The 227,574-nt window shown below is 48.5% G+C and carries 250 protein-coding genes, 1 other RNA gene, 16 pseudogenes and 1 other annotated feature (2 of these 268 only partly in view); of the genes and pseudogenes, 173 read left to right on the plus strand and 94 right to left on the minus strand.

The window, feature by feature from the left end:
* The 8 genes from GKO28_RS14975 to dusA form a co-directional block, all read right to left on the minus strand.
* Positions 1–363, minus strand: partial view of an ammonium transporter gene (locus tag GKO28_RS14975; RefSeq protein ID WP_182076881.1) — the beginning only. It extends 849 nt beyond the left edge of the window; the window shows 363 of its 1,212 coding nt (coding positions 1–363); it begins with the start codon at positions 361–363; its stop codon lies beyond the left edge, outside the window.
* Positions 364–659: 296 nt separating this feature from the next.
* Positions 660–1,226 (minus strand): flavin reductase family protein, encoded by a 567-nt coding sequence (locus GKO28_RS14980; RefSeq protein WP_182076882.1) that lies wholly within the window; start codon positions 1,224–1,226, stop codon positions 660–662.
* A gap of 375 nt (positions 1,227–1,601) precedes the next feature.
* A complete protein-coding gene (gene hemW, locus GKO28_RS14985; RefSeq protein ID WP_182076883.1) occupies positions 1,602–2,786 on the minus strand; it encodes a radical SAM family heme chaperone HemW in 1,185 nt (394 codons plus the stop codon).
* Between the two features lie 124 nt (positions 2,787–2,910).
* Positions 2,911–3,435, minus strand: a complete 525-nt coding sequence (locus GKO28_RS14990; protein ID WP_182076884.1) for a hypothetical protein — start codon at positions 3,433–3,435, stop codon at positions 2,911–2,913.
* Positions 3,436–3,517: 82 nt separating this feature from the next.
* Complete coding sequence (locus GKO28_RS14995; protein WP_173531793.1) at positions 3,518–3,739, minus strand: hypothetical protein; 222 nt, start codon at positions 3,737–3,739, stop codon at positions 3,518–3,520.
* On the minus strand, positions 3,736–4,335 hold the full coding sequence (gene rdgB / locus GKO28_RS15000; RefSeq protein ID WP_182076885.1) for an RdgB/HAM1 family non-canonical purine NTP pyrophosphatase: 600 nt from the start codon (positions 4,333–4,335) through the stop codon (positions 3,736–3,738). Before rdgB ends, GKO28_RS14995 begins: the two co-directional genes overlap by 4 nt.
* Entirely contained in the window at positions 4,336–4,995 is a 660-nt protein-coding gene (locus tag GKO28_RS15005) for a TIGR02281 family clan AA aspartic protease (RefSeq protein ID WP_182076886.1), read from the minus strand.
* Positions 4,996–5,000: 5 nt separating this feature from the next.
* The gene (gene dusA, locus GKO28_RS15010; RefSeq protein WP_182076887.1) at positions 5,001–5,996 is read right to left on the minus strand and encodes a tRNA dihydrouridine(20/20a) synthase DusA; all 996 of its coding nucleotides are present in this window, start codon (positions 5,994–5,996) and stop codon (positions 5,001–5,003) included.
* Positions 5,997–6,498: 502 nt separating this feature from the next.
* Between dusA and GKO28_RS15015 the strand changes: the two genes are divergently transcribed.
* The 11 genes from GKO28_RS15015 (at position 6,499) to nirD (ending at position 17,696) form a co-directional block, all read left to right on the plus strand.
* A complete protein-coding gene (locus tag GKO28_RS15015; RefSeq protein WP_203564191.1) occupies positions 6,499–6,711 on the plus strand; it encodes a hypothetical protein in 213 nt (70 codons plus the stop codon).
* A gap of 138 nt (positions 6,712–6,849) precedes the next feature.
* The gene (locus tag GKO28_RS15020; RefSeq protein ID WP_182076890.1) at positions 6,850–7,872 is read left to right on the plus strand and encodes a nucleoid-associated protein; all 1,023 of its coding nucleotides are present in this window, start codon (positions 6,850–6,852) and stop codon (positions 7,870–7,872) included.
* Positions 7,853–8,209 (plus strand): hypothetical protein, encoded by a 357-nt coding sequence (locus GKO28_RS15025; RefSeq protein ID WP_182076891.1) that lies wholly within the window; start codon positions 7,853–7,855, stop codon positions 8,207–8,209. The genes GKO28_RS15020 and GKO28_RS15025 overlap by 20 nt, the downstream gene beginning before the upstream one ends.
* A gap of 233 nt (positions 8,210–8,442) precedes the next feature.
* Positions 8,443–9,063 (plus strand): hypothetical protein, encoded by a 621-nt coding sequence (locus GKO28_RS15030; protein WP_182076892.1) that lies wholly within the window; start codon positions 8,443–8,445, stop codon positions 9,061–9,063.
* A 485-nt stretch (positions 9,064–9,548) separates the two neighbouring features.
* Entirely contained in the window at positions 9,549–9,983 is a 435-nt protein-coding gene (locus tag GKO28_RS15035; protein ID WP_182076893.1) for a M15 family metallopeptidase, read from the plus strand.
* A 93-nt stretch (positions 9,984–10,076) separates the two neighbouring features.
* The gene (locus tag GKO28_RS15040) at positions 10,077–10,241 is read left to right on the plus strand and encodes a helix-turn-helix domain-containing protein (RefSeq protein ID WP_182076894.1); all 165 of its coding nucleotides are present in this window, start codon (positions 10,077–10,079) and stop codon (positions 10,239–10,241) included.
* Between the two features lie 164 nt (positions 10,242–10,405).
* Positions 10,406–11,665, plus strand: a complete 1,260-nt coding sequence (locus GKO28_RS15045; RefSeq protein ID WP_182076895.1) for a type II toxin-antitoxin system HipA family toxin — start codon at positions 10,406–10,408, stop codon at positions 11,663–11,665.
* Positions 11,666–12,143: 478 nt separating this feature from the next.
* Positions 12,144–12,791 (plus strand): NAD(P)H-binding protein, encoded by a 648-nt coding sequence (locus GKO28_RS15050; RefSeq protein ID WP_182076896.1) that lies wholly within the window; start codon positions 12,144–12,146, stop codon positions 12,789–12,791.
* 328 nt (positions 12,792–13,119) lie between these two features.
* Positions 13,120–14,499: a NarK family nitrate/nitrite MFS transporter gene (locus GKO28_RS15055; RefSeq protein WP_307839037.1), complete on the plus strand. Its 1,380-nt coding sequence runs from the start codon at positions 13,120–13,122 to the stop codon at positions 14,497–14,499.
* Between the two features lie 244 nt (positions 14,500–14,743).
* On the plus strand, positions 14,744–17,284 hold the full coding sequence (gene nirB / locus GKO28_RS15060; protein WP_182076897.1) for a nitrite reductase large subunit NirB: 2,541 nt from the start codon (positions 14,744–14,746) through the stop codon (positions 17,282–17,284).
* Between the two features lie 85 nt (positions 17,285–17,369).
* Complete coding sequence (gene nirD, locus GKO28_RS15065; protein WP_182076898.1) at positions 17,370–17,696, plus strand: nitrite reductase small subunit NirD; 327 nt, start codon at positions 17,370–17,372, stop codon at positions 17,694–17,696.
* A 55-nt stretch (positions 17,697–17,751) separates the two neighbouring features.
* On the opposite strand, the gene GKO28_RS15070 is transcribed toward nirD, so the two are convergent.
* From GKO28_RS15070 to GKO28_RS22405, 6 genes are all read right to left on the minus strand, one after another.
* Positions 17,752–18,084, minus strand: coding sequence for a putative quinol monooxygenase (locus GKO28_RS15070; protein WP_173534503.1), 333 nt, complete (start codon positions 18,082–18,084; stop codon positions 17,752–17,754).
* Between the two features lie 198 nt (positions 18,085–18,282).
* The gene (gene recX / locus GKO28_RS15075) at positions 18,283–18,756 is read right to left on the minus strand and encodes a recombination regulator RecX (protein WP_182076899.1); all 474 of its coding nucleotides are present in this window, start codon (positions 18,754–18,756) and stop codon (positions 18,283–18,285) included.
* Positions 18,757–18,866: 110 nt separating this feature from the next.
* Positions 18,867–19,886: a recombinase RecA gene (gene recA, locus GKO28_RS15080; RefSeq protein WP_182076900.1), complete on the minus strand. Its 1,020-nt coding sequence runs from the start codon at positions 19,884–19,886 to the stop codon at positions 18,867–18,869.
* A 79-nt stretch (positions 19,887–19,965) separates the two neighbouring features.
* On the minus strand, positions 19,966–20,487 hold the full coding sequence (locus tag GKO28_RS15085; RefSeq protein WP_182076901.1) for an ATP-binding protein: 522 nt from the start codon (positions 20,485–20,487) through the stop codon (positions 19,966–19,968).
* Positions 20,484–21,146, minus strand: coding sequence for a PAS domain-containing protein (locus GKO28_RS15090; RefSeq protein ID WP_182076902.1), 663 nt, complete (start codon positions 21,144–21,146; stop codon positions 20,484–20,486). Before GKO28_RS15090 ends, GKO28_RS15085 begins: the two co-directional genes overlap by 4 nt.
* Positions 21,125–21,868, minus strand: a complete 744-nt coding sequence (locus GKO28_RS22405; protein WP_203564192.1) for a HAMP domain-containing protein — start codon at positions 21,866–21,868, stop codon at positions 21,125–21,127. The genes GKO28_RS15090 and GKO28_RS22405 overlap by 22 nt, the downstream gene beginning before the upstream one ends.
* 149 nt (positions 21,869–22,017) lie before the next feature.
* On the opposite strand from GKO28_RS22405, the gene GKO28_RS15100 reads away from it, so the two are divergent.
* From GKO28_RS15100 to GKO28_RS15160, 13 genes are all read left to right on the plus strand, one after another.
* The gene (locus GKO28_RS15100) at positions 22,018–23,277 is read left to right on the plus strand and encodes a D-amino acid dehydrogenase (protein ID WP_182076904.1); all 1,260 of its coding nucleotides are present in this window, start codon (positions 22,018–22,020) and stop codon (positions 23,275–23,277) included.
* A gap of 289 nt (positions 23,278–23,566) precedes the next feature.
* Positions 23,567–24,319 carry an SDR family NAD(P)-dependent oxidoreductase gene (locus GKO28_RS15105; RefSeq protein WP_182076905.1) on the plus strand — a complete coding sequence of 251 codons (753 nt, stop codon included), beginning with the start codon at positions 23,567–23,569 and terminating at the stop codon, positions 24,317–24,319.
* Positions 24,320–24,388: 69 nt separating this feature from the next.
* A complete protein-coding gene (locus GKO28_RS15110; RefSeq protein ID WP_182076906.1) occupies positions 24,389–24,526 on the plus strand; it encodes a DUF2256 domain-containing protein in 138 nt (45 codons plus the stop codon).
* Positions 24,527–24,529: 3 nt separating this feature from the next.
* The gene (locus GKO28_RS15115; RefSeq protein ID WP_182076907.1) at positions 24,530–26,065 is read left to right on the plus strand and encodes a cryptochrome/photolyase family protein; all 1,536 of its coding nucleotides are present in this window, start codon (positions 24,530–24,532) and stop codon (positions 26,063–26,065) included.
* A gap of 24 nt (positions 26,066–26,089) precedes the next feature.
* Positions 26,090–27,100: an NAD(P)/FAD-dependent oxidoreductase gene (locus GKO28_RS15120; protein WP_182076908.1), complete on the plus strand. Its 1,011-nt coding sequence runs from the start codon at positions 26,090–26,092 to the stop codon at positions 27,098–27,100.
* An 11-nt stretch (positions 27,101–27,111) separates the two neighbouring features.
* Positions 27,112–27,258 (plus strand): deoxyribodipyrimidine photo-lyase, encoded by a 147-nt coding sequence (locus GKO28_RS21750; protein WP_203564193.1) that lies wholly within the window; start codon positions 27,112–27,114, stop codon positions 27,256–27,258.
* Between the two features lie 35 nt (positions 27,259–27,293).
* Complete coding sequence (locus GKO28_RS15130; protein ID WP_282099435.1) at positions 27,294–28,394, plus strand: DASH family cryptochrome; 1,101 nt, start codon at positions 27,294–27,296, stop codon at positions 28,392–28,394.
* A gap of 371 nt (positions 28,395–28,765) precedes the next feature.
* Complete coding sequence (locus tag GKO28_RS21755; protein WP_203564195.1) at positions 28,766–29,191, plus strand: ABC transporter six-transmembrane domain-containing protein; 426 nt, start codon at positions 28,766–28,768, stop codon at positions 29,189–29,191.
* Positions 29,192–29,195: 4 nt separating this feature from the next.
* On the plus strand, positions 29,196–29,672 hold the full coding sequence (locus GKO28_RS21760; protein WP_307839113.1) for an ABC transporter six-transmembrane domain-containing protein: 477 nt from the start codon (positions 29,196–29,198) through the stop codon (positions 29,670–29,672).
* A 56-nt stretch (positions 29,673–29,728) separates the two neighbouring features.
* On the plus strand, positions 29,729–30,355 hold the full coding sequence (locus GKO28_RS15145; RefSeq protein WP_182076909.1) for a TetR/AcrR family transcriptional regulator: 627 nt from the start codon (positions 29,729–29,731) through the stop codon (positions 30,353–30,355).
* 2 nt (positions 30,356–30,357) lie between these two features.
* Positions 30,358–30,855, plus strand: coding sequence for a heparan-alpha-glucosaminide N-acetyltransferase domain-containing protein (locus GKO28_RS15150; RefSeq protein ID WP_203564197.1), 498 nt, complete (start codon positions 30,358–30,360; stop codon positions 30,853–30,855).
* Positions 30,856–31,389, plus strand: a complete 534-nt coding sequence (locus GKO28_RS15155; RefSeq protein WP_182076911.1) for a hypothetical protein — start codon at positions 30,856–30,858, stop codon at positions 31,387–31,389.
* 51 nt (positions 31,390–31,440) lie between these two features.
* Positions 31,441–32,655, plus strand: a complete 1,215-nt coding sequence (locus GKO28_RS15160; protein WP_203564198.1) for an NAD(P)/FAD-dependent oxidoreductase — start codon at positions 31,441–31,443, stop codon at positions 32,653–32,655.
* A gap of 28 nt (positions 32,656–32,683) precedes the next feature.
* Here GKO28_RS15160 and GKO28_RS15165 read toward each other — a convergent pair whose 3' ends face one another.
* The 3 genes from GKO28_RS15165 to GKO28_RS15175 form a co-directional block, all read right to left on the minus strand.
* On the minus strand, positions 32,684–34,255 hold the full coding sequence (locus tag GKO28_RS15165; RefSeq protein WP_182076912.1) for an IS66 family transposase: 1,572 nt from the start codon (positions 34,253–34,255) through the stop codon (positions 32,684–32,686).
* 94 nt (positions 34,256–34,349) lie between these two features.
* Positions 34,350–34,691, minus strand: coding sequence for an IS66 family insertion sequence element accessory protein TnpB (gene tnpB, locus GKO28_RS15170; protein WP_203564199.1), 342 nt, complete (start codon positions 34,689–34,691; stop codon positions 34,350–34,352).
* A complete protein-coding gene (locus GKO28_RS15175) occupies positions 34,688–34,924 on the minus strand; it encodes a hypothetical protein (RefSeq protein WP_182076913.1) in 237 nt (78 codons plus the stop codon). The genes tnpB (GKO28_RS15170) and GKO28_RS15175 overlap by 4 nt, the downstream gene beginning before the upstream one ends.
* A gap of 155 nt (positions 34,925–35,079) precedes the next feature.
* Here GKO28_RS15175 and GKO28_RS15180 point away from each other — a divergent pair, with 155 nt between their 5' ends.
* The gene (locus GKO28_RS15180) at positions 35,080–35,301 is read left to right on the plus strand and encodes an FAD-dependent oxidoreductase (RefSeq protein ID WP_182076914.1); all 222 of its coding nucleotides are present in this window, start codon (positions 35,080–35,082) and stop codon (positions 35,299–35,301) included.
* A gap of 672 nt (positions 35,302–35,973) precedes the next feature.
* On the opposite strand, the gene GKO28_RS15185 is transcribed toward GKO28_RS15180, so the two are convergent.
* From GKO28_RS15185 to fliW, 10 genes are all read right to left on the minus strand, one after another.
* Positions 35,974–36,795: a thymidylate synthase gene (locus tag GKO28_RS15185; RefSeq protein ID WP_182076915.1), complete on the minus strand. Its 822-nt coding sequence runs from the start codon at positions 36,793–36,795 to the stop codon at positions 35,974–35,976.
* Positions 36,796–36,860: 65 nt separating this feature from the next.
* Positions 36,861–38,954 (minus strand): sensor histidine kinase, encoded by a 2,094-nt coding sequence (locus GKO28_RS15190; RefSeq protein WP_182076916.1) that lies wholly within the window; start codon positions 38,952–38,954, stop codon positions 36,861–36,863.
* A gap of 159 nt (positions 38,955–39,113) precedes the next feature.
* A complete protein-coding gene (greB, locus tag GKO28_RS15195) occupies positions 39,114–39,680 on the minus strand; it encodes a transcription elongation factor GreB (RefSeq protein ID WP_182076917.1) in 567 nt (188 codons plus the stop codon).
* A gap of 57 nt (positions 39,681–39,737) precedes the next feature.
* Positions 39,738–40,994, minus strand: coding sequence for a pseudouridine synthase (locus GKO28_RS15200; RefSeq protein WP_182076918.1), 1,257 nt, complete (start codon positions 40,992–40,994; stop codon positions 39,738–39,740).
* Positions 40,995–41,104: 110 nt separating this feature from the next.
* Positions 41,105–41,509: a hypothetical protein gene (locus GKO28_RS15205; RefSeq protein WP_182076919.1), complete on the minus strand. Its 405-nt coding sequence runs from the start codon at positions 41,507–41,509 to the stop codon at positions 41,105–41,107.
* A 143-nt stretch (positions 41,510–41,652) separates the two neighbouring features.
* A complete protein-coding gene (gene mutS, locus GKO28_RS15210; RefSeq protein WP_374220735.1) occupies positions 41,653–44,025 on the minus strand; it encodes a DNA mismatch repair protein MutS in 2,373 nt (790 codons plus the stop codon).
* A complete protein-coding gene (locus GKO28_RS22980) occupies positions 43,982–44,221 on the minus strand; it encodes a hypothetical protein (protein WP_374220736.1) in 240 nt (79 codons plus the stop codon). The genes mutS and GKO28_RS22980 overlap by 44 nt, the downstream gene beginning before the upstream one ends.
* A gap of 50 nt (positions 44,222–44,271) precedes the next feature.
* Complete coding sequence (gene tilS, locus GKO28_RS15215; protein WP_282099334.1) at positions 44,272–45,678, minus strand: tRNA lysidine(34) synthetase TilS; 1,407 nt, start codon at positions 45,676–45,678, stop codon at positions 44,272–44,274.
* A complete protein-coding gene (locus tag GKO28_RS15220) occupies positions 45,647–46,615 on the minus strand; it encodes an acetyl-CoA carboxylase carboxyltransferase subunit alpha (RefSeq protein ID WP_182076921.1) in 969 nt (322 codons plus the stop codon). Before GKO28_RS15220 ends, tilS begins: the two co-directional genes overlap by 32 nt.
* Before the next feature lie 158 nt (positions 46,616–46,773).
* Positions 46,774–47,187: a flagellar assembly protein FliW gene (gene fliW, locus GKO28_RS15225; RefSeq protein ID WP_182076922.1), complete on the minus strand. Its 414-nt coding sequence runs from the start codon at positions 47,185–47,187 to the stop codon at positions 46,774–46,776.
* A 285-nt stretch (positions 47,188–47,472) separates the two neighbouring features.
* Here fliW and flgM point away from each other — a divergent pair, with 285 nt between their 5' ends.
* The 7 genes from flgM to GKO28_RS15255 all read left to right on the plus strand — a co-directional run bounded on the left by flgM (position 47,473) and on the right by GKO28_RS15255 (position 51,899).
* Positions 47,473–47,763 carry a flagellar biosynthesis anti-sigma factor FlgM gene (gene flgM, locus GKO28_RS15230; RefSeq protein ID WP_182076923.1) on the plus strand — a complete coding sequence of 97 codons (291 nt, stop codon included), beginning with the start codon at positions 47,473–47,475 and terminating at the stop codon, positions 47,761–47,763.
* An 8-nt stretch (positions 47,764–47,771) separates the two neighbouring features.
* Positions 47,772–48,224, plus strand: coding sequence for a flagella synthesis protein FlgN (locus GKO28_RS15235; RefSeq protein WP_182076924.1), 453 nt, complete (start codon positions 47,772–47,774; stop codon positions 48,222–48,224).
* A gap of 427 nt (positions 48,225–48,651) precedes the next feature.
* A complete protein-coding gene (locus tag GKO28_RS15240; protein WP_203564200.1) occupies positions 48,652–49,422 on the plus strand; it encodes a (Fe-S)-binding protein in 771 nt (256 codons plus the stop codon).
* Positions 49,419–50,426 (plus strand): lactate utilization protein B, encoded by a 1,008-nt coding sequence (locus GKO28_RS15245; protein WP_247646580.1) that lies wholly within the window; start codon positions 49,419–49,421, stop codon positions 50,424–50,426. Before GKO28_RS15240 ends, GKO28_RS15245 begins: the two co-directional genes overlap by 4 nt.
* The gene (locus tag GKO28_RS20380; protein ID WP_247646581.1) at positions 50,423–50,803 is read left to right on the plus strand and encodes a hypothetical protein; all 381 of its coding nucleotides are present in this window, start codon (positions 50,423–50,425) and stop codon (positions 50,801–50,803) included. The genes GKO28_RS15245 and GKO28_RS20380 overlap by 4 nt, the downstream gene beginning before the upstream one ends.
* Positions 50,796–51,395 carry an LUD domain-containing protein gene (locus GKO28_RS15250; RefSeq protein ID WP_182076925.1) on the plus strand — a complete coding sequence of 200 codons (600 nt, stop codon included), beginning with the start codon at positions 50,796–50,798 and terminating at the stop codon, positions 51,393–51,395. Before GKO28_RS20380 ends, GKO28_RS15250 begins: the two co-directional genes overlap by 8 nt.
* 96 nt (positions 51,396–51,491) lie before the next feature.
* A complete protein-coding gene (locus tag GKO28_RS15255; protein WP_182076926.1) occupies positions 51,492–51,899 on the plus strand; it encodes a ribonucleotide reductase subunit alpha in 408 nt (135 codons plus the stop codon).
* Positions 51,900–52,046: 147 nt separating this feature from the next.
* On the opposite strand, the gene arsB is transcribed toward GKO28_RS15255, so the two are convergent.
* The 5 genes from arsB to GKO28_RS15280 all read right to left on the minus strand — a co-directional run bounded on the left by arsB (position 52,047) and on the right by GKO28_RS15280 (position 55,482).
* The gene (gene arsB / locus GKO28_RS15260) at positions 52,047–53,108 is read right to left on the minus strand and encodes an ACR3 family arsenite efflux transporter (RefSeq protein ID WP_182076927.1); all 1,062 of its coding nucleotides are present in this window, start codon (positions 53,106–53,108) and stop codon (positions 52,047–52,049) included.
* An 89-nt stretch (positions 53,109–53,197) separates the two neighbouring features.
* The gene (locus tag GKO28_RS22985) at positions 53,198–53,494 is read right to left on the minus strand and encodes a hypothetical protein (protein WP_203564201.1); all 297 of its coding nucleotides are present in this window, start codon (positions 53,492–53,494) and stop codon (positions 53,198–53,200) included.
* A gap of 91 nt (positions 53,495–53,585) precedes the next feature.
* Positions 53,586–54,530 carry a permease gene (locus GKO28_RS15270; RefSeq protein WP_203564202.1) on the minus strand — a complete coding sequence of 315 codons (945 nt, stop codon included), beginning with the start codon at positions 54,528–54,530 and terminating at the stop codon, positions 53,586–53,588.
* A 174-nt stretch (positions 54,531–54,704) separates the two neighbouring features.
* Positions 54,705–55,067 (minus strand): arsenite efflux transporter metallochaperone ArsD, encoded by a 363-nt coding sequence (gene arsD, locus GKO28_RS15275; RefSeq protein WP_182076928.1) that lies wholly within the window; start codon positions 55,065–55,067, stop codon positions 54,705–54,707.
* 40 nt (positions 55,068–55,107) lie between these two features.
* Complete coding sequence (locus GKO28_RS15280) at positions 55,108–55,482, minus strand: helix-turn-helix transcriptional regulator (protein WP_182076929.1); 375 nt, start codon at positions 55,480–55,482, stop codon at positions 55,108–55,110.
* A 78-nt stretch (positions 55,483–55,560) separates the two neighbouring features.
* Between GKO28_RS15280 and GKO28_RS15285 the strand changes: the two genes are divergently transcribed.
* The 3 genes from GKO28_RS15285 to GKO28_RS15295 all read left to right on the plus strand — a co-directional run bounded on the left by GKO28_RS15285 (position 55,561) and on the right by GKO28_RS15295 (position 57,888).
* Positions 55,561–56,583, plus strand: coding sequence for an ArsJ-associated glyceraldehyde-3-phosphate dehydrogenase (locus GKO28_RS15285; RefSeq protein WP_182076930.1), 1,023 nt, complete (start codon positions 55,561–55,563; stop codon positions 56,581–56,583).
* A gap of 93 nt (positions 56,584–56,676) precedes the next feature.
* The gene (locus GKO28_RS15290; protein WP_203564203.1) at positions 56,677–57,240 is read left to right on the plus strand and encodes an MFS transporter; all 564 of its coding nucleotides are present in this window, start codon (positions 56,677–56,679) and stop codon (positions 57,238–57,240) included.
* 75 nt (positions 57,241–57,315) lie between these two features.
* A complete protein-coding gene (locus GKO28_RS15295; protein WP_203564204.1) occupies positions 57,316–57,888 on the plus strand; it encodes an MFS transporter in 573 nt (190 codons plus the stop codon).
* An 82-nt stretch (positions 57,889–57,970) separates the two neighbouring features.
* On the opposite strand, the gene GKO28_RS15300 is transcribed toward GKO28_RS15295, so the two are convergent.
* Entirely contained in the window at positions 57,971–58,258 is a 288-nt protein-coding gene (locus GKO28_RS15300) for a hypothetical protein (protein WP_182076931.1), read from the minus strand.
* Positions 58,251–58,675 (minus strand): annotated as a pseudogene (locus tag GKO28_RS20390) (transposase); the annotation flags it as partial. The gene GKO28_RS15300 and the pseudogene GKO28_RS20390, both read right to left, overlap by 8 nt.
* Positions 58,676–58,930: 255 nt before the next feature.
* Here GKO28_RS20390 and GKO28_RS15310 point away from each other — a divergent pair.
* The 3 genes from GKO28_RS15310 (at position 58,931) to GKO28_RS15320 (ending at position 61,360) form a co-directional block, all read left to right on the plus strand.
* Positions 58,931–59,386, plus strand: coding sequence for a hypothetical protein (locus GKO28_RS15310; RefSeq protein WP_203564205.1), 456 nt, complete (start codon positions 58,931–58,933; stop codon positions 59,384–59,386).
* Between the two features lie 433 nt (positions 59,387–59,819).
* On the plus strand, positions 59,820–60,422 hold the full coding sequence (locus GKO28_RS15315) for a hypothetical protein (protein WP_203564206.1): 603 nt from the start codon (positions 59,820–59,822) through the stop codon (positions 60,420–60,422).
* Positions 60,422–61,360, plus strand: coding sequence for a DUF2157 domain-containing protein (locus GKO28_RS15320; RefSeq protein ID WP_182076934.1), 939 nt, complete (start codon positions 60,422–60,424; stop codon positions 61,358–61,360). Before GKO28_RS15315 ends, GKO28_RS15320 begins: the two co-directional genes overlap by 1 nt.
* Here GKO28_RS15320 and GKO28_RS22990 read toward each other — a convergent pair.
* Together GKO28_RS22990 and ssrA are read right to left on the minus strand one after the other, a co-directional pair.
* Positions 61,344–61,469: a hypothetical protein gene (locus GKO28_RS22990; RefSeq protein ID WP_374220737.1), complete on the minus strand. Its 126-nt coding sequence runs from the start codon at positions 61,467–61,469 to the stop codon at positions 61,344–61,346. The two genes, GKO28_RS15320 and GKO28_RS22990, sit on opposite strands and share 17 nt — an antisense overlap.
* 463 nt (positions 61,470–61,932) lie before the next feature.
* Positions 61,933–62,296: a transfer-messenger RNA gene (ssrA, locus tag GKO28_RS15325) on the minus strand.
* A 344-nt stretch (positions 62,297–62,640) separates the two neighbouring features.
* Between ssrA and GKO28_RS15330 the strand changes: the two genes are divergently transcribed.
* From GKO28_RS15330 to GKO28_RS15345, 4 genes are all read left to right on the plus strand, one after another.
* On the plus strand, positions 62,641–62,964 hold the full coding sequence (locus tag GKO28_RS15330) for a hypothetical protein (protein WP_182076935.1): 324 nt from the start codon (positions 62,641–62,643) through the stop codon (positions 62,962–62,964).
* 74 nt (positions 62,965–63,038) lie between these two features.
* Positions 63,039–66,017: an AAA family ATPase gene (locus GKO28_RS15335; protein WP_182076936.1), complete on the plus strand. Its 2,979-nt coding sequence runs from the start codon at positions 63,039–63,041 to the stop codon at positions 66,015–66,017.
* Between the two features lie 13 nt (positions 66,018–66,030).
* The gene (locus tag GKO28_RS15340; RefSeq protein ID WP_182076937.1) at positions 66,031–68,391 is read left to right on the plus strand and encodes a response regulator; all 2,361 of its coding nucleotides are present in this window, start codon (positions 66,031–66,033) and stop codon (positions 68,389–68,391) included.
* Positions 68,392–68,504: 113 nt separating this feature from the next.
* Entirely contained in the window at positions 68,505–68,780 is a 276-nt protein-coding gene (locus tag GKO28_RS15345) for an Hpt domain-containing protein (protein ID WP_307839114.1), read from the plus strand.
* A gap of 55 nt (positions 68,781–68,835) precedes the next feature.
* Here GKO28_RS15345 and GKO28_RS15350 read toward each other — a convergent pair whose 3' ends face one another.
* The 7 genes and pseudogenes from GKO28_RS15350 to GKO28_RS21775 form a co-directional block, all read right to left on the minus strand.
* The gene (locus tag GKO28_RS15350; protein ID WP_182076940.1) at positions 68,836–69,495 is read right to left on the minus strand and encodes an HAD family hydrolase; all 660 of its coding nucleotides are present in this window, start codon (positions 69,493–69,495) and stop codon (positions 68,836–68,838) included.
* A pseudogene (ubiG, locus tag GKO28_RS15355) lies at positions 69,473–70,241 on the minus strand (bifunctional 2-polyprenyl-6-hydroxyphenol methylase/3-demethylubiquinol 3-O-methyltransferase UbiG). The gene GKO28_RS15350 and the pseudogene ubiG overlap by 23 nt, the downstream one beginning before the upstream one ends.
* A gap of 234 nt (positions 70,242–70,475) precedes the next feature.
* Positions 70,476–70,655 (minus strand): hypothetical protein, encoded by a 180-nt coding sequence (locus GKO28_RS15360; protein WP_247646582.1) that lies wholly within the window; start codon positions 70,653–70,655, stop codon positions 70,476–70,478.
* 212 nt (positions 70,656–70,867) lie between these two features.
* Positions 70,868–71,287 (minus strand): hypothetical protein, encoded by a 420-nt coding sequence (locus tag GKO28_RS15365; protein WP_203564207.1) that lies wholly within the window; start codon positions 71,285–71,287, stop codon positions 70,868–70,870.
* A gap of 34 nt (positions 71,288–71,321) precedes the next feature.
* Complete coding sequence (locus GKO28_RS20395) at positions 71,322–71,561, minus strand: winged helix domain-containing protein (protein WP_247646583.1); 240 nt, start codon at positions 71,559–71,561, stop codon at positions 71,322–71,324.
* A gap of 45 nt (positions 71,562–71,606) precedes the next feature.
* Positions 71,607–71,993: a JmjC domain-containing protein gene (locus GKO28_RS21770; protein WP_307839115.1), complete on the minus strand. Its 387-nt coding sequence runs from the start codon at positions 71,991–71,993 to the stop codon at positions 71,607–71,609.
* Positions 71,966–72,460 (minus strand): cupin domain-containing protein, encoded by a 495-nt coding sequence (locus GKO28_RS21775; RefSeq protein ID WP_282099335.1) that lies wholly within the window; start codon positions 72,458–72,460, stop codon positions 71,966–71,968. Before GKO28_RS21775 ends, GKO28_RS21770 begins: the two co-directional genes overlap by 28 nt.
* A gap of 57 nt (positions 72,461–72,517) precedes the next feature.
* Here GKO28_RS21775 and GKO28_RS15375 point away from each other — a divergent pair, with 57 nt between their 5' ends.
* The 5 genes from GKO28_RS15375 to GKO28_RS15390 all read left to right on the plus strand — a co-directional run bounded on the left by GKO28_RS15375 (position 72,518) and on the right by GKO28_RS15390 (position 77,547).
* Positions 72,518–72,991, plus strand: coding sequence for a peroxiredoxin (locus tag GKO28_RS15375; RefSeq protein WP_182076942.1), 474 nt, complete (start codon positions 72,518–72,520; stop codon positions 72,989–72,991).
* An 18-nt stretch (positions 72,992–73,009) separates the two neighbouring features.
* Positions 73,010–73,489: a peptidylprolyl isomerase gene (locus GKO28_RS15380; RefSeq protein ID WP_173534471.1), complete on the plus strand. Its 480-nt coding sequence runs from the start codon at positions 73,010–73,012 to the stop codon at positions 73,487–73,489.
* Positions 73,490–73,860: 371 nt separating this feature from the next.
* Positions 73,861–75,021, plus strand: a complete 1,161-nt coding sequence (locus GKO28_RS20400) for an ATP cone domain-containing protein (RefSeq protein WP_247646584.1) — start codon at positions 73,861–73,863, stop codon at positions 75,019–75,021.
* Positions 75,022–75,040: 19 nt separating this feature from the next.
* On the plus strand, positions 75,041–76,711 hold the full coding sequence (locus GKO28_RS20405) for a ribonucleoside-diphosphate reductase subunit alpha (RefSeq protein WP_247646585.1): 1,671 nt from the start codon (positions 75,041–75,043) through the stop codon (positions 76,709–76,711).
* A gap of 506 nt (positions 76,712–77,217) precedes the next feature.
* A complete protein-coding gene (locus GKO28_RS15390) occupies positions 77,218–77,547 on the plus strand; it encodes an NUDIX domain-containing protein (protein ID WP_203564208.1) in 330 nt (109 codons plus the stop codon).
* A 117-nt stretch (positions 77,548–77,664) separates the two neighbouring features.
* Here GKO28_RS15390 and GKO28_RS15395 read toward each other — a convergent pair whose 3' ends face one another.
* Positions 77,665–77,871 carry a hypothetical protein gene (locus GKO28_RS15395; protein WP_182077542.1) on the minus strand — a complete coding sequence of 69 codons (207 nt, stop codon included), beginning with the start codon at positions 77,869–77,871 and terminating at the stop codon, positions 77,665–77,667.
* A 91-nt stretch (positions 77,872–77,962) separates the two neighbouring features.
* Between GKO28_RS15395 and add the strand changes: the two are divergent.
* From add to GKO28_RS15415, 4 genes and pseudogenes are all read left to right on the plus strand, one after another.
* Positions 77,963–78,841: pseudogene (gene add, locus GKO28_RS15400) on the plus strand (adenosine deaminase).
* A gap of 84 nt (positions 78,842–78,925) precedes the next feature.
* Complete coding sequence (locus GKO28_RS15405) at positions 78,926–79,534, plus strand: hypothetical protein (RefSeq protein ID WP_182076943.1); 609 nt, start codon at positions 78,926–78,928, stop codon at positions 79,532–79,534.
* A gap of 10 nt (positions 79,535–79,544) precedes the next feature.
* Positions 79,545–80,132: a hypothetical protein gene (locus GKO28_RS15410; protein WP_182076944.1), complete on the plus strand. Its 588-nt coding sequence runs from the start codon at positions 79,545–79,547 to the stop codon at positions 80,130–80,132.
* Positions 80,133–80,142: 10 nt separating this feature from the next.
* A complete protein-coding gene (locus GKO28_RS15415) occupies positions 80,143–81,228 on the plus strand; it encodes a ribonucleotide-diphosphate reductase subunit beta (RefSeq protein ID WP_182076945.1) in 1,086 nt (361 codons plus the stop codon).
* A gap of 315 nt (positions 81,229–81,543) precedes the next feature.
* Here GKO28_RS15415 and GKO28_RS15420 read toward each other — a convergent pair whose 3' ends face one another.
* From GKO28_RS15420 to GKO28_RS15445, 6 genes are all read right to left on the minus strand, one after another.
* On the minus strand, positions 81,544–83,502 hold the full coding sequence (locus GKO28_RS15420) for a hypothetical protein (protein ID WP_182076946.1): 1,959 nt from the start codon (positions 83,500–83,502) through the stop codon (positions 81,544–81,546).
* A 204-nt stretch (positions 83,503–83,706) separates the two neighbouring features.
* Positions 83,707–84,603, minus strand: a complete 897-nt coding sequence (locus GKO28_RS15425; RefSeq protein WP_182076947.1) for a hypothetical protein — start codon at positions 84,601–84,603, stop codon at positions 83,707–83,709.
* Positions 84,521–85,312 (minus strand): hypothetical protein, encoded by a 792-nt coding sequence (locus GKO28_RS15430; protein ID WP_182076948.1) that lies wholly within the window; start codon positions 85,310–85,312, stop codon positions 84,521–84,523. Before GKO28_RS15430 ends, GKO28_RS15425 begins: the two co-directional genes overlap by 83 nt.
* 312 nt (positions 85,313–85,624) lie before the next feature.
* A complete protein-coding gene (locus tag GKO28_RS15435; protein WP_182076949.1) occupies positions 85,625–86,890 on the minus strand; it encodes a M48 family metallopeptidase in 1,266 nt (421 codons plus the stop codon).
* Positions 86,891–86,916: 26 nt separating this feature from the next.
* Complete coding sequence (locus GKO28_RS15440; RefSeq protein WP_182076950.1) at positions 86,917–88,107, minus strand: hypothetical protein; 1,191 nt, start codon at positions 88,105–88,107, stop codon at positions 86,917–86,919.
* Positions 88,108–88,158: 51 nt separating this feature from the next.
* Positions 88,159–88,416: a helix-turn-helix domain-containing protein gene (locus tag GKO28_RS15445; RefSeq protein ID WP_182076951.1), complete on the minus strand. Its 258-nt coding sequence runs from the start codon at positions 88,414–88,416 to the stop codon at positions 88,159–88,161.
* Positions 88,417–88,512: 96 nt separating this feature from the next.
* Between GKO28_RS15445 and GKO28_RS15450 the strand changes: the two genes are divergently transcribed.
* The 9 genes from GKO28_RS15450 (at position 88,513) to GKO28_RS15490 (ending at position 95,616) form a co-directional block, all read left to right on the plus strand.
* The gene (locus GKO28_RS15450) at positions 88,513–89,034 is read left to right on the plus strand and encodes a hypothetical protein (protein ID WP_182076952.1); all 522 of its coding nucleotides are present in this window, start codon (positions 88,513–88,515) and stop codon (positions 89,032–89,034) included.
* Between the two features lie 5 nt (positions 89,035–89,039).
* Positions 89,040–89,387 (plus strand): hypothetical protein, encoded by a 348-nt coding sequence (locus GKO28_RS15455; protein WP_182076953.1) that lies wholly within the window; start codon positions 89,040–89,042, stop codon positions 89,385–89,387.
* 437 nt (positions 89,388–89,824) lie between these two features.
* Entirely contained in the window at positions 89,825–90,019 is a 195-nt protein-coding gene (locus tag GKO28_RS15460) for an AlpA family transcriptional regulator (RefSeq protein ID WP_182076954.1), read from the plus strand.
* Between the two features lie 396 nt (positions 90,020–90,415).
* Entirely contained in the window at positions 90,416–91,063 is a 648-nt protein-coding gene (locus tag GKO28_RS15465; RefSeq protein ID WP_203564209.1) for a TnsA endonuclease N-terminal domain-containing protein, read from the plus strand.
* A complete protein-coding gene (locus tag GKO28_RS15470; RefSeq protein ID WP_182076956.1) occupies positions 91,060–92,976 on the plus strand; it encodes a Mu transposase C-terminal domain-containing protein in 1,917 nt (638 codons plus the stop codon). The genes GKO28_RS15465 and GKO28_RS15470 overlap by 4 nt, the downstream gene beginning before the upstream one ends.
* 4 nt (positions 92,977–92,980) lie before the next feature.
* Positions 92,981–93,904 (plus strand): TniB family NTP-binding protein, encoded by a 924-nt coding sequence (locus tag GKO28_RS15475; RefSeq protein WP_182076957.1) that lies wholly within the window; start codon positions 92,981–92,983, stop codon positions 93,902–93,904.
* 23 nt (positions 93,905–93,927) lie between these two features.
* Entirely contained in the window at positions 93,928–94,551 is a 624-nt protein-coding gene (locus tag GKO28_RS22995) for a TniQ family protein (protein ID WP_374220772.1), read from the plus strand.
* Positions 94,520–94,885, plus strand: coding sequence for a hypothetical protein (locus GKO28_RS15485; protein WP_182076959.1), 366 nt, complete (start codon positions 94,520–94,522; stop codon positions 94,883–94,885). Before GKO28_RS22995 ends, GKO28_RS15485 begins: the two co-directional genes overlap by 32 nt.
* On the plus strand, positions 94,882–95,616 hold the full coding sequence (locus tag GKO28_RS15490; protein WP_182076960.1) for a helix-turn-helix domain-containing protein: 735 nt from the start codon (positions 94,882–94,884) through the stop codon (positions 95,614–95,616). The genes GKO28_RS15485 and GKO28_RS15490 overlap by 4 nt, the downstream gene beginning before the upstream one ends.
* 111 nt (positions 95,617–95,727) lie before the next feature.
* Here GKO28_RS15490 and GKO28_RS15495 read toward each other — a convergent pair whose 3' ends face one another.
* Positions 95,728–95,952 carry a hypothetical protein gene (locus tag GKO28_RS15495; protein ID WP_182076961.1) on the minus strand — a complete coding sequence of 75 codons (225 nt, stop codon included), beginning with the start codon at positions 95,950–95,952 and terminating at the stop codon, positions 95,728–95,730.
* 90 nt (positions 95,953–96,042) lie between these two features.
* Here GKO28_RS15495 and GKO28_RS15500 point away from each other — a divergent pair, with 90 nt between their 5' ends.
* Both GKO28_RS15500 and GKO28_RS15505 read left to right on the plus strand, forming a co-directional pair.
* Positions 96,043–96,528: a hypothetical protein gene (locus GKO28_RS15500; protein ID WP_182076962.1), complete on the plus strand. Its 486-nt coding sequence runs from the start codon at positions 96,043–96,045 to the stop codon at positions 96,526–96,528.
* 310 nt (positions 96,529–96,838) lie between these two features.
* Complete coding sequence (locus GKO28_RS15505; RefSeq protein WP_182076963.1) at positions 96,839–97,273, plus strand: HAD domain-containing protein; 435 nt, start codon at positions 96,839–96,841, stop codon at positions 97,271–97,273.
* Positions 97,274–97,528: 255 nt separating this feature from the next.
* On the opposite strand, the gene GKO28_RS15510 is transcribed toward GKO28_RS15505, so the two are convergent.
* A complete protein-coding gene (locus GKO28_RS15510; RefSeq protein ID WP_182076964.1) occupies positions 97,529–98,155 on the minus strand; it encodes a hypothetical protein in 627 nt (208 codons plus the stop codon).
* A gap of 56 nt (positions 98,156–98,211) precedes the next feature.
* Positions 98,212–99,431 (minus strand): IS3 family transposase gene (locus GKO28_RS15515; protein ID WP_182076965.1). Its coding sequence is split into 2 segments (ribosomal slippage): positions 98,212–99,152 and positions 99,152–99,431, totalling 1,221 coding nucleotides; the frame shifts between segments, so codons are not numbered across the junction.
* Positions 99,040–99,156 (minus strand) — a sequence feature (AL1L pseudoknot). It overlaps the preceding gene by 117 nt.
* 947 nt (positions 99,432–100,378) lie before the next feature.
* Between GKO28_RS15515 and GKO28_RS15520 the strand changes: the two genes are divergently transcribed.
* The 6 genes and pseudogenes from GKO28_RS15520 to GKO28_RS15545 all read left to right on the plus strand — a co-directional run bounded on the left by GKO28_RS15520 (position 100,379) and on the right by GKO28_RS15545 (position 105,338).
* On the plus strand, positions 100,379–100,858 hold the full coding sequence (locus tag GKO28_RS15520) for a hypothetical protein (protein ID WP_182076966.1): 480 nt from the start codon (positions 100,379–100,381) through the stop codon (positions 100,856–100,858).
* Positions 100,859–101,024: 166 nt separating this feature from the next.
* Positions 101,025–101,279, plus strand: coding sequence for a hypothetical protein (locus GKO28_RS15525; RefSeq protein WP_182076967.1), 255 nt, complete (start codon positions 101,025–101,027; stop codon positions 101,277–101,279).
* 204 nt (positions 101,280–101,483) lie between these two features.
* Positions 101,484–101,819: a hypothetical protein gene (locus tag GKO28_RS15530; protein WP_182076968.1), complete on the plus strand. Its 336-nt coding sequence runs from the start codon at positions 101,484–101,486 to the stop codon at positions 101,817–101,819.
* Positions 101,816–102,157, plus strand: a complete 342-nt coding sequence (gene tnpB / locus GKO28_RS15535) for an IS66 family insertion sequence element accessory protein TnpB (RefSeq protein ID WP_203564199.1) — start codon at positions 101,816–101,818, stop codon at positions 102,155–102,157. The genes GKO28_RS15530 and tnpB (GKO28_RS15535) overlap by 4 nt, the downstream gene beginning before the upstream one ends.
* A 94-nt stretch (positions 102,158–102,251) precedes the next feature.
* Positions 102,252–103,825, plus strand: a pseudogene (locus GKO28_RS15540) (IS66 family transposase).
* 1,327 nt (positions 103,826–105,152) lie between these two features.
* A complete protein-coding gene (locus GKO28_RS15545; protein ID WP_182076969.1) occupies positions 105,153–105,338 on the plus strand; it encodes a hypothetical protein in 186 nt (61 codons plus the stop codon).
* A gap of 12 nt (positions 105,339–105,350) precedes the next feature.
* On the opposite strand, the pseudogene GKO28_RS15550 reads toward GKO28_RS15545, so the two are convergent.
* Positions 105,351–106,827: pseudogene (locus GKO28_RS15550) on the minus strand (alanine/glycine:cation symporter family protein).
* Between the two features lie 486 nt (positions 106,828–107,313).
* Between GKO28_RS15550 and GKO28_RS15555 the strand changes: the two are divergent.
* From GKO28_RS15555 to GKO28_RS15585, 6 genes and pseudogenes are all read left to right on the plus strand, one after another.
* On the plus strand, positions 107,314–107,670 hold the full coding sequence (locus GKO28_RS15555) for a glutathione S-transferase N-terminal domain-containing protein (protein ID WP_182076970.1): 357 nt from the start codon (positions 107,314–107,316) through the stop codon (positions 107,668–107,670).
* 460 nt (positions 107,671–108,130) lie between these two features.
* Positions 108,131–108,580, plus strand: coding sequence for a hypothetical protein (locus GKO28_RS15560; RefSeq protein WP_182076971.1), 450 nt, complete (start codon positions 108,131–108,133; stop codon positions 108,578–108,580).
* The gene (locus tag GKO28_RS15565; RefSeq protein WP_182076972.1) at positions 108,561–108,836 is read left to right on the plus strand and encodes a hypothetical protein; all 276 of its coding nucleotides are present in this window, start codon (positions 108,561–108,563) and stop codon (positions 108,834–108,836) included. Before GKO28_RS15560 ends, GKO28_RS15565 begins: the two co-directional genes overlap by 20 nt.
* 466 nt (positions 108,837–109,302) lie before the next feature.
* A pseudogene (locus GKO28_RS15575) lies at positions 109,303–109,837 on the plus strand (methyl-accepting chemotaxis protein); the annotation flags it as partial.
* Between the two features lie 139 nt (positions 109,838–109,976).
* Positions 109,977–110,525: a hypothetical protein gene (locus tag GKO28_RS15580; protein ID WP_182076974.1), complete on the plus strand. Its 549-nt coding sequence runs from the start codon at positions 109,977–109,979 to the stop codon at positions 110,523–110,525.
* Positions 110,516–110,827 (plus strand): CPBP family intramembrane glutamic endopeptidase, encoded by a 312-nt coding sequence (locus tag GKO28_RS15585; protein WP_182076975.1) that lies wholly within the window; start codon positions 110,516–110,518, stop codon positions 110,825–110,827. Before GKO28_RS15580 ends, GKO28_RS15585 begins: the two co-directional genes overlap by 10 nt.
* 9 nt (positions 110,828–110,836) lie before the next feature.
* Here the strand turns inward: GKO28_RS15585 and GKO28_RS15590 are convergent, their stop codons facing one another.
* Positions 110,837–111,016, minus strand: a complete 180-nt coding sequence (locus GKO28_RS15590) for a hypothetical protein (RefSeq protein ID WP_182076976.1) — start codon at positions 111,014–111,016, stop codon at positions 110,837–110,839.
* Between the two features lie 7 nt (positions 111,017–111,023).
* Entirely contained in the window at positions 111,024–111,425 is a 402-nt protein-coding gene (locus tag GKO28_RS15595; protein ID WP_182076977.1) for a metal-dependent hydrolase, read from the minus strand.
* A 428-nt stretch (positions 111,426–111,853) separates the two neighbouring features.
* On the opposite strand from GKO28_RS15595, the gene GKO28_RS15600 reads away from it, so the two are divergent.
* From GKO28_RS15600 to GKO28_RS15640, 9 genes are all read left to right on the plus strand, one after another.
* The gene (locus GKO28_RS15600; protein ID WP_182076978.1) at positions 111,854–112,552 is read left to right on the plus strand and encodes an ABC transporter ATP-binding protein; all 699 of its coding nucleotides are present in this window, start codon (positions 111,854–111,856) and stop codon (positions 112,550–112,552) included.
* Positions 112,549–113,943: an ABC transporter permease gene (locus tag GKO28_RS15605; RefSeq protein WP_182076979.1), complete on the plus strand. Its 1,395-nt coding sequence runs from the start codon at positions 112,549–112,551 to the stop codon at positions 113,941–113,943. Before GKO28_RS15600 ends, GKO28_RS15605 begins: the two co-directional genes overlap by 4 nt.
* A gap of 44 nt (positions 113,944–113,987) precedes the next feature.
* Entirely contained in the window at positions 113,988–114,176 is a 189-nt protein-coding gene (locus GKO28_RS15610; protein ID WP_203564210.1) for a LiaI-LiaF-like domain-containing protein, read from the plus strand.
* On the plus strand, positions 114,169–115,026 hold the full coding sequence (locus GKO28_RS15615; RefSeq protein WP_247646587.1) for an outer membrane lipoprotein-sorting protein: 858 nt from the start codon (positions 114,169–114,171) through the stop codon (positions 115,024–115,026). Before GKO28_RS15610 ends, GKO28_RS15615 begins: the two co-directional genes overlap by 8 nt.
* Positions 115,026–115,265, plus strand: coding sequence for a hypothetical protein (locus GKO28_RS15620; protein WP_182076981.1), 240 nt, complete (start codon positions 115,026–115,028; stop codon positions 115,263–115,265). Before GKO28_RS15615 ends, GKO28_RS15620 begins: the two co-directional genes overlap by 1 nt.
* Entirely contained in the window at positions 115,226–116,152 is a 927-nt protein-coding gene (locus GKO28_RS15625; protein ID WP_182076982.1) for a hypothetical protein, read from the plus strand. Before GKO28_RS15620 ends, GKO28_RS15625 begins: the two co-directional genes overlap by 40 nt.
* Positions 116,143–116,334 (plus strand): hypothetical protein, encoded by a 192-nt coding sequence (locus GKO28_RS15630; protein ID WP_182076983.1) that lies wholly within the window; start codon positions 116,143–116,145, stop codon positions 116,332–116,334. Before GKO28_RS15625 ends, GKO28_RS15630 begins: the two co-directional genes overlap by 10 nt.
* Positions 116,335–116,345: 11 nt before the next feature.
* Positions 116,346–117,389: a sensor histidine kinase gene (locus tag GKO28_RS15635; RefSeq protein ID WP_182076984.1), complete on the plus strand. Its 1,044-nt coding sequence runs from the start codon at positions 116,346–116,348 to the stop codon at positions 117,387–117,389.
* A gap of 67 nt (positions 117,390–117,456) precedes the next feature.
* A complete protein-coding gene (locus GKO28_RS15640; protein WP_182076985.1) occupies positions 117,457–118,191 on the plus strand; it encodes a LytTR family DNA-binding domain-containing protein in 735 nt (244 codons plus the stop codon).
* A 452-nt stretch (positions 118,192–118,643) separates the two neighbouring features.
* Here the strand turns inward: GKO28_RS15640 and pssA are convergent, their stop codons facing one another.
* Both pssA and GKO28_RS15650 read right to left on the minus strand, forming a co-directional pair.
* Complete coding sequence (pssA, locus tag GKO28_RS15645; RefSeq protein WP_182076986.1) at positions 118,644–119,981, minus strand: CDP-diacylglycerol--serine O-phosphatidyltransferase; 1,338 nt, start codon at positions 119,979–119,981, stop codon at positions 118,644–118,646.
* A gap of 263 nt (positions 119,982–120,244) precedes the next feature.
* On the minus strand, positions 120,245–121,339 hold the full coding sequence (locus GKO28_RS15650) for a PLP-dependent cysteine synthase family protein (RefSeq protein ID WP_182076987.1): 1,095 nt from the start codon (positions 121,337–121,339) through the stop codon (positions 120,245–120,247).
* A 534-nt stretch (positions 121,340–121,873) separates the two neighbouring features.
* On the opposite strand from GKO28_RS15650, the gene GKO28_RS15655 reads away from it, so the two are divergent.
* The 4 genes from GKO28_RS15655 to GKO28_RS15670 all read left to right on the plus strand — a co-directional run bounded on the left by GKO28_RS15655 (position 121,874) and on the right by GKO28_RS15670 (position 123,890).
* The gene (locus tag GKO28_RS15655; protein WP_182076988.1) at positions 121,874–122,296 is read left to right on the plus strand and encodes an N-acetyltransferase; all 423 of its coding nucleotides are present in this window, start codon (positions 121,874–121,876) and stop codon (positions 122,294–122,296) included.
* 114 nt (positions 122,297–122,410) lie between these two features.
* Complete coding sequence (locus GKO28_RS15660; RefSeq protein ID WP_182076989.1) at positions 122,411–123,028, plus strand: LysE family transporter; 618 nt, start codon at positions 122,411–122,413, stop codon at positions 123,026–123,028.
* A gap of 127 nt (positions 123,029–123,155) precedes the next feature.
* The gene (locus tag GKO28_RS15665; RefSeq protein ID WP_182076990.1) at positions 123,156–123,626 is read left to right on the plus strand and encodes a GNAT family N-acetyltransferase; all 471 of its coding nucleotides are present in this window, start codon (positions 123,156–123,158) and stop codon (positions 123,624–123,626) included.
* Positions 123,627–123,734: 108 nt separating this feature from the next.
* On the plus strand, positions 123,735–123,890 hold the full coding sequence (locus GKO28_RS15670) for a hypothetical protein (protein WP_203564211.1): 156 nt from the start codon (positions 123,735–123,737) through the stop codon (positions 123,888–123,890).
* Here GKO28_RS15670 and xseA read toward each other — a convergent pair.
* Together xseA and GKO28_RS15680 are read right to left on the minus strand one after the other, a co-directional pair.
* Positions 123,850–125,212 (minus strand): annotated as a pseudogene (gene xseA, locus GKO28_RS15675) (exodeoxyribonuclease VII large subunit). The gene GKO28_RS15670 and the pseudogene xseA overlap by 41 nt on opposite strands.
* A gap of 459 nt (positions 125,213–125,671) precedes the next feature.
* Positions 125,672–126,364 carry a FadR/GntR family transcriptional regulator gene (locus tag GKO28_RS15680; RefSeq protein ID WP_182076991.1) on the minus strand — a complete coding sequence of 231 codons (693 nt, stop codon included), beginning with the start codon at positions 126,362–126,364 and terminating at the stop codon, positions 125,672–125,674.
* Between the two features lie 185 nt (positions 126,365–126,549).
* Here GKO28_RS15680 and uxuA point away from each other — a divergent pair, with 185 nt between their 5' ends.
* From uxuA to GKO28_RS15730, 11 genes are all read left to right on the plus strand, one after another.
* Complete coding sequence (uxuA, locus tag GKO28_RS15685) at positions 126,550–127,605, plus strand: mannonate dehydratase (RefSeq protein WP_182076992.1); 1,056 nt, start codon at positions 126,550–126,552, stop codon at positions 127,603–127,605.
* A gap of 87 nt (positions 127,606–127,692) precedes the next feature.
* Complete coding sequence (locus tag GKO28_RS15690) at positions 127,693–128,271, plus strand: SDR family NAD(P)-dependent oxidoreductase (protein WP_282099336.1); 579 nt, start codon at positions 127,693–127,695, stop codon at positions 128,269–128,271.
* Between the two features lie 11 nt (positions 128,272–128,282).
* Positions 128,283–128,459, plus strand: coding sequence for an SDR family oxidoreductase (locus GKO28_RS21780; RefSeq protein ID WP_307839039.1), 177 nt, complete (start codon positions 128,283–128,285; stop codon positions 128,457–128,459).
* A 251-nt stretch (positions 128,460–128,710) separates the two neighbouring features.
* Positions 128,711–130,141 carry a glucuronate isomerase gene (gene uxaC, locus GKO28_RS15695; RefSeq protein ID WP_203564213.1) on the plus strand — a complete coding sequence of 477 codons (1,431 nt, stop codon included), beginning with the start codon at positions 128,711–128,713 and terminating at the stop codon, positions 130,139–130,141.
* Between the two features lie 91 nt (positions 130,142–130,232).
* The gene (locus tag GKO28_RS15700; protein WP_182076994.1) at positions 130,233–131,216 is read left to right on the plus strand and encodes a TRAP transporter substrate-binding protein; all 984 of its coding nucleotides are present in this window, start codon (positions 130,233–130,235) and stop codon (positions 131,214–131,216) included.
* Positions 131,217–131,558: 342 nt separating this feature from the next.
* On the plus strand, positions 131,559–131,864 hold the full coding sequence (locus GKO28_RS21785; RefSeq protein ID WP_182076995.1) for a TRAP transporter small permease: 306 nt from the start codon (positions 131,559–131,561) through the stop codon (positions 131,862–131,864).
* Positions 131,865–131,881: 17 nt separating this feature from the next.
* Positions 131,882–132,040, plus strand: a complete 159-nt coding sequence (locus tag GKO28_RS21790) for a TRAP transporter small permease subunit (protein ID WP_182076996.1) — start codon at positions 131,882–131,884, stop codon at positions 132,038–132,040.
* 12 nt (positions 132,041–132,052) lie between these two features.
* Entirely contained in the window at positions 132,053–132,304 is a 252-nt protein-coding gene (locus GKO28_RS21795; RefSeq protein WP_203564214.1) for a TRAP transporter large permease subunit, read from the plus strand.
* Positions 132,270–132,851 (plus strand): TRAP transporter large permease subunit, encoded by a 582-nt coding sequence (locus GKO28_RS21800; protein ID WP_203564215.1) that lies wholly within the window; start codon positions 132,270–132,272, stop codon positions 132,849–132,851. Before GKO28_RS21795 ends, GKO28_RS21800 begins: the two co-directional genes overlap by 35 nt.
* Entirely contained in the window at positions 132,814–133,335 is a 522-nt protein-coding gene (locus GKO28_RS21805) for a TRAP transporter large permease subunit (RefSeq protein ID WP_203564216.1), read from the plus strand. The genes GKO28_RS21800 and GKO28_RS21805 overlap by 38 nt, the downstream gene beginning before the upstream one ends.
* A gap of 196 nt (positions 133,336–133,531) precedes the next feature.
* Entirely contained in the window at positions 133,532–134,479 is a 948-nt protein-coding gene (locus GKO28_RS15730) for a sugar kinase (RefSeq protein ID WP_182076997.1), read from the plus strand.
* 232 nt (positions 134,480–134,711) lie between these two features.
* Here the strand turns inward: GKO28_RS15730 and GKO28_RS15735 are convergent, their stop codons facing one another.
* On the minus strand, positions 134,712–136,046 hold the full coding sequence (locus tag GKO28_RS15735; RefSeq protein WP_182076998.1) for an NCS2 family permease: 1,335 nt from the start codon (positions 136,044–136,046) through the stop codon (positions 134,712–134,714).
* 489 nt (positions 136,047–136,535) lie between these two features.
* Between GKO28_RS15735 and GKO28_RS20425 the strand changes: the two genes are divergently transcribed.
* The 16 genes and pseudogenes from GKO28_RS20425 to adk all read left to right on the plus strand — a co-directional run bounded on the left by GKO28_RS20425 (position 136,536) and on the right by adk (position 145,334).
* Positions 136,536–136,841, plus strand: a complete 306-nt coding sequence (locus tag GKO28_RS20425) for a MotA/TolQ/ExbB proton channel family protein (protein WP_247646589.1) — start codon at positions 136,536–136,538, stop codon at positions 136,839–136,841.
* Positions 136,798–137,148, plus strand: coding sequence for a MotA/TolQ/ExbB proton channel family protein (locus tag GKO28_RS20430; RefSeq protein WP_247646590.1), 351 nt, complete (start codon positions 136,798–136,800; stop codon positions 137,146–137,148). Before GKO28_RS20425 ends, GKO28_RS20430 begins: the two co-directional genes overlap by 44 nt.
* A 151-nt stretch (positions 137,149–137,299) precedes the next feature.
* On the plus strand, positions 137,300–137,725 hold the full coding sequence (locus tag GKO28_RS15745) for a biopolymer transporter ExbD (protein ID WP_173534436.1): 426 nt from the start codon (positions 137,300–137,302) through the stop codon (positions 137,723–137,725).
* Between the two features lie 129 nt (positions 137,726–137,854).
* Entirely contained in the window at positions 137,855–138,136 is a 282-nt protein-coding gene (locus GKO28_RS15750) for a GH-E family nuclease (RefSeq protein WP_307839116.1), read from the plus strand.
* An 8-nt stretch (positions 138,137–138,144) separates the two neighbouring features.
* Positions 138,145–138,657, plus strand: a complete 513-nt coding sequence (locus tag GKO28_RS15755; protein ID WP_182076999.1) for an ankyrin repeat domain-containing protein — start codon at positions 138,145–138,147, stop codon at positions 138,655–138,657.
* Positions 138,658–138,871: 214 nt separating this feature from the next.
* Positions 138,872–139,741 (plus strand): hypothetical protein, encoded by an 870-nt coding sequence (locus tag GKO28_RS15760; protein WP_182077000.1) that lies wholly within the window; start codon positions 138,872–138,874, stop codon positions 139,739–139,741.
* 402 nt (positions 139,742–140,143) lie between these two features.
* A complete protein-coding gene (locus tag GKO28_RS15765) occupies positions 140,144–140,581 on the plus strand; it encodes a glutaredoxin family protein (protein ID WP_182077001.1) in 438 nt (145 codons plus the stop codon).
* Between the two features lie 14 nt (positions 140,582–140,595).
* Positions 140,596–140,832 (plus strand): hypothetical protein, encoded by a 237-nt coding sequence (locus tag GKO28_RS15770; RefSeq protein ID WP_182077002.1) that lies wholly within the window; start codon positions 140,596–140,598, stop codon positions 140,830–140,832.
* A gap of 214 nt (positions 140,833–141,046) precedes the next feature.
* Positions 141,047–141,529: a hypothetical protein gene (locus tag GKO28_RS15775; protein ID WP_182077003.1), complete on the plus strand. Its 483-nt coding sequence runs from the start codon at positions 141,047–141,049 to the stop codon at positions 141,527–141,529.
* A gap of 684 nt (positions 141,530–142,213) precedes the next feature.
* The gene (locus GKO28_RS21810) at positions 142,214–142,537 is read left to right on the plus strand and encodes a tetraacyldisaccharide 4'-kinase (protein ID WP_282099338.1); all 324 of its coding nucleotides are present in this window, start codon (positions 142,214–142,216) and stop codon (positions 142,535–142,537) included.
* Complete coding sequence (gene lpxK / locus GKO28_RS21815) at positions 142,503–143,039, plus strand: tetraacyldisaccharide 4'-kinase (RefSeq protein WP_282099339.1); 537 nt, start codon at positions 142,503–142,505, stop codon at positions 143,037–143,039. Before GKO28_RS21810 ends, lpxK begins: the two co-directional genes overlap by 35 nt.
* Positions 143,040–143,046: 7 nt before the next feature.
* Complete coding sequence (locus GKO28_RS21820) at positions 143,047–143,262, plus strand: tetraacyldisaccharide 4'-kinase (protein ID WP_282099340.1); 216 nt, start codon at positions 143,047–143,049, stop codon at positions 143,260–143,262.
* Positions 143,252–143,431 (plus strand): Trm112 family protein, encoded by a 180-nt coding sequence (locus tag GKO28_RS15785; protein ID WP_173534433.1) that lies wholly within the window; start codon positions 143,252–143,254, stop codon positions 143,429–143,431. The genes GKO28_RS21820 and GKO28_RS15785 overlap by 11 nt, the downstream gene beginning before the upstream one ends.
* On the plus strand, positions 143,428–144,207 hold the full coding sequence (kdsB, locus tag GKO28_RS15790; protein ID WP_374220773.1) for a 3-deoxy-manno-octulosonate cytidylyltransferase: 780 nt from the start codon (positions 143,428–143,430) through the stop codon (positions 144,205–144,207). Before GKO28_RS15785 ends, kdsB begins: the two co-directional genes overlap by 4 nt.
* Positions 144,208–144,221: 14 nt before the next feature.
* Positions 144,222–144,605 (plus strand): MAPEG family protein, encoded by a 384-nt coding sequence (locus tag GKO28_RS15795; protein ID WP_182077005.1) that lies wholly within the window; start codon positions 144,222–144,224, stop codon positions 144,603–144,605.
* A 70-nt stretch (positions 144,606–144,675) separates the two neighbouring features.
* A pseudogene (gene adk / locus GKO28_RS15800) lies at positions 144,676–145,334 on the plus strand (adenylate kinase).
* Positions 145,335–145,500: 166 nt separating this feature from the next.
* On the opposite strand, the gene GKO28_RS15805 reads toward adk, so the two are convergent.
* The 5 genes and pseudogenes from GKO28_RS15805 to mutL form a co-directional block, all read right to left on the minus strand.
* Positions 145,501–146,187 (minus strand): crotonase/enoyl-CoA hydratase family protein, encoded by a 687-nt coding sequence (locus GKO28_RS15805; RefSeq protein WP_247646591.1) that lies wholly within the window; start codon positions 146,185–146,187, stop codon positions 145,501–145,503.
* On the minus strand, positions 146,111–146,290 hold the full coding sequence (locus GKO28_RS20435) for a hypothetical protein (RefSeq protein WP_247646853.1): 180 nt from the start codon (positions 146,288–146,290) through the stop codon (positions 146,111–146,113). Before GKO28_RS20435 ends, GKO28_RS15805 begins: the two co-directional genes overlap by 77 nt.
* Positions 146,291–146,826: 536 nt before the next feature.
* Positions 146,827–147,450 (minus strand): PEP-CTERM sorting domain-containing protein, encoded by a 624-nt coding sequence (locus GKO28_RS15810; protein WP_182077006.1) that lies wholly within the window; start codon positions 147,448–147,450, stop codon positions 146,827–146,829.
* A 187-nt stretch (positions 147,451–147,637) separates the two neighbouring features.
* Positions 147,638–148,590, minus strand: a pseudogene (gene miaA / locus GKO28_RS15815) (tRNA (adenosine(37)-N6)-dimethylallyltransferase MiaA).
* Positions 148,591–148,674: 84 nt separating this feature from the next.
* Positions 148,675–150,645: a DNA mismatch repair endonuclease MutL gene (gene mutL, locus GKO28_RS15820; RefSeq protein ID WP_182077007.1), complete on the minus strand. Its 1,971-nt coding sequence runs from the start codon at positions 150,643–150,645 to the stop codon at positions 148,675–148,677.
* A gap of 71 nt (positions 150,646–150,716) precedes the next feature.
* Here mutL and GKO28_RS15825 point away from each other — a divergent pair, with 71 nt between their 5' ends.
* Positions 150,717–151,052: a response regulator gene (locus tag GKO28_RS15825; protein WP_182077008.1), complete on the plus strand. Its 336-nt coding sequence runs from the start codon at positions 150,717–150,719 to the stop codon at positions 151,050–151,052.
* A gap of 51 nt (positions 151,053–151,103) precedes the next feature.
* Here the strand turns inward: GKO28_RS15825 and GKO28_RS15830 are convergent, their stop codons facing one another.
* Positions 151,104–152,417 (minus strand): N-acetylmuramoyl-L-alanine amidase, encoded by a 1,314-nt coding sequence (locus tag GKO28_RS15830; RefSeq protein ID WP_203564218.1) that lies wholly within the window; start codon positions 152,415–152,417, stop codon positions 151,104–151,106.
* Positions 152,414–152,921 (minus strand): annotated as a pseudogene (tsaE, locus tag GKO28_RS15835) (tRNA (adenosine(37)-N6)-threonylcarbamoyltransferase complex ATPase subunit type 1 TsaE). Before tsaE ends, GKO28_RS15830 begins: the two are co-directional and overlap by 4 nt.
* Position 152,922: 1 nt before the next feature.
* Between tsaE and queG the strand changes: the two are divergent.
* A complete protein-coding gene (gene queG / locus GKO28_RS15840) occupies positions 152,923–153,999 on the plus strand; it encodes a tRNA epoxyqueuosine(34) reductase QueG (protein WP_182077010.1) in 1,077 nt (358 codons plus the stop codon).
* Positions 154,000–154,024: 25 nt separating this feature from the next.
* Here queG and GKO28_RS15845 read toward each other — a convergent pair whose 3' ends face one another.
* From GKO28_RS15845 to GKO28_RS15860, 4 genes are all read right to left on the minus strand, one after another.
* Positions 154,025–155,899: a PAS domain-containing hybrid sensor histidine kinase/response regulator gene (locus GKO28_RS15845; protein WP_182077011.1), complete on the minus strand. Its 1,875-nt coding sequence runs from the start codon at positions 155,897–155,899 to the stop codon at positions 154,025–154,027.
* Between the two features lie 36 nt (positions 155,900–155,935).
* Positions 155,936–156,400 (minus strand): HD domain-containing phosphohydrolase, encoded by a 465-nt coding sequence (locus GKO28_RS15850; RefSeq protein ID WP_182077506.1) that lies wholly within the window; start codon positions 156,398–156,400, stop codon positions 155,936–155,938.
* An 83-nt stretch (positions 156,401–156,483) separates the two neighbouring features.
* A complete protein-coding gene (locus GKO28_RS15855) occupies positions 156,484–156,729 on the minus strand; it encodes an HD-GYP domain-containing protein (RefSeq protein ID WP_182077012.1) in 246 nt (81 codons plus the stop codon).
* Complete coding sequence (locus GKO28_RS15860; protein WP_182077013.1) at positions 156,704–157,213, minus strand: DUF3391 domain-containing protein; 510 nt, start codon at positions 157,211–157,213, stop codon at positions 156,704–156,706. Before GKO28_RS15860 ends, GKO28_RS15855 begins: the two co-directional genes overlap by 26 nt.
* A gap of 291 nt (positions 157,214–157,504) precedes the next feature.
* Here GKO28_RS15860 and GKO28_RS15865 point away from each other — a divergent pair, with 291 nt between their 5' ends.
* The 3 genes from GKO28_RS15865 (at position 157,505) to GKO28_RS15870 (ending at position 159,599) form a co-directional block, all read left to right on the plus strand.
* Positions 157,505–158,152: a LamB/YcsF family protein gene (locus GKO28_RS15865; RefSeq protein ID WP_282099341.1), complete on the plus strand. Its 648-nt coding sequence runs from the start codon at positions 157,505–157,507 to the stop codon at positions 158,150–158,152.
* Positions 158,153–158,217: 65 nt separating this feature from the next.
* A complete protein-coding gene (locus GKO28_RS20440) occupies positions 158,218–158,592 on the plus strand; it encodes a hypothetical protein (protein ID WP_247646593.1) in 375 nt (124 codons plus the stop codon).
* Between the two features lie 44 nt (positions 158,593–158,636).
* Positions 158,637–159,599: a peptide MFS transporter gene (locus GKO28_RS15870; RefSeq protein ID WP_247646594.1), complete on the plus strand. Its 963-nt coding sequence runs from the start codon at positions 158,637–158,639 to the stop codon at positions 159,597–159,599.
* A 50-nt stretch (positions 159,600–159,649) separates the two neighbouring features.
* Here GKO28_RS15870 and GKO28_RS15875 read toward each other — a convergent pair.
* Positions 159,650–160,315: pseudogene (locus GKO28_RS15875) on the minus strand (fused MFS/spermidine synthase); the annotation flags it as partial.
* 300 nt (positions 160,316–160,615) lie between these two features.
* Between GKO28_RS15875 and GKO28_RS15880 the strand changes: the two are divergent.
* Both GKO28_RS15880 and murI read left to right on the plus strand, forming a co-directional pair.
* On the plus strand, positions 160,616–162,265 hold the full coding sequence (locus tag GKO28_RS15880) for a SulP family inorganic anion transporter (RefSeq protein ID WP_182077016.1): 1,650 nt from the start codon (positions 160,616–160,618) through the stop codon (positions 162,263–162,265).
* A gap of 108 nt (positions 162,266–162,373) precedes the next feature.
* The gene (murI, locus tag GKO28_RS15885; RefSeq protein WP_182077017.1) at positions 162,374–163,180 is read left to right on the plus strand and encodes a glutamate racemase; all 807 of its coding nucleotides are present in this window, start codon (positions 162,374–162,376) and stop codon (positions 163,178–163,180) included.
* 429 nt (positions 163,181–163,609) lie between these two features.
* Here the strand turns inward: murI and GKO28_RS15890 are convergent, their stop codons facing one another.
* The 3 genes from GKO28_RS15890 to GKO28_RS15900 form a co-directional block, all read right to left on the minus strand.
* On the minus strand, positions 163,610–164,371 hold the full coding sequence (locus tag GKO28_RS15890; RefSeq protein WP_182077019.1) for a DedA family protein: 762 nt from the start codon (positions 164,369–164,371) through the stop codon (positions 163,610–163,612).
* Positions 164,372–164,417: 46 nt separating this feature from the next.
* Positions 164,418–165,629 carry a hypothetical protein gene (locus GKO28_RS15895; protein ID WP_182077020.1) on the minus strand — a complete coding sequence of 404 codons (1,212 nt, stop codon included), beginning with the start codon at positions 165,627–165,629 and terminating at the stop codon, positions 164,418–164,420.
* Between the two features lie 101 nt (positions 165,630–165,730).
* Positions 165,731–166,522, minus strand: coding sequence for a ParA family protein (locus GKO28_RS15900; protein WP_182077021.1), 792 nt, complete (start codon positions 166,520–166,522; stop codon positions 165,731–165,733).
* A gap of 210 nt (positions 166,523–166,732) precedes the next feature.
* Here GKO28_RS15900 and GKO28_RS15905 point away from each other — a divergent pair.
* A pseudogene (locus GKO28_RS15905) lies at positions 166,733–169,052 on the plus strand (Tex family protein).
* A 369-nt stretch (positions 169,053–169,421) separates the two neighbouring features.
* Here GKO28_RS15905 and GKO28_RS15910 read toward each other — a convergent pair.
* A complete protein-coding gene (locus tag GKO28_RS15910) occupies positions 169,422–170,096 on the minus strand; it encodes a glycerophosphodiester phosphodiesterase (protein WP_182077022.1) in 675 nt (224 codons plus the stop codon).
* 47 nt (positions 170,097–170,143) lie between these two features.
* Here GKO28_RS15910 and GKO28_RS15915 point away from each other — a divergent pair, with 47 nt between their 5' ends.
* From GKO28_RS15915 to GKO28_RS16070, 33 genes and pseudogenes are all read left to right on the plus strand, one after another.
* Positions 170,144–172,336: a patatin-like phospholipase family protein gene (locus tag GKO28_RS15915; protein ID WP_182077023.1), complete on the plus strand. Its 2,193-nt coding sequence runs from the start codon at positions 170,144–170,146 to the stop codon at positions 172,334–172,336.
* A 98-nt stretch (positions 172,337–172,434) separates the two neighbouring features.
* On the plus strand, positions 172,435–173,592 hold the full coding sequence (gene apbC / locus GKO28_RS15920; protein ID WP_182077024.1) for an iron-sulfur cluster carrier protein ApbC: 1,158 nt from the start codon (positions 172,435–172,437) through the stop codon (positions 173,590–173,592).
* A 157-nt stretch (positions 173,593–173,749) separates the two neighbouring features.
* Positions 173,750–173,839, plus strand: a pseudogene (locus GKO28_RS21825) (hypothetical protein); the annotation flags it as partial.
* 70 nt (positions 173,840–173,909) lie between these two features.
* Positions 173,910–174,065: a hypothetical protein gene (locus tag GKO28_RS21830; RefSeq protein WP_307839117.1), complete on the plus strand. Its 156-nt coding sequence runs from the start codon at positions 173,910–173,912 to the stop codon at positions 174,063–174,065.
* Positions 174,008–175,078, plus strand: coding sequence for a sodium-dependent transporter (locus GKO28_RS15925; RefSeq protein ID WP_247646819.1), 1,071 nt, complete (start codon positions 174,008–174,010; stop codon positions 175,076–175,078). The genes GKO28_RS21830 and GKO28_RS15925 overlap by 58 nt, the downstream gene beginning before the upstream one ends.
* 559 nt (positions 175,079–175,637) lie before the next feature.
* The gene (locus GKO28_RS15930) at positions 175,638–175,850 is read left to right on the plus strand and encodes a hypothetical protein (protein ID WP_182077025.1); all 213 of its coding nucleotides are present in this window, start codon (positions 175,638–175,640) and stop codon (positions 175,848–175,850) included.
* 454 nt (positions 175,851–176,304) lie between these two features.
* On the plus strand, positions 176,305–177,039 hold the full coding sequence (locus GKO28_RS15935; protein ID WP_182077507.1) for an AAA family ATPase: 735 nt from the start codon (positions 176,305–176,307) through the stop codon (positions 177,037–177,039).
* Positions 177,029–177,793 (plus strand): hypothetical protein, encoded by a 765-nt coding sequence (locus GKO28_RS23000; protein ID WP_182077026.1) that lies wholly within the window; start codon positions 177,029–177,031, stop codon positions 177,791–177,793. The genes GKO28_RS15935 and GKO28_RS23000 overlap by 11 nt, the downstream gene beginning before the upstream one ends.
* Entirely contained in the window at positions 177,705–178,514 is an 810-nt protein-coding gene (locus GKO28_RS15945) for a hypothetical protein (RefSeq protein WP_182077027.1), read from the plus strand. Before GKO28_RS23000 ends, GKO28_RS15945 begins: the two co-directional genes overlap by 89 nt.
* A gap of 62 nt (positions 178,515–178,576) precedes the next feature.
* Positions 178,577–179,779: a hypothetical protein gene (locus tag GKO28_RS15950; protein ID WP_182077028.1), complete on the plus strand. Its 1,203-nt coding sequence runs from the start codon at positions 178,577–178,579 to the stop codon at positions 179,777–179,779.
* Between the two features lie 215 nt (positions 179,780–179,994).
* Positions 179,995–181,248, plus strand: coding sequence for a cell division protein ZipA C-terminal FtsZ-binding domain-containing protein (locus GKO28_RS15955; RefSeq protein ID WP_182077029.1), 1,254 nt, complete (start codon positions 179,995–179,997; stop codon positions 181,246–181,248).
* 246 nt (positions 181,249–181,494) lie between these two features.
* Positions 181,495–183,909: an NAD-dependent DNA ligase LigA gene (gene ligA / locus GKO28_RS15960; RefSeq protein WP_182077030.1), complete on the plus strand. Its 2,415-nt coding sequence runs from the start codon at positions 181,495–181,497 to the stop codon at positions 183,907–183,909.
* A 387-nt stretch (positions 183,910–184,296) separates the two neighbouring features.
* A pseudogene (gene galU, locus GKO28_RS21835) lies at positions 184,297–185,359 on the plus strand (UTP--glucose-1-phosphate uridylyltransferase GalU).
* A 196-nt stretch (positions 185,360–185,555) separates the two neighbouring features.
* Positions 185,556–186,140, plus strand: coding sequence for a methyltransferase domain-containing protein (locus tag GKO28_RS15975; protein ID WP_182077509.1), 585 nt, complete (start codon positions 185,556–185,558; stop codon positions 186,138–186,140).
* 38 nt (positions 186,141–186,178) lie between these two features.
* Positions 186,179–186,562, plus strand: a complete 384-nt coding sequence (locus tag GKO28_RS15980; protein ID WP_182077031.1) for a tetratricopeptide repeat protein — start codon at positions 186,179–186,181, stop codon at positions 186,560–186,562.
* 38 nt (positions 186,563–186,600) lie between these two features.
* On the plus strand, positions 186,601–187,035 hold the full coding sequence (locus GKO28_RS15985; protein ID WP_307839118.1) for a tetratricopeptide repeat protein: 435 nt from the start codon (positions 186,601–186,603) through the stop codon (positions 187,033–187,035).
* Positions 187,001–187,438: a tetratricopeptide repeat protein gene (locus GKO28_RS15990; RefSeq protein WP_182077032.1), complete on the plus strand. Its 438-nt coding sequence runs from the start codon at positions 187,001–187,003 to the stop codon at positions 187,436–187,438. Before GKO28_RS15985 ends, GKO28_RS15990 begins: the two co-directional genes overlap by 35 nt.
* Positions 187,392–188,084 carry a hypothetical protein gene (locus GKO28_RS15995; RefSeq protein WP_182077033.1) on the plus strand — a complete coding sequence of 231 codons (693 nt, stop codon included), beginning with the start codon at positions 187,392–187,394 and terminating at the stop codon, positions 188,082–188,084. Before GKO28_RS15990 ends, GKO28_RS15995 begins: the two co-directional genes overlap by 47 nt.
* A complete protein-coding gene (locus tag GKO28_RS16000; protein ID WP_182077034.1) occupies positions 188,041–188,505 on the plus strand; it encodes a hypothetical protein in 465 nt (154 codons plus the stop codon). The genes GKO28_RS15995 and GKO28_RS16000 overlap by 44 nt, the downstream gene beginning before the upstream one ends.
* Positions 188,506–188,766: 261 nt before the next feature.
* On the plus strand, positions 188,767–190,536 hold the full coding sequence (locus tag GKO28_RS21840; RefSeq protein ID WP_182077035.1) for a flagellin: 1,770 nt from the start codon (positions 188,767–188,769) through the stop codon (positions 190,534–190,536).
* A complete protein-coding gene (locus GKO28_RS16010; protein WP_182077036.1) occupies positions 190,505–191,359 on the plus strand; it encodes a flagellin hook IN motif-containing protein in 855 nt (284 codons plus the stop codon). Before GKO28_RS21840 ends, GKO28_RS16010 begins: the two co-directional genes overlap by 32 nt.
* An 89-nt stretch (positions 191,360–191,448) precedes the next feature.
* A complete protein-coding gene (locus tag GKO28_RS16015; protein WP_182077037.1) occupies positions 191,449–191,769 on the plus strand; it encodes a flagellin in 321 nt (106 codons plus the stop codon).
* Between the two features lie 87 nt (positions 191,770–191,856).
* The gene (locus GKO28_RS16020) at positions 191,857–192,252 is read left to right on the plus strand and encodes a flagellar protein FlaG (protein ID WP_182077038.1); all 396 of its coding nucleotides are present in this window, start codon (positions 191,857–191,859) and stop codon (positions 192,250–192,252) included.
* A gap of 53 nt (positions 192,253–192,305) precedes the next feature.
* Complete coding sequence (locus GKO28_RS16025; protein WP_182077039.1) at positions 192,306–192,806, plus strand: flagellar cap protein FliD N-terminal domain-containing protein; 501 nt, start codon at positions 192,306–192,308, stop codon at positions 192,804–192,806.
* 79 nt (positions 192,807–192,885) lie between these two features.
* Positions 192,886–193,575, plus strand: a complete 690-nt coding sequence (gene fliD / locus GKO28_RS20460) for a flagellar filament capping protein FliD (protein ID WP_182077040.1) — start codon at positions 192,886–192,888, stop codon at positions 193,573–193,575.
* The gene (gene fliD, locus GKO28_RS21845; RefSeq protein WP_182077041.1) at positions 193,530–193,835 is read left to right on the plus strand and encodes a flagellar filament capping protein FliD; all 306 of its coding nucleotides are present in this window, start codon (positions 193,530–193,532) and stop codon (positions 193,833–193,835) included. The genes fliD (GKO28_RS20460) and fliD (GKO28_RS21845) overlap by 46 nt, the downstream gene beginning before the upstream one ends.
* Positions 193,836–193,894: 59 nt before the next feature.
* Positions 193,895–194,341 (plus strand): flagellar export chaperone FliS, encoded by a 447-nt coding sequence (fliS, locus tag GKO28_RS16040; RefSeq protein ID WP_203564223.1) that lies wholly within the window; start codon positions 193,895–193,897, stop codon positions 194,339–194,341.
* Positions 194,328–194,654: a hypothetical protein gene (locus tag GKO28_RS16045; RefSeq protein WP_182077042.1), complete on the plus strand. Its 327-nt coding sequence runs from the start codon at positions 194,328–194,330 to the stop codon at positions 194,652–194,654. The genes fliS and GKO28_RS16045 overlap by 14 nt, the downstream gene beginning before the upstream one ends.
* A gap of 13 nt (positions 194,655–194,667) precedes the next feature.
* Positions 194,668–195,087 carry a DUF2802 domain-containing protein gene (locus tag GKO28_RS22420; protein ID WP_182077043.1) on the plus strand — a complete coding sequence of 140 codons (420 nt, stop codon included), beginning with the start codon at positions 194,668–194,670 and terminating at the stop codon, positions 195,085–195,087.
* Entirely contained in the window at positions 195,087–196,130 is a 1,044-nt protein-coding gene (locus GKO28_RS16055; protein WP_182077044.1) for a flagellar hook-length control protein FliK, read from the plus strand. Before GKO28_RS22420 ends, GKO28_RS16055 begins: the two co-directional genes overlap by 1 nt.
* Positions 196,120–196,470 carry an EscU/YscU/HrcU family type III secretion system export apparatus switch protein gene (locus tag GKO28_RS16060; protein ID WP_182077045.1) on the plus strand — a complete coding sequence of 117 codons (351 nt, stop codon included), beginning with the start codon at positions 196,120–196,122 and terminating at the stop codon, positions 196,468–196,470. The genes GKO28_RS16055 and GKO28_RS16060 overlap by 11 nt, the downstream gene beginning before the upstream one ends.
* On the plus strand, positions 196,467–197,609 hold the full coding sequence (locus GKO28_RS16065) for an MFS transporter (RefSeq protein WP_182077046.1): 1,143 nt from the start codon (positions 196,467–196,469) through the stop codon (positions 197,607–197,609). Before GKO28_RS16060 ends, GKO28_RS16065 begins: the two co-directional genes overlap by 4 nt.
* A 241-nt stretch (positions 197,610–197,850) precedes the next feature.
* A complete protein-coding gene (locus GKO28_RS16070) occupies positions 197,851–199,857 on the plus strand; it encodes an NADPH-dependent 2,4-dienoyl-CoA reductase (protein WP_182077047.1) in 2,007 nt (668 codons plus the stop codon).
* A gap of 237 nt (positions 199,858–200,094) precedes the next feature.
* Here GKO28_RS16070 and GKO28_RS16075 read toward each other — a convergent pair whose 3' ends face one another.
* Complete coding sequence (locus GKO28_RS16075) at positions 200,095–200,736, minus strand: recombination-associated protein RdgC (protein ID WP_182077048.1); 642 nt, start codon at positions 200,734–200,736, stop codon at positions 200,095–200,097.
* Complete coding sequence (gene rdgC, locus GKO28_RS16080) at positions 200,714–201,007, minus strand: recombination-associated protein RdgC (RefSeq protein ID WP_182077049.1); 294 nt, start codon at positions 201,005–201,007, stop codon at positions 200,714–200,716. The genes GKO28_RS16075 and rdgC overlap by 23 nt, the downstream gene beginning before the upstream one ends.
* A gap of 155 nt (positions 201,008–201,162) precedes the next feature.
* On the opposite strand from rdgC, the gene GKO28_RS21850 reads away from it, so the two are divergent.
* The 6 genes from GKO28_RS21850 (at position 201,163) to GKO28_RS16100 (ending at position 207,161) form a co-directional block, all read left to right on the plus strand.
* Entirely contained in the window at positions 201,163–201,741 is a 579-nt protein-coding gene (locus GKO28_RS21850) for an extracellular solute-binding protein (protein ID WP_282099342.1), read from the plus strand.
* Positions 201,671–202,159, plus strand: coding sequence for an extracellular solute-binding protein (locus GKO28_RS21855; RefSeq protein ID WP_282099443.1), 489 nt, complete (start codon positions 201,671–201,673; stop codon positions 202,157–202,159). The genes GKO28_RS21850 and GKO28_RS21855 overlap by 71 nt, the downstream gene beginning before the upstream one ends.
* Before the next feature lie 342 nt (positions 202,160–202,501).
* Positions 202,502–202,840, plus strand: a complete 339-nt coding sequence (locus tag GKO28_RS20470; protein ID WP_247646599.1) for a hypothetical protein — start codon at positions 202,502–202,504, stop codon at positions 202,838–202,840.
* Positions 202,723–203,964: an iron ABC transporter permease gene (locus GKO28_RS16090; protein ID WP_247646600.1), complete on the plus strand. Its 1,242-nt coding sequence runs from the start codon at positions 202,723–202,725 to the stop codon at positions 203,962–203,964. Before GKO28_RS20470 ends, GKO28_RS16090 begins: the two co-directional genes overlap by 118 nt.
* Positions 203,964–204,995, plus strand: a complete 1,032-nt coding sequence (locus GKO28_RS16095; protein WP_182077050.1) for an ABC transporter ATP-binding protein — start codon at positions 203,964–203,966, stop codon at positions 204,993–204,995. The genes GKO28_RS16090 and GKO28_RS16095 overlap by 1 nt, the downstream gene beginning before the upstream one ends.
* Before the next feature lie 93 nt (positions 204,996–205,088).
* On the plus strand, positions 205,089–207,161 hold the full coding sequence (locus GKO28_RS16100) for a methyl-accepting chemotaxis protein (protein WP_182077051.1): 2,073 nt from the start codon (positions 205,089–205,091) through the stop codon (positions 207,159–207,161).
* 211 nt (positions 207,162–207,372) lie between these two features.
* Here GKO28_RS16100 and GKO28_RS16105 read toward each other — a convergent pair whose 3' ends face one another.
* The 4 genes from GKO28_RS16105 to GKO28_RS16120 are packed head-to-tail and all read right to left on the minus strand — an operon-like array spanning position 207,373 to position 210,273.
* Positions 207,373–209,091, minus strand: a complete 1,719-nt coding sequence (locus tag GKO28_RS16105; protein ID WP_203564224.1) for a SulP family inorganic anion transporter — start codon at positions 209,089–209,091, stop codon at positions 207,373–207,375.
* Positions 209,088–209,504, minus strand: a complete 417-nt coding sequence (locus tag GKO28_RS16110; RefSeq protein WP_182077052.1) for a DUF6691 family protein — start codon at positions 209,502–209,504, stop codon at positions 209,088–209,090. Before GKO28_RS16110 ends, GKO28_RS16105 begins: the two co-directional genes overlap by 4 nt.
* Before the next feature lie 9 nt (positions 209,505–209,513).
* Positions 209,514–209,939, minus strand: a complete 426-nt coding sequence (locus GKO28_RS16115; RefSeq protein ID WP_182077053.1) for a YeeE/YedE family protein — start codon at positions 209,937–209,939, stop codon at positions 209,514–209,516.
* On the minus strand, positions 209,929–210,273 hold the full coding sequence (locus GKO28_RS16120) for a helix-turn-helix transcriptional regulator (protein ID WP_203564225.1): 345 nt from the start codon (positions 210,271–210,273) through the stop codon (positions 209,929–209,931). The genes GKO28_RS16115 and GKO28_RS16120 overlap by 11 nt, the downstream gene beginning before the upstream one ends.
* An 82-nt stretch (positions 210,274–210,355) precedes the next feature.
* Here GKO28_RS16120 and GKO28_RS16125 point away from each other — a divergent pair, with 82 nt between their 5' ends.
* The 4 genes from GKO28_RS16125 to GKO28_RS16135 are packed head-to-tail and all read left to right on the plus strand — an operon-like array spanning position 210,356 to position 211,870.
* Complete coding sequence (locus GKO28_RS16125) at positions 210,356–211,204, plus strand: MBL fold metallo-hydrolase (RefSeq protein ID WP_247646601.1); 849 nt, start codon at positions 210,356–210,358, stop codon at positions 211,202–211,204.
* A 32-nt stretch (positions 211,205–211,236) separates the two neighbouring features.
* Positions 211,237–211,509, plus strand: a complete 273-nt coding sequence (locus GKO28_RS23005; RefSeq protein ID WP_374220738.1) for a hypothetical protein — start codon at positions 211,237–211,239, stop codon at positions 211,507–211,509.
* Positions 211,401–211,664 (plus strand): co-chaperone YbbN, encoded by a 264-nt coding sequence (locus GKO28_RS16130; protein ID WP_203564226.1) that lies wholly within the window; start codon positions 211,401–211,403, stop codon positions 211,662–211,664. Before GKO28_RS23005 ends, GKO28_RS16130 begins: the two co-directional genes overlap by 109 nt.
* A gap of 17 nt (positions 211,665–211,681) precedes the next feature.
* On the plus strand, positions 211,682–211,870 hold the full coding sequence (locus tag GKO28_RS16135; RefSeq protein WP_182077054.1) for a DUF2892 domain-containing protein: 189 nt from the start codon (positions 211,682–211,684) through the stop codon (positions 211,868–211,870).
* Positions 211,871–211,964: 94 nt separating this feature from the next.
* On the opposite strand, the gene GKO28_RS21860 is transcribed toward GKO28_RS16135, so the two are convergent.
* Positions 211,965–212,093, minus strand: coding sequence for a hypothetical protein (locus GKO28_RS21860; protein WP_282099343.1), 129 nt, complete (start codon positions 212,091–212,093; stop codon positions 211,965–211,967).
* A gap of 8 nt (positions 212,094–212,101) precedes the next feature.
* On the minus strand, positions 212,102–213,055 hold the full coding sequence (locus GKO28_RS16140; RefSeq protein WP_203564227.1) for a serine hydrolase: 954 nt from the start codon (positions 213,053–213,055) through the stop codon (positions 212,102–212,104).
* Positions 213,056–213,295: 240 nt separating this feature from the next.
* Here GKO28_RS16140 and GKO28_RS16145 point away from each other — a divergent pair, with 240 nt between their 5' ends.
* Both GKO28_RS16145 and GKO28_RS16150 read left to right on the plus strand, forming a co-directional pair.
* Positions 213,296–214,996 (plus strand): alpha/beta hydrolase, encoded by a 1,701-nt coding sequence (locus GKO28_RS16145; RefSeq protein ID WP_182077055.1) that lies wholly within the window; start codon positions 213,296–213,298, stop codon positions 214,994–214,996.
* A gap of 99 nt (positions 214,997–215,095) precedes the next feature.
* Positions 215,096–216,276: pseudogene (locus GKO28_RS16150) on the plus strand (acetyl-CoA C-acetyltransferase).
* A gap of 88 nt (positions 216,277–216,364) precedes the next feature.
* Here GKO28_RS16150 and mscL read toward each other — a convergent pair.
* The 8 genes from mscL to GKO28_RS16190 all read right to left on the minus strand — a co-directional run bounded on the left by mscL (position 216,365) and on the right by GKO28_RS16190 (position 222,579).
* Entirely contained in the window at positions 216,365–216,790 is a 426-nt protein-coding gene (mscL, locus tag GKO28_RS16155) for a large conductance mechanosensitive channel protein MscL (protein ID WP_182077056.1), read from the minus strand.
* 91 nt (positions 216,791–216,881) lie between these two features.
* Positions 216,882–217,943 (minus strand): 23S rRNA (cytidine(2498)-2'-O)-methyltransferase RlmM, encoded by a 1,062-nt coding sequence (rlmM, locus tag GKO28_RS16160; protein ID WP_182077057.1) that lies wholly within the window; start codon positions 217,941–217,943, stop codon positions 216,882–216,884.
* A gap of 119 nt (positions 217,944–218,062) precedes the next feature.
* Complete coding sequence (locus GKO28_RS16165; RefSeq protein ID WP_182077058.1) at positions 218,063–218,830, minus strand: sensor histidine kinase; 768 nt, start codon at positions 218,828–218,830, stop codon at positions 218,063–218,065.
* The gene (locus GKO28_RS16170) at positions 218,790–219,614 is read right to left on the minus strand and encodes a hypothetical protein (RefSeq protein WP_182077059.1); all 825 of its coding nucleotides are present in this window, start codon (positions 219,612–219,614) and stop codon (positions 218,790–218,792) included. Before GKO28_RS16170 ends, GKO28_RS16165 begins: the two co-directional genes overlap by 41 nt.
* Before the next feature lie 48 nt (positions 219,615–219,662).
* Positions 219,663–220,334, minus strand: coding sequence for an energy-coupling factor ABC transporter permease (locus tag GKO28_RS16175; protein WP_182077060.1), 672 nt, complete (start codon positions 220,332–220,334; stop codon positions 219,663–219,665).
* 5 nt (positions 220,335–220,339) lie between these two features.
* Entirely contained in the window at positions 220,340–220,975 is a 636-nt protein-coding gene (locus GKO28_RS16180) for an alpha/beta hydrolase (protein ID WP_182077061.1), read from the minus strand.
* Positions 220,976–221,141: 166 nt separating this feature from the next.
* Positions 221,142–221,477 (minus strand): ferredoxin, encoded by a 336-nt coding sequence (locus GKO28_RS16185; RefSeq protein WP_182077062.1) that lies wholly within the window; start codon positions 221,475–221,477, stop codon positions 221,142–221,144.
* Between the two features lie 13 nt (positions 221,478–221,490).
* Complete coding sequence (locus GKO28_RS16190; protein WP_182077063.1) at positions 221,491–222,579, minus strand: hypothetical protein; 1,089 nt, start codon at positions 222,577–222,579, stop codon at positions 221,491–221,493.
* A gap of 179 nt (positions 222,580–222,758) precedes the next feature.
* On the opposite strand from GKO28_RS16190, the gene GKO28_RS21865 reads away from it, so the two are divergent.
* Positions 222,759–222,881: a hypothetical protein gene (locus GKO28_RS21865; protein ID WP_282099344.1), complete on the plus strand. Its 123-nt coding sequence runs from the start codon at positions 222,759–222,761 to the stop codon at positions 222,879–222,881.
* Positions 222,882–222,896: 15 nt separating this feature from the next.
* Positions 222,897–223,370, plus strand: a complete 474-nt coding sequence (locus GKO28_RS16195; RefSeq protein WP_203564228.1) for a WbuC family cupin fold metalloprotein — start codon at positions 222,897–222,899, stop codon at positions 223,368–223,370.
* Positions 223,371–223,566: 196 nt separating this feature from the next.
* Here the strand turns inward: GKO28_RS16195 and metG are convergent.
* Positions 223,567–225,611: pseudogene (gene metG, locus GKO28_RS16200) on the minus strand (methionine--tRNA ligase).
* 126 nt (positions 225,612–225,737) lie between these two features.
* Between metG and GKO28_RS16205 the strand changes: the two are divergent.
* From GKO28_RS16205 to GKO28_RS16220, 4 genes are all read left to right on the plus strand, one after another.
* Complete coding sequence (locus GKO28_RS16205; RefSeq protein WP_182077065.1) at positions 225,738–226,001, plus strand: hypothetical protein; 264 nt, start codon at positions 225,738–225,740, stop codon at positions 225,999–226,001.
* Between the two features lie 7 nt (positions 226,002–226,008).
* Entirely contained in the window at positions 226,009–226,500 is a 492-nt protein-coding gene (locus GKO28_RS16210) for a CHASE domain-containing protein (protein WP_182077066.1), read from the plus strand.
* Between the two features lie 145 nt (positions 226,501–226,645).
* Positions 226,646–226,903, plus strand: a complete 258-nt coding sequence (locus GKO28_RS16215; protein WP_182077067.1) for a hypothetical protein — start codon at positions 226,646–226,648, stop codon at positions 226,901–226,903.
* Positions 226,900–227,574, plus strand: the 5' end (the start) of a protein-coding gene (locus GKO28_RS16220; protein WP_182077068.1) for a response regulator. 2,454 nt of this gene lie beyond the right edge of the window; 675 of the gene's 3,129 nt are visible here — the first part of the coding sequence; its start codon is at positions 226,900–226,902; its stop codon lies off the right edge, out of view. Before GKO28_RS16215 ends, GKO28_RS16220 begins: the two co-directional genes overlap by 4 nt.

Here is a 227,574-nt window from a genome sequence, read left to right on the forward strand (position 1 = left end):
AAACGCACCAGTAATCAGCGCTGGCGTGATGATGGCAAACATCATTTGATAAGCAAAAAACATAATAAACGGAATCGATGGCGCGTAATGCGGGTGGGGCATGCCGCCAATGCCGCTAAAGCCAAAGTAAGATAAATCGCCAATCACACCGCCGATATCGGGACCAAAGGCCAAACTAAAACCGCCAAAAATCCACACAATCGAAATCACCCCCATGGAGATGAAATTTTGCATCATGATCGACAGCATGCTGCGGCTGCGAGTGAGCCCGCCATAAAACATCGCCAGTCCCGGCGTCATCAGGCACACCATCGCCGTACATAAAATGATAAAGGCGGTATCGCCGGTATTAATGAGGTACATGCTGCTCTCCTATTTACGATTGATTCGCTGGGCAACAACGATGCTGCGCTGGACCACTGCCTTGTGGCCTCGGCTGTTTAGATTATGGTACAGCGCACTTGAAACTGCTGGCTTGGACTAATTGTAATCTTGAAGATTGATTGGTGAAATAAAATATGCGTGTGATTATTGCAATTAATTGTTTAAAGCTTTTTGAGTCTGTAATTAAACGGCGCAATGCGTGGGACGAAAAAAAACCGCAACGGCGTGAGTGCGGTTGCGGTTTGTTGGATGCAGGTTGGTAGCGGTATGGCGATTTAGGGGCGCTTATTGGCGTTGATCGCATACGGCTCGGGGTGAACGCGGCCATTGTGTAGCAGATCATCGGCGGTATAAATATGCACGATTTCAATTAGCAATAAATCGGCGGCAATCGGTTGGCCGACTTCGATATGCTGCATTAAACGCCCTTCGAGGGCGACGGCGCAGTTTTCGATGCGCGGGGTTTTTACCGCTTGTGAGGCGGCAAACATTAAACCGAGCGCATCAATCTGCGCTTGGCTTGGCGGGGTGCTTGAACCCGTGGCGTGCACTGCCGGCGCATGATCGTGCGATGGAATGTGAATCACGCAGTCGCCACCATTGAGTAGATTTTGCGCGGTGTCTTTTTGCTCGTTCAAACCGCTTTGATCTTGGCGGCGATTGACACTGAGCGACACAATCAATGGCTCGCTACTGACAATATTAAAATAAGAAAATGGCGCGATATTGATGCTGCCATCTTTATTGGTGCTCGTTACCCAAGCAATCGGCCGTGGCACCACGCAGTCAGTAATCAGATTGTATTTTTCACTTGGCGAGAGCGCCGTAACAGGCCATTCCATTATTTAATCCAGAGGTATATGGCGCTAGCCATTGATTATTAATTGTTAGGTGAATATACCCAGATGTTCAACCACAGGCAATTGGCTTAAGCCGCAAATAAAGCCGAGCGGATGGTGGCGTTCACTTAAAAAATCTTTTTGACGCAGAGGCGCAGAGACGCGGAGCAAAACCAAAGCAAAACCAAAGCAAAACCAAAGCAAAACAAGATCAAATCGCCGCTTCACACGTCGTGTTTTACACGCGGTTTGAGCCCTGAGTTGGTTTTTCTCTGCGCCTCTGCGTTGGCTTTTCGATGTCTCTGCGTCGGCGTTTTTTGCTGAAGTAAACATAGCTCGTCGCATCGCTATGCGGTGCATTGTACTGTGTGCCGCTATTTAGTCTGGTAAAAATCGTTCCATCAGCACATTTAAAAAACGCTGGCCTTTGAGCGTTGGGCGTACATGGTGCAAATCGCGCTCGAGTAAACCCTCAGTGCAGGCGCGCTCAATTTCGTAAACAACTTTACTCATCGGCAAGCCAGTGCGTTCAGTAAACAGCGCAATTGGGAAGCCGCCGGTTAAGCGTAGCGTATTGAGCATAAATTCAAACGGCAGCGCGGATTTTTCGATGATTTCTTCGCTTTGAATCGCCGAGCCCATCGCCATTTTGGCTAAATATTCGGTGGGCTGCTTAAAGCGTGCTTGGCGGATAATTTTGTCGTGAAAACTGATTTTGCCATGCGCACCAGCGCCAATGCCAAGGTAGTCACCAAATTGCCAGTAATTTAAATTATGTTGGCTGCGGTGATCTTTGCTCGGGTGTTGCTTATAAAAAGCACTGGTTTCATAGTGGCCAAATCCTGCGGCGGCGAGCTTGGCCTCAATCATTTCTTGCATATCGGCGGCCAAATCGTCATCAGGCAAGGCTGGCGGATAGCGGTGAAACAGCGTATTGGGTTCGAGCGTTAAATGATAAGCGCTTAAATGCGTTGAACCGCAGGCAATCGCTTGGTCGATATCGGCCTCGGCCTCGGCCAGCGTTTGCTTGGGCAGGGCATACATTAAATCGAGATTAAAATTATCAAAGTGCTGCGCAGCGATCTCAATGGCGCGCAGGGCTTCGTCGCGATTATGGATGCGGCCTAAAGCGCTTAAGTGCGTGGCATTAAAGCTTTGAATGCCGATGGATAAGCGATTAATCCCCGCTGCGCGGTAGCCGGCAAATTTTTCGATTTCAAAGGTACCCGGATTGGCTTCAAGGGTGATTTCGGCATCGGGGTTGAGCTTGATCCGCGCACGTATCGCTTCTAGCAGGCGATCCATACTGGCGGCTGAGAACAAACTCGGCGTGCCGCCGCCCATAAAAATACTCGATACCGATCGGCCCCATACTTGCGGCAGATTGCTTTCTAAGTCGGTAATCAGCGCATCGATATAGCGCTGCTCTGGTATGCCGTCTTTGACCGCGTGCGAATTAAAATCGCAATACGGGCATTTACGCACGCACCAAGGAAAGTGAATATAAAGTGCCAACGGGGGCAGGGCGGTTAGGCCCGATTGCGAGAAAGAAACGGTTTGCATAGGGCCTAACAAATTAGGGCTGAGCAAGGCCAGCCCTAAGGTAAGAAATAAAACGAAGGTTTAGACGTCAATCAACCGTTGCGTGGTGGCTGCATTGCAGCCCCCAAAAAACGGTTGTGTGGGCTTATTTTGCTTTTTGGCTATTGGCAAAATTGAGCATGTCATTGAGGGTTTTAAAGTCGGGTGAACCTTTTTTGATGTCCATCTCGCCCGCCGCTAAATAAGTAAAGTAGCGTTGGCAAGCTTGGGTTGGACCATCTTTTTTGGTCATGTCTTCAATGATTTTATTCGATTGATCGTTATTGGCTTTGAGTAGTTCGCCGCTCACTTTTTTAGCTTCGTCCGCGCCGGCGGTTTCTTTGACGTAATCCAGAAAGGCCGTGACATAACCATAATGCATGCCAAGGTAAGCTTTGTTGCGTTCGATATAGCCTTTGGTGGCCGAATTGATCAGGCCTTCGGTTTGTTCGATTTTGCAGTTTTTGGCCATTTTTTGCATCACAACCAAAGACGTGCTTAAGTTGCCCGCGGCCTTATTGCGCTCGGCGGTGAATGGCGATGCGACCTCGGCTTTAGAGGTGTCTGCTGCTTTGGCGGCAAAGCAAGACAGTGGCAACATCAGGGCAAGGGCAAGTAATGTTTTTTGCAATTTAAACTACCTTATTAAAAATGTAACCATCAAGACAGCAACTGGCTAGTCCTGCTTAGAGCCGGATCTTAGCTGGCATCACTTATTTTTGATAGGGATTATGCACACTCTGCACGAGGCGCTGGAGTACATCACGCATTTGGGCTTCGGATACTTCCATCAATACGCCATCTTCAAATAAGTCTTGCGCCATTTGGAGTAGCTCATCGAGGTTTTCGTTCATTACTTTTACTTTTTCGGTGCACGATACCACGCTGCCATCGTCTCTTACCCAGCGGGCCCAACGACTTTCATCCTGACTCACAGCCCAGTTTCCTTCAGTTGTTCAATTAATTTGTTGAGTGCTTTGGCGCGATGCGAAATCAGTGCTTTCTCGTTGGCCGTCATTTGCGCCACGGTTTTCGCAAAATCAGCGCGCCAAAACAGCGGATCATAACCAAAACCGCCGTCACCCAATGGGGAATTTAATATTTCGCCAATGCAAATGCCATCAGCAATCAATGGCTGCGGATCGTGACTGCTCCGCACCAACACCAAGGCGGCATAGTACCAAGCGCGGCGATCAGCGTGCGACGCCATTTGCTCAAGCAATTTACTATTATTGCGCGCGTCTGATTTGGGCTCGCCCGCATAGCGTGCCGAATACACCCCCGGCGCGCCACCCAGCGCATGCACGCACAAGCCAGAATCATCGGCCAGCGCCGGTAAACCGGTTTCTCGCGCTGCATGCCGTGCTTTGGCGAGGGCATTTTCGACAAAAGTATCAAAAGGCTCCGGGCATTCACTCACGCCAAGCTCGCCTTGCGGGATGACCTCTAAATCAAAGTCGGCCAATAAATGATTGAATTCTTTGACTTTACCAGCGTTATTGCTGGCTAACACAATGCGTTGCTTTGCCATTTAATAGGCCTTTTTACTTAAAATCATCAGTTCTTGTTCGCGCTTCATTTGAAAGCGGTTGAGCGTGCTCATGCCGATTAAAATCGGACTGGTGTCGTTGCTATCGCGCACCACCAAATCGAGATTATACAGCGTTACATTCCCGATTCTGGCTTTGGGCAACACAATCAGCCACGAGCGAATCACGCCATTGGCGGTGTGGGAGCGCATCGGCTGGCCGTTTTGATAGTTGAGCTTCAGCTGGTTGGCCACATTGGCCGACATCGACAAATGCGTAGCGCCGGTGTCAATCACCCCAGTTTGGGTTTGGCCATTAATCCCCACCTCGGTGAGGTAATGCCCACCTTGGCTGGGCGAAAGCACCACGCTGCTGTCGCCATCGCTTGGCGTGGCCGCCGAAATTACATAGCCTTCACCCAAACCTAAACGCCGTTGCCGGCCATTACTGGCTTCAATCACCGCCGAATCGGCCGCAATCGAAATCACCTTAATACCGCCCACGGTTTGGCCGATTTGCAGGGTTTTCTTTTGCCCATTCAGCTGAAAAATCGCCTTACTGCCCATGGTGGCCAAGAGTGTCATTTCATCGGCCATGGTCAAGGTCGGTAATGCCAATAACAAGCCAGCACAGAGTGCAGTGAGGGGGCGAATGGGCAGCATGGGTTTTAATCCTGACGAGATTCGACAATATTAAGCGCTTCTTCAATCAAGCGCCAATCGGCGTTTTTAAGCAACGCCGCATCCGACAACATTCGCCGCCAATGCCGCGCACCGGGCCGGCCTTGGTACAGCCCTAAAATATGCCGCGCCACATAGCGTAATGGCGTACCAGCCGCGAGCTCCGTGTCGACAAAGCCGCGTAAGTCTTCCATCACCGCGCGGCGGGTGGTTTCAATGTGTGGCGCACCATAAATCGCCGTATCTACTTCGCTTAAAATCCACGGATTATGATAAGCCTCGCGCCCGAGCATTACGCCATCGACATGCTGCAAATGCATTTGGCTGTCGGCAATGGTGGTAATCCCACCATTAATAATGATCTCTAGCGCGGGGAAGTCTTGCTTGAGTTGATAGGCATAAGCATATTTAAGCGGCGGAATATCGCGGTTTTCTTTTGGACTGAGGCCTTTTAAAATCGCATTTCTGGCGTGCACAATAAACGTGCTGCAACCGGCATCGGCCACATGGCCAACAAAATCGCGCACAAAGCTGTAATCCTCAATCTGATCAATGCCAATCCGGTGCTTCACCGTAACGTCGATACTGCACGCATCGCGCATGGCTTTAACCGCATCGCTGACTAAATCGGGCTCCAGCATCAAGCAAGCGCCAAACGAGCCCGACTGCACCCGCTCGCTAGGGCAACCCACGTTTAAGTTGACCTCGTTATAACCCCATTGCTCGGCCACCTTGGCGCAATGCGCCAAATCAGCCGCATTCGAGCCGCCCAATTGCAGGGCAATCGGATTTTCTGACGGATCAAACCGCAAATGCCGCATCGGATCGCCATGAATAATCGCCCCGGTATTGACCATCTCGGTATACAGCCAAGTGTGCTGGCTCAATTCGCGAGCGAATCGACGATAAAAGCGGTCTGTCCAATCGAGCATCGGCGCAATACAGAAGCGGCGGGAAGGGGTGTTGGGTGTTTGAATTGACATTGCAGTATTTATATCGCGGTAGTGTCGGGCCAAGCCCTGAATCTGCATCATTTTACGCGTTTGCTGCCGCGCTGGCTTGTTTTAGTCAATCGGCGGGTTAAAGGGTAGTTGAATACGGCGGGTAATAGTTTGGTAGTGCTTGCTTGGTATCAAGGGTATCGGCACCTAGCTCACTTAAATCAATGCCTGCAAGCAAATACATCGCCCGCAAGATGATTTGTGGGCGGCGTAGGGTGGCTTAGCCCTTGGGCGTAAGCTACCAACCCAACGCCAATCATCATCAGGCGTAGGGTGCGCATTTGCGCACCGCAACCCCCACAAAACCACCGATCGGTGCGCAAATGCGCACCCTACGAGTCGATCAACCACCGCCGCAATAACAACCATCAAACCGCACCCTTATTGGCTGAGTCATTTTCAATTATTAAATTGCAAGCACAAGCTGACGAATGGATATTCCGTTATCATGACGGCAATGTAAGGGCGCGCTTTGAGCTGTTGAGTGTGCTGGCGGGATTACCGAGTTAACTTTCACAATCTGCGCATGAAGGCATTGGCGGCTTGTTTAAAGGGCGAGCAGATTCAAGAAGTGGCCTTGGTATCGGGGCATAAAAGCTGGAAAAATTTGGCAAGGTATACGCAATTGCGAGCGGTGGATTTGCATCGGGAAGTGGTCAAATCTGTAGTGCTTTGTCGTCGTAGTGATCGGCGGTAATATGTAGCGAAATTAAAAGAATTATTATTACAGTATGCTCTGAAATGTTGTTAACTACATATTCATATAGATGTATGGATGGATTGATTGGTATTTATTAATTTGTACAATTTTTAATAAACTTTTTTTGGAATTTTGATGGATATCATCCTTAATCACCCTGTGATTACAAAAATGGCTATGCATGTTGTTGGTGATTCAGCAAATGACGAAGCTCGCCATCTACCTGCCACTGAAGTTGTCCATCAAGGTTTTTTTATTGATCGGATTACTGAAACTTTAAAAGGATGTAAATGTTCCTTTACCGAGTTGTCATCGTTCCGTATGGGCTTAAAACAGGTTAGAGAGGGTGAATTAGATTTTTATGAGATGAGTAAATTATTGGCTAATTCGTTTCATAGAGCAATTACTGGAAATGGTGCAGCAGTTCCCGGTGCATTTTTACTGTTTGAGATTGAAAATAGCGGTGAAGTAATTTATTCAGTTATTAAGTATGAGCATGATGATGTCGTGCATTACAAGCAAGAAATAAATGACGCAGGTGAGAGTAAGTTGATTTTTACGTTGCTTGCAACAACTTTTGTAAAAAAACCTCAAGCTATGCAGAAATCAGCATTAATTAAATTTACCGATGATGAATCTATTATTCATGTTGTAGACAGAAGTGAGAGGAAAGGTATAACTAAATATTTTTCGTTGTATCTCGATGTGGTCAGAGAATATAATGAGGCTGAAGTCACTAGTCGATTTGTAAATTCGGTTCTTAATTTTGTTGATAGAGCAATAAAGGCAGGGTTTCTTTCGAGGGATGTACGAAAAACTTACAGGTCAAGAATGTATGACTATACACATAGAGAGAATGTAGTTTTTGATCCTGAGGATATTGCTACCGTAATTACGGCAATTGTTGGTGAAAGTAATGATAATTTGGTTTCTATTTTTGAATCTGAATTAAAGAAAAATAAGATTGAGGGCGAGAGATTTGAGTTTGATAAAGCAACTATTCCGAGGCCAGCTAAATTAAGAACTAGGACAGTTGATGGAATTGAAATTAATTTTAGTCAGAGTCATATTGAATCGGGTAAGTATGAAAAAGTTGGTAATATAATTAAGATTGATATCACAACTGGCCTTGAAGAAGATGCTAATCAATTGGGTTGATAAAATTCAAAGTGCGGCTAAGGATAATGGCTTTCGTATTGTTGAAACGGAAGCCAATATCCAGCTGTTTTTTGAATTTAGTGTGGAAGCAAAAAACTCTTGCTTGGCAATAATAAGATCTAAACCTAATAATGTTATATCGCATGTGTGCTTGCATAGTAGTGAAATTGGTGAAGATTTGCCAGGCCTAAATCTCGATGAAGAGATTTTAAATAATGGAGATCAATGTTCTTTACTTTTAATAAAAAACAAGGATGTGCCTTTGTTTTTTATTACTCTTGATGGTTTTGTTAGTTCATTGGAAAAAATAACCAAAAGTAGAGTTGTTTTTTTATAAACGAAATTGAAGGGTTTACGACTTTATCTTGTCAATTTTTACCTATTTCAGAATATGTTGATAAGTGGGAGTCCTTTGTTGATGAAATTGACATTGAGCGAGATTTTCAGGCATTTATTAATGGCAGCATAGGTTTATTAGCAGATTTATCACTTCCATTTTTCTTGATTAAGAAGTCGCCTATAAACAATTCGGTCTTCTATGAAGAGTGGTCAAAGGCTAGCTGCAAAAATTTGATCCACCTTGTTGGAAGTAGAGTTGAAATTGGCCAAAATAATGAAATAATACTGATTATTAAATCAGAGAAGAAGATGACATTTAGTTTGAATTTAGATGTGGATTTAAATTGCTTTCAAGAGCTTCAAGATATTTTTAGTTGGATAATTTCACCTAAGCGTGATGCAAAAACAAGACATCAAATTTTTATTGGGTGCATGGTTAGAGAGGGTGGTGAAAATGACTGCATTTGGCATTATTTAAAAGAATCTGCCCTTTATGCACTTGAGTCAGCTCAACTAAATTATGATTCTCTGTTGGATAAAGAGTCCAGAGAAAGTCTTAAAGTAATGATTGATATTAGAAAAGCAATATTTGATGCAGCATCTCAAATTTCGAAAGATGCACAAGATATATCAAGTCGTGCTGCTGCAGATATAGCAGCTATTGTTGGGCTGTTAATTGCTAGAGTTGCCCTTGTGGGAAAAGTAGATTTTTTGTTTGGTAAGTTTCTTTTAATTGTGGCATTTATTTATGTGGTTTATAGAGTTTATTCAGTGTTGTATATCTCTAAACGTTTTTTGAAGCGGCAGATAAGGCACGTGAATCATGGAGTAGACGTGTCTATTGTAATTTGAATATAAGAGATAAAGAGGAATTGTCTGAGACGCCTTTAGCAAATGCAAAATCTACACTTGCAAAATCTCTTGATGCTGCTGGTATTGCATATGCATTTTTGATGTTCATTCTATTGTTAGCTTTATTTCTGTAGGCTAATGAATTTCCGATTAGATAAGAATAGCCCGTATCTGCGGGCTTTTTCTTGTCTGGTGTTTCACGGCCTAATGCTCTAGCGGTTGGTTACTGTAGTGGTATTAATTGGCGGCGATGGTTTCGATTCGTTTTAGGTTGAGCAGCTTGAGTTTGTGGTCTTGGAATATGTTGACGTAGCGGCGGTGGATGGGTGATTCGAGTTGGCGTAGGGCTGGGGCGTTTGTTGCGCGCAACTTGGCAAGCAATGGTTTTGACTGCTATTTTAAAAAAACCAGCCAGCCAAATTAACGATGGTAACTCCGCCAGCGTTGATTGATGTATTGATTTGGCTTTTTTATAGGGATAAATCATGTCGAGTCGCGATCTTAAAGATTTGCATGTCAGTATTCGCTTGCTGGCCGAGCAATTGGTGGCGCAGGCCAATGCCGCTTTGCAGCAGCAAAATCCGGCGCTTGCGGTGCGTTTGGTTTGCACTTGGCGGCCGCAATCTGAGCAAAATGCCTTGTACGCGCAAGGGCGAACCAAGCCCGGGCGTAAGGTCACATGGGTAACCCACAGCGCGCACAATACCGATTTGGCCGACACCGCGCATGGCGACGCCGAGGCGCTGGATGTGGGGGTGTTTGAAAACGGCAACTATCTGCAAGGCAATACCGCCCGCGAGTTGGCTTTTTATTTATGCCTCGGCCCGATTGGCGAGCGCCTTGGTCTGGCTTGGGGCGGGCGCTGGAAAACGCCCGATTACCCGCATTTTGAGAGCAAAAAATGGCGCACCACCCGCTGATGGGGCGCAGCAGCACTACGTCACTGATTTGTGCAACAAAGCACTTTAATGCGTACTATAATGGTTTTTATTGTATTTAATGACTGCTATAGCATGACTAGAAAACTTCTTCCGGTTGATGATGCGGGTAAAAACGCGCTGGCCGAGTTGGGTAATCGCTTACGAACACTGCGTATCCTGCGCAGTGATACGATGGCGCAAATGGCGCAGCGCCTTCAGTGTTCGTTGTCGACTTATGCTGCGCTAGAAAAAGGGTGAAGCAACGACTCAAATCGGGCTATTGGTGAATGCTTTAGGTATTTTAGGGTGCTTGGATAGCCTATCAGCCGTTGCGCCCGTGCCTGTGGAATCATTGATCAAATCCGAAGCGATGCGTAAACGAGTGCGTAAGGTAAATCCAACGCTGCCTACGGATGAGGAGATTGATTTCTGATGGCATCTTCACGTCATTACAGTTTGCGGTGGGGGTGTATTTGCCAAGTACAGTTCAGCCGATACCTGCTGCATTACTCAAAGTAGAACGGCAAGGTGTTGTTGAAAGTGGCACGCTCAGCTATGGGCGGCAATATCAGCAAAAGCACAATTTTCGCTTCCACCCCGATCCGGCTTTATCTCTGGCGATTAATCATTTGCCAGCCAAAAGGATTCGGGATGGTGGTGCATTGCCAGCTTACCTAAAAGACTCACTACCTGATGCATGGGGACGCCTCGTTTTGGCTGCTGCTAATCAGGGGGCTGCCCTAGATGACTACGCGATGTTGTCTTGCACTAATCAACATCGCATTGGTGCTTTGGTGGTCATTCATGATGAACCTCAGGTGCTGGCTGAAACCCCCCAATTGTCATTGGACGAGCTGTATGAAATGGCGATGGCCATCCAATATGGTAAAGAAGTGCCCGTGGATATTCGCCGGCTGTTGACGCAGGGGGGCTCATTGGGTGGCGCCAGACCCAAGGCCAGCATTGCTGATCAAGGCGCGCTGTGGCTGGCTAAGTTCCCGTTGCGAGAAGATCCTTTCAATATTGAATTGGCCGAAGCGGGCGCAATGGCATTAGCAAAAATGTGCGGCATACAAACCGCAGAATTTCGCTGCGTTGAAATCAACCAAAGAATAATTTTTTTAAGCAAAAGGTTTGATCGCATAACGAGCCCTGAAGGGGAGCAACGCATCCATTTTCTATCTGCATCTGGTTTGCTGAATGTGGCCTATGAGTCAGGCCAAGGCAGTTATGTCGAATTGGCTCAAGCAATAAGCCGTTTTGGCGCGAACCCTAAGCAAGATTGCCAAGAATTGTTTCGGCGAATGGTATTCAATATTTTGATCGACAATACGGATGACCATATTAAAAATCATGGTTTTTTACATGTTGGTGACAATCAATACCGGCTAGCGCCTGTTTATGATGTTCATCCACAAGGCACACATCTGCAATATATGGGCATGCCATTGGTGAATGAAAATGCCTCACCGAGTTTGGAACAGTTACTCGCAGAAGTGCATCATTTTCATTTTCAACGAAATGAGGCCAGCAATGTCGTGCGCGAATTGATTACAACGGTGAGTCAAACGTGGCGAGAACAATTGGCGGGTGCCGGTATGAGTGATGCTGATCTGCGATATATAGCCGCGCATCTTGATCCACTTCACGCCCGATGGAGGGCGATGGATCAGGCAATATAAGCGCTGAAAGTGTCGTTATTCTAGGCCCGATTGGCGAGCACTGGAAAACGCCCGATTACCCGCATTTTGAGCGCAAAAATGGCGTACCACCCGCTGATGGGGCGCAGCTCTGCAGGTCAAAACACCCCTCAAATTTGCGCTAGATGGATATTTTAAATCCACAAAAGCTGAGGTTAACGTTGTGGATAAACGGTAGATAAGCCGCTCAAACCCAATGCTAGTAAGGCTTGTGGCGCGTGAGCAAAAATTAATCAACTAGCAAGCAGAATGTCTTCAGGGTCATGCAGTGGCAATGCGCCCCTATTGGCAAACCGAAGGGGACGGCATTTCACTTGAATTTGATCCATTTAATTCGCGGGTTTGATGACGATAGCGCCGCGCTGTAGCAGCGGCGCTGTATTTGGGGTGTGGGTCGCATCGATAAAACGGCGCGGCGTGACTAACGCGCCTGTGGGTTTGACTGATTGAGGTTAGATAGATGCAAAAAACGCTGTTGATTTTAGGGGCAACCGGCGCGGTGGGTCAGCAATTATTGCAACAGGCTTTGGCGCACGCTGATGTTGCAAGGGTGATTGCGCCAACACGGCGCGCCTTAACAGCACATATTAAATTGCAAAATCCCATTGTCGACTTTAACGCGCTACCGAATGACGCGGCATGGTGGCAGGTGGATGCGGCACTCTGTGCGCTGGGCACCACGCGCAAAATCGCTGGCTCGGCGGCGGCATTTCGGCGCGTTGATTACGACTATGTATTGCAGGCGGCCCAGTGCTTGCATCAGGCAGCAACACCAACCTTGGTATTGAATTCTTCATTGGGCGCCAATGCACAGGCTAGTGGTTTGTATCTGCGCACCAAGGGCGAGGCTGAACGCGATGTACGTGCCTTGGGATTTGGCTCGTTAACTATTGTTCGGCCGTCTTTGCTTGATGCTGGCGAGCGGCCTGATCGACGCCGCGCGGAAGAATTCGGCTTATGGTTCAATCGGCATTTTGCGGCGTGCATTCCAGTAGCGTGGCGGGCGGTGAAGGTTGAGCGCGTGGCTGCGACCATGCTGGCAGCGGCATTAAGCGCTGCGCCTGGGGTGAGCGTGATTGAGTCAGCGCAAATGGCGGAGCACGATTAATTTGTTGGTGTTGATTCTGAGCCGAGATTATTTTTGCGGTCTTGAGTTTGCGCATAATCAAACGAATGGATGTTGGTGATTATTTCCTGCCTACCTCGATGGGGTTAGGGCTTTGCGGTGGGTTTTTGTACGGCACAAGCCTAATGCTGGGGTCATACCTGGGTATTTGCTTAGCAGGGGTGAATAGCAGGATTTTGCTGCGAATACCCCTATTTCTTTGGTGGTAGGTTTTTGCTTTTGGCGCCCTTGGGGCGCTTTTTTTTTGCCGTATAGTTGGCCGCATACCGCTGATTGAATGGTGCGGCTGGCAAATGAAAAGGTAAAAATCATGGCAAAAAGTGCGGTGTTAACGCGTTGGGAGCCGGAAAATCCGGTGTTTTGGCAAGAGCAAGGTCAGTCGGTGGCCAAACGCAATTTGGCGATTTCGATTCCTTGTTTGACTTTGGGTTTTGTGATTTCAGTGCTGTGGAGTGTGGTGGCGCTGAATCTGAATTCGGCAGGGTTTAATTTTAGTAAAGAGCAGTTGTTTATGTTAACGGCGTTGCCGCAATTGTCGGGCGCCACGCTGCGGATTTTTTATTCGTTTATGCCCGCACGATTTGGCGGGCGTAAATGGACGGCGATTTCAACCGCGCTGTTGTTGATTCCGGCGCTGTGGCTGGGCTTTGCGGTGCAAGATCCAAGCACTTCTTATACCGAGCTATTGGTGATTGCGCTGCTCTGTGGTTTGGGCAGCGGCAATTTTGCCAGCTCGATGGCCAATATTGGTTATTTTTTCCCGACGGCGCAAAAAGGCTCGGCCAATGGTTTAAACGCCGGCTTTGGTAATTTGGGCGTTTCTTTGGCGCAATTATTGATTCCGTTGGCGATCACTTTGCCCTTGTTTGGCGCTTTTGGTGGCGAGGCGCAAAGTTATCTCAAAGAAGGCGCAGCGCAATCGCTTTGGTTGCAAAACGCGGGCTTTATGTGGGTGCCATTGATTGCGATTGCGTCGATTGCCGCTTGGTTTGGCATGAATGATATTGCCGATGCGCGCTCGTCGTTTGCCCAGCAAGCGGTGATTTTTCGCCGCAAACACAATTGGCTGATGTGCTGGTTGTATATCGGTACTTTTGGCAGTTTTATTGGCTTTGCAGGGGCTTTTGCCTTGTTGACTAAGTCCTTGTTTCCTGATGTTGCTGTCATGAAATATGCCTTTTTAGGACCGTTGATCGGGGCATTAATACGGCCAGTAGGCGGTATTATTTCCGACAAAATTGGCGGTGCGAAGGTTACTCTGGGTGTGTTTATGGCGATGGCATTTTCGGTGTTGGGCGTGTTGGCGTTTTTGCCTGAGTTGGGCGTCGATGGGCAGTTAAGCGGTGGTTCTTGGCCGGGCTTTTTTGCCATGTTTTTATTGCTGTTTACCTTTGCCGGTTTGGGCAATGGCTCGACGTATAAGATGATTCCAACGATTTTTGCCACACTCAGAATGCGTGAAGCCAAGGGCGCTGATGAAGCGGCACAAAAAGCGGCACGTTTGGGTGGGATGCAAGAATCAGCGGCAGCAGCGGGCTTTATCAGTGCGATTGGTGCCTATGGTGGTTTTTTTATTCCGCAAAGTTTTGGTTTGTCGATGCAAGCCAGCGGCGGGCCAGAATTAGCCTTGTATGCGTTTATTGCTTTTTTATGTGAGCTGCGTGTGGATGACTTGGCGTTATTACGCTAGCCCCAAAGCTGAACTGCCTTGCTAGTAGGTATTGCCATCTAAGCTATGTGTATTTTGGCTTAGAGGGCAATACGTTGAATAGATATACGGTGTTCAGTATACGTGGTGATGTTTTTAAGTGCCTGCGGCACAGCATCAACACCAAAACTGAGCATCATCAATAGATGTACAGCGCAGATAGAGCGTTGTGCGAGTCGATTGTGATGGATTGAAATCGCCCGATGATGGGGTGTGAGGAGTAGAAATGACGAAAACGCGTATCGTTGTCGTGGGCAACGGGATGGTGGGACACCGGTTTTTAGAAGAGCTGTGCGATAAAGGCAATGCCGCTGATTTTGACATCACGGTATTGTGTGCTGAATCGCGAACGGCGTATGACCGAGTGCATTTGTCATCTTATTTTTCGCATCACACTGATGAAGATTTGTCTTTGGTGAAGCCGGGCTTTTTTGAAAAAAACGGCATTAAAGTTTGCGTCGGCGAAGCGGTGAAGCATATCGATTCAGCGCAAAAAGTAGTGCTGACCAATAAAGGTCAATCTCTCGCGTATGACAAGCTGGTGCTGGCGACGGGCTCGTATCCGTGGGTTCCGCCGATTCAAGGCAGCGCGCATCATGAATGCTTTGTGTATCGCACCATTGATGATTTGGATGCGATTGAAGACGCTGCCAAATCGGCCAAAAGTGGCGTGGTGATTGGTGGCGGTTTATTGGGCCTTGAGGCTGCAGGTGCGCTCAAAGCCTTGGGCTTGGCAACGCACGTGGTTGAATATGCGCCGGTGCTGATGGCCGAGCAGCTCGATCGTATGGGCGGCGAAATGTTGCGCCGTAAAATTACGGCGATGGGTGTAACGGTGCATACCGGTAAAAACACCAGCGATATTCAAATGCATGGCGGACAACACGCCGCGCATCGCTTGGTGTTTGCCGATGGCAGTCATTTAGAAGCCGATGTGATTGTGTTTTCGACCGGGATTCGCCCGCAAGACAATTTGGCGCGCTATGGCCAACTGGACGTCGCCGAGCGTGGTGGGGTGGTGATTAATGATCACTGCCAAACGTCAAACGCGGATATTTATGCGGTTGGTGAATGCGCGGCATGGCAGGGGCAGTATTTTGGTCTGGTGGCGCCGGGCTACAAAATGGCGCAAGTGGCGGTCGATCATTTATTGGGCCGTGACAATGCCTTTACCGGCGCCGATATGAGCGCCAAGCTAAAATTATTGGGTGTTTCCGTTGGTAGTATTGGTGATGCGCAAGGGCGCACACCCGGTTGCCATAGCTATGTATTTCAAGACGATCAAGCTGGGATTTATAAAAAAATCGTTGTCTCACAAGATGGCAGCACGCTATTGGGTGCAGTGCTGATTGGTGACGTGGACGATTACGGCCAATTATTGCAAATGATGCTGAACGCAATGCCGGTGCCCGAGCATCCAGACGCGTTGATTTTGCCCGCTTATGCTGGGGCCAAACCGGCTTTAGGCGTGGATGCTTTGCCGGCATCGGCCGTGATTTGCTCGTGCTTTGACGTGAGTAAACAAAAAATTGCCGATGCCGTAGCGGCGGGGCATCACACGCTCGCCGCGATTAAGGCTGAAACGGGGGCAGGTACTGGCTGTGGCGGCTGTGTGCCGTTGATTAGTCAGGTGCTGAATGCTGAATTGGCGCGCAATGGCGTTGAAGTTAAAAATCATTTATGCGCGCATTTCCCGCATTCACGCCAAGATTTGTATCACCTGATTAAAGTTGCTGGCGTAAAAACCTTTGACCAGGCGATTGCTCAGTTTGGTCATGGCTACGGCTGTGAAACGTGTAAACCAACGATTGGTTCGATTTTGGCCAGTGCTTGGGGCGAGTATGTGCTTTCGCCAGCTAATACGCCGTTGCAAGACACCAATGATGTGTTCTTAGGCAATATGCAAAAAGACGGTACGTATTCGGTGATTCCACGGATGGCCGGTGGCGAGGTGACGCCAGAAGGCTTGATGGCATTGGCGGCGGTGGCTAAAGATTATGGCTTGTATACCAAAGTCACTGGCGCACAGCGCATTGGCTTGTTTGGCGCGCACAAGGGCGATTTGCCAGCGATATGGAGTCGCTTAATTGATGCTGGCTTTGAAACTGGCCAAGCGTATGCCAAATCATTGCGGATGGTGAAAACCTGTGTCGGCAGCACTTGGTGCCGGTTTGGCGTGCAAGACAGCGTGGGCTTGGGGGTTGATCTTGAGCATCGTTACAAAGGGATTCGCACGCCGCATAAAATGAAATTTGGTGTGTCCGGTTGTACCCGCGAATGCGCTGAAGCGCAGGGTAAAGACGTCGGCATTATCGCCACGGACGCCGGTTGGAATTTGTATGTGTGCGGTAATGGCGGGATGAAGCCGCGCCATGCGGATTTACTGGCGTCGGATTTAGACCGCGAGACCTTATTGCGCTATCTCGATCGTTTTATGATGTTTTACGTGACGACTGCTGATAAATTGCAACGCACGGCCAGCTGGTTATTAAGCATGGAAGGCGGCGTGGATTATCTGCGGTCGGTGATTGTGGACGATAAGCTCGGGATTGCCGAACAATTAGAAAACGATTTGGCGACTATCCGCAGCCAGTATCAGTGCGAATGGCAAACCACGTTGAACGATGCCGATCAATTGGCACGTTTTGCTCACTTTATTAATAGCGAAGCGCATGATCCGAATGTGCAATTTGTGCCGGCACGCGAGCAAGTTCGCCCAGCGCAATTGGACGAGCGCAAGGTCATTGCCATTAAGCCGATTATTTAAGGCGCAATATCGCGCAGCAGCGGGGCGTCGACATCGATTTGGATTGGACGCACTCGCCCTGATTGTCGAGCGTAAGGAGAGAATAATGAATTGGAATGCAGTCTGTGATTTGAAAGCCATTTTGCCCGGTACTGGGGTGTGTGCTTTAGTGGGCGAGCGGCAGGTGGCGATTTTTCGGCCGTATGCCGATGAGCAAGTGTTTGCGCTGGATAATATTGACCCGCCGTTTGCTGGGGCCAGTGTGTTATCGCGCGGTTTAATAGCCGAGCACGATGGCGAGCTATGGGTGGCCAGTCCATTGAAAAAACAGCGTTTTCGTTTGCGCGATGGCGTTTGCTATGAAAGCACCGAGCGCTCGATTCAAAGCTATCCGGCCCGCGTGGTTGGCCAGCAGGTTGAAGTGCAAATTTAAGTTTTAAGCATCGTTAAAAACCGCCATGCGATTGATTTTGCATGGCGGTTTTTATTTAGGCGATCACTTGGTGGTAGGTTTCTACCTGATACGACTCCACCCATTGCGGCATGATGTGATGGAAATAATGTTGAATGGCCGGTTTGGCGCAATGCTGCTCAAAAGCAGCAAGGTCGACAAATTTTTCGACAAAAGTCATCCGACGTGGCTCATCGCGGCTGATGTTGAGCTCGTAACGAATACAGCCCGCTTCGCGGCGCGTGTCGGCAATCAGGTCAGCAAGGGCGGCCAGTAGTTCGGTTTGATGGCCTTCTTTGGCTAAAAAGCTCGCCACACAAACCAATTGCTGGGCGTTGACGACATAGTTCGATTCAGTTGAGTTAGACATGGGTTTTTATGCGGTGGATTTGAATCTACGCATTGTACGCACACGGTGCAATCACAGCCAATCGAGTGAGTTGTGGGCGTAGGTAGCGTATGCATGGCGTTGTTCAGATACGGTGCTTATGGTTTTAAGTGCCTGCGGCACAGCATCAACACCTAATCTGAATATTGCCCATTGAATACGGGTATCTCGTGCTAGGCTCTATATCGAATCGATCCCATCGTTATACCCGTCAAACTCATCCGCCTCACCAACGACTTGGTAAATCACGTTCAGGCTAAACCCTCGGCTGGCGAGGTAGCGTAGTTGTTTGCCGCGTGCTTGATGATCGATCGGTGCCGCTTTGAATTTTTTTTGCCACACTTGCCGTGCGGTGTCGATTTCATTGTCGATGGCTTGCAATAGGGCGCTGGCAATCAGCTCGGCGTTCACGCCTTTTTCTTGTAGTTCATGCCTTAATCTTTGTTGGCCATAGCGTTGGCTGCGAAAGTAAACCCATTGCTCGGCAAAGCGCTCATCCGATTGCCAGCCGCGCTCAATAAAATCATCGAGCACGGCGTTGATTTCTTCTGCGCTGCTTTCTGGATAAGCGATGGCTAATTTTTGCGCTAGCTCTTGTCGGGAGTGGTCGCGCCGGCCAAGGTATTGCAGCGCTTTATTGCGAATTGAAACCATGATGTACTCTTAAATCCTCTTTGCTGGCGCAAAAAAAAAACAACAGCCCCACCCAAGGGTGAGGCTGTATTGGCGTGCTGGCGCGAGTTTAATCGCCTAGTTCGTCACCATTATCCATTTCGATGGGTAATGGTGCACCGTTGAGTTTTTTCTCTGACTTTGCGGGCAATTTCATCGGCCACTTCAGGATTGTCTTTCAGGTATTGACGTGAATTCTCCAGACCTTGACCAATTTTATTGCCGCCATAACTGTACCAAGCACCGGCTTTTTCGACGATTTTGTGCGTTACGCCTTGCTCGATGATTTCACCTTCACGAGAAATCCCTTCGCCATACATGATGTCAAAGGTGATCACGCGAAATGGCGGGGCTACTTTGTTTTTGGCCACTTTAACTTTGGTTTGGTTGCCAATGATGTCTTCGCCTTTTTTGACTGCGCCAATACGGCGGATATCCAGACGAACTGAAGCATAAAATTTCAGTGCATTACCACCAGTGGTGGTTTCAGGGCTTTGGCCGGGCATCATATTGCCGATTTTCATGCGCAATTGGTTAATGAAAATAACCAAAGTATTGGTGCGCTTGATATTGCCGGTGAGTTTACGCAGTGCTTGGCTCATTAAGCGCGCTTGCAAGCCCACGTGTACATCGCCCATTTCGCCTTCGATTTCGGCTTTAGGGGTGAGGGCTGCCACTGAGTCGATAACAATGATGTCTACACCACCTGAACGAACCAGCATGTCACAAATTTCTAGGCCTTGTTCGCCAGTGTCTGGCTGAGAGATCAGCATGTCAGAGACATTCACACCAAGTTTTTGGGCGTAAATAGGGTCGAGTGCGTTTTCGGCGTCGATATACGCAGCTACACCACCGAGTTTTTGTACTTCAGCCACGACATGCAAGCACAGCGTGGTTTTACCAGATGATTCTGGGCCAAAAATTTCGACGATACGGCCACGGGGTAAACCGCCGACACCCAATGCTAAGTCAAGACCGAGTGAGCCAGTTGAAACGACTTGCAGATCACTTTCAATTTGATTGTCGCCCATTTTCATGATGGCGCCTTTACCAAACTGACGTTCGATTTGCGCTAATGCGGCAGTGAGCGCTTTGCTTTTATTGTCGTCCATGAAGTGGTTCCCAGTGAATTAGATTGAGTTGGCTTATTATAGAACAATCGTTCTTTTTTGCAAGCGTTCTGTGCGTGATTTATGCCGACTGTGCATTGCGGCTGTCTGGCAAGGTAAAATAAAAGGTTGCGCCTTCGCCTAGATTGGACTTCACCCAAAGATGGCCATTATGGCGGCTGATAATGCGCTGCACAACGGTGAGGCCGATCCCTGAGCTGCGCGGCTCGTTTTGTGAGCGAAAAAACGGTGTAAATAAGCGTCTGGATTGCTCAGGATCTAGGCCAAGACCTTGGTCGGCAATATAAAACACCGGTTGGCCGTTGATGGTATTGCAGGCAAATGTAATGTGAATCGCTTGCTCTGGCTTGGCAAATTGCCATGCATTTTCAAAAAAATTGTACAGCGCAATGCGCATTAAATGCCGATCAGCAAAGGCCACCATTTCTGCTTGGATGTGCAGGCTGATTTCGCGCTCGGTTTGCAGCAAGCTAAGCTCTTCCATAATATCGTTGGCCATTTCACTCAGATTGATCTCGTCTGGCCGTAATTCATTGCGCGAGAGTTCTTGCAGCATGAGCAAATCATCGATGCGATTGCTCATGGTTTGGGTGCTGCTGCGAATGCGCGCAGCAAATAATTGCGGGCGTTGCCGTCGAGTTTTTCGCGGTAGTCATCAATCAAAACTTGGCTAAAGCCGTCTATGGTTTTTAGCGGTGAGCGTAAGTCTTGCGCGATCGAGGCCATTAAAATTTCTAGTTCATGATTAACGGTGACTAAGGAGCGAGAGCGGTTTTCAACGACTTCTTCTAAATGGTGGCGATATTGTTCTAGTTGTTGCTCATTGTGTTTACGCGCTTGGATGTCAAATAAAAAGCCCTGCAAGTGCGCTTGGCCATTTTGATCTTGGCTCACGGTAGCAAAAAAATGTACCCAAATGGCTTTGCCACTGGCCGAGAGTAATCGGCATTCAAATTCATGGGTTTGCCCCAGCATCATTTTGTCGGCAAATAGCGGATAGGCGAGATGTCGATCATCAGGATGTAGATAGTTGCTTAAAAATGCTTCGCTATACCAAACCGCAATCGGAAAGCCTAGTAGTTGCTCGGCTTGCGGGCCAACATAGGTAAATCGCCATTCGTCTGGGCGCGCATCCCAAGGAATAATACGCGTGGATTCAACTAAGCGGCGAAAACGATCTTGGCTCACCCGCAGCGCGGATTCGATCTGTTTGCGGCTAATTAGGTCGGCTTCGAGCTGCACATTTTTTTGCTCTCTAAAGTGCCAATTAAATCATGCAAGGCTTGTCGAGTGCTTTCTAAGGACTGGCCTAAATGCCCTAACTCATCATGGCGACGCCAGATAAATGCTTGATTGAGCTGACGATCTGCCAGTCGTTGCGATTGCTCGGTGAGTTTTTTCAGTGGCCGTAAAATGCGCGAGTTCAGTAAGAATAAAATCAAGGCCAAGCTCAGAACAACTTGCACGATGACCGCGAGTAAGTAAATTTGTAATTTACGTTTGATGTGCTGCGTGCTGATGCCATCAGAAAACTCAACGGTGGCGATGCCAATGGTATTGCCTTGTTTGATGACTGGGCGCGAGAGCGAGGCGGTATAGCCCTTTTTACGCTCTGGCTGATTGGCCGATAAAAATGGCCCCAGTTTTTGATCGTTAATGGTGATGCTGACGGTGCGCTCGTCGCTCATTAAGGAATCGAGCAAAGGGCGCGCTGATTCTGGTGCCAAATTCCACAGGGGTTCTTGCATACCAAGAGCAAGTACGTCGGCGATACGTTGCTGGTCACGCGAGATTTGATTTTGGGCCGCTTGCTGCTCGTACCGCAGGCCAATATAACCGGTGATGGTGGCGGGCAAGCATAGGCCAATCAAGATGGCGAGGATGACTGCGGAACGTAAAGACAGGTTCATTAATGCATTTTCTATGGGCGGCTTGCTAATGGCATACAGTTTAAAGCAGACCACTCAGATTACACATGCTTGCAGCATTTTTGCAGTGTGTGTCCAACACTTCTGGTTTTGATCTGCAACATTAAAAATGCATAATCTAACGCTGACGAACGGTAGTACAGGGCATAATGGCTGACAAATAGATCGCCTTGGGAGGATGTTCGATGCGTGTCATTATTCTTGGTGCTGGTGTGATCGGCGTAACAACGGCGTGGTTTTTAGCGCAAGAAGGTCATGCGGTCACGGTCATTGAACGCGCACAAGAGCCCGCGCGCGAAACCAGCTATGCCAATGGCGGACAAATTTCTGTTTGCCATGCCGAGCCGTGGGCCAATCCCAAGGCACCGTGGAAAACCTTGCAATGGCTGGGCGAGGAAGACGCGCCGTTATTATTTCGTTTAAAACTCGATTGGCATCAATGGCGCTGGGGCTTACGTTTTCTTGAGCAATGTACCAAGGCTAAAGCGAAGGCCAATTTACAAAACTTAGTGCGATTGGGTTTATATAGCCGCGAAACCTTGCAATCTGTGCGGCTGGCCACAGGGGTGGCCTATGATCAGCGCACCGAAGGGATTTTGCATTACTACACCGATACCGCTGAGTATGAATCGGCGATTCCGGCCGCAGCCTTAATGCGCGAAGTGGGCTTGGATCGGCAGGTGAAAACGGCGGCAGAATGTTTGGCCATTGAGCCCGCACTAGCGCAATCTCGTTACCCGATTGTGGGCGGCACGTATACGCCCAGTGATGAATCAGGTGATGCGCGAGAATTTACCAATCAATTGGCCGAGCGCTGCATGGCGATGGGGGTTGAATTTCGCTATGACTGCAGCATTGAAGCCTTAGAGCGGGTAGGGGACGATGTGAAAGCGGTGCGCGTTTTGAGCGCAGAAAACGGTGCTGAACGCTTGGCGGCGGATGCGATTGTGGTGTGTTTGGGTAGTTACAGCCCGATTCATTTGCAGCCCTTGGGTATTACCTTAGATATTTATCCTGCCAAGGGGTATTCAGCCACGATTCCAGTGGTTGACCCGCAGTTTGCGCCGACGGTGAGCTTGACTGATGATGGCTATAAATTAGTTTTTTCGCGCTTAGGGAATCGTTTGCGGGTAGCAGGAACGGCTGAATTTAATGGGTATAACTTAGATTTAAACCCGATTCGTTGTAAAGCCTTGATTGATCGCACCAGTCAAATTTTTCCAGAAGGGATGGATTATCAAGCGGCCGAATTTTGGACCGGTTTACGCCCGGCAACACCGGGTAATCTGCCGTATATTGGCCAAACCCGATTCCCAAGTTTGTGGCTCAATACCGGCCACGGCACGCTGGGCTGGACTGAATGCTGTGGCTCGGCAAAAGCCATTGCCGATTTGATCGCCGGCCGCCAGCCGGAGGTGGATTACCCGTTTGTAAGGGGTATTTAAGTCTGGGTATTGCTGTTTGAAGGCTAGGTGGCAATACCCCAGCTAGCTGGATCATGAGCGGCAGGTAAAGAAAGCTGCCGCACAGTGAGCCTCGCTCAGCGCCAGTATTTCGGCTAAAACAGCCATTCAAATTTGCTATTGGAAATCATTAGTCAGAACTCACCCATACCACTCATTCGTTCAAATATCGATTTTGAATGCGGTACATCTCGCTTAAAAATACTTGTCAGTGTATATATTGCTACCAGCTAGTAGACCCTAAGCCGCATGCTTAGGCTGGAGGCGAGAAATGTCAAAAACGATCTGGATTACCGGTGCGACCGGTGCTATTGGTTCTGCATTGTCACATGAGTTGGCAGACCAAGGGTGTCGCCTGATTTTGAGTGGACGCAATGAAGCCAGTTTGCTGAGCTTAGCGGCTGAGATCAATGGCGAGACATTGGTTGTGCCTGGAGATTTAAGCGCCACTGGCACAGCGGACATGATTTTACAAACCGCACAGCAACTCAATTTTATCCCCACGGGTTTTGCGCATTGCGTTGGCTCGACTTTGATCCGCCCCTTGCATCTGACTGCGGCGCACGACTGCGAAGCCGTATTTGCGCAAAACTATTTTTCTGCATTTTATGCGCTCAAAGCCTTTGTCAATCTGCAACTGAATACCAAAACACCCGCCTCTGCGGTGCTCATTGGCTCTTTGGTTTCCAGTGCAGGTTTTCCGAATCACGAGGCGATTGCCAGTGCGAAAGCGGCGGTAGCCAGTTTGGCACAAACGGCGGCAGCGACCTATGCCAATAAAGGTATTCGGGTCAATGCGGTGATGCCGGGTTTGACTCGTTCTGCGCTATCGGCGCGTTTGACAGGCACGCCTGAAGCACTCGCGCGCAATGCACAAATGAATCCCATGGGCATGGTAGGTGAAGGAAAGGACAGCGCAGCCCTGATTGCATTTTTACTCAGTGACGCGGCGCGCTGGATCACTGGGCAAATAATTGGTGTTGATGGTGGACACGCCCATTTGCATCCGCCGCCGAGAACATAGGGGTATATCAACGTAGGCTATTAAATAATTGCCTTAAAGAGGCATACCCATAAATTAAATCTGAAATCAATGACACATCATAAACTGACTTTGCCGGAGAAAATCTGCCCAATTTGCCAACGCTCTTTTGCTTGGCGCAAGAAATGGGAGAAAAACTGGGCGTCGGTCAAATACTGTAGCGTACGCTGCGCGCAAGAACAAGGGTAAAGGATGAGCACACTCCGACTGATTTTGGGAGACCAATTGAATATTCGCCACAGCTGGTTTAGCCAAGTCGAACGTGATCGCAGTGATGTGCTGTATGTGTTGATGGAGCTGCGCAGCGAAACTGATTACGCCCACCACCATGCACAAAAGGTGCTGGGAATTTTTGCCGCCATGCGCGGGTTTGCACAAGCCTTGCAACATGCGGGTTGCCGCGTGCGCTACATAAAAATTGGCGACCCCGATAATCGCCAAGACTTTGTTGGCAATTTATCTGACTTGATTGCCTGCGAGCAGATAGCACACCTGGAACGCCAACAAGCGGATGAATATCGGCTAGAAAGCCAATTTTTGGCCGCCGAATCAGAGCTAGGAATTGCCGTTAAAGTGGTCGATAGCGAGCATTTTTTGGCCGATCGAGCGCTCATCAGCACGCAATTTGCGCAAAAAATCCCACGGATGGAGTTTTTTTACCGCGCGTTACGCAAGCAGTATCAAATTTTACTCGATGCCGATGGTCAACCACTGGGTGGGCAATGGAATTTCGATCAAGACAATCGCAAGCGCTGGACCGGCCAACCCGCTGCGCCACAATGGCCCAATTCCGCTGCTAATTTGCGCGATCTGTGGGGCGAAATTGTGTCTGCTGGTGTCAAAACACTAGGCCAGCCGCAGGCTGAGTCTTTTCCTTGGCCGATAACGCGCACTCAGGCCAAAGATTCTCTGAGTACGTTTATTGCCAACGCACTGCCTAATTTTGGCGCGTATCAAGATGCAATGAGCACCGCATCGCCGACTTTATTTCATGCTGGGCTCTCGTTTGCGCTCAATCTCAAATTACTGCACCCGCTCGAAGTGATTCACGCGGCTTTGGCTGAATTTACTGCTGGCCGTGTTTCGATTGCTACTGTGGAAGGTTTTGTGCGGCAAATTTTAGGCTGGCGGGAATTTGTTCGCGGTGTGTATTGGGCGCGTATGCCAGCGTATGGTCAGCTTAATGTACTTGAGCATCGGCGCAGTTTGCCGAGCTGGTATTGGAATGGGCAAACCAAAATGAATTGCCTCAAACACGCCATCGCTCAGTCGCTCGAACTGGGCTATGCGCACCATATTCAACGTCTGATGGTAACGGGCAACTTTGCTTTGTTGACGGGGATTTCGCCCGATGAAGTGGATGCGTGGTATTTGGGGATTTATGTTGATGCATTTGAATGGGTGGAAATGCCCAATACGCGCGGGATGAGCCAATACGCCGATGGCGGCCTGCTGGGTAGCAAACCCTATGCAGGCTCGGCCAGCTATATCAATAAAATGAGTGATTATTGCAAAGGCTGTTACTACGAGCCCAAACAGCGCCACGGCGAAGGCGCTTGCCCATTCAATAGCCTGTATTGGCATTTTCATCATCGTCACGCGGCAACCCTCGAAAAAAATCCAAGACTGGGAATGACTTATCAGACCTGGCGAAAAATGGCCGACGATGAAAAGTCAGCCACTTTGGCACAGGCTGAGCGGTATTTATCGCATCTGGATCATCTATAAATTCTGGATTAATGGATAAAAACCATGCAAGGTGTGCGGACGGAATCGAATTGGGATGTGATTGTCATTGGCGCGGGCATGGCCGGTTTAAGTGCAGCGAAAAAACTGCAAGCAGCAGGTCGACGCGTTTTAGTGTTAGAAAAATCGCGTGGTGTCGGCGGGCGGATGGCAACGCGGCGTGACGAGAACGCACAATGGGATCATGGCGCGCAATATTTTACCGCGCGCTCGGCGATATTTCGTCGCCAAGTGGCGATCTGGCTGCGTGCCAATCTGATTAGCCGTTGGACTGCGCCGATTTATGCGTGGGATGGTCAAAGCCTGCAAATCAGCTCTGCACAACAGCGCTTTGTTGGCACGCCCAAAATGAACGCGCCCTTAAGAGCGATGGCTACAGCGCTGAACCTCAAATTGTCGGTGCAAGTCAAGGCGATTCAGGCCACGACGCAGGGTTGGCAAGTGAGCGCGGGTGAACAAATCTGGCAAGCGCAACAGCTTGTGCTGGCAATACCCGCGCCGCAAGCAGCGACACTGATTCCCTCCGCGCACCCGATGCAGGCCGTTCACGCTTTTGCCACACATACACCCATGCAGCCCTGCTGGGCGGTGATGCTCAGCTGTGAGCACGCCATTAATTTGCCGTTCGCTGGCGCTTTCATCAATGACGGCGCGCTATCTTGGCTGGCGCACGACAGTAGCAAGCTCGGTCGAGCGGGCCAAAATTGGGTGCTACACGCCAGCGTGGCTTGGTCGCAAGCTCATTTAGAAAACTCAGCTGATGAGGTCATTGCTTTATTGATTCAGGAGTTCAATCGCCTGCTTGCGCAGTGGGGGCAGGCTGAACCCAATTGGCAAACTGCTTTGGCGCATCGCTGGCGATTCGCACAAGGAAGCAGCACTGAAGCTGTGGTTCAATCCGCTGAAACGGGTTTGGTATTGGCTGGTGATTGGCTAGCTGGTGGACGTATTGAAGGCGCATACCTATCAGGCATCGATGCGGCAAATGCCCTGCTGGCCGCAACAGTTGTTCAATAAGGGAAGCAATCGTGAAGCAAGCGGTTTATTGGTTTCGCAATGATTTACGCCTCAGCGATAACGCGGCATTAGCACATGCTTGCCAGCAAGCGGATCAAATCACCTTGGTTTACTGTCTGCCACCCGAAGAAGATACTCAGTGGGGTTTACTCGCCTAGGTCAGCACCGAAAATCGTTTCTGGCTGATACCCTAATGGATTTAGCGGCGCAGTGTGTCCAAAGAGGAAATCGTTTGCTGATTGTAGAGGGTGATCCAACCATGGTGTTGCCGTCTATTTTGCAACATCTGAAGGCCAATACGGTATATTGCGAGGTGATAGCCGCGCCGTATGAAATGGCGCAAGTAGAGGCACTTCGTACCCAAGGCTACTGCATCGAGACCATTTGGCAATCGAGCTTGCTCGATCCGGTCACACTGCCATTTCATCCTCAAGACTTGCCGCTGATATTCACCACGTTTCGCCAACAAATTGAACAATCGGGTACTGTGCCACCTGCGCCGCTCGATTTAATTCAACAATTACCCGCAGCACCGAGCGCAGTGAAAGCGCTACAGAGCGTCGATTTAAGCGAATGGGTGGGCACGCCTTGCCTGGATGAACGAAGTGCATTTCCCTATCATCAGCCGCAATGGCATGGAGGAGCGACTGCGGCGCTGGCGCATTTACAGCGTTATTTTGCATCTGGTTTAGCAGATCAATATAAGCACACTCGCAATGGCTTGATTGGCTGCGATTACTCCTGTAAGTTTTCGCCGTGGCTGGCCAGTGGCGCGCTATCGGCAAGGCAGATTTATCAGCAATTAATCGCTCATGAAGCAATCAATGGCGCGAATGAAAGCAGCTACTGGATTTGGTTCGAGTTGCTATGGCGAGATTATTTCAGGTTATTGCATCTACGTTTTGGCGTGCAACTGTATCGCGCCAAAGGCCTGAATGATGCAGCGACGATTTCACATCAAGCCGATCATTTTTTAAAGTGGAGTCAGGGTGAAACTGGCCAGCCATTTATCGACGCCGGCATGCGCGAGCTAGCTGCCACGGGTTATCTTTCCAACCGAATGCGACAAAATGTGGCCAGTTTCCTGATTCATGATTTGCAATGTGATTGGCGAGCTGGCGCAGCATGGTTTGAATCACAGTTGATTGATTACGATGTGTATAGCAATCAAGGAAATTGGCTGTATTTAGCCGGTCTCGGCACTGATCCAAGGCCAAATCGACGCTTTAATATTGAAAAGCAGATTAAAAACTACGATCCCAATCATGATTATTTGCAGCTATGGTCTTATTAAAAGAGCTTTGTGAATCACAGTGAGCTTAATGTGAGATGGCTGCTTTGGCTGATGTGTAGATGCTGAAGCTTAAAAAATAAAAGGCGGCTAACCAATCAGGCTGCGGCCTTTCGTTTTCTGGGATCATGCTAGTGCTGCTCGGCCTAAGCGGTCATTCCTCAGGATCAAGTGAGCCGAGATCCCTTCAATCACTCTGGTAGAAATACAGCGGTGCTCTTGTAGGCAACAAGAGACCATGCCTAAATATTTTTCAAGCTTGTTTTAGTAAGAAATAGCAGGGATTAGACCAGCGGTAGAGACTTTTGCTTGATAAATGAGCGTTTGCTCATGCATAATTGAGCAAACGCTCATTTATCAAGCACGGCCCCACCATGAAAAATATCGGCTCGAATAATTCTTCTGTCACCGCCATTGGATCGACCAGTGCCACGTTGAAAGCTATTGCTAGCAAGAACAAACCTGCATTGGCACTAACCTTGTCATTGATCGGGCTTGAAAATCTGCTACTTGTTGCCTACCCGCTGCTGGCTGGAATGGCCATTGATGCCATAGCACAGAAAAATTGGACCATGGCTTCAATTTATGCCCTGGTGGTGCTGTTGTTTTGGCTCATCGGTGCATTACGCCGTTCCGTGGACACAAGGGTATTTGCTCGGATTTATGCTCGGCTGGCAGTACCTGTAGTTTTAAACCAACGGGCAACCACCGAAGATCACTCCGTCGTTGCGGCACGCGTGACTCTGGCTCGCGAATTTGTCGATTTTTTTCGAGCGCCATGTACCAGCGATTCTTACTAGTGTGGTGTCTATCATCGGAGCCGCAGCGATGCTACTGATAATCGAACCATGGCTTGGAGCTGCTTGTCTGGTCGCCCTAGTGGTTTTCATTATCGCGATGAAGCACATCACATTAGGGAACCAGTTGTTGCATGAACGGTTACACAACCAGCAAGAACGAGAAGTTGATCGGGTAAAACGCGCCCCCGAAGCCCTTCTGGGTAAACACTATCGCCTACTTGCAAGACTCCGGATCATGGTCTCTGACATCGAGGCCAAAGCTTATCTTGGGGTGGGGATTGGTGCCGCAAGCCTATTCCTCCTGGCAATTACATTGCTGGTGTACAAGCCCGAAGTTACTCCTGGGCATGTCTACGCTGTAATGACATACCTCTGGAACTATGTGACTAGTTTGGATGATGGACCGGGACTAGCGGATCAGTTTGCCCGTCTACGCGATATTGGACGCAGGGTTCATACAGAAGATCCGATCCGAAACTAGGTTGATTCATCAGACAATATTTTATGTAAATTCATCGGATAGGAGCCCTTACCTATATGCCACGCCCAACCAGCCCGTTACTTCGCAAGCAGTTGATTGAAGCTGCAATCGAGTTGTTTATTGAGAAAGGCTTCAATCAAGTCACTACGCGCGATCTGGCTGAACGAGCCGGACTCTCTCGTAGTCATCTGTATCTCTATTTTTCCGACTGGAAAGAGCTGCAAAAAGCTGCGTTCACAGAATTTGCCAGTCAGGAGTTGGCAAATGTGGACGACATTCTTGCGATTGAAGACAAACATGATGCAGTGCTGTCCCTGATTATTTGTCTTTTGCCAGCAAAACAAGACACTAGTTGGAAACTCTGGATCGATCTCTGGAATGCGGCCCAGCATGATGAGGAGATGGCAAGGCTGTATATCGAGCGGCAACAGAAATGGCCAAATGTACTGGCTTCCTTATTAGACGCTGGACAGCAAAATGGAGTCTTTTCCCTGACACAACCAGCCCGTTCGGCCAGACAAATTGTGGCGTTGCTCAATGGCTATGCCGATCTGCTTCGATTAGACGAAAACCTAAGGGAAGAAACAATTTCAGAGTTGCTAGAAGGCGTTGATTTGCTCATCAAGCCAGATCGCTCGTTCCAAAACGCAGTAGCAACTGTAGCTGCCGGTCTGGATAAATGAAGATGACGAATTCAACGCGCTATTTAGAGTTGGACATCGCTAAGGGGCTAGCGGTGTTGTTCATGATTCTTGTTCACACTCAGGACAGCTTTGCTACCCCAGAACTCAAGGAAAGCTTGCTTGGCGGATTGATCGATGTAATGGGCGGCGTTCCGCGCTGCGCCGGTCTTCATGTTTTGATGGGAGCTGGCGTAGCATTTAGCTCTGCAACGCCTGTCAAACTAGCCAAGCGTGGAGGAATACTGCTTCTGTTGGCATTAGCACTGAACTTACTTCGAGGTGGTATTCCTTACAGTCTCGCTAGCTGGTTCTTCAATGACCCAACCCGTCTTGAACTTGGGGTGGAACAAACTTTCTTTATCGACATACTCTGTTTTGCTGGATTGAGCATGCTACTGCTTGCCATGTTACGGCGCATCTCTGCTCCGCTATGGGTCTATGCATTGCTTGCGATCCTAACAGGGCTGCTAAATATTTGGCTTCTGAAAACAGCCACTTGAATGGCCCTTGGTGGGGCAGCCCGTTCTATGGAGCTACACATTTGTCATTTTTTTCCGCTACTGAGTTGGGTGGCCTATCCTCTGCTGGGTGTTGTGTACGGATCGCTTTTAAAACAATCCGCAAACAAAAGTGTTTTTCACTGGCGTGCCTTTGCATTTGCGACCGTGGTAGTTCTGCTTGGGATAGTGTTATTCAGTCCTGGATTGGAGCGCGAACTGGGCTATTTGGGTGAATATGGTTACTACCATCACCGACTGCTCGGCAACCTGTTCTTTTCGGCGATGATCATGATCTGGATAGCGGTGATTTTCTGGGGGCTGCGTTACATCAGTGAACGAGGTGTGCGCTTTCTAGAGTTTATGAGCGTCAACGTGAATGCGCTCTATATTGTCCACTGGATCATCATCGGCTGGTTGGTTGCCTTCACTAGCTTCAAAACTGATTCTGAGCTTGTTTTGATACTCCTGATCATGCTGATCACGGCACTAAGTTGTTTTGCGGTACAAAGAAAAATCGTACCTAAGTTAGTCTAATTGACCAAAAAACGATGCAAATAATTAATCCAATCTTGGAAGTATTAAGAAATGAATAAAAGAGACTTTCTCAAATGTTTTGCTCTGGCAATGGTGAGTGGTATTACTAGCGCTTCCGCAGGAGCTATCAGTAAAACATCAAGCGCATCAGCAGGCTCAATTAACAAGAAAAGAATAATTGTTATTGGTGCTGGATTGGCTGGCTTAGCGGCTGCGCGAGAATTGAAAAAACATGGGCATGATATTGTTGTTTTAGAGGCAAGGGATCGAATTGGAGGTCGAATTTGGACGTCCGATCGATGGTCAGACATTCCTTTGGATATGGGGGCAACATGGATACATGGCGTGAAGGGAAATCCAATTACTGCACTTGCAAATGAGATTTCAGCTAAACGTCTTATAACCAGCTATGACAAGACTGCCACTTATGCATCCAAGGGGCATATCCTGTCAAAAGCAGAGGAGAGCCGTATCGAGCGCCTAAGTAAACAAGTATTTGAGATACTAGGACGTGCTCAAAATAGTGATACTGATTTATCGATTGCAGATGCGATAAAACCCTTGCTACAAGCAAATAATGGATCAGATGACGTGATTAGTTTGATCAATTTCATATTAAGCGGCCAAATTGAGCAAGAGTATGCCGGCAGTATTAATGAGCTTTCGACGCATTGGTATGATGGCGCAAAGAGCTTTGAAGGAGATGATGCACTATTTGCGGAGGGGTTTGAGATAATCATCGATTATCTAGCAAAAGGAACAAAAAAAATTGAATTGAATCAAATTGTAAATGAGATTAATTGGCAAGATTCTCAAGTGAAAATAGTAACGAATCGCGGGGAGTATATTGCTGATCAAGTGATTGTGACTTTGCCATTAGGTGTGTTAAAAACACAAAGTGTGCGTTTTGTTCCTGATTTACCTCTGCAAAAAATAACCGCAATTCAAAAAATAGGGATGGGAGTATTGAATAAGTGCTATCTGCGTTTTTCGGAGGTTTTTTGGCCAAAGAATATCGATTGGTTGGAGTACATTCCCAGTCAACATGGGAGGTGGACTGAGTGGGTTAGTTTCAAGCGGGCAGCTAACCAGCCCATTTTGCTTGGATTCAATGCAGCTAATCGAGGACGTGAGATTGAAGCATTAGAGGATCATGAAATCGTTGCTAGTGCGATGGAGACCTTGAAAACCATCTTTGGTCGTGAGATACCAGACCCGATAGACTATCAAATTACACGATGGGCTTCAGATCCTTTTGCATTGTAAGCGCTCAGCCGCTCCACCACCTTGACGCTTAAGTTTCTGCTAGCGCTCGTAGCGGTAGTAATTCATCAATTCGGCTGTTCGGCCAAGTGGGTAGCTTTTCTAGGGTGTCGGTGAGCCAGGCCATCGGGTCGAGGTCGTTGAGTTTGGCGGTACCCAGTAGCGTTTGAATCGCGGCAGCGCGTTGGCCGGCACGTTCACTGCCCGCAAATAACCAGTTCTTTTTGCCAATCGCAATCGGCCGAATGCTGTTTTCGACCGGATTGTTATCGATTGGCGCGATGCCGCTTTGGGCGTAGCGTTCAAGCGCCGCCCAGCGCCGTTGGCTGTAAATGATCGCTTTAGCCAAGGCGCTATTGGGCGCCACTTTGCTGCCGGTTTCATCCAACCAAATCTTGAATTCGAGCAATTTAGGTTGCGCTGCTTGCTGACGTAGCGCCAAGCGTTGCTCGAGGTTCAAATCTTTAGCCTGCGCTTCCAGTGCATACAGTTCGCCAATTCGACGCAGTGCCTCTGCGGCAATCGGGCTGCCGTTGGCCTGATGCAATTCGAAGAATTTGCGCCGTGCGTGCGCCCAGCAACCGAGCTCAATCACGCCGGTTTTGAACAGCGCTTTGTAGCCGCCGTAATCGTCGACCATCAGTTGACCTTGCCAATCGGCGAGGAAATCACGGACGTGTTGACCCGAGCGACCGCCTTGGTAGTCGAACAAAATAATCGGCGCACTGCCACTCAAGGGCGTATTGCGATACGCCCATAAATACGCTGTTTTGGTTTTGCCTTTGCCCGGATCAAGCTGTTTGACTGGGGTTTCATCGGCATGCAGCACTGTTTCGCCTTTTAGTCGTTCACGCAATCGATCCGCCAGCGGCTGCAACCACCAACCAACGGTGCCGACCCAACTGGCCAGCGTGCTTTCTGCTAACGGCACTTCGCTGCGTTCGGCGATTTGCCGTAACCGATACAGCGGCAAATGATCGACGTATTTGCTCACCATCACCCACGCCAAAGTGGCCGCAGTGGGCAAACCACCGTGAATGATCGCGGCTGGAATCGGTGCAGCGGTCATCGTTTGGCAGCTGCGGCAGGCGTATTGCGGGCGAATGTGGCGCAACACGCTAAACACCGCCGGTTGCACATGCAGTTGCTCGCTGATGTCTTCGCCGACTTTAACTAAACCCTGACCACATTGGCCGCAGGTGCATGATTCAGGTTCATGAACCATATCAGTACGCGGTAAGTGCGCCGGTAAGGCTTGGCGACCTGCGCGAATGCGCGGCTTTTTATCACTGCCTTCGGGATTGGTTTGGGCTTGCTCGGCGGCGAGTTTGGCTTCCAGCGCCGCCATATCGGCATCGAGCGCTTCTTCAAACAAATCCCGTTGTTCGGTATTCATCACCTCGGTCTTAGCGCCATAACGCATGCGGCGCAGATAGACCAATTCCATCGTTAGCGCTTCGATGGTTTGCGTTTTATTTTGGATGTCGGAGACGTATTGCTTGAGTTGTTGATCTTGCTGAGTGAGCAACTCAGATTGCGCCAAAATCGCCGCGCGGACTGCGGCGGGTAGGTTTGAATTGGCGAGTTCTTGAGCGAGATCCATGTGTTGATTTTACAGGGTATTGCCCTAAGAATTATATATTACATGCTGTATAGCGCAATACTGCGACAACAATTTTATCCATCCTCATCGTGAATTAGTAGACGTATTCTGGCAGCGGTGGCGGCGCTAATCGTTGCCAGTCGACACCGCTCACCAACCATTGCCACTGCGCCGCATCCAGCGTAAACACCGTATCACCTACTTGTGGCCAAACAAATCGACCGTGATGCAAGCGTCGTTGCGCCAACCAGACGCCAGAGCGATCCCACAGCAGTACTTTGAGGCGATTGCTGCGCTGATTGCGAAAGGCATACGCCGCCCCTTCTACGGGTGAACGCTGCAAATTGGCATGAATCTTGGCCGACAAACCCTCGATACCAAGGCGCATATCGACCGGTTCGACAACCAATTGCAGCGAAGCCAATGGCGGCATCATGTCAAAGCGCGCAGCAGATTCGCCAACCAAGTGGCGCAGGTGCTGGTCGGTAAGGTCAAATCGACCCCATTGGCCAAACGCAGCTGCAATGTTTCGGCACTGGGCGTTGGCCATTGCGTCGTCACCAAAGTCAGCGGGGCAATGGACGAATTTGTTATGGGTGCTGCATCAAAAGTCGTGGTGGCGGATAAATGGGTTTGATGGCGTTTCACCCAGCTTGAAAAAAGTAGCACGCTTATATCCATGCTGGCGACAAAACGCAGCCTGAGTCAAGCCGCTGGCTCGCCAAATATGCACCGCTTTCAAACTCAGATCCGATCGACGAACGCCCATGCTACCGCTCCAGAGATAAAAAGCGCAGCATGCCAGAGTCAGTGAAGAAGTTGCTGTGGTACGGCTGAACCCTTACTTTGCATTCGGTTCATATTCATTTAATGCCGTGGGTACAACACCGAAATCACGCAAAGATTTAGCTGAAGCAGTTCAAGGTAAACTATTTTTCGCAGGCGAGGCTACAGAAGCAGCGTATTTTGGTACCGCACATGGTGCTTTTATGTCAGGTATAAGGGCTGCCAAAGAAGCAATTTTGAACACCCACGTAGATAAATAGTTACCTGGCATGATACTCCGTTTTCGCCTAACGACCGCATGGTTTTATCGAGGATGGTTCTGCCTATTTTTTTATTATCGGATGTCCCCATTCATAACGATGCACGCCGGAGTGCTTTTCTTAGCTGGCTACGGGGTCAGATCACTAACATGCAAATTTAATACTATTTCCGAATGAACTGTCTCAGAGTTGAACGGCATATAGACTTATAGTCTGGGCGGTTAGGTTTTTTATGCACATCAAGGTCCGCTTAGGCCGAGGTGCAGATGCCGACGATTGAAAAGTGAGAGGCAGCTAAACATCAGGTTGCAGCCTTTGTTATTTTGGTTTTGTGTCTGAGCTAATTGGCCTAAGCGGGCATCTTTGGGAGCATGGTCTCGCTGAATTTACTTTAAACGTCGGCGTCCGTTTTAAGCTGCTCCCCTCAGATATTTGCACACCATATTCTTTACCGTGCCAAGAATCCTTTAACAAACAGAGGTGCTTTTTTAGAGCATTTTGGTTGGTAGGGGCGTGCCAATTGAGTGTAATTCCCGCTGGTTTATACACACTGTTTACCCACACGTCTAAAGACAATTGATGAAGCCTAAATCGCACGATAACTCTGCACTTGAGTTGAACGTGCGGGTTTAGTTGAGAGCGTGCAGTAGATCTATATGATTGCCGTCGTAATTAAACCGCCACTGGCGCTTTAATCGCTGGGTGTGGATCGTAGCCTTCGAGGGTAAAGTCAGCAAATTCAAAGTCGAATAAATCGGTTTTGGCTGGGTTGAGCTTCATTGTTGGTAGACTGCGTGGTGATCGAGAGAGTTGCTCTTTGACTTGTTCAAAATGGTTGCGATAAATATGGCAATCGCCGCCTGTCCAAATAAAATCACCCGGTTGTAAATCACACACTTGCGCCAGCATCAACACCAAGGTGGCGTAAGACGCAATATTGAATGGCACGCCTAAAAATAAATCGGCGCTGCGCTGGTACAGTTGGCAGGATAATTTGCCGCGCTGATCGGGGTCGTCTTTTTGCGCCGGGGCCACATAAAATTGGAAAAATGCATGGCAGGGCGGTAGCGCCATGTTTTCAATTTCACCGACATTCCACGCTGAAACGATAATGCGGCGTGAATCAGGATTGGTTTTTAATGCCTTGATGACGTCGGCGATTTGGTCGATATGGCGGCCATCACGCGTTGGCCAGCTGCGCCATTGGTAGCCATAAATTGGCCCCAAATCACCTTCAGGACTCGCCCATTCGTCCCAGATTTTAACGCCATGCTCATGCAGCCATTTGATGTTGGTGTCGCCACGTAAAAACCACAGCAATTCATTGATGATGGATTTGAGGTGGGTTTTTTTGGTGGTGACTAAGGGAAAACCTTCGGCAAGGTTAAAGCGCATTTGATGGCCAAAAACCGAAACGGTACCAGTGCCAGTGCGATCTTCTTTGGCTACGCCGTGATCGAGTACGTGTTGCAGTAAATCTAAATATTGGCGCATCGAGGCAGCTCCAGCAATAAACCCTGCTGGCGCAGGGTTTGAGAATGAGTAAATGAGGATGGATTTTACAGGACAGTGGCGTTGGTGTCTGTGTGATCTATTTCGGTACACAACGGTAAGGTGATAATAAAACGCGCCCCGTGACCAAATTGGCTTTCGCAGCGAATTTCGCCATTCATGGCTTCAATCAGCCGTTTTGAAATCGACAAACCCAATCCGGTCGTGTGTTCGCCGCCCGTGGGGCGCGCGGAAAGGCGGCTAAATTTTTTGAATAACAACACCATTTCATGCGGTGCCACGCCCGGACCTTGGTCGCTCACGCAGATTTCGATGTGATTGCCGATATTTTCGGTACTAATGACAATCGTGCTTTCATGTGGGGCATATTTCACCGCATTAGAAATTAAATTATCCAACACTTGCCACAGTGCCGAGCGGTCTGCGGTTAATCGCAAATGATTGCCTTGATAATGACAATGCTGTTGTTTGTGAGCGAGTCGTTCTTGCCATTCATTCATCACGTCTTCAATTAAGCCATCGATGGCAGTGGGGGCAAAAACCAAGCGTACCGATCCGGTTTCTAGGGCATTGTGATCGATTAAATTGCCAATAATATTTTGAATGCGTCCGGCCAATTGATTAATGCCGCTGAGGCGGTTTTGAATTTTATCGCTTGGCCATTCGTGTAATCGATCTTTGAGTAACACCGACATGCCTTGAATGCTGGCGACGGGATTTTTTAAATCGTGTGCGGCAATGGTGAGTAATTCATTTTTTTCATGATTGAGGTATTTGAGCGCTTCATTGGCTGCTTGTAGTTGCAAATTACGGCTAGCTAATTCTTGCGTTCTTTCATTGACTAGTTCTTCAAGATGATGGCGGTGCGATTGCACGGTTTGCGCCATGTCTCTAAAACTGCGTGCTAATTCACCAATTTCATCGTCGCGATGGGTATCGAGCTCGGTAGATGGTTTACCTTGCGCTAACGCTTGAATGGCATTTTTAAGCCGAGTGAGTGGCTTAATAATGTCGGTTTTGAGTACCCAAGCTAATAAACCTAGTTCTAAGGCGAGGGCGATCATGCCGAGTAATAAAATAATACTGGCTGATATTGCCGCTTTGGTTTGCAATATTTTTTTGGGATAGACCGTCACAAATAACCAATTGGTGCTTTTGATTGGCGCAATACCTAGCCAGCTTTCTTGATCTTTAGTCTCAATAAAACGATCGAGTGGCTGAGCGGTTTTGATGACCGCAAATAAGTCCTTGAGCGGCGTCGTACTATTTGCAACTTGGAATTTACCGTGTTGTTGCTGAATTTGCTGCATGTAATTGGGGTGAGAAATCAAATGGCCATCACGGCTGATAATAAAATTATAAGTACCAGGAATATTCACGGTATTGGTGCGGGCAATTAATTGCGTTAATAACACGTCTTGGCCAACGCTACCGATGTATTTACCTAAGTAATCAATTGGCGTAACAATCGATACCATCCATTCTAAAGCTTGTTTATCGTAATAAATGCCAGTCCATTGGCTGGCTCTTTGTGGATTGGCTGCCGGCGTAGCAATGATTTCTGGCTCGACAGTTTCAGCGAAATCAGCCAATGAGCCACTGCGCGCATAATTGAGTTGCGGCAAATACATTAAATTGGCATCGGAAATATTCAGATCAATAAAAGTATCGTAATAGTTGTTACTAAACGCGGGCCCATATTGTGAAAGCAAATCATAGGCTAAAACCACTTGGCGTTTAAATTCGGGAGAGCGCTTGGCGGTGGGTAGGATGGCAATAGTGGCACGATGTTCAAAATCATCTAATTCATATTTAATACGCCACATACCGTCTTTATCTTGGCGCAGTAATTGATCGAATGCCGCGCTGGCATTGGTATTTTGTTCTAAGCCGTAGCGGCGAATGAATTCATCACGAACCAGCCGCGTATTGCCCTCGGCATTAATAAATAGACTGCTTTCAATTTGGCTGCGCGCGTCGATATATTTAGCTAAATGAATCAGCGCTTCTTCTTGTAAGCGCTGGTAGCTGTAGTAATAACTAATCGCTGAAATTGCAAACGCCGCTAAGGTGATGCGCAACGCCATATTGCGCAAAACACGACGAAATAAATGACCTGATGATGAATTGAATATCCGCATGCAGCGACAATACAATAGTCTTTTGCATGAGGGAAAACAATTAGAACAATGGCATTGGATATATGTTGGTTTTTTACGTAAAAGCGCGCGTATCACACGGCGTCGATGTGCTGATGACGGGGTGTAACCGCTAGATGATTTGACATAGCAGCGGTCAATTTATTCTGGGCGGACAATCTCGATATAACGAATTTGAGTGACTTCAAGCTCTTCGACGCCGGCAGGGGTGCGTAATAATACGACATCGCCTTCTCTGGCTTTGAGTAAAGCTCGGGCTACGGGCGCAGTCCAGCTGATGTGATTGAGGGTGAGATCGGTTTCATCCACGCCGACAATGCTGATGGTTTCGCTGTAACCATCTTCGCGCTCGTAGCTGACGGTGGCGCTAAAAAAGACTTGGTCGGTGTTTTCTCGCGTGCAAGGATCGACGACTTCGGCAATTTCTAAGCGTTTGGTTAAAAAACGAATACGGCGATCAATTTCGCGTAAGCGGCGTTTACCATATTGATAATCGGCATTTTCTGAACGATCGCCATTACTGGCTGCCCAGTTGATGAGGTGGGTGAGCTCTGGGCGTTCTTTGGTGACGAGTTGGTAGAGTTCGTTTTTTAGGCGTTGCCAGCCATGCGGCGTGATGTAGTTTTTGCTGCCTGAGGGGATGATTAAATCTGCAGGGATTACGTCATCATCATCGCCAGTGGATTCGGTGGTGAATGCTTTGCTCATAATTTATCTTGGGTATAGTACGCTAGGCTTTATGAATAAAAGCCTAGCGGAAGATACTTAGTCTTTTACCTGACCCATCATTGTGAGTCCAGCCCATTTGGTTGCGGCCAATACTTCGGTTTCAGAGAGTTCATAAAACTCACCGCGCTTAAGGCGGCCCGGCAAGCTAAACATACCAAAGCGGATCCGCGTTAGGCGGCTAACCATGATGTTGAAGTGTTCAAACATCCGGCGAACTTCACGGTTACGACCTTCTTTGATCACTACGTGGTACCAATGATTACTACCTTCGCCGCCACGATCTTCGATGCGGGTAAAGTGGGCTTCACCGTCGTCAAGTTTCACGCCTTGGGTGAGTTCTTTCATTTGCTCTGGGGTGAGTTGACCATGAACGCGCACTGCGTATTCACGTTCAACTTGAAAGCTCGGATGCGTCATCCGGTTGGCCAGTTCGCCCGAGGTGGTGAACAGCAACAGGCCGGTGGTGTTAAAGTCCAAACGACCAATGGCAATCCATTTGCTGGAATAAACGCGGCGTAAGCGATCAAACACGGTGACACGGCCTTCTGGATCATCACGGCTGACCAATTCGCCTTCTTGTTTGTGGTACATAATGATGCGCACCATACGGTCTGGCCATTTAAGTGCCACACGCTTGCCATCAATACGTACTTCGTCACCAGGGCTGACTTTGCAACCCAGCGTGGCGATACGACCACCGATAGTGACGCGCTCCGCTTCGATGACTTCTTCCATATCACGGCGTGAACCTAGACCGGAGTAAGCCAAAACTTTTTGTAAGCGATCATCTTCGATTTCAGTGCTCGCAAGACGTTTTTCACGCAAGATTTGCTGAAACGCCAGCTCTTGTTGTGAGCCTTGGCGTTGTTTCATCCGTTTGGCGCGTTTGACGTTTTTACCGCTTTTATCACCATGATGAACAATGGTGGTTTGCGTCGTTTCTGCCGCTTCAATTGGCGTTTTGATGCCTTGAACTTCGCGAGCGCCAGTGGTTTTGGCGATGGCTTGGGCAATCATGCGGCTCATGCCAACGGTGGAATTGCCGCGTTTACGCGTACCGGTGGCAGGGGTAGAAGAGCGCCCAGTGTCGGGCAAGTTTTTGGCGCGATTACGCGCTGCTTCGCTCGCTGAGACAGGTTTCTTTTTGGTTGCGCCGGTTTTGGCAAAAGGCGTTTGCAACGGTTGAGCAGCGGGTTTACCACGACTGCCCGCCTTATTGGCGCTTCGTTGCTGGTCGGCAGCACGGCCTTCACGGATCGCGGGCTGCGGACGGCGGGCTTTAACTGTTTTCATCGGGCATTCTTTCTTTGTTCTATAAGCGTTAATTATAACTGGTTTACTTTATCGATGCTGATAAATGCCAATGGCCGCGCTAGGCGGCCATTAGACTGGGTTTGCTGCACTTAGTTGATCGTTTTTAACGTAAAAAACGCAATGCCACCCAAGCTGGTTAAACCAAAATTAAAGACTTGCTGGTCAAAATTTTCATTGCTCTCAGCTAATTCGATTTTTCTTTGAATCTCAAATAAAACTTCTAATTCTTTAAACCATTTGAGCAAGCGGGTATTTTGATTGAGGTAGCTTTCAATTTCGACTTTGTTTGGATGATCGCCAACGACTTGAATTTTTCCTTCAGCAGCGCTTTGCAGTTGAAAGGCTGGTGGTACTTTGACTGAGGTATAGGCTTGTAAGTGGCTGGCTAAATCCTCACCAAAGCGACGCACTTCGCTGGTCGCGTTATGGGTTAACTCAGAAAGCTGCATGCCGGTTTCTGTTTTTTGGCTGCTGCTTAGCTGCGCAATATCCAAAAAGCGCAGTGCCGAGTTGGTCTCTCATTACTTGGGGGGTCTCTGTAGCCACAGTTCAATCCTCTCTGCTTAGAATAATTTTCATGCCGTAAACTTAGACGTTTTGCGGCGGATCGGTAGTGTAAAAGTTTACATTTATTGATCTAAATGAGTGCTTGTAAACGATAAATTAAGGCCAGTGCGTCACGTGGACTGAGCTCATCCGCATTGATGTCTTGTAGTGCTTCGACAGCAGGGTGCAATTCAAGTTCAGCCGCATCTTCAAAGTTGTTGACGGCGAACAAATCCGCTTGTGGCCCATTTTGTAAGCTATTTTGTTCTAAGTCCAGCAATTTGCGTTTGGCTTGACGCACTACGTCACGCGGCACGCCGGCTAAGCTGGCAACAGCAATCCCGTAGCTTTGTGAGGCAGGGCCTTCTTGGACCGCGTGTAAAAAGACGATTTTGTCTTTGTGTTCAACGGCATCCAAATGCACATTGCTTACTTGCGGGTAGTCTTGCGCGAGTCGAGTCAGTTCAAAATAGTGCGTGGCAAACAGGGTATAGCTGCGATTTTTTTCGATTAAGGCGCGAGCGATGGACCAAGCCAGCGCTAAACCATCAAACGTCGATGTGCCACGGCCAACTTCATCCATCAGCACCAAGCTGTATTCGTTGGCATTATTCAAAATATTGGCGGTTTCGGTCATTTCGACCATAAAGGTTGATCGGCCACCGGCTAAATCATCGCTCGCCCCAATGCGCGTAAAAATTCGATCGACTCGACCGATCTTGGCGCTTTGTGCTGGCACGTAACTACCGATGTGCGCCAGCAAGACAATAAGGGCCACTTGCCGCATATACGTCGATTTACCGCCCATATTCGGGCCAGTAATCAGCAGTAATTTGCGCGCTAAATGAAACTCGGCGCTATTGGGAATGAAGTCGTCAATTTGCGCTTCAACCACCGGGTGACGACCGGCTTCGATGTGTAAGACCGCATCGTCACAAAACTGCGGGGCAATATAACCACTGAGCTCAGCGCGCTGCGCTAAGCAGACGAGTACATCCAGGGTGGCCACCGCTTGGCCTGCTAGACGCAAGGTGCTGAGGTGAACTTGCAGCGCTTCGATGAGGCCTTCATAAAGCTGTTTTTCCAGCGCCAAAGCCCGCTCATTGGCTGATAGGGCTTTTTCTTCAAACTGCTTTAATTCTGGCGTGATGTAACGCTCGGCATTTTTCATCGTTTGCCGACGGCGGTAGTCTTCGGGTACTTGGCTCAGGTATGAGTTGGTAACCTCAATAAAAAAGCCAGCTACGCGGTTATACTCCACTCGTAAACTGCTAATGCCGGTGCGTTCGCGTTCGCGTAATTCTAGCTGGGTAAGAAAGTCGCCACAGTTGCTTTGAATATGACGTAACTCATCCAGATCGCTTGAATAACCATCTGCAATCACGCCGCCTTCACGAATTAATACCCCCGGTTCGGCTTGAATTGCCGCTTGTAGCAAGCTGGCAATGGCGGGTTCCGCATTCAGAGCCGCCGCTAAGCCGCGAAATAATCCATTGTGCGGGAGCTGCGCGGCCAATTGCGGCAATACCAGCAAACTGCTGCGTAAACTCGCCAGATCGCGGGGGCGTGCGCTGCGCAGTGCAATGCGGGACACGATGCGCTCAATATCAGCGATTTCACGCAGGACTGGATATAGCATTTCACCGCGCGCTTGCTCAATCAGCGTGCTAATGGCGTCTTGCCGCTCGATGATTTTGTGGTGTTGGCGTAAGGGGTGGTGTAGCCAGTGCGCCAATAGGCGTGAACCCATGCCAGTTGCGCATTGATCAAGTAAAGAAAACAGCGTGGGTGTCGTTTCGCCACGAATGGTTTCGGTAATTTCAAGATTGCGTCGTGTGGCGGCATCAAGCTCAATGTATTGCGCGGTGCTTTCTACCCGTAGACCATCGAGAGCTGGCAGCGAGCCGCCTTGCGTGCTACGAACATAATCGAGCAAAGCACCCGCAGCGCCGAGTGCCAGCATGTCATTGCTCACGCCAAAGCCGCTTAAATCATGGACGCTAAAATGCCGACTCAGATTGCGCTGGGCGCTGTCATTTTCAAATTGCCAGCTGGCAATTTTGCGCACCGGAATGCGTAGCTGATCAAGCAGTGCCAGCTCAGTGCCTTCGGGCACTAAGATTTCAGCAGGGCGCAGACGTTCCAGTTCTGAGCTGATTTTTTCAACGTCCGTATCCATTAAAGCAAAGTCGCCCGACGCCAATGACAACCAGGCCATGCCCAGTTGGCCTTTGACAAAACGTAGCGCTAACAGGCGGTTTTCTTGCTTGTCGTCCAGCAGTGCCGCGTCGGTTAGGGTGCCCGGTGTGACCACGCGCATGACTTTGCGCTCGACCGGCCCTTTGCTGGTGGCTGGGTCACCAATTTGTTCGCAAATGGCAATCGATTCTCCGAGTTTGACTAATTTAGCCAAGTACGGTTCAAGCGAGTGAAACGGAATGCCGCACATTTTTGATGGGTTCACCGGCGCTGCTGCCACGGGTGGTGAGGGTGATGTCGAGCAAGCGCGCCGCTTTGACTGCATCCTCATAAAATAACTCGTAAAAATCCCCCATGCGATAAAACACCAACTTGTCGGTGTGATCGGCCTTGAGCGAAAAATATTGCGCCATCATGGGCGTGTGGGTTGGGGCGGCGGACGTTTTGCTGCTTTTGGCCATGATGTGTTCCGTATTACGAGTATATGAGTGGGCGTCTTGCTTGTTATGCTTTAGCGGGCAATACCCATGTTGGGGTGATTGGCTTGCCAAATGGGTAACCAGCCGATTTGATCGGCGGCAACTTGAAAGTCAGCGTGAACGCCAAGACCGGGCACGGCGGCCAGTTGACCGTTAATGTAAATCAGCGGCGTGGTTTCGCGTAGCCATGGCGCAATACCCAGAGCTTGGCAATGGGCTTTGAGCGAGCGTGTTGGCCGGTTGGCTGCCAGCCTGAGGCTTTCGCCACCAGAGCGACCAGCAATGCGATAGCCTTGCTGTAAAAAGCGCGGATCGATACCATGCTCTGCTTCAATCCAGCGAAGTTCACCATGCCAATCGGCAATCTGCACCCCGTCTTGCCATTGGCGGTCTAATTGAGGGCCCGGATTTATGCTGGCACGCGTGATATGCAATGCGCCGCGATAGCGGCGAATCGCGGCATTACGCCAAACGAGCGCTGGGCAAGTGTCGCTGGCAGCAGCAAAAGTGACCCGCAGTAATTCGTCAAATGCACGCAACTCGAGCGTAATGCCGTGGGTGTCTAGCCAATGATGTAAGGCATTGCGTTGCCGTGCTGGGCTGAGCTGTTGAAATGGCTCGAGCTGCAAAGCCTGATCTTGCACACACCGCACGAGGTCTTCTTGGGCGCACTCTAATAAAATCGCCGCAGCATCGCCTTGATGTATTGCGCTACGCGCAATAGTTGCTATGGCCTTGGGGTTAATACTCTCAAGTAAAGGGATGAGCTCATGGCGGATTTTATTGCGTTTAAAGGCCGTATTTTGATTGCTTTCATCTTCCACCCAAGCCAACTGATGGACATTGGCATAATCCAGCAAGGCCGAGCGTGGCAACTGCAATAATGGACGTAACACATCGGTATTGGCGTTCAGCGCCCGCAAGGACTTCATTGCCGACAGGCCCGCTGGGCCACTGCCGCGCAGCAAATTGATTAACAGTGTTTCGCTTTGATCGTTTTGGTGGTGGGCGAGCACGATGGCATCACAAGCTTGTTCAGTAAACGCACGATAACGCGCGGTGCGGGCGTTGCTTTCAATGCCGAGTCCAGTATCTTGCGATACGTTGACATGCGCTATTTGGCAAGAGATGTGGAGTGCTTGGCAAAAATCGCGTGCATGTTCGGCCCAAACGTCAGCATTGGGCGATAAGCCATGGTGAACATGAATGGCGCTTAAGCTAAAGCCCAGTTCAGCTTGTTGTTGACTGAGCCAGTGCAGCAGTACGCTTGAATCCAATCCTGCCGAGAAACCCACGCATAAGCGGATGGGGGGGCTGGATTGAAAACGGGGGCGTTGGCCCCCGTTGCAGCAAAAGTCACGAAGGGCGGCCGATGCGGCAAGCCAGCCTTCGTGATTGAATGTCGTTTTAGGCGACGGATTCTTCTTTAAATTTGCCATATTCCATTAGACGCTCAAAGCGATCATCGAGAAGTTGATCAATCGATTTGGCTTGTAAGTTTTTAAGCCCATCGGCAATTGATTTTTTCATTGCACTCATCATCAGTTGGTAGTCGCGATGTGCGCCGCCAACCGGCTCATTAATTACTTTGTCGACCAAACCGAGGGTTTTTAAGCGTGTTGCGGTGATGCCAAGGGCTTCGGCGGCATCGGAGGCGCGTTCGCGGTTTTTCCACAAAATGGTGGCGCAGCCTTCCGGAGAAATCACTGAGTACGTTGAATATTGCAGCATTTGTACAATATCGCCGACGGCAATCGCCAGTGCACCGCCAGAGCCGCCTTCACCAATAATGGTGCAGATGGTCGGGACGCGCAGTTTGGCCATTTCAAATAAATTGCGACCAATGGCTTCTGACTGTCCACGCTCTTCAGCGCCAATGCCAGGGTAAGCGCCCGGTGTATCGATAAAGGTAATGACAGGAATGTTGAATTTTTCTGCCAATTTCATCAAGCGCAATGCTTTGCGATAGCCTTCTGGACGTGGCATACCAAAATTACGCATGATTTTTTCTTTGGTATCACGCCCTTTTTGGTGGCCAATGACCATGACACTTTGACCATTAAAGCGGGCCAAACCACCCACAATCGCTAAGTCATCGGCAAATGCGCGATCACCATGCAATTCTTGGAAGTCTGTAAAAATACCGGCGATATAGTCGTAGGTATACGGACGCTGCGGATGGCGCGCCACTTGAGAAATTTGCCACGGCGACAGTTTGGCGTAGATCGTTTTAGTGAGCTCTTGGCTCTTTTTTTCTAAATGCGAAATTTCAACTGAGATATCTACTGCCGAATCGTCCTGCACGTAGCGCAGTTCTTCGATCTTGTTTTCGAGTTCGGCTACAGATTGCTCGAAGTCGAGGAAGGTCGTTTTCATGCTCTTCATACTCCAGAAGCGCCACTTACAAATAGCGCACGCGCGCAACTAGCCAGTATGGCCAGCGCGTAAAATGGCGCAATCATACAGCAAGCACGGCCGCACTCCAAGATGCCAGCGGCTTTGTCGCCATCAATTGCCGTGCTTGACAGATGGAGTTAGGTATTGCGAAAAACAATATCGGCTTTCACGTCGAGTTTTTGTAAGCCTTTGCGGCTTTGCAGATTAATCACTAATGGCGCATTGGTATTGGCGCTAATGGCTTGGCCTTCAGGGCGCGACAAAATTAAAAACAACTTGGCATCATTTGCGGTGATTAAATCAATTTGCTGGCATTCCTCGTCCGACAAAGTCAGGGCATAATTGAGTCCCAAACGCTCGGTTTCTACTAAAGTAAATAACACGGTGGCATCGTCGAGAGATTGCAGCCATAACACTTTAGGATCCAGATTTTCTTCGTGGAGCAGTTTGTAATTCTTGCAGTCTTCAAAGCCGGGAATACCCAGCGGAAACTGAATAATAGTATCGGGATCGACTTCAATTTGGCCAAAACGGCTAGGATATACTTGCATTTAACGGGCTCCGCCAAGAATATGAAAGGCTAGGGTCTATTGATGCTGGGTTTGCCACCGCGCAGGAGCACTTTTCGCGGCAAACTAAACATGAACTGACCCTAGAATAACGTATTCATTCTTAAAGTGGTTGGCTTGGGTTTGTGTTGTTGTAATTTCAGGAGGCTTGTGTTTTAGCGTTTACTGATAAACAATTGAATTACTAAAGAATTTCAAACTTGCGTCGATAATTGGCATAATGGAAGAAATTGAGTGTGCGCCATTAAATTGGCATAGGAAGCAATCATGAAAATTGACAACTCTGGCAAGCCATTGGCGAGCGTTACCGCACGACCATTAGAAGGGCGCACGGCCGCGAAAACGGAACAAGCTGCGGAAAAAAACAGCGTTAGCATTAATCCTTTGGCCGCCCAGCTCTCTAATGCTGCGGGCGTTGGTAAAAGCGATTCCCCTTTTGATTCAAAAAAAGTGGAACAAATTCGTCAAGCAATTGCCGAAGGGCGCTTTACTATTAAGCCTGAGGCGATTGCTGATGGTTTAATCTCTAGTGTTAAATCTTTGCTCGCTCGACCATAATGTCAGCGATGGATTTATACCAGTCGGTTTCTATTGAGCTGCTCGAAGTTGAGCGTCTTGTGGCGTTAATGCAACGTGAGCAAGACATTCTGACTACCCGCCAATTTGATCAAATCAATGATTTACTGATTTTAAAAACGCGTGCAGTTCAGCAATTAGAAATCGCAACGCAATCTCGTATGCAATGCGCGCAGCAATTGAATTTGCATACGGCTTCGCAAATGAATGATTATTTGTCGGTAGATAGCAAAATCGCTCCGCAATGGCGGCATTTACAACAGCAAGCCAAGCTGGCGGAAGTGCTCAATCGCAGTAATGCTCAATTGGTGCAATGCCATGAAGATGCTAATCGTCATTTATTAAGCTTGCTATCGCAAGAAAAAAATCAGGAAATTGCCTATAGCGCCAATGGCCGATTACGCCATCAGCAAACTTTAGGCCGCCCACTCGATCGCGCTTAATTGCCGCTTGATTTACCGATGTATTTCATCCCATCTGCTTGTTGAATTCATCTCGGTCATACCCCCTGTTTTGCCAGCTAAAATCAAACCGTCAGTGCTCGACGGTTTGATCATCACAATGTTGTCTTTTGGCTTAACTATCCTGGTATTTACGCCGTCCAATCTTTTTTGCGCACGTTATCTGAGCTGCTATTGCCCCATCGGTATTGATTATTACCATTAATAATTACTGAAATACAAAATTAACGTAAGTCTAAAGTCGCTACATGCTTTCTGTTATTTTTGTTTTGGTGGGGCGCTGTAAATAATATGCAGCGTGGTAGCGCACACGTTCATCGATTTAAAAGTGGGTGTGATGCGGTGATAGCTATTTTATCAACATGGTCGATGATAAAACATCACTCACAATTGAAATAAGGGGTTGGTGATGACGATGACGCCGATTGCACCACGGGTGGCTTTATTTGTACCTTGTTTTATTGATTCGAGCTTTCCTGAAATCGGGGTGGCAACGCTGCAATTACTGGAGCGCTTGGGATGTATTGTTGCGTATCCATTCAACCAAACCTGCTGCGGTCAGCCGCTCGCCAATGAGGGCGATCAAAAAAATGCTGCCGCTTGTGAAGCCTTATTTGTGCAGAACTTTGCGGGTTACGACTATATCGTCGGTCCATCAGCCAGCTGTATTCACCATATTCGGCAACACTTGGATGCCATTGAACAAACCGCTGAAGTGACGCAAGTGAGAACGCATGCGTATGAATTGGTCGAATTTTTGCACGATATATTGCAAATACGCGATTTTCCTTGGGCATCATTCCCGCACAAAGTGGCCTTGCACAATAGCTGTACTTCATTACGCAGTTTGCAGCCACCACTGGCATCAATGTCAGAAATTCGTGGGCCGGTTTTTTCTAAACCGAAAGAATTATTGGCCAATGTACCGGGCATCGAGTGGGTTGAATTAGAGCGAGCCGATGAATGCTGTGGTTTTGGTGGTTTGTTTTCTATTTTTGAAGAGGGCGTCTCGGCCAAAATGGGGTATGACAAGGTGGATGATCAACGACGAGCGGGGGCTGAATATATCGTTTCTGCCGATATGAGTTGCTTGATGCACCAAAAAGGCTGTGCGCAGCGTTTGGGTTATGGACAAAAGTACATTCATATTGCCCAGATATTGAATGGAGATACCGCATGAAACCAGTAGATCAGTCGGCTGCGGCGGATGAATTTATCGCCGATGTGCAGCATGAACGTTTTCATGATCATCATTTGTGGGACTTAAGAAAAGGGCGGGATCAGGCGCGAGATCACATTCCTGAATGGGAAATGCTGCGCCAGCTAGCGTCTGACATTAAAGCGCATACGCTGACGCATTTGGCGGATTATCTCGAAGAGTTTGAACGTAAAGCAACGGCCAATGGGGTGCAGGTACATTGGGCGCAAGATGCCCAAGAGCATAATCGCATTGTTGGCGAGATTTTTGCGGCACGTCAGGTCAAAACCGTGATTAAAAGTAAATCGATGCTCACTGATGAGTGTCAGATGCGACCGTATTTGGCCGAGCGCGGTATTACGGTAATTGAATCGGATTTGGGCGAACGTATTCAGCAATTGGATGATGATCAACCGCCGAGTCATATTGTGGTGCCTGCAGTGCATAAGTTGCGGGGTGATGTTGCCAAATTGTTTGCTCGGACCATTAACGCTGATCCGAATAATGACGACCCTAAAGTGTTGAGTGAGGCAGGGCGACAAAGCCTGCGACCGCATTTTTTAGCTGCCGATGCGGGGATGACTGGTGCTAATTACTTGATTGCTGAAACGGGTAGCTTTGTGGTGTGTACCAATGAAGGCAACGCCGACATTAGCGCCAATTTACCGCCCTTGCATGTCGCGTCAGTAGGCATTGAAAAGCTGATTCCACGGATTGAGGATTTGGGGGTGTTTATTCGTTTGTTATCGCGCAGTGCTTTAGGTTCGCCCATCACCCAATATACCTCGCATTTTCGTGCCCCACGTGATGGTGGTGAAATGCATATTGTGTTGGTCGATAACGGCCGTTCTGCGCGGTTGGGGATGGCTGATTTTTGGACTTCACTCAAGTGTATTCGCTGCGGGGCGTGCATGAATACTTGCCCAGTGTATCGGCGTAGTGGTGGTTTGAGTTATGGCAGTGTTTACCCGGGCCCATTGGCGTGATTTTAAATCCAGCGATTGATTTGCATCGCTATCGTGCTTTGCCTTATGCATCCACCATGAATGGCAGTTGTACCAGTGTGTGCCCAGTCAAAATTAATATCCACGAGCAAATCTATCAGTGGCGGCGAATTATCAGTGAAAAACAAGAGCTGCCGCTCTTGCGTCGAGGTGCGCTCGATGTAGCGGCTAAAGTCTTGGCGAATCCGGCATTGTTTCGTCGTGTCATTGCTGGGGTTGACCAAATGAGTCGTGAGTTTCCTAGGGCTCTGATTTATAACCCGCTCAATGCTTGGGGCTTGCAGCGTGAAATCCCCGATGCGCCAAAAGCTACATTTCATCAGTGGTGGGCTAAAAACCGAGGAGCTGATCATGAGTAGTCGCGATATTATTTTGGCGCAAGTCCGCGTCAATCAGCCGCCGGCGAGTGATTTACCCAAAGTACCGTTGTTTGCTGCCGACTTGCCAAGCCCATGGCCGCAATTTCAAGTGAGCTTGCAACGAATGGGGGGGCAAATTTTAGATTGCCCTGAAGGTGTGCATTTGAACGCTTTGCTCGCCCAGTATTTTCCGCAGGCTAAAATTATTGCTTCAGTCGTTCCCGAAGTGATTGGTAATTTTAATGTGTTGCAAGGCGAAGATCCGCATCGCTTGGCCGAGGTAGATGTCGCTGTGGTGCGTGCACGTTTTGCTGTGGCTGAAACCGGCAGCGTTTGTTTTACAGAACAAGAATTGGTGATTAATGCGCTGGCGTATCTTGCTCAGCATTTAGTGGTGCTACTGGATGTAAATGAAATTGTTGGCAATTTGCACCAAGCATATCAACGTGCCGAGTTTCAAATGGCCCGATACACCGTCCTACATAGCGGCCCTTCGGCGACAGCGGATATTGAAGGTACTTTGGTGCATGGCGCACAAGGTGTTCGTTCATTGTCGGTGGTTGCTTATCAACGCCTTTCTAATGTGGTGTGATTAAATTCTTCATCCAATATCAAAACTTATGCTTATCGCTGTGTTCAGTATTAAGCTGTAATGACGTTTTTATCTCAGCAGACTCTAGGGGACACCATGGATATTGCCAGCTTTTCCGATTTACTGACTGCAGCTCGTTCCCAGCCGACACCACAAAGGCTATTGTTTGTTTTTACTGGGGCGGGATTACCTGAGGATGCGACTGCAGAGCAAATTGCTCAGTTTTCTGCCCAGCAAGCGGGTGAGTTAACGCCCTTGATGTATGTGGATAAATCGCCGATGGAGCTAAGTACATTTGCAGCATTGACTGCTGAATCAGAACAGCTCGTCCCCGATTGGGATGTGGTATTTGTTGCTGGTTTAGGTGGCAAAGGATTGCTAGCGCCGACTCATGATGAAATTGAGAGCGCATTTCAACGGATGATGGCTGCAATTCAATCGGGTGCAGTACAGTCGTTTTTAGCCTTTCGCCGCGACGGAGAGATCGTGCAGTTAGTCGTTTAATGGGTGAATAAATGTCCGAAATCATTTCGGACATTCGTAAATCCATATATTAGCGGCAAAATTGACAAGGAATGACCTAGAAAGCCCAATCTACGTATTCTGCAATCGAGCTGCATTGTGTTGCGAACATCCGAATGAGTAAGTTTTTCATGTGTAGTACTTATGCTTCATTCTGAGCGCCACATTCACTAAAGCAATGAGTACGGGCACTTCAACCAAGGGGCCAATCACGCCCACAAAGGCTTGATCAGAACTCAAGCCAAACACGGCAATCGACACCGCAATTGCTAGCTCAAAATTATTGCCGGTCGATGTAAACGCAATCGACGCATTTTGATCGTACGGCAAGCCCATTTTCTTGCCGATGAAAAAACTCACGAAAAACATCACCATGAAATAGATAACCAGCGGGATGGCGATTTGCAGCACGTCCATCGGTAGCTCAACGATCATTTCACCCTTCAAGCTAAACATCAGCACGATGGTCGCCAACAAAGCAATCAGTGTGATTGGCGAAATAAACGGGATAAACACCGTGTTGTACCAATCCTCGCCTTTGGCTGCCACCAACCATTTGCGGCTCAAAAATCCGGCTAGAAAAGGAATCCCAAGATAAATCAGTACACTTTGCGCAATATCGAGAATCGTAATGTTCAACGTAAACCCTTGCAGGCCAAATAGTGGTGGCAACACAGTAATAAACAACCAGGCCATAACGCTGTAACTCATAATTTGGAACACACTATTGATCGCGACTAAGGCTGCCCCGTATTCCTTGCTGCCGCCGCTAAGGTCATTCCAAACCAGCACCATCGCAATACAACGCGCCAGCCCAATCAAAATCAGCCCGACCATATAGCCAGGCTGATCGCGTAAAAAGATGATAGCTAGCAAAAACATTAAAATCGGACCGACGATCCAATTCATCACCAAAGACAGCGTAAGCGCCTTTTTATCCCGAGTAACTTTACCCAAAAGACTGTAATTCACTTTCGCTAGCGGCGGATACATCATCAAAATTAGGCCAATCGCTAGCGGAATATTGGTCGTGCCCACTGACAGAGCATCATTGAGCTGCGCCACTTGCGGAAAAACCACGCCGATCCCAATACCCACTGCCATGGCTAAAAAAATCCACAATGTGAGGTTGCGATCCAAAAAACTCATTTTGTGTACCGTTGATTCATTGGTGCAGGTTTTTAGATTCATGTTGAATACTCAAGTGACTTGAATTTAAGAACGGTGTTTATTGATGACCTTGTTCGGCCAATTTTAAAAGTCACGGGACGCCAATCGGCTCATTTTTCAGCAAGGGCGCTTCGGCAAAGCGTTGTGCGTGAGCAGTCGAATCCTAAAACCAGAACTGAAAAATGCTTGCAAACAGTGAGGTGCCCGTATCCGTATTGGTTCTCCATCAAAGCGATTTTCTCACTACACGACGAGCGTAAGCCTTCTTTTAGTAAAGCTCTTCCTTGGGTATCAAGCTGTGCGCCTTTTCTAGTAAGTGCTTGCTGCCTATACTGCTTGGTGATTTCATGTGGATCAATCCGGCTTACCATTAGCTTATCTAAGCTGCCGATCAGTGTTTCGCTCAAATGAGCTGCAGGATCGGAAGTGGTTAAATGAACCGGCAAACCGCAGTGGATTTTGTAAGAAGTTCATGGCCGTTCCTTGATGGAATATGCACTAGAAAAAAAACGTCACCAAATAGCCCATCATGATCGCCATGCCTAAAATCACCGTTAGGAAGGCCACAATCATTGGCGTTTTAAACATCGACTTGAGCAGAATCACCTCGGTAAGGCTAGCTCCGGCACTGCCAATAATCAGCGCCATCACTGCGCCAATCCCCATGCCTTTGCCCAATAATGAAGAAGCTAAAGGGATCACCGCTTCGGCTCGGATATACAATGGAATCCCAATTACCGCGCTCAACGGTACGGCAAATGGATTGTCTGAGCCTGCGTGTTTGGCAATCCATTCGGCAGGAACAAAACCGTAGATAACAGAACCGAGTAACACCCCAAGAGCAAGAAAAGGCAAGACTTCTTTAAATTGCGTCCATGCATCTAAACTGGCTTGGCGGTAATTCAGCGGTGTATTCGCTGCTTGCGCTTTACCTTGATCATTGTGAGTGCTAGCTGTTGAGCATGATGAAACTGGCTTGGTGACATTGCAGCAGCTCGACTTGGCGGCGGGTATTTCTTCAATTACAGGTGCAGCGGTGCAGCATGCACTCTTGGTGACAGGCGTTTCTTGAGTGGGCATAGCCACTGCCGCTGCTTTATTGCAAGCGGTACCCGACGTTTTGGCCTTAATTACGTATCGCTCAAAGCCTAACTTATCGAGCAATAAGCTGGCCAGTAGCGACACACCGGCAGCAATAACGATGTAGGTGAGCGTAATTTGCCAACCAAAACTCACCCACATTAAGCCGACGATAATCGGATTGAGTAAGGGTGATACAAATAGGAAAGTCAGTGTGGGGCCAAAACCCGCTTTAGCCGATAACAAACCACGTAACATGGGAATCGTTGAACAGCTACAAAATGGCGTCAGCGAACCCAGTGCCGTCGCAATCAAATAGCCTTTACCTTGGCGTTGCCCAAAGTACCTGCTGAATTTTCGCATTCGAAAATTTTTGCCGGGCCAGGGCGACGCCCGCACTGATGATTAAGAATAAAACCGATAACTCGACGGCTAGAAATACAAACATGTTAGACGCGTCTGCTAGTATCGTTGCCCACTCATTCATTTCACTTTACCTCTTTGCTGGCACCATCCATTCGCCAGCAATTTAATTGATTAACAACTTCGCGAACCGGAGCAGCATTTTTTTGCTGGCTGAGCAGTAGTCTCAGGTAGATCAAGACCTAAAAAGCGCGCCAATTCTGCCCGAGTCGGATAACGCCCCGCCAAAGCCATTTCGCCTTCCACCAGAACGACAGGGAGTGCTTCAGCGCCAGAGCGCACTAGAAATGCCTTTACAAGGTCATCTTCCGCAAACGCCATTGGCTGCTTTGCCAAATTAAAGCGTTCAATCGCCGCACCTTGTTGCTTGGCCCAATCGATATCGGCTGAGGCATTCACCAAAGCTTGGTCTACATCTTCACCGCATACGCCAGAGCTACAGCACAGGGCGGGGTCAAAAATTTGTATTTTGCTCATGATTTTCTCCTAAGCGCATTTGTGAAACGCCGCCGACGGATTACTCCGTCTTCGGAGCAGGGCAGCACAGTGGTGGCAATACAGCGGGTGAGCAGCTCGATTGCGCGCGTAAATCAGCACATTGTTCGGGCTGCCCTTCGCAACATTCCTCAGTCAGATAGGCGATTAAATCCAGCATCAAGCTGAGATTGGCGCGGTAACGCATATAGCGTCCTTCTTGCGTCACCGTCACCACATTGGCTTGCACCATGGCTTTCAGGTGAAACGACATATTGGTTGGCGGTAGTCCCAGTGCAGTCGCAATCTCTCCTGCCACCATGCCGACATGGCCTTGGCGTACTAATAAACGGTAGGCATCTAAACGGATGCCCGATGAAAGCGACTCAAAAATAGTCGTAGCGATTAATTTTTCCATAATTCAACTATACAACAATGTTTGAAATATTGTATTGTTAATATCAACAGTATCAATTTCAATCCGAGGACAGCACAAATGAGCATCAAAGTAGGGATTAACGGCTTTGGCCGTATGGGTCGTTTAACACTGCGCGCAGCTTGGGGCTGGCCAGAGATTGAATTTGTGCAGATTAACGATCCGGCGGGCGATGCGGCGACGTTGGCGCATTTGCTGAATTTCGACTCGGTGCATGGCCGCTGGGCGCATGAAGCGGGCACGGACGGCGACGATATTGTGATTGCTGATGCATCTAATCAAATCGCACGCATCAAAACCACGCGCAACACAGCGATTGGCGATACCGACTGGTCGGGCTGCGATGTAGTCATCGAAGCCTCAGGTAAAATGCGTACCACTGCGTTGTTGCAAGCCTATCTGGATCAAGGCGTAAAACGCGTTGTTGTGACTGCGCCCGTCAAAGAAGCTGGCGTACTCAATGTCGTGGTGGGTGTGAACGATCACTTGTTCGACCCAGCGATTCACCGCATCGTCACCGCCGCCAGCTGCACGACCAATTGCCTAGCACCCGTGGTGAAAGTGATTCACGAACAACTCGGCATCCGTCACGGCAGCATGACGACGATTCACGATTTGACCAATACCCAAACCATCATCGATGCGCCGCACAAAGATCTACGCCGTGCGCGCTCCTGCGGCACCAGTTTGATTCCGACTTCGACGGGTTCCGCCACCGCCATCACCGAGATTTTTCCTGAGCTGAAAGGCCGCCTGAACGGCCACGCCGTGCGCGTGCCGCTGACCAATGCCTCGCTCACCGATTGCGTATTCGAGCTAGAACGTGCGACGACGGTGGAAGAGGTGAATGGGCTACTGAAAGCGGCATCAGAAACCTATTTGAAAGACATCTTGGGCTATGAAGAGCGCCCGCTGGTGTCGATCGACTACCGTGGCGACGCACGTTCATCCATCATCGATGCGCTATCGACGATGGTGATCAACGGCACGCAGCTCAAACTCTACGCGTGGTATGACAATGAATGGGGTTATGTGAACCGCACGGCTGAGCTGGTTCGACAAGTTGGTTTAGTCAATCAATAAGTTGTAGCAAATACTCTAAATGGTATTGCTCTGTATCTATTTAAAGTAAAAGGCTACAGGGCAATACCTATCAATTGGACTTGGATTTTCATCATGCTTTCCAGCCTTTCACCGGCTATTCGCCAATACCTGATCATCACCGGCAACTACTGGACGTTTACGTTAACCGATGGCGCTTTGCGGATGTTGGTCGTGCTGCATTTTCATCAGCTTGGCTTTTCACCGCTCAATATTGCGTTGCTGTTTTTGTTTTACGAGATTTTTGGTGTGGTCACCAATCTGGTCGGCGGCTGGCTGGGGGCGCGGATTGGTTTGAATAAGACGATGAATATCGGCCTAGGCTTGCAAGTGATTGCGCTGCTGGCGTTGACCGTACCGACTGCAATGCTCACTGTGCCATGGGTGATGGCGGCGCAGGCGTTGTCGGGCATTGCGAAAGACCTCAATAAAATGAGTGCCAAAAGCAGCATCAAGACGCTGGTTCCCGCTGGCGCGGAAGGGAAACTCTTTCAATGGGTGGCGGTGCTCACCGGCTCAAAAAATGCGCTCAAAGGCGTTGGGTTTTCTTGGGCGGCGTGTTGCTCGCCACACTGGGTTTTGCCGGCGCAATGTGGGCGATGGCGGGGGTGTTGCTCATCGTGTGGATTGCCAGCCTGATGAGTTTGAAATCAGACTTGGGCAAGGCAAAAAAACAAGCCTAAATTTGGTGAGATTTTCTCCAGCAGTCGCGCGGTGAATATTCTATCCGCAGCGCGGTTATTCTTGTTTGGCGCGCGCGATGTGTGGTTTGTGGTGGCGCTGCCGGTGTTTATGGCGACGACTTTGGGCTGGGCCGATTGGGCTGTGGGGACGTTTTTTGCTTGCTGGGTGATTGGCTATGGCATCGTGCAATCGCTCGCGCCTTATCTAACCGGCAAAAAGGCTGGCAAAGTGCCCGATGGTCGCGCCGCGATGCTGTGGGCGATTCCGCTGACCGTATTAACCGCAGGTATTGCCATAGGGGTTAATCTAGATAATGGCTTAGAGGCGATACTGATTGGCGGGCTGTTGCTATTTGGGGTGCTGTTTGCGATTAATTCCTCATTACACAGCTATTTGATCGTCAGCTACGCCAAGGAGGATGGCGCATCACTTGATGTTGGTTTTTATTATATGGCCAACGCAATAGGGCGGCTGATTGGTACGGTATTGTCCGGCTGGGTCTACCAAACGGCGGGTTTGGCGGCGTGCCTGTGGATCTCGGCAGTTTTTATTGCCTTAGCCGCGCTAATTTCATTGGGTTTGCCTCGGCATGCAACAGTTTAAACGCTGAGCTGTGCTGCCAAATAGGGACGCTAAAGCGAGGTGAAAAATAGAGCGAAAATAACTAGCTACATGTTGTTAAAGGTCATGCGGCTTTGTTACAAAAATCAGCAAGAGGGTAATTCACCCCAAACCCCAGATGGATTTCTCCCACACGCAGCGTTGTCGGTGTGCCTAACTGTGTAAAACGATTTAAGATCACCGCATGCACTTGCAACTTCGCCACCTGACGATCAAAGTAACGCGCATCACTCACTCGCATTGTGGCATTCCTGGTGTCGTAAGCCCCATCGCAGTACACTGCCGCAATCGACTCTGCTTCGGGAATTTGATCCAACAACTCAGGCAATATACCGTCTTGCCGGTCAAGCATTTTGATACTCAGCTTGATACTTTTTCTGGGTTTTTAAGACGCCAAAGCACAGGTGAACCCATTTACGCATGCAAGCGCCGAGCGCTGACATTTTGCTCTTGCCTCGGGCCAGTAAACGTTCAAATAAAGCTTTGACATGGGGGGCTTGGTGGCGACGATCGCCGCCATGTAGAGCACTGCGCTAACCTTTGCAGGACCCGCTTTAGAGAGTTTGGCGCGGCCAAGTAACGACGAGCCAGATTGTCGCTCGACGGGAACTAAGCCCAAATAGGCCGATCATTGTTCGGCCGTATTGAACTGATGCGTATGCATCACCGCCAATAATTGCGTGCCACTTTGTGGGTCAATTGCGGGGATGCTTTGCAGCAAATCGATGTCGTTTTTCAGGCCAGGATGACGGTCGATATGGTTGGGCAGTTGCTCGTTTTGTATTTGTTAGGGCAGGTTTGCTCATGCCATTATTCTACCAGTCGCATTGCGCCGCTGATTTATGCAACAAAGCCATCTAGTTACACATTATTTTGATTCACGCCCTAAAGACTTCACCATGAAAACGTTAATTCTTAATTCTTAATTCTTAATTCTTACTTCTTTGCGTATTTTTAATTGCTGGCGCAGCCCAGGCTGTTATTCCTACGATGAATTATTCATGCCCGACCGGTATCGAATTGCATGTCGATCAAGGTGGCTATGCCATTCTTAATGGCAAAAAAGCGCAACTTAAGAATTTCAGTGAAAATTACTTTTGAAGTAAAAGCCAATGGCATTGCTGTCTCGGTAATGACCAACCTAGATGGCACACGCAATGTGTCTTACACCGGAAAAAAAGGTGCTAATGGTGTCTGTTCTGAAGCGGATGCCGCCAAAACCATGGCAAAACCGCAAACGAAGAGCACAACCACGCCGCCAAAAAATATGACTTCATATTGTAAAGGCGAAGCGGTGGGACAATTCAATACCAAGCCAATGTATATTGAGACCGGTAAAGCGTTTGCAACCTCAACGGGCTATGCAATCAAAGGCACTGGCGACTTAGGTAATCAAGGCAAAAAAGCATTCCAATGCAATTTTGATCAAAATGGAAAATTGCAAAACTTTCAATCACTGGTCAATGAGGGAAGTCTTTAATCCCTAGATATTTGCGGTACTCAATATCGAGTTGGCGTTGCGAAGGCGGTGATCTATTCGTTTTCAGTTGCTCACCATTTAGCGCCACTGAGCCAAATCCCCCTTTGTGAATGGGGTTTTTTTTTTGCGTGCACAGCGGCGAAAAATTAAGCAATGCCTGATCGCAAGGTTACGGGTTTCTAGGTCTTTTTGCTGCGATTTTGCTTTATTTATCTGGCGATATGTTCTCTGCGCAATAGCGGCAGTAGTTAATACTCACAAACGTATTTCTTACGTGGGCCTTTGCTCTATGATTTCGTAAGGGATAATATTGACCAAAAAAAGCGAGTGTCGTCGTGAATCAAGGTGCGGGCATCGTCATCCTCTGAATCACAACAAGTGATAAGCAATAGCAATGCGAACTGCTAAGCCGGTTGCGGCGAAGGAACACAATATGGCGGCAAAGAATTTCTTTAAGGATCATTTCGTGTTAATCATCGGATTGGCCTTGCCGGTGCTACTGATGATTGGGTTTATGGTGGCTAGCGCTTTACCCGCTTCGGGGGAGCCGCCGAAATACAGTCTCGTTTTCAGTATTAACGATTACCGCAGCAATCAGTCAATGCCGATCTCGGCGAATCTGGTCGTAAAAAATGGGGTGCTAATGGCGCAGTACACCCAGCTAAAAGACCGTAATAACAACTATGGTTCCTACTGGCCAAAGTTGTATTTATTCGATGCGAAGACACAAGGAGTGCGCGAGCTGGAATTTGGCCTGCCAAATGCCGCTGATCAAATCCGCGGCACCCGTGAAGAAGTCGTTCAGAGTACGAAAGGCTTGAAACTGTCGACCGAGCTAAAATCGCCGGATGGTTACGAATTGAGTGACCGCTATCAACACCGTGGGCTGTTCAACGAGATCTTCTTCGGCTGGGGGCGCAGTTCGAGCAATAGCATGATTAGCAACGGATCACGCAATGTAAAATTGTCGCCAGACGATGGGCGCACTTATTTTTACAGCGGACAGGCGCAATTTATTGGCTGGGTTATTCCATAATGACAAACCGAGACGATGCACTCAATGACATCATTGCGCTGATGAATAATCACGCGATAACGATTGATGAAATCACGGGCGCTTTACACGATAGCGCCGAAGTCCAGGCGAAAAAGGGCAGTAGCATTCTCGCGCGCCTATTCGGATATATCGGCGGTTTATTCATTGTTTCAGGCGTGGCCTATTTTATCGGCATGCAGTGGGACGAAATGGGCACGGTTGCGCGAATTTTGGCCACGTTGGGCTTGGGCTACTGCGTATTTATCATGGCCATTACTTGCACTACGCGGCCTAGCCTCGAAAAAGCGGCAACACCCTTATTTCTGCTGGCTGCGCTGCTACAGCCAACTGGCATTTTGGTGACGCTGAATGAGTTTTCGCGCGGTGGTAACCCTGCGCATGGCATGCTGTTTATGTGTTGCGTGATGGCGATACAGCAAGGATTTACGTTTTGGGCTAAGGATCGTACGGTGCTGGCATTCACGACGATCTTCTTTGGCACCTTCTTTTTCGCCATCGCTTTTGATTTGATGCATATTGATGCGAATCTCATCGGCGTTGTCATGGGACTGTCACTCACTTGTATTGGCTGGAGTCTTGGCAAATCCAAGCACCAGTCTTTAGCGCCGATCTGCTATGTCTTCGGGTCGATGATGTTCCTGTGTGCGATGGGCGACTGGCTGCGCAATACGCCGTTTGAAATCCTTTTCCTTGGTCTAGCCTGCGGCACTATTTTTCTATCGACCGTGGTTCGCTCGGGCGCGCTGCTGACTGTGGGTACATTGGTTACGCTAGCTTATGTCGGATATTTCATGAATAAGCATTTTGCGGATAGTCTTGCTGGGCCTATCGGCTTGGTGCTGCTGGGCGTGCTGCTGATTGGCGCGGGCGTACTGGCAGTTAGAATCAACAACAAATACATCAAACAAAAAGGGTAGGTGCCGCTAGCTTACGCGCAGTTTCAATGGCACCGCGCTCTTCGGCGCGTCGTAGGTAAGCCAGCAACCCAGGTGCGTTGATTGTTGATATTCGCTTTTGCCAAGCCAAGGAAAAATATCGCTTTCAAGACGGCTGATTATCTGGCTGCTAATCAATAAAGAGGCAGCTAGTTTGCAGACGTATTTTTATGTCGGGATATGTGGATAAACTACTGAATTATTCAGCATGCTAGTGCGAACCAAGCACCAGTGGTACCGCCATTCTACAAAATAGTTAATCAAAAATCGCAGTGCGCTCGACGTACCCCAATGCGGTATTTTTGCTGCGTACTGCCTAGTATCGCCAAAAGCTGAAATGAGTAGAAGGTTTGCGCAGCGCATCGTGCAAACGGCTTCTTCCTCATGAGTGCTGAGCTTCAGTAAGTCACGCATTCTGTCCGTAAAATGTCTTGTGACAATTCAGCCGCCACAAATAGCCAGTAGAAACCTATCGTAGTGTGGGGCTAGGGGTGGGTCTGATATGTAATGACAAAGAAAAAGCCCTGATTAATCAGGGCTTTAGTCTTAAATGCTGGTGGAGGCGGGGGGAGTCGAACCCCCGTCCGGAAGCACTCTACGAAGAGTTCTACATGTTTAGCCTTATCTTTTGGGTTTTAACTCCCTTTCACGCCGATGGGCAGGCTTGAGGAGAGCGAGTTACCTAAATTTAACCCCAACCCAAGTAACCCGAGTTAAGGCGATTCCATCTTAATGACTCTACTGCTGGTTTGACCCAGCCCACCCGATGGACCCTGTGGTGTAGAGTCTAGCGCAATTAAGCGGCTAGAGCGTAAGTTTCGTCGTTTGCGACTATATAAATACAGTGTTTAACGGGAATCTGCGATCCCGACATGCCCTCACCCGCTTTGCAACCCCCGTCGAAACCATGGCGCCCCCGATCGGTAGTCTTCAAGTTGGACAAGAAGAGTAGCGATTATACCTGCTTATGCTTGCTTTGGGCTAGCGGTTCGCGCGTTAACTTATTGGGCTTAAGCTTAGTGCTATTGATATCAAAGGCTTATTTCTTTGTTCGGGCGAGTTTTATTGCCAATGAGGCCGATTTTATGCATTTTTTTGATATGAATATTGTTTTTTCTTGCAGCTGTTTGGTTTTTGTTGACAAATTCTTGTTGTATTGCTGCCTTTAAAAGTCACAAATCCTGACTACACTAGTTGAGTAGTCGTGGTAGTGCTATTCGCTTTGCCGTGTGATTTGATGTTTGACATGCCATAGGTGGCTTATGAAGCGGATTATTTTGGCGCTTGAAAATGCGCTTGAGTTGCTTGAGCATCTGAGTGTTTATCATGCCGATGGCAATTTTCATGGTGCGATCACTTTGGCGAATTTGCGTTTTAATGGGGATCGTTTAGTCGGTTTGACTGCGCCACCAGCGACGCGATCTGAGCTAATTAGCATTGAGGATTTGTGTTTTGCATCGCCAGAGCAGGCTGGACGGATGTGGGATAAAGTCAGTCCGCGCAGTGATTTATATTCAGTGGGCTGTTTACTGTATACCTGGCTTAATGATTCTCCCCTTTTGTTGCAGATGATTTACTGGCGTTAGTACATGCTCATCTGGCGCTACCACCTGCAACCATGCCCAGTGCTCAGGTTATGCCCCCGATATTGCGCCGTATAGTGCTCAAGCTACTTGAAAAACCAACGATGGGACGTTACGCCTCTGTTGCGGGATTAAGTGCTGATTTGCGAGAGTGTTTGCAGCGGATGCAATCGGGGGTGGTTGAGGATTTTTTGCTGGGTACGCACGATGAATCTGGGCGTTTTATTATTTCCAATAAGTTATATGGACGTGATACTGATGTAGCGCAGCTTCAGCAACTTTTTGAGCAAGCCTGCCAAGGCAAGGGGGTGTTGTGCACCATTGGCGGCTACTCGGGGATTGGTAAAACCACGTTGGTTCGCAGCTTGCGGGCGGCGGTTGCCGCATCGCGCGGTGCCATGGTCGAGGGCAAGCATGATCAATTTCGTCGGCAGGTGCCTTATTCTGCGTTAATTGAGACGTTTACCGCTTTGTTGCGGCGAATTTTATCGGGAGATCGAGCGCATTTAGCACGATGGAGCTCGGCTTTGCTTGAGGTGCTTGGTGAAAATAGTGCCGTGATTGCTGAAATAATTCCCGATATTACGCGAATTATTGGCCCGCAAGCTAAGCCTTGCGTTTTGGAAGGGCCAGCAGGTCAACATCGCTTTAATATGGCATTTACCGCGTTATTAAAGGCATTTGCGCATGAAAATCATCCCTTGGTATTGTTTTTAGATGATGTGCAATGGGCTGATTTTGCATCCTTGGCCTTGATTCAAAGCTGTTTGTCCGAAGGCAGTGTGGGGTATTTATTGGTCTTGTGCGCTTATCGCGATAACGAGGTCGATGAGCAGCATCCACTGGCGTTAATGTTTGCTGAACTTAAAAACAAAGGCGTAGCGATTCAAGCCGTGAGCGTAGGGCCTCTGGCTACTGCGCATTTGGCTGAATTGGTTTGTGATAGTTTTCCTGGCCTAGATGATTTGCCACTGTTTTACGATATGTTAATGCGCAAAACGCAAGGGAATCCGTTCTTTTTACGGCAGTTTCTGCAGGAGTTATATGATGAGAAAATCTTGTCATTTCATCCGCAGCGCCGCTGGTGGGTTTGGTCTAAATCCCGTGCCTTAGCACTCACTCATACTGAAAATGTCATTGACTTAATGGTTCGCCGTATTCGGCGTCTGCCGTTAGAAACGCGCAATATTTTGAATATTGCGGCGAGTATTGGTAACCGTTTTGATTTGGCAACGCTATCTATGATAGGCGGGTTTGATCAAGCTACGATTCTGACGATGTTAGCACCCGCTTTACAAGAAGAAATTGTACTACCCATTACCGACGGTAAAGATAAGCACGAATTTAAGTTTTTGCACGATAGAGTACAGCAAGGCGCTTATGTTTTAGAGTCTGATGAATATACCAATGGGTTGCATTTACGAATTGGTCGTTTGATGCTCGAGCGAATGATAACGAGTGATATAGAGCCTAAATTATTTGAAATCGTTGATCATCTAAATGCCGCTCAGCATTTAATTAGTTTGCCCAATGATCGTTTGCAGCTAGCAGAGTTAAATTTCCAAGCTGGACAGAAAGCTAGGCAAGCCATGGCTTATCAAGCGGCGCTTAATTATTTAGAAACTGGCATTGCTTTGCTGGGCGATGCGTTTTCGGAGAATAACTTTGAGTTGTCATTTGCGCTGTATTTAAATGCGACTCAAGTTCTTGAATTGGCCGGGTTGTTTGATCGGGTCGCTAATTATATTCAATTGCTTGAACAATATGCTCAAACCCCTTTGCAGCAAGTCGAGCTGTATTTTTTACGTATTGCTCATTTAAATCACGATAGCCGCTTAGCAGAAATCAATGCGCTGGGCCGAGAGGCCTTGGCTCTATTTGGCATTGATATTCCGCCGCTTGATGATGCAGCGGCGTTAATGAAAAGATATCAGCAAGAGCTTGAGCAATTTGAAGCAACGATGCATACGCAATCTTACTCATCACTTGATGATGTAGCCGTGAGTGACGATGCGACGCATGATGCGGTACTTAAAGTGTTGTCGCAGGTTTCTGAGCCGGCTATTTTTGTGAATTTCTCGTTCTTTTCGGTGATTGCGGTCATTGGTGTTAATCGATCAATACGCTATGGCTATACGCGGGTTTCACCGATGTTTTTTACTTTGCTGGGTATTGCACTAATTGCGCACCATCGCCGATATCAAGATGCCTGCAAAATTGCCGATGTGGGTATTCGCTTACTTAATAGCAACAGCAAAACTTATGATTTGTATGGCTATGAGCGCTGCCTAGCCTATCACGGCTGGAATATTACGCATTGGGCCGAGCCTGCTCAGCGAGCGGTTCCACTGCTCAATGAAGGCTATAGCGTTGCATTACGTGCGCATGATCCGCTGTATGGTGGCTATATGTTGGTCGGCATACCTTGGGTTAGTTTGTTTTTATGCCGAGACGTGACAGATTTACAATCCACCGCCCAAAGAACACTCAATTTTTGTGCCAGCAATGAGCTGCCTTTTGTGAGTAGCTTGAGTTTGCCATTTGCGGCAACAGCGGCTGCTTTGCATGGTGATACCGCGGGCTTAGGTGTATTGGACCATAGTGATTTTTCGGAGGCGGCGTTTATCGAAGCATGGCAGGCGGTGCCCATTACCATCGCAGGCCTAAATATTTGTCGCATGATGCTGTATACCCTTGAGGGGCGCTTCGATGATGCGATTCGTTTATATGCCAGCGTGCAAACGGCGTGGCCGGCGACCTATTTATTGAGCTTGCACCATCCGTTTTGGCATGGTGTGGCGTTGGCAGGCAAGGCTAGAGCCGCTGAATCAAATAGTCGAGCGCAATTAATATCTGAATTAAAAGAAATAGAGGGTTTTTATCAGTCGGTTTATGTTGCAGGCTGCGCTGAAAATGTTGAAGATAAATTGTTTTTCTTGCGTGCATTATTGGCAGATTTAGATGGCGAAGAAGAGCCAGCCATATCGCTCTGCCAGCAAGCGATTCATAGTGCGCAACATCATTGTTTTTTGCTGAAATCTGGGTTTTTTCAATGAAACATTGGCGCAAATGCACCAGCGTCGGCGCAATGCTGCCGCATCGTCATTAGCACTAGAGCAAGCACTACAAGCCTATGTTGAGTGCCAAGCTTTGGCGCTAGCGCACCGAGTGAGATCTCGCATATCGCCAAAAATTGAATTAGCTAGAACCGCGAGTATGGTGACGAATGAATTTGGCTTGGACGCGATTGATGTCTTGGCAATTTTGCGTGCGGTCCAGACCATCTCAAGTGAAAGCAAGCTCGATGGCTTGTTGTCTCGATTGTTAAAAATCATTTTGGAATCATCTGGCGCCGAGCAAGGTTGTATTGTTTTGGATTTAGATAATCGGCTGTATATCGAAGAATCTGCCGGTTCAATGCAGGCGGATACGGGGTTGGTCGAGTCGGTGATTCGCTTGGTTAACAATACGCGTGAAGCGATTGTTTTAGAAGACGCGAGCCAAGCACTTGAGTTTGCTGATGACCCGCAGATTCATGTCCGAAAAATAAAATCTTTGCTCTGCATGCCCATCGGCCGACAAGGAAAAACGCAGCGCGTTTTATATTTAGAGCATGGTTCAGTTGAAGGCGTTTTCTCAGTGAAGCGCTGTCAGGCCATTAGCTGGTTGGCGGCGCAGGCCGCGATTTCGATTGAAAATCTAACCGCGTATGCAGAATTAGATGCGTATAAAAACCACTTAGAAGCCTTGGTTGAAGAGCGTACCGGCGAGCTAGAAATTGCCAAAGATGCTGCCGAAGAAGCTACACGCGCTAAAAGTGATTTTTTAGCCAATATGAGCCACGAAATTCGCACGCCCATGAATGCCATTATCGGCATGTCACATTTGGCTTTAGAGTTGCCACTCGAAGCCAAGGCGCGTAATTACGTGAGTAAGGTGAATAAAGCGGCAGAAAATCTACTGGGCATTATTAATGATATTTTAGATTTTTCTAAAATCGAAGCCGGCAAGTTGGATATGGAATTAGCTGATTTTGGTTTAGAGGATGTGCTCGATCATTTGGCTAATTTAGTGGCCGATAAGGCATCAGACAAAGGGCTGGAGTTGTTGTTTGAAGTGCCGATGGATTTGCCCATGTCCTTGGTGGGTGATTCATTACGGCTAGGGCAGATTTTAGTTAATTTGGGTAATAACGCGGTTAAATTTACCGAAAAAGGGCAAATTGTCGTTGGAATTGAAAAAATCAGCGCCGACAGTGAATTAATTGAACTGCATTTTTGGGTGCGTGATTCGGGTATCGGCATGAGTGCCGCTCAGTGTGACAAATTATTTCAATCGTTTAGTCAGGCCGATAGTTCAACCAGCCGTAAATATGGCGGTACGGGCTTGGGCTTGGCGATTTCCAAAAAACTGGTTGAATTAATGCATGGCCGAATTTGGGTAGAAAGCCAAGAAGGGGCCGGAACGACATTTCATTTTCATGCTTTCTTTGGTTTACAAGCGAGCCAAAAAATACCTAAACGGATGTTTCTCGCTGAAGAACTATCTGGTTTACGCGTGTTAATTGCCGATGATAACCCCACCGCGAGAGAGATTTTGGCGCGTATGGTGGGTAGTTTTGGCATGCAAATTGATCAGGTGAGTAATGGGCACTTGGCGATTGGTATGATCGCTAATTCAATGACTGGTGGTCAGCCTTATCATTTGGTCTTGATGGATTACAAGATGCCGATGCTCGATGGTTTGCAATGTATTGTCCAGCTGCAATCGGCGTTTGCAAGTGGCCTGCCCCCGATGATTTTAATCTCTGCCTATGGTCAAGATGTGACTGCAATGGCGGAGCAGTGTGGTGCGCGTGTGCGGGGAGTGATGAGTAAGCCAGTATCAAGGTCGTCTTTATTAGAGGCCATAGGTTTGGCTTTAGATAAAGGGCAGCTGGCTGAAACGCGCCTAGAGCAAAGAGCCGAAACGCAAAGTGAAACCATGCTAAAATTGCATGGCGCTAGGGTTTTGTTGGTTGAAGACAATGAACTCAATCAAGAGCTAGCGATTGCGTTGTTAGAAAAGGCCGGCATTGAGGTGTGCTTGGCGGGTAATGGCCAAATTGCTTTGGATATTTTGGCTGAGCAGTCTGACTTTGATGGGATTTTAATGGATTGCCAAATGCCGATACTGGATGGCTACGCAGCCACTAAAATCATTCGCAATCAACCAGCGTGGGCGCATCTGCCGATTATTGCCATGACGGCCAATGCGATGGCGGGGGATCGTGATAAGGTCTTGGCAGCAGGAATGAATGACCATATTGCCAAGCCGCTCAATATTGCTGAAATGTTCGCGACGATTGCGCGCTGGATCAGCCCGCAAAAAAAATCGCATGTTGGCGGATCCTGCCGGCGTGGACGACACAGCTGTTCCTACAGTAACTAAGCCACAACGCACCATTTATGACTTGCCTGGGATTGATGCTGCCAGTGGTTTGGCGTGTTGCATGTCCGATGAAGGCTTGTATATGAAGCTATTGCTGTTGTTTTCAAAATAGCATTAGTCAATTTGCCACTGATTTTACGGCAGCTCAGGCTGCGAGCGATCCAAATGCGGCAATGCGCTGTGCCCACTCATTAAAAGGCATGGCCGTTAATTTAGGGGCTCGCCAGATTCAACAGCTCGCGGGTGAGCTTGAGCAAGCGTGTATTGAACAGCAATCCAATGAGCAGATTGCTAAGCAGTTAGCCATCGTGGTGGATGCGTTGCAACCAGTGCTGATCGGCCTGCGGCAATTGCAGGCCACACAGCAAGAGAGTGAATTGATTCGTTAAATGGCTTTCGCTCAGCGCTGCTGTTTATTCACCGCTGAGTCGAGCGCTATTTCGCTTATCGTAGCGGCGGTAAGTATTTCAGTAGTTCAAGCGGGTGTTCAATTTGAATATCGGCACCCCAGCTTTGCGGCTGATCAAACTCACGTATGTAGCCATAATTGGCCAGTACCGTTGTCATGCCCACATTGCGTCCCGCTTCAATATCACGTTCGGCATCGCCAACATACAGGCAGTGCGCCGGATCAATGCCCAGTTCGGCTGCGGCATGCAGCATGGGTTCGGGCGCTGGCTTGGGTATACCTACGGTATCCCCAGAAATACAGGTTTCTGGCGCAATAGGCAGGGGGAGTAATTGAATCAATGGGTCGGTAAAGCGCATCGGCTTATTGGTGATAATCCCCCACGCTAAACCTCGCGCGTTAATCTGCGTGATCAACTCGCTCATCCCATCAAATAACACCGTGTCTTGGCATACGTAGTTCTGGTAGTGATCGAAAAAACGCGCGAGTAAGGGCGCATATTCGGCGTCATCCGGTGTGCAGCCAAATCCCAATTCCAAAATGCCGCGTGCACCATGACTGGCTAAGGGGCGAATCGCCGCATAAGGCTGTGGCTCGCGGCCTTCTTCCAGTAGTAGTCGATTGAGCGCCCCAGCTAAATCGGGCGCGGTATCGGCAACGGTGCCATCGAGGTCAAATAAAACGGCGCGGATCATGGGTTTTTTTCTGCGTGGCGACGATGTAATTGACATCGGTGTCATCGCTTAGTTTGTAAATGTCGGTGATTGGGTTATACGTCATACCGGTAATGGCGACGGTATTTAAGCCTACGGCGCGGGTCATGCGCGCCAATTCAGACGGCTTAATAAATTTTTTATAATCGTGTGTGCCGCGCGGCAGCATATTGAGTACATATTCAGCGCCAAGCACGGCGAGCAAATAGGACTTTGGATTGCGATTGAGTGTTGAAAAAAAACACCCAGCCACCCGGTTTAACCAAGCGAGCGCAGGCCTCGATAATGCTGGCGGGTGATGGCACATGCTCCAGCATTTCCATACAAGTGACCACATCAAAGCTTTCTGCTTGCTCGGCAGCCAGTTGCTCAACGGGGATGTTTTGGTAGTTAACGCTTAAACCCGACTCAAATAAATGCAATTTTGCGACTTTAAGTGATTTTTCGGCCAAATCAATGCCGGTTACTATGGCACCGCGTTCGGCTAAGCCTTCAGATAAAATGCCGCCGCCACAACCCACGTCCAGCATGGTGAGGCCTTTGATGCCGGCGTATTGCTCAATAAAACCAACGCGCAATGGGTTGATTTCATGCAAGGGTTTGAATTCGCTGCTTTTGTCCCACCATTTATGCGCAAGAGCAGAAAATTTCTCGATCTCAGCTTGATCGACATTAATATGGGTATCGGTCACAACGGTATTCCTTATGAGGCTTAGATAGCAATACATTCCAAAGCGATATCAAACAGTCGGCAATTGCATCGATTAAACACTGGCCGAGAAGTTCAAAGCGATTGGCGAAAACAAAAGATAGCGAATCCTAGCATGCCTAGGCGTGTGCGTGCAGCTTGGTGCAAGGGGAGGCATTGCGGTATTTCTTACAGACGTAAAAAAACCGACCTAAAGGTCGGTTTTTCTATACTGCGAAGAGCTAATTACTTAGCTTCAACAGCAGAAGCAACGTCAGAAGCTGCTTGAGCAACGTTCAGAAGCTACAGCGTCAACAGCAGAAGCTGCAGTTGCTTCAACAGCAGAAGCTGCTTCAACAACAGCAGAAGCAGCATCAGCAGCTACTTCTTCTTTTTTACCGCAAGCAGACAAAGCAACAGCCAACAAAGCAGCAACGAGTAGAGTTTGTTTCATTTTTAAGACCTTTTAGCTAAAAAGTGAGGGTAATTTCAAAGCAAAGCAACAAAACATTTTGCTGACTTGATTCTAATAAATTTCTTAAGTTGTTCACACAACCGACAGAACGAATTCTAAGCACTGCCGAACAAAATGGCTAGTGCCCCAGCGGCAAAAACAGGGGGTATTTAGATTGAATCTCGCTACTTCGTGTAACCGCGTGTACAGCCTTATAAATAAAGGCGTAGCAGGCTATCTGCAGGGCTAGCTTGCTCCCAGAGTAGGGCAAAATCGTGTTGCAAATTCGCGACGACGTGCGGGTTTTCCCCAGTCTCGCCACGAAAGTGCGAAAAATGATGCCTTTGCATAAAAAATTGCCGGTCAGCAATAACAAAGCCTTTTTCTTGCCCGTAAGAAAAAGTCGTGACCTGGCGGATTTCAATTAAATGCGAAAAACGATCACGCAATTGCAATAGGCGTGGGCAGCGCGTGGCTAAAAAGTCGGCGTTTTGCACCAAAATTTTTAATCGCCCAGGTGAGGGGGCAGTAAAAAAAGCCCACAGCGCATCATGGCAAGCGCGACTATCAATATCGCTTTCACAATAGTCGCGCTCACAAAGAATCAGCTCGCGCTGCGCTATCCGTAACACATTAAGCAGTGCGTTCTGATATTCCAGCTTGCGATCAAACGGCGTTAGTGCTGCTCGGTTTGAGGGTGATGTAGCCATATTCATAATAAGTGAACAAGGTTTCTATAAGATCTTCAGTATAAACACCAGCTTCAAGCTGTCTATTATTTGCGAGTGTTTGTAATTCATTAATTGCTTCAGCAGGACACTCTAGTAATTCACCGTTAATAAAAATGGCCTCGTCACTGTAGAGCATTTGGCTTTTTAGGTCGAGCATCACGCCCGATGTCGCCACTGCGGCAGCAAAAAATCATCAAAGTCGAGCAATTCTTCGGTTTGATCAAAAAAACACATGCGGTGGCGGCTCTGTAAAGTAGCGACCAATAAAGTCTTTAACGCGCTCATCATTCCATTGAATGTTTTGCAGCATTTGGCTGATGCGATCGGTAAATTGCTCGTCAATCCGTGCTGGCACGCTGGTTACTGTGGCATCTGGGTCGGCATACATGCCTTCAAGGCAGAGTTCGTCTTGCAGGTACTCTAAAAATTTGACGGCGATTTCTTGTGTTTTTGGCGCGCGAAAGCCAATCGAGTAAGTCATGCCCGGTTCAAGTGCCACGCCGTAATGCGCGTATTGTGGCGGCAGATACAGCATGTCGCCATGCTCTAAAATCCACTCTTGCTCTGGATTAAAATCTTTCAGTACGCGAATCGGTGCATCTTCGATAAAGCCCTGGCATCATCGCTGGAAATTTGCCAGCGCTTTTTGCCGCCCACTTGCAATAAAAATACATCATACGAATCGTAATGTGGGCCAACCGTGCCACCGGGCGGCGCATAAGAAATCATTAAGTCATCAAGACGCGTGTAAGGTAGAAAATTAAAGCGATACAATAATTCAGAAATATGCGGAACTAAATGATTCACACTTTGGACCAAAATAGTCCAATCGGTCTCGCCAAGTCGCTTTAGGCGAGACGGAGTAAATGGCCCGCTTTCGAGTTGCCATCGCTCATTTTTGTATTCGATTAGACGAGATTGCACATCGTCGCGCTCGGCCAGTTCGGCTAAACGAGCGTAGTCGATGATTTCAGGGAAATCAGTCCACGCTTGGCGAATGAGCAAAGGTTTTTTTTGCCAATATTCACGTAAAAATTCTTCGGGTGAGATGGCGCCTAATAGTGTTTTACGCATGGCTGATGACTATAACGGAAAATAAGAAGTCTAATTATCGCACTGACTGGAGCATTTATGCTGAATTCTGGAGATGTTGCACCACAGTTTGCTTTGCCGGACGCACAAATGAATACGGTACAACTGGCTGATTTTTTGGGTAAAAAAATTGTTATCCTGTATTTTTTTAATGGCGATAAAACGCCAGGCGGTATTTTAGAAGCGATTGAGTTTTCTGACCGTGTTGCCGCATTCGCGAAATATGGCGCTGTTATTCTCGGTGTGAGCCGAGATGACTGTATGGCGCACGAGTTATTTATTGATGAACACGGGCTTGAATTTGAGCTGCTCTCGGACGCCGAGAGTGAAGTGATTGCCTTGTATCATGCGCAACACCGATGGGAAGCAAAGGGCATGGTAAGATACGGTATTGATCGCTCGACGTTTGTGATTGATCAAACGGGCATCATTCGGCATGCTTTCTACCACGTGACCCCCAAAGGCCATGCGGCTGAAATACTAGAACTCGTCAAACAGATCGAGATTCATTAACTATCAGGACTAAATACAATGCAAATTGCAAAAAATTCCGCAGTGACCATTAACTATGAAATGTACAACGCAGAAGGCGTACAAATCGACAAAACCGAAGAGCCAATTGCTTACTTGCACGGTGGCTACGACAACATCTTGCCTTTGGTTGAAGAAGCTTTGCACGGTAAAGCCGTTGGCGATACGGTTGAAGTAACGATGTCAGCTGAAGACGCTTTTGGCGAATTCGAGCCAGAATTGGTGCGTGAAGAAGACAAAGACGTGTTCCCACCCGAAGTTGAAGTCGGCATGATGTTTGAAGCTGATGATCCAATCTCTGGCGATGTGATCTTGTTCCGCGTAACTGAAATCAACGACGGCACTGTGACTGTAGATGGTAACCATCCATTTGCTGGCATGAGTATTCGCTTTGTGGCTTCAGTCGTTGATGTTCGTGATGCAACTAGCGAAGAATTGTCGCACGGTCACGTACATGGCGCGCACGGTCATCACCACTAAGATTTAAATGATTTGGTGAATAATGAGAAAAGGCAGCTTTGGCTGTCTTTTTTTGTGTCGGCTTTTTATCAATGAGTATTAATGAGCGGGCTGGGCTGTTCTTGTTGCAAACTTGCAACCTGCTGTCTGCATGCTTTTTGTTTGCTGCGCTAATCAAACCAAGCCATACAAGGATTTTGCTTTTTAACGTCGCCATTGATCGACTAGCACAGAGCAGGCCACTTGCACCAGATCCCCTCTTTACCCTAGTATTTGTGTCTATAAGCAGAAGGCAACACAAGATGTAGTGTTTTCTGCACAAATAACCCACAAAATTATCCACAAGCAGCGTGGCGAGCTTTTTGGCCGCTAGCTGCACGACTGGTGAACGAATGACTGATACAGCGAAACTTTCTCACATCACACTTGATGCCGCGGCCTACGCAAATTATAAAATTATTCGCCGTAATGGCTCGGTGGTGGCGTTTGAACCATCGAAAATCTCGGTGGCCTTAAGCAAAGCATTTATTGCTGTGCAAGGCAGCCATGCCGCGTCGAGCGCCGCCGTGCGCGATCAAGTGCATCTGCTGACGGATTCTGCCGTGTCGGCTTTGATGCGTCGCAAGCCAGAAGGTGGCGCGATTCATATTGAAGACATCCAAGACCAAGTTGAATTGGCTTTGATGCGCTCAGGCGAGCACGATGTTGCCCGCGCCTATGTGTTGTATCGCAGTGAACGTCAGCGTGAACGCGCCGCTGCCCGTCACGAGAGCGAGCCAGAACACCAGATTAATGTCTTGTTCGAAGACGGCAGCTTGCGCCCACTCGACTTAGACAAAGTAAAAGCCTTAATCGCCTCAGCGTGTACCGGCCTTGAGCAATACACCGACCAAGCCGTGATTTTGGCTGAAATGCTCAAAAACGTTTACGACGGTGTTTCTGCCGAAGAACTACGTAAATCAGCCGTATTGGCCGCGCGTACTTTCCTAGAAAACGACCCAGCCTATGGCTTGGTAACCGCGCGTTTATTGCTGCTCAATACCATTCGTCGTGAAGTTTTAGGCGCAGAAACCAGCCACGAAGAAATGGCAGAGCGCTACGCCACGTATTTCCCACAATTTATCAAAAAAGGGATTGCGGCTGAATTACTCGATGAAAAACTCGGTCAGTACGATTTAAGCAAAATGGCTGCGGCGCTGGATCACAATCGCGATTACCAGTTCGGCTATCTTGGCCTACAAACGCTATATGATCGTTATTTCTTGCACATCAATGATCAACGCATTGAATTGCCGCAAGTGTTCTTTATGCGCGTGGCTATGGGCTTGGCGCTGAACGAAGTCAATCGTGAAGAGCGCGCCATTGAGTTTTACAATGTGTTGTCAAGCTTTGACTTTATGTCTTCGACGCCAACGCTATTTAATTCCGGTACCCGTCACAGCCAAATGTCGAGCTGCTACTTAACCACAGTACCAGACGATTTGGACGGTATTTTTGAAGCGCTAAAAGAAAACGCCTTGTTGTCTAAATTTTGCCGGCGGTTTGGGCAATGACTGGACTTCAGTTCGCGCTATGAATAGCCACATCAAAGGCACCAATGGCAAGTCGCAAGGTGTGGTGCCATTCCTAAAAGTGGTCAACGACACTGCGGTAGCCGTGAACCAAGGTGGTAAACGTAAAGGTGCCGTCTGCGCCTACCTTGAAACTTGGCATGCCGACATCGAAGAATTCCTTGAATTGCGTAAAAATACCGGTGATGATCGTCGCCGCACGCACGATATGAATTCAGCCAACTGGATTCCTGACTTGTTTATGAAACGAGTGATGGATGGTGGCGAATGGACTTTGTTTAGCCCATCTGAAGTGCCTGATTTGCACGACAAAGTCGGTAAAGCCTTTGAAACCGCTTACACCGCCTACGAAGCTAAAGCTGGACGCGGTGAAATGCGCGTTGCTAAAACGATTTCGGCGCTGGGCCTGTGGCGCAAAATGTTGACCATGTTGTTTGAAACGGGTCACCCATGGATCACCTTTAAAGATCCTTGCAATATTCGTAGCCCGCAGCAACACGTTGGCGTGGTGCACTCCAGTAATCTGTGTACTGAGATCACGCTCAACACCAACGAAGAAGAAATCGCCGTATGTAATCTCGGCTCGATTAACTTGTTCAATCACTTGAAAAACGGTCAGCTCGACGCCGAAAAACTCTCGCGCACCGTGAAAGTAGCGATGCGTATGCTCGACAACGTGATCGACATTAACTTCTACCCAGTTCGCAAAGCGCGCACGTCGAACTTGAAGCACCGTCCAGTGGGCTTGGGCATTATGGGCTTCCAGAATTGCTTGCACGAATTGAGCATTCCGTATGCTTCGCAAGCGGCGGTTGAATTTGCTGACGTATCAATGGAAACCGTGGCGTATCACGCTTACTGGGCGTCAACTGAATTGGCGCAAGAGCGCGGCATTTATGCTTCGTACAAAGGCAGCTTGTGGGATCGCGGCATCTTGCCACAAGACTCATTGCGCTTACTCGAAGAAGAGCGCGGTGGCTACTTAGAAGTGGATCGCAGCTCACGTCTGGATTGGACTATGTTGCGTGATCGCATTGCCGCCTACGGTATGCGTAACTCCAACTGCTTGGCCATTGCGCCAACTGCAACGATTTCGAACATTGTTGGTGTGGATGCGTGTATCGAGCCGACTTACCAAAACTTATTCGTGAAATCGAATTTGTCGGGCGAATTCACCGTCATCAACGAGCATTTGGTGCGTGATTTGAAAGGCCTTGGTTTGTGGGACGAAGTGATGGTTTCTGACCTGAAATACTTCGATGGCTCAGTCGCGCAAATTGATCGTATTCCACAAGAATTCCGTGATTTATACGCAACTGCGTTTGAGATGGATCCAAAATGGTTGGTTGAAGCCGCAAGTCGCCGCCAAAAATGGATCGACCAAGCGCAATCGCTCAATATCTATATGGCCGGGGCATCGGGCAAGAAATTGGACGAGTTGTATAAATTCGCTTGGTTGCGCGGTCTAAAAACTACGTATTACCTCCGCACTTTGGCTGCGACATCGGCAGAGAAATCAACTGGTCGCGGTGGCGAATTAAACGCCGTCGCCGTGGATGGCACCAGCCACCCAACGCCAGTGACGCAAGCGGCGGAAGTGGTGGATAACACCCCAGCCACCGATGCGAAGTTCTGCTCGATTGACAATCCAGACTGCGAAGCTTGCCAATAAAACTGTAGGGTGGGTTACCTACCCACCATTGGTGAAATGGGTTTAAGTGCCTGCGGCACCTGTTTTTAGGTGCCGCTACCCGCGGCGGGGGATACTTTCTTTGCGTCGCCAAAGAAAGTATCAAAGAAAGGCGACCCGAGACGAACCCGGCTCCGCCGTTCCCTCGCGTGGCGCGAGCCAAACGATAGGGCTGTTTGTCTCCCTTCGTGCTCGGTGTTCGTTTTGACGGGGTTTAAGCCCCAGGCCAACCAGCGCGGCACAGCAGGCGTGTGTAAAGTCACTAACTGTAGGATGGGTTAGGCCGAAGGCCGCGTACCCACCGAGTCGCAGAGGTTCACCCCACCAATTCGCGAATGTTAATTGATGGGTATGTACTGGTAGGTTGATTTAAGAATGACGTTTAGCTGTATACCCTCGGTGCCGCTTTGCGGTGCCGATATTTAAATGGATTGATGAGTGCATTTAAATATCGGTCATCCCGAACTCTGTGTTGAAAGGTGTAATGAATGACTGAAACGCTGTCGCTTATTCGGGTGGTGACTTTGCTTTGTGTGCAGCAAGACCGTGTATTACTGGTGCGTAAGCAAGGATCGCCATATTGGATGCTGCCTGGTGGCAAGCCCGATGACAATGAAGCACCGCTCAAGACCTTGCAGCGTGAGATTCAAGAAGAATTAGGTGCCGATATCGTTGAGTCTCGCTGGTTTGGTCGCTTTAGCGCGCCAGCGGCCAATGAAGCGGGATTTACTGTGCAGGCAGAAGTTTATTGCGCTGCACTCACTGGACCAGCCCCCAAGCCAGTGCCGAAATTGCAGAGGCTCGCTGGTTCGATTTAAATCAGCTTGATTCAGTTAAACTGGCGCCTTTGTTGCGCGAGCATATTTTGCCCGCGCTGGTTTCAAAACGTAGTGTAGGTTAGGTCATCAGACCGCGTACCCACCAGCTCGCGGAAGTTAATTGGTGGGTATCTGTTTGTAGGTGTCTTTAGAATTAGCTTTGAGCAATATGCCCTCGGCGCCGCTTTTGCGGTGTCGATATTTAAATGGATTGATGAGTGCATTTAAATATCGGCGATCCCGAATTGAGAATAAATAGGAATGATTGTGAACCAACACCCGCTCGACCAATTGATTATGGCTTTGCCAAAAACCGAATTGCATTTACATATCGAGGGCTCGCTTGAGCCGGAGATGATGTTTGCCTTGCGCGCAAAAAAACGGTGTGGCGCTGCCGTATGCCGATGTGGATGCGGTGCGGGCGGCGTATCAGTTTGATAGTTTGCAATCGTTTTTGGATTTGTATTACGCCGGTGCGTCGGTATTAATCACCGAGCAAGATTTTTACGATCTGACTTGGGCGTATGTGCTGCGCGCTCACGCTGACAATATCGTGCACACCGAGATCTTTTACGATCCGCAAACGCATACTGCGCGTGGTATTGCTTTTGCTGTGCCGCTGGCTGGAATTCGCCGCGCTTTGGCCGAGGCCTTTACGCAATTTGGCATGACGTCCAAATTGATTTTGTGCTTTTTGCGCCACCTGAGCGAAGCCGACGGCTTTGCTACGCTCGAGCAAGCCATGCCGTATTTGGCGCAAATCGACGGAGTGGGTTTGGATTCGAGCGAATTGGGCCATCCGCCCAGTAAATTTGCGGCGCTGTTTGCCCGTTGTGCTGAGCTCGGTTTGCCTGCGGTGGCGCATGCTGGCGAAGAAGGTCCGGCCGCGTATATTTGGGAAGCGCTGGATTTACTCAAATCAACGCGGATTGACCATGGCGTGCGCTGCACGGAAGGACGCCGCTTTGGTGGCGCGTTTGGCCGCTGATCGCGTGCCACTCACCGTTTGCCCCTTGTCGAATTTAAAGCTGTGTGTGGTGATGATTTAGCGGCGCATAATCTACGTACGCTACTGAATGCGGGTTTGTGCGCCATGGTGAACTCAGATGATCCTGCTTATTTTGGTGGTTATCTCAACACCAATTTGCTCGCTTGCCGCGCTGCGCTGGATTTAAATAAAGCTGAAATCGTGCAATTGATTTTAAATAGCTTTGAAGCCAGCTGGCTCAGTGCCGAGCAAAAAGCCGCTTGGCAGCAAAAAGTGTTGGCCATTGCCGATGCGGCGGTTGGTTGATGTTTTGCTGTTCGGCGGCGTTATAAGCGCACTGCGGTCTGCGGCTAATTCTACGTAGCGAATGCTTTACTGATTGATGTCGCGATGCGCTCACGGATTGATCGCTCGCCATCACACTGCGACCCCAAAGGAGTTCAGCCATGCGCCGTCTATTTGCTCTATTTTGTTTGTGTGTTATTCACCGCTTGCGCCAGCCCATTGCCATTGCAAGATGGGCGGTTAAATCCACCCGCAGGGCAAGGGATGGTGCTGCTGTCGTTAACCGGGCAAGCCAATTATTTAATGGGCGCGTCGCTGAGCCTTGATGTCGCCGGCCCCGCGCCGCAGCAGCTCATTACGCGGCTGGGCACTGATATGATTCAAGCGCCCGGTAGCGAGGAAAACCCAGCGGGTAAGCTGTTTGCGCTAACCCTGCCGGCGGGGGAATATCGCACCAGCCAAGTGCGCGGCAGCTTTATTGTGGTTGGCGTGCATTCGGGCGAAGCGCGTTATGTGACTTTGCCACTCAATACGGCGTTTCGCGTGGTGGCAGGGCAAGTGGTGTATTTGGGCAATGTGAATGTGGCGCTGAATTTTGCTTCGACACTGCGCTTGAGTAATAGCGCAGAGCGTGATTTTTATGATTTAAAACAGCGCGATGGCGTGACCGATACCCGCAATATTTTGATCGAACCTTTGCGCATCGCGCAGTAAGGAGACGGCCATGTTCAAATCGTTCAGATCGTTCAAATTAATATTGAGAGCCATGCTGGTGCTGCTACTGAGCGCCTGTGCCAATCTGCAGTTGCCGGTGGTTAATGGCCAGCTCACGCCAGCGGCCGAGCAAGGCTTGGCCATTATTGGCCTCACGGCGCAATCGTTTAATAACGACACCGCCAGCGCCAATTTAACGCTGCAAGGCCCTAGTGGTAATATCAACCTGTATACACGGCTAGTCACTGATTTTATTCGTGCGCCGGGCGATACCCCCAATGCAACGGGCAGGTTGTTTGTCGTGCCTTTGCTGCCGGGCCAATATCGCGTCGTTGCGGCCGATGGTCAATGGCGGCGAGACAGTATGAATTTAATGAATATGTACCAATACGTGACCGTGCCGCTCAATCTGCCGTTTCAAGTTAAAGCCGGTGAAGTGGTGTATTTGGGCGACGTTCACCTGAATATGAATTATGACTCGAGCGTGAATTTGAGTAATGATCACGCCCGAGATTTTTTTGATCTGCAAGCCCGCCACGGTGTAAGCAATTTTAACAATATCGCAATACAGCCGCTCAATCGCGGCCTGAGTCAATAAAGGAAAAGCAATGATTAATTTTGATGACGAAGTGATCGCCAGCCCTCGTGCAACGCCCACCGCTACCCCAGCTGCGACGACTAAACGCATTAGCGCCGACGATAAACGCGTAATCAATGGCACCACCGACGTCAACCAATTGGTGCCATTCAAGCACAAATGGGCGTGGGAAAAATACCTCGCGCAATGCGCAAACCACTGGATGCCGCAAGAAGTAAACATGCAGCGCGACATCGAGCAATGGAAAACCGGCCAACTCTCAGAAGACGAAATGCGTCTGGTTAAGCGTAACCTCGGATTTTTTGTTACTGCCGATAGCTTGGCCGCCAACAACATCGTGCTCGGTACGTATCGCCAAATCACCAGCCCAGAATGCCGCCAATTTTTGCTGCGCCAAGCGTTTGACGAAGCCATTCATACGCATGCATATCAATACATTGTGGAATCTTTGGGTTTGGACGAAGGCGAAGTATTTAATGCCTATAACGAAGTGGCCTCAATCAAAAATAAAGACGATTTTTTAATCCCATTTATTAATGTATTGACCAATCCAGAATTCAAAACCGGCACATTAGAAACCGACCAGCAATTATTGCGCTCGATTATTGTTTTTGCCTGCATTATGGAAGGCTTGTTCTTCTATGTGGGCTTTGTGCAAATCTTGGCGCTTGGCCGTCAAAACAAAATGACCGGCGCCGCCGAGCAATATCAATACATCCTGCGCGATGAGTCGATGCACTGCAATTTTGGTATCGATTTAATCAATACCATTAAAATGGAAAATCCAGAATTATGGACCGAAAGCTTTAAAGCTGAATTGGTCGGTTTATTCCAACGCGCGGTGGAGCTGGAATACGCCTATGCCGAAGACACCATGCCTCGCGGTGTATTGGGCTTGAATGCAGCGCAATTTAAAGAATACCTGCGCTTTATCGCCAACCGCCGCATGCAACAAATCGGCCTCAATGAATTATTCCCGGGCGTGACTAATCCATTCCCATGGATGAGTGAAATGATTGATTTGAAGAAAGAGAAAAATTTCTTTGAAACTCGGGTGACGGAATATCAGACGGGTGGGGCGTTGAGCTGGGATTGATTTTAACAAAGGTGGTGTTCCATAACTCAAAGATTGAAATTTTGTAGCCAAAAGTTGAAGTTTTGCTAAGTCAAAGATTGAAATTGACGGAAAAGTTTTGGGTTCTTGATCCCCCAAAAAAAGCCCACACATTTGTGGGCTTTTTTTTTTGCAAGATGGCTATCTTTTGCATGTACAGTGAAAGGCTGATTTTCGGCCTTATGTGGAGTCCTACAAAATTGGCTTAACCAGGCGCTGATGAACGCAATGGGAATGCATTTACTAATTTCTAACAAGATGACCGACGGCCTAGAGTGGGTGTGCGAGCATTCCAATTTAATACAAGCCTATGCCTCTCTCTTCATCCCTCATGAATTCTGCATCAATTTGCCTGTTGATATAGTCAATATGATTTTTAATCCAACGCCTAACATTGGCATTCTCATGTTCGAGCAAGGGGTTTAATGCTGCTTTGTCAGATTCCAAGTACGGGACAAGTGAACCCGACCAACCTCGCGTCCCCATATTGGCATTAAGCGCACTGGTTACGCGTGGATCATTGCCAAACTTCTCCAGCAACGCTACAAATAGAGTCGTTGGCTGCCGCTTATTCTCGATGTACTCGAAGATATTCGTACAGTGAGCAACAAAACTTGGGCCCAGTTGTGGATATTTTTCACACCATGCAATTACACTGCCTACGGGCAAGACTGACAGTACACTTGGCATCTGGATAGAAAAACTGTTTTCGCGATCTAGTAGCTGTTGAAGCCAATACCGCTCCACTCCCTCAGCTTGGATGATGGCATCGCCAAATATTGGCCAAAGCACAGGCCCGTAATCCCTCATTAGCTCAAGTAACAACGGCTTGATATAGTTTGTGATATCTCCGTGATTAAAACCGTTCCGGCAAGCCACAATTAGCTGATTGGACAATGCAACGGCAAACGCCTCATCTGGTTCCTTCAACAGTTTTTCTGCCAAGTCATGCCAGTGATTGAGATTTGCTGCTGTTCCTTCTTGTTCTTTAGGTAAGGGGGCAGTTGAAACCAATTGTTTAAGTGATTCACGTAGCTCCTCAATTCTGCCATCGTTACCCAAGCAATACATATAAATCACATTTAGTGATGACCAGCAGGCTTGATCTCCAAGTCCTGCCAGCTTTAAACAAAAGCTAGCAATGACATTAGGGGGGATGCCATCAGTTACACTGCCATAACTTAAGGAAGTTGCACGATTAGGTAAAATAGTACCGCTACGGATTAGGGCTAACAGTTCCTCGAGGTGATGTTGTTGAATGCTACCTGTGCGAATAAAGTCTGGGTAGAAATACACAAGTTGCGGATCACTCAGTAACCGATCGATATTTTGCTCCCAGTTTTCGCTCGATTGTTCAAAAATTCCGCGATAAATCCCAAGAGCGAAGCTGGGATTTGCGTGCTTGATAAATAACATTTTCTTAAAGGTGCACTCTATAAGCAGATTTGGATCCTCGGTCTTCTGAGCAAGCTGATAGCCAAATGAATAAGCCTGCTTTTGCTCACCCTGCAATAGCAAATGCAGATGTGGTAATAATTCATCAATACGATTAGCCAGTTCATTAGCTAGGCGCTTAGCATTTTCTGATGCTATGTCTATGTAGTGTCCATCCTCTCCCTTTCGATGCTCCCAAGGTGGATTAACCACCAGGATTTTGAGCTGTACAGATAACTCCGCTTTATCCGGGCTCAACAGTTCAAGCCAGCTGTTCAATGCATCCTTTGCCTCTTTCCTCATTCCCTCTGAATCATACTCAAACGTGTTTTTGATACTATCCAATGCAGCAGGCCAGTACTGACCGTTTACAGAAACAATATGTCTGATAGCCAAATCCAACATTTCAATTCGACCTCGCGCCACAAGTCCACGAATCGAATGACCAATACTGAATAATACTTTTTGTTTTTGCTCTTCACCGCGTTCAAACAAAATTAGTAATAGAGCATAAGCCTCTTGCCAATAGTCAAAAATCTCTTGCCAAATTTCGGGCTGCCATTCTTCGAGCGGTGCTTTGGCGCCCTGGTACTCAGCCCCTACCGTTCGGCTACCACCGTGCGTATCAATTGCCAGTTCAAGAGCCTCAAGCAATACCATATCAATATGAGGCTGATTCAAATCTAATGCTCTTTTTATTAATGCAAATCGACTTTCAGGTTCAGCTGATGTTCCCGAAAGACGAATGCGGTATAACTGTGCAAACATGCCTGTTGCATTATTGCTCCAGCTCTCATTTTCAGCCGATGCTAAAAGCAACATACACCAAGCTGCTTCTAGGAATATCTCTGCGCGATACACACAGCTTTTCCAGAGCCCATACTAGATTTCGACGAGTGTCACCTTCGATAGCAAGTAGCTGATAATGGTCTAGGCTTTCAAGTGCTTTGTACAAAGCTGCACAAGTAGCTTCGGGGTTTACACTCACAAAAGCGCGGAAGAGCCTAGAACCCCGAACCGACAAGATCACTCCCGCTTGGCCAAAAGGGCCTTGGGGCCACACAGTTTTTCTGTTAGTTTTTTTACATCAGTATGAAAGTCCATTTTTTCAACCTGATGGCAAAATCCATCGACCATACCTTCAGGTATGCCATCAACAAGCGCCAGCTGTGTCGCCTCTCTAGACTTGCTCCACCACTGCCCAGCCAATCGAATAGCTAGTGGTTTTGGCACCACCTGCCCAAACCGCCCTCGGCGATCTATCAACCCGCGATCGGAATATTCATGGACACATTCATAAACTTGATCAATGTTGATATTTACCAGATCAGCGATAAACTTGAGTTGATTTTCTGCTTCTTTTTCAACGCCAAATACATCAAATAAAGAGCATGCCTGCAAAATCCTCAATTTCTCTGGATTTTCATGTTCATGACGACGCCATAGTAATTTGTTTGCTAACTCGTCTTCTGTTAATTCGCCAATTTTAGGATCTTCAGATAATCTAGCTTCAGCCAACAAAACTGCCATCTGCGGAAAACCCTGAGCAAAAGCAACAATCCTATCGAGATCAGGCAGTCGATCTTGGTACGTAGGGTTTAGTAACAGCAATAACTCTTCATTTGACATTGGATCCAACTTAAAACACACAGTAGAGTTTGAAACGGAATCAAAGTTGTAGTCCAACGTCAGTAAACTAATATGACTATTTTCACGGCGAACTTCCTTTACGAGGCTTTCGTGTAAACGGTATTCGCAGTTATCGACAATTACTATTGCTTTTAAACCTAGTCCAACCCAATCAGCAACTAATGCATCAATCGTAGGTGCGTGATTCGCATCAACATATACGACAAGGCATTTGAGGTTCTCGTTTTCTTTGAATAATTGAAAAGCTGTTCTGGTTTTTCCAAGTCCTGACAAGCCCATTAGCCGTAGGCACGATTTTGGCTGCTCTATTTTTTTCAGATAAAGCTACTGATATGTCCTTTCTGCTCCCTACGGTAACAAAATCAAGACGAGAAAGCTCCTCGTGCTCGCTCCATAAATTGAAGGTTTTTAACCCACGCTCCACTGGGTTACCAATCCAATTTTGAACAGATACCACTGTTGGTATAAATAGATTTACCCATGCGGCAATTTGGGCTGCATCGTAAATTTTAATTTCACAGGTATCTGCATAATTTTTACCCTGTTCTTTCAATTTGCTTCGTACTGCTGAGATGCGCTCATTTTTTTGTTTAGTGTTAAGCTCTTGAGTTGTAAAAACAATATAAGCCCCACCTTGGTCGAGAACCTCTTCTACTTTGGGTTTCAATTTTCTGGGATTACCCTTTATCTCCGCAGCCATAATTTCATCAGCATAAGCCGCAGCCCCCATCTCGGTGGCTTTATTTTGAAACATGGTTAAACGATTCGGTAAGTAGTCTGTTTGTTCTGGCCCACCGTTCCAGCTAATACGCCCATCTTCACCACCATCACCTACTCGTATATTTAGTGCTACCTCAACTGACCTCTGAGTTATGCCAAATTTGTAGGCCTCAGAGCGCAATAACTCATTAAGCAGCTGTGTTAGCTGAATATCATTTAGACGGTTTATGTCCGCCGATTCAATTTTGAATGGTTTTGTCAATTGGATAACCCTAAAAGGTAGCCGGAGGCAAGATATACAGCCTGAATCAAAGTATTCATATCTACAATGCCATACCGCCTAAGCTGACGTTCGAAATCATTGTTGAAGCCCAATTATTCCAGTTATAGTGTTTGCCCGCAGCTTTACATTGGCGCCTTCTATGGCAAGTGGTTTGTCAACGAAGGCCGAGCAGCACTAGAATTCATCTCAAACAACTAAGGCCGCAACATGATGGTTTGCGGCCTTTCGTTTTTATTGACACCGCATCGATCCATCAGCCTAAGCGGACGGTTATGCTCCGCTCGAAAGTACTTAGACGATCGGTGGAGATTCAGGTTGTAAGCGCAGTGCTTGTCTGGTGCTCACTCTAGGTCTAACGTCTACGAAAATTTCGGAGATTGTATCTGCACTGTTTGATGACTCAATCAAGCGTAAGCTGAAATTTTCCAAACGCGAGTCGTGCACAACTAGATAACCTAGATGACATGATCGATTCTCCATGTAGTGGTGGATCTGATCTTCACCTGATGCGGCATACGCACTGGAGTACCCGAAGCCACACATTTTTAGCTCTACGATGGCTGTTAGTCCCCCTTCAAATTTCAAAAGCAAATCTAGTCGACCGGCTCCGGTAGCCAATTCTTCGAATACTGAAATTTTTGAATGAAAGCGAGCTTTCAAAAAAGTGTGTAGAAGATCTTGAGCTCGCTTTTCAGGGCGCGTTACCCATTCATAGTCTTTCTTATCATGGGGACGAGTCCAAAATACCATTCTTTTGTCTGCTGCGACGAACTCGGCATATTCTTCTAGCGCCTGTTCTAGTTCGTTACGAAGCACTGGTGTTGGCTTCACTATCTCGCTGGAAGCGTATGTCTCGATAGTCCCACCTGAATTTAGCGCTCGCTCTCGCAGATCGAAGATCGTACTGCGTAACTCTTCATTTGATCCTGTTAGTTTTAGTGCTTTTGTAAGTGCCGATACTGCCGCGCTATGGTTGCCAGCTTCTACTAATGAGCGTCCGTACGCATAAAGTAGTCCAGGCTTCTCCCCATGCTTTTCGAGCTCGACTTTCAAAAATGCAGTCGCGGCACTCCAATCTTCAGCTTTCCAGAGGCAATCAACCAACATATCCCTTGATGCTATATCCAACGGATTGTTTTCGAAGATGCGGCGAAGCCAAGATGCCGCTCGGGAAAACTGACCATCCTTTCGAAGGACGGTTGCAATCGCGAGCTGGATAGGATACTTTGCTTGTTCAGTTACCTTATGATGCTCTTCGATTTCCCTTAGAAGAGCCTCAAGCTTGCTGAGCCTATCTGAAATAGAAAGATTGGGGTCGAGTGTTGCCATGGCAACAACAGCGCCGGAAATCAGTTCGCTATTACCATAGGCTCTCACATCAGAGAGCAATGCCTCGCCCACAACCCTATCAAAATTGTTGAACAACTCGGCGATGCGGCGTGCGAGAGCATAGTAGCTTGAAGAGATCGCATCCTCTTGCCTCTTTGCTTCCTCATCGAAGTGCTCGGATATTTCGGTTTCCCCATTGTTTTTCGCGGCTATCGACGCTAGATGCAAAGAAGAAATTAGCTGTTCCTCAACCCCTAGAACGTCTCTGCGTAGAGTAATTGCCTGCTCTGCTTCCGTCCGTGCTTGTTCCCACGTTTGTAGTGCGAGGAAGCAATTGCCGCGCGCGCATGATGAACCGCGGCCTTTAGTTCAGAACCAACCAAATCGTTGCGATCAATTATCCCCATCATCGCATCAAGTTGTTTGAGTGCTGTATCGGGATTTTCGTGTTCCAGCATCCGAGATAGGTGCATCAAACTTGTTGCGGCCTCAACTTTATCACCTGCCTCAAGGAACGCATCAACAGAGAGTCGAGCTGCCGACCTCGCGTCGGAGTCACTGTGTGGTAAAGCTAAGCTAATATTTCTCCATACCCATGCGCGTTCACCTGGGCTCAGTCTTTCGGGGTGTTTGGCAAGTTTGTACCACATAGACAATGCAGCCTCATCTTCACCCCGGTCTTTAGCTGCAATGGCACGGATATTTTCGAACGATGCTCGTTTGGCCTCGTCATTGAATGCGCTATCACTCAATAGAACTAGTGCATCTTGCTCAGCTAGGCCATATTCTCGTAATCTGTATGCTACTGCTGATCGGGTTTCACACACCAACCATCGCAATTCAGTATCGAGGGTTTCAATTTTTATCCGTTGAAGCGCCTCCAGCAATGCAGGAGGTGGAGGAGCGAAAAACGCGAGACCTTCACGCCCGTTCTTGACTGTTTGAGCTGCGCAGATATAGTCATTTTCGGCTGTCAATCGGAGGATTTCGGATGCGAGGTCGTTGGATGCCTTTAAGAAGATACCTGAAACAGAGCCAAAAATGTCTTTGGATAAAGATGAGTCTGCGTCAGTGTATGTGTGAAGAGGTTTGTATTCCCCCAAGGTCAAGCCACTTGAGAAATCGAACTGTATGCTCAGCTGGACATCGGCAAGCGGAAGCACCTCGACATCATAGTTCGCAGTCGTGAGTTGGAGTTCTATCAAACGTCTAGCTTCGGAGAAAATTTGATCAAGTGGCAATTCGGATGGTGCAATGGTTACACTTCTAAGCATCTCAGCTATCGTATTGGCTTGTGGATTTTCACCGGAGACCGAAAATAGCACGCCCCCTCCAGTGATCACCTCTATTGTGATCTTGGCGACTAATTGACGAGTTGCCTTCTGGACAACGCTGAGACGGATTTCCGGCAAATTTGAACCTTCAACATTATGTATATTGTCCATGTGACGTTGTCCTCGATTCCGGTGGTATCAAATCTACTAGTTGATCGGTTATTAAGATTGTTTGGTAATGTTTTCAAACATTTCTGGGTCAACCAATTCTTTCAATGGCACGCCCAGCCCATCGGCTAGCATGCCCATATTGTCGATTGAGACGTTTCGTTCCCCTCGCTCAACTTCTGACACATAAGTTCGGCTCAGCCCCGTTTGTAGGGCAAGTGCTTCCTGCGAGATATCCCGCAGTCGTCTGGCTGTTCGCAAATTTCGCGAGAAGATGGCGCGTGCAGATGTTGGATTTATGGCGTTTTTCATGCCAACTAGCATCACAACTTGCTACACGATTAACCACGCTATATCGTTGCATAAATGATAACTATAAGTGACTTTAATGTCGCTTAAGATGGATTTATGCAAACTTTGCGCGATAAAAATTCTCAACAGAACCAACAATATGAGACTGTTCATGTAAATGGTCAGCCCATTACGCTCCAGACGAATCGATGGGAAGTTCTGGATCAGCATAAATGGGATAAAACCAAAGTGACGGTTTCAGGCGGCGGCGGATATGTCGGTCCCTATGGTGGCTATGTCAACGCACCCCAAGTGCATACGCGACAGATTGCACAGCATGAAATTTGGCTAAGGGATAGCGACGGCAAAGAGGTTCCTTTGCATTTGGCTAGCCACAACTTCCCTGTACGTCCTGGGCATCAGTTAGTGTTATACGGGGCCAGAACCAAGAAACAATCCTATTTAGTTGGTGTCAAGAACATGACGACCGGCACTCAAATAAGGATGCTGAATTGGCAGTCGGTTCTTGCGCAGGCCTGTGTACTGACCGCACCATTGTGGTTCCGTCTCTCTGGCTTGGCACGGTTAATTTTGCTGTTTGTATTAGGTTGGGTGTGTGCTGGATTTCGGCTGCGCTGATATGCATGAGTGTAATTGAAACCTACCCGCAGCTTTTGCCAGCAAAATTGCAGAGCGTGCAGCTAAAGCAACAATTAAATTCGATTGAAGACAAAGCGCTGGAGCAGAAATTGCCAAAATCAATTCAGCGAAAACTAGAATATGAAGCCGACTCGATTCGGCATCAACTCCAACAAACATCGGAGTCCGTAAATACCAGTCTGATCATTGTGCTTAACGGCCTTGGTGGGGTGATGTTTTTGGTCTGCCTCACCCTTTTGATCGGAGCAAGTCGCTCCTACAAGAAGGAACTGCTAAAAGCAGAGCAAGCGTTAGAACATCAAATGCAGGGCTTGCTAGCGCAGGTTTCATGAAGAAACCACTGCTGCTCTGATGCTGAGTCCGTCAATACGCCATGGCATAAGTAGCTCTTCACCCATCTGTTTTATCTGCATCTTCCCTCAACATGGAGCCACGGCTTGATAGAAAGCGTGGCTCTTTTTCAATGCACCACCTGCGAACAGTGGGGTGCTTCAGTCGATATACGTATTTTTTTTCATCAAAAATTGCTGTTGATTTTTGTTGAGATATATCACACGTGTTTTCTTTAGTGAAATATAAGAATTTAGTGATTGTAAATGTCTTTGCTGTATTTGGTTTTAAAGTTTTGTTGGTATTTATAAGGTAATAAAAGTTATTTAATTTTTTGTCGTGTTGAATTTATGTTTTTAGTTTTTGTTGATATTTTTCTAGTGTTTATTTTCATTTGATTTGATAATATTTCGTTGTGTTGCTGCAATTTAGGCTTGATATGGACGATTTCATCGATGCAAAAACTTTTGCTAAGAAATTTGGCATGAGTGTCCGTAAACTCGATTATTTAATCGAAAACGGAGATGTGCCACGCCCAATCAAAATCGGCAACAGTCGTCGCTGGTCAATCGCTGAGTTGGAACAGTGGATATCACAAAAACTAGAAGAGGCTAAGTTGCCACCTTCGAAGTAATGTATTTGTGCCGGTGGATTGGAATGAATAATCCAACGGGTCGTGATGCAGTTTAAAACTGGAGGTACGAGATGAATTAAATCTGCTTAGTAGTATTCAAGGAGAGCAGAAAAGCAAAACCCCAAAGTTCTGGAAAACTTTGGGGTTCACTATGTGTTTTTAGATAAAGCGTCGCAGCTTAAAAAACAAACACATTCTGGCTTTTCTGAAACAGGGTGTCAAGCATATTTATGCCCTGAATGCCCTCTCTCGTCCGATTGTTTTGTATGCCTTGTTTTTAGGGCTAAATCGACAGGAAAAGTCTATGTTTCAGAAAATTTGGATGCTTCAGCATCATGATGGACATGCGCCAAAATCCCCGTGCTTCCCATGCATTTTTATGTCTTGGGAGCACTCATGCTAATTCCCTCAGTACGAAAAATTCATAATCACCATAGCTCGAAAGTTATATCACACATCTATAGCTTCAAAATAAATAGCCTGATTACTTGTGAAAGTACCTTGGAGCGAGATTGGTTGCTACATCTGGAAGCGAATCCAGACGTTCAGCGTATTGTTAGCCAGCCTATCCAGTTTCGTGTTTATCACGAAAATAAGTGGCGTCGGTACACTCCGGATTTTCTTGTGGAGTGGTCGCCTAAACTTGGCGAATTGCCAACGATTTATGAAGTCAAACCGTATGAAATTGCCAGTACCGCTGATTGGGATAGTTACTTCAAGTCGATTCGAGAGCTACTTCTAGGGCTTGGATATCGCTTCGAGGTTGTAACCGAACGTCAGATTCGAACCGAACCAACACTCGGTAATCTCAAAATGCTTCGTTTATACGCGAGTGAATTTATTAGCAAGCAAGAACGCCAAGAGATCAGCCTTGCAGTAGGCAACGTGTCAGCTTGTTCAATTCATCACTTGGTTGAGTTACTTGGTCGATCTGCACTGGCGGGCATATATCGTATGCTCTGGGATGGCGAGCTGCGTTATGAGCGAAGTTGTAAGTTGTCGATGGCAACGAATCTCTGGGTTCCTGAGGGAGGTGTGCGATGACATTGGCACTTCAAGAAGGCTTATCGGTTCTGCTGTACAACCAGCATTTTCGTGTGTTGAAAGCGATTCCTAACCAGGCAGTAACGCTATTGAATGAGCGCACATCAAATATTCGGGAGATTTCACGCGATGTGATAAATGGTTATATCCAGGAAGGTTCATTCAAAGTGCTTGAAGGACAGGACATTATCAAGCGTGCTGATGGGCTTCCGCCAATTCCAGCGGCGTTGCCTGAGCATCATCGTGCTGAATTGTATCGTCGTTTGCAATATGTAATAACGGCAATTGAGCAGACCACAGCATTTTCTAACAAAGCTCAAATGAGTCAAATAGCGACTGCAGTGGCTAGCACTCTCGGTGATTTTAGTCAGCCAAGCCCTATTACATTTTATCGCTGGTGTCGCACCTATACGGATAGCGGGCAGGACATCATGAGCCTAGTTCCACGCACCGCTAATTCTGGTCGTAGATGTGGCCAAGTTGCGGATGAAGTCATTGAACTATTTTTTGATATCGTGGATGAGTTCTTTTTAACCCGCGCCAAGATGAGCCGTTCGAATGTTCATGCAGTACTGGTTGACCGGGTCTTGGCGATTAATGCGCAGCGTGATAAAGCAAATTGGCTGCGACCAATCAGCTTTAATGCATTTTGTCGCTGGATTAAAGAGCGCATTGATCCTTTCCTCGTGATGCGGCGACGAGAGGGCGTGGCGTTCGCTACTCGTTATTTCCGACGCCGTGATCGAGGTCCTTCAGCGTTATTTCCGATGGAGCGGATTGAAATTGACCACACTGTATTGGATGTATTGATTGTTCATCCTATTACCCGGGCATTACTCGGGCGTCCAACTTGCACCGTGGCAATTGATCGGCGAACGCGCATGGTCGTCGCAATCTATCTGGATCTTGCGCCACCATCATCGGTTGCTGTGCTGATGTGTTTACGGCAAGCCGTTGAAAGTAAGCAGGGCATTTTGCAACAAATTGGTTGTGAATCGATGGCTTGGCCTGTTGAAGGCCGAATGCAGCAAATTTGTATTGATAATGGCCCGGAGTTTCATGGCAACCATTTCAAACGATTCTGTGGTGACTTGGCCGTTGATATCCAGTATTGCCCACCTGGGAAACCTTGGTACAAAGGTGCGGTTGAGCGTTTTTTGCGTACTCTGAATTTGGGGCTGATTCACTCATTACCAGGCACAACCCGCTCGAATCCACGTGATAGAGGTAGTTACCCGTCAGAAAAACTTGCCAGTTTGACCCTTGATGAGTTGCGCAACTTGGTTTGGAAATGGGTTGTTGTGGAGTATCACAATCGCCGCCACAGTGAACTTGGGGAAACGCCACTGCAGGCTTGGAATGCTCTGATTGAGGAGCATCCGATTCCCAAATTGCCCGAAAGTCTGCAACTGGAAGTGGAGGCCAGTTTGTCGTTTGAGGTGGCTGTTCGCAATGGCCGAGTTCAGGCGAAAGGCCTTGTTTATGAGCATCCTTACTTGGTTCACCTTCAGGAGCGCCTGGATGGAAAAACCATGTTGCGGGTCAATCCAGACGACGTGACTCAAGCCTATCTCTACGATCCAAATAATCGCAGTTTAATTCAACTTAATTGCTTAACTGATTTGGCTGAGCCAGGGATGTGTTGGCTAGATTTTCAAACACTGCGTAAGCGCCGAAATGATTGTGGCGATCAACAGGACGAAACAATTCGTCGAGCTCGTGTGGCTCTCATTGAAGAGAGGCACCAATGCCATCTGTCCGCTGAGCAGCAACTGAAAAGCAAGGCACGATCTAAAACCAAGCAGCGAGGGAAGTCTGCTTCTGTGCCCACAGTTTCTACGCCAACTGCTCCGAATCATAGCGCTTCTCCAATGCTGGATGACGCTTGGTCTGTTGGCACACTAAAGGATTAAATTCATGAACACCCAATACTTGAAAATGAGTGATTCACTGTTAGCACTCAAAAATATTTATATTCAATATCCACGATTCACTGCATTGCTATCTGAGGTCGAGCGGGTACATCAAGAGTCTGATATTTCAAGCGAACCACTTTGCATGATCTTGACTGGCGAAACCGGAACTGGGAAATCGACTTTGATTGCGCAATATCTAAAACGGTGGCCTCGTGAAGTGACGGATGAGGGGCTTCGTATTCCAGTGCTCAAAGCTGAAGTGCCTTTACCAGCAACGATTAGCGCGATGGTTTCCAGTATGCTTGGTGCACTTGGAGCTGTAAATCCAACACGCGGAAAAGTAGAGGAACGGCGAATTCGGTTGGTCGAACTAGTGCGACGTTGTGGTGTACGGTTGATTATCCTTGATGAGTTTCAGCATTTGGTGGAGCGTGGTACGCCGAGCAAAATCGCGCAAGTGGCCGATTGGATTAAATCATTGATTAACGAGCTCGGTATTCCGTTTGTGTTAGTTGGTGTGCCTACGGCGAAGGCTGTACTAGAGCATAGTGACCAGTTAGCCCGGCGTTTCAAAATTCGGCGAGGTATCATGCCCATGGATTTCATTAAATCTCCTCAGGAGTTCATGAAGTTACTTGAGTTGTATGACCAAAAGCTGCCATTCAGTAAGCAATCTGGATTAGCTGAACCTGGCATAGCTGAGCGCGTCTTTTTAGCGACGCGCGGTGTATTCGGCCATTTGGCAACGTTGTTACAGGAGGCTGGTCGCCTAGCACTTTTGGAGCATAGTGTACGACTGGAGAGCAAATACCTGGAGCAGGCGTTTGACCTCTATTTGGCCGAGACAATGAAGTTACGTGCCAATCCATTTACGATATCCAGCAAGGAAGTAGAACGTTGGATCACGAATTTGGAGGCCGCATGATGGATGCAGCTATGCCGAAATTGATGTTTCGGCCACGGATCGAAACTAAAGAAAGTCTGGCTGGTTATTTTCTCCGACTGGTGGAGCAAAACTGTCTGAGTGGGGCATCGGAATTGCTGCAGGTTTTAAGGCAGCGCGATACCCCACCTTCACGACCTTCGTTGTTGCCCCAGTTTGGGGTGTATGCACTGGATGTCGTTGCCAATGTATTGGGGCGTACGACCGAAGAGTTTGAACTGCATTGTCGTCCATTAGATTCATTAACAGGACGAACTCGCAAAGTTCAGTACTTGGGGTTGAAGTGGCCGTTATCAATTTTTAGGAACAAGTGTAGAGCTTGGTGCCCTGAATGTATGGCCAGTAATTCGATACATCGAGCAGATTGGGATCTTCGTTTGGTCACGACTTGTTTGACGCATCGCTGTCATTTGGTTGAGCGGTGCCTTGATTGTGGTCAGGCGATATCGTGGCAAAACAGTCGGCTTGATGCTTGCCGGTGTGGCATGCGCCTCAGCCAAGTAATAGCTCTCCCGCTTGATATAGGGGACGGCCGGTGGGTTCCGGATATTGCCGATGATGCGGATCGGCTTATGCGCACATTGATTTTTGATATTATTGGATTCCCCAGAAACATTGGGAAGCTTTGACTTCAAAGTGCTGGAACGATCAGAGCTGAACACCCTAACTGAGAAGCTCCGAATTTTTGCAGGTGCTATTACGGATGAGAAGGAATTCTTTTTAGCGATTGATCAACTGATGATGGGACGTTTGGCTCGGTTCCCCGACCTTGGTGTGCGCTTCGCAGCGTGTCCATTGTTACTAGGGCTCGGGGTTCTGGAGGAGTTCGACGAAACGCTTCGCCAGCATGTGTTGGAGTGGCTGCTCGCTCCGCGCAGTAACGCCATAGTAGCAACTCAATCCCAATATTCGACCGAGTATGGTGATCTAGCTGTTTCTTCGAGGCTGTGGCAGCCACGTTGAATGTATCAATTCATATCGTTGGTCGGCTGATCAAAAGCCAGTTGCTTGGCATCATGGGGGCTCGGACGCATACAACAGGCATCGGGCGATTGATTCCGTTGAATGGCATTCGAGCGTTTTTAGCCACTTTGGCTCCTGTGGTAGTGGAACGGGATGACTTCGCAGAATTGCGTTGTGTTAGCTACATTCAATTTGGCCTGGATTTTGAGCCTAGGATAAATCTGCTCACTCAGGTTAAAACAGGGCAGGCTTGGGTGTCCAGTTACGATTCCGCGTGCGGATTACCGAGTTTGGTTGTGGTGGCACCGTTTGCGAAGAAGAGCGAGAGTCAGGGATTCAGCATTGCTGAAGTGGCTGCCCAATTAGATATCTACACCGATGCAATCTACCGTGTGGTCAAGGCTGGCTTACTCAAACATACCAACGTTGCTCATCGTCAATATCGTATTAATGAGCAAGATTTTCATGAGTTCAATTGCCAGTATGTATTTGTGCGTGAAATAGCTAGCAAATACAGTTGCAATCCAACAAATTTGGCAGATAAATTAAGATCCGCCGGGATCGTTCCTGTACATGGCCCCTCTATTGATAATGGATTGGTATATTTGTTTAAACGTAGTGATCTTGAGTCGATAAATATTCAGGAAATTGTTGCTGCAAGAAAATATGCTAGTACAGCGGGTCGCCGTCCATTACTGACTAATAAGGTGGGTGCTAATAGACAAATTTAACTGTAGTAGAATTTCTCTTAATTAATAAGTTAAATCCAGTTGGTTTTACGAAGCGTTTAAGCCAGCTGGATTTAGTCTTTATTTTAAGATTTTTTCTTATTTTTTTATCTGTTAGCTAGAGGCCAATTTTCTAAGGTGGCTCAATATTGCTATTTTCTGTCCTGATGTAGGGGCGATATCACCCTCTCGCCAATCTGGCATTGTGACATCTTCTGCTTTGATTCCCATCGAATATAAAGTGCTAGCTAATTTAATAGCATCAGCATGTTCTATTTTGATGCCAGTGGTGAGCTGGGCAATTAGTTGGCCATCTTCAAATATGATGCTAGTCTTCATTTTTCCTCGGTGGTATGGTAAGGTATCCGTAAATATTATGGCGATTTGTATTCAAGAACGTAATTCTAAAAGCATACGGTACTGTATAAAATGGATCCAAAAATTATAGGCCTTCTTGGTACAGCTCTCAGTGCAATCATCGCGGCATTAAGCTATTGGGCAAAAACCAAGCATGAACGTCGCCGTGCAACAAGAGCCGTTCTCTATTACCTATTAGAAGTGGAGCATTTGGTACGCAAAATGCACTACGCTCGAAACCTTCCAAATGACTGCGTCGATGAGATGCGGCGTACTCTTGAAATTAATGGATTAGTTTTAACTGAGCCAGATGCGGAGGCCGCTGTTGAAGAAATTGGGCAATTTCTTCACGTATTTGCTACAGCAGAGTTCCAAAATCTTGCGGCCACAATTGCTGAACCATTCGAGAAAGCTCTTGTGGAGTTGTCCAGAGAAGATCCATTCTTAGCTTTCACGCTTCGTGGCAGAGATCAACTTGTGATGCTTCCTCAAAAGCTTGCAGAACTTACAGCAAGTATCCGGCCGTCTGATGTACCTGGCACCAGAAGTAACGTTTAATCAGCAATCTTCCCCTTTCGATAGTTTTATACGCCAGGCTACGCTGGCAGAGTTGGATGCTGCAATATTAGCTACGGCTTGGCGATGTGATGTAATGACCCACCTAAGGGTACGGCTATTGCTTCGTAGGACAAAGCGTGGATGGGATTCTGAGGGTTTTAAAAAAACGATAGCAGAACTGACCAACGATTTGTTAACTCATCTCATGCCCAAAATGAGAGCCCTTGCTGAGGGAGTGGCTGCAAAGTAATTAAAAATCGGCCTAATTAAGGCTGTTTTTGGGCTGCCTATACTTCTGGTTGGAGGGGACATGCTGATCTTTCTTGATATCGATGGTGTACTTCATCCGTACTCTGAACGCAATAACTCGGCAAGGCAGTTTGAACAGCTGCCTCGATTAGAAAGCGTTTTGCATGATTTTCCCGAGATCCAAGTTGTGATTACCAGCACTTGGCGGTTGAATAGCATGGCTCGCATCTTGAGTATTTTTACTGATGACGTTCGCCCACGTGTACTGGGGGCAACACCAGACTTGAGTAATGCTGTTGGCGAAGGAAACCCGCGCGGCCGGCGCCAGCGTGAAGCAATGAAATTTTTGGCGGATCGAGGTTTGTTGCACCTGTCGTGGCTAGCAATTGATGATGCAGAAAATTGGAGTGATGAAGACAGGCTCATTCTGTGCGATCCGGATATTGGGCTGAATTTCGAGGTTGAAGCTAGATTGCGCCAGTTCTGCCAAATTTAATTGAGTTGAAAGCACAAGCTAAAGAAAAAACTAATAGGCTTATTAAAAGGGTTATATGTGGATTCTGGTAGATATGACTTAACGTTCTGATCACTTGTGACGCTCTCACTGATGATTTGTGCGCAGGCTACTGGTAACCTGATCAGCAGCAATTTTCTGTAATTCTGTCTTAGAGACCACCCGGGATCCAAATAGATTCCGGGCATGAAGGTTCCACCTGAAGTACAGTCCACAATCATGGGACTAGAATGCCATTCATCGTTTTCCTGCAGCAATAAATAATGCCCCGATTGCGAGTACTCCAAAGAAATTGCTGAGTGCTTCCTTTAGAGTTACTGGGTAGAACAGCCAAATCGAGCAGATGGCAATGCACGCAGCAAGAAGTATGAACAGCATGCCTTGAAGACGGCGCCAGACGAAGATAGTAATTGCCCAAAACTTGTCTACAGCGGGAGCCAGCAACGATGCAACAAAGTTAACGACGAAGAGCAGAACAACATAGAGCACAAGCGCCAAGAGTAAGAGACTAAGTTGAACGGTGCTATTTGTTATTGCTACGTCGGGTAACAGTGAACCCAAGACACGCGCATCACTCAGGAATATTGGTTTGCCCGAAAACATTACCCGGAGTACTAGTGGTAACGATAGGGCTTGATATACTAGGAAAAAGGTATAGAGGTAGAAGAGGCCATTAAAGACAGCCATCTTGAATCGTTCTCTGTTTCGCGTTCTGGCATCGGCTTCTGCTTCAGGTTCCATGAAGCGAGCTGGTGGAGTGGATGGGCCTGGAAACCAGTCTGAGTTGTTCCGCCACAGTTCGAAAATGAAAGCAGCAATCAGGCTTCCAATTACACCCAAAACGATGTTCTGAATTGCATCCATACAATCCTCGTGCGAAGTGAATCGCACCGGGTTTCGCGGAGGCTGTTTGGTTTGAGTCAGACCAACATGGCCTGCTCGTTTTGATTACGATAATAGTTTGCTTCTGCTTCCGCAGGGGGAATGTGACCAATCGACCCTAGCAAACGATGGTGATTGAACCACGAAACCCATTCCAATGTCGCTAGCTCCACAGACTCTAGGCTTTTCCAAGGCCCCAAACGATGGATCACTTCTGCTTTGTACAGCCCGTTAATCGTCTCCGCTAACGCATTGTCGTAACTGTCGCCAGTCGTACCCACTGATGGCTCGATGCCTGCCTCAGTTAATCGCTCGGTGTAGCGAATCGAAACGTATTGCGAACCTCTATCACTGTGATGGATCAACGCCTCACGCTCTGGTTGCCGTGCCCAAAGAGCTTGCTCCAACGCATCTAGTACAAACTCCGTCTGCATGTTGCGACTCACTCGCCAGCCCACGATATACCGAGCGAATACGTCGATCACAAACGCCACATACACGAAGCCTTGCCAGGTCGACACGTAGGTAAAATCCGACACCCAGAGCTGATTCGGTCGTTCTGCCACAAATTGACGGTTTACGTGGTCAAGCGGGCATGCAACGGCAGGATCGGGACGAGTCGTTCGCACCGCTTTACCACGCGATACACCGCGTAAACCTAGGCTGCGCATCAAACGCTCAACGGTACAACGCGCCACAGCATGCCCATCGCGCTTGAGTTGCCGCCAAACTTTGACGGCACCGTACACCTGATGATTTAGTTGCCAGACGCGCTCAACTTCACCGCTCAGTTGCTCATCACGGATGGAACGCTGGCAGCGTAATGCTGGATTGCGCTGCCGAGCGGCGTAACGTCGATAGGCAGACGGAGCGACCTGCAATAGTTTGCAGATCGGCTCAACCCCGTGCTGCTCACGATGGGAGTCGATGAATCCCCTTACGATTTCAAGCGGCGGTCGAGCTCCGCCTGTGCGAAATACGCGCTGGCCAAGCGCAGAATTTCGTTGGCTTTTTTAAGCTCGCGCACCTCACGTTCTAACGCTTTGATGCGTTCGGTCTCGACTGAGTTTTTGTTGGCTGGAACGGCATCGCCACCTTGTCGACGACACCATGTACGCAGTGTTTCGGGCGTGCAGCCGATTTTGCTGGCAATGGAAACGAGGGTGGCCCACTCGGATGGGTATTCAGCACGATGCTCAATCACCATGCGAACGGCGCGCTCGCGGACTTCGGGGGAAAACTGAGTTGATTTCTTCATGACGCCATTCTCTCAAGAATTGGAGCCTCCGCGAAACCCGGTGCGATTCAATCAAGGCCATTCCGATATTCTGATTGTTTCTAAGTCCTACGGTAGCACAGTTCAAGATTTAATTGTGGAGTGCAAAATGTGGGGAGGTGGCGAAGTGATTGCAGCAGCAATAGATCAACTTTGCCGGTATATCACTCCTCACTCAAAACATGCCGCACTGGTCATATTCGTTCGCAATGTTGATTTTGATAGTGCTTGCGAAACGGCAAAGGGGGCACTAGATAATCACCATGCGTGTAAGACTAGGTCACAAACAACTGATTGCATGAGTTTTGATTTATCGCCAGCTCAAAATACTAAGCGCCCGATTCAAGCAACTTTGCTTCTTTGCAATTTAACTACGCCCAGGTATAACCGAAGTAATCGTCGATAGTACTCCTGCGCTAGTAATTCTGAGTCGAACCAGCTCTCATAGTTGATTTCAAACCTCCCCCTTTGATCAACTCAAAGTGATCTTTGGGCGCAATTACCACTTCATGCTGATGCCCCAGTTCCGATAGCACGCCAAATCCCAGTAGGCCATCCGAGATAACATGGCCGTAGCCTGGGTGCGCCTGTTCCGCCTACGGTTTCAGTGTCGCATAGGAAATCCGCTATGGTTCAACAAGAAAAGGCAGACTTAACTTGCAATGTGTCCCTTTAATTAGAGGTACCTGTCTTTGGTTTGCAGATTATCAAGAAACCCATTTCAGCTGAGACGCACGGTTACGCTTGACCTGAACACAAGCTTCATCTTTTGGCTGTAGATTATTCGAATTTCAGCGTTTGACTGTATTTAGTTTTAAATATTCCCGCTCTGTTTTTTATTAACTTGTTGATTTCTAAATAATAGTATTTTCATTTTTTGAGTTTTGTTTCAGGTGGCGTGTGCCACCTTTTTTATTGGAAGTTATTTTATGGCAAAGTCAATTAGAAGCATCAAGAGTATTTTAGACATAGTTGGGAGTGATCGTGTATTTCGACTAGCCGTTCCTGTTGATGGAAATGAAGAAATAATTTCTAAAATCGGGTTTGGTCATGAGCTTGTTGAGGGTGTAGCTTTAGTTCCTGCAAAGATTGGAAAAATAACTTCATTTAATGCAGATGGGCGAGAAATTGTTCGAAAAGACTTACCTAAAGAACGGGCATCAATTATGTTCTGGGGAAGTAGTCGTGATTGGCATGGGAATATTCATACGAGTTTAAGAAATAGGACTGTTGATCGATATCCGAGAGAATGGGAGTCAGCTCCTGAAGAATTGCTATATCTGGTGAGTAATGGAGCTGTAAAGTACATTGTTTCTAGGGAACTTGATTTTTCCAAGGATGACTCAGAAGCAATTATGCATATCGCCAATTTGTTCTTAGAAGAAGTTTTGATAGTTATGTTGTATTAGATCAGAACATAGCTGGGTTTTAGTAATGTAAAAGTTCGACGTTTGAACTGGATGATATTGCCTGAAGGAGAGCATCCATTCGAGAATATTGCACGTTTTGTTGAAAATGTAACTTCAGGTTTTGAAGAAAATGATAAGAAAGTCGTCGGATTTTAGAATATCAACCATGTTGAGTCATAAACCAGACTTTATTGCTGTTGGGCGTGGTGGTTTTAATGGCTATGTCGTTTTGGGTTATGCGAAAAAAGGGTTGTATGCTTTGGAAAGCCCAATTTTTGGTAATGCCACATATATGTTTAAGGATGATTGGGAATTCGTATCTAAATTGACGAAAAAGGATATTATCCACAATGCTCTGTATGAACATAGATTTGTGCATAATTCGAAATGGCGTAGCGATATTAGAAAAATATTAGGATAAATTTAACACGTAAGCCATGTAGAACCGTAGCAGCGTAGGTTGGGCTAAGCCCGCGCAGCCCAACGTTTACCGCGATGAACAAACCGCCAGATTGATGCTGGCGGTTTTGTTTTATGCGGCGATCTTGCGTAAGGGTTCAGCCGTACCACAGCAACTTCTTCACTGACTCTGGCATGCTGCGCTTTTTATCTCTGGAGCGGTAGCATGGGCGTTCGTCGATCGGATCTGAGTTTGAAAGCGGTGCATATTTGGCGAGCCAGCGGCTTGACTCAGGCTGCGTTTTGTCGCCAGCATGGATATAAGCGTGCTACTTTTTCAAGCTGGGTGAAACGCCATCAAACCCATTTATCCGCCACCACGACTTTTGATGCAGCACCCATAACAAATTCGTCCATTGCCCCGCTGACTTTGGTGACGACGCAATGGCCAACGCCCAGTGCCGAAACATTGCAGCTGCGTTTGGCCAATGGGGTCGATTTGACCTTACCGACCAGCACCTGCGCCACTTGGTTGGCGAATCTGCTGCGCGCTTTGACATGATGCCGCCATTGGCTTCGCTGCAATTGGTTGTCGAACCGGTCGATATGCGCCTTGGTATCGAGGGTTTGTCGGCCAAGATTCATGCCAATTTGCAGCGTTCACCCGTAGAAGGGGCGGCGTATGCCTTTCGCAATCAGCGCAGCAATCGCCTCAAAGTACTGCTGTGGGATCGCTCTGGCGTCTGGTTGGCGCAACGACGCTTGCATCACGGTCGATTTGTTTGGCCACAAGTAGGTGATACGGTGTTTACGCTGGATGCGGCGCAGTGGCAATGGTTGGTGAGCGGTGTCGACTGGCAACGATTAGCGCCGCCACCGCTGCCAGAATACGTCTACTAATTCACGATGAGGATGGATAAAATTGTTGTCGCAGTATTGCGCTATACAGCATGTAATATATAATTCTTAGGGCAATACCCTGTAAAATCAACACATGGATCTCGCTCAAGAACTCGCCAATTTCAAACCTACCCGCCGCAGTCCGCGCGGCGATTTTGGCGCAATCTGAGTTGCTCACTCAGCAAGATCAACAACTCAAGCAATACGTCTCCGACATCCAAAATAAAACGCAAACCATCGAAGCGCTAACGATGGAATTGGTCTATCTGCGCCGCATGCGTTATGGCGCTAAGACCGAGGTGATGAATACCGAACAACGGGATTTGTTTGAAGAAGCGCTCGATGCCGATATGGCGGCGCTGGAAGCCAAACTCGCCGCCGAGCAAGCCCAAACCAATCCCGAAGGCAGTGATAAAAAGCCGCGCATTCGCGCAGGTCGCCAAGCCTTACCGGCGCACTTACCGCGTACTGATATGGTTCATGAACCTGAATCATGCACCTGCGGCCAATGTGGTCAGGGTTTAGTTAAAGTCGGCGAAGACATCAGCGAGCAACTGCATGTGCAACCGGCGGTGTTTAGCGTGTTGCGCCACATTCGCCCGCAATACGCCTGCCGCAGCTGCCAAACGATGACCGCTGCACCGATTCCAGCCGCGATCATTCACGGTGGTTTGCCCACTGCGGCCACTTTGGCGTGGGTGATGGTGAGCAAATACGTCGATCATTTGCCGCTGTATCGGTTACGGCAAATCGCCGAACGCAGCGAAGTGCCGTTAGCAGAAAGCACGCTGGCCAGTTGGGTCGGCACCGTTGGTTGGTGGTTGCAGCCGCTGGCGGATCGATTGCGTGAACGACTAAAAGGCGAAACAGTGCTGCATGCCGATGAAACCCCAGTCAAACAGCTTGATCCGGGCAAAGGCAAAACCAAAACAGCGTATTTATGGGCGTATCGCAATACGCCCTTGAGTGGCAGTGCGCCGATTATTTTGTTCGACTACCAAGGCGGTCGCTCGGGTCAACACGTCCGTGATTTCCTCGCCGATTGGCAAGGTCAACTGATGGTCGACGATTACGGCGGCTACAAAGCGCTGTTCAAAACCGGCGTGATTGAGCTCGGTTGCTGGGCGCACGCACGGCGCAAATTCTTCGAATTGCATCAGGCCAACGGCAGCCCGATTGCCGCAGAGGCACTGCGTCGAATTGGCGAACTGTATGCACTGGAAGCGCAGGCTAAAGATTTGAACCTCGAGCAACGCTTGGCGCTACGTCAGCAAGCAGCGCAACCTAAATTGCTCGAATTCAAGATTTGGTTGGATGAAACCGGCAGCAAAGTGGCGCCCAATAGCGCCTTGGCTTAAAGCGATCATTTACAGCCAACGGCGCTGGGCGGCGCTTGAACGCTACGCCCAAAGCGGCATCGCGCCAATCGATAACAATCCGGTCGAAAACAGCATTCGGCCGATTGCGATTGGCAAAAAGAACTGGTTATTTGCGGGCAGTGAACGTGCCGGCCAACGCGCTGCCGCGATTCAAACGCTACTGGGTACCGCCAAACTCAACGACCTCGACCCGATGGCCTGGCTCACCGACACCCTAGAAAAGCTACCCACTTGGCCGAACAGCCGAATTGATGAATTACTACCGCTACGAGCGCTAGCAGAAACTTAAGCGTCAAGGTGGTGGAGCGGCTGAGCGCTTACGATCTTGCGATGGGGGTAGGCATTTTTTTGTAGAGTGCGCATTTGCGTACGCGGATAGGCACTTTGTGTTTGCATCGCGACTCGGTGCGCAAACGCCGGAGGCATTTGCACACCCTACGATGGTATTGCTTTGTGGGCTTTTGATTTTAATGCTTTGATGATGAAAATACCCCGTGTTGTAGGGCGTAATCGCCGAAGGCATTACGCCGCATCAAATGTGGTTTGGTGTATTGCCGCTGCGCGTCGAATACACCCTACGATTTGACGTTACTGTTGTCGGATATGGATTGGCGGGTTACGCCTTTGGCTAATCGCGCCCTACGCTGTGAAATTAAAAACCGCCAGATTGATGCTGGCGGTTTTGTTTTATGCGGCGAACTTGCGACGGGGGTGGGCATTGTTTTTGTAGGGTGCGCATTTGCGCACGCGGATAGGCACTTTGTGTTTGCATCGCGACGCGGTGCGCAAACGCCGGAGGCATTTGCACACCCTACGGTGGTATTGCTTTGTGGGCCTTTGATTTTAATGCTTTGATGAAAATACCCCGTGTTGTAGCGCCGTAGGTTGGGCTAAGCCCGCGCAGCCCAACGTTTACCGCGATGAACAAACCGCCAGATTGATGCTGGCGGTTTTGTTTTATGCGGCGATCTTGCGATGGGGGTAGGCATTTTTTTTTGTAGAGTGCGCATTTGCGTACGCGGATAGGCACTTTGTGTTTGCATCGCGACTCGGTGCGCAAACGCCGGAGGCATTTGCACACCCTACGGTGGTATTGCTTTGTGGGCCTTTGATTTTAATGCTTTGATGAAAATACCCCGTGTTGTAGCGCCGTAGGTTGGGCTAAGCCCGCGCAGCCCAACGTTTACCGCGATGAACAAACCGCCAGATTGATGCTGGCGGTTTTGTTTTGTGCTGCGATTTTGCGGCTGGAGTGGGGGTTGTTTTTGTAGGGTGCGCATTTGCGCACGCGGATAGGCACTTTTGTGTTTGCATCGCGACTCGGTGCGCAAACGCCGGAGGCCTTTGCACACCCTACGGTGGTATTGCTTTGTGTGGTTTTTTATTTTAATGCTTTGATGAAAATACCCCATGCTGTAGGGCGTAATCGCCGAAGGCATTACGCCGCATCAAATGTGGTTTGGTGTATTGCCGCTGCGCGTCGAATACACCCTACTCGTAAGCCGCGATCCAACCGCATTCGATGCAATCGTAGGGTGCAATGAGCGTGAGCGAATTGCGCCGTTTTGCGTGGATTGTACGAGGTGTGTTTTGAGGCGCACATACGGCGTCACGCCTTGTCTGGCGCAATTCGCTGCACTCATTGGCACCCTACGGATTTTTTAATTTACCGCGATGAATCAACCCGCCAGATTGATGTTGGCGGTTTTTTTTACGCCGGTATGGCGCTGGCTGCGGGGGCAGGGTTGCAAGCAGTAAAAAGCCCACCGATCAGTCATGATGGTGGGCTGGGTTGGGCTTAAACAATCCGGTGATTATTTGCGCTTATCGGCTTCTGCCGGTTGCTCTGCTTCACGGTTAACCCAAAAATCAGCATCGGCAATACCAAGTTTAACTGGGTCAAACGTTGGGTCTAGACCTTGCGCTTTTTGTGCTTCGTAGTCTTTGAGCGCAATCAGCGCCGGTTTTTGTAAGAGCAAAATGGCAATGATATTGAGCCACGCCATCATGCCCACGCCAATGTCGCCTAAGCCCCAAGCCAAATCAGAGGTGCGTACCGCGCCGTAAACGACGGTGGTGAGCAGCATACATTTGAGCAAGAACAGCGCTGTGCTGCTACCACGGCGCTTTTGCAGTAGGTAGGTCACATTGCTTTCGGCGATGTAGTAGTAGGCAATAATGGTGGTGAAGGCAAAAAACAGCAGCGCCACACCGACAAACATCGCGCCAAAGCCCGGGAAAACGCTTTCCACTGCCGATTGCGTGTAGCCCGTGCCGGCGGCGATGTCCGGTAGGCCATGAAACAAGAATCCGCCTTCTTTATTTGGATCCGCCACATTGAATTTGCCGGTGATCAAAATCATAAACGCCGTGGCTGAGCACACGATCAAGGTGTCGATATACACCGCAAACGCTTGCACAATCCCTTGTTTGGCGGGGTGAGACACTTCAGCCGCCGCCGCTGCTGCGTGGGGGCCAGAGCCTTGACCGGCTTCATTGGAATACACGCCGCGCTTCACGCCCCACATAATGGCCAAGCCAATCATGGCGCCAAAGCCAGCATGAAAACTCAGTGCCGAGCTCACAATCAGCGTAATCACCTCGGGCAACAGGCGGATATTAAGCGCGATGATGACAAAAGCCATCAGGATGTAACCCAAGGCCATAAAAGGCACCACCACTTCAGCGACGCGGGCGATGCGTTTTACGCCGCCAAAAATGATGGTTGCCAAGACCAGTACCACCCCAAAGGCGGTGGTTTCCGGTGGAATGCCAAAGCCGTTACTCAGTCCACTGGCGATGCCGTTGGCCTGCATGCCGGGCAGCAAAAGGCCGCAGCCCAAGATGGTGGCTAAGGCAAAGGCAATGGCGTACCAGCGCATTTTTAAACCGTGCTCGATGTAGTAAGCGGGGCCACCACGGAATTGGCCGTCGATGCGTTGTTTGTAAATTTGCCCCAAGGTGCATTCTACATACGAGTGTGCTGGCGCCCAAAAAGGCCATCATCCACATCCAAAACATCGCGCCCGGACCACCAAAGGCAATGGCGGTTGCCACCCCGGCGATATTACCAATGCCGACGCGGCCGGAGAGTGTCATCGATAAAGCTTGAAACGATGACACGCCTTCGCTTGAGGCTTTGCCATCAAATAGCAAACTGAACATATCGCGGATGAGTCGTAACTGCATAAACCGCGTGCGGATTGAAAAATACACGCCCACGCCAAGGCAGAGATAAATCAATGCCGGGCTCCAAACGTAACTGTTAATCAGGTTGACCCAATCTTGCATGTGTTTCATTCCCTAGAGGGTTTTTTAGTCGTAGCACGATTGTGTGCATCTAACGTAAGTAAGACTATTGGGTATATCGGGTATATTACTTACAAACTGGCTCTGTTAAACGCAGCAATGCCATTTGTGCCGGCATGGTATAGGGTTGGCACACGCGGATAAGTTTTGGGAGGGTTTGCATCGCGATGCGGTGCGAAAACGCCGGAGGCTTTTGCACACCCTGCGGTGGTATTGCTTTGTGGGCTTTTTATTTTGATGCTTTGATGAAAATACCCCGTCGCAAGTAGGATGGAATAAGCATCGCGCATTCCACCGGCTGCTGATGCAAGGTGGAATGCACTGCGTTTATTCCACCCTACGCATTATTGCACCTTACATACGATTTGAATTGATCGCGCCTGACGCGGTTTAACAAAGCCATAGCCCAAACGCTGGCGATTGGATAAAATCGCCGGCTTAAAAATAATTACATCATTTGAGATATTTATGAATGCATTACGCTGGATTGTCGGGCGGTTGATTTTGATTTTAAATGCCATTTTTGCCCCGAAAAAAGCGCAGCATCCGGCCGAGCATCAAGCATGGTTGGATCAGCAAACCAAAACACTGGCGCTGTATGAATACGAGGCTTGCCCATTTTGCGTCAAGGTGCGCCGCACTTTGCGCCGCCAAGGCTTAAATATTCAAACCATCAATGCCAAACAAGCTGAGCATAAAGCCGAACTGGCAAAAATGGGTGGCAAGGTGCAAGTGCCGTGTTTGCGCATTGAAGAAAACAACCAAGTGCAATGGTTGTATGAATCGAACAGCATTATTCAATACTTAGAGCAACGCTTCGCCTAATTGTTGCCGCCGCGCGCTTATTTGGCGCGGTCACACCGATGAGTTAAAAACCGCCGTATTGATTTGTGGCGGTTTTTTTTATGCGCCGCGTTTTAGGCTGGCGCAGTCGTGTTTCTCGGCGCGCTCGGCTTAGCGTGGTTGGTGCTGTATGCAAAGGTATTGCGCTGTCGCTTTGTCTATTTATAGTATTGATGCCAATACCCGGGGTGTAGGTTGATTGCTTGCTGGTTAAATGCGCTGGTTGATTTTGTCTTGAATGGCGGGGTTAGCACTTGAGATAGGCCCGCCTTATTTTGTGCTTTGTTCAGTGTTGGCGATGGTCTGCCAAGCAAAATGCTGCGTGATGCTGCTTTGGGTGTAGGTGTTTGATTTGTTTTGTTTTTAGTCAGTCAATTCGTGTTGTATGTGCAGGTAAACCCACTATTGTTAGTAATGATAATGACAATTTGAGGTGGGTAAAATGTCGGCTTTTCAAAGGAATTTATTAGGCTCAGTGTTGGGTTTGATTACGTTGACCTTGTTATTTGCCGTTTATGTTTGGGCGCAAAACAAGGTCGACCACGAGAATGAGCGGCGCTATCAGTCGTATCTGCTGGCCGATGAGCTGCGGCAATCATCCGATGATTTAACGCGCTTGGCGCGAACGTATGTGGTGAGTCGCGATCCGCAATTTGAAAAGCAATATATGGATATTTTGGCGATTCGCAATGGCGAAAAGCCGCGCCCCGAGGCGTATAACCGGATTTATTGGGATTTTGTTGCCGCCACTAATCAAGCACCACGCCCTGATTCATCGGTGAAAGTGCCGTTGCTGGACATGATGAAATCGCTGGGCTTTACCGAGACTGAATTTGCCAAATTAAACGAAGCGAAGAAAAAACTCCGATGGTTTGGTCAATACCGAAGTTGAAGCCATGGGCTTGGTGAAAAAAACCGGCGAAGGTGCTGAAGAAGGCTATGCCAAAGCCAGAACCATGATGCACGACGCGACGTATCACAACAATAAAGCCAAAATCATGCAGCCGATTGATGATTTTTATCAGCTGTTTGAGCAGCGCACGCAAAAAGCAGTGGCTGATGCCGCTTTTGTCGCGTCGATGATTAAATTGGGGATTTTTGGGGGTGGGTTTAGCAACGTTGTTTATGCTATGGCTCACTTATCATAGCTTGATTAATGTGATTGGCGGCTCGGTGAGCGAGGCCAAAAAACACATTGCATATTTGTCTGAAGGCGATTTTACGCATCCCATCGTTGCCGATGGCCGATCAAATGACAGCTTTATGGCTTTGATGGCGGTGATGCAGCAAAAACTCAGCCGCATTGTGTTGCAAGTGACGATGACTGCGCGCGAGATTGAGCAAGGCGCGGTGGATATTAGTTCGGCCTCCAGCGAAGCCGAGCATTTGGTGCAAGGGCAAACGGACTCGATGTCGAGTATGAGTGCGGCGATTGAGCAAATGGTGGTCAGTATTAACCATGTATCGAGCAACGCCAGCAGCGCTTCAGAGCGAACTCGCTCGTCCAATCAGGCTTTGGATCGCGGTGAGCGGGTGATTAGCGATACGGTGGATAGTATTCGGGTGATTGCCACCTCGGTGCAAGATGCATCCAATAGCGTCGCCACGCTGACAGGGCAAACGCAGCAGATTTTCGCAAATTGTGCAGGTGATTCGCGATATTGCCGATCAAACCAATTTGCTGGCGCTTAACGCGGCGATTGAGGCGGCGCGAGCTGGTGAGCAGGGGCGGGGCTTTGCGGTGGTGGCCGATGAAGTGCGTAAACTGGCCGAGCGCACGGCACTCTCAACGCAAGAAATCACCGAAAAAATCCGCAGCATCCAATCGGGCACAGAATCCACGGCGGTGTTTATGAATACCGGCGTGAGTAAAGTGGCGGTAGGGGTGGATTTGGCCGGCCAAGCGGGCGGCGCATTTGGTTCTATTCGGCAAGACGCCAATGATGTAATGGGCGTGATTGAGGAAATTAGCAGCTCTTTACATGAGCAATCACAAACCGCGAATCAAGTAGCCAATAATATTGAGCAAGTGACGCAAATGGCCAGCGCCAGCTGTACGGCGGTTGAGCGAGCAGCGAGTATTTCGCGGCGCATGGGCGAGTTGTCAAAATCATTGACGATGGAAATGAAAAACTTCCAGTTGTCTTAATCGCTTTGCCTGATCGTGAGCCTGCTTGGGTTAACTCAAGCAGGCTTTTTTGCGCTTGTAGCGGGTTTTAAAATAAAGCTTGCGTGTTGTTGATGGCGGGCTTGCGGTAAAATTCAGTATTTTTTTGCGGATGGCTGTAATGACACTGCTGCATTTCTTGCCTTTTACTATGTTGTTTGCTGCTGCGTCTTTGCTGGCGATTTTGGGCTTTGCTGCCCGATATTACCTGCCGATATTGCTCATCGCCTATGGCGCGGCGGCGCAACTCGAATTGATCACTGTTTGGGCCGTATTGCCAATGACTTTGCTGGGGTTAGCGGGCTGGGGGATGCGCGCGCAGCGGCGATCTGTGCGGCTGTTGGCGCATCTGGCTTTTGTGGGTACGGCGCTGGCTTTGCTGCTGCATCGCTTTGCGGGGTTTAACAATCCAATGGTATTTGCTTCGCAAGCTTTGTCGGCCGATGCGCTACCGTTTGCGTTGTATTTAAACTTAGATAAGCCGCTGATTGGTTTTAGTTTGTTGCTGATTTTTCCGCTGTTGGCGCAGCGGATGAGCATCCAGAAAACACTGGGCGCGGCGATGGTTTCGCTGATTGCGGCCATGGCTGTAATGGTGCCGTTGGCAATCAGTTGGCATGTTGTGGCATGGCAGCCCAAGTGGCCAGAGATGACTGCGCTATGCTGTTGAATAATTTTTTGCTGGTGTGTATGGCCGAAGAAGTGTTTTTTCGCGCGTATATACAAGGCCATTTAAGTCGCTGGCTGGCGCATTGGCCTTATGGCGCGGCGATTGCAGTGTGTTTGGCGGCATTGTTATTTGGCTTGGCGCATATGGCGGGCGGTTGGCCTTGGGTGGTATTGGCCACCATTGCCGGTGTGGCGTATGGCGTGGCTTATCGTTATGGCGGTTTGCTGGCGGCGATGCTAGCGCATTTTGGCCTCAATGCGCTGCATTTTACTTTGCTGACTTATCCGATGCTGCGCAATTAAAACTCATCCCTAGGCCATGATGCGCAGTAGATGCACCAGCATCGTGGCGCTTTGCTCCAGCGCGGCAACGCACCAGTTGCTGACCGCCATATGGGCAGGGCGAATCCATAGATCGCCCGGTCTTTGTAGCGCCACCCATAAAAAATACCCGACACCGAGCCAGCAGCCACGATAAATTAAATGCTCCATTAGGCCGTCAGCTTTGAAAATATTCAAAGAGAATTTTTTTGCGGATGGGCCAGAGCAATGGCACGCCCGATGGGGTGAGTAAGTCGCCAATAATGTGCGAAAAATAGCCGATGACCAAGGGCAAAACCGGGATGTTTTGCTGCTCGCGATAGGTGAGCAACAGCCAAATAATCAGCGCGACCATCAAAAAAGAATGCGTAAAGCCGCGATGACCAAACACTTTGGCAATCGGTATCGATATATACGGCACGATACGGCCAAAAGTCGATTTGGGATGATCCAAATCGGGCAGTAGGCCGGCTGCGCCAGCGAGGGCGACTTCATGCACTTGCGGCATCCGCTGCAAAATGCCAACACTGCAGGCCACCATCATCAAGGCGGCAAATGCAATGTGGGTCCGGGCCATCATGGGTAATACCTTGCAGAGCAAACGATGGGTGCCATACCGATATATGGTATTGGCATGAAACCCTTGTAAACAAAGGGGGCTGTGAAGATACCAGAAAAACTAAGCCTTGGTATAAGAAAATGCAAGGGGTTTCACGTTTGGCTTACCGCACTTACAAATGGCTTTCTATCGCTAGACTGCTTGACTGATTAATCCGCCGATTTGACTGCCTTGTGTGCGCAAAGTTCGCCGTGAAAGAGGCGTTTTTTATGCTGCAATGGCAATTGGGCGGCGGTTGCGGCCGATTGGCTGCCCCGCGTCATCTTGGGCGCGCCATTTAATCCAAAAATCCGGCATTTCAAGCGCCAAAACTTCGCTTTATCGCAAATTTACGCAGCAGTACCCAAACGGCATACAGTATCCATCTCTGTTTTGAATTGAGAACGACCATGTTGCCAGTCACCTTACAGCAAGTGAATAAACGCTATCAGCTCGACAGTGTGGCAGTGCCCGCTTTGGCCGATATTAATTTAGAGATTTTGCCGCAGCGGTTTACGGTGCTCTCCGGCCCGTCGGGTAGCGGTAAAACCACCTTGTTGAATTTAATTGGCTGCATTGATTTGCCCGATAGCGGCCAGATTACGGTGGCCGGCGAAAACGTGCAGCAACTGAGCGACTCGGCCTTGGCGGACTTTCGTTTGCGCCATATTGGTTTTGTGTTTCAAAACTTTAATTTATTGCCGGTGTTATCAGCGTTTGAAAACATCGAATACCCTTTGCTGTTGGCCAAAGTGGCGCGGCCAGCGCGGCATAAACGGGTAAAAATGCTGCTCGACGCCGTGGGTTTGAGTGAAAAAAGCCAGCATTTACCCGGCCAGCTCTCGGGCGGGCAACGGCAAAGGGTGGCGATTGCGCGCGCTTTGGCCACGCAGCCGCAGTGGGTGTTGGCCGATGAACCAACGGCCAATTTAGATAGCCATACTGGCGCGTCGATTATTGCGCTCATGCGGCAAATGCAGCGCGAGTTGGCGGTGTCGTTTATTTTTTCTTCGCACGACCCACAGGTTTTGGCCGCAGCGGATGATGCGGTGCTGATTCGGGATGGGCGTATTGTGGCGATTGAACGCAAAATGGCGGTGGCATCATGAGTGTTATAACGTTAGCGCTGAGAAATTTACTACGCAATCGTCGTCGCTCTTTAACCACCTTATTGGCGATGATGATTGGTGCGGTGGCGATTTTGTTGTTTGGCGGTTATAGCGGCAATATCAATTTGGGTTTGCAAACCAATTTTGTGCGCAGCGCTGGGCATTTGCAGATTCAGCATCAGGATTATTTTTTATACGGCAGCGGCAATCCAGCGGCGTATGGCATTAAAAACTACGCCAGTTTGATTGAAGTGCTACGCAACGATCCAGAACTCAAGCCACTGCTCACCGTGGTGACACCAACGCTCAGCCTAGGGGGTATTGCTGGCAACTTTAGCGCTGGCGTGTCGCGCACGGTGATCGGTACTGGGGTATGGGTGAGCGATCAAAATCAAATGCGCCGCTGGAATGAATATGACTTCCCCGGTGAGGCCAAAACGCTGGCCTTAACCGGCACAGCGGGCAATGCGGTGGTGATTGGCAATGGCGTAGCGCGGGTGTTGCAATTATGCGCGCCATTGCAGCTCAAAAATTGTCCCGCCAGCCAAGCCAAAGTCAACGCTGGCCCAGCGGCACCCGATGATATCAGCGCCTTGTCGCAACAAGCACATGCCGAAAATCCAAAGCAACAATCCAGCGCTGTACCGCAAATTGAGTTGCTGGCCGCCAATGTGCACGGCGCGCCCAATGTCGCGACTTTGGCGGTGGTGAAAGCGCAAGGCTTTGGGGTCAAAGAGCTGGATGACATTTCAATGATGCTGCATTTGCCGCAGGCGCAGCAATTGGTGTACGGCCAAGAAACGCCGCAAGTGACGGCGATTGTGTTGCAGCTTAAACACAGCGCTGATTTAGCTAAAGCGCAAGCGCGCATCAATACGCTATTGACGAGCACACTCAAAGATCAGCCTTTGGCGGTGTATGACTATGCCACGCTTAATCCTTCGTTTGGCCAAATTACCGGCATGTTTACCGCGATTTTTAGTTTTATTTCGCTGCTGATCGGGGCGATTGTGCTGTTTACCGTTGGCAATACCATGAGCATGGCGGTGATGGAGCGCACGGTGGAAATCGGCACGCTGCGGGCAATGGGCGTGCGGCGTAATGGCATTTGGTGCTTGTTTGTTTGCGAGGGCGCTTTGCTGGGGCTGATTGGCGCGATTTTCGGGGTGTTGCTGGCGCTGTTATTGGCATGGGGCATCAATCACGCTGGTTTAACTTGGCTGCCGCCGGGCAATACTGAGCCGGTGCCGCTGACGGTACGGGTGTGGGGCGAAACGCGAATGCTGCTTAGCACTGGATTGATGTTGGTGGTGTTGGCCGCCATCTCGGCTTGGTGGCCAGCGCGCCGTGCTGCCAGAATGAATATTGTCGATGCACTGCGCCATGTGTAAGTCGCCATGGGTAAACCGTCATGTGTAAATGTCAGAAGGAGAGAATGATGCGACATAAGTATTTATCTGCGCTGTTATTGGTTGCGCTCGGGTTGTTGTTTTTGGCGCATAACTTTGGCTTTTTACCCAGCTTTGGCCAAATGTGGGCGCTGTGGTGGCCCTTGGTGCTGATTATTGTCGGGGTGAATTTATTGTTTCGCCGCCCGAAAAACAAGGACGACAAAGATGAGTAATGCCATGCAGCAAAGCTGGGCGACGATGCCCGCAGCAAGTGAACGCGCGGCTAATAACACCGCCCAGCGCGCTCTTAAAACGCGCTACCGGCTATGGAGTGCGAGTCTGTTGCTGGCCTGCTGCGCCGCAGTGGGCGCGGCACCGAGTGCGCAGCAAATCTTAAGCGCCAGCGACGCAATTCGAAATCCTGAGCAACCCTTTGGCGTCACCAGCACCTTGATTGAATATCGCAACGGCAAGCAAGTCGAAACCAGCACCTTGGCGGTGTATGCGCGCGCTGATTCGCAGAGTGGGCAGTTTCGTAATTTAATTCGCTTTGTCGCGCCGCAGCGCGATGCCGGTAAATTGCTGCTGAAAAATGGCAATGATTTATGGCTATATGATCCATCCAGCAAAGCCAGTATTCGCATTTCGCCGCAGCAGCGTTTGCTGGGCCAAGCGGCCAATGGCGACGTGGTCACGGTGAATTTGGCGGTGGATTACACCGCCAGCTTGGTCGGTGAAGAAACAATTGCCGATGGCGAGCGACAAAATCGCGATACGTATTTGCTCAAACTCAATGCCAAAACCCCGGATGTGACGTATCACCGCATCGATTACTGGATTGATCGCCATAATAATCAGCCAGTGAAAGCCAAATTTTATTCCAGTAGCGAGCATTTATTAAAAACGGCGTATTACCGCCGCTTTCAAAAGCAGCTTGGTGTGTCGCGCCCCACCGAAACAGTGATTATTGATGGGCTCGATCCGCAGTGGGTGACGGTGCTGCGTAGCAGTGATTTTGCCTTTCGCGACGTGCCCGAGAGCTGGTTGCAGCGGGATTTTTTGCCCCGCTTTAAGGCCGAATGATGGCGCACTGGCATGGGGTGAGCGACACTCGCGTAATGCCGTCGACGCTGGGCCGCGAAGCGCTGGCGCAAAAGCAATCTAGCATGGCGGGAATGGTGGCCGCGCTTATCGCGCTACTTGCTAGCCCGTGCTGGGGTGATGATGCCGATGCGCTGTCTTTAGCCGATCAAGCAGCGCAGCCAGCGGTGGCGAGATCGGATTGGCAGATTTTTTTACTGAGGGTATGCTGGGGCATGTGAATCGGCGTGTGCCTTTGGACGATATACGCATTAGTCGTGCCTCGGTGGATGTGTTGCTCGATACGGCGATTAATCCCGAATGGCGATTTACACTGGCCAACCGCGCGGATTGGCTGGGGCAAGATGGGCAGTATGAGGTGGTGAATACCTTTAAAGAAGTGTATGTCAGCTGGCAGGCGCAGCCCAATGCTGCGCTCGATCTGGGGCGAATTAATCAGCGCAATGGCGTCGCCTTGGGCTACAACCCGACTGATTACTTTAAAGTCGGCGCTTTGCGCTCGGTGGTGTCGATTGCGCCAGCAAGTTTGCGCGAAAACCGCCTTGGCGTGGGCATGTTGCGCGGGCAATGGGTGTGGGAGGGCGGCGCAGTCAATGCCGTGTTTGCGCCTAAATTGGCAGATCAGCGGCAAAGCGCAGCGTTTTCGCCCGATTGGGGCGCGAGTAATCCGGTGTCGCGTTTTCTGTTGACCAGTAGTGTGCAAGTGTTGCCGGGCTTTGCGCCGCAGTTTTTACTCTTGGGTGAGCAAGGGAAGTCGCCGCAGGTGGGGATGAATGCATCGGTTTTGGCGGGTGACGCTTTAACCCTCTACGCCGAATACAGTGGCGGGCGCAGCGCGGCCTTGTTGCCCGCTGCGCCAGTGGCGTGGCATTCGCGCTGGGCCGCTGGTGGCACGTATACCTTTGCTAATAATCTCTCGCTGAGTTTGGAGTACCACTACGATGGCGCGGCGCTCAATCAAAGCCAATGGCGCGCTTTGTGGCTTAATCCCGCTGATTATTGGGCGTATCGCAGTGCGGTGTTTAATGCGCAAAGCCTGCCTACGCAGCAGGCGGCCATGAGTTTTTTATTACCTGGCGCGATGCTGGATTCAAGGCTTTGGATTTAAATTGGATGCTGCGGCGCGACTTAGTCGATCAAAGCTGGCAAAGCTGGTTAGAAGCGCGTTACCATTTTGAGCACATGGATTGGGCGCTGCAATGGCAGTATCAAAACGGCGCGCCGGGCAGTCAATACGGCGCGTTGCCACAACGGCATAGCCTACAAGCTGTGGTGAAATACTTTTTTTGAGTGATCGATGGATGCAGCCACAACACAAAACAATGACGTGCCGCTACCGAAAGGACTTGCCGATTTTACTCTTGGTGAATGCGCTGATTGCGGTGCTATTGACCTTGATCGACGAGCGAACTGCGCTGATCGATAATCTAGTGATTTCCAACTGCATCGGTTTTTGTATTTGGTTGTGTAATTGGGCGCTGGATCGCATTACGGGTGAGGCTTGGCCACGGCCTTGGCGAATGTTGATCAGTACGCCGCTGGGTTTGCTGGCGGGCTTTATGCTGGCCGCGGCATTCGGCGCGTCCAATGTGATTGCCATCTTGCTGGATGCGCCCAGCCAAGCTTGGCGCTGGGTGGCGATTGCGGTACTGATTTCAGGGTTTGCCAGTGCCTTTTTTTGGCTGTTGTTTCGCGCCCAGCGTGATCGGGCCGAGTTGGAAGTGCAGCGCCGTCACGCCGCCGAGGCGCAGCAAGCGCAAACCGCCGCGCAATTGGCGATGCTGCAAGCGCAAATTGAACCGCATTTTTTATTTAATACGCTGGCCAATTTACACAGCCTGATTGCGCGTGACCCCGCTTTGGCGCAAACCATGCTCGAGCATCTGAATGATTATTTGCGCGCCAGCTTAAAGCGCACTCGGCAATCGGCAACCAGCTTGGCCGAGGAGCTTGATTTGGTGGGCGCGTTGCTGGCGATTAATCAGATTCGTTTGGGGGCGCGTTTAAGCTATCAAATTCGCGTGCCCGCTACTTTACGCGGGGCGCAGTTGCCGCCGTTACTATTGCAACCCTTGGTGGAAAACGCTTTGCAGCACGGCATTGAACCAGCCATTACCGGCGGCGTGATTGAGATTGAAGCCGAGCAAATCGGCACGCAATTGTGCCTACGGGTGATCGATAGTGGTTTGGGTTTGAATCTGAATGCGCCAACTAAAAGCGGTATCGGTTTAGCCAATGTACGCGATAGGTTGATGTATTTGTATGGTAGCCAAGCTACACTGAGTGTCGCTAGCAATACCCCTTGTGGGGTGGTGGCCGAATTGCGGATTCCTTTTGCTGAGTAGTTGGGTTTTTAGCTGTCATCCCACGCCATCCTATTTGTAGGCGCACGAACTGAGGTCAATTTTAACGATGCCAACTGCCCTGATTGCCGATGACGAGCCGCTATTAATGGCGGCGTTTGCCAGTCGCCTGGCCGTAGTGTGGCCGCAATTACAGATTGTGGCGCAGGCCAAAAATGGCGTTGAAGCGGTGGCGCTACTGAGCCAATGGCAGCCGGATTTTGCTTTTTTGGATATTCGGATGCCGGGACTCAATGGCTTGCAAGTGGCGGCCACTTGGCGCGATACGCGGGTGATTTTTGTCACCGCGTATGATGAATACGCGGTGGCGGCCTTTGAGCAATCGGCGGTGGATTATTTATTAAAACCAGTCAGCGAAGCGCGGTTGGCGCAATGCGTGCTGCGCTTGCAGCGCGAAGCCAAACCCAGTGTTGATTGGAGTCAGCTCAGTCGTGAGCTGATTGCGCCCGCGCCACCGAGCTATTTGCAATGGCTTACTGCCAGCCTAGGCGACAGCACTCGGCTGATCGCGGTGGATGAAGTGCGCTATTTTCAGGCCACCGATAAATACACCGAAGTGGTGACGGAGAGCGGGCGGTTTTTAATTCGCACATCGCTCAAAGACTTATTACCGCAACTCAATCCGCAATACTTTGCTCAAATTCACCGCAGTTATTTGGTGAGTTTGCCCGCCATCGCCAAAATCGAAAAAGACCTACTCGGCCGCCAGCAAATCTATCTAAAAAACAATTTCGCCATCTTGCCACTCAGCCGCAGCCACGCCGCACAGTTTAAACAGATGTAGGTATAGGCGGCAGGCTTTTTTTTTGAGTAAGCAGCTTGGGGTGATACCTGCTCAGTAAAATGAATTCCTGTGGCATTCGTTGACTCCTGCGCCTTGATCTGCGTGTGCAAACCCTGCAGGTTTGCACACCCTACGATGATTACGTTTTGCGCTGCTGCCGTTGGCGGTTTGCTTTCCCGATGATCGTCATGCATTGTGTTTTGTAGGGTGTGCAAATTTTAATTTGCGCACGCGGTGAATCGGTTGTGAGTTTGTTTTTCGGTGTAATACGGCGGTGAAGATTTTGTATCTTGTATCATGGGCGCCATGAATCTAGTACTTTGATTTGTGTGTGCAAACTTTGCAGGGTTGCACACGCCGATTACGCTCTGAGCCCGTCCCATTTGATGGCATGGTCGGTGGGGTATGGCTTGCTGGCTTTTTGAGAATGTCTTGTCTAGGGCAATACCTGCTTATAAAAATCGCGAAAGTAAGCGATCAACTCGGATTCGCGATAGGCGAGTGAGGAGTTTTTTTACTTTTTCTGGGTAGTCGGCCAAGGTTTCTAGCTCGGTATAACTCGCGATGCGGCGGGTGTGTTGGCGGATTTGTTGCAGTTCGGCCGCGGTGCTGGTGCTGAGCTCGCCTTGTGGGTCGTGAATTAAGAGCGCGTTTTCTAAATCTAAATTAAACGCCCGTGGGTTGAGATTATTGCCGGTGAGCAATTGATAATCATCGTCCACCCAAATGCCTTTGAGGTGAAAACTATGGCCGATGTCGTGCCACAGTAAAATATTTAATTGCCCAGTTTGCATGGCTTTGTGCTGCACTTTGGCAAAGCGGCGCAAATTGGCTTCGTATAAATACGGTAGCGCGCCGATGGTTTTAAATGGCTCGCTCGGCGGAATGTAAAAATCGTTCGCCGTTTTGTCGCCAATGATTAAATCAATTTGCACGCCTTTTTTAATTAGGCTATTGAGCGCCTTGGTGACGCTGCGTGGCAAATTAAAATACGGCGTGCAAATGACGATTTTGCGCTCGCTGGCACTGATCAATTTTAAAATCAAACGATTAAGCGGATTGCGCTGGCCAACGCCAACCCAAGGCGTGATTGCCAGTCCTGTTTCGGTATTGCTGCTGCCTTGCAGTGAATAGCGCGCCGCTTTTAAGTGCTGGCGGCAATGCCGAATTTCGCTGCGAATGGCTTTGGTACTGGGAATATTGGGCCGATCAAGGCGATGCACTGCGGTTTGGCTCAGTAGCGCCGTTTGAAAAAACTGCACCATGCTCTCGGCCAGCGCTGGGTTGTGCAGCACATGGTAGCGATCGTAGCGATAGCGATCGCCAACGTGTAAATACACATTATTCAGGCTCGCGCCGCTATAGATTACCGTGTCGTCAATCACAAAGCCTTTTAGATGCAACACGCCAAGTAATTCGCGGCTTTGCACCGGCACGCCATAAATCGGCACTTCGAGGTGGTGTTGCTGCGCACGCTGTTGATACCAAGCGGCGTTGCCCAATTCGGCCTTGGCACCAATCAGGCCGCGCTGTGCGCGATGCCAATCGACCAAAACGGCGATTTCCAGCTGCGGCTGCCGCGCTTTGGCGGCATAGAGCGCCGACAAAATCAGATCGCCTGCGGCGTCGTTTTGTAAATACAAGGCGGCAATGTAGATGCGGCGTTGTGCTTTGGCGATGTGCTCGAGCAATTGCTCACGAAATTGAGTGCTCGAAGCTAAAGCTTCAAAGGTGTGAGCCGATTGGGCAAAGCGCGGTAAGGCACTTAAAAAAAGCGCGAGGAGATTCAAACAAAATGCGAGCCTAAATTTAAAGCGATATTGCTGCAATATGGGGCTGATTACTGTAAATGCAAGATGCCTTCATCGTCGCTTGCCATTTTAAAGCCAGCACGACGGAGTAAGCTGCGCACTTAAAAACCTTTTGACGCAGAGTCGCCAAGACGCTGAGAAAGGCCAATTCAGAGCTCAAGTCGGTAGCAAAAAAAACGCAGCCCATTGATGGCTGCGTTGTGGATTTGATTTGATTGATTGGTCCGAATGGAGCCTACTAATTAATTTTTATCGACGCGCTGCAAGTCGCTCAGTGCGCCCGCTTGCCCGATTTTTGCGCTGAGGTCAGCGAGCTCTTGTTCAATATCGATGCCGTGTTGACTCAGCCATTGTGGGTGGTAGTAAGAATGCGCGTAGCGGTCACCGCTATCGCACAAGACGCTGACAATGCTGCCCGCTTCGCCACGCGCTTGCATTTGGTGGGCCAGCGCTAACACGCCGATCCAGTTGCAACCGGTCGATCCGCCAACACGGCGCCCCAGATAATTCGATAACCAATGTGTTGCCGCCAAGCTCATCCGGTCGGGCACTTTAATCATGCTGTCAATCACGTGCGGCATAAATGACGCTTCAACACGCGGGCGGCCAATGCCTTCGATTTTAGAGCCTTGCTGCAAGGTGTGGTCTGTGCGGCCACTGCAAAAAGCATCAAAAAACACCGAGTTTTCTGGGTCGACGCAGGCAATTTGCGTGGCATAACGGCGATAGCGCACAAAGCGGCCCAAGGTGGCGCTAGTGCCGCCAGTGCCCGCGCTGGCAACGATCCAACGTGGAATCGGATGACGCTCTAAGCTCATCTGCGCAAAAATCGATTCCGCGATATTGTTATTGGCACGCCAATCGGTAGCCCGCTCGGCATAGGTAAATTGGTCGAGAAAGTGCCCTTGTGTTTCGTGAGCCAGGCGCTGCGATTCGGCAATCAATTGCGTTGGGTCGGCCACTAAGTGGCAGCGGCCACCATAAAAAGTAATCGCCGCGATTTTCTCTGGGCTGGTGCTGGCCGGCATTACCGCAATAAACGGTAATTTTAGCAAACGAGCGAAATACGCTTCAGACACCGCAGTCGATCCACTGGACGCTTCGATCACCGTGCTACCGGCATGCAGCCAGCCATTGGTGAGCGCATATAAAAACAAAGAGCGCGCTAAACGATGTTTTAGGCTACCAGTGGGGTGGCTCGATTCGTCTTTGAGGTAGAAATCAATATCGGGGTAAGCGGCCAAATGAATCGGGATTAAATGGGTATCGGCTGAGCGATTAAAGTCAGCTTCAATGGTGCGGATGGCTTGGTGTACCCAATCGCGATTGCTGGTCATGACGATCCTCAAAAAAACAAAAATAGTGCAGTCGATTGTATCGGCAGTTGTACATGCCAGCATCGGGGTATTTGCTTAGCTCGTTTGTTCTGGCGCAAGGATTGTGCTGCAAGCTTTGGGGTATCAGGCCCTAGCAACCATATGGCATGGCGCTGGATTAAATACCCCTGTTTAATAGCTGATGTTCAGCTTACGTGTTAAGGATTTGAAGTGTCTGCCGCACAATTGTTTACAGCCGTATTTGGTTACGGGACACGTTACACCTCAGCCTAGTCTGTTACCGCATTAAGCGCGCGTCCCAAAAACAATCGTTGTCTGACTCTTAGCAAAATAGCAAGTAATGCAAAGTATTGAACAAGCATCCTCCAATAGAATTCGTTCGCCGTTGCGCGCAGTCATGATGTGCTGACCGCACCCAGCTGCTAAGGACCTCGCTACGCCAGCTTTGTGCTGGGCGATATGGCCTAGGGATGAGCGCAATGCCAAGGCAATGTGATCGCCACAATAAAAATCAAATCAAAGAGGCAAATACCAATGAACCTTGAGCAGAGTACCCACGTTGAACGCGAGCTTATCGATGATAAATTGGTTCACTTTAATTCAAACAATGTCTCTTTTAATCAAAAAGACGCATTTATAGACTTGTCGTTTTCACTCAAGAATGATGCCGGTGAGCTGGTTGGCGGAATCAATTGTGTGCTGTATTGCTGGCATGTTTTATATGTTGATATTTTATTCGTTGATGAGTCTCATCGAGGAAAAGGCTATGGCAAGTTACTGCTGCAGCAGGCCGAAAACGCAGCAAGACAGCAGGGTGGCTACATGGCTCATCTGGACACATTTGATTGGCAAGCTAAAGCATTTTATACCAGTGCCGGTTACGAGGTCTTTGGTCAGCTAGAGAATTGCCCGCCCGGCCACACTCGATTTTATATGAAGAAAACGCTTCAGCCATAAATGCCTACCCTCAGTAAGAATCGGTGAGATATGTTGACCAAGGCCCAGCATGTAAGCGAGAAAAAGTGAAAATTGAACGCTAAGCTGATGGATTAATTGCATAAGGAGCTACTCGTGAATGAGATATCTGCAATAGCAACGGTGGCGGCAATTTCTGCTGTGGGGATTTTAAGCCCAGGGCCGGATTTTATTGCCGTTTCCTATACGGCGGTGACGGGCAATCGAAAATTAGCCGCATTGGTGGCCGCAGGCGTCGTGCTAGGAAATGGTATTTGGGCGGGAGCTGCGCTGCTTGGGGTTGGGCTGTTATTTGAATTATTTCCGTCGATGTTCTTGGCGATCAAATTCGCTGGCGCCGTTTATCTGATGTGGCTGGGCTATAAACTGTTGAAAAATGCGCGCACGCCATTGCCAGAAGGGGGCAGTACCGAGAACGCTCATTTGCTGGCCGCATTCACTAAAGGCCTATCCACCACAATGGCCAATCCAAAAGCGGCGATTTACTATGCGTCTGCATTATCTACTGCTGCGCCGTCTGGTGCTGGCTGGCCATTACTTTTTGGCATGCTACTTGCGGTTGTCGTTGTCGCAACATTATGGTTTTCTATGGTGATATTTGTTCTTTCCAATCAAAGAGCGTCTTTAATTTTTAGAAAAATGAAGTTGTATTTCGAATCATTTTTTGGTGTGTTATTGCTGTTTTTTGGTTTGAAGCAATTTTTATCAAGGTAGTTTCGAAAGCATTGGGCTTTGCAAGCGCAGCGCCCATATAAAAATGTCTGCTCTGGGGTGGGTGCCGTAGCTCAAGTCGGCCATTAACAAACGGTTGCAGGCAGGCGCAATAAATAAAAGGAAATAAATGGAGATTCGTAGATTTCAGGTTGGGGATGAGATTGCTTTGTTTCGTGTGTTTTTATCAGCAGTGCATGAAGTGGCATCGCGCGACTATACGCAAGAACAAATTCAAGCATGGGCTCCAGTAGATATTGACCTCAAGCTATGGGCCAATCATATCCAAGCTTTACAGCCATTTGTCGCTACGATTGATAATGCAATAGTTGGATATGCAGACATCCAAGCTAACGGTTATATCGATCATTTCTACGTGTCAGGCAACCACACACGAAAAGGTATCGGAACCTTTTTGATGAATCGTATTCATGAAGAGGCAATGTTATTAAACGTGAGTGAATTAACGTCTGACGTGAGCAAAACGGCAGAACCCTTCTTTGTATTTCACGGTTTTCATGTCAAACAGCGAAAATGCCCAGTTTGTCGCGGTGTAATGCTACAAAATGCATTAATGCTTAAAGAAATAATCACTTGTTAATGCCCGCGCAGAGTCATGCTGTATGTTTACCACGCCCAGAGAACTTGTTGATAAGCATCTATGTCAGAGTGCATCGCATTCCTGACGTCCTCGATGGTCGCGAGCCAAATGATGAAACTGTTTGTTTTTGTTTTTGCACTCGATGCGCTCGGGCCGGTTTTTCATCTTCCTACTGGCGGCCGCGGCACAGCATCAACGCCAAACCAAAGTCAAAACATCACCGTTAGATTGGCAACTCTTTTTGCTCAACCACTCCTTGGTTGACGTTGACGCTGATTTTTTCGTCGGCAAATTGCACATTGAGTGTGTCACCGGCGCGCACTGCGCTGGCTTGGCGAACGAGGGTGCCATCGGTTCGGCTCACCAGTGCGTAGCCGCGCGCTAACACCCGTTTGCGGATTCCATGGGGCGAGTTTGAGCGTGGCTTGCTCGATTTGCTGGCGCTGGCTTTGAATTTGTCCGTGCATAGCGCGCTGCAAGGCTGCGCGCAATTGCGCTAGGCGCAGTTGTTGGCGTTGCAGATTGGGAGCTTGATGCTTCAGGCGCAACGACAGGCGGCTGAGCGCTTCTTGCCGCTCAATCAGTTGGCTGTGAAAACGATGCGTAAATCGGCTGCGTAGTAATTGCAGCTGTGCTTGCTGGCGGGCGAGTTTCTGCCCCGGATGCTGTAGGCGGCGACCGAGCTGATCGACTTGCAGCATTTTATTGTGTAGCTCGCGCTCAAATGCCCGAACCAATCGTTGCTGCTGGTGGTGTAATAAATTGAGGAGTTCTTGCCGATTGCGGCTCACCAGTTCAGCGGCCGCAGTTGGGGTAGGGGCGCGCAAATCGGCGGCAAAATCGCAAATGGTAAAGTCGGTTTCATGGCCAACGCCGCTCACTACCGGCATATTGCACGCGGCGATGGCGCGGGCGACGACTTCTTCATTAAACGACCATAAGTCTTCTAAGCTACCGCCACCGCGACACACAATCAGTACGTCAACTTCGTCGCGCTGGCTGGCGGTGCGAATGGCATTGGCAATTTGCGGCGCGGCATCCAGCCCTTGCACTGGGGTTGGGTATAAAATCACTGGTGTATTCGGTGTGCGGCGCGCCAGCGTCGCCAGCACATCGCGCAGCGCAGCGGCCGCCGGCGAGGTGACAATGCCGATGGCCTTGGGGTAGTGCGGCAGTGGGCGTTTATTGTCTTGATCAAACAAGCCTTCGCCAGCGAGTTGCTTTTTAAGCGCTTCAAAGCGCTCAAACAAGGCGCCCAAACCCGCTGGGCGCATGGCTTCAATGGTGAGCTGAAAATCGCCGCGCGCTTCGTACAAAGTCACAATCGCCCGCGCCTCAACTTGCAAGCCTTCGCGCGGTTGAAAATCGAGTAAACCCGCCCGATTGCGAAACATCACACAGCGCACCTGCGCGCCAGCATCTTTAAGGCTGAAGTAGCAATGCCCTGAATCGTAACGCTTAAAATTAGAAATCTCGCCAACCACCCAAAGTTGCGGCAGGCCAGTCTCTAAAAGCGTGCGTACTTTTCTATTCAGCTGCGTGACAGAAAATACAGCACTTTGTGCTATTGACAAATCAGTTTTCACGCGAATCCAGCCTTAATTAATCCACAAAATCGCCAATCTAAGCCACTTGGCATAATGTTTTAAAGTTGTAGTTTATTTGATGGTGTTAAGTTGTTGATTTTTATCTATTAATTGTTTTTGCCTAAAATCTAGGCAAACTAAACAAATCAAACTAAAACCACGCTTTTGGCCCCGTTTTTAGCACTTCCCCACAAAATTGTCCACAGAAACTGAGGATTAAAAACGGACTACATTTTGTCAATAAAGTGCTTGCTGAACCGAATCTTTCAGCTGATTCCAATGCTTAGATCTGCATTTTAACAAGACTTGAGGCGTTCTCATTCAATTTGGCTCAGCAGTACGCTCAATTTTAAAGCCCAACGCACGCTGTATTTTGCGTTAGGACTGCGTGTATTTAGGGTGGGGGCCGAGTTTGGCCATCCGCTAATGCGGGTTTGGCCAAGTTGGCGTCGGATGCGGTTAGCTGAAGTTGGGTTTGAATAATTTACTGTAGACATGCTGCAAATGCGTGCGCATGGCTTGGCGGGCGGCGTTGGCGTCGCGATTTACTAATGCTGCGGTGATGTTTTGATGGTCAAGCAGCATTACTTCCGATACGTCATCAGCGCAAAGTGCTTCAAAACGGGTAAATATCGCGCTGTAACGTTGATTCCATAAGTCTTTGAGTATTTTTTCTAAAATCGTATTGCCAGTGAGTTCGCCAATTAAAAAGTGAAACTTCATGTCTAAATCATGAAATTCACTGCTGTCTTTGGCGTTGTCTTGCATTTGCTGCATCACTTGCTGCAGCGCTAATAATTGCGCGTCACTGGCATTGATGGCGGCCAGTGCTGCGAGTTCACCTTCGATGAGCTCTCGGGCCTTAAGTAATTCTTCAACGCTGATTTCATCAAATTCATTCGGTTCGGCTTGGGCGGGTAGTAAATTTTTAACAAAAACGCCATTGCCGGTTCGAATATCGACCCAGCCTAAGATCTCCAAAACGATTAAAGCTTCGCGTACCGATGAGCGACTCACGCCCAGTTGCTGGGATAAGTCTCGCTCGGCAGGTAGCGCTTGTCCGGCAATGAATTTGCCGTCTTTGATTTGTTGAATCAATAGCTTAGAGATTTTTTGGTACAGTCGTTCTGCTTTAATAATAGGTAATGGCATTTACTTCTCCGTCGCGCGAATGCTTTGGCTGCTCCTTGTGGAGTCGGCGCCACTGTATCGATAAAACAAGTGGGATCCACTAGAGGATATCCCTTACTTGCGGTGAGTGTTCGAATCATTATAATCGATTTCATTGAAAATTGGTCTGACCACTAGGCCATCAGGCTATTTAAAGGAGTGCAGTAATGAAGATGACTTTTCGTTGGTACGGCGCAAGCGATCCGGTTTCTCTGGAATATATCCGTCAAATTCCTGGTATGGATGGCATTGTCTCTGCGGTGTACGACATTCCTGTTGGCGAAGTTTGGCCAGTCGAAAATATTCAAAAGCTCAAACAAACCATCGAGTCGCACGGCCTTAAATTTGAAGTGATCGAAAGCGTGCCAGTGCACGAAGACATTAAATTGGGTAAACCGAGCCGTGATCGTTTGATTGCCAATTACGCCCAAACATTACGCAATTTGGCGCAGTGCGGCTTAAAAGTGGTTTGCTACAACTTTATGCCGGTGTTTGATTGGACGCGCACTACGCTCAGCATGCCTTTGCCCGATGGTTCAAATACCTTGGCGTTTAGCGTGGCTGAAGTGGCCCAGATCGATCCAGACCAAGGGATTTCTTTGCCGGGTTGGGATAGCAGCTACACCCCAGCAGAGCTCAAAGCGCTATTGGCTGAATACGCCCCCATTGATGAAGAAACCTTGTGGGCGCATTTGAGCTACTTCTTGCACGGCATTATTCCGACGGCCAGCGAAGTGGGCATCAAAATGGCGATGCATCCCGATGATCCGCCGCGCCCAATTTTTGGCTTGCCGCGCATTATTAAAAACCGCGCAGACTTGCAACGCTTATTGGCGATGATTGATACGCCAGCCAATGGCTTAACGCTGTGCTCAGGCTCTTTAGGCGCCGATTGCAATAACGATATTGTGGAATTGGTTCGTGAATTTGCCGGACGTGGCCGCATTCATTTTGCGCATTTACGTAATGTCAAAGTCAATGCCGCTGGCGACTTTCACGAAACCAGCCACAAATCGAGCGATGGCTCTTTAGATATGGGGCAGATTGTTCGTGCTTATTTTGAGGCGGGTTTTGAAGGCTATGTGCGTCCAGACCATGGCCGAATGATTTGGGGTGAAACCGGCAAGCCTGGTTACGGTTTATATGATCGCGCCTTGGGTGCGGTGTATTTGAATGGCTTATGGGAAGGGATTGAAAAAGCCAAACAGGAGCAAGCACAATGAAATTGCCATTTGAAATTGATTTAAACAATAAAGTTGCGGTCGTAACCGGCGGCGCAGGGGTGTTATGCGCTGAATTGGCTGCGGCCCTTGGCCAAAAATGGCGCAAAAATTGCCATTTTGGACTTGAACCCAGTAGCGGCAGAAGCCGCAGCACAGCAAATTCGTGATTTAGGCGCAACGGCGATTGGCGTGGCGTGCAATGTGTTGCAGCGTGAATCACTCGAGGCCGCTGCGGCGCAGGTGTTGGCTGAGTTGGGCCCTTGTGATTTATTACTCAATGGCGCTGGCGGCAATCACCCTAAAGGCACCACGGGGCAAGAATTTTTGGATGTTGATCGTTTAGACGACCCAGAATTGACTAGCTTTTTTGATCTTGATCCTGCTGGCGTTGAGTTTGTGTTTAACCTCAATTTCCTCGGTACTTTGCTGCCAACGCAAGTGTTTGCGCGGCAAATGCTTGGCCGTAGCGGTTGCAGCATCGTCAATGTTTCGTCGATGAGTGCGTTTTGCCCATTGACCAAAATCCCCGCGTATAGCGCCGCCAAAGCGGCGGTGAGTAACTTTACGCAATGGCTAGCAGTGCATTTTAGTAAAGCCGGTATTCGGGTGAATGCTTTGGCACCGGGTTTCTTTTTGACGCAGCAAAATCACAAAATTATTGATTGATGAACAGAGTGGTGAATTCACCGCTCGCGCGCAAAAAAATCATTCAGCAAACGCCGATGGGCCGTTTTGGTGAATCGCACGAATTGGTCGGTACTTTGCTCTGGCTTGCTAGCGAAGAAGCGTCTGGTTTTGTGAATGGCACGGTAATTGCCATTGATGGCGGCTTCTCGGCGTATTCCGGCGTTTAATTTGTTGCTAGGGGTATTTAGATGCAGCTCTTTTTAGATAAGCCTCATATCTAAATACCCAGTGATTTAAGTTTGAAATTGTAATTATTATGGTTTTGTTGTGTGAGTAAGGTTTGAGATCATCGCTGTCAGCTTGGCGCAGAGCGCGCACGGCACGATGCAGCAACGATTCGCGTTGCGCTTACTTTATGGCAATAAACCCATGCACGGCATTGATCTGGCATACAGCGGGTCAGTCGCAAAAGGAAAGCATGATGAAATCATTTATGGATCAGGATTTTTTGCTCGATACCGGCGTTGCCCAACAGCTCTATCACGACATCGCTGCCGATTTACCGATTATTGACTACCACTCACACCTACCCCCCGATGAAATCGCCAACCGAAAATCGTGGCGCAATATGACCGAGCTTTGGCTGGGTGGTGATCACTATAAATGGCGCTTAATGCGTAGTGCCGGGATTGATGAGTCGCTTATTACTGGCGACGCTGATGACGAAGCCAAATTTAATGCCTTTTGTTCTGCCTTACCGCAAGCGATTGGCAATCCAATTTATCACTGGTCGCATTTAGAACTACGCCGCATTTTTGGCATTGATACCCTAATTAATGCCAAAAACGCACCGCAACTCTGGTCCGACATTAACGCTAAGTTAGCCCAGATGGATAGCTGGTCGATGCTTAAACAGGCCAATGTTGAAATCGCCTGTACCACCGATGATCCGGCGGATGATTTGCTTGACCATCAACACATTGCTAATTCGTCTTTAAATACTCGTGTATTACCGGCGTTTCGCCCGGATAAAGCCATGCGCATTAATGACGCTGGATTTATTGATTATTTAGCGACGTTAAGCCAGTGCAGTGGTGTTGAAATCTATTCATTTAAACAATTAATTACGGCACTGGCACAGCGAATTGAGTTTTTCCATTTGCACGGCGCGCGTATTAGTGATCATGCCGTTGATTTGGCTTTGCCGCATCAAATCATCAGTGATACCGAATTAGAGGTGATTTTCCAGCAGCGCCTGGCCGGTCAATTGCTATCATCCGCCGCGCAATCGCAATATCTATTTGCCATATTGGCGCAATTGGCTCCGCATTATGCCGCCCAGCAATGGACGATGTGTTTACACATTGGCGCGCAGCGCAATAATAACCAACGCCAATTGATACGACTCGGTGCCGATACCGGTTATGACGCGATTTCTGGTATGGATGTTTCATTGGGTTTGGCGCATTTACTCGATACGCTCGATGTCCAGCAATGTTTGCCTAAAACTATGCTGTTTTGTTTAAATCCGAATTTAAATGAAGTGCTATCGACTTTAATGGGTTGTTATCAAGATGGCTCGATTGCCGGCAAAGTGCAATTTGGCCCCGCTTGGTGGTTTAACGATCATAAAGAAGGCAATTTGCAGCAATTTATTACCTTGGCCAATCACGGGGTATTTGGTGCATTTGTGGGCATGGTGACCGATTCCCGTAGTTTTGCTTCTTACCCACGGCATGATTATTTCCGCCGTTTATTGTGCCGCCAAGTTGGCGCTTGGGTGGAATCTGGCGAATATCCACATGACGATGAGGCATTAAGCCAAATTATTCGTGGTGTGTGCTATGACAACGCCAAAAAAATATTTCTCATTATAAAAAATAGTCAATCGCCTGCGATAGATCACTAAGAAAAATTAAATGCAGGTTCGATTGCTGGTTTAGGTTTTAGTTATTTAGATATTTGGAATGGTTTTCTTTAATTAAGGGTGTAATTCAATCATGAAAAAAACATTATTAAATAAAATGATCGCCTCTGCTGTAATTTTAGGGTTTGTTTCTGCGCCAGCAATATCTGCGGTGAGAATGAAATTAAGCCACAATCAAAGTGTTCAGCATCCAGTGCATATCTCGATGCAGTATTTTGCCGAGCGCGCCAAAGTATTATCTAAAGGCGATGTACTTATTCGTATTTATCCTGATGGCTCATTGGGCGATCAAAAAGATTCATTAGAGCAAGTACAAAATGGCGCGATTGCTTTGGCAAAATCCAATGCTTCTGAGCTAGAAGTATTCCACAAGCCATATAGTGTATTTAACTATCCGTATATTTTTAATGATAGCAATCACTTTTACAAAGTATTGTTTAGCCCGATTGGTAAAGATATTTTAGCGTCTTCAGCATCTAAAGGCTTTATTGGAATTGCTTATTACGATGGTGGTGCGCGTAGTTTTTATGCCAAAAAACCAATTAAATCACCCGCCGATTTAAAAGGCATGAAAATCCGCGTGCAGCCAAGTAAAACAGCGATTGAAATGCTCACTGTGATGGGTGCAAACCCAACGCCATTGTCGTTTGGTGAGTTGTATACCTCGTTGCAACAAGGGGTGGTTGATGGTGCTGAAAATAATCCACCTTCATTTACCTTAAATCGCCATAGCGAAGTGGCTAAATTTTTTAGCTTAGACGAACACACTATGGTGCCTGATGTATTGGTGATGTCGACTAAGGTATGGAATAAATTATCGGATGCAAATAAAAAAGCCATTTTACAAGCGGCTGAAGAATCAACCAATAAAATGCGCACGGTATGGGCTGCCAGCGAAAAGGTTGAATTGGATAAAGCTAAAAAAATGGGTGTGAGTGTGGTTGCGGTAGATAAAAAACCATTCCAAGAAGCAGTGAAACCTATTTTTGATAAGCTCAAAGTGAGTGATCCTGCAACTTATGAGCAAGTTGAAAAAATCCGCGCCTTAGGTCGTTAATTTAATAGCGAAGTCAATTGGGGATAAAGCATAAATACTTTAAAGTTTGGATTAAGTATTTTTGTTTTTTTTTTCATCCATTGCTGGATGTAATTAATTACATCTTGCAGTCTAAAATTCTAATTATTTCTTTGTTTTATCGCAATTATTGCAGCGCATAAATCGTTGATGATTATGTGTCGAGAATTAATTATCTCTTGATAAATTGTTTTGTCATTAAGTCGTACGAAGGTTATCTATAAACGTGCGCGTTACGATGAGCTCGATACAGAGACGGGTAATGCCAAGATAAGGTTGTACGGCTAGTTGTAAATATATTTATAAGTGGTTAAGGATAATATTATGGAATTGATTAAACGCTGCTTGGATTATGCTTTATCCAAATTGATTATTTTTCTTTTTTCAATGTTGCTCATTTGTATTATTTGGCAAGTGTTGGCGCGTTGGATGGGGGTGAATAGTACATTTACCGACGAAGGCGCTCGTTTTATTTTTATTTGGGTGGGTTTGTTTGGTGCTTCTTTGGCGCATGGACAGAAACGACATTTGGCGATTGATTTATTAACTAGTCGTTTAAGTGGTCGTCGCAAAGTATGGTCTGATCGATTGATTCATTGCTTAGTGATTGTTTTTTTTCTGTTTCGGTGATGGTAATGGGCGGGTATATGGCCATGCTTAATACCCAAGGCCAAGTGTCTAGTGCGATGCATATCCCGATGTGGATTATCTATTTAGCGATTCCCCTCAATGGTTTAGCCATCACTTTTTATAGCTTGAATGATTTGCTGCAAGCAATGAAAGCGCCACAGTTACAAGGAGCATAATCATGGATTGGTTTGCGCTGTCGGTTTTATTTGGTTTGTTTTTTTGTTTTGATTTTCTTGGGTTTACCCGTTTCATTTGCCATTGGTTTGTCGTCAATTGCCACTTTGGTGTTTGCTGCAGATATTCCGCTGACGTCGAGTTTGATGACCATGGCGCAAAAAATGGCGTCGGGATTAGATAGCTTTGGTTTATTAGCGATTCCATTTTTTTATTCTGGCCGGCAATATTATGAATCGTGGTGGTTTGGCGATTCGCTTGATTAATTTTGCCAAAGTGCTGGGGGGGCGTTTGCCGGGTCCTTTACTGCATTGCAATGTGCTGGCCAATATGATGTTTGGTGCATTGTCTGGCTCGGCTGTTGCATCAGCAGCGGCAGTGGGTGGGGTGATGGCGCCACTACAAAAAAAAGAAGGTTATGATCCGGCGTTTTCGGCGGCGGTGAATATTGCTTCTGCGCCAGTGGGTTTGCTGATTCCACCTTCCAATACCTTTATTGTGTATTCCTTGGTGTCCGGTGGCACGTCAGTCGCTGCGCTGTTTTTAGCGGGTTATTTGCCAGGTATGTTGTGGGGCGGTGCTTTGATGGTGATTGCCGGTTTAATCGCGAGAAAATGCGGTTATGTGGCGGAGCAAAAACCAACATTAAAAGACTTTATTTTTTACGGCAAAGCCGCGATTCCTTCTTTAATGCTGATTATCATCATTATGGGCGGTATTTTGTCGGGTCTTTGCACGCCGACTGAAGCTTCGGCCATTGCCGTGGTGTATTTGCTTGGCGCTGACTTTTTTATACCGCGATTTAAGCCTTAAAGATTTACCCAGCATTATTTTGGAATCGGCCTTGGTGACTTCAATTGTGATGCTATTGATTGGCGTTTCAATGGGGATGAGCTATGCGATGGTATTTACTGATATTCCAGCGACCATTAGTGATGGTTTATTGGCGATCTCGGATAATCCAATCATCATTTTATTAATTATCAATTTGGTGTTTTTGGTGGTCGGTTTCTTTATGGATATGACCCCCGCGATTTTGATTTTTACCCCGATTTTTTACCCAATTGCCGTGGTTGAATTGGGCATGAATCCGATTCATTTCGGGGTCATGATGACTTTTAATCTGTGCTTAGGGATTTGCACACCACCGGTGGGGAGTTCGCTATTTATCGGTTGTTCGGTGGCTAAAGTATCGATCGAAAAAGTCATTAAGCCCTTGTTGCCCTTTATACGGCGCGATTGCGGTGGCGTTGTTGTTGGTGATTTTTGTGCCAGAAGTTTCAATGTTTATTCCTAATTTGTTCGGTTACGAATAATTCAATCTTTAGGTCTACTTCGGCGTGCGGCTGGCCGCCGCCCGAGTTATTCAACATATAAAAGGCCTATAGATATACCCACACTTATATTTATAGCAAGCCCTTGTGCTTGCTTAATTAACGTAGCGTTTTGACGGTATTTGCAGTGCCGTCGATTTGAATGGAAGTGATCTCATTATGAATAAAACAGCACAAGGTATCGCTTTAATCGGCGAATGTATGATCGAACTGCGCCGCGAGCCCGCGCATTTAAATTATCGCTTTGGTGGCGATACGCTCAATACCGCGATTTATTTGGCGCGCCAGCTCGATGCTGCGTTTGAAGTGCGTTATGTAACCGCTTTAGGCGTGGATGGCTTTAGCCATGAAATGATGCAAGCTTGGCAGGACGAGCAAATTTGTACCGATTGGGTATTGCAAGATCAGTGCCGATTGCCCGGCATGTATTTGATTGAAACCGAAGACAATGGTGAGCGGCATTTTCATTACTGGCGCAGCGATTCGGCTGCCAAATATTGGCTGCAGCATCCCGCAGCGCCTAGCGTGTTGGCTGGTTTGGCAGAGTGCCGGATGATTTATTTGTCAGGGATTAGTCTGGCGATTTTAAGCGCCGCTGATCGCGCGGTGTTATTGGCTGAGCTGCAAAAAGCCAAGGCCGCAGGTAGTCAAATTGTGTTTGATAATAACTACCGCCAGCGTTTGTGGGAAAGCCGCGAAGTGGCGCAAGCCAATTACCGCGCTATTTTGCAATTGGCTGATATTGCTTTGCTAACGCTGGATGATGAAGTGGCGCTGTATGGCGAAGAATCGGTCGCGGCGGTGATTGCGCGAGCTCAAGCGTGCGGCGTGACTGAGGTGGTGATTAAGCGCGGTGGTAGCGCGTGTATTGTCGCTACTGAACAAATGCAAATTGAAATTTCGGCCGAGCCCGTCACTAAAGTGGTGGATACCACGGCGGCAGGTGACTCATTTGCTGCGGGCTATTTGGCCGCGCGTTTGCAAGGCATGGATTATTCAGCGGCAGCGCTGCAGGCGCATCGTTTGGCCGGGGTGGTGATTCAGCATCCGGGCGCGATTATTCCGCGTGAAAATATGCCGAGCGCGCAGGCTGTGGCAAAAGGTTAAACAGTTTGCTGATGTCTGGCGTTCAGAAAGCCAATGATGTTGTAGATGATGTTGTAGGGTCGGCTTTAGCCGACGATCCAAGGTATGCGCTCGCTTGAACGTAGCCCTACAAAAATCGGCTAGAGCAGAGACACAAGCAAAAAAAGCCTTATCCCGATGGACTCGGGGTAAGGCTTTTTTTTGAGTGTGAACAGCGCTAAGTGTGATCAGTGCTAAGTGCGATCACAACGCTTTAGTGTGCGTCTACCCAGAAAAACTTAAGCGCAAATAAACCCGCCACAATCCATGAGCAAGGGTGGATTTCACGCCAGCGGCCGGTACCGGTTTTCATCACGCAATACGCAATAAAGCCCATCGCTACGCCCTCGGTAATCGAAAACGTAAACGGCATCATCACGGCCGCAATAAAAGACGGTACGGCTTCGGTGAGGTCTTCCCAATTGACTTTGGCCAATTCAGAGCACATCAATACGCCGACAAAAATCATTGCACCCGCAGCGGCATAGCCTGGCACCATGGCTGCCAGTGGCGAGAAAAACACCGCCAGCAAAAATAACACCCCAACCACAATCGCCGTTAAGCCGGTACGCCCGCCGACAGCCACGCCCGAAGTGCTCTCGATATACGCCGATGTGGCCGAAGTGCCGAGCACCGCGCCGCTGATCGAGCTTAAGCTATCCACCACCATCGCTTGCTTCATGCGTGGAAAACGGCCTTGCTCATCAACCATATTGGCGCGAGTGGTTACGCCAATTAAAGTGCCCGACGAATCAAACAAGTTGACCAGTAAGAATGAAAAAATCACCCCTGCCAAAGCAATGTCGAGCGAGCCCATTAAATCGAGCTGACCCAGCACTGGCGACATACTTGGTGGCATTGCCACCACGCCTTTAAAGCTGACGTCGCCCAAAAAGTAACCCAAGGCGGTCGTGACCGCAATCGAGATCAAAACGGCAGAATGAATGCCTTTTTGCGCAAAAATACAAATAATAAAAAAGCCCAAAGCGCCCAAAATACAAGGGATCGACGCTAAATTGCCCACGGCGACCATTGTTGCTGGATTAGCCACCACAATGCCGGTGTTTTGTAAGCCAATCAAGGCAATCAACAAGCCAATCCCGGCGGTAATCCCGACGCGCAAGCTATGTGGAATGTTGACCACCAGCCAGTAACGCACACGCAATAGCGTTAGGATCAGCATGCCCAGTGCGCCCCAAAAAATCGTGCCCATACCGATTTGCCACGAATAGCCCATGCCAGTGACGACCACAAAAGCAAAAAAGGCATTCAGCCCCATTGCTGGTGCAATGGCAATGGGTAGGTTGGCAACGGCCCCCATTAAAATGCAGCTCAGCCCTGTCACCACGCAAGTGGCCACAAACACCGCTTGTGGGTCCATGCCCGCGTTCGACAAAATCTGCGGATTGACAAAGATGATGTACACCATCGTCAAAAAGGTAGTGACCCCAGCGATGAACTCGGTTTTGGCATCAGAGCCATGGCGCTGTAGTTTAAAAAAACGCTCGAGTAGACTCGTAGACTCGGCGGGAGAGGGCGCTTGATTCATGGGGTTCTCAAAATAAAAACTAAAAATAAAATAAGTCGTTAATCGACTATTTCTTGCGTCGTGCTCCACCCTAACGCATCGGCGATACTGGCTTAAGTGTGTACGGAAAAGATGGATTACAGACGTGTTTAATAGACAATTCTAAAGCAATCTGGCGCTAAAGGCTGTATTGAGCATTTACATCGTAGGGGCTTGCAAATTTGTGTGTGAGGATTTTTACGCGTTTTTTTGGGGCTTAATTTTTGACGATGCTAGGGTTTGTTGATATTTGGTTTACCAACCGCGTTTGCGCGATTTTGGCCTAAGGCAAGGCACGAAGCGTGCAGCACGGCTGGGGAAATCGCAAATATTGGCCTTGGAATCGCATTTCGTTTGCGCGCAGTGTGAATCTTATTTAAATCTTCAGCGCTAACCCTTCCCCTTACACCGTATTCGGGCTAAAGTTACGCGGTTTTGCCATTTGCCATTCGTCTAATCAAGGTTTTTATTATGCTCGCTATCATCGAGGCCGCAGGCTGGCCCATCTGGCTGATTATCGCTGCTTCTATTGCAACGGTGACCATTATTATTGAGCGTTTGCTGTCCTTACGTAAAACATTGGTGTTGCCGCAAGGTACTTTGGCCAAAGTGGTACAAGAGTATCGTAGCCAAGGCGTGACGGCAGAAAGTTTGAATAAATTGTCAGCGTCTAGCCCCTTGGGCAAGGTGTTGGCGGCGGGCTTTGAAAAACGTAAAAAGCTCACGCGAAATCATGAAAGAATCAATCGAAGAAACCGGCAGCGCCGTTGCTCATGACTTAAATCGCTATTTGTCGACTTTAGGTACGCTGGCTGCGGTGACCCCACTATTGGGTTTGTTTGGTACCGTGATCGGGATGATTGAGATTTTTGGTTCGCAAGCCCCAAGTGGCGCCGGTAATCCAGCCGCTTTGGCGCACGGGATTTCAATTGCGCTGTATAACACCGCTTTCGGGATTATCGTTGCGGTGCCAGCGTTGATGTTTTATCGCTATTTTGCCAGCAAGGTCGATGACTTTATTGTTGAGATGGAGCAGCAGGCGATTAAGCTGGTTGAGATTGTCCACGGCGAACGCCACCAATAAAAAAACGGCTGCAAAGGCCAAATACTGCGTCACAAAGCGGGTTCGAAATCCTCATTTACATGAGTAAACTCTGGTTTCTCCCCAGCTTTGTTTCTTGTCTTTGACCTTTTCGCTCGTTTTTAGCTTCTCATCATGAAGAAGGCAAAACCTTATGAAATTCAATAAAGGCCGTCGTGGCCGCATCGATCCGGAAATCAACTTTATTCCCTTGATCGACGTGCTGTTGGTGATTTTGATTTTCTTGATGGCAACGACCACGTATTCCAAGTTTGCCGAGCTGAAAATCAACCTGCCTACGGCCGATGCCGTGAAGCAAGAAGAACAACCGCAATCGATCCAAGTGGGCATTTCGGGCAATGGGCAGTTAATGATTAACGGCCAACCCGCGCAATTTAATAGCCCCGACGATTTCGCGGTACAACTGCGCCGCGCCGCCGGCAGCAACGCCGAGCCGATGATCGTCATCAACGCCGACGCGCAAACTAGCCACCAAAACGTCGTCAACGTGATGGAAGCGGCAAGGGTCGCCGGCTACGGCAAGCTGACGTTTGCCACGCAGACCAGTGGGCAGAAGTGATTGGATTGATCGTTAAAAACGGCGCTGCGGCGCCGTTTTTTGTGTAGAGCTGGAATGATTTAGCCTTGTAGGGTGTGCAAATCTTGATTTGCGCACGCGGGATACAGCGTTTAAATCAGTGTTGAATTGGTGGCTTACACCTTCTTTGGCTATCCATTCTTTATGGGTGATGTATTTGCTTGTGGGTACTTGACTGACAATGCTTGGCGGAAAATACATTGGTATTTTCTTGTGCTTGGAAATCAATCGACTCTGACCCCTTTGATTTCCTATGCTGATCAACAACACCAAAAATATATGGAAGGGAAAATGACCAAAGAAGAATTTATAAATGAATATCGCGACCCTAAAAATTATCGACCTGAATTACCAAGCTCGAATCGTAGTGATAATAAACGCCCAGAAAGGTAGTTCATAATATGTTTGATATTTTCCAAGCTGTTAGATGTGGTGAGGTTGAATCTGTACAGGCAGCAATCAAGCAAGGTGCTGACGTTAATATGTTAAACAAACATGGTGAGAATTTGCTAATTCATGCTATAGCATGGAAACAAAAAGACGCTGTTGAACTACTTATAAAATTAGGTATTGATATAAATAGACAATCAAAAAAAGGTCGGTCAGCACTTCATGTGGCAGCTGAAACAAAACAGCATGATATTGTTGAATTGTTACTTAATTCTGGTGCGGAGGTTGCTGCACTTGATGACTTAAATCGTGAAGCATTATGGTATGCCTCATGGTTACCTAAAGGGGACTATACTAGTGTTGAATTATTGCTTAAATTTGGTTCAAACCCACTTCATTGCGATATGAATAATAATTCACCATTAAGTTTTTCACGTGAGGTTTGTGATTTTGAATTGCAGAAAAAATTTGAGGATTATTTAGGCGTTAGGAAATCAATGGGGTCAGACTCGATTGATTTCTAGTTTTCCGTGGAATCAATCGAGTCTGACCCCTTTGATTGCTCTTTTCTTGTGCTTGGAAATCAATCGACTCTGACCCCTTTGATTCCGTTAATCACAAGGCAGAGAAAAATGATTACGACTCCTTTAAGGCAGAGCACAAACGAATCAAGAACGATGGTGGTGTGCAAAATCCAAATAATTACAATCGGATTAATTCTCCAGGAGCGAAATACTGATGAATGCTGCGAATATTTTGAAATTTGGGGAGCACCAATTATGGTGTCTCACGGCTTCTAATTTAGACGCTGCTTTGAGTGCCATTAGCAACCGAGAGGTTGATGGTTTATTTATTTCTCAATTTCGAGGGTATACAGGTCATAGTTTGGCATGCTTAGAAAAGTTTGAAGATCTAAAAATATTGGCAATTGATGATTTGCAAGGGGTTGATATTTCCAATGTCGAGAAAATTGAAAGTTTGGAGTATTTATCCATTGGCAATGTGGATACTTCAATTCAATTGGCTGGATTGTCGAAACTAAGACATTTACGTCTTCAAGCAGGAAAGAATAAGTGTCTTCCTAAAATTGGTCTAGCTAATCTTCACAATCTTGCTATATGGAATTTTAGTGAATCTGATCTTTCAATTCTTGAAGGCTACCCAGAACTCGAATCATTGGAAATTATACAGGCTAAGAAGTTAATCTCGTTGGAAGGCATTGAAGCATGCAAAAAACTTTCCTGCGTTGTGTTGTCATATTGTCCTGCATTACATAATATTAATGCGCTGATTAAACTAAATCTGCTTCAGAGTTTTGAGTTGAAAAATACAAAAAAAATACATGACTATGTGGCACTTGGAAAATTAGTACATCTGAAAAAGCTAATTATTGATAAAGCGGGTTCTTTGCAAGGAGTGCACGCAATAAGTAATTTGAAAAAATTAGAGCATTTAGTAATCATAGGTTCCCCTATTTTGGATAACAATCTTGCTCCGCTTAAGTTGTTACCATCTTTGACGCATGTCTACTTGGATAATAAAAAGGAATACGAACCCATTCTTGGTGAATTAAAGAAAATGGTACTTGAACGCAAAAACAGCAATTGATCACAATTTTATGTGACTAAGTGCGCACGAGGATACGGCTAACGACCGAATACCGCATATGCCGTAATAGTTTTCGTCGGGTGATAAAAGCTGCGCGTATTGATGCGATCATGGTACGAGTTGAGTCTGCGACGCTCAATGCTATCTGCCGCCACTAAGCCGCAGTGCTGCTTAGGTATATTGATCTAGGCATTATTCAGTAATGTATACAAAGATATACCTTTGATTGTTAGGCTTGGATTTACTCTTTAATAAGACCTGAATCAGCCAAGCCACGATGATGAAAGCTTTAACATAGGAGGCGATATACAAACCTGCCCCAAATGTCGCCATGTTCGCCGTGTCGATGAAACTGCACCCGATTGGCAGTGCCCAGCGTGCGGTGTGGCGTATGCCAAAGTCATGGAGTCAGCTCCACGTGAAGTAGCGCGTCCGGTGCAGCGCGCTGAGTCCGCGGCTTGGCCTTGGGGTTGGATGATTACTGTATTGTTGGTGGCAGGCTTGGTGTGGGGCGGGGTGAATGGCTTGAAAGGCGCGGCTAGCGTCAAAACTGACTTATCGAGCGAGCAGATCAGTCAGTTAGCGGCGAGCTTGAAACCGAGCGATGTGGTGATGTACACGACGACCGAATGCACTTACTGCCATCAAGCTAAAGTGTGGCTGGATAGTCAGGGCTTTGTGTTTACCGAATGCAATATGAGCATTGATGCGCGTTGCGAGCGTGAATTTACCAGCTATGGCGCGAGTGGAACGCCTTTGCTCTTGGTGCGCGGCAAAATGATGAGTGATGGTTTTGATAGTGATGAGTTTCTGGCGCTGTTGCAGCGCGGTGCGGTTTAAACGGGATGTGGTTTATGAATTTAGCGAATGGCTTGGCTGATGTGCGAGGGATTTCTATTTTGACTTTACAACGAGGTTCAACTCAACTTTGCGCTGCGGCATGGTGTGCGTTGCTGATTGCGGTCGCACCGGCACAGGCGGAAGAGACAGTGTGTGCCAAGGTTAAAATCGAAATCAAGCAAGAGCTTACTTTGGAGCGGCAAGCATTTGATGCCGAAATGAAAATTAATAACACTACAGATCGGGCGTGATAGAAAACGTTTTGAATCAATCGACTCTGACCCCTTTGATTTTATTTGATTCACAAATACAGGAAAGATGGAAAGTCGTGAGTTACATCATGTTGACCCACAAAGAAATGGAGGGAGTAATGGACCAAGGAATTTAAGGGAGTTAACCCCTGATCAGCATAGAGCTTTGGATCCTTATAGATATTAGTTTTTAGGTACTGATGAGGTGTATTTAATGAGTGATTTTCATGAAAGTACGGAGATTGATTTAAAGTTCGGTAAATCAATTAAGCGTGAAACTTTCCACCGCTGGGCAATTGCCTTTGGTTTGGTGTTAATGGATGATTTCTACTTTTGTCCTAGAACAGATAAACCGAAACCTTGGCAAGCTGAGAGTGTATTTAGTATTACATTATTTTTTAAGGGTGTTGAGCCCTATGTCACTGATGAGGACATTTCAGAAGGCAATGGAGGGATGATTGACTCTTTAAGGATTGAGTATTTAATGGGCCCGTTACCACGGGGCTGTATTGATGTATTACTCGGGTTCTTAGAACGAATAATTATTGATTTTGATGTAACTATATTTTTTCCTGGGGAAAATGTTAATTTATCCCAGATGAAATTAAAGTTATTTGAAATAGCTGATGTGTTGGATAGTGAGTTTGATGGTGCTGGATCGGACTCTTGGGCAACTTTGTTTAGGCTGTCTCGTTAGTTTGACTGGATTGGCGATCCCAAACGCCGTTTTGCATGTTGGGCACAATGGCACGAGTTGAGTCTGCAACGCTCAGTGCTATGCGCCGCACCTAAGCCAAAATATTGCTTAGGTATACTAATATAGACATTGTTAAGTAGTGCTCACAAAGATATACCCTTGATTGTTTGGGTCGAATTTACCCTTTATAAAGACGCGAATCAGGCACACCACGATGATTATAAAATCAAATGGGTCAGACTCGATTGATTTCTAGTTTTCCGTGGAATCAATCGAGTCTGACCCCTTTGATTGCTGAATTTGCGGGTTACGCCTTCGGCTAACCCGCCCTACGTGGGGGTATTTCCTTGTGGGGCATGTTTGACAAGGCTTGGCGGGCTATACATCTTTTTTTTGTGGTTTTCAGGTTGTGTGTTGATGCTGGTTAAAGCATCGCGGCATTCCCTCTCCCTTGATGGGAGAGGGTTAGGGTGATACGACGGCGTGTAGCGCAACGCACCCATCTCAGCCTTCCCCCACAAGGCTGCGTCGCGTGACTCACGCCGTGTTGCGTGGCTTGGTTTTATTAATCTGCGCTGATGCGCTGATGCGCTGATCCGCTGATGCGCTGATCCGCTGTTGTTCTGTCTGAATCCAATTGGCGGGTTACGCCTAACGGCTAACCCACCCTACGATGATGTGTTTATGAATATTGAATCTTTTCTCAACCGAATTTGGTATGGCCGCCTAACGATTTGGGCGGTTTTGCTGTGGCCGCTTTCCATGCTGTTTGCGCTACTCGCTAAGCTCAATGCGCTGCTGTTTCAACTCAAAATCAAACACTCGACGCGTTTGCCGGTGCCGGTGGTGGTGGTGGGCAATATCACGGTTGGCGGCACGGGTAAAACGCCGTTGACGATTTATCTGGCGCAGCAATTAACGCAGCTAGGTTGGCAGGTCGGGATTATTTCTCGCGGCTATGCCCGCAGCGGCGATGAATCGCCATACGCCGCTGGCGGTGACGGTTGATAGCGATCCGGCGGTGGTGGGCGATGAGCCGCTGCTATTGGCGCGGGCAACTCAGGTGCCGGTGTTTGTCGCAAGGCAGCGCGCCAGCGCGGGGCAGGCGTTGCTGGCAGCACATCCGGCGGTGAATGTGCTTTTGTGTGACGATGGTTTGCAGCATTATGCTTTGGCGCGCGATATTGAGTTGTGTGTGATTGATGCCGCGCGCGGTTTAGGTAATGGTTTACGTTTGCCGGCTGGGCCGCTGCGCGAGCCGCGTGGCCGCTTAGGGCAAGTTTCGGCGGTGGTATTGAATGGTAAGCCAGATTTAGACTTGCTTGGCGAGCCATACCCGCCGCAGTTTGTGATGCAATTAGCGGCGAGTGCTTGCTATCAATTACACCACCCCGAGATCAAGCGCTACGCGGCGGATTTTGCTGGTGAATCGCTGACGGCGATGGTGGGGATGGGTAATCCTGCGCGTTTTTTTTGCCACGCTACGCGGTTTGAATTACCAGTTTATTGAGCAAGCAATGCCCGATCATCATGCTTTTTGCGCTGCCGATTTGCCCGCTAGCGGCGCGATGATCGTTACGGAAAAGGACGCGGTGAAGCTCGCTGCCTTAAATTTAATGGCAGACGGTGATAGAATCTGGGTCTTGCCAGTGACAGCGCAGATTGAACCGAATCTGGCGCAATGGCTGCAAGCTACTTTATCTGCAATTACGGAGTATCAAAATGGACGCTAAGCTACTGGAAATTCTAGTGAGCCCAGTTTCAAAAGGCCCTTTGATTTACGATAAGGCCAAGCAAGAGTTGATCTCCAAAGCAGATCGTTTGGCATTCCCAATTAAAGACGGCATCCCGGTGATGCTGGTGAGCGAAGCGCGCGAACTTAGCCCAGAAGAGTTTGAATAATGAGCTTTGTGGCGATTATTCCGGCGCGGCTTAATTCAACGCGCTTGCCCAATAAGCCTTTGGCCGATATTGGTGGCAAACCGATGGTGGTGCGGGTGGTTGAGCAAGCTTTGCGCTCAAATGCCTCTATGGTGGTGGTGGCTGCCGACGCGATGCCGATTCAAGACGCAGTGACTTTGGCGGGCTACGCCTCGTTGTTAACGCGAGCTGATCATGCGTCTGGCACCGATCGATTGGCCGAAGCGGTGGATCGTTTGGAACTGCCTGATGACGCCATTGTGGTCAATGTGCAAGGCGATGAGCCTTTGATTGATCCAGAACTTATCAATGCCGTAGCCGCAGCGCTGAGCGCCAATCCAAGTTGGGCCATGGCCACCGCGAGTCACCCGATTACCGATGCGGAAGAATTTTTTAATCCCAATGCGGTGAAAGTGGTCTGCGATGCACAGCAAAAAGCGCTGTTTTTTAGCCGCGCGCCGATGCCGTGGCACCGCGATGCTTTTGCTGCTGACAATGAAGATGCCGACTGGGTATTGCCCGCTAATCTAGGCGCGCAAAGGCATATCGGCCTATACGCTTATAGAGCGGGCTTTTTACGCCAGTACCGTGATTTAGCCGTGTCGCCGCTCGAGCAAGTTGAGGCGCTAGAGCAATTGCGCGTGCTGTGGCATGGCTTTGCGATTGGCGTGCATATTGCCAGTAGCGCGCCTGCCGCTGGGGTTGATACCCCTGAAGATCTAGCGCGAGTGCGCGCAATCGTTGCCCAGCAGGGCTAATCAGCGAGGTTGATATGCAAATTGTCGCTTTCTACGCCGCATTGCTGTGCCTGCTCTATTTGTATTTGACCTTTCGCGTGATTAAGCTGCGACGAAAATTTAGCGCCGCTTTGGGGGATCAACAACAACCCGAGTTAAATCGGGCCATTCGGGCGCATGCTAATTTTGCCGAGTACGTGCCGTTTTGCTTGCTGTTGTTGTTTTTACTCGAAATGCAAAATGCGGCGCATTTATTATTACAAGGCTTGGGTTTGGCTTTATTATTAGGCCGAATCTTGCATGCTTATGCGATTAGTCAGCTTAAAGAGAAGCTTAAATTCCGTGTTGCTGGGATGATGCTCACTTTGATGACCATGCTGATTGCTGCGCTGGCTTTGTTTTTTAATACCTTGTTTTAAATATAAGAAATATTCTATTTGCGTTGAGCACTACTGAGTATTCGTACTTTCAAACCACTAGGAAAACACCATGCGATTAATTCTTTTGGGCGCGCCAGGCGCTGGTAAAGGGACACAGGCGAACTTTATCCGCGAACAATTTGGCATTCCACACAAATCTCGACTGGCGACATGCTGCGCGCTGCGGTTAAAGCAGGCACGCCCTTAGGGCTAGAAGCAAAAGCCATTATGGATGCCGGCGGTTTGGTGCGCGATGACATTATTATTGGTCTGGTTAAAGAGCGTATTGCACAAGCCGATTGCGCCAATGGTTTCTTGTTTGATGGCTTTCCACGCACGATTCCACAAGCTGAAGCGATGATCGCAGCGGGTGTTGATATTGATTACGTGGTTGAAATCGACGTGCCAGACGCCAATATCGTTGATCGTATGGCCGGCCGCCGTGTGCACGTGGCTTCGGGCCGTACTTTCCACATCAAATACAATCCACCGAAAGTGGAAGGCATTGATGATGAGACTGGCGAGCCTTTGGTACAGCGTGATGACGATAAAGAAGACGTGGTCTTAAAGCGTTTGGGCGTTTATCACGAACAAACCGAAGTCTTGGTTGATTTTTACGGTAAATTGGCCGCTTCTGGCCATGGCAATGCACCGAAATACATCAAAATCGATGGCACGCAAGCGGTTGATGTGGTGCGTGAGCAAACGCTCAAAGCGTTGGGCGCATAAGCGGCGCTGAGCTTGCCGGTTTAAATGCAAAAAACCACTTCGATAAGAAGTGGTTTTTTTACGTCTGAAAAATTTTTTTTGATGTTGCTGTTTTTTTGGGCAGATGCGCTTTAAGTACCGCCATATGCAATCACGATCACAATCGTACGGGCGTAGAGAAGGGCAGTTAATCGTACTGGCGCGGGGCAAACTGAACCGTGAGGTCTTTGCTGGCTTTACGCGCTAAGCGACTATTTCTCCCTAGTAGTAATTTAAGTTGCCAGATTTTTTCTAGACGTAAGGCTTTGCTTGGCTTGAGGTGCATGGCATTGAGTACTTGCTTGCCGGCGTGCAAAGCGTCGGGCGACTGTCGGCATAAACGCTCTGCCATTGCAGTGGCCGCAATTAACGGGTTCTCATCGACTGCGCTAATTAATCCCAGCGTCTTGGCTTCGGTGCCGCTCAAAATACGCCCAGTAAAGGTGAGCTCTTTGGCGACATCACTGGCGACCAATCCGCGTAGCGTTTGTGTAATACCCATATCGGGCACCAGCCCCCAGCGACTTTCCATAATGGATAGTTGACAATCTGGTGCGGCAATTCGAAAGTCAGCCGCTAAAGCGAGCTGCATGCCGGCACCAAAACAATGGCCATGCAAAACGGCGATCACCGGAAATGGCAGCGTTTGCCAAATTAGAAATGCTTTTTGAAACACACTTTGCCCCGGCTTGATCAGTTGCCACATTGCAAACCAGCGATTTTTAGCTTGATTTAAGTCGTTCAAATCGATACCCGCGCTAAAAGATTCCCCTTGCCCTAGAAGGATAACGCAGCGAATTTGCTTGTTTTTCTTTAATTGTTTGGCGCGTTTCAATTAAATCCATCAGTAGTGAAAACGACATTGCATTGCGTTTTTCTGGGCGATTGAGTGCAACGTAGGCAATTGGGCCTTTGATCTCTAAGTGTAAATTAGGCATGCAATGACTCTTTGATAAGGGGCGCATTTGCGCCAGTTTAGCGGGTTGGATCGAGCGGCAAGCTTGCTTATTTCTGTGCTCAAAGATTGTGCCAGAGATCGGCAAAGAAAGAATAAAAACAGTTGTTTGAAACACATTGGCGTTGTCATTTATGCGACGGTATGCAATTTAAAGGGGAGATGGATATTCGCGGGTATATTTGCTGCCGTAAGCTGCTTTGAAAGGCGTGGTTAATTTTTTTTAGCGATGCTGTATTTTGGTATTTAAAACTGAAAATAATGCGGTCAAATATGATGAAAAAATTCAGAAATGTTTTTTTATTGTCGGTGCTGATCTTGTACTGAAGATGAATTTGATAGGGTGAAATGAATTATTTTATTTAAATTTAATAATTTTCTAATTTAGCTTCGATTGAGGAAATTTGAATTTTGAATGAATGGTTTTTAATGTTGGTAGAGATAGCTGGTAAGCAATGGGTCGTGGCCAATAAAAAACGACATAAATGTCGTCTTTTATTGGCCAGCAACAACTAACATTTACTTCACTTGTCGTGATTTACGGTTGCGTGCAGCGAATAGTCCGACTAGGCCAAGCCCCATTAGAGCATAGGTTTCTGGCTCAGGAACAGGCTGCGTAATTTTTACGAGTGAACCAAAGCCAGCTTGATTACTGGCGGTATAGGTGCCATAGCGAGTTTGTCCATCAGAGAATGTCGCAGCAACCTTTGCGCCAATAAAACCTGCGCCATCAATCCCGCTGCAATCAATGCAGCTTAGTAAATCAGTATCAACACCAAAAATAAATTTCTGCCCTGCCGAGAATGTATTGCCTAAAAAACTAAAGGTTACTTGCTGTTTGCCATCTAAAGCGGTATTGCTTGGTGCCATTGCTGAAACACCGCCTGTTGAAGTGTTAATTATTAAGCCAGAAGGACTTGTTCCTGGCGTCGCTGTGGTAGTGTCAAAAAAACCGCCAATTGGTGTTAAGTCCCAAGTTAATGAAGTGATGTATTCTCCAGCTGTCGAATTATTAAAAAACTGGAATGCATCATTAGTGCTGAATGTGGTGCCGCTGATAATTTGCCCGCTTGCGGAAATCTGCGCAAAAGACGAGGTGCTTAGTAGAGCGGCAATAACAGCAATTTTTTTGAGGTGTTTCATTACATGCTCCGTACGCAGTTTAAAGTGGGCAAGTCTCAAATTAAATTATTGAGGCGGTTTATTAGCTCTAGTTTTAAATTGATGTGTGTAACAAAGCAAGAATGAGTGTTAAATTTTTTGATAAGTGGTAATTAATTAATTCCTTATTTAATGATTTGATGATTTATCAGTTCTTGTTGTTTTGTTTTTAATGTCTAGGTATTTGTAATTTTTTCTCTATTAATTCAATTGATTTTGTTGCTGCATCATTTCTAACGCAGTCAATTAAGTCGCAGTCATTCATGCTACGTAGCCACGTGAGTTGGCGTTTGGCGAGTTGGCGGGTGGCGGCAATGCCTTTTTCGCGGCAGGTGGCTAAATTATATTCACCATCTAAATGACTCCATGCTTGGCGGTAGCCGACACAGCGCATGGATGGTAAATCCAGATTGAGCGGGTATTTGGCGCGCAGCATTTGTACTTCGGCCAATAAGCCGTCACTGAGCATTTGATCAAAACGCAGCGCAATCCGTTGGTGAAGCACGGAACGATCACTTGGAACTAAGGCAATTTTGAGTAAATCGTAGGGGAGTGTCTCTTTGGCGGGCTCAGCCAATATGCTCGACATGGTTTTACCCGATAAAATGCAGACTTCTAAAGCGCGCTCGATTCTTTGTGTGTCATTGGGGTCAAGCCGAGCCGCTGTGATGGGGTCTAATGCGGCTAATCGTTGGTGCATCGCTGCCCAACCGATAGCTTGAGCATCTAAATGAATTTGGGCGCGCAGCTCGGCATCGGCCGTGGGTAGGTCGTGAATGCCTTGTTGCAAGGTGTTGAAATACAGCATGGTACCGCCAACTAACACCGGCACTTTGCCACGCGCGATAATGTCGTCCATCAAGGCGCGGGCATCTAGCCTAAATTGTGCGGCTGAATAGACCTCAGTAGGGTCGATGATGTCGATTAAATGGTGCGGTGCCGCCGCGAGTTCGGCTTTGCTGGGTTTGGCGCTGCCAATATTCATGTCTTTAAACACTAAGGCCGAATCGACCGAAATGAGTTCAACCGGCAGCCCCAGCTCTCTATAAGCCGCATGGCTGTCGCCGTTTTACCGCTGGCCGTAGGCCCCATGATGAAAATAGCAGGAGGAAGTGGATTCATGATTGGGCCGTGGCAATTGTAGATAGATTAAGTTTGGCGTTGCAGCTTTGCGTCGTGGTCATACAGGATGCAGCACAAAATTCATTACTGCCCCCGCATAAACATTTTATCAAGGTCATTCATGGTGAGGCGAAACCACGTCGGTCGGCCGTGATTGCATTGGCCAGATCGCTCGGTGACTTCCATTTCTCGCAATAATGCGTTCATTTCTGGCTGCGTGAGCTGGCGATTGGCGCGCACCGCGCCGTGGCAGGCCATGGTGGCCAATAGCTCGTTGCGACGGCCTGATAGCACTTGCGAGACGCCCACTTGGCGAATATCGCGCAGCATGGCTTGGGCTAATTCAACGGGATTGCTGTTTTGCAATAACATTGGCACGGCGCGAACTGAGAGCTGTGTGGGCGAAGTGACTGAGATTTCTAGCCCTAAATCGGCGAGTTGCTCACCAAAGTCTTCGACGGTGGCGATGTCAAATTTGTCGGCGTTAAATACATGCGGAATGAGCAAAGGTTGCATCGGCATATTGGCTAAATCGAGTGCCGTTTTGAGTTTTTCATACACCACGCGCTCATGCGCAGCGTGCATGTCGACAACGATGAGGCCTTCGTTGGTTTGGCTCAAAATATAAACGCCATGCAATTGGCCTAACGCAAAACCCAGTGGCGGCGCGCCATTTTCATCACTAGGTGGCAGGTTAGTGCGCGGTGTTGCTAGCCATGGTGCAGGCTGATCAATGCGAGCGCCACCGATCTTCGTACGCTGCTCAGGCTCGGCGGTGTTGCTGATGATTGGCGCAACTGGCGCTAAATCAATCGGTGCACGGTATGAAGGTGAAACATCAGCATTGGGGACGCTAGCGGCACCTTGGCGTAAATCGGCAAACATGGTTTCGTAAACCTGCAGCCCTTCACCTGCAATCGGAGCGAGCGGTATCGATTGTTGGCGATATGCCATTTTGGCGTAATCTTGCGGTTTGTAGTTATTTTCTTGGGGTATTGTTACCGGGGTTTGTATTTCTCCAGTCTCGGCATCTATACCCTCTGGTAACTTACCCGCTTTGGTTTGAGCAAGCGCTTTCGATAAGCTGGTCAGCAAAAAGCGATAGATGGCTTGGCTTTCGCGAAAGCGCACTTCAATTTTGGTGGGGTGGACGTTGACATCCACGCCTTCGGGGTCGAGCTCTAAAAACAGGCAAAATGACGCGTGCAGATTGTGGTGTAGTACATCGCGATAGGCTTCTTTAAGTGCATGCATGACCACTTTGTCGCGAACAAAGCGGCCATTGACAAAAAAGTATTGCGCTTCGCGGCTGGTTTTCCCTAGTGTTGGAGAACCTGTAATGCCATGTAGACGTAAGCTGCCAATCCCTTCGTCAACCACAATCCCGGACTGCACAAATTCATCGCCGATAATCGCTGCGGCACGTTTGGCTAAATCACCCGCCAGCCAGCGCTGCTGCGCTTTGCCGTTGTGCAGCAAGGTGATTTGAATTTGCGGATTAGCCAGTGCCAAGCGCTCCACCATGCTTAGGCAGTGAGCGTATTCGGTGCTGTCGGATTTTAAGAATTTTTTCCGTGCGGGCACTTGCGTATACAGCTCGTGCACTTCGATGGTGGTGCCGCAGGCTAAAGCGGCGGGCTCCGGTTCAAGTAGATGACCATGGTCGGCTTCAACTCGCCACGCGTGGGCAGATAATTGATCATTTTCAGTAAAGCGGCTGGTTAAACTCAGTCGAGAAACCGAGGCAATCGAGGCCAAGCCTTCGCCGCGAAAACCTAAAGTACCAACCTTGGCTAAGTCATCCATGCTGCTGATTTTGCTGGTGGCATGGCGATGCAAGGCCAGACCGAGATCGTCTTTGGCGATGCCGCAGCCGTCGTCAATGACTTTAATGAGCTTGCTGCCGCCGGCTTGCAGTTCAATTTGCAAGCTTTTGCTGCCGGCATCAATGCTGTTTTCTAATAGTTCTTTTAATGCCGACGCGGGGCGCTCAACCACCTCGCCGGCGGCGATTTGATTCACAAGATGATCGGAAAGTCTTTGGATGCGTGGCATGAATTTGAACTATGGTGGTAAAAGCGAAAGAGGCAGAAGTATACCAGCCAGCCTGACGAGGAATGTAGCTGATGCACAAAAAACCAAGCTGTGTGGTCATTGATGATGATGGAATTTTAAGAAATCTAATGGCCAGTTTAATGCGTAGCCTTGAATTTGAAGTTGTTGGCGAAGCGAGCCATGCGCAAGATGGACTTCGATTTTGTTTAGACTTACATCCTAAATTGGTATTGCTGGATATTAATTTGCCCGAGTCCAGTGGAATCGATTTGCTCGGACAAATTTTAAAACTAACCCCCGCACCGAAAGTCATTATGGTGACCGCCGAGCCCACGATTGATAGAGTCAGAACATCACTCACCAGGGGGCGCATCGGGATTTTTGGTGAAGCCATTTACTGCCGCTAAATTGATCTCTGCCGTGAATCACGCATTAGACATGCAGTTGTGAGTATGGCTTTATGATTGTGCGATGCGAGTTTTAGCGAGCGGTGGGTTTTTAGCAAAATAGCGTTTAATGCCTTTGTGTAAGGCTTGAGCCATTTTGTCTTGATACGTATCAGAAATGAGTTTTTGCTCTTCATCTGGATTTGAAATAAACGCAGTTTCAACCAAAATCGATGGAATATCTGGCGCTTTTAGTACCGCAAAATTGGCTTGTTCAACGCTCGGTTTATGTAAGCGATTGATTGTACCAATCTCACCGAGCATGGCTTTGCCAAGCTTCATGCTGTCGTTAATCGTTGCTGTCGTCGTTAAATCCATTAAAGTACGCGCCAAATACGGATTTTCAGTTTTGATTTTAATCCCACCAATTAAATCGGCATCATTTTGCGTTTGTGCCAACCAGCGCGCTTGGCTGCTGGTCGCGCCACCTTCGGATAAGGCAAAAACCGATGAGCCATTGGCACTAGGACGCACAAAGGCATCGGCGTGAATGGAGACAAATAAATCGGCATTGACCGCGCGCGCCTTTTTAACGCGCACACCCAATGGCACAAAATAATCACCATCACGCGTGAGAACAACGCGCACATTCGCTTCGTTTTCGAGTAGCGCTTTGAGTTTTTTGGCAATTTGCAAAACGACGACTTTTTCATGCGTGCCAGATGGGCCTACCGCGCCCGGATCTTCACCACCATGGCCAGGGTCGAGCACCACGGTAATTAAACGATCTACTTTTAGCTTATTGCGATCAACCGTGTTGTCATTGGCTTTGCTAGGTTCAACGGGCTTGGCGGCTTCGGCCACTTTGGGCTCAACAGGCTTGGCTTGCATCGCGCTGGCCGCAGCGGCGCTTGGATTGTCGTTGAGTAAGGCCAGCAAAGGATCGTTTTGCTCGGTCGGATAAAGATCAATCACCAAACGATGCTTGTATTCTGAAAATGGCGCGAGGGTAAACACTTGCGGGCTGACTTGGGTTTTTAAGTCTAAAACCAAGCGCACTGTGCCGGGTTTATTGCGCGCAGCGCGCAGTAATTTGATATACGGATCATCGCCGCCGACTTTACCGGCCAAACTTTGTAATTCAGTGTTTAAATCAATACCGTGCAGGTCAATGACCAGGCGATCTGGGTCTTTAATCATAAATTGATTAAAGGGGAGCGGCTCAGATGATTCAATCGTGACGCGGGTATACGCGGCCGAGGGCCAAACGCGCACCGCAACGACGCTGGCGTTACCAGCCAGACTGACCGGGCTCACCGATAAAATCAAGGTCGCGGCGGCAGCACGCAATACGTCGCGGCGATTTAAATTTAATTCGCAATTCATTGCGCTGATTGGACTGCTAAGGTCAAAGCGTTCTGGCATGTTTGGCCTAACTCACTGGTAGCGAACAATAAAATTTTTCGGCCTTCGCCTTCGGGTATTAATTGAATAATCCAATCTGGCGTGGGGAGTTGTCCGCTGGCTTTATCGGCCCATTCAATTAAGCACACTGATTCGGCATTAAAGTAATCCCTAAAGCCGGCGTCTTCCCATTCGCTTGGATCATTAAATCGATATAAATCAAAGTGATAAAAGTATAATTTAGAATCGGCTTTAAGTCCAAGCAAAGGGTAAGGTTCTACTAAGGTATAAGTTGGGCTTTTAACTCGCCCTGTAAAACCGCGCGCCGCGTAGAATGCCACGCGTGAGCGTGGTTTTCCCTGCCCCCAAATTGCCTTCTAAAAACACCACCATGCCAGCGTGTAATACCTGCGCAATTTGGCGGCCAAAATCCAGCGTAGCGGCTTCATCGTTTAAAAAAAGCGCTGAACGCGGTATCATTTGCAATATGACTGAATTTATACATTTACCACTCAATGAACAGGTTATTGCGCAATCGATTAAAGACTCGGCGCACAAGCTTGGCTTTGCCGCGGCCGCGATTGCCAATATTGATTTAAGCCATGCCGAAGCGGGTTTAAGCCAATGGTTGGCCGCAGGCTATCACGGCGAAATGGATTATATGGCAAGGCATGGCTTAAAGCGCGCCAGAGCAGCCGAATTAGTGCCGGGCACTTTATCGGTGATTACCGTTTTTATGCCGTATCTGTCTGGTGGCGTTGCCCCAGAAGAAGTCTTGGCCGATACCAATAGGGCGTATATCTCGCGTTACGCCTTAGGGCGAGATTATCACAAAGTTTTGCGTCATCGTCTGCAAGAATTGGCCGAAAAAATTACCGATTTAGTCGGTCCAATGGGGTATCGGGTGTTTGTCGATTCGGCCCCAGTCCTTGAAGTTGAATTGGCCAAACAAGCGGGCAATGGTTGGCGCGGCAAACATAGTTTATTAATTAATCGGCAATATGGTTCTTTCTTTTTTATCGGTGAACTGTTTTTAGATGTGGCCTTACCTGCCGACCCACCAATGCCCAAAGAGCATTGCGGCCAATGCACTGCGTGTATCGATGCTTGCCCTACGCAAGCGATTGTGGCGCCGTATATCGTGGATGCCCGGCGCTGTATTTCGTATTTAACCATTGAATTAAAAGGGGCGATTCCAGTCGAGTTTCGCGCGCAAATTGGTAACCGAGTTTATGGTTGTGATGATTGCCAATTGGTTTGCCCATGGAATCGTTTTGCCAAAACCAGCCCTGAAACTGATTTTGTGATTCGCCATGGTCTAGATGATGTCAGTTTGTTGGCGCTTTTTTCTTGGTCAGAAGCTGATTTTCAACAAAAAATGGCCGGCAGCCCAATCTATCGCATTGGCTATTGGGCGTGGCTCAGAAATTTAGCCGTGGGTTTAGGCAATGCCAGCACCACGCCTGAAGTGATCGCCGCTTTACAAACTCGGCGTGATATTGATAACGAGATGGTGCGTGAGCATATAGAGTGGGCTTTACAGCAGCATGGGGTATTTGATTGAAGTTTAATTAATATGGCAGCTAGAGTTATATACCCTGATGGATATAGCCAAGTGCATCGTCAATAATGGGGAGTGCTTTGGCAATATCCAGTGGTTTGGTCAAATAGGCGTCAAAGCCGAGCTGGATGGCTTGATGAATATCTTCGGCGAAAGCATCGCCCGATAAGGCAATGACTGGAATATGTCGTGTGGTTTCATCCATTTTTAATTGCACCAGCAAACTTGCGCCAGTGGCATCGGGCAGGTGACGATCGAGCAAGATGAGATCGGGGATTTGCTGTTGCGCCAGTAATAAGCCTTCGGCGGCGGTACTGGCTAGTGCTAATGCATAATGGGCGCGCTGCTGCTCGAGTATTCGGCTCATCAGTTTTTGTGATAGTTGATCGTCTTCTACGTATAGAATTTTCCGCTGCTTGGCCTCGGTTGAACCGCTGTTGATGCTGCTTGGGGCTGCCGTAGGAGTGACGGCAGGGAAGTCTACCCAAAAATCACTACCCACATTCAGCGTGCTCTTGACGCCGACGGCACCTTGCATCAGTTGCGCCAGTTTACGCGTAAAGGCAAGTCCAATCCCGGTGCCTTCAATTTCTTCTTGTTGCTCACCGACCCGAGAAAAAGCCATAAAGAGCTGAGCTTGATCGCTCTCGCTAATACCATAGCCGGTATCTGAAACCATTAAGCGCCAATTGGCGGATTGAGTTTGGCTGATGCTGAGCGTGACCGAGCCCGCTGGGCGATTATATTTGACGGCATTGGAAGTGAAATTTAATAAAATTTGTTTAATGCGGCGCGCGTCACCTTCCACCCAGCAGCAATTGGGAGGGAGATCAATAAAGAGTTGGATGTTTTTTTCTGTGGCTAAATTTTGCATTAATTCGCAGCAGTCGCGAACAATCGGCACCAGGTCAATGGTTTCATGGCGTAAGGTGAGTTTTCCGGCTTCGATACTGGCTAAATCGAGCACTTCGTTAATCATGTCGAGTAAATGTCGACCGGCATTAATAATGTAATTACCCAGTAGGCGTTGTGGATTATCGGTGTCGATGTAAATGAGTTGGGCAAAGCCCAAAATCGCATTGAGCGGCGTTCTGAGTTCATGGCTCATATGCGATAAAAATTCTGATTTGGCGTGACTGGCGGCCTGCGCTTTTTGGTGCGCGATACGCAGTGCCGCTTCGCTGGTTTTTATCGCTGTGCTGTCATGAACGCTAAAAATCCGGCCTTCAGGTGCTTCACCCAAGCGCTGGGCTTGGCTATTGAAGTCATAAAATCGACCGTCAAGTAGATGAGCCGCAAACTGCGATTCCAGGTAGGGGTCGCTATACAGTAGATCTAGCCAATTTTGAAATTCTTCGGCATTTTTGAGTTGCGGTTTAATCCATTCAAATAAAGCTTCAGATTGGCGCGTATCCGACCATTGCCAAATTTGCATCATTGCGGCGTTGCAATGGCGAATGTGTCCGTCCAAATCGGTCACGACTATGCCATCGGCGGTGGATTCTAATGTGGCAAATAATAACGAGGCGGTTAGCGCACTTTCCCGCTCCAGTCGTTTACTCTGGCTGATGTCATAAAAAGAAATCACGCACAGTGTTTGATCTTCCCAAGTGGTGCTGCGAACGCTTTTGCATACCGATAGAAAATATCCCTGCGCATGGCGGTAATCAGTTTCAAGCTGGCTGATGTGGGCATTGCCGCCATTTTGAACGTCATCCCAATAAAAATGTTCTTGTAATCCAGTTTCAATCTCTTGAATCGGTCGACCAATTAATTCCTGTTGGGTGTAACCGAGCAGCAAAGTACTGGCTTGATTGGCAAAGACAATGCGTAAATCATGCGGCGTGACAGCTAAAATCGCTGTGGCGCAAGCATCGAGCAGATTTTGGGCAAGTAAGGTCATACTGATTCGCTGGCACTAAAAAAATAGTTCATCCGTTTACTTGGACTTAAAGCGCGAGCCGCATCCGCGCTCAGTTGATTGGCCTTGATGGATTTGCTGATATTTGATGCCATTTTCGTGCTCCAAATCTAAAATAATGGCGTTTTCGCTGCCCGATTCAATGCCACAGACTAAAACCTGCGGTCGCAAAGGGCGCGAAGCATTCACTGAGACCACTAAGCCATAACAGTCATTAGATAAAATAACTAAAGTCCCTGGCGGATAGACACCAAGGCATTTAATAAAGTGATTGAGTGGGCCGGGGTCAAATTTGGCTTTGTGTTGTGTAAACATTAACGCCAGTCCTTCATGCGGCGTTAAAGACAGCGCTGGATTATTGCGATTGCAGTGATTGTCATAGGTATTGACCAAGGCCAGAATGCGCGCTAGTGGGTCTATTTGAGCTAATTGCAGCCGCTGTGGATAGCCCGAGCCATCACAGTATTCATGATGTTGGACAATGAGTTTTTAAAACGCCGGCGCTTAAGCCAGCCCGATGCGCCATCTCGGCACCCCATTTTGAGTGTTGCTCCATCAAGGCTTGTTCAGCACGATTTAAGGCTTCGGTTTTTTAGTAAAATTCGATCAGGAACTTCGCTTTTGCCGATATCGTGAAATAAAGCCGCCAAACCCAAAGTGCGGATATCATCGCGTGATAATTGCATGGCTCGACCGAGCATTAGGGCTAAAACGGCCACATTTAAAGTATGAAAATAAGTTTCATCGCCCAGCGTATTGCCATTCATTAGGTGAATCGCAATATCATCATCGATCAGCAGTGAATCGAGCATTTGATTGACGAGTTGATCGGCTGCGGCTACGGTTTTTTTTGGCATCAATATGGATTTGGCTATTTATGCTTCTCACGGTCTTTGCCGCTTTGCCGAATGCTTTTTCGCAGGCATCCAGTTGCGCTTGACGTTGTTCGTGTTGGGCTTGGCGTTGACGTTTTGCGGCCAATAGTGCCAATACGGCCGGGTCAGTCACTTCATTGTGGATTGCGATGGGGGCGGGCTCGGCAGTTGGCGTCATGGCTGGCGAGGTGGCCACCAAGGGCTGAATATCACTTTTATTAGGGATGTAGCGAATTTTAGTTAAGCCGAGTTTTTTTAACGTCTCGATTTGATCGATCGATTTGATTTTAAAACTACCAAAGCTAAATGGATGCGCCATCCAGTGCAAATCGAGTTGGATATAGACACCCACCTGTAGCTGATCGGGGTGAACAAAATAATTGGACTCATTGGTCATGGCGTACGCATCGGTTTCAAGCATGAACTTAATTATGGCTAATTTGCTGATAAAATCTGCCTTTCCTCGCAACTATATTCAGAAATTTGAAATTTTTAATAATAATTAAATCGATTTTTGTAAATTTTATGTCAGTAATTGTTTTGTGCTGTTGCCCCTTAGTCGCGCTGAGCGCTGGTTGAGCGGGTTGGTTTTATTTTTATCTACCACTGGCGACGTTGCGCTAAAGCGCATCGTTACCACAAAGGAAATTGTTGTGATTGAGCAGGGCGTGTTTCTTGGGTTAAAAACGCTGATTTTGGTCGCGATCAGGATTTGGACTCGCAATGGATGCCGCTGGTGTCTATGGCCAATATTGCTTGCGGCGGACACGCCGGGAGTGTGGATTCAATACGAGCGGCAGTGCGTTTGGCGCAAGAGTACGGGGTTTGTATTGGCGCGGCGCCGAGCTATCCCGATCGCTTACATTTGGGGCAACGATCACTCTCGATGAATCCTTCGCAATTGGTGTTTAGTATCACCGCCCAATTATGGGCCATGAAGGCGGTCTGTATCGAAGTCGGGGTTGCGGTGGTTTACGTTAAATTGCATGGGGCTTTATATCGTGACGCAGCAAAAAACCCGGTGTTAGCCGATCAAATCGCGCAATTGATTTTTGAAATTGATCCGGATTTATCGGTGATGGCGCCGCTGGAAAGTGAGTTACTACACGCTGCCGCAGCGCGTGGTTTGACGACAATTTCGGAAGGTTCGCTAGGGCATTGCGACGCAGGGTATGAGGCATCAGGTGTGGCGCTCGATACCTCGCAAGCGCTAGACTGGGCCGAGTCACAACAGCAAGCTTTAGCGCTAGTGGGGCAAGTCCAATCTTTGTCGGTGTTGGGTGATAATTACCTTGCCTTGGCGCAAACGCTTGCGATTCGTCAGTTTTTTATTGAATTCAGGCGTCCGTCTGTGTGCTGAGTCTGGTCAAAAGGGCGGCTGATGCGTTAAGGTAAACGCAAATCAATCATTGATAGCGTGCTTCTATGTCTGCAACACAAGCTCATCCTAAAGGACTGTATCTGCTTTTCGCTACCGAAATGTGGGAACGGTTTTCGTATTATGGCAATCGTGCTTTATTGGCTTTATTCATGATTTCCGCACTGTCGTTTGATAAACATTTCACTTCTGCTTTGTATGGGCAATACACCGGATTGGTTTTTTTAACGCCGCTGATTGGGGGTTATATTGCCGATCGTTATTGGGGTAATCAGCGCTCGATTTTAGTCGGCGGCTTATTGATGGCAGCAGGGCAGTTCTCTTTGTTTTTTGCTAGCACGTTTTACACCAATTTAGCCTTGGCGCTGCCGTTCTTTTATTCCGGCTTGGGCTTGATTTGTTTGGGCAATGGCTTTTTTTAAACCCAATATTTCCACCATGGTCGGGCAGCTGTATGCGCCGAACGATGCGCGCAAAGATGCGGCGTATACCCATTTTTTATATGGGGATTAATTTAGGCTCATTTTGTGCGCCATTGATTTGCGGCACTTTGGGTGATACCGGTAATCCGGCTGATTTTCGCTGGGGCTTTTTAGCCGCCGGTGTTGGGATGCTGCTGTCGTTGGTGATTTTTCAAGCATTTAAAAATAAATACTTATTGTCGCCCGAAGGGCAAATCTTAGGTTTGCCGCCCAAACAGTTGTCGGCACTTGAGAAAAGCAAGGTTGATACCTCGTTAAGCACCATTGATATTCAAAGAATGATTGTGATCGGCGTATTGGCCTTTTTTGTGGTGTTTTTCTGGTCGGCGTTTGAGCAAGCTGGCGTATCACTCACCTTTTTTGCCCGCGAATCGACTGACCGGATGATTTATGGTTTTGAAGTACCGGCATCGTGGTTTCAATCGTTAAATCCGGTGTTTGTGTTGATCTTTGCACCGATTATGGCGCGCTTGTGGATGACACTTTCGGCCAAAGGCAAAGAGCCGTCGTCGCCGACCAAAATGGCGTGGGGCTTGATTTTATTGGGCTTGGGCTACGTGGTGATTGCTTTTGGTGTTGATGGTATTGATGCCGGAATGAAGGTATCGATCTTGTGGTTGGTGTCGATGTATTGGCTGCATACCATGGGTGAATTGTGTTTGTCGCCAATTGGCCTGTCTTTGGTGAATAAACTAGCACCAGCACGATTTGCGTCGTTATTGATGGCGGTATGGTTTTTGGCCAATGCCGCCGCCAATTGGTTTGCCGGTATTTTGGCTGGGTTTTATCCGGAATCAGGCAAACCTTTTCCGTCTTTCTTGGGCTGGCAAGTGAGCAATTTGCACGACTTCTTTATGTTGTTGTTTGTCGCTATGTCGTTCTTGGCGGGCGGCTTATTGCTATTTGCCAGCAAGCCATTGCAAAAAATGATGCACGGAATTCGCTAATCGTGGTGTGAGTCGCAAAAATGCCCAGCTAATGCTGGGCTTTTTTTACATCAACCTGCAGCTTCAATATGGCGGTTGGCTGGCTCTAATCCGTCGGGATGGCGCAAGGCGCGCTCGATTCGGCGCGCTAAGGCCGGTAGATCAACGCTATGCGCGTTGGCCAGCGCTTGCGCGCGCTGCATGATGGCGCGTGAATTAGGCGGGAACTTACCGCCGTTCATGGCTAAAACAATTCGGTTGGCACAGCCATCGGCACCAATGGCAATGGCTGCGCCGTCAAACACCGTGCGAATCCGTTGATAGTAGCTGTCAAAGCGCGCGTCGCTACCCCAAAGATTGACCACCAACACCCCTTGATCGGCCAAAGCTGCGCGGCAATCGTCAAAAAATTGTGCGGTGGCCAGGCTTTCTGGCATGCCGCTTTGGCTATACGCGTCAACCAAGAGCGCATCAAACGCCGATTGGCGTTTTAACCACGCCGCGCCGTCAACGCAATCAATTTTGAGTCGGGCACTGTCGTTGGGAATGGCAAAGCGATCGCGCAAGGCGATGACATCAGTGTCGATTTCAGCGACTTTAATTGCGCAATGCGGCAGGTAATGATGGCAGTATTTGGTCAATGAACCGCCGCCGAGACCAATCATGCCTATATGCTGGGTATTGGCTTGCAGTAGGCAAAATGCAATCATTGAGCGCGTATACCCCAGTATGAGGTCTTGCGGGGTTTTGGCGCTTCATTCGGCTTTGGACGGTGGTGAGGTCAAACATCAATGAGACTTCATCACCTTCTTCATACACAAACGGTTTTCCGCTTAAGGTCTCGGCAAATAAATCGGCAAAAGATGGGCTGGGCTGCTTAGTCACTCTGGCTGGCACTATTAAAAATGAATTAGCCCGTCATCATCGCATGTTCAACAAATAATCAACAAATAAAGTAGGGTCTGATCTAGCGCATGCAAATATTACCGATGTAAGGCTACAATAAGAAATATGTTGTTCTTCATAGGCCATACATCGTGATTGCTTTGATTGCCGCGCAAAAAGCCGGGCTGCTTGCGCCCAAAAATTGGTTGAGCAATATCGTTGCTGGGGCGATTGTGGGTGTGGTGGCTTTGCCGCTTGGGATGGCGTTTGCCATCGCGTCAGGCGTCAAGCCCGAACAAGGGATTTATACCGCGATTGTGGCCGGTATTATTGTGGCCATTTGTGGTGGCAGCCGCGTGCAAATCGCGGGGCCAACGGGCGCGTTTATTGTGATTTTGTCCGGCATTACCGCGCAATACGGCGTGACGGGCTTGCAAGTGGCCACGATGATGGCCGGCGTTATTTTGCTGTTAATGGGTTTGGCCAAACTCGGCGGCGTGATTAAATTTATTCCTGCGCCGGTGATTGTGGGCTTTACCGCTGGGATCGGCGTGATTATTTGGGTCGGGCAGTGGGGGGCTTTTTTTGGTCTACCTGCGGTGCAGGGCGAGCATTTTCATCAAAAATTCTGGCTCACTGTGCAGGCTTTGCCGCATTTGCATTGGGCGACAACTGGTTTGGCGGCGCTGAGCTTATTGGTACTGATTGTTGCGCCCAAATGGCGTTGGACGCAAAAAATCCCCGGGCCATTGTTGGCGATGGTGCTGGCCACAGGTTTGCAGTCGCAATTTCATTTTGCGGGTGTAGCGACCATCGGTTCGGCGTTTGGCGGTATTCCGCAAGGCTTGCCTGAGTTTTCGCTGCCGCAAGTCAGTACTGGTCAATTGATTAATTTGATTGGTCCGGCGTTCACCATTGCCATGCTGGGGGCGATTGAGTCATTGCTGTCTGCGGTGGTGGCCGATGGCATGACCGGCACGCGGCATGATTCAAATCAAGAGTTAGTCGGCCAAGGGCTGGCTAATTTGGTTACGCCGTTATTTGGTGGTTTTGCCGCTACTGGCGCGATTGCGCGCACCGCGACCAATATTCGCAACGGCGGCAACAGTCCCTTGGCGGGCATTGTGCACGGCATTACTTTATTAGTGATTATTTTGTTTTTAGCGCCGCTCGCCGCGTCGATTCCTTTGGCTGCTTTGGCGGCGATTTTGTTTGTGGTGGCGTGGAATATGAGCGAAGTGAAGCATTTTTGGCATATGTTGACGCATGCCCCGCGTGCCGACGTGGCGATTTTACTGATTACTTTTGTGTTAACGGTGTTTGCCGACTTAGTGGTGGCGGTGAATATCGGGGTGATTTTAGCCACGCTGCATTTTTTGCGCCGGATGTCGATGTCGGTTGAAGTGGTGGCACAAAATGAGCAGCAGATTGGTGTTGAATTAATCCAGCAAGGTTTAATTCAACTGCCCGCAGGCGTGTTGGTGTATTCGATTGAAGGGCCGTTTTTCTTTGGTGCAGTAGAAAACTTTGAGCGCGCGCTCGCCGCTACGCATACCGACCCCAAGGTGCTGGTGATTCGATTATTACGTGTGCCGTTTATTGATATTACTGGCTTGCAGGTATTGGATGAGGCGATTGCGCAGCTGCAGCGTCGTGACGTGCGAGTGCTGCTGTGTGAAGCCAATGTGCGCGTTTTGGCCAAATTAGAGCGTGCTGGGGTGATGACAACGTTGGGGGCGAGCAATTACTGCGCCGATTTGGCGAGTGCGATTGCTAGAGCCGATGGTTTATGTGCGGATTGATATGTTGATTGATATATTAAGTAGGCTGACTTTTTGTGTACTTGCGGTGTTTTCTCTTGGGCATCAGAGTAGAATCCCGCCTTTGTATGTTTTGTTGCTAGGCCGAATATGACTTCATTACCGTCGCACCCGATTGGCGTTTTTGATTCTGGGGTGGGTGGACTTACCGTCGTGCGGGCCTTAATGGACCGTTTACCTTTTGAAAATATCATTTATTTTGGCGATACGGCGCGGGTGCCGTATGGCGTGAAGTCAGTGGCGACCATTGAGCACTATACCCAGCAAATTGCGAATTTCTTGCAGCAGCAAGAAGTCAAGATGCTGATTATTGCCTGCAATACGATGGCGGCCGTGGCCGCCGATAAAGTGCGGGCGTCAGCCAATGTGCCTGTGCTGGACGTGATTGAAGCGGGCGCAAAAAACGCGGTGGCGCACACCAAAACCGGCGGAATTGGCGTGATTGGTACGCCAACGACGATTAATTCCAATGCCTATGCACGGGCGATTCACCAGCTCAACCCGGATTGCCGCGTGTATTCACAAGCTTGCCCGTTGTTTGTACCTTTGGTAGAAGAAGGTTGGCTCGACCATGCCGTGACGCGTTTAACCGCGCAAGAATATCTCAAGCCGGTATTTGTTGAATCGATTGATACGCTGGTGCTGGGCTGTACGCATTACCCGTTAATAAAGCCGTTGTTGATGGATATTTGTGGCGATCGAATGCAGCTGGTGGATTCGGCGCTGTCGATTGCAGCGCAAACCGCCGAGATTTTGCAGTCGCGTGGCTTGGCAAATCCAGCACATCAAATTCCAGATTATCGCTTCGTGGTTACCGATTTACCGGTGAAGTTTCAAACCATTGGTGAGCGATTTTTGGGGCGTAGCTTAGGTAAAATTGAGCTGGCTCAGTTGTAATTGCGTTGTCGATATTCGCCTGTAAAACTAACTGCCTCGACTGTTAAACATCGAGGCAGTTTCTTTTAGTGCGCTAGGTTTTGATTGAGCTTAATCCATGCAAATGGTGTGCTGCCACGCATTCGATCAGCAAAAGTTTGTTTGGGTTTAGGTATGTGGGTATGACCGAGTTCGGTGACGCGTACGGTGCGGACAGCTGGCTTGTTGTGCATGATCTTGGCCTCTTTAAGGATGAGAAAGAGATTTGAATTGCGATGAATGACGAAACCCAATCATAATCTGATTTCTCTTTGTGACCAATGTCACAATTTGATTTGGCGCAAATCTAGCGTTGAATTTAAAGGAATAATTTTTTTGCGTTGATTGGTCGCTGAAAGCGATGCGGCGCAGTATTTTGCTGACGCCGCATGCATTAGATTGTTGACGGTTTTAGCTTAATACCTGCCACAGTCGGCTGCCGTAGTTGTTGGCATGGGGATGGGTGAGTAGTAAGTACAGTGCGCCAGCGCTGGCTAATGCACTGATGGGCGTGCCGAAAGTAAACCCGCGATGCGGTACGCTCAACTTGAATAAGCGCCACAACATCCATCCTGCGGTCAGTATCAGCGCCAAAGTCACCATCAAAAGTGTCGGAAAATGCACCGCATTACTTGCCCCAAGTCCGAGGGCCGCACCGGCTAAAATTCCAGGTAAAAAATACAGTGGCGACCAAAGCACGCAGGCCAGTATACATGCCGGCATAAAGCGCTTGGCGGGCATGGAGAGCATACCTGCCACCATGGGTAGTACTGGCCGCGTTGGCCCTAAAAATCGACCAACAAAAATACCAATCGCGCCGTGATGACGCAACACATGTCGAGCTTGAATCAGTAGCCGACGATGCTGACGAATCAGCTTGAGCCGTTGTAGCTGGCGGCGATAGCGATAACCGAGTGCGTAGGAAATCAGGTCACCCAAGAGCGCGGCGACAAAACCAACGCTACACGCGAGCCAAAAATCCATTTTGCCGCTGCCAATCAATGTGCCCATACTGACCATTAAAATAGTACCGGGAATAATCAGCCCAATTAAGGCGGTGGATTCGGCCAAGACAATAATAAATAACAGCGCGAGGGCCAATTCATTGGAATGGTTGATGGCGGTTTGCAGCAAGTCTTGCATGGTCAAGGGGTTTGGAGTGAACGTGCTCATTAGGGCACGCTCGGCTGATTTAGTTCCTAGAGGTTAGCGAACCAGATTAAAACCATGCGCCGAAATTAATTTGCCAGCTTTCTAGGTTTTCGCCTTTGCTATAGCTCACGCCGCCACGAAAATCGATATTGCTATTGGGTTCGGTGCGTTGCTGACCAAAGCTCACGCCGATTTCATTTTGATGGTTGCTAAATAATTTGGTGCCAGTGTATTGGGTATTAATTAAATAGATTTCCCAAGAGAGTGGGTCGCCACTGACTTCCCATTGGCTGTCTAGAGAATAAAACAGTCCATTTCTAAAAACGGTGTTGGCAATGTCCGGATTAAACGTGCTGTTATCCACGTGCATGTTAAAAACATTGTAGTAACCGAGCATATTGCCCAGCGTGAGATGCCAACCATCACCTTCCCATACATAGCTCGAGCCAATGGCTGCCGAGCCAATCCAAGCCGACGTGCCTAAATCGTTCGATCCAGTAAAGCGCGCCGATCCGGTGGCGCTGAGTGTCCAGTTGCTGTTGACTGGGTAGCGATAGCTTAATCCGAGATTGGCATCATACGATTTGCTGCCTTCGGCGTCGGTGTAACCCAGCGGTGCGCTGACAATCAATTCGTGATTGGCTGCGCCTAAATTGTAAGCGTATGCCAGCGGCAGAGTAATGCCATCGCTGCTCATGGCTCTGGCTTGTGCTGTGGCGCTCGATTGCATGTGAGTGTAATTGATGCCGACCGAAAAACGCTGCTCGTCGGCGGCTGCCTTGCTACCAAACCACAGTGTTTGCGCGTCATTGCTTACGCCGCGACTCATTAAGCTGTTGCTATTGCCGGCGATTAAATCAATCGGGGACAGTTCGAGCAAATGCGTACTGGGTTCGCTGAGTATGTCTGGGGTACTGCTGAAATATTTTAAAAACAGTGCTTGGCTTTGTTCTCTGGTGCGACCTTGAAAGGTTTTATTGAGGCCGGTGCTTGGAATGCTAAAAACCAGCTTACTGCCGCCGTCGGGATAGGTAATGATGATGGGTAAACCGCGAAAGTTAAGCGTGCTGGTTACGGCTTCTTTGCCGGTGTAATTGCTAAAAATACTACCGGGTTTGATCGCCTGTTTATAAAACAAGTTCACGCTTTGTTCAGCATCAGTGTGGCGGCTAGATTGAGTCTGGCCGCCCATTGTGGCGCTAAATTCAAAAGGAGCAGCATGCCCGTAGGTGCTGAATGCGAGGGCAATTAAAGACAAGAAGGGTTTGAAATTAGGCATGATGCTTTCCGTTTGTCGCAATCTCTTTTTTTGTAGATGTTGCGATTCGGAAAGCAAGGATTAAAAACAACAGTAAGCGTAAGAAAGCTTGACGTTAGTAATTATTCGTGGATGAACGGTAGATCTCGTGATAAAGACAGTAGATTATTTTCAATTAATTCATCTAGCAGAAAGCTAAAGTCAGTTGCAGCATCGGATGTGGGGGCGAAATCAAAGATATTGCTGCCACAACCCACGGCGGCAGCCAGTGCTTCTTGCTCGCGGATTCTGGTTTTTAGTACTTCGCCGGGAAAGTGTTTAGTGAGTTGGCCCGCAACGGTTTCGGCGGTGATTTGATTGGGAATATAGCGATTGAGTAGGTAGCGCCGAGGTGTTCTAGATTGAAACTTTTCCAAGCCATATAGCGTTTGCGAAAGTTGCATCGCGCCGTTCAGCGCCAAATATTCAGAGGCCACGGGTACGAGGATGATGTCAGCGGCAAACAGTGCCGAAAAAGCAACAACCCCCAACATTGGGGTGCAATCGATGATGATGGGTAAGCCACTGCCTGACAGCATTTCGGCGTGTAAACCGAGTTTGAGCCGCCAGATGTTGTCGCGATGCCGTGCTACTTGCGCGTCGATTTTGCCCAGTTCAAGGTGTGAAGCAATAAATTGAATGCCACTCGGTAGGGGCGTAGCAAGATCAGATAGTGAACTTAAGCCTTGGTAAAAACGATAAATGCTTTTACTGCTGGGGGTTTTGATACCGTACATCGAGGTTAAATGCGCTTGGGGATCAAGGTCGATCAGTAAGGGTTCGACGCCGTTTTTGGCGATCGCAGCGGCTAAATTGGCGGCGATGGTGGTTTTACCCACGCCTCCTTTCATATTAAAGACGGCGATTACGGTCATTGAACGCGTTCCTCATTGCAATGTCTCGGCGATGTTACGGTATTGGGCTGACACGGGCGTGTTGTCAGCCTGTCATTCGTTGTCCACTTCTGAAATCGCATTCTACCTGAAGCGGCTTTCTGACTGGGGATCGATTTGTCGGTACAGCTGGACAAAGCCATGCTTTACAATGTGGCGCTTGATCCATTGCTTATGAATTAGGTTTTCTTGATGACATCAATATTTCAGCGTTTAGCGCAAGAGTTGGCCTGCCGTGAGCCACAAGTTTTGGCGGCGGTCACTTTATTGGATGATGGCGCGACCGTGCCTTTTATTTCGCGCTATCGCAAAGAGCTGACTGGCGGCTTGGACGACACCCAGTTGCGCCGTTTGGAAGAACGCCTGCGCTACTTGCGCGAGCTGGAAGATCGTCGGGCGAGCGTCATCAATACCATTCGCGAGCAAGGCCAGCTCACTGTAGATTTAGAGCGGGTATTGCTCGCCGCTGATAATAAACAAACGCTTGAAGACCTATACCTGCCTTTTAAACAAAAGCGTCGTACCAAGGCGCAAATCGCCCGCGAAGCGGGTTTAGCGCCGCTAGGCGAGGCATTGCGACTCAATCCATTGCTGGCGCCCGAAACGGCGGCGCTGGATTTTTTGAGTGCTGAGCATGGCGTGAATGACGTGAAAGCGGCGCTGGACGGTGCGCGCGCGATTTTATTGGAAACATGGAGCGAAAACGCCACATTATTAGGCGCTTTGCGTGAGCTGGTGCAGCAAGAAGGGCAACTCAAAACCAGCGTGATCGCTGGGCAAGAAAGCGCTGGTGCAAAATTTAGCGATTATTTTGATTTTTCTGAGCGATTGATGGCGATGCCGTCGCATCGACTATTGGCGATTTTGCGCGCGCGCAACGAAGGTATTTTGGCGATTCATTTATTGCTGCCTGAAGAAATCGCTGCCGGTGGCCGCATGGGCGAGGCCAATCGTTGCGAGCAGTTGATTGCACGCCATGCCGGCATCGCCGCGCAAAATCGTGCGGCGGATAAATGGTTGAATGACACAGTGCGTTTAGCATGGCGAGCGAAAATCGCTTTGTCCTTAGAAAACGAATTACTGAGTACCGCTCGTGAGCGCGCCGATTTGGAAGCGATTCGGGTGTTTGCTTTGAACTTAAAAGACTTGCTGCTGGCTGCGCCCGCTGGCCCACGTGCCACCTTGGGTTTGGATCCTGGCTTACGCACTGGGGTGAAGGTGGCGGTGGTGGACGCCACCGGTAAATTTGTCGCACACGAAACAATCTATCCGCATGAGCCACGCCGGGATTGGGCGGGCTCGCTCGCCGTGTTGGAGCGCTTGTGTATTACACATCAAATTGAATTGATTGCCATTGGTAACGGCACGGCCAGCCGTGAAACCGATAAATTGGCCACTGAGTTGATTGCTCGATTAGATGGGCGAAAGCCGGCGAAAATCGTCGTTTCAGAAGCGCGGGCGCGTCGGTGTATTCGGCGTCGGAATTGGCGGCGAAAGAGTTTCCGGATTTGGATGTGTCGATTCGCGGCGCGGTGTCCATCGCACGGCGCTTGCAAGACCCATTGGCTGAGTTAGTTAAAATCGACCCTAAAGCGATTGGTGTTGGCCAGTATCAGCATGATGTCAATCAGCATGAGTTGGCGCGGATGCTCGACGCGGTCGTTGAAGATTGTGTGAACGCCGTTGGCGTGGATGTGAATATCGCCTCAGCCGCGCTGTTGGCAAGGGTATCTGGCTTGAGCGCAACCATTGCCAACAACATCGTCGCATACCGTGATAGTCATGGCGTATTTGCCAATCGCAAGGCCTTGCTCAAAGTGCCGCGTTTGGGTGACAAAGCGTTTGAATTGTCCGCTGGGTTTTTGCGGATTATGCAAGGCGACCATCCATTGGATGCCTCTGCCGTTCACCCGGAGGCGTATCCATTGGTTGAGAAAATTTTGGCGCGGGTGAATAAAAACATTCGCCAGCTGATTGGCGATCGCAGCGTATTGCAGCAGTTAGATCCTGCTGGTTTGGTCGATGCCCAATTTGGTTTGCCAACGGTGAAAGACGTATTGGCCGAGCTAGAAAAACCCGGGCGTGACCCGCGGCCTGAGTTTTTAAAACCGCGACGTTTGCCGACGGGGTTGAGCGCATCCAAGATTTAAAAGTCGATATGGTGCTCGAAGGTGTCGTCAGTAATGTGACTAATTTTGGGGCTTTTGTGGATATTGGCGTGCATCAAGATGGTTTGGTGCATATCTCGTGCTTGGCCGGACGCTTTGTGAAGGACCCACGCGAGGTGGTGAAGGCCGGTGACGTGGTGAAAGTGAAAGTCACAGAAGTCGATGTGCCGCGTAAACGGATTGCGCTGACCATGCGCTTAAATGATGCACCGCGCGAATCAGCAGCTACGCAAAGTGCGCCAGCGATGACTGCGCAACAAAGAAAAGTCGCTCAAGCGCCTAAGCCGCAATTGGGGGCGATGGCCGATCAATTGGCGGCGTTAAAACTCAAGCATTCTCGCTAAAACGGTTCACCGCTACACTGCAATCTGGCCGTCGCGTAAGCGATAGCCCGGTTGTTGCATCGATTGGCTGGATTACTTCGATTCGGCGTTGGCTCTGTCGTTTACTGCGTAGCAGCGGTTTAGTAATTGTTTTTGGTGTAGGCCGCACAAGACCGCGACCAAGCCTAGGCTGGTCTTGTCATTGGTCGGAGTAGTGCTCACAGGTGCGGGTGTTGCTGCGTAGGCGTGGGTAAGCATAAGCGTGTATGAATGAGGAAGACTTAACTTCTTATCGACGCTTTTACCCACGGCTTGAGTCTGAATTGCGTAGAGGCTTGAAATATCGGTTTATTTTTGGGGTTTGATTCAGATGGCTTGCGTGCGGCGTTTTTATTGCCAACGCGGCGCGTAGCCTAAGCCCACCCATTCAGGGTAATCGGTAATGATGCCTTCTATGGCCAATTTGCGACACCACTCATGCTCAATCTCATTGGCTGCGCCATAGACAAAGTGAGCAAATCCCAATTGCTTAGCTTCCTCAATAAAACTCGGGTCTAGGATTTCAAAATCCCAAATCAACGTTTTGATTTTGGACGAAGCGTATTTAATTTCTAGTAGGGTATTAAGTGATAAAGGACGGTTAGCAAAGAGTAGGCCAAGATACGTGCTAAGGGTATTTGCGGCTTCTTGAATTAGTGGGTGGTAAAATGAAGAAACCAAGATGGGGGTTTTATCTTGGACTTTACTCAAAGTGCTCAAAATCGACGGTAAACCTGCCGGTGTTTTCAGTTCAATATTCCAAAATTCATCGGGAAAAGCGTCCAATGCTTCGCTTAAGCTGGGGACGATAAAGCCTGCTTGATGCGATAATTCTTTACGGGTCAGTGCGGCGACAGCTTGGCCGCGTGGACTGAGCCGGTCGTGATACAAAATAGCCTCACCATCCAAAGACCAGCGCACATCGGTTTCGATGCCGGTAAAGCCCAATGCCAGTGCGCTAGCAAAAGCGGCGAGGGTGTTTTCTGGGTGCTGCCAAGTGCAACCACGATGTGCGAGTAAATGCATGATGCGATCTTAATGTGGGTGGAATGAATTTAAATGATAGGACGAAAATGACACGAAAATTGCGCTACCCCAGCCTTAAACAGGCGCTACTGTGCTGTTCATTATTGGTATTGACCGCGCCTGTTTGGGCGGAACGACCACGGATAGGCTTGGTGCTGGGTGGCGGCGGTGCGCGAGGCTTTGCCCATGTGGGTGTGATTAAGGTATTAGAGCAAAACCGCATTCCTATCGATTGTGTGATTGGCACCAGTATTGGCTCATTGGTTGGCGCGGCATATGCAGCAGGACGCAATCCCAATGAAATGCAAACGCGCATTGTGCGCGCCAATTGGGATGATTTAATTAGCTCAACCTTGCCGCGTCAGCTCAATACCTTTCGCCGTAAACAAGACGATTTGTATTCATTGATCAATGTTGAATTTGGCTTAAGTGATGGCGGCGATATCAAGCTACCCAGTGCGGCGATTAGTACGCAAAAAATTGAATTTTTTCTACGCGATCTGACTTTTGCTGGCACGGTCAAAGATTTTGATCAATTGGCCATTCCTTACCGTGCGATTGCTACCGATATGGAAAACGGCAGCATGGTGGTGCAAGACAGAGGCGATTTGGTTACGGCAATGCGCGCCAGTATGGCGGTACCGGGGATTTTTCCGGCGGTGAACACCGAAAACCGCATGTTGGTCGATGGCGGCTTGGTGCGTAATTTGCCCGTCGACGTGGCGCGTGACACGTGCGCGGATGTGGTGATTGCGGTCGATGTGGGCTCGCCACCGTTAAAGCGCGATCAAATTAAAGACGTGTTTAGCGTGGCTGACCAATATACCCGGTTGATGATGATTCAAAACGTTGCGCCACAATTAAAAAGCTTAAGCGATAAAGACGTGTTAATTACGCCGGAGTTTGGCGATATTTCGGCCAGTGATTTTAAAAAAGGCGTTGAACTTATTGACACCGGTGAAGTAGCGGCCAATCGGGTGTTAACGCAATTGCAGCGGTATTCGGTCAGCCCCAAAGAGTATGCCGCATGGCAGGCGCAAAGAGCTGAATTGCGTTTGCAGCCCAAACCGGTGCAAAGAATTGATGTGGCGCCGACCAATGTCGTCAATCCCGAAGTGCTAAAAAACGCCTTGAATATTGATATCAATCAGCCATTGGCATCCAATGAGTTTCATGATCATTTAATGCAGGTGTATGCCAAGGGCGATCATAGCCAATTAGATTATGAATTACGCCAAATCGGTGACGGTGAAGCGGTATCTATTTTGCCAATTGAGAAAAGTTGGGGCCCCAATTACCTTAAATTTGGTTTAAGTTTTGCTACTGATTTTAGCGGTTCACAGCCGTGGAATATTAGCGCGCAATATCGCCGAACATGGCTTAATGATTTGGGCGCAGAATGGAAAACCACCGCACAAATTGGTAGTTCGAGCATGATTAATACCGAATTTTATCAACCCTTGCTACTCAATGAAGCGATGTTTTTAGCGACGTATTATCGGTATTTTACTGGGCCACTGTCGATTTGGCAGGGTGACCAGCAATTTGCCGAATATGAATACGATAAATCATCGGTGGGTTTGGATTTTGGTTCGGTATTATCAACGCACACTGAATTAAGAATTGGCCCAGTATTTAATGAATATAGTGGCAAACGCTCTGTGGGGTCATTTGTATTTCCTGAGTCATCCAATTATGACTATGGTCTTCGATTTAATGCTTATTATGATAATTTAGATCATTATTTCTTCCCTAAAAATGGCAGTTATTTTAATGCCTATGGGTATTACGCTTTGGGGGCAGGCAAGCAGCAAGCCGATTATGCGCGCTATGGTTTTGTTTATCGCAAAGCAATGCCGATTGATAATGATGCCATTCATTTCACCCTTAAAGCGCAAAATACGTATGGCGAGCAACCGCCGTTTGCCGATGTGAAATGGCTGGGTGGGTTTTTGAATTTATCCAGTTATAACTATCAAGAATTGGTGGGTGAGCGCTTTGTCTACGGCTCATTGCAATATCTACACGCGACTTCATTTTTGTCGGGTAGCTATATCGGTAGTGCTTTAGAAGTGGGCGGGGTGTTTGATACGCTTGATCAGCGCGTTGACGATGTGCTGCATTATTCGGCTTCGGTGTATTTGGCTTACGATAGCTTTTTAGGTCCGCTGTATTTTGGCGCGGCGTATGGCGATAATCGTCAGGCGCGGTTTTATATGATGCTCGGTAAGCAATTTTAATCGTTGGTCATACCCCTGATGGCTTGAAAAACGGCAGTTAAACCGCATCTTTGATGGGCCATCGGCCGTTTGCCCTTGGTCTTATCTTGAGATCTAAAATGACATTGTTTGATCGATTGCTCGGCCGCACGGCCGCAGCGCCTAGCCAAGGAAATTCTGTTGTGAGTGAAGCAAATCTTGAAATTTTACGCCAAACGCTGGCCACGCTAATCGATCCGGATACCGGCAAAGATTATATCGCTGGCAAATGCGTTAAAAACTTGCAATGGCAGGCAGGTGTCGTCAGCTTGGACTTGGTGTTGGGTTATCCGGCGCAAAGTCAGTTTGCGACTCGGCAAGCACAAGTGAGCGCCGCATTATTGCAATTGGCCGGCGTTGACGCGGTGAATGTGAATGTCAGTAGTGTGATTACCGCGCATGCGGTGGCACGTGGTTTGCCGTTGCAGCAAGGCATTAAAAACATTATCGCGGTCGCTTCCGGTAAGGGCGGCGTGGGTAAATCGACCACAGCGGTGAATTTGGCCTTGGCGCTGGCGGCCGAGGGGGCGCGAGTGGGGGTGTTGGACGCCGATATTTATGGCCCAAGCCTGCCAACGATGATGGGCGTAGCTGATCAACATCCAGAAACCATTGACAATAAATACATTCAGCCGATTTTGCATTACGGCGTGCAAACCATGTCGATTGGCTTTTTGATTGATCCTGAGCAGCCCATGGTGTGGCGCGGCCCCATGGTAACGCAAGCGTTAACGCAGCTACTTAATGATACCCAGTGGGATGCATTGGATTATTTGGTTATCGATTTGCCGCCAGGCACCGGCGACATTCAACTCACGCTGTCGCAAAAAGTGCCGGTAACCGGTGCGGTGATTGTGACTACGCCACAAGACATTGCTTTGCTCGATGCGCGCAAAGGCTTAAAAATGTTTGAGAAAGTCGGCGTGCCAATTTTGGGGGTGGTGGAAAATATGAGCATGCATATTTGCAGTCAGTGCGGCCATATGGAAGCGATTTTTGGCGAAGGCGGCGGCCAAAAAATGGGTACAGAGTATGGTATTGATTTATTGGGTCAATTGCCGTTAGATTTGTCGATTCGTTTGAATGCCGATGCCGGTCGTCCTAGCGTGGTGGCCGATCCTGAGGGCGAAGTGGCCGGTTTGTATAAGGCGATTGCGCGTAAAGTGGCGGTCAAAATCGCGGCTAAGTCGCAGGATTTTTCGAATAAGTTTCCGAAAATTGTGATTCAAAATACCTAAATCATTGCTAAATGATTCGTACACAAACCCAGGCTAGTTCTGGGTTTTTTTTATGCGCTTAGCGTAGTGCTCTTGATTTGTAAAGCAGACGTTTTACGCCTAGGCGAATCCTGACAAATATGCCAATGTAGCGCGGACAATCAAAATGGAGCGGGCAATGGCAAGAAGTGAATGGGGTTCAAAAATAGGTTTTATTCTTGCTGCATCCGGTTCGGCGGTCGGTTTGGGGGCGATTTGGAAGTTTCCTTATGTAGCCGGGCAAAAATGGTGGTGGTGCATTTTTATTGGTGTATTTGGCGATTACGTTTTCGATCGGCGTGGCGATGCTATTGGCGGAAATGGTGATTGGCCGAGCTGCAGGGTTGTCGGCAGTCGGCGCGTTTCGGACTTTGGCCGGGCCTGCTTGGGCTTGGGGTTGGTCGGATGGGCTTGCTGTGTATTTTTTACGATTTTTTTTCTTTTTTATAGCGTGATTGGCGGCTGGACCTTGATGTATATCGGTGAAGCCCTTTCTGGTGCTGCGCTAGCGAAAGATACAGCTTATTTAGGTCAGCACTTTACGTCCTTGATTGCCGATCCCGTCAATTCAGTCGCGTATTTAATCGCCTTTGTCGGCATTACCGCAGCGATTGTGGTCGGTGGCGTGCAAAAAGGCATTGAATCGGTCAGCAAGGTGTTGATGCCTTTGTTGTTTGTGTTGATGCTGGTGCTGATTGCTCGAGCGCTGACTTTACCCGGCGCAATGGAAGGGGTGATGTGGTTTGTTACGCCCGATTGGAGCAAGGTCAATGACAGTATGTTTATTGATGCTTTGGGTTTGGCGTGTTTTTCTTTGTCAGTAGGCTGCGGAACGATGATTGCCTACGGCTCTTATCTGGGGCGCGATATTCAGCTTGGTGGGGCAGCAGTCTGGGTGGCGGCGTTGGCGGTAGTGGCGTGCTTATTAGCCGGTTTGATGGTGTTGCCAGCGGTGTTTGCTTTCGGCATGGATCCTGCTGCTGGCCCTGGGTTGACGTTTATTACCATGCCAGCGGTGTTTGCCAGCATGCCCGGCGGGCAGTTTTTTGCCGTGGCTTTTTTCTGCTTATTGCTGGTTGCCGCACTGACTTCGTCGATTTCAATGCTCGAGCCGATTGTGAGCTTTTTGATTGATGAATTTCATTGGTCACGCAAAACTGCAGTCATTGTCAGTCTGTGTGCGGTGATTTTGGCGGCGATTCCGGCGGCTTTGTCATTCGGGATTTGGTCTGATGCCAAATTATTTAATCGCACCACGTTTGAATTGATGGATTATCTGGCATCCAATTTATTGTTGCCTTTGGGCGGTATGGCCAGTGCAATCTGTGTCGGTTGGGTTATTTGGCAGCGCAGCAGTGCCGAAATTACGCAGCAGGGCGCACGAGCATCTTGGTTGCCTGTGTTTCGTTTGACCAGCGCGGTGGTGGCGCCGGCTTTGATTGCTTGGGTGTTTGTAAAAGGCTTGTAAACCATTTGCGCTGTTGATGCTTAAGTTCAGATTTCGCCCCGACAATATGTTGGGGCGTTTTGTTATGTGCTTGTTTAAGTTTTAAGGGTAGCGGTTTTTTTGGGGGGCTTGATCGACCTAAAACCAACATAAAATCAGACTGGGTAAGTGGTCGTGTTCCGCCAGGAAGAACTGCACCTACTCTGTGGCAGTAAAGTAAAATCACTTACCGTCGTTCTCATTATTTGTCATAATCAATATTGCGCTTGAGACCTCTACGGCGCGTTTGGTGGTTTTCGTTCCGCTACTTATGCATTTATTTTCTTTTACTCAGAGATCTTATGAAGAACTGCCTTTTACTAGGGTTAACGCTTTCTATATTAAGCGCTCACTCAGTAGCATCTGATTATCAATTTTTTCCTATTTTAAAATCCACGATTGAGAAAGAAAAATAAGTGGTTTTATTGACTGCCTGCAGGACGCTTACGACAACAGTTCATCCAATGTATTGCTCCCCTCGGTGCCTCTTTATTTTTCAGAGCGAGAGAATGGAAATATTGTCCGACTCAGCACCCGTCAGATGGGTTCAGGCTATTTACTGGTCAGAACGGAAGTCAATAAGACTACAGGCGCTGTTGTGATGCAGGAGTCAGAGGTTGCAGTATTTGTATCAACGTCGTCAGACAAAGATTTTTTTAAGAGTTGTGCATCGGCTGCACAGGCCAACATAGAAAGCTTTGAAATGCCGAAACCCAAAGACGACCCAAGTAAACGACGCAATGGTGGCGGCTGATTTATAAAACATTTGATCGACGTTGATTTGAAATAAAGGTCTTTGCGCTATATTTGTCACAAGCTAAGCCACTCAACAATAAAAAACCAGCCGTAAGCGGTAATGCCGTTCACTTAAGCCAAGTGAGCGGCATTTTTTTCTCGATTTCATTGCTGGTGTCGCTTTTGACGCAAAATTACAGAGAAAATCAATCGAAAAACCCTGAATTTCCTCCGCGCCTCTGCGTCTCTGCGTCAGGTTTTCAGGGTTTGTCGTTAAGTGATCTGTATTTCGCCGTAAGCGGGTTTATCTGTTTTATTTTATCTACAATATCAAGTCGGCGGGGTTATCGCTGGCCTGCAGCTCGACAGCCATTGCCTTTAAGCGCTCGGTAAAGGTTTGATGGATTCGATCTTTTGCCTCAAGCATTGGATGGCTGAGGTAAAATGCGCCCATTCTGTTGTTTGAAGCTATCGTGCGCCTGACTCATATTAAATTATCTGGTTTTAAGTCCTTCGTTGATCCAACGGCAATCCCTGTTCCGGGGCAGTTGGTGGCGGTGTGTGGCCCCAATGGTTGCGGCAAATCCAATGTGATTGATGCTGTGCGCTGGGTGCTGGGCGAATCATCGGCCAAGCAATTGCGCGGCGAATCGATGCAAGACGTGATTTTTAATGGCTCGACCACGCGTAAGGCGGTTAGTCGAGCGGCGGTGGAGTTGGTGTTTGATAATAGTGCCGGGCTGCTCACGGGGGCTTGGCAAGCGTATGCCGAAATCAGCATTAAACGGGTGCTGACTCGGCAAGGTGATTCTTCGTATTTTATTAATCAGCAAGCCGTGCGCCGCCGCGATATTACCGAGCTCTTTATGGGGACTGGTGTCGGCAAGTCCGGTTACGCCATTATTGAGCAAGGGATGATTAACCGCATTATCGAGGCCAAGCCCGATGAATTGCGGCAATATCTGGAAGAAGCCGCGGGCGTCTCTAAATACAAAGAGCGTCGCCGCGAGACTGAAAGCCGCATCGCCGATACGCGGGATAATTTGGCGCGGGTGGCCGATATTCAACTTGAGCTGCAACGGCAAATCGACACCTTGAGCCGCCAAGCTGGCGTTGCCCAGCAATATCAAACCCTGAGCCAACACATCACGCAAGCCGAGCAACTACAGGCTTTGGCAAAGAAAACTCGATGCAGCGGTGGCTGCTGACACCGCGCATATGGCTTTGCTGCAGGCGCAAACGCAATTAGATGCCGCAGTGGCGCAGGTGACTGCGGCTGAAACGCAACTTGAATACTTGCGTGAAAGTCATTTTATCGCCAGTGATGTGTTGCAAGCGGCGCAAGCGGATTTATATGCCGCCAATGCCGAAGTGGCGCGAATCGAGCAAACCTTGCTGCATTTAAAGCAAAGTCGTGAGCGGCTGGCGCAGCAAATTGCGCAGTGTGAACAGGACGAGCAGGCGCAGCAGCAATCGCTTAGCGATATTCAATTGGCTTTAGAGCAATGCCATGATCAGCAAGACGATTTGCAGTTGGCTGTCGAGGCCGCCAATATGGCCTTGGCCGAGGCCAGTTTAAGCTTGCCAGATCAAGAGCAAGAACGACATTACGCCGAGCAGGCGTGGCAAACGCTCAAAGAGCAACTAGCGGCTCAGCACAGTGCTCAGCAGCTGCAGTTGCAAGAGCGGCAATTTGTCCAGCGCCAGATCGGCCAATTGCACAGCCAACAGCAGCAGCTGCAAGCAGAATTAAACCAGTTGGCTCCGGTGGCGCTGACTGAGGATTTGCCAGAACAAATCGACGATTATCGCTATGAGTTGGCCGAATTAGAATTAACGCTCGCCGCGCACGCCGAATCGCGCTTGGCATTGGATGTCGAGTTGGGCGCAGCAGCACAGCACGGCGCAGCAGTTGCAAGACGATGTCACGCAACTGGCCGCACGCGAGCAGGCTTTGCGTGAGGTGTTAACCGTCGCCACTAGCGCGGCGTTGTCACCGTGGTTGGCGCAAAGTCAGTTGCAAGACGCGCCGCAGTTGAGTGAGTTATTGCGGGTAGCGGCCGGTTGGGAGCTGGCCGTTGAGGCGGTGTTGGGGCAAAAAATGCAAGGGCGGCTCGGTTGCGTTGATTCGGCGCCGCCCAGTGCCTTATTTGTATTAAGCCCAGCGCCAGTTATGGGCCCAGTTCATCCGCAGAGTCTGTGGCAACATGTGGCTCAGAGTGACGCGCGCCTGCATGCGGGCTTGCAAGCGCTGCTGGGCACGGTGCTGTGCGTTGAGCATACGGCGCAGCTTTGGACGCAGCAATCAGACATTCCAGAAGGGTATAGCTGGGTATCGGTTGATGGGCATATCGCCACCCGATATACCCTTGATTTTTTTGCCGGACAATCGGCAGATGCCGGGCGATTGGCGCGGCAAGCCGAGTTGCGCAAAGTGTCTGCAGCGCTTGAAGTGGCGCAATTGGCACAACAAAACCATGCGCCGCTATTGGCGCAAACGCAGCTCGAACACGCTGCCTTATTGCAAGCCCAGCAACAAAGCCAAGCGCAATACGCGCAGCGCGCGCAAACCCTGCCAGCACTAGAAAATGAGTGGCGTCGCCAGCAAGAACAACAGGCGCAGCGGCAATCACGCCTTGAGGCCGTGCAGCAAACCTTGGCGCAAGTTAGTCAGGCAATTTAACTGAAGAAAATGCCCATTCGGTTGCTTTAGATACTGAGCTTGAGCGGCTTGCCACGTCTTTATTGCAATTGCAAACGCAAGAGCAGCAAGCGAGAGCGAGTAAGGAAGGATTTCAAGCGTCACAAAGCCAGCATAGTTTGCAGCTGCGTGAGCTGGAGCGCTCGGCGCAAAGTGCGCAATTTGCGGTAGTGAATCAGGCGCAGCAAATCCGTGGTTTGCAACAACGCCAAAATGATCTTAATCAGCTGCGTGAGCAGCAAAGTCAGCGTAAACAGGCGCTCGAGCAAGAAGCGCAAACCATCCAAATCGATGAAATTGACGCGCAGTTTCAAGTCTTGCTGGCGCGGCGCGTTGCGCAAGAACAGGTCTTAACGCAAGCCAAAGAAGCACTCAATCAATGCGCGACGACCTTGCGTGAACAAGAATTAAACAAGCAAAACGCCGAAAAAGCCGCCGCCACGCAGCGGGATGCCTTGGGGCAAATGCGCTTAACGGAGCAAGAAACTCGGTTAAATCTGGCGCGCTACGCCGATGAAATGCAGGCTTTGGCGGTTGACGAGGCGGCGCTGCAACCTTTATTGGGGCGTAGTGTCAAAGCCTATGCGGCTGAAATTAGTCGCTTGAATGGCCAGTTAAGCCAGTTGGGGCCGGTGAATTTGGCGGCGATGCAAGAATTGGCGGCCAATGAAGAGCGGCAAAGTTATTTGGCCGAGCAGTCGCGCGACTTGGAGCAAGCGATGGCCACGCTGAGTGCGGCGATTACCCGTATTGATAAAGAAACCCGTAGTTTATTGCAGTCGACCTACGATAGTGTGAATGCCAATTTGCAAGAGTTATTCCCTGCGCTATTTGGTGGCGGTCATGCTGAGTTGACGTTGACTGGGGATGAAATATTAGATTCGGGCATGAGTTTGATGGCGCAACCTCCGGGTAAGAAAAATGCAACCATTCACTTGTTGTCAGGTGGTGAAAAAGCACTGACAGCATTAAGTCTGGTATTCTCTCTATTCAAGCTCAATCCAGCGCCTTTTTGCCTATTGGATGAGGTCGATGCACCGCTGGATGATGCCAATACGCTGCGTTTTTGCGAATTAGTGAAAAAAATGGCACAGCACACGCAATTTTTGTACATTAGCCACAATAAATTAACCATGGAAATGGCGCAGCAATTGGTCGGCGTGACGATGCAAGAGCAAGGGGTGTCGCGGATTGTGGCGGTAGATATTGAAGCTGCGCTAAAAATGCGTGAGCCTGAATTTAATTAAGAGACGGCTTAATTCATCGCTTGGCAGTGGGTGCTAAATCGTGATGGCGCACCGCTGATTTGCGGCGTTGATTTGAGCTAGATCGGTAATTTGCCTTGGTGCAAAATATAATTAACGCGTAAATTAATTACGCCTAAGTAGAGACCTAAATAAAACAATGACTGAGTTGCAGATTTATTCCTTAGTCGGTGCCGGTGGGATTGTCGCCGCAGTGTATGGATTTAATTGGGTGGCAAGAATACCGCTTTCGCCAGCAAGCGAATAAGGCGTTTGCGCGCAATCAGCCCGATGTATTGCTCAATACGCCCAAAAATATGGTGCGTAAAGGCGATGGGCAGCGACTTGAGCCGATTTTAGAGCCAACGTTGGCTGCTGAGTCCGCGCCACTTTATGATGAAAATCGCTTGGATCAGGCCGAATACGATGTGCCCGATTTAAGTGAAGCGCAATTGAGCGCTGCGCAGTCAAGTAATACGAGCAAATCGACGTTAAGCGACGATATGCCCGATGATATTCCGGAAATGCCGCCTGCCTATCGCTCGATGTATACGCCGCCAGCGCCGGTGGAACCTATCGCGCCAGCTTATACCGAGCCAACTTTTTCGCCGCCACCTCCGGTTGCCCCCGCTGCGCCCGCCGTACCGACGCTGCAGCAAGAAGTGGTCGATGAAGTGGTATTGGCCGGCAGTTTGCTCGATCCAGCGTTAGATTTTATTGCCGAAGTGCATGCGCCGGATGCGATCTCTGCGTCTGAAGTGCCGCCGTTCCCAGCCAATAAGCGAATTCAGGTTTTGGGTTTAAACCAAAACAAGCAATGGGAAATGCTCAATAGCACCACGCGGGGTCGCTTTAAAGAATTGCGCATCGGCTTACAAATGGCCGATCGACAAGGTGCGTTAACCCAAGAATCACTGAATGCGTTTTGTATGGGCGTGCAGCAGTTTGCCGATGCACTGGATGCTTCGGTGACCTTTCCGCAGCGCGCCGCCAAACTCAATTTGGCCGTAGAGCTCGACGAATTTTGTGCTTCGGTCGATGTGTTGATTGGTTTGAATATTCCTGCTGGCAGTCGGCCATTGCCGATGGAAAAAGTGCGTATTTTGGCGGAGCAAGCCGGATTGGTACGCAATCATGCCGATGGCACGTTCCAATATCGCAGTGATTCGGGTAAAACCTTGTTTGTATTGGCCAATCAAGATCAAACGCCGTTGATGTCGACTTCGCAAGGTTTAACTTTGCTGTTTGACGTGCCGCGCGTAGCGGGTGGTTTGGCGGTATTTGATTATCTGGCCGATTTTGCACAAAACTTGGCGACGGCTTTGCATTGTGATTTGGTCGATGACAATCAAAAACCATTGAATGCAGCCAGTTTAGCCAATATCCGTAAGCAACTCAGTGGCCTGTATGCCAGCATGGATGATCGCGGCATTGCCCCTGGCTCGATGGCGGCACTGCGCTTGTTTGCTTAGGCTGGGCGCTTTCGCGGTGACGCTGCGTTGTAGCAAGCGCACATAACATGACTATGCATCGCTTACTGCGCCTTGATTCGCTGCGAAAATCGCTCCAGCGCGGCGGCAAACCAGGCGTCAACAGACCCTAGATGGTTAAGATGGGCCACGCTGTTGGCCTTGCCGATTTATTCGGTATAGAGTGAATAACGCCGCTTCGGCTGAAGCGGCGTTTGCTATTGAAGTCCCTAATTTGGAAATTGAATCATGCTTGAAACTGCACAGCGCGCCCAGCAATTGCGCGAACAACTCAACCGGTATGCGTATGAATACTATGTGCTCGATCAGCCAACGGTGCCGGATGCTGAGTACGACCGTTTGTTTCAGGCTTTGCAAGCGCTAGAAATCGCGCATCCCGAATTAAAAACCGCTGATTCGCCAACGCAGCGCGTAGGTGGCGCGGTGTTGCCGCAGTTTTTGCCAGTGACGCACGTGATCCCGATGCTGTCGATTCGCACCGAAACCGATGTCACGGCGCAAGGCGCGTTGGCGTTTGACGCCAGTGTGCGTAAAGAATTGGATTTAGGGGCGAGTGCTCCCGAAATTGAATATGCCGCCGAATTAAAGTTTGATGGTTTGGCAATTAGTTTGCGCTATGAAGACGGCGTTTTGGTGCAAGCGGCAACCCGTGGTGACGGCGCAACGGGTGAGGACGTAACGCAAAATATTCGCACGATTCAGCAAATCCCATTGCGCCTGCGCGCCAGCCAAGGTGCAGAGGCTGCGCCGCACTGGCCCAAAGTGCTCGAAGTGCGCGGTGAGGTGTATATGCGCCGCGATGATTTTGAAAAACTCAATGCGCGCCAGCGCGAGTTGGGCGAAAAAACCTTTGTCAATCCACGCAATACCGCCGCCGGTGCCGTGCGTCAGTTAGACCCCAAAATTGCCGCCGAGCGTCCATTATCGTTTTATGGGTATGGACTGGGCGCGATTGAAGGCTGGGATCTGCAGCCCAATACCCATAGTGGGGTACTGGATGCTTTGGCTGAATTTGGTTTTCCGGTGTGCGATATTCGTGAAGTGGTGCAAGGCGGTCAGGGCTTGGTGGCGTTCCATCAGCGCGTCGCGCAACTGCGCGATACGCTGCCGTTTGATATCGACGGTGTGGTTTACAAAGTGAACTCATTAGAACTGCAGCGCCAATTGGGCTTTCGCACCCGCGAGCCGCGTTGGGCGGTGGCGCATAAATATCCGGCGCAAGAAGCACTCACCGTCGTCGAGGCGATTGATGTGCAGGTGGGTCGTACTGGCGCTTTAACGCCGGTGGCGCGCTTGGCGCCGGTGTTTGTTGGTGGCGTCACGGTTACCAATGCCACGCTGCATAATCAAGATGAAATAGATCGTAAAGACGTTCGCCTTGGCGATACCGTTGTCGTGCGCCGCGCTGGGGATGTAATTCCTGAGGTGGTGTCGGTGGTGATCGAGCGCCGACCGATGGTTGAGGTATCGGGCGCAGATCTTTTTGATACGCAGCTTGCAGCACAATACCCGGCTTATCGCCTGCCCGAGCAATGCCCCGTTTGTGGTTCGCACGCGGTGCGCGAAGCTGGTGAGGCGGTCACGCGCTGCACTGGCGGGCTGATTTGTGCGGCACAGCGCAAAGAAGCGGTGCGGCATTTTGCTTCGCGCCGCATGATGGATATCGACGGACTTGGCGAGCGGTATATCGATAATTTGGTGGATTTGGGTTATGTCACCAGCTTGGCCGATTTGTATCGCTTAACGCTGGACGACTTTTTGGCGATGAAGCGCCGCGCTGATGAGCGTGATGGCGTCACGCCGGAGAGTGTTAAAGCGGGGCAAGTCACCAGTAAATGGGCCGAAAACTTATTGGCGGGTATAGCAGCCAGTAAGCGCCCGCCGTTGGCGCGGTTTATTTTTGCGCTCGGCATTCGCCATGTGGGCGAGTCCACCGCCAAAACGCTGGCCGATTGGTTGGGCAGTCTAGCGCGAATTCGCCACGCCCCCGCGCCTTTGCTGCGTGTATTGCCCGATATTGGCAGTACCGTCGCTGCCGCTTTGGCCGAATTTTTGGCCGAGCCGCATAACCAGCAAGTGATTGATGACTTTTTGGTTTTGGGCGTAGCGCCGCAGGGCGAACATGTGCCGCATCCGGCTTTGCGTGAAAAACTCACGCCGGCGGCAATGTTGGCGGCATTGGAAATTCCTAAATTAACCGCAGCGCGTTGTAATGCGTTGGCTCAATCGTTCACCAACTTGGCCGATTTGCACGGGTTTAGCCTTGGTCGATTGCAAGACGCGGGCTTGCCGCTGGATGTAGCCCAATCTTTATTGGCTTGGCTGGCAACGCCTGCGGCGCAAGTGTTGGCGCAGCTCGATACCCTGCGCACCGAATTATTGGCTGCACTGCCTGAGGCGGGTGCCGTGGCGCAAGGCGTGTTAATGGGCAAAACGGTCGTGCTCACCGGCACATTGCCGACTTTAAGTCGCGACCAAGCCAAGGCGATGGTCGAAGCGGCTGGTGGTAAGGTCTCGGGCAGTGTGTCGAAAAAAACCGACTTTGTCGTAGCGGGCGAGGCGGCAGGGAGTAAATTGCAAAAGGCCGAAGAATTAGGTGTGACGGTGTTGAGCGAGGAAGATCTGATTCAGTTATTGGCCTAGGGTATAGCAGGGTATCTGTTGGTGGCTGTTTTTTGTTAAAGGCTGCAATGATATACCTATGGATGTTTGGTAATCTTCAGATTACGTGTTGATAGTGACTAAAGCTTCGCGGCATTCCCTCTCCCTTGATGGGAGAGGGCTAGGGTGAGGGTGATGCTACGAGCGGGCTTGCCCGCGAAGGTTTTTTTATTTAGCGCGCAGGGCGAGTTCGCTGCTTCAAATACCACGCTTTTTGTTGGTTTCTAAAGCAAAAACATGATCAGTAGCCGACTTATCATTGCTCTCACGACAATCAGCAAACGCATGTACATTTTGTTTAAAAAAATAAACAAATTATAAGTCGGCTTAAGTGTTGACTTTGCTGTTTAAATGATTAAACATAACGCCATGCGTAAGTCTGATGCTCTGCAATTATTTGGTTCGCAAACCCGTCTCGCCGAAGCCTTGGGCTTGGGGCGTTCTGCGGTTTCGCAGTGGCCGGATCAACTCAATCAAAAACAATCCGATCAAGTGATGGGCGCTGCTTTGCGCCTAGGCTTGATCGCGCCACCTGTTCAACAAGGAAGTTCCATGCAAAAAATCCGCAAAGCCGTATTCCCCTGTCGCCGGCATGGGTACGCGTTTCTTGCCAGCTACTAAGGCTAGCCCCAAAGAAATGATGTCAATCGTCGATAAGCCGTTGATTCAATACGCGGTTGAAGAGGCATTGGCTGCGGGTATTACCGAAATGATTTTTATCACCGGTCGGCATAAACGCAGTATTGAAGACCACTTTGATAAAGCCGGTGAACTAGAGGCGGATTTAGAAGCCAAGCAAAAAACCAAATTGCTCGAAATCTTGCGCGGATTATTCCTAAATCGGTAACGTGTATTTATATTCGCCAGCCCGAAGCCTTGGGCTTGGGGCACGCGGTATTGTGCGCGAAGCCCGTAGTGGGTGATGAACCATTTGCGGTGATTTTGGCCGACGATTTAATCGACGGCAATGGCGTCTCAGAAATGAAGCGCATGGTCGACGTGTTTGACGACACGCATTGCTCGGTGCTTGGGGTGGAAAAAGTGGCAATGGAAGAAACCGGTAGCTACGGCATTGTTGAAGTGTCTGAACACGCTGGCCGTTTGCGCATTGGCAATATCGTTGAAAAAACCAAAACCGGAAGAAGCCCCCTCAAATTTGGCCGTGGTTGGCCGATATATCCTTACCCCGAGGATTTTCCATCACTTGCAACACGTGCAGCCGGGTAAAGGCGGCGAGATCCAACTTACTGACGGTATTTTTGCCTTAATGCAAGAGCAACACATCCTCGCGCATAAACTCGAAGGCACCCGCTACGACTGCGGCAGCAAAATCGGTTTTTTGAAAGCCACGGTTGAATTGGGGATGAAGCATCACGAAGTTGGTGCGGAATTTACGGCGTATTTGAATGGGATGAATTTTAATAATAATTAAATATGGAATTCATTGATTGTTCGCTATGCCGCGTTGATTAATGAATGATGTATGCCGAGGCCTTGGCTAAAAAAGACACTCTTGGAGTGTCTTTTTTATTGCGCTGCAACGGATTGTATTCAGATCTTGCTGGTATGCAGAGCCATGCTGTAAATTGATTTTTTTAATAACCATAAGTACAGTCGACGGTGGATTTATGAGAAAAGTGCTTAATGTAGGTGGAAATTCTAAAGACATTCCTATTCCTGCCGAGTATGACGGCTGGACTCATGTATTACTTGATATTGATCCCAAGGGTAATCCCGATGTGGTTTGTGATGCGCGCGAACTATTGACCTTACCTGCAGCAACATATGATTCTATTTATTGTTCGCATAATTTAGAACACTATTATCGCCATGATGTATTGAAAGTATTAGCTGGTTTTGCGCATGTACTTAAACCGGATGGTTTTGCTGTGATTCGTGTGCCAGATATGGGTGCCGTTATGCAAACGGTTGTTGAACAAGGGCTAGATATTGATGATTTTTTATATCAGTCTCCCGCCGGCCCGATTTTGGTGCGTGATGTTATTTATGGCTACGGCGTTGAGATTGAGTCGAGTGGACATGATTTTTATGCGCATAAAACGGGGTTTACTCAAAAATCATTGGTTTCTGTTTTGGAGTCTGCAGGCTTTAGCGTGGTATATACCGGTTTAGAGGTTTTAGAAGTCAAAGCGATTGCATTTTTTAAACAACCAAAAGATTGGGCGATTGAATTGCTCGGCTTGCCAACATAAGCTATTTTTCGGATGTTTTTTTTAGTTTGAGGTTTGGATTGTCAAAAAATAAAAAGCGACTTTCAAAAGTTGCGGCTGTTTTAACTGAACGGGCCGTTCCAAATAATATAATTCAACGCTTAGCAAGTATAGTGGCTCTAGCTAATTATTATCAGCTAGAGTTAGAAATTAGAAAACAATTGCTGCATTATCCTAGTTCCGCTATTTTATTCAAAATGCTTGCCTTGTCGTTGAACTTGCAGGGTAAAGATGCGCTGGACCCCGCATTGCGGGCTGCAGAATTGGCGCCAAATGATCCTCAGGTATTTAATAATTTAGGTAATGCATATATTCGGCTGGGGCTGTATCCTGAAGCAATTGCTGCTTTTTTTCTAATGCGCTGCGCATTGAGCCGAATGATCCAGAGGTTAACTTTAACCTAGGAAATGCTTATTTTTCACATAATGAGTTTAATTGCGCAATAGATTGTTACTCAAATGCGATTAAATACCATTCTCAATATCTTGATGCATATAATAATCAGGCAAGTGCATTTCGCGCAATAGGGGATATGGACTCTGCAATTGCATCGTATCAAGCTGCGCTTATGATTTCCCCAGATTATGCTTTGGCAAATAGTAATATTGGTATTTTGTATAATGAATTAAAAATGTATCAAACAGCGAAAAGCTACCTTCTGCATGCTTTAGTGCTTGAACCGGATGATGTTGATGCAAGATATAATTTAGGCATTTCATATGCAGGTTTGGGTGAGTATGCTGAGGCTGAAAATACTTATCAATGTGTTCTTAAACTGAATGCTAAGCATGTTTATGCTGCAAATAATTTGGCTTATTTATATAGAGACTTAGGGCGAGCAATTGACGCAGAGCGTTTTTTTTTTACTGGCGCTTGAGTGTCAGCCTGATTATTTTGAAGCCCATAATGGGCTGGGCATTATTTATAGAGAAATGGGGCGCTTGGAGCAAGCTCGTGCAGTATTTACTGCTGCGCTTGAGAATCACCCAGAGTCGGCAGATTTATATGCTAATTTAGCTAATGTTTTTAAAGATATGGGTTTGATCCATTTGGCAGTAACCCATCTGATGCAGGCTTTGCTGATTCGCCCGCAAGACTATGATTTACGTAGTAGTTTAATTATGACTTTGGGTTACCATTATCATGGTATTGATCCAATGGTTTATGTTTCGGAAGCAAAATTTTTCGCTGAATTGGCGCAAAATGTAAATCAATATACGTCGTATTCGGCTGATGTTAATAAAGAAAGAAAAACTAACGATTGGTTTTGTTTCTGGTGACTTCAGAGTTCATCCAGTCGGTTATTTTGTTGAAAGTATTATTCGTGAGTTTGCAGTTATTGCTGAAAATGAATTTGAATTAGTCGTATATTCAAACCATTTGCAGCAGGATCAGATTACTGAGTCAATTCGGCGTGCGGTGAAACATTTTAATCAAGTGACTGCATTGTCTGATTGTCAGTTGGCAACAAAAATTCATGATGATCAAGTCGATATTCTGATTGATTTATCAGGTCATACTGCTTTTAATCGACTGCCAATGTTTGCTTATCAAGCGGCGCCTATTCAAATAAGTTGGCTGGGCTGTATGCTAACAACCGGGTTGTCGACCATGAATTATTATTTGACGGACCGTTGGATGGTGCCTGCCGAATTTGAGCATGAATATACTGAAAAAATTGTTCGTCTGCCGGATAGTTTTTTGTGTTTTACTCCGCCGAAAGAAGATATTCCCTGTTCTTTCTTGCCATTGAGCAAAAATGGTTATGTGACTTTTGGGTGTTTTAATAATTTAACCAAGATTAATCAGAATGTAATTGCGCTTTGGGCGAAGATTTTACTTGCGCTGCCTGCTAGTCGTTTAATGCTCAAGTCTAGACACATTGGGGGAACAGCAAGTTTGTACAGATCTCATTGCTCAATTTGAACAATTGGGAGTAACTGCTGATCGCTTAATTTTGCGCTCTGCCTCTAATCGAATTGATTATTTAAAAACTTATCAAGAAATTGATATCGCTTTGGATCCTTTTCCTTTAGTGGGTGGAACAACAACGGTTGAGTCTTTATGGATGGGGGTGCCGGTACTGACTTTGAGTGGCGCAACAGTCATGTCGCATCAAGGAGAGAGTATTTTGCGCACCGCAGGGCTGGATGATTGGGTTGCTTTTACGCAGAACGAATACTTCTCTCGCGCCGTGGCTTTCGCATCAGATCTGGATGGTCTGGTTATGTTACGGGCTCATTTGCGGCAAAAAATAGTGGACTCTCCTTTGTGTGATGCTCCGCGGTTTGCTCAAAATTTACAGCAAGTTTTACGTTCTCTTTGGCAGGTGTGGTGCAGTAAATAAAATTTACAAGATATCGAAAAGTAAACGACTTCGGTCTGCATAGTGGGGCGGGCTTGTCCGCAAATAGGGTGAGTGCTTGAAAGGATGGTATTGAAATAATTTAAGGTTTGATTGTTGGTCTTGATTGGCGGTGATCATTAAATTGATGTGAAAAAAAATAAATTTTTTCTAAAGATAATATCGCTTACGTCGATAAGTGAAATGTAGGCGGCGCATTGATGCGAACCGCTGAAGCCAAACCACCTTCAAGGAGTAAGCATCATGCCACAAGTAATTAATACAAACGTCCCCTCGCTGAATGCGCAACGCAATTTAAATATGTCGCAATCATCGTTGGCTACGTCGCTCACGCGTTTGTCGTCTGGTATGCGTATTAATAGCGCTAAAGATGATGCTGCCGGTTTAGCGATTTCTGAACGGATGACCAGCCAAATTAAAGGCTTAAACCAAGCCACACGTAATGCCAATGACGGTATCTCTATGGTGCAAACGTCGGAGGGCGCTCTGCAAGAAGTTGGCAATATGCTGCAACGGATGCGTGAGCTATCTGTTCAGTCTGCCAATGCAACCAATAGCGCCTCAGATCGCCAAGCACTTAATTCTGAGGTGAATCAACTTAAGCAAGAAATCGATCGTATTGCGAATAACACCAATTTTAACGGCCAAAAATTACTCGATGGTTCGCAGCAAAATGTTTCGTACCAAGTTGGGGCCGATGCCAATCAAACGATTGGGGTCTCAATTGGTGATGCGCGCGCTAAAAACTTAGGTTCTAATGTAGTGGTTGCAAATAACACCAATAACGGGATGGCGCGCTCAACATTTAATAATAACTTTGCCACAGAAGGAACTACTGTAGGCAAAGCAGTAACACGTTCTACTGATATCGCCACAGCAAAAGCACTTGCTGGTGCTGGTAATATTGTAGCTCAGGATTTAACTGTTAGAAATTCAACGGGTGCGGCAGTACAAACGCTCAAAGTGCTGGCTGGTGAAGATGCGAGTACTGTTGCGGAACGCTTGAATCGGGTTGACGGGGTCACCGCATCGGGCTGGGCTGAAGCAAAATTATCCAACTATGTTACCGCTGGTGCATCCACTGACACTGTCACATTTACTGTGTCATCAGGCAGCCAAGAGGCCACTTTGGCACTGTCGGGGGTTTCTGCCAATAGCAGCCAAGAGCAAATTTTTAATGCATTGGCATCGGCGATTAATAGTAATTCAAGCCTACAGGGCGCGGGTCTGGTTGCTGGTAAAGATGATACTGGTAACTTGATTCTTAGAAATACCACCGGTGCATCTATTGGACTTACTGCAAGTACCTCAAATGGTGTCGGTGCATCGGTAGATGTGACAGGCAGTGCTTTGTCTAGTAATGGTGCACAAACACTCACGATGGGGACTACAGCGACGGACTCAACCGTTGTTGGTGGGCAGTTGAGTGTTTCTATGGCTAATGGCTATACCATTGAGTCTAGTGTGACGGCTGCGACCGGCTTATTTAATTCTGCGGCGGGCGTGGCGGTTGCGGCAAAACAGACCAATGTGGCGATTGATAATGTGATCAGCGGCAATACATCAGAAAATCTGGTGAAAACTCGCGGCACCACAACGGGGAAGGCGGTAACGGGCGCAACCAATACTCAGCTTGCTGAAACTTTAACCATTAAAGATGCCACAGGTACAACAGTAGGTAGTCCGGTGTCAATTGCTGTCGGCGCCTCAGCTAAAACAACCGTTGCGCAGCTAAATGCAATTGCTGGTGTTAAGGCTACGGGTTACAACACAGCAACCGTGAATGCAACTGCATTCACTGCTAATGCAATGACAGTGAATGGGCAGGCATTAACTTTGTCAGGCGGTACTACGCTCAATAATGCAGGGCAAGCCAATAAAGCGATTGTGGATGCAGTGAATGGTAATACCACCTTAAAAGACTTGGGCTTTACTGCTTCACTGGATTCTAGCGGATTTGCGGTGATTAAAAACAACACTGGTGAAGATATTAAAACTACAAGGTTCTGCTAATTTGACTATGGATGTGATTGGTCACGATGCAGATTCAACTCGTTTTGGTGTTACTGGTACTGCAGGTATCGTTGGCGGTGGCTTTACTGTTGAAATGGCGAAGGGGCTGACTGTAGAAAGTTCGTTGGCTGCGGCGACAGGGTCTTTTGCTGGCGTGGCCAATAGTGCGGTTGCAGTTGAATCGACGGGGTTAAATGTCGGCAATACCGCAGCCAGTCAAACGATCACGATTAATGGTAAAGAAGGTAGCGCTAAAATTGAGGTGAAGCGTGAAACTTCGGCTGATGTGATGGCGCAATTGGTGAACTCTAAAACCAGCCAAACAGGCGTTACTGCTGAAGCGTTAACTCAAGCACGGTTATCCAATGTGAGTACTGCTGGCACGGTTTCATTCAAGCTAGTGGGTACGAATAATTCGCCAATTACGATCTCGGCCAGTGTGACTGGGTCGGGTGAAACCGCAGACCTATCGGCATTGGCCAATGCAATTAATGAGCGTGCCGATCAAACCGGGATTACTGCAAAACTAGATACGGGTAATTCATCACTGGTGCTAGAACAAAAAACGGGTGCAGATATTAAATTGATCGATTTCACACACTCGGCTGGTAAGCCACCAAGTGCAGAAAACATCAATTCAGTAGAAGCAACCATGAAAATTTCTGGCTTGACGCAAGAAGTTGATCAATTGACTGGTGCCGTGAAAACAGTCAGTACTGCCGCGCAACGACTTTGTCTAGTGGCGGTAAAGTGGATAAAAACGCGGACTCAACTGTCGTTGGTGGCACTTTGTCCTTCCGTGGTTCAGCCACTTATGATGTAACATCGAGCGAGTCTGGATCAGCTGCGGCGCTTAAAGGCTCAAATAGCTCATTATTCAAAACAGCGGCAAATGATTCAAATGTTTCAAGTATGTCGAGCGTGAACGGTATTGATATTAGTACCGTTGAGGGGTCTGCAGACGCGTTGAAGGTGATTGATGCGGCGTTATCGCGGATCAATAAAGTGCGTAGTGATTTGGGTGCGGTGCAAAATCGTTTTGAATCAACCATTTCGAATTTGCAAACCGGCGCAGAGAATCTGTCTGCCGCACGTAGCCGGATTCGTGATGCTGACTTTGCTGCGGAAACCGCGAACTTGACCAAAAATCAAATCTTGCAACAAGCAGGTACTGCAATGTTGGCGCAAGCTAACTCATTGCCAAACGGTGTGCTCAGCTTGTTGCGTGGCTAAGCAGGTTGGGGTAGTGTAATGTAATCTGCAGAAGCCCCGAGAATGATGTTCGGGGCTTCTGTGCTGAAACGTTAAGGAGTTTTCGTCATGCAAATCTCTAATCTCAACCAGGTCTCGTCGGCACCTTCGCCGACAAATCGGCCGAGTTCATCCACTGCAGCGGAAGTTCAAAATACGCCTGCGGTGACGTTAAGTCAGCCTTTAAGTGATGTGCAGACTGTACAAGCAGTTAAGGCTGCAGAGCCTGACTCTGAAGCTAAATCTTTAGAAGATTCAGTAAAAAAGATGAATGATGCAATTCAGTCAATGCAACGCGATGTTGGGCTAGAGTTTTCAATTGACGACTCGACCAATATTAAAATGGTAAAGGTCATGGATATCGATTCTAAAGAAGTGATACGGATGATCCCAGGCCCAGTGGTGATTGACATTGCAAAAGCTATTGATAAGTTTCAAGGCTTATTGATTCGTGATAAAGCCTGACCTTTGAGTTGGCAGTTTTATTTAAAGTTGGCAGTGCATGAAGGAGTTTTATCGTGGCCACCATTTCTTCTTCTACTGGCGTAGGTTCTGGCTTGGATGTTCAGGGCTTGGTTAAAAAATTAATGGATGCGGAGAGTGGATCTTTAGTTAAATTCACTACACGCGAAGCGCAAATTACAGAACGAGTTTCAGCTTTAGGTCTGGTTAAATCTGCGCTATCAACATTACAAACCGCAAGTGCTGGGCTGGGTAATTTATCTGCTTTTACCGGTGTTAAATCAACGTCAAGTAGTGTTGAAACGATGACAGCCAAAGCGACCAATGAGGCCGAGGTCGGTAGTTATAATATTGATATTTTGCAATTGGCGATGGGGCAGCGAGTAACCAGTAAGTCAGGGCAGTTTACCGGGGCAACGCAAGTTTTGGCCAATACCGCTGACTTAACAGGCGGGCAGGCCACTTTAAAAAATTACTTTTGGATCTTTAGACTCTCCAGTCACCACATTTACTGCCGATCCCGCGCGAACCGCCGCGAGCATTACCATCAAACCTAAAGATGGTGCGACAACGGTTACGCTTGCTGATGTAAGAGATGCAATTAATGCGGCCAAAGTCGGTGTTGGCGCTACCATTGTGAATGAAAATACCGGCAGTGCTCGGTTGGTGATTAATGGTGGCGATAGTGGTGCAAAAAATGCATTTAAAATGGAAGTGCAGAATGCAGGGACCACTAGTTTAAATAAATTGGCTTATAACCCTGTTGGGGTGGATGCCAATTATGAAGTGCTCAATGGCGAAACGGCAAAAGACGCTGTTTTTCGTGTGAATGGCGTACAAATTAATCGAAGTCAAAATACAGTAACAGATGCAATTAGTGGTGTTTCGCTTGATTTATGGAAAAACACGCTAATTGATCCAAATGATAGTAATCCGTTTGATCTAGGTAGTTCTAAATCTATTCGCTTAGAGATTAAGCGTGATTCGGCAGGTGCGGCAACGGCAGTTGAAGGTTTTGTTAAGGCATTTAATGACTTTAATAAACAAGTTTCAGATTTAACCAAGTTTGATCCTAAAACAGGCAAAGGCGCGACGCTGCAAGGCGATAGCGCGGCAAATTCAACTTTAAGTCAGGTTCGCAACATGGTTACATCTGCTTATGATATTGATGGTGAATTTAATACCATGTCATCGTTAGGTGTCTCATTTTCTAAAGAAGGTACTTTATCCTTAAATAAAACTAAGTTTGACGCCGCGATTAAGAGAAAAACCCAGATGCAGTGGCTAAGTTTTTTGGTGCTTATGATAAAACCAGTGGTGTGGTAAGTGCTGAAAATAAAGCTGGTTTTGCTTTAAAATTTGATTCGATGTTGGCGCAGATGCTGGGTACTGGCGGTAATTTAAGTACTAAAATATCTGGTTTACAAACAACAACGACGGCGATTCAACAGCAAAAGAAAGGAGAAGTCGCCCGATTAGAAGGCGTGCAAGCGCGATATTTAAAGCAATTTGGTGCTTTAGATTTAGCGATTGCAAAAATGCAGTCAACTAGTAGTTATTTAACGGCTCAGTTTGCAAAAATGTAATATTTTCTGCAGTTTTTAATAAAATATTTTCGTATTAGTTCTATTTATGGGTGTTAATCATGAGTGCCACAATGAAGCGAGCGATGGCGGCTTATGGCCAGCAAAGTTTAGATGTGACGGTGATGTCAGCGTCACCGCATCAATTGATTGTTTTATTATTTGAAGGTGCAATTAAAGCGGCTAATTTAGCAAAAATGCATTTAGAGTCAAAAAATATACCCGCTAAGGCGCAGGAAATCTCTAGGGCGATTGCCATTATTGAAGATGGTTTACGCTTGTCTTTGGATAAAAATACCGGTGGTGAGTTGGCTGAGAATTTAGATGCTTTGTATGAGTATATTACGCGGCAATTTTTTGAAGCAAACGTTAAGAATGATATAGAAAAAATTGAAAACAATATTAAGCTGTTGACCGAATTAAAGGAGTCTTGGATGTCGATTGTGCCGACTTTGAGTGAAGCACAAAAAGCGCCGCCAGCGCATGCGGTGCAGCATGGAAAAGCCTGATTTTAATCGCATTAAAAAAAGATTTGATTTGTTGTATGCTTTTTTAATTCAACTGCACGAGCTGGCTAAAAATCAGCAATGGAATGATTTTGAGTTTGCTTGGCCAGAATATGAAAAATTAACGACGGATTTACCTGATATAAATTGGTTTGAATTTAGCGCTCAAGAAAAGCAAAGCTTGGTAGATATAATGCAAAAAAATAGCCAACTCAATAGTGATCTTCAATTAATTGCGATTGCATGGCAAAATGAAATACAAGGTAAAATGAAAGGTTTGGTGCAAGCGAGTCGATTGTCAGATAAATATTTATAAAAATGAGGTGATTGTGTCTCAATCTTTGATCGGTTTTTCTTGGGAGCAATTACTCTATTTGGGTTTGATATTTTTTTTATTTTATGTTCTGGAATTATTGTTTTTTTGGTATAAGTACAATAAACAAAAAGAAAAATATAAAATAAATGCGACTGTTCTTAGCCAGCTCGATGCATTGGAGCAAGAGGTTCAGTTTTTAAAAGTAAAGCTGGCTTCTTTAACGTCGTTATTGCGGCCTGAGCAATTAAATGCATCGCTGCCTGATTCGGCATTCAATCCGCCGCCGCAAAACGCCACTGAATCCCCTTATGCGCACGCGATTCGTTTGGCGCAGACCGGTGCGGATGCGCCAGAGGTGGCGGCTTCTTGCGGCATTTCTCGCGGCGAGGCCGATTTGATTGTGGCGATTTATCGTAGCGCGGAACGCAACTAATGCTGCCGGGTAATACGGCCAGCACCTTGCTAACGCAATATTTGCGCGGTCAGCAAGGCGTTTTAGAAGCGGTCAAACTCTCCCCTGATGATATCCGCCTTACCGTGGGCGAGAAAGTTCAAGCGACGGTGACTAATCTGTTACCCAATGGCCGCTTTGCGGTGCTGATTAAAGATCAGTTGCTCGATCTCAACCTACCTCGCAATACCCAACCGGGTGAAACACTCGATTTAACGGTGTTGGCCAAAACGCCAACGCTCACCTTTAGTCTGGCTCAAGCTGAAGCCAAACCGACATTAGCACCGCCACCCAATGTGGCATTAAGTAAAGGTGCTGCGATGCTTAGCGCCGTATTAAATGCAGCAACTGATGGCAAAACGGCGGTATTGCAACAGGCGCAGCCTTTGTTTGTGGGATCGCCCAATTCGGCGCAATTGGCAGGCCAATTGGCGGGGCGTTTAGCAGAAAGTGGCTTGTTTTATGAATCGCATCAAGCCGAATGGGTGAGTGGGCAGCGGCCTTTACAAACCTTGCTCAAAGAACCTCAAGCGCAATTTAATTTAGCCGCAGACAGTGAGCAGAGACTAAAGAGCGATCAGCCTTTAGCGCGTCAAACCACGGCGATGGCGGCGGATGCCTTGTTGTTGAATAAAAAAAATGATGATATACCGCCCGAGCAAGCGATGCGTCAACTGGTGCGCCAGCAAGTCGATTTACTTGAGCAGCGGCCTTTGATTTGGCAAGGGGCGGCGTGGCCCGATCAGCCTTTGCGTTGGGAATTAGAGTTAAAAAACGAGGGCGAAGGGCATAGCGAGCACAATCTTGCGCAGCAGCAATGGCAAACCAAGCTGGATTTGACTTTACCTAAGCTGGGTGAGTTGGGCGTTGTTGCTAGCTTGCAACATGGACAGTTTCATTTGCGCTTTAATGCGCTAAACGCCGATACCGCTGATTTACTTAAGCAGCAGCAAGCGAGCTTGCTCGAGCGCTTTGCGGCCGCAGGACTCAATGTCGTGCAATATCAGGTTAGCAATGAGCCATAAACCCTTATCACGCGCGGTGGCGCTGGCGTATCGAGAAGGCAGTAGTGCGCCGCGTGTAGTGGCCAAAGGGCAGGGTTTGCTGGCCGAACGCATTATTGAAAAAGCCAAAGAAGCCGGTATCTTTGTGCATGATTCACCAGAAATGGTGTCTTTATTGATGCAAGTTGATTTAGACAGCCAGATTCCCGCGCAGCTGTATCGCGCTGTGGCAGAATTGCTGGCGTTTATTTATATGCTCGAGCGGGGTGATGCCGTCACCGCGCCTGATTTTAGTCATTTATCTGCTTTAAGCGAGCCGCAGGCTGCGCCTTTAGTTGTTGATCCGACGGACTCCTTGTGATTATTTCTTCAGTCTCTTTACGCCGCAGTCAGCTGGCGGTGGTGGCCGCTTTATTTCTGGTTTTGGGTTTTAATTTTGGTACCTGGGCTTCGCGCATTCCTACCTTAAAAATGCAATTGAATTTAAGCGCCGCTGAGGTGGGGATTTTATTGTTGGCCAGCGGTTTGGGCGCGGTATTTTCTTTTCCAATTACCGCCACTTTGCTGCATAAACTCGGGTCGAGAAAACTCTGCCTGCTGGCTGGGTCGGCGATTCCTTTGATTTTGATTGCATTGTCTTTGGCGCCGACCTTTCCGTTGGCGATGGCGGTGATGGCGCTGGAAGGTATCGCCGTGGCGTGCCTAAATGTCGCGATGAATTCACAAGGGGTTGAGGTTGAACTGGCGGGTAAGCAAGCGATTATGTCGCGCTTACATGCTGTATTTAGCTTGGGCGGTTTATTGGCGGCTTTGTTTGCTTCTGGGCTGACGCTGCTGACGGATTCTTTATGGGTTCATTTTGTTTCTGCCGCTGGTTTGTTGTGGCTTGGCGTGGCTTTTGCGCGTAAAGGCTTGCTGCCCGAGCAGATAAAAGATGCCCAGCAGTCCAATGGCAAACGCTTTGTGATGCCCAAAGGCGTGGCATTGTGGTTAGGTTTGATTGCCTTGTGCGGTACGGTGGTTGAAGGGTCGATGTCCGATTGGTCGGCTTTGTATTTAAAAGATATGGCCGGCGCTTCGCCGCAATTGGCGCCGCTAGGGATTGCCTGTGTTTCCGGTACGATGCTGATCGCGCGTTGGCTGGGCGATGGTTGGCGTACCCGCTGGGGCGCTGAGCGGATGTTAACGGGCGGAGGTCTGTTGGCTGGCGCGGGCTTGGCGCTGGCTTTGGTGGTGGGTGGCGTGGTACCGGCTTTAATTGGCTTTGCTTTGGTTGGGCTGGGCGTGGCGGCAGTGTCGCCGTGTGTGTATGCCGCAGCCGCCAAGCATGGCGCAGTGGCGTTGGCGGCGGTCACGACCATGGGTTCGATTGGGGCGCTGATGGGGCCACCATTGATTGGCTTTATTGCTCATGCCAGTAATTTGGCGTGGGGCATGGCGGTGATTGCGCTGGCGGCTACATTGATTGCTTGGTGCACTCGACGGGTCGATTGGCATTAAATCGATTACCTGATTCAGTCTCTGCTTCAGAAGTGCTGCGTAGGAACTGGCTTGCCAGCGAAGCTTCTCCTTATTGATGATTGCATTCGCGGGTGAGCTCGCTCGCTCGGTGTTTTTTGTTTACGCCACGTACTTGCTTGGAGCTAAAAGTGTCGCTTAATCGAGACTGGGTGATTAACCCTAATAGTCTAGCGAGGGCGATCTAAGCTAATGTCATTCAAACGATCGTTTGGAGACGGCTGTGCCCTTATACCCGCATTTATTTACCCCGCTTGATCTTGGTTTTACCACGCTAAAAAATCGCGCCTTAATGGGCTCGATGCACACCGGCTTAGAAGAGCATGACGATGCCCCTGAGCGATTGGCAGCTTTTTATGCTGAACGGGCTGCGGGTGGGGTGAGCTTGATTGTCACTGGCGGCATTTCGCCCAATCCGGCAGGTTGCATGTATGTGGGCTCATCGATGCTCAATGACGCCAGTCAACTGGCTCGGCACATCCCGATCACCACCGCAGTGCATGCCAATGGTGGCAAGATCGCCCTACAAATTTTGCATACCGGTCGCTATGGCTATCATGCGGATGCGGTTGCGCCTTCGGCGATTGCTTCGCCCATTTCTGCTTTTACGCCACGCGAACTTAGCGCCGCTGAAATCGAACAAACCATTGCCGACTTTGCCAATACCGCCAGTTTGGCGCAGCGCGCCGGTTATGATGGCGTTGAGATCATGGGTTCTGAAGGCTACCTAATTAATCAATTTTTGGTTGAACGCAGCAATGTGCGCCAAGACGCTTGGGGTGGCAGTGTTGCCAATCGGCAGCGGTTTGCTATTGAAATCGCCAAAGCAGTGCGTGCGGCCTTGGGACCTAATTCAATCGTCATTTTCCGTATCTCCTTGCTCGATTTAGTCGAGCAAGGCGGCACGTTGGCCGAGGCGATTGAGTTAGCCCAAGCGCTGGAATTGGCTGGGGTAACATTACTCAATACCGGCATTGGTTGGCACGAAGCCCGAATTCCAACCATTGCCGCCACCGTACCGCGTGGGGCGTATAGCTGGGTAACGCGGGCGCTAAAACCGCATGTAGGCATTCCCTTAATTGCGGTGAATCGGATTAGCACGCCAGAAATCGCCGAGGCTATTTTGGCGCGTGGCGATGCCGATATGGTGTCGTTGGCGCGCCCTTTATTGGCCGACCCAGAGTATCTGCTTAAAGCCCAAGCGGGTCGTGCGTTAGAGATCAATACCTGTATAGCCTGTAATCAAGCTTGTCTGGATCATGTGTTTGAAGGAAAACCCGCATCTTGCTTAGTCAATCCGCGCGCGTGTAATGAGACTGAACTGAATGTCGTCACCAGCCAACAGCCGAAAACCATCGCCGTCGTTGGTGCTGGGCCGGCTGGATTGATGGCGGCGTTAACTGCCGCGCAAGCTGGGCATCGCGTCACACTATTTGAAGCTGGGCCAGAAATAGGTGGGCAGTTTGGCTTGGCGCAAAATATTCCAGCCAAGGCCGAGTTTAGCGAAACATTGCGCTACTTTACGGTAATGCTGGCTAAATTTAACGTTGAAATTCAACTCAATCAGCGTGTGACTGCCGCGCAATTAGCGGGCAAGTTTGCTGAGGTGATTGTTGCGACTGGCGTCGTGCCGCGTGTGGCAAAGATCGAAGGCATTGATCACGCCAGTGTGGTGAGTTATCCCGATTTAATCTCCGGCAAAGTGCCGCCAAAACAAAAAATCGCCGTCATTGGGGCAGGGGGTATTGGCGTCGATGTCGCTGATTTCTTAGTTAATGGCATGCATACCGAACGGGAGTATTTGGCTGAGTGGGGTGTAGACACGACCTTAAGTCACCAAGGCGGTTTAGTTGCGCCGCAAGTGCACGATAGTGGGCGTGAGGTTTGGCTACTTAAACGCAGCAAAGGTAAACCTGGCGCTGGACCAGGCCGCACCACCGGTTGGATTCACCGTATTGGTTTGCAGCGCAGCGGCGTGCATTTATGGGGCGGCGTTGAATATTTAAAAATCGATGATGCCGGTTTGCATGTGCGTCATGATGGCGTTGAAAAATGCCTGCCAGTCGAGCAAATTGTGTTGTGCGCCGGGCAAGAATCAGTTAGTGATTTATATACTCAGCTGCAAGCTTTACAGCAATCAGTGCATTTGATTGGCGGCGCGCTTGAGGCGGGCGAACTCGATGCCAAGCGGGCGATTGAACAGGGCTTTAAACTTGCTTTGACGTTGTAGTTATCGGTTTAGTGTATAAAAAACAGCCTGGTTAGCGTCATGCCGTTCACTTTATAAAAAAACCTTTTGACGCAGAGGCGCAGAGACGCAGAGAAAAGCCAATTCAGAACTAAATTCCAGTAAAAACGACGATTTAAGTCGTTATTTACTGATGTTTTGCACTGGTTTTCTCCGCGTCTCTGCGCCTCTGCGTTGGCTTTTCAATGTTTGACTTGGTGGTGTCACTTACGCAATGGCTTAGGCTTTTTGCGTTTCGCTGCCCAGTGCTGCAACCAATTCAGGAATAAACCCGCGTAGCTCGCCAATCAACAGCGCCATTTGCGACTCGAATAGCGCGTCTTGCGTTTCGGCGTCCATGTCTTTGACTTCGTCTTTGAGCACGTCAAGCATCGCCAATGATTTGATTTCGAGCGCTTCGGTGAGTGTAAACGTTAAGCGTTCGCCAAAGGCCAAAGCCAAGCGTGTGGCAATTTTGCCGGCTTCTAAATGTTGGCGAACTTCTTCGCAGTCCATCACTTGACGTTTAAAGCGGGCAATTGAGCCTTCATCGCCCGGTACTTTAAGCTCGGCATCTTGGCCGATGCTAAAAGCTGCGGGTGGTTCGTTCGCCAGCCAATCGGTCATCGCCATTGCTGGGCTGATTTCAGTGTCAATCAAACGTGTTGGCAAGCTGCCGAGCGTTTCGCGCAGGGTTGAGAGTAGGTATTCAGCTTTGGCGGCAGAGGCAGCATCGACAATAACTAAGCCATTGGCTAAGTCGAGCAGGGCACGATTGGTACGGCTGCGGGTAAATGCACGTGGCAACAGCTCATCGGTAATGCGCTCTTTCATTTCGCGCTGTTCTTTACGGCCGACTTTACGGTTTTTCTTCTTGCTCAATGTGTAAAACCCGCTGATCGAGCTCGTCTTTAATCACGGCGGCAGGCAGCACTTTTTCTTCGGTTTTCAGACTGATCAACACGGCATCTTGGCGTACGAATGCGAATTCTTCTGGCGCATGACGGGCGGGCGCAACCCAGCCACAACTTTGCATGTCCATACTGCCGCAAGGTACAAACGGGCGTTTGGCCAATTCGCTACCAATGGATTCGCTAGTGAGTGCATGATCGGCACTCAGGCGATAAATTTGTAAGTTACGAAACCAAAGCATGGGGCTTTCCTTTATCTGGGTGGCCGATTGTAGCGCTGCTAGCGGCAGACGCAAAATATAAGCGCAAAAGAGTCGGTTTGCCTTGTATATGATATTGAGAATGATTGCTATTGTGTGCTAAAGTGAGTCAACTTTACTTACTTTTTGGCATGATCATGATGAAACGCATCGCACTCTCTGCTCTCACTTTGTCTTTGCTGTCGGGTTTTGCCCAAGCTGAAACCGTCACTGTGTATAGCGCCCGCAACGAGCAATTGATTAAGCCTTTGTTTGATGCGTATACCCAGCAAACTGGCGTTGAAGTCAAAGTGTTGACCGATAAAGAAGGCCCCCTGATGGCGCGTTTACAAGCCGAAGGTAGTAATACGCCAGCGGATATGTTGATTACAGTCGATGCCGGCAATCTTTGGCAAGCATCGAATTTGGGTTTGTTGAAAACAGTGAACTCAAAAGTGTTAGACGCGAATATTCCAGCGCATTTGCGTGATCAAAAAGGGCAATGGTACGGCTTGTCAGTGCGCGCACGCACCATGTTTTACAATCCTGAATTAGTCAGCGCCGATCAACTCTCGACGTATGAAGATTTGGCCGATCCAAAATGGAAAGGCAAATTATGCTTACGCACTAGTAAAAAAAGTCTACAACCAGTCCTTGGTTGCGATGATGATCGCGCAATATGGCGAAGCCAAGACCGAGAAAATTGTTCGCGGTTGGGTGGCCAACTTAGCGACTAATGTATTCCCTGATGACACTAAATTGCTGGAAGCCATTGCTGCCGGTCAGTGTGGTGTGGGTATTGCCAATACGTATTATTACGGCCGAATTGTTGAGAAAGACCCTAAATTTAACGCTAAATTATTCTGGGCTAATCAAAAAGCCGAAGGCGTGCATGTGAATGTTTCGGGCGCGGGTGTAACACGCTACGCTAAAAATGAAGCCGGTGCTTTGAAGTTAATCGAATGGTTGTCGTCGCCAAAAGCGCAAAATATCTACGCGGATAAAGACATGGAGTTCCCGGTTAATCCAGCGGTTAAACCGGATCAATTGGTCGCTTCTTGGGGGCCATTTAAGCAAAATTTAATCAATATGAGTAAGGCCGGTGAATTGCAGTCGCAAGCGGTTAAATTGATGGATCGCGCAGGGTATAAATAATTACAGCGGCAGTACGCGTCCTTAGGCAGCAAAACACGCTGTGGTTTTCGTTTTAGTGTGTTTTGATGTTTTTTGATAAAATTGGGATGCCGTACTTCGCTATCATTTTATTGTAATCAAAACGTGGCATATCGCTCGCGCCCGATTACAATCGATAGGCAGCCGTTAATCGGCTGCCTTTTTCATATTTTTGGATCGCTATGCGCTTGATGTCTCCTCGCGGTGCGGTATTGCTATTGCCAATAGCCTTGCTGACACTGATTCCGCTGTTGGTGGTTATGGGCTCTTTTTTGCATCCCGAGCCTGAAATTTGGCAACATTTATCTGAATATGTGCTGCCAGATGTGCTTAAAAAATACCTTGATCTTAATCGTGGGGGTAGGGGTGGGGGTATTGCTCTTGGGCGTACCGCTCGCTTGGCTCACCGCTGTATGCCAGTTCCCTGGAAGAAAATTCTTTGCTTGGGCTTTAATGCTGCCTTTGGCCATGCCAGCCTATGTGCTGGCTTTTGTGATGGTGGGTTTTTTAGATTTTACTGGACCAGTGCAAACGCTATTGCGTGAATGGACGGGCTCATCAGCGTGGTTTCCGCGTATTCGCAGTACCGGTGGCGTGATTTTGGTGATGTCGTTGGCGTTTTTTATCCCTATGTGTATTTGCTCGCCAGAAATGCATTTTTAACCCAAGGTAAGCGCGCACTCGAGGCGGCGCAGATGTTGGGCATGTCACGACCTCGGGCTTTTTTTGCCGTGGCTTTGCCCATGGCGCGCCCTTGGCTCATTGCCGGTGTGACGTTGGCGCTGATGGAAACACTGGCTGACTTTGGTACGGTGTCGATTTTTAATTTTGATACCTTTACCACCGCAATTTATAAGTCGTGGTTTTCATTGTTTAACCTGACTGCCGCGTCGCAATTGGCGTCTTTACTGGTGTTGTTGGTGCTGCTGATGCTCGGGCTTGAGCGTTGGGGGCGGGGTGCGCGCCGTTATCATGGCCGCATTGTGGCGCGGGAAAGGATTATTCTGACGCCATCGCAAGGACGTTGGGCCACCGTGGCTTGTACCTTGGTGCTGCTATTCGCGTTTTTAATTCCGATGGCGCAATTGCTGGTTTGGTGTGCTGAAGTTTGGCGTGAAGATTTTGATTCGCGCTATCCGGGGTTTATATTGCGCTCGATCGGCATCTCCTTACTGGCGGCGTTGATTGTTACAGTGTTGGCATTACTGATGGTGTATGTGCAGCGCCGCTATCCCGCAAAAATCACCTCAGCCTTGGTGCGAATCGCCACCGTGGGCTACGCCGTGCCGGGGACGGTGCTAGCCGTTGGCGTGTTTATACCGATTGCGTGGCTAGACAACCAATTGCTACCCATTGCCCATGCTTTGGGATTTACTACGTTTCAGATTTTAAAAGGCTCAGTCGCAGTGATGTTGCTGGCTTTGGCGGCGCGCTTTATGGCGGTGGGCTTTCAGCCGATTGATAGTGCCATGCAAAGGATTAGTCGCAATCAAGAAGATGCCGCTCGCACCTTAGGGGTGAGCGAGCGCGGTTTATTGTGGCGTTTACACCTGCCTTTGCTGCAAGGTGGCGTATTGACGGCGGTATTGATGGTGTTTGTTGATGTGATGAAAGAAATGCCAATCACCTTGATGACGCGCCCGTTTGGCTGGGATACCTTGGCGGTGCGGGTGTTTGAAATGACATCCGAAGGCATGTGGCAAAATGCGGCACTGCCAAGTTTATTAATTGTAATCAGTGGCTTATTGCCAGTGATTTTGTTGGTTAGAAAATCAGAGAGTGAATAATGGCATTGCTACAAGTTGCTGCGCTGGCAGTTTCGTTTGCCGGGCGTAAAGTCGTTGAAGATTTGTCGTTTGAGCTACTCGAAGGTGAAATTGGCTGTTTGCTCGGCGCTTCAGGCTGCGGCAAAACCACGGTTTTACGCGCGATTGCAGGGTTTGAATCCTTGCTTGGCGGACAAATTGTTTTGGCTGGACGGCAAGTGGGCTCGGCGCAAGGGCAAACGCCGGTGCAAGAACGCGGCATCGGCATGGTGTTTCAAGATTATGCCTTGTTTCCGCATTTGACCGTGTCGGCCAATATTGCGTTTGGTTTGCCGAATAAAGACGCCAAAAAAATCGCTGAACTGCTGGAATTGGTCGGTTTAAGCCATGTGGAAGATCGCTATCCGCATCAATTATCCGGTGGGCAGCAGCAGCGGGTGGCATTGGCGCGCGCCTTAGCACCTAAGCCGCGGTTACTCTTGCTTGACGAGCCGTTTTCAAATCTAGATGTTGAATTGCGTGAGCGTTTAGGCCAAGAGGTTAGGGCGATTTTAAAAGCCAGTGGTACCACGGCGATTTTAGTGACGCATGATCAGCGCGAGGCTTTTGCGATGGCCGATCGCGTGGGGGTGATGCACGACGGGGCATTGCGGCAATGGGCGGCACCTTATGATTTGTATCATGAGCCTGCCGATCGCTTTGTGGCCAATTTTATTGGTGAAGGCGTGATGCTGCCGGCGCGCTTAAGTGGCCCCAATTGTATTGCATTTGAACTCGGTGAAATTTGCCGCACGGTGCCAATTGAATGCGGTATTGGTGCTGAGATGGAAGTGCTAATCCGGCCGGACGATATTGTGCATGTCGATCACAGTCCATTAAAGGCCGAGGTCGTGGCGAAGGTGTTTCGTGGCGCACATTTTTTATATACTTTGGCGCTGCCTTCAGGGCATAAGGTGCTGTCTTTGGTCCCTAGCCACCATAATCATGCCATCGGTGAAGCCATTGGTATTGAGGTAGAGTGCGAGCACGTGATTTACTTTAAAGTTGAATAGTGCCCGATTTGCTGTTGCTGGTGATTTGTCTAGGTGAATAGTGCCGTATTAGTTAAAATTAATATAACTAATTTTCTCCTTGCTGGATCTCTAATGTTGCACTATGGCCGAATGAGTTTAAGAACCAAAATCTTGTTGCTTACCACGGCAGCCATTGTGATTGGTTTTTCGGCGATGATTTTAATCATTGCCAGCAATGCGTATCAATCGGCTAAGGCACAAGGCTTATTGCGGTTGCAAGAACAAGCGCGTGCTTATGCCGATCAAGTTGAAGGTCAGTTTACGGCCGCATATCAATTGCCCATCAATTTAGCGCTGGCAATGACCGGGATGCAAGCGACTGGTGTGCCTGAGCGTAAAGTGCTCGATAACGTCATGATGAGTATGTTGGCCTCGCAGCCCTTAGCTTCCGGTTTGTATATGGTGTGGGAGCCCAATGCGCTAGATGGTAAAGATGATGGGTATCGACAAGACTGGCCCAAGCATGATCCTACAGGACGATATACCCCCTATATTGTTCGTAGTGAAGGCAAGATTATTCAAGATACATTATTGGGCTCGACTCAAAAAGCTGCGGCTGAGCCATTTCGAACTAATCCCCAGCAATATCAAGCACCATACGAAAGTGCCGGTTGGGGGGACTTTTATTATGTGCCTAAGCAGCGCCAGCAAGACACGGTGACTGAACCGACAACATATGATGTGAATGGCCAGCAAGTGCTGATGTCTTCTTTGGTGGTGGCAATCAAAAATGCCGCTGGGCAATTTTTAGGCGTGGCCGCCGTTGATTTGCCTTTGGCCTCTTTGCAGGCCAGTATCGGGCAGGCGCGCCCATTTGGTGTTGGCCAAGTGAGTTTGATTTCAAATGCGGGCCTGTATGTGGTGGCGCCTGATGCGGCAAAGGCCGGTAAAAAAATCGATGAGGCTGATTTTCCAGCTGGATTTATAACCGATTTGCGTGCTGGTAAAGCGGTGCATTTTGAGCGTGATGGTCTGTTGTATGAATATCAGCCGATCAAAATGGGTCATAGCCAGCAACCATGGTCTGTGGGTGTGGTGGTTCCCGAGTCGGTTATCGTGGCCGAAGCGGTTTCGGTGCGTAATTGGGCGGTCGTGGTGGGCTTGATTGCCATTATTTTGATTGTGGCGGCATTGAGCGTGGTGCTCAATGTCTTGATTGCCCCACTGCGCCGCTTGGCCATCGCGATGGAAGATGTCTCCAGCGGTCAGGGCGATTTAACGCGGCAATTGCCGATTCATGGCCAAGATGAAATTGGCCGCACCGCACAAGCGTTTAATCAATTTGTGGTCACGCTACGCGGGATGTTTTTAGATGTTCGCTCGCAAAGTGAAGCAGTGAGCCATGCCAGCCAGCAATTGGCTGGCCCGGCTGAAACGGTGAAAACCTCGTCAATTCATCAGGCTGAAGCGGCCACCTCAACCGCTGCAAGCGTCGAGGAAGTCACCGTTAGTATTCAGCACATTGCCGATTCAGCGCATGATTTTGAACAAACAGCACGTGAGACCGGCAAAGAAACCTCGGCCAGTCAGTTTAAAGTTGACGAAGTAGCGAAAGAAATCGCGCAAATTCACGAAACAATGGCGCATTTAGTGGCGTCGATGCAAAGCTTGAATACCCAGTCTTTGCAAGTGAATCAGATTGTACAAACGATTAAAGACATTGCCGATCAAACCAATTTACTGGCACTGAACGCAGCGATTGAAGCCGCTCGCGCTGGGGATATGGGGCGCGGCTTTGCGGTGGTGGCCGATGAAGTGCGAAAACTAGCAGGGCGCTCGGGCGAAGCAACGATTGAGATTTCTAAAATCGTGAACACGATTCAAGGCGAGATTTATAAAGCGGGCGATCATATGCAAGTGACCCAGCAGCAAGTGGGTGCGAGCGTGCAGTTGTCGCGCCAAGCTGCCGAATCAATGAATACGGTTCGAGCTGGTACAGAGCAGATGCTGGTCAATATTGGCGACATTGCCAACGCCACGCGTGAACAAGCTGCGGCCAGTACCGACATCGCGCAAAACATCGAAACCATCAGCAATATGTCACAACGCAATAGTGATGCAATGTCTGAAGTGGGGGCATCGGTGAAAGATCTGGAGCAAATGGCCTTGCATCTAAAAACCATTGTGTCGGGGTTTAAGCTCTAGTTGATGCCAAGTTCTCGACGCTAAGTGCAAAAAGCCGTTCAGTATTTGAACGGCTTTTTTTTGTTTAGTCTATTGGAATTGCTGGGTATTTATCTGCAGATCTTTATTGGCTGGTTCTCTAGATAAATACCCCATTAATAATCCCTATGCTCTGACTTAATATTGCGCCACGAGCAGTTAAAATCATGGCCCTTATTGGCGCAAACATTAGCTAAATACTAAAATCTTCCTCTGCTGGCTCGCTCAGCGTTTTAACGGCGATGTGGGTGGAGAGGAAAATCGGTCGGGCAAGTTCCTTCAGCAATGCGCTGTGTTGCAAGGTGTTTTGTACCTGACGTTTAACTTCGGCCAAATGCAAAGTAATGCCTTTTTGTGCGAGGGCCTTGCGAAAATCACGTAAGGCTTCGATTGCGCTGACATCGACTGAATTGACCGCCGATAGCACCAAAATTAAATCTTTAGCACGCGGGTAATCCAGTAAATAGCGCTCACATTGCTCAACCACTTGATTGCAATTACCAAAGTACAGACTTTCATCGATTCGAATCGCCACAATGTGGGCCGGCATTTCTACTTTAAAAAAGCGCGTATTGCGAAAGTGCTCGCTGCCCGCAATGCGACCAATCACCGCCAGATGCGGCTTGCTGGTGCGTAAAATAAACAGCAATAAAGAAACGCCAACCCCAATGGCGATGCCATTGATGGGGCCAACCAGTAAAACGCAGCAAAACGTCAGTAGCCATGCAGCACCATCGCGGCGATCAATTCGCCATGCTGCGCGTAAAGAGGCTGGGCTGAGCATGCGCAATGTGGCTAAGACAATGGTCGCCGCCAATAAAGGCAGTGGTAATAGGGCGATCACGTCTTTCAGAAACAACAGTCCCAATAACATCCAAATGGCGGTCATTACACCGGCCAGTGGCGTGTGAGCGCCGGCGCTGGCATTGACCGCCGTGCGAGAAAATCCCCCGCTCACGGGCATGCCGCCGACAAACGCCGCCGCAATATTGCCGCCACCGAGGGCGATAAATTCTTGATCGACTGAGATTTTCTCATTGCGCTCTGCAGCAATGGTTTGTGCGATGGTGATGCTTTGTAAAAATCCAGCTAAACCAATTAACAGCGCGGGCAACCAAAGCTGTTCCAGCGCATTCAGTGTGATTTGTGGGGCAGCGATGCTCAATCCAGCGCTTGGCAGCGTACCAATAATATGAATTTGGGGGTGATTAGATAGGCCAAATTGCAATACTAAACCCGCCAAAATAAGCACCAACAAAGGTAAAACTCGGCTAATCAGTTGCGCTATTTTGAAGCTTATTCCCCAGCGTTGTAGTAATGAAATCGTTGGTGATCCACTGGCCCACAATAAGGCCAAACCCATCAAGCCAAATAATGTCGGGATTACGCTGAGTTGTTGCAATGCCGCTGGCGCGGCAATCAGCCAGTCAATGAGATTGCTGCTGTGCCATGAAACGCTCAGTAAGGCGCCAATTTGTGTCAGCGCAATCAATAGTGCTGTCCCCGCACTAAAGCCTTGAATCACTGGAATCGATAAAATCCGCGTGAGTTTACCGAGTTTAAAGCTGCCAAAAGACAGCATAAATAAGCCAGAAATCAAGGTTAAAGTGCTGGCTAGCGCGATATAACTAGCGCTGCCGACTGGCGCGAGGGGCATGAGCGCAGTGGCCGCCATTGCCGATGTGATCGCCATTGGACCTACTGATTGGGTCATGCTGCTGCCCAATAAGGCATAGATCAAGACGGGGGCAATGCTGGCATAGATACCCGCTAGCGCGGGTAATCCGGCGAGTTGCGCATAGGCCAAACCTTGCGGGATGAGTAGTAAAGCCACAATAATGCTGGCACCAAGATCGCCGTACGCTAACTCACGGCGATAATTGGGTAGCCACTGCAAGATGGGTAATTTCATTTCGCTTGCAGCCGATCAAACAGCAGCATGCCCGCCCACATAGCCGCAAAGAAAATTATCCCGCCGATTGAGCCAGCGCCGACGGCCACTAAGGCTGGGCCGGGGCAAATACCCGCAATGCCCCAGCCAGCGCCAAAGGCGATGCTACCTAGAATCAGTCGAGCATCAATGGTTTGGTTATTGGGGAGTTTCATCGCCTCGTGCGTGACGAGGGTGGTTTGCCGTTTTTTGGCCAGCGTAAAGAAAATCACCGCTACGCTAATGCCGCCCGCCATAACGAAGGCCAAACTTGGGTCCCATAGCCCAGTAATATCGAGAAAACCCTGTACTTTGCTTGGGCTGGCCATGCCAGCCAATAACAGGCCCAATCCAAAAATAAGGCCAGTCAGCAGGCCGATTACATTTAATTTCATCTTTAATGCCTAAAGAATGTGTTTGATCAGGTAAACGCTCACAAAGCCGCTACTCATAAAGGCCAGCACCGCAATCAATGAGCGCAATGAAAACCGTGATAGTCCACAAATACCATGGCCGCTAGTGCAACCATTGGCGTAGCGTGTGCCGATACCGACGAGCAGACCGGCAATGATGAGGCCCGGTATTGAGGTGACCATTGTCAGCGACGGTAGTGGCGCAAACAGTTGCCAAACCCAAGGCGAAATTAGTAGACCCAACACAAATAAGGCGCGCCATGTGCGATCTGGCGATTTATTCACTAATCCGCCCAAAATACCCGCAATGCCAGCGATTCTGCCGGCGAGTAAAATCAGCAATCCTGCCGATAGACCAATCAAGGCGCCGCCAGCGAATGAAGCCAGCGGGGTAAAATTTGCATAATCAATCTGCATACGGTTGCTCCGAAGTATTGCTATTGAGATCGATAGGACAATACAGCTCGTACAGCACTTTAATTAAGTGCATCACTTCTTGGCTGGCCAGCGAGTAATAAATTCGTTTGCCGTCGCGGCGAGTATTCACCAGGCCGGCATTACGTAAAACGCTCAGTTGCTGTGATAAGGTCGGCTGGCGGATGTCGAGTAAGTCTTCAAAATCAGAGACGCATTTCTCTCCGGTGCCCATCTGGCACAGTAATAAGAGCCGATCTTCGTTGCCCATAATTTTTAAGGTTTGCGTTGCTTGATGAGCGGCAAGGCGCATGGCATTCATTGCTTGTGGGTCCATTGTGTCACGCTAGGAATATTGTTTGACTTTATGATATATAAAAATAATATTATATGTAAATAAATTTTATTGGGGCGTGGCTATGTCGCAATCATCGGCGCAGGTATTATCTTTTTTTGATCCGAACAGTTTTACATTGAGCTATCTGGTCTACGATGTGGTCGGTGGCCATGCAGCGGTGATTGATCCGGTACTCGATTTTGATGCCAAATCGGGAAGAACGGCGAGCACCCAGGCGCAAAAGATGGTCTCTGCCGTTCAGTCGCTCAATCTCACTGTCGATTGGATTTTGGAAACCCATGCGCATGCCGATCATTTATCGGCGGCAGTTTGGTTGCAACAGCAGTTGGGTGGCAAGATCGCTATCGGACAGGGGATTGAAAAAGTACAGCAAATATTTAAACCTATTTTTGATTTAGAGCCGGAGTTTGTGGCTGATGGTCGGCAATTTGATTATTTGTTTGCTGCGGATGAAGAATGGGGTATTGGTCGCTTGTCTGCTAAGACATTATCTGTACCGGGGCATACCCCGGCAGATATGGCTTATTTAATTGGCGATGCCGTCTTTGTGGGTGATACTATTTTTATGCCCGATGTGGGTACTGCACGCTGTGACTTCCCGGGGGGTGACGCGGCAACGCTCTACGATTCGGTGCAAAAATTGTATCAATTGCCTGATGCGACGCGCGTGTTTGTTTGTCACGATTATTTACCCGCCGAGCGAGACCAATATCAGTGGCAAAGCAGTATCGCAGAACAAAAAGCGCACAATATTCACCTGCCATTGTCTTGTACACGCGATGAATTTGTCGCACTACGTCAGGCACGTGATGCAACGCTGGCGGTGCCTAATTTAATTTTGCCTTCAATTCAGGTCAATATTCGCGCTGGGCATTTGCCGCCGGCAGATGAGCAGGGACGACAATTTTAAAAATACCGTTGAATATGATTTAAGGAATAAAAATGAGTTTAATTCTGGCCTGCCCGCACTGCCAAACTAAAAACAAGCTCGCAGTTGAGCGCTTGAGTGAGCAGCCACAATGCGGCGCTTGTCATCAGCCCTTGTTGTCGGGCGCGCCAATTTTGGCAACGAATGACAACTTAAGCCTTCTTTTAAAACACAGCCCTTGGCCGGTGGTGATCGATTTTGGGCCCCTTGGTGCGGGCCTTGTCAGAGTTTTGGGCCTACTTTTGCCGCCAGTGCGGCAGCGATGGCGGGGCAGTTATTGTTTGTAAAGGTCAATACCGAAGCGTATCCCGCATTGGGACAGCAATATCGGGTACGCAGTATTCCAACACTGTTGGTAACAGAAGGTGGAACTGAACTTGAGCGAGTGTCGGGTGCTTTGTCGACCGGACAGTTTAAGGCGTGGTTGCAGCAGTTTTTATAAACTGAAGGAGAAGAATCATGAATGTTGGTGGTTTGGACCGTACTTTGCGGGTGCTTGTTGGTGGCGTATTGATTTTGGCGACGCTATTGGGCTGGATCGGTGTCTGGGGCTGGATTGGTGTTGTGCCCCTAGCGACGGGGATATTTCGGTATTGCCCTTTGTATCGACTGTTTGGTTTTAATACGTGTCCGTTAAAACAGAGGTAATTGGGCGTTTGATTAAAACTGATTGATTTATTTCAGTGTCACAAAATAAAAAGCACCAATATAAAATTGGTGCTTTTTATTTTAAAAATTTACATTAGCCCGCGCGTAATTTGGCCAAGGGACTGGTTTCAATCCATTTACGAATACGCTGTGCGTCGCCAATTCGGGTGTATTTACCGCTCGAATCCATCAGCACAATCACCACCGGTTTACCATTAATCATGGCCTGCATCACAATGCAGCGGCCCGCTTCATTAATAACCCCGTTTTAGAAACGCCAATATCCCAATCACTGTCTTTGACTAAAGGATTGGTATTGCGAAAGGTCAGCATGCTGCCATTTTTGTTGGATGCAAACGTGTATTCGCTTGAGGTTGAAAATTGATGAATCTCAGGATAACGCTGCGCCGCTTTAACCATTAAGGCCAACTCCCGCGCCGAAGATACATTGTTCGGGGTTAGGCCGGTTGAGTCATAAAAGCGCGAGTTGCGCATGCCCAGTTGTTGGGCTTTTTCGTTCATTTTGCGAATAAACGCCTCTTTGCCGCCAGGAAAGTGATGACTCAGTGTCGATGCGGCACGATTTTCAGATGACATTAACGCCAATAACAGCATTTCGCCACGAGTGAGTGTCGTTCCAACCGAGAGTCTAGAGCTGGTATTTTTAAGTGTGTCGATGTCCGCTTCGGTAATGCTAATTAATTCATTGAGTGGTAAATGTGCATCAAGTACAACCATTGCGGTCATTAATTTGGTAATGGATGCAATTGGAATAATGCTGTCGGCATTTTTTTCGTACAGCACTTCACCCGATTGCTGATTTAAAACCAGTACACCACTGGATTGAACGCCAGGATTATCGGCATCCATACGTGCGGCAATGGTGCGGGTGACTTGAACATCTTGCCGCGCATTGGCAATCGCTAATTTTGAAACATTGGATTTGCGACTGGTGTAGGTGACTTTGGTTTTATTGGATTTAGCGCTATTGATTTTGGTGGTTTTTTTGTGAGAAGCTGTTGTTTTCGATGGTTTTTTTTGGGTGCTAGTGGTGGTTTTTTTTGTGGTCTTTTTGGCGCTGCTCGAAGGATTTTCTTTGGTTTTTTCTGCGCTATAAGCAAGCGGGGTGTAGGCAATTACACTGGCACTAATCAGCACACATAATGAATTTATAAGCTTAGACATCAATCTTCCCCAACCTATTCGGGTTGTGCATTAGTAATCGGTAATTTATTTTACTGAATAGAGTGAAAAATGTCATGTTAAATCAAGTAGTAGTCGTGTTTTTTCAAAGCAACAACTGAAGAGTAGCAAAGCTTGCAAACTTTGTTAGACTACGATAATGTTGCATTGCAATAAAATAGACCGTGTCAATTAATCTGCAGAATAAATTCGGAGCAATACACTGTGTTAAATAACCCCGCTATGGACACTTTTTTTCAGCAAATTACTGAAGCACATCGCCAGTGGACCCAAAACTGGGTGAATTCACAGCCGAATGCCGAGACGCTTGATCCGATGCATGCGATGAATGATTTGGCACAAAAAATGAGCCCAGTGCATAGCGCATGGTTGGGATCGCAATCACAGTTTTATCAACAACAGCTTGATTTATGGTTGGGTTTAATTGGCGCTAAGCCGGTAGCTAAGGTCGCTGAGCTGGAAAAAAATGATCGTCGCTTTAATTCGCCAGAATGGGATGCGCCACTATTTGACTATATTCGCCAAAATTATTTAGTAACGTCTAAATGGTTGCTGGAAATGGTTGGTGCTGCTAGTAGCGATGAGGCCAGTAAAGAGAAAGCAGCGTTTTTTACTCGGCAGTATCTAGATGCCATGAGCCCGGCTAATTTTGCATTTACTAATCCAGAAGTGATGAAGTTGGCGCTCGAAACAAAAGGCGAAAGTTTGCAAGAAGGCATGAAAAAACTCATGGCGGATATGCAAAAAGGCGCAATTACCATGACCGATGAAAGTCAATTTGCCATTGGTGAAAATTTAGCCATGACGCCGGGTGAAGTGATTTTTGAAAATGAATTATTTCAATTGATTCAATATACCCCTACCACGGCTAAAGTTTATAGCCGTCCTTTATTGGTTATTCCGCCGTGCGTTAATAAATACTACATTATGGATTTGCAACCAGCTAATTCAATGATGGCTTATATTGTTAGCCAAGGCTACAGCACCTTTTTAATCTCATGGAAATCTATTGCGGCCGACCAAGGTCATTTGCAATGGGATAATTATATTGAGTCTGGCGTCATTAAAGCCACCGAAGTGGTACGCGCAATTAGTAAAGCTGAAAAAATCAATGCATTGTCATTTTGTATTGGTGGTGAGTTATTGACCACGGCGATGCCGGTATTGCAAGCGCGTGGTTTGGATTGGTTTGAGTCAATTACTTTGATGACTGTGATGCTTGATCATACTGATCCGGGTGAAATTAAACACTTTATTGATTGGAATTTAATTCGTCAGCGAGAGTCTCAAGTTGAAGGCGTGATTGACGGTAAAGAATTGGCGAAGACATTTTCAGCACTTCGTGCGAATGATTTGGTTTGGAATTATGTGGTGAATAATTACCTAAAAGGCAAAAATCCACCGCCGTTTGATTTACTGTATTGGAATAGTGATTCGGCAAATTTGTCGTTGCCGATGCATACTTTCTTTTTACGCAATATGTATTTAGAAAATAACTTAACTAAACCTAATTCATTTAGTTTGTGTGGTACCCCGATTGATTTAACTACAATTAAAGTGCCCGCGTATATTTTTGCTGCGCGTGAAGATCATATCGTGCCTTGGCATTCCGCCTTTTTAAGCAATCGCATTTTGCAAGGGCCGAAGCGTTTTGTGTTGGGCGCATCAGGGCATATTGCCGGCGCGATTAATCCGGTTTCGACCAATAAGCGTAATTACTGGGTAAACGAAAATGTCGACCAAGACGCTGATACTTGGTTAGAGCAAGCTGAGTCTCGTCCAGGTAGCTGGTGGCAAGATTGGTCTGCTTGGTTAGCGCCACAATCAGGCACACAAGTCGCCGCGCCTAAAAAATTGGGGAATGCTCAATATAAAATGATTGAAGCTGCGCCGGGGCGTTATGTGAAGGCACGTGTGGTATAAATTTGATTTTTCGAGAGAGCAAGGCGATTAGCCTTGCTTTTTTATTGTGTATTGACTTACAAACTTACTTGCAAATTATCTAAATTAACGAGGTTTTGTATGACAGAAGTTGTTATTGTTGCTGCCTATCGTACCGCGCTTGGCAATTTTTCGGGTTCTTTAGCCAAAGTGTCGGCTCCCGAATTGGGCGCAACTGTGATTCGGGGTCTACTGGCCAAAACCGGTTTGGCTGCTGAGCAAGTCAGTGAAGTAATTCTGGGGAATGTATTAACTGCGGGGTTGGGACAAAATCCTGCGCGTCAGTCGGTGCGTCTTGCGGGTTTGCCCGATGCGGTGCCGGGTTTGACGATTAATCAGGTGTGCGGCTCTGGTTTGAAGGCCGTGGCATTGGGCGTACAAGCGATTTTGGCGGGTGATAGCGAGATTGTGATCGCCGGTGGTCAAGAAAATATGAGCGCAACGCCGCATTTACTTAACGGTAGCCGTGATGGCTTTCGGATGGGCAATGCTAATCTGATTGACAGTATGGTGTATGACGGCTTGACTGATGTTTACAATCAATACCATATGGGCGTAACCGCTGAAAACATTGCTAAAAAATACGCAATTAGCCGTGAAGAACAAGACGCATTGGCGTTGACTTCACAGCAACGCGCTGCTGCAGCACAAGCTGCAGGCCGGTTTGCCGATGAAATCCTGCCGGTAAGCATCCCGCAGCGCAAGGGTGATCCGGTTATTTTTGATCAAGATGAATTTATTAAACCGGCGACTACGGCCGATTCTTTGGCTAAATTGCGTGCGGCTTTTGATAAAGCCGGTACGGTCACTGCGGGCAATGCATCCGGCATTAATGACGGCGCGGCAGCGGTATTGTTGATGACGCGTGAACGTGCTGATGCCTTGGGTTTAAAGCCAATGGCAGCAATTCGGGCCTCGGCTAGCACTGGCGTTGATCCAACGATTATGGGAATGGGACCAGTTTTGGCGAGCCAAACTGCACTTAAGCGCGCGGGTTGGGATTTAGATAGCGTGGATTTGATTGAAGCCAATGAAGCATTTGCAGCACAAGCTTTGGGCGTTGCACGTGAAATGAAATGGGATATGAGTAAAGTGAATGTCAATGGTGGCGCGATTGCACTGGGTCATCCCGTGGGCGCATCGGGTTGCCGTGTGTTGGTGACCTTGCTGCACGAAATGGTTCGTCGCGACGCAAAACGCGCGGTTTAGCGACGCTGTGTATTGGCGGTGGTATGGGTGTTGCGCTGTGCGTTGAACGTTAAAAAAGGCTGCAGTGAATCACTGCAGCCTTGTCTTTAATAATGGGTATTTATCGCTAGGTCTTTATCAATAAGGTCTAGCTGTAAATACCTATTTTTTTAATGAGTCTCGAATTTCGCGCAGTAGGACAATGTCTTCCGGTGTTGCTGCCGGAGCAGCCTCGGAGGCAGGTTTGTTGCGGTTCATTTTATTAATGGCTTTAACCAGCATAAAAATAGCAAAAGCCACAACGATAAAGCTAATGAGCGCGTTTAAAAACATCCCTAGATTCATGGTAACTGCGCCCGCATCTTGCGCAGCTTTGAGCGTGGCATACGGGCCAGCGATTTTGCCGTCGGCTAAGGTGACAAATAAATTGGTGAAGTCGACCTTGCCGATTAAAAAACCAATCGGCGGCATAATGATGTCTTTGACCAATGAGTCAATGATTTTACCAAAAGCCGCACCAATCACCACGCCAATCGCCAAATCAATCACATTGCCACGCATGGCAAATTCACGAAACTCTTTAAACATAAGCTAGCCCCTAAAAAAGAAAAGGATTTGTACCACAGTTCAATGTAAGAACACATGTTTTTGGCATAAAACTGTGGCGTGCCTGCTTAGTTTAGTCTTTCACTGCGGTGAGATAGCAAGTGATTTCTTCGCGGTCATGAAATAATTGCTTGGCTGTGATTTTATAAGTGATGTCGGCTTTTTTTAATTTTTGATCAATCAAAGCAAAGCATTTCTCAACTTCGAGATGGCGCTTTTTCATCGGCAGTTTCAAATTAAAAATAGCGCGGCGTGCGTTGCCAGATGCCACCCATTTGGCAATTAAATCCGCGATGCGAATCGGTTGCTCCACCATGTCACAAACCAGCCAATCGACTGGATTTTTGGGGCGATATTTAAAGCCATCATCACGGACATGTTTGACTTGATGATGGCCATCCATGCTGCCTTTCATTGGGCCATTATCCACCGCAAACACTTTTAAACCACGCGCAACCAGTTGATAGGTCCAGCCACCTGGTGCTGCACCGAGATCGACCGCCGTCATGCCTTCACGAAATTTACGTTCTGGCTCATCGACCAATACCAAAATAGCTTCGAGCATTTTAAGTGTTGAGCGGCTAGGGGCGTCAGACGGCATCCGTAAGCGTGGAATGCCGTTGAGCCAATCGGTGGCGCGAACAGGGCGCGAAGCAACCATGACTTCATTTTGCGCCGGGAAAAATAAATGCAAACGCTGACGCGACGCTTGGGGTTGCAACCAAGCATTGGCCGTCATGGCTTTGGCGACATAGTCACCAAATTTACGGGTAAATCCAGACAGCGATTTGCCTTCATTACTATCGGGGTGCTCTAACCAAACGTCACTAAACACCGTATTTTGAGTTTTTAACGCCTCGATAATCGGCGTTAAGCGATCTTTGCTGCCCAAACTCAGGCGCTGATGAAGTTGCAGTGTTTGTCGTGAAAAAATCAAATTTAGCGCGAGCAAATCGCGCAAAACTTTTTGGCAGCCACTTTTTTCTGTTGGGGTAAAAACCACCCAGCCATCGCCGCGTTCAAATTGGCCCGGTGCAAGTGCGCGGTCAGCAATCTCTTCGGCGCATTCTGGCTCAAAACCGGGTCGACAGTAGGCAAGAAGGGCGTAGGGCAGTCCGGTTTGAGTGGTGGTCATGGAGTGAACTCGTTGCAAAAGGCGCAAGCATACCCAAAATTAGCGGTTTCACCAATGCCGCTGGTGTTTTTGACGAAGTTGGTTGCGCTAGCAAAGCGGTTTTCTGAGGTGATTTAAGGCTATGTTTCGCTGGCTTCTTTATGTTTTGGCGCGATATGCGGAAAGGTCATATTAAAGACGGTGCCGGTACCTACGGTGGATTCAACATTGATTTGCCCACCCAACGTTTGCGTCACTAAATTAAATACAATATTGAGCCCTAAGCCGCTGCCACCATTGGCGCGCTTAGTGGTGTAAAAGGGATCGAAAATTTTACCAATGACGTTAGCATCGATGCCTTGACCATTGTCGCTGACTTTAAGTGATACTGTTTGCTGGTGTTGCTCGGCAATAATATGGACTTGTTTTTTGGTGTCGCCGGAATTGGGTATGTTGGAAAAAGCATGCAGCGCGGCATTATTAATTAAATTGCTGATGATTTGCGAAATCGCACCTGGATAGCCCTCCATGTCGATTTCATCTGGGCAATCAATCAAGATTGAAATTTGCGAGTGTTTTAAAGCTGGGCTAATACTGGTGACGGTTTCGTGTAGATATTGGCTGAGTTCAAAATCGCGCCGTGCTTCGGAGGTTTGATCAACGGCGACGCGTTTAAAACTTTGGATTAACTCGGCCGCACGCACCGCATTGCTAATAATCAGCGCTGAGGATTGTTCTGCTGTTTGGCTATAGCTCACCACTTCGGATTTTTTCATGTTGCCAGACTCAACTTTGGCCGAAAACATCACCGAATCATCGTGTAATACTGAGGCACTGGTTAAGATAATACCCACTGGCGTATTGATTTCATGTGCAATCCCTGCGACCAAGCCACCTAAAGAGGCCATTTTTTTCGGATTGAATCAGACTGGTTTGTGCGTCTTTGAGTTGGTGCAAGGCCGTTTCGGCATCCTCTTTGGCGGTACGCATTTGTTGCTCGGCAAGACTGCGGGTCGCCACATCTTCTTTTAGTCGCTTGATAATTCGGCGAAATCCATCGGTTAAATCAGAGAAATCCTTATAAGGGTTGTTCGGTAGCTCGATGGATTCTAAATCTTTATCTGAATTAGCCGCTTGGCTGAGGTTTTTGCCGAGTAATGACAATGGGTTGATGACAATGCGTTGCAAAACCAAGGTGAGCGTCAGCATTAAAAGAGCGTCAAGTAAAATGATTTCTAAGGCTTTTTCAAGCACCATTTGCCGTAATAATTGGTCGGTTCGTTGCCGTGAAATGGTGATGACTATTTTGCCAATGGGTTTTTTCTCATAATAAATTTCGGTGTTTTCGGATTCAGGTCCAGGCTGAGTTTTGGGCGCGGTCATCACTACAATTTTGTTGTCATCACGAATTCGCCCTGTGAGAAAAGCGTCCGAGCTAAAGACTTCAATCGAATGAATATCGGGAGAGCGCATTTCGGCGTTTAAAATGAGGGCCAACTGTTGGTCATCAAAATTCCACATCACGCTGGGTAACACATTTTGTAATTGTATGGTGAGTGATTGCTTGAACTCACTCAGGTCGTGCTCTAGCTGGGCTTGCGTTCGGTAATAGGACAGTGCGCCAGACAGTGTGAGCACAATGGTCACGATGGCAATAAAAATTAAATTCAGATCAGTGCGGATTTGGCGCATGTCAACGAGTACTTTTGCTGGTTTGCTTGCAACCAATTTAGCAGAGGATTACGGTTTGTGCAGGTATTGACTGTCTTTGAAGCTACTTACTGTGCCGGGAGACCACACCACCAGTAAGCTGATGGTGAGTCCGGTAATAAAAGCCTCCGGCCAAGCCATTAAAAAATAAACCGGCAGCACTGAATTGAGTAGAAAATCGCCGGAGTAAATCGCCAGCAAGGCATATAAAACGCATAGGCTGATGCCATGAATCAGCATGCTTAAAGCCGCAGCGGCAAAGGCGTTAATAAAAATATAAATAAAATAATTATGTGGCAATCGGCGCTGGGTGAGCTGCAGCAAACCTTGCGTCGTGGCGATGGGCAGAACTGCGGTCAGCAAAAAAGTCAGGCCAAGACTACTAAAGGCGCTACTCACTTGCGGTGAAAAAGCAGCAGTGAGGATGAGTAACGCCGCCATAGCCAGTAGCGCTCGCCAAGGGCCGGCGATCAATGTGAGTAAGGTGGCACCTAATAAATGAAAGCTAATGCCTGGATTAACGCTGGCCTGCCATTGCCAGCTGATCAGTACCGCAAGGGTGTAAATTAGCCAGCTGCGAGTTTCAACCGGAGTCAGTGACGACCAAGCTTCATGCCGTACCGCGTACCCGAGTAGCCACAGTGCAGCAAGATTGCTGCCAATCAGTAGCGAACTCGAGAAAAATTCCGCGGGTAACAGCATACGGCCTAACGCCAGGCTGCGTGGACTAAGTCGGCCAGTTGCGTGAGGCGGCCATGGAAAAAATGCCCAACACCCGGCGCAACGATAATGGGCAGTTGCTGCGGGCGAGCCCAGTTCAATACCGCTTCGAGCGAAATGACTTCATCTTGCTCGCCATGAATCACTAAACTGCCTTTGGGCACATTGGGGAAGGCGTAGCGGCTGACTGCTGGGCCAATCAAAATCATTCCTTCGATTTCGTCGTCACCGAGGCGCGCGCGTAAGCAGCTTTGCACATAAGTGCCAAATGAAAACCCTGCCAAGGTAATGCGTTTTAATTCAGGGTGTTGCTTGCGGGCAAAAGCCAGCACAGCGGCCATATCGTCCGGTTCAAATTCACCGTAGCTATGACTGCCTTCGGACTCACCAACACCACGTAAATTTGGACAGTAGGCAATATATCCTAGTCGCGACAGTGTTTTGGCCAACGTGTGCACGATTTTATTATTAAAGGTGCCACCTTCAGTGGGGTTGGGGTGCGCTACCAAGACGATGCCCATCGGCGTTTCGGTGGCAGCATCAAGGCGTAAACATTCAAGGCGACCCGCTGGGCCAGCGATGTTGATCGGTTCGAAACTAGGGGCTTTACGGGGTATGGTCATGAGGCGCTTATTGAGTTTGGTCTTGAGGTAGATACGTCAAATATTTTTACTGATTGTTGGTCAAGTGGGATTGTTTTGCCGCTAAAGTCGATTTCAATTGCAGCGTCGATCCTATGATGACGACAAAGGGTGAAGGCCGCGTGCCGCATGCCTTCACCGTAGCCCATTACCCAGCAGTTTGGCTGCGCGGCGGGATCAGTAGTCGCTCAACAATACGGCCGTGCAATAAATGCTCGTTGACGATTTCGTCAATGTCGTCTTTGTCGATATAGGTATACCAAGTTTCTTCGGGATAAATCACGATGACCGGACCTTCTTCGCAGCGCTCAAGGCAGCCGGCTTTGTTGATCCGCACTTGGCCGTCGCCATTGAGTTTAAGCGCTTTAACGCGCTCTTTGGCGTAGGCCCAAAGTTGATCGGCGCCGCAACTATTGCACGATTGACGCTCGCCGGGTTCGCGCTGATTCAGGCAGAAAAACACATGGTATTGATAATGACTCATCGCCAAGCTCCTTTTATTGCAAAGCCGGTGCTTTGGTATGCGGCGTGATAAACAACGGCAAACCATCGGTATCGAGCACCGCCTGTACCCCGTCAACAAACACTAAATCCGTCATCCGGCATTCGAGCATTAATTCTTGAATGTATTGCGCAATCAACTCAACATGGTCTGACGGCAAGAGTGGCCACACATAGCCTTCCCAGCGCTCGACGTCTTCTTTGCTGGCAAAGGTGATGCGAATTTCATTGTTTTCATGGGCGGCAACGGTAACGACTGGGGTGCGACCTTTGCTGCGAATGCTACGTAGTGCATTGCTGGTCATCACTTGCAGACGAGTTTCGAGTTGCGTTACGCGGCCCACATCTTGCGCCGCCAGCCAAGGCAGCGGCGTGCGTGGAATTGGGAACAATGTGACGCCGTCAGTTTTGAGCGTCTCGCCAATCAGATTGGCCAGTGGCATGCCCCAGCTGCCAACTTGTCCGCCTAGGGTGATCGCGGCGGGTTTGCCGGTGCGTTCAATGGCAACGCCAATCAGATAACGTAAAGCAACCGCTTCGTCTTTAAATTTAATCGCACTGCCTGCCGAATCAATTGGGAAGTCGCTTGCGCTACTTAAGGTGGCGCGCCATTCGGCCAATTGCGCTGGGCTGATGGCCGCTAAAATATCGGGACCCAGCAATGCACCGGACAACCAAGCATCGGCATCGGCGGCAATCACACCATGTTCGCGCAAAATGGCCAGTGCTGCGTCGCCATCGATTTCGCTCGGCAGCGTGGCTTCACCTTTGCATCCTGCGACCAAAACCACCGGAATCGCAAACAAGGTCGCTGATTGTTGGGCGTGCTGGCTCGGGCTTTCTACTTCTTGACGCAGCGCATGCCATAGCGTCATCCATGCATCTTGCGATGGCGCTTGAGTCAGTGCGCCATTGAGGGCGTAATGATCTTTGGCCATGAGTAGTTCGGCCATCAGTTGTTGCAAACCTAAGCGTTTTTGCGCCACTTGCGCAGCATCGCGTTCAGTCAGTAATGACATCAACTGACGAATAATTGGATTTTGCGGGTTAACGCGAGGGTATAGACGAGGATCAGGCAGGTTCATGGCAGGCGCTAAGTGAAACCAAAACGGCAATTATACCCATCTGATTGCAATCTGTCGGCATCAAGGCGTGGTCTGCGCGGATTGGGTGCGGGCAATGGTGACGCACCGGTGTGGTGAATAAAATGCGATGGTGTGGTAGCGAAAGCGCGTGCTTGATTTTGCTGGCAAATTGTTAAGTCATGCTCATCGATTCTGGCACCGCTGCGGCGCGGGTGGTTGTGGTATTGGTCGTGGTGAAACTGTGTTTTTGTGCAACGAGTTTGCGGTTTGCGGCGAATTTACTGCATGATGCGGCTTTTTAATCGCTTGGAATGCTCATGCAAACGCGTTTTATCGATCAGGCTTTATTGTCCGAATTGCTGTGTGCTGCTGAGCAAGCACCACGGCAGCGCAAAAATTTTAATTTTCACACTGCGGACGATGCCAGTTGCCATCGCTTGCTCAACGCGCTGCAACCCAATAGCTATGTGCAGCCGCATTGTCATTTGTCTGTGGATAAAGCCGAAACCATGGTGGTGCTGACCGGTCAAATGGGCGTGCTTATTTTTAATGCCGAGGGTGAGGTCATTGAACAAAAGGTGATTGCGGCGGGGGGCGATTGTCTGGGGATTGATATTGCGCCGGGGGTGTTTCATAGTTTGGTGGCGTTAGCGCCGACGGTGTTTTTTGAGGCTAAAGCGGGGCCGTATATTCCAGTGGCCAGCCATGAGCGTGCGACTTGGGCCCCTGCCGAGGGTGAGGCTGGCGCATTTGAGTATCTGGCTTGGATGCGTTCATTGTTTGAGGTATAGCTAGCTGGCTTATAATTAATATAGTTTACCGCGCTATACCTATTGGTTTGATGTAGATGTTTTGGTCGGATCGTTGTGTCGTTCTAGATGGGGTGTTGCTGGCTTAAGCTCGGTTGGTCTTCGATCGCGGTTGACGTTGGCGCGGCATAAAAAAGCCGCGCCATTGGGCGCGGCTGTTGATGCGGGTATTGCTCGCTTATTTCACCCGCATGCCCGGTTTTGCGCCTTCGTGCGGCTCTAGGATATACAGACCGCCGTCACCGCCAGCCGCTAATACCATGCCCTCAGACAAGCCAAACTTCATTTTTCTCGCGGCTAAATTGGCCACCATCACCGTATGCTTGCCGATCAAGTCTTCAGGCTTGTAAGCCGACTTAATCCCCGCAAATACATTGCGTGTTTCATTACCTAAATCGAGCGTCAGTTGCAGGAGTTTTTCTGCGCCGGTAACGTGCTGCGCGTCTGCGATGCGGGCAATGCGTAAATCCACCTTCATAAAATCATCAATGCTGATGGTTTCGCTGATGGCTGGAATTTCGTAAGCGGGCGCTGCCGGAGCCGGTGTCTCGACCACTTGGACATTGGCTTCGATCATTGCCGCAATGTTTTTCGGATCGATTCGCACCATCAAATGGCTGTAGCTGTTAATGGTGTGATCGAGCAATAAATGCTGTGCATCAGACCATTGCAATGGCGCAATATTGAGGAAGGCTTCAACGTCAGCGGCTAGTTTTGGCAGCACTGGCGAGAGGTAAATCGTCAAAATACGGAAGGCATTGATCAAGAAGCTACATACCGCATGCAAATTGCCGCTTTGCTCTGGATGCTTAGCCATTTCCCAGGGTTTAACGGTATCGACGTATTGATTAACTTCGTCGGTTAAAGCCATGATTTCGCGAATCGCGCGGCTATATTCTCGTGCTTCAAACAGGCTGGCAATGCTGTCGCTAGCGCCTTGCAATTTCTTTTGCAGCGCAACAATGGCCGGCATCAAGGCATAGGTTTCTGCTTCAAACACGCCGCTGTGCAAGCGACCTGCAAAACGTTTACTGATAAAGCCTGCCGCGCGGCTGGCGATATTGACGTATTTACCAATCAAATCTGAATTCACCCGTGCAGTAAAGTCTCGAGGTTTAAGTCAATGTCTTCGGCGGTGTTAGAAAGTTTGGCGGCATAGTAATAGCGCAGCCATTCAGGATTGAGGTGGTCTAAATACGACTCGGCGGTAATAAAGGTGCCGCGCGACTTGCTCATTTTGGCACCGTCAACGGTCAAAAAGCCGTGGCTATAAATCGCCGTTGGTGTGCGGTAGCCCGAGTATTCGAGCATTGCAGGCCAAAATAGCGAGTGGAAATACAAAATATCTTTGCCAATAAAGTGATACAGCTCGGCGTCTGAATCTTTATTCCAATAGCTATTAAAATCCAAGCCTAAGCGGTCGCACAGGTTTTTGTGGCTGGCCATATAGCCCACCGGCGCATCGAGCCAAACGTAAAAATACTTGCCCGGCGCATCCGGGATTTCAAAGCCGAAATACGGCGCGTCGCGCGAAATATCCCAATCGGTTAGGCCCGATTCAAACCATTCCTGCATTTTATTGGCTGCTTCTTGCTGCAACTTGCCCGGCGTGGTGGTCCATGACTTTAAAAAGTCTTCGCATTCGCCCAGCTTAAAGAAGAAATGTTCTGAGTCACGCAGTACCGGTGTTGCGCCTGATACGGCAGAGTATGGGTTTTTAAGCTCGGTTGGCGCATACGTTGCGCTGCATACCTCACAGTTATCGCCATATTGATCTTTAGCGCCACATTTTGGGCATTCGCCTTTGACAAAGCGATCAGGCAAGAACATTTGCTTTTCGGGGTCAAACAATTGCGAAATGGTTTTTTTGGCAATTTTGTCGTTGGCTTTGAGCTTGGCGTAAATGTCGTAAGCAAAGTCGCGGTTTTCTGGGCTATTGGTGCTGTAGTAATTATCAAACGCAACATGAAAACCGGTGAAATCACGTAAATGTTCGCCGTGTACGCGGGCAATCAGCGCTTCTGGTGTAGTGCCTTCTTTTTCAGCGCGCAGCATAATCGGCGTGCCGTGGGTGTCGTCAGCGCAGACATAATGGCATTGGTGACCGCGAGATTTATGAAAGCGTACCCAAATGTCAGTTTGGATGTATTCAACCAAGTGACCAAGGTGAATGGCGCCATTGGCGTAAGGTAGGGCAGAGGTAACGAGTATTTTGCGGGTCATGGTCGGCCAAAATATGCAAGAAAATGACTTCGATTATAACGCAGAGTCGATGATGACGGTTTGACAGAAAAATAGCCTTGGCTCGACTATAGTGATTTCAATTTCCATACAAATACTTGTCAACTGATGTCAACAACAAAGCAAAAAATTCAGCATTTGAATGATTTTCGCTTACTGGCGGTGGTGGTCGTCGGCGTGATGCTGTCTATTTTTGTTTGGCAGTTTGCGGCAATTAAACTCAAACAGCAGACCGATATCCAATTTGAGCGGCAGACTGAGCCATTGGTGAATGGCTTAAAACTGCGTGTGCAAAGCTTGGCTGTGGGTTTATATGGCGCGCGAACTGTGCCTTTATTGGTGCATGGTGAATTAAAACCGCAGCATTTTTAAGCAGTATGTGGCGCAATTAAATTTAGAAGATGTGTTTCCCGGTGCCCTGGGTGTTGGCTTTATTCGCCGTGTTGAGCCGCAAGATGTGGCCGCTTTTTTGAGTGATCAGCAGCACTACCGTCCCGAATATCAGTTGCGTGAGCGAGGTCCTAATGCCGGGACCAAATTCATTATTCAATATATTGAGCCGGTTAAAGGCAATGAAGTGGCGGTTGGCTTAGACATTGCTAGCGAGCCAATTCGTAAGGCGGCCGCGGTCAGTGCGATGAATTCGGCTGAAATGGCGATTACTGCACCGATTCAACTGGTGCAAGATGGTAAAAAGACTCCGGGGTTTTTAATTTTGCTGCCGTATTACTTGCCAACGGGAATGAGAGGCCCAATCGGGTCGGTCAATGAGCGTGCCGAGTCCTTGATTGGTTGGGTTTATGCGCCGGTACTGATGTCCAAATTGGTGGCGGGCTTGAGTGATGCTCAGCATAAAACGATCGATTTTTGAGGTGTACTCGGGGCGAGTGCTCAAACCAGAGTTTTTGTTGTATGACAGCGACTTGCACTTAAGCCAAGGCGCAAGTCTGCCGCAGTATCGAAGTTTGCGGCGACAAGTCGAGATTGAGCTTGGGGGGCAGACTTGGACTGTGCTAATGAGCTCAAATGATAGCTTTGCTGCCCGGTTAGAAAATTGGCTGCCTTTGGGTTTGTTGTTATTTGGCTTGAGCCTGACGGGTTTGATTGCAGCGACCTTATTAAATGCCGCGCGCTTAAAAGAAAAAGCACAGACTTTGGCTGAGTCAATGTCTTTACATGCTCGACAGCGTGAAGTTCAGCTCAATGCCGTGATTGACAGTACGCCAGATGCCATTATTACTGCCGACCAGCAAGGGACTATTTTGGGTGTGTGAACCGATCGGTGGCGAGTATTTTTGGTTATGCCAGCGATGAGGTGCTGGGAAAAAGCATCAAGATCTTTATGCCCGAAGAGGTGGCGAATCAGCACGATGCCTATGTTGAACGCTATCAACACCATAATGGCGCGGCCGTCATGGGTAAAGGGCGTGAGCTTTGGGCGCAGCACGCTGATGGTCATTTGATCCCGATTGAAGTGAATTTGAATCAGTTTCATATCGATGGTGCGACTTTTCTGGTGGCGCAAATTCGTGATATCAGTGTACGTTTAGCCAGTGAACAGGCATTACGCGCAAATCAGCGGCAATTATCGATGATTGTTGAGGCGTCTGGCTTGGGGATTTGGGATCTGGATTTACGGACCGGCGAGTCATTTTTTGGGGGTATGTGGGGCGAGATGTTGGGTTTTGTTACGCAGGAGCTAATACCCAGTATAGATACTTGGAGGAGCTTATTGCACCCCGATGATTTGCCAATGGCCGAGGCTTCATTGTCAGCCCATTTGTCTGGGTATTCGGCGATCCATAGTTGTGAATTAAGGATGAAAACTGCGCAGGGTACATGGAAGTGGGTGCATGCAATTGGCCGAGTGTATGAGCGCGACGAGCAGGGCGTACCGATTAAAATTGCGGGGATTCATCTCGATATTGATGTGCGTAAGCACAAT

Origin of the sequence: Deefgea sp. CFH1-16, from assembly GCF_016881365.1 — a bacterium.
Classification (GTDB): Bacteria; Pseudomonadota; Gammaproteobacteria; order Burkholderiales; family Chitinibacteraceae; genus Deefgea.

Bases quoted from the DNA above. Each gene is read 5' to 3' on its own strand.
- GKO28_RS14980 (WP_182076882.1), bottom strand. From the start codon at position 1,226: ATGGAATGGCCTGTTACGGCGCTCTCGCCAAGTGAAAAATACAATCTG.
- hemW (WP_182076883.1), bottom strand. From the start codon at position 2,786: ATGCAAACCGTTTCTTTCTCGCAATCGGGCCTAACCGCCCTGCCCCCG.
- rdgB (WP_182076885.1), bottom strand. From the start codon at position 4,335: ATGGCAAAGCAACGCATTGTGTTAGCCAGCAATAACGCTGGTAAAGTC.
- GKO28_RS15005 (WP_182076886.1), bottom strand. From the start codon at position 4,995: ATGCTGCCCATTCGCCCCCTCACTGCACTCTGTGCTGGCTTGTTATTG.
- dusA (WP_182076887.1), bottom strand. From the start codon at position 5,996: ATGTCAATTCAAACACCCAACACCCCTTCCCGCCGCTTCTGTATTGCG.
- GKO28_RS15020 (WP_182076890.1), top strand. From the start codon at position 6,850: ATGGATATCATCCTTAATCACCCTGTGATTACAAAAATGGCTATGCAT.
- GKO28_RS15025 (WP_182076891.1), top strand. From the start codon at position 7,853: ATGCTAATCAATTGGGTTGATAAAATTCAAAGTGCGGCTAAGGATAAT.
- GKO28_RS15035 (WP_182076893.1), top strand. From the start codon at position 9,549: ATGTCGAGTCGCGATCTTAAAGATTTGCATGTCAGTATTCGCTTGCTG.
- GKO28_RS15040 (WP_182076894.1), top strand. From the start codon at position 10,077: ATGACTAGAAAACTTCTTCCGGTTGATGATGCGGGTAAAAACGCGCTG.
- GKO28_RS15050 (WP_182076896.1), top strand. From the start codon at position 12,144: ATGCAAAAAACGCTGTTGATTTTAGGGGCAACCGGCGCGGTGGGTCAG.
- GKO28_RS15055 (WP_307839037.1), top strand. From the start codon at position 13,120: ATGGCAAAAAGTGCGGTGTTAACGCGTTGGGAGCCGGAAAATCCGGTG.
- nirB (WP_182076897.1), top strand. From the start codon at position 14,744: ATGACGAAAACGCGTATCGTTGTCGTGGGCAACGGGATGGTGGGACAC.
- nirD (WP_182076898.1), top strand. From the start codon at position 17,370: ATGAATTGGAATGCAGTCTGTGATTTGAAAGCCATTTTGCCCGGTACT.
- GKO28_RS15070 (WP_173534503.1), bottom strand. From the start codon at position 18,084: ATGTCTAACTCAACTGAATCGAACTATGTCGTCAACGCCCAGCAATTG.
- recX (WP_182076899.1), bottom strand. From the start codon at position 18,756: ATGGTTTCAATTCGCAATAAAGCGCTGCAATACCTTGGCCGGCGCGAC.
- recA (WP_182076900.1), bottom strand. From the start codon at position 19,886: ATGGACGACAATAAAAGCAAAGCGCTCACTGCCGCATTAGCGCAAATC.
- GKO28_RS15085 (WP_182076901.1), bottom strand. From the start codon at position 20,487: ATGAGCAATCGCATCGATGATTTGCTCATGCTGCAAGAACTCTCGCGC.
- GKO28_RS15100 (WP_182076904.1), top strand. From the start codon at position 22,018: ATGCGTGTCATTATTCTTGGTGCTGGTGTGATCGGCGTAACAACGGCG.
- GKO28_RS15105 (WP_182076905.1), top strand. From the start codon at position 23,567: ATGTCAAAAACGATCTGGATTACCGGTGCGACCGGTGCTATTGGTTCT.
- GKO28_RS15110 (WP_182076906.1), top strand. From the start codon at position 24,389: ATGACACATCATAAACTGACTTTGCCGGAGAAAATCTGCCCAATTTGC.
- GKO28_RS15115 (WP_182076907.1), top strand. From the start codon at position 24,530: ATGAGCACACTCCGACTGATTTTGGGAGACCAATTGAATATTCGCCAC.
- GKO28_RS15120 (WP_182076908.1), top strand. From the start codon at position 26,090: ATGCAAGGTGTGCGGACGGAATCGAATTGGGATGTGATTGTCATTGGC.
- GKO28_RS15130 (WP_282099435.1), top strand. From the start codon at position 27,294: ATGGATTTAGCGGCGCAGTGTGTCCAAAGAGGAAATCGTTTGCTGATT.
- GKO28_RS21755 (WP_203564195.1), top strand. From the start codon at position 28,766: ATGAAAAATATCGGCTCGAATAATTCTTCTGTCACCGCCATTGGATCG.
- GKO28_RS15145 (WP_182076909.1), top strand. From the start codon at position 29,729: ATGCCACGCCCAACCAGCCCGTTACTTCGCAAGCAGTTGATTGAAGCT.
- GKO28_RS15150 (WP_203564197.1), top strand. From the start codon at position 30,358: ATGACGAATTCAACGCGCTATTTAGAGTTGGACATCGCTAAGGGGCTA.
- GKO28_RS15155 (WP_182076911.1), top strand. From the start codon at position 30,856: ATGGCCCTTGGTGGGGCAGCCCGTTCTATGGAGCTACACATTTGTCAT.
- GKO28_RS15160 (WP_203564198.1), top strand. From the start codon at position 31,441: ATGAATAAAAGAGACTTTCTCAAATGTTTTGCTCTGGCAATGGTGAGT.
- GKO28_RS15165 (WP_182076912.1), bottom strand. From the start codon at position 34,255: ATGGATCTCGCTCAAGAACTCGCCAATTCAAACCTACCCGCCGCAGTC.
- tnpB (WP_203564199.1), bottom strand. From the start codon at position 34,691: ATGATGCCGCCATTGGCTTCGCTGCAATTGGTTGTCGAACCGGTCGAT.
- GKO28_RS15185 (WP_182076915.1), bottom strand. From the start codon at position 36,795: ATGCGCCAATATTTAGATTTACTGCAACACGTACTCGATCACGGCGTA.
- GKO28_RS15190 (WP_182076916.1), bottom strand. From the start codon at position 38,954: ATGCGGATATTCAATTCATCATCAGGTCATTTATTTCGTCGTGTTTTG.
- greB (WP_182076917.1), bottom strand. From the start codon at position 39,680: ATGAGCAAAGCATTCACCACCGAATCCACTGGCGATGATGATGACGTA.
- GKO28_RS15200 (WP_182076918.1), bottom strand. From the start codon at position 40,994: ATGAAAACAGTTAAAGCCCGCCGTCCGCAGCCCGCGATCCGTGAAGGC.
- GKO28_RS22980 (WP_374220736.1), bottom strand. From the start codon at position 44,221: ATGGCCAAAAGCAGCAAAACGTCCGCCGCCCCAACCCACACGCCCATG.
- tilS (WP_282099334.1), bottom strand. From the start codon at position 45,678: ATGGCAAATTTAAAGAAGAATCCGTCGCCTAAAACGACATTCAATCAC.
- GKO28_RS15220 (WP_182076921.1), bottom strand. From the start codon at position 46,615: ATGAAAACGACCTTCCTCGACTTCGAGCAATCTGTAGCCGAACTCGAA.
- fliW (WP_182076922.1), bottom strand. From the start codon at position 47,187: ATGCAAGTATATCCTAGCCGTTTTGGCCAAATTGAAGTCGATCCCGAT.
- flgM (WP_182076923.1), top strand. From the start codon at position 47,473: ATGAAAATTGACAACTCTGGCAAGCCATTGGCGAGCGTTACCGCACGA.
- GKO28_RS15235 (WP_182076924.1), top strand. From the start codon at position 47,772: ATGGATTTATACCAGTCGGTTTCTATTGAGCTGCTCGAAGTTGAGCGT.
- GKO28_RS15240 (WP_203564200.1), top strand. From the start codon at position 48,652: ATGACGATGACGCCGATTGCACCACGGGTGGCTTTATTTGTACCTTGT.
- GKO28_RS15245 (WP_247646580.1), top strand. From the start codon at position 49,419: ATGAAACCAGTAGATCAGTCGGCTGCGGCGGATGAATTTATCGCCGAT.
- GKO28_RS15250 (WP_182076925.1), top strand. From the start codon at position 50,796: ATGAGTAGTCGCGATATTATTTTGGCGCAAGTCCGCGTCAATCAGCCG.
- GKO28_RS15255 (WP_182076926.1), top strand. From the start codon at position 51,492: ATGGATATTGCCAGCTTTTCCGATTTACTGACTGCAGCTCGTTCCCAG.
- arsB (WP_182076927.1), bottom strand. From the start codon at position 53,108: ATGAATCTAAAAACCTGCACCAATGAATCAACGGTACACAAAATGAGT.
- GKO28_RS15270 (WP_203564202.1), bottom strand. From the start codon at position 54,530: ATGCGAAAATTCAGCAGGTACTTTGGGCAACGCCAAGGTAAAGGCTAT.
- arsD (WP_182076928.1), bottom strand. From the start codon at position 55,067: ATGAGCAAAATACAAATTTTTGACCCCGCCCTGTGCTGTAGCTCTGGC.
- GKO28_RS15280 (WP_182076929.1), bottom strand. From the start codon at position 55,482: ATGGAAAAATTAATCGCTACGACTATTTTTGAGTCGCTTTCATCGGGC.
- GKO28_RS15285 (WP_182076930.1), top strand. From the start codon at position 55,561: ATGAGCATCAAAGTAGGGATTAACGGCTTTGGCCGTATGGGTCGTTTA.
- GKO28_RS15290 (WP_203564203.1), top strand. From the start codon at position 56,677: ATGCTTTCCAGCCTTTCACCGGCTATTCGCCAATACCTGATCATCACC.
- GKO28_RS15300 (WP_182076931.1), bottom strand. From the start codon at position 58,258: ATGCTTGACCGGCAAGACGGTATATTGCCTGAGTTGTTGGATCAAATT.
- GKO28_RS15310 (WP_203564205.1), top strand. From the start codon at position 58,931: ATGTCGATCAAGGTGGCTATGCCATTCTTAATGGCAAAAAAGCGCAAC.
- GKO28_RS15315 (WP_203564206.1), top strand. From the start codon at position 59,820: ATGGCGGCAAAGAATTTCTTTAAGGATCATTTCGTGTTAATCATCGGA.
- GKO28_RS15320 (WP_182076934.1), top strand. From the start codon at position 60,422: ATGACAAACCGAGACGATGCACTCAATGACATCATTGCGCTGATGAAT.
- GKO28_RS15330 (WP_182076935.1), top strand. From the start codon at position 62,641: ATGAAGCGGATTATTTTGGCGCTTGAAAATGCGCTTGAGTTGCTTGAG.
- GKO28_RS15340 (WP_182076937.1), top strand. From the start codon at position 66,031: ATGCACCAGCGTCGGCGCAATGCTGCCGCATCGTCATTAGCACTAGAG.
- GKO28_RS15350 (WP_182076940.1), bottom strand. From the start codon at position 69,495: ATGATCCGCGCCGTTTTATTTGACCTCGATGGCACCGTTGCCGATACC.
- GKO28_RS15360 (WP_247646582.1), bottom strand. From the start codon at position 70,655: ATGAAACAAACTCTACTCGTTGCTGCTTTGTTGGCTGTTGCTTTGTCT.
- GKO28_RS21775 (WP_282099335.1), bottom strand. From the start codon at position 72,460: ATGCGTAAAACACTATTAGGCGCCATCTCACCCGAAGAATTTTTACGT.
- GKO28_RS15375 (WP_182076942.1), top strand. From the start codon at position 72,518: ATGCTGAATTCTGGAGATGTTGCACCACAGTTTGCTTTGCCGGACGCA.
- GKO28_RS15380 (WP_173534471.1), top strand. From the start codon at position 73,010: ATGCAAATTGCAAAAAATTCCGCAGTGACCATTAACTATGAAATGTAC.
- GKO28_RS20400 (WP_247646584.1), top strand. From the start codon at position 73,861: ATGACTGATACAGCGAAACTTTCTCACATCACACTTGATGCCGCGGCC.
- GKO28_RS20405 (WP_247646585.1), top strand. From the start codon at position 75,041: ATGAATAGCCACATCAAAGGCACCAATGGCAAGTCGCAAGGTGTGGTG.
- GKO28_RS15390 (WP_203564208.1), top strand. From the start codon at position 77,218: ATGACTGAAACGCTGTCGCTTATTCGGGTGGTGACTTTGCTTTGTGTG.
- GKO28_RS15395 (WP_182077542.1), bottom strand. From the start codon at position 77,871: ATGCAATTCGGTTTTTGGCAAAGCCATAATCAATTGGTCGAGCGGGTG.
- GKO28_RS15405 (WP_182076943.1), top strand. From the start codon at position 78,926: ATGCGCTCACGGATTGATCGCTCGCCATCACACTGCGACCCCAAAGGA.
- GKO28_RS15410 (WP_182076944.1), top strand. From the start codon at position 79,545: ATGTTCAAATCGTTCAGATCGTTCAAATTAATATTGAGAGCCATGCTG.
- GKO28_RS15415 (WP_182076945.1), top strand. From the start codon at position 80,143: ATGATTAATTTTGATGACGAAGTGATCGCCAGCCCTCGTGCAACGCCC.
- GKO28_RS15420 (WP_182076946.1), bottom strand. From the start codon at position 83,502: ATGTTGCTTTTAGCATCGGCTGAAAATGAGAGCTGGAGCAATAATGCA.
- GKO28_RS15440 (WP_182076950.1), bottom strand. From the start codon at position 88,107: ATGGACAATATACATAATGTTGAAGGTTCAAATTTGCCGGAAATCCGT.
- GKO28_RS15445 (WP_182076951.1), bottom strand. From the start codon at position 88,416: ATGAAAAACGCCATAAATCCAACATCTGCACGCGCCATCTTCTCGCGA.
- GKO28_RS15450 (WP_182076952.1), top strand. From the start codon at position 88,513: ATGCAAACTTTGCGCGATAAAAATTCTCAACAGAACCAACAATATGAG.
- GKO28_RS15455 (WP_182076953.1), top strand. From the start codon at position 89,040: ATGAGTGTAATTGAAACCTACCCGCAGCTTTTGCCAGCAAAATTGCAG.
- GKO28_RS15460 (WP_182076954.1), top strand. From the start codon at position 89,825: ATGGACGATTTCATCGATGCAAAAACTTTTGCTAAGAAATTTGGCATG.
- GKO28_RS15465 (WP_203564209.1), top strand. From the start codon at position 90,416: ATGCTAATTCCCTCAGTACGAAAAATTCATAATCACCATAGCTCGAAA.
- GKO28_RS15470 (WP_182076956.1), top strand. From the start codon at position 91,060: ATGACATTGGCACTTCAAGAAGGCTTATCGGTTCTGCTGTACAACCAG.
- GKO28_RS15475 (WP_182076957.1), top strand. From the start codon at position 92,981: ATGAACACCCAATACTTGAAAATGAGTGATTCACTGTTAGCACTCAAA.
- GKO28_RS22995 (WP_374220772.1), top strand. From the start codon at position 93,928: ATGTTTCGGCCACGGATCGAAACTAAAGAAAGTCTGGCTGGTTATTTT.
- GKO28_RS15495 (WP_182076961.1), bottom strand. From the start codon at position 95,952: ATGAAGACTAGCATCATATTTGAAGATGGCCAACTAATTGCCCAGCTC.
- GKO28_RS15500 (WP_182076962.1), top strand. From the start codon at position 96,043: ATGGATCCAAAAATTATAGGCCTTCTTGGTACAGCTCTCAGTGCAATC.
- GKO28_RS15505 (WP_182076963.1), top strand. From the start codon at position 96,839: ATGCTGATCTTTCTTGATATCGATGGTGTACTTCATCCGTACTCTGAA.
- GKO28_RS15510 (WP_182076964.1), bottom strand. From the start codon at position 98,155: ATGGATGCAATTCAGAACATCGTTTTGGGTGTAATTGGAAGCCTGATT.
- GKO28_RS15520 (WP_182076966.1), top strand. From the start codon at position 100,379: ATGGCAAAGTCAATTAGAAGCATCAAGAGTATTTTAGACATAGTTGGG.
- GKO28_RS15525 (WP_182076967.1), top strand. From the start codon at position 101,025: ATGTTGAGTCATAAACCAGACTTTATTGCTGTTGGGCGTGGTGGTTTT.
- GKO28_RS15530 (WP_182076968.1), top strand. From the start codon at position 101,484: ATGGGCGTTCGTCGATCGGATCTGAGTTTGAAAGCGGTGCATATTTGG.
- tnpB (WP_203564199.1), top strand. From the start codon at position 101,816: ATGATGCCGCCATTGGCTTCGCTGCAATTGGTTGTCGAACCGGTCGAT.
- GKO28_RS15555 (WP_182076970.1), top strand. From the start codon at position 107,314: ATGAATGCATTACGCTGGATTGTCGGGCGGTTGATTTTGATTTTAAAT.
- GKO28_RS15560 (WP_182076971.1), top strand. From the start codon at position 108,131: ATGTCGGCTTTTCAAAGGAATTTATTAGGCTCAGTGTTGGGTTTGATT.
- GKO28_RS15580 (WP_182076974.1), top strand. From the start codon at position 109,977: ATGACACTGCTGCATTTCTTGCCTTTTACTATGTTGTTTGCTGCTGCG.
- GKO28_RS15585 (WP_182076975.1), top strand. From the start codon at position 110,516: ATGCTGTTGAATAATTTTTTGCTGGTGTGTATGGCCGAAGAAGTGTTT.
- GKO28_RS15590 (WP_182076976.1), bottom strand. From the start codon at position 111,016: ATGGAGCATTTAATTTATCGTGGCTGCTGGCTCGGTGTCGGGTATTTT.
- GKO28_RS15595 (WP_182076977.1), bottom strand. From the start codon at position 111,425: ATGATGGCCCGGACCCACATTGCATTTGCCGCCTTGATGATGGTGGCC.
- GKO28_RS15600 (WP_182076978.1), top strand. From the start codon at position 111,854: ATGTTGCCAGTCACCTTACAGCAAGTGAATAAACGCTATCAGCTCGAC.
- GKO28_RS15605 (WP_182076979.1), top strand. From the start codon at position 112,549: ATGAGTGTTATAACGTTAGCGCTGAGAAATTTACTACGCAATCGTCGT.
- GKO28_RS15610 (WP_203564210.1), top strand. From the start codon at position 113,988: ATGATGCGACATAAGTATTTATCTGCGCTGTTATTGGTTGCGCTCGGG.
- GKO28_RS15615 (WP_247646587.1), top strand. From the start codon at position 114,169: ATGAGTAATGCCATGCAGCAAAGCTGGGCGACGATGCCCGCAGCAAGT.
- GKO28_RS15620 (WP_182076981.1), top strand. From the start codon at position 115,026: ATGGCGCACTGGCATGGGGTGAGCGACACTCGCGTAATGCCGTCGACG.
- GKO28_RS15635 (WP_182076984.1), top strand. From the start codon at position 116,346: ATGCAGCCACAACACAAAACAATGACGTGCCGCTACCGAAAGGACTTG.
- GKO28_RS15640 (WP_182076985.1), top strand. From the start codon at position 117,457: ATGCCAACTGCCCTGATTGCCGATGACGAGCCGCTATTAATGGCGGCG.
- GKO28_RS15650 (WP_182076987.1), bottom strand. From the start codon at position 121,339: ATGACCAGCAATCGCGATTGGGTACACCAAGCCATCCGCACCATTGAA.
- GKO28_RS15655 (WP_182076988.1), top strand. From the start codon at position 121,874: ATGAACCTTGAGCAGAGTACCCACGTTGAACGCGAGCTTATCGATGAT.
- GKO28_RS15665 (WP_182076990.1), top strand. From the start codon at position 123,156: ATGGAGATTCGTAGATTTCAGGTTGGGGATGAGATTGCTTTGTTTCGT.
- GKO28_RS15670 (WP_203564211.1), top strand. From the start codon at position 123,735: ATGATGAAACTGTTTGTTTTTGTTTTTGCACTCGATGCGCTCGGGCCG.
- GKO28_RS15680 (WP_182076991.1), bottom strand. From the start codon at position 126,364: ATGCCATTACCTATTATTAAAGCAGAACGACTGTACCAAAAAATCTCT.
- uxuA (WP_182076992.1), top strand. From the start codon at position 126,550: ATGAAGATGACTTTTCGTTGGTACGGCGCAAGCGATCCGGTTTCTCTG.
- uxaC (WP_203564213.1), top strand. From the start codon at position 128,711: ATGATGAAATCATTTATGGATCAGGATTTTTTGCTCGATACCGGCGTT.
- GKO28_RS15700 (WP_182076994.1), top strand. From the start codon at position 130,233: ATGAAAAAAACATTATTAAATAAAATGATCGCCTCTGCTGTAATTTTA.
- GKO28_RS21785 (WP_182076995.1), top strand. From the start codon at position 131,559: ATGGAATTGATTAAACGCTGCTTGGATTATGCTTTATCCAAATTGATT.
- GKO28_RS21790 (WP_182076996.1), top strand. From the start codon at position 131,882: ATGGCCATGCTTAATACCCAAGGCCAAGTGTCTAGTGCGATGCATATC.
- GKO28_RS21800 (WP_203564215.1), top strand. From the start codon at position 132,270: ATGAATCGTGGTGGTTTGGCGATTCGCTTGATTAATTTTGCCAAAGTG.
- GKO28_RS15730 (WP_182076997.1), top strand. From the start codon at position 133,532: ATGAATAAAACAGCACAAGGTATCGCTTTAATCGGCGAATGTATGATC.
- GKO28_RS15735 (WP_182076998.1), bottom strand. From the start codon at position 136,046: ATGAATCAAGCGCCCTCTCCCGCCGAGTCTACGAGTCTACTCGAGCGT.
- GKO28_RS20425 (WP_247646589.1), top strand. From the start codon at position 136,536: ATGCTCGCTATCATCGAGGCCGCAGGCTGGCCCATCTGGCTGATTATC.
- GKO28_RS20430 (WP_247646590.1), top strand. From the start codon at position 136,798: ATGAAAGAATCAATCGAAGAAACCGGCAGCGCCGTTGCTCATGACTTA.
- GKO28_RS15745 (WP_173534436.1), top strand. From the start codon at position 137,300: ATGAAATTCAATAAAGGCCGTCGTGGCCGCATCGATCCGGAAATCAAC.
- GKO28_RS15755 (WP_182076999.1), top strand. From the start codon at position 138,145: ATGTTTGATATTTTCCAAGCTGTTAGATGTGGTGAGGTTGAATCTGTA.
- GKO28_RS15760 (WP_182077000.1), top strand. From the start codon at position 138,872: ATGAATGCTGCGAATATTTTGAAATTTGGGGAGCACCAATTATGGTGT.
- GKO28_RS15765 (WP_182077001.1), top strand. From the start codon at position 140,144: ATGGAGTCAGCTCCACGTGAAGTAGCGCGTCCGGTGCAGCGCGCTGAG.
- GKO28_RS15770 (WP_182077002.1), top strand. From the start codon at position 140,596: ATGAATTTAGCGAATGGCTTGGCTGATGTGCGAGGGATTTCTATTTTG.
- GKO28_RS15775 (WP_182077003.1), top strand. From the start codon at position 141,047: ATGAGTGATTTTCATGAAAGTACGGAGATTGATTTAAAGTTCGGTAAA.
- GKO28_RS21810 (WP_282099338.1), top strand. From the start codon at position 142,214: ATGAATATTGAATCTTTTCTCAACCGAATTTGGTATGGCCGCCTAACG.
- lpxK (WP_282099339.1), top strand. From the start codon at position 142,503: ATGAATCGCCATACGCCGCTGGCGGTGACGGTTGATAGCGATCCGGCG.
- GKO28_RS21820 (WP_282099340.1), top strand. From the start codon at position 143,047: ATGCCCGATCATCATGCTTTTTGCGCTGCCGATTTGCCCGCTAGCGGC.
- GKO28_RS15785 (WP_173534433.1), top strand. From the start codon at position 143,252: ATGGACGCTAAGCTACTGGAAATTCTAGTGAGCCCAGTTTCAAAAGGC.
- GKO28_RS15795 (WP_182077005.1), top strand. From the start codon at position 144,222: ATGCAAATTGTCGCTTTCTACGCCGCATTGCTGTGCCTGCTCTATTTG.
- GKO28_RS20435 (WP_247646853.1), bottom strand. From the start codon at position 146,290: ATGCCTAATTTACACTTAGAGATCAAAGGCCCAATTGCCTACGTTGCA.
- GKO28_RS15810 (WP_182077006.1), bottom strand. From the start codon at position 147,450: ATGAAACACCTCAAAAAAATTGCTGTTATTGCCGCTCTACTAAGCACC.
- mutL (WP_182077007.1), bottom strand. From the start codon at position 150,645: ATGCCACGCATCCAAAGACTTTCCGATCATCTTGTGAATCAAATCGCC.
- GKO28_RS15825 (WP_182077008.1), top strand. From the start codon at position 150,717: ATGCACAAAAAACCAAGCTGTGTGGTCATTGATGATGATGGAATTTTA.
- GKO28_RS15830 (WP_203564218.1), bottom strand. From the start codon at position 152,417: ATGAATTGCGAATTAAATTTAAATCGCCGCGACGTATTGCGTGCTGCC.
- queG (WP_182077010.1), top strand. From the start codon at position 152,923: ATGACTGAATTTATACATTTACCACTCAATGAACAGGTTATTGCGCAA.
- GKO28_RS15845 (WP_182077011.1), bottom strand. From the start codon at position 155,899: ATGACCTTACTTGCCCAAAATCTGCTCGATGCTTGCGCCACAGCGATT.
- GKO28_RS15855 (WP_182077012.1), bottom strand. From the start codon at position 156,729: ATGCTCGATTCACTGCTGATCGATGATGATATTGCGATTCACCTAATG.
- GKO28_RS15860 (WP_182077013.1), bottom strand. From the start codon at position 157,213: ATGCTTGAAACCGATGCGTACGCCATGACCAATGAGTCCAATTATTTT.
- GKO28_RS20440 (WP_247646593.1), top strand. From the start codon at position 158,218: ATGTCTGCAACACAAGCTCATCCTAAAGGACTGTATCTGCTTTTCGCT.
- GKO28_RS15870 (WP_247646594.1), top strand. From the start codon at position 158,637: ATGCGCGCAAAGATGCGGCGTATACCCATTTTTTATATGGGGATTAAT.
- murI (WP_182077017.1), top strand. From the start codon at position 162,374: ATGACTTCATTACCGTCGCACCCGATTGGCGTTTTTGATTCTGGGGTG.
- GKO28_RS15890 (WP_182077019.1), bottom strand. From the start codon at position 164,371: ATGAGCACGTTCACTCCAAACCCCTTGACCATGCAAGACTTGCTGCAA.
- GKO28_RS15895 (WP_182077020.1), bottom strand. From the start codon at position 165,629: ATGCCTAATTTCAAACCCTTCTTGTCTTTAATTGCCCTCGCATTCAGC.
- GKO28_RS15900 (WP_182077021.1), bottom strand. From the start codon at position 166,522: ATGACCGTAATCGCCGTCTTTAATATGAAAGGAGGCGTGGGTAAAACC.
- GKO28_RS15910 (WP_182077022.1), bottom strand. From the start codon at position 170,096: ATGCATTTACTCGCACATCGTGGTTGCACTTGGCAGCACCCAGAAAAC.
- GKO28_RS15915 (WP_182077023.1), top strand. From the start codon at position 170,144: ATGACACGAAAATTGCGCTACCCCAGCCTTAAACAGGCGCTACTGTGC.
- apbC (WP_182077024.1), top strand. From the start codon at position 172,435: ATGACATTGTTTGATCGATTGCTCGGCCGCACGGCCGCAGCGCCTAGC.
- GKO28_RS15930 (WP_182077025.1), top strand. From the start codon at position 175,638: ATGGGTTCAGGCTATTTACTGGTCAGAACGGAAGTCAATAAGACTACA.
- GKO28_RS15945 (WP_182077027.1), top strand. From the start codon at position 177,705: ATGTCGAGTTGGGCGCAGCAGCACAGCACGGCGCAGCAGTTGCAAGAC.
- GKO28_RS15955 (WP_182077029.1), top strand. From the start codon at position 179,995: ATGGATTTAATTGGGTGGCAAGAATACCGCTTTCGCCAGCAAGCGAAT.
- ligA (WP_182077030.1), top strand. From the start codon at position 181,495: ATGCTTGAAACTGCACAGCGCGCCCAGCAATTGCGCGAACAACTCAAC.
- GKO28_RS15975 (WP_182077509.1), top strand. From the start codon at position 185,556: ATGAGAAAAGTGCTTAATGTAGGTGGAAATTCTAAAGACATTCCTATT.
- GKO28_RS15995 (WP_182077033.1), top strand. From the start codon at position 187,392: ATGTTAATAAAGAAAGAAAAACTAACGATTGGTTTTGTTTCTGGTGAC.
- GKO28_RS21840 (WP_182077035.1), top strand. From the start codon at position 188,767: ATGCCACAAGTAATTAATACAAACGTCCCCTCGCTGAATGCGCAACGC.
- GKO28_RS16015 (WP_182077037.1), top strand. From the start codon at position 191,449: ATGTCGAGCGTGAACGGTATTGATATTAGTACCGTTGAGGGGTCTGCA.
- GKO28_RS16020 (WP_182077038.1), top strand. From the start codon at position 191,857: ATGCAAATCTCTAATCTCAACCAGGTCTCGTCGGCACCTTCGCCGACA.
- fliS (WP_203564223.1), top strand. From the start codon at position 193,895: ATGAGTGCCACAATGAAGCGAGCGATGGCGGCTTATGGCCAGCAAAGT.
- GKO28_RS16045 (WP_182077042.1), top strand. From the start codon at position 194,328: ATGGAAAAGCCTGATTTTAATCGCATTAAAAAAAGATTTGATTTGTTG.
- GKO28_RS16055 (WP_182077044.1), top strand. From the start codon at position 195,087: ATGCTGCCGGGTAATACGGCCAGCACCTTGCTAACGCAATATTTGCGC.
- GKO28_RS16060 (WP_182077045.1), top strand. From the start codon at position 196,120: ATGAGCCATAAACCCTTATCACGCGCGGTGGCGCTGGCGTATCGAGAA.
- rdgC (WP_182077049.1), bottom strand. From the start codon at position 201,007: ATGCTTTGGTTTCGTAACTTACAAATTTATCGCCTGAGTGCCGATCAT.
- GKO28_RS21850 (WP_282099342.1), top strand. From the start codon at position 201,163: ATGATGAAACGCATCGCACTCTCTGCTCTCACTTTGTCTTTGCTGTCG.
- GKO28_RS21855 (WP_282099443.1), top strand. From the start codon at position 201,671: ATGATCGCGCAATATGGCGAAGCCAAGACCGAGAAAATTGTTCGCGGT.
- GKO28_RS20470 (WP_247646599.1), top strand. From the start codon at position 202,502: ATGTGCTTAAAAAATACCTTGATCTTAATCGTGGGGGTAGGGGTGGGG.
- GKO28_RS16090 (WP_247646600.1), top strand. From the start codon at position 202,723: ATGGACGGGCTCATCAGCGTGGTTTCCGCGTATTCGCAGTACCGGTGG.
- GKO28_RS16095 (WP_182077050.1), top strand. From the start codon at position 203,964: ATGGCATTGCTACAAGTTGCTGCGCTGGCAGTTTCGTTTGCCGGGCGT.
- GKO28_RS16100 (WP_182077051.1), top strand. From the start codon at position 205,089: ATGTTGCACTATGGCCGAATGAGTTTAAGAACCAAAATCTTGTTGCTT.
- GKO28_RS16105 (WP_203564224.1), bottom strand. From the start codon at position 209,091: ATGAAATTACCCATCTTGCAGTGGCTACCCAATTATCGCCGTGAGTTA.
- GKO28_RS16110 (WP_182077052.1), bottom strand. From the start codon at position 209,504: ATGAAATTAAATGTAATCGGCCTGCTGACTGGCCTTATTTTTGGATTG.
- GKO28_RS16115 (WP_182077053.1), bottom strand. From the start codon at position 209,939: ATGCAGATTGATTATGCAAATTTTACCCCGCTGGCTTCATTCGCTGGC.
- GKO28_RS16120 (WP_203564225.1), bottom strand. From the start codon at position 210,273: ATGGACCCACAAGCAATGAATGCCATGCGCCTTGCCGCTCATCAAGCA.
- GKO28_RS16125 (WP_247646601.1), top strand. From the start codon at position 210,356: ATGTCGCAATCATCGGCGCAGGTATTATCTTTTTTTGATCCGAACAGT.
- GKO28_RS23005 (WP_374220738.1), top strand. From the start codon at position 211,237: ATGAGTTTAATTCTGGCCTGCCCGCACTGCCAAACTAAAAACAAGCTC.
- GKO28_RS16135 (WP_182077054.1), top strand. From the start codon at position 211,682: ATGAATGTTGGTGGTTTGGACCGTACTTTGCGGGTGCTTGTTGGTGGC.
- GKO28_RS21860 (WP_282099343.1), bottom strand. From the start codon at position 212,093: ATGATTAATGGTAAACCGGTGGTGATTGTGCTGATGGATTCGAGCGGT.
- GKO28_RS16140 (WP_203564227.1), bottom strand. From the start codon at position 213,055: ATGTCTAAGCTTATAAATTCATTATGTGTGCTGATTAGTGCCAGTGTA.
- GKO28_RS16145 (WP_182077055.1), top strand. From the start codon at position 213,296: ATGGACACTTTTTTTCAGCAAATTACTGAAGCACATCGCCAGTGGACC.
- mscL (WP_182077056.1), bottom strand. From the start codon at position 216,790: ATGTTTAAAGAGTTTCGTGAATTTGCCATGCGTGGCAATGTGATTGAT.
- rlmM (WP_182077057.1), bottom strand. From the start codon at position 217,943: ATGACCACCACTCAAACCGGACTGCCCTACGCCCTTCTTGCCTACTGT.
- GKO28_RS16165 (WP_182077058.1), bottom strand. From the start codon at position 218,830: ATGGCCTCTTTAGGTGGCTTGGTCGCAGGGATTGCACATGAAATCAAT.
- GKO28_RS16170 (WP_182077059.1), bottom strand. From the start codon at position 219,614: ATGCGCCAAATCCGCACTGATCTGAATTTAATTTTTATTGCCATCGTG.
- GKO28_RS16175 (WP_182077060.1), bottom strand. From the start codon at position 220,334: ATGCTGTTACCCGCGGAATTTTTCTCGAGTTCGCTACTGATTGGCAGC.
- GKO28_RS16180 (WP_182077061.1), bottom strand. From the start codon at position 220,975: ATGACCATACCCCGTAAAGCCCCTAGTTTCGAACCGATCAACATCGCT.
- GKO28_RS16185 (WP_182077062.1), bottom strand. From the start codon at position 221,477: ATGAGTCATTATCAATACCATGTGTTTTTCTGCCTGAATCAGCGCGAA.
- GKO28_RS16190 (WP_182077063.1), bottom strand. From the start codon at position 222,579: ATGAACCTGCCTGATCCTCGTCTATACCCTCGCGTTAACCCGCAAAAT.
- GKO28_RS21865 (WP_282099344.1), top strand. From the start codon at position 222,759: ATGCTCATCGATTCTGGCACCGCTGCGGCGCGGGTGGTTGTGGTATTG.
- GKO28_RS16195 (WP_203564228.1), top strand. From the start codon at position 222,897: ATGCAAACGCGTTTTATCGATCAGGCTTTATTGTCCGAATTGCTGTGT.
- GKO28_RS16205 (WP_182077065.1), top strand. From the start codon at position 225,738: ATGTCAACAACAAAGCAAAAAATTCAGCATTTGAATGATTTTCGCTTA.
- GKO28_RS16215 (WP_182077067.1), top strand. From the start codon at position 226,646: ATGAGCTCAAATGATAGCTTTGCTGCCCGGTTAGAAAATTGGCTGCCT.